Source organism: Pseudomonas sp. S07E 245 (assembly GCF_019599025.1).
GTDB classification, from domain to species: Bacteria; Pseudomonadota; Gammaproteobacteria; order Pseudomonadales; family Pseudomonadaceae; genus Aquipseudomonas; species Aquipseudomonas shirazensis.
Map to the genome: position 1 here is coordinate 3520343 of NZ_CP080625.1, position 202158 is coordinate 3722500.

The 202158-nt window shown below is 62.0% G+C and carries 200 protein-coding genes, 4 tRNA genes, 2 rRNA genes, 2 pseudogenes and 1 riboswitch (2 of these 209 only partly in view); of the genes and pseudogenes, 75 read left to right on the forward strand and 133 right to left on the reverse strand.

Annotation, left to right across the window (positions count from 1 at the left end; translation table 11 throughout):
• Nucleotides 1-287, reverse strand: partial view of an Lrp/AsnC family transcriptional regulator gene (locus K3F44_RS16150; protein ID WP_220632585.1) — the start only. 1081 nt of this gene lie to the left of the window's left edge; the window shows 287 of its 1368 coding nt (coding positions 1-287); its start codon is at nt 285-287; its stop codon lies beyond the left edge, outside the window.
• A 150-nt stretch (nt 288-437) separates the two neighbouring features.
• Between K3F44_RS16150 and K3F44_RS16155 the strand changes: the two genes are divergently transcribed.
• Entirely contained in the window at nt 438-1106 is a 669-nt protein-coding gene (locus K3F44_RS16155; protein ID WP_220632586.1) for a hypothetical protein, read from the forward strand.
• A 316-nt stretch (nt 1107-1422) separates the two neighbouring features.
• Here K3F44_RS16155 and K3F44_RS24850 read toward each other — a convergent pair whose 3' ends face one another.
• Nucleotides 1423-1623 carry a hypothetical protein gene (locus K3F44_RS24850; protein WP_259406999.1) on the reverse strand — a complete coding sequence of 67 codons (201 nt, stop codon included), beginning with the start codon at nt 1621-1623 and terminating at the stop codon, nt 1423-1425.
• 168 nt (nt 1624-1791) lie between these two features.
• On the opposite strand from K3F44_RS24850, the gene K3F44_RS16165 reads away from it, so the two are divergent.
• A complete protein-coding gene (locus tag K3F44_RS16165; RefSeq protein ID WP_220632587.1) occupies nt 1792-2598 on the forward strand; it encodes an HNH endonuclease in 807 nt (268 codons plus the stop codon).
• 246 nt (nt 2599-2844) lie between these two features.
• Here K3F44_RS16165 and K3F44_RS16170 read toward each other — a convergent pair whose 3' ends face one another.
• Nucleotides 2845-3075, reverse strand: coding sequence for a hypothetical protein (locus K3F44_RS16170; protein WP_220632588.1), 231 nt, complete (start codon nt 3073-3075; stop codon nt 2845-2847).
• Nucleotides 3076-3235: 160 nt separating this feature from the next.
• Here K3F44_RS16170 and K3F44_RS16175 point away from each other — a divergent pair, with 160 nt between their 5' ends.
• Nucleotides 3236-4867: a methyl-accepting chemotaxis protein gene (locus K3F44_RS16175; RefSeq protein WP_220632589.1), complete on the forward strand. Its 1632-nt coding sequence runs from the start codon at nt 3236-3238 to the stop codon at nt 4865-4867.
• A 249-nt stretch (nt 4868-5116) separates the two neighbouring features.
• On the opposite strand, the gene K3F44_RS16180 is transcribed toward K3F44_RS16175, so the two are convergent.
• The gene (locus K3F44_RS16180) at nt 5117-6058 is read right to left on the reverse strand and encodes a helix-turn-helix domain-containing protein (protein WP_150572278.1); all 942 of its coding nucleotides are present in this window, start codon (nt 6056-6058) and stop codon (nt 5117-5119) included.
• A 699-nt stretch (nt 6059-6757) separates the two neighbouring features.
• On the opposite strand from K3F44_RS16180, the gene K3F44_RS16185 reads away from it, so the two are divergent.
• The 10 genes and pseudogenes from K3F44_RS16185 to K3F44_RS16225 all read left to right on the forward strand — a co-directional run bounded on the left by K3F44_RS16185 (nt 6758) and on the right by K3F44_RS16225 (nt 16647).
• Nucleotides 6758-7816: a phenylacetaldoxime dehydratase family protein gene (locus K3F44_RS16185; protein WP_181088914.1), complete on the forward strand. Its 1059-nt coding sequence runs from the start codon at nt 6758-6760 to the stop codon at nt 7814-7816.
• A gap of 92 nt (nt 7817-7908) precedes the next feature.
• The gene (locus K3F44_RS16190) at nt 7909-8775 is read left to right on the forward strand and encodes a transporter (RefSeq protein WP_220632590.1); all 867 of its coding nucleotides are present in this window, start codon (nt 7909-7911) and stop codon (nt 8773-8775) included.
• Nucleotides 8776-8811: 36 nt separating this feature from the next.
• Entirely contained in the window at nt 8812-9336 is a 525-nt protein-coding gene (locus K3F44_RS16195; RefSeq protein ID WP_150571254.1) for a group 1 truncated hemoglobin, read from the forward strand.
• A 188-nt stretch (nt 9337-9524) separates the two neighbouring features.
• Nucleotides 9525-11039 (forward strand): amidase, encoded by a 1515-nt coding sequence (locus K3F44_RS16200; RefSeq protein ID WP_220632591.1) that lies wholly within the window; start codon nt 9525-9527, stop codon nt 11037-11039.
• A gap of 72 nt (nt 11040-11111) precedes the next feature.
• Complete coding sequence (gene nthA, locus K3F44_RS16205) at nt 11112-11693, forward strand: nitrile hydratase subunit alpha (protein WP_181088917.1); 582 nt, start codon at nt 11112-11114, stop codon at nt 11691-11693.
• Nucleotides 11694-11732: 39 nt separating this feature from the next.
• Complete coding sequence (gene nthB, locus K3F44_RS16210; protein ID WP_101322202.1) at nt 11733-12395, forward strand: nitrile hydratase subunit beta; 663 nt, start codon at nt 11733-11735, stop codon at nt 12393-12395.
• A complete protein-coding gene (locus K3F44_RS16215; RefSeq protein WP_220632592.1) occupies nt 12392-13648 on the forward strand; it encodes a GTP-binding protein in 1257 nt (418 codons plus the stop codon). The genes nthB and K3F44_RS16215 overlap by 4 nt, the downstream gene beginning before the upstream one ends.
• Before the next feature lie 349 nt (nt 13649-13997).
• Nucleotides 13998-14660 (forward strand): annotated as a pseudogene (locus tag K3F44_RS25140) (PAS domain-containing protein); the annotation flags it as partial.
• Nucleotides 14661-14690: 30 nt separating this feature from the next.
• Nucleotides 14691-14945: pseudogene (locus tag K3F44_RS25145) on the forward strand (methyl-accepting chemotaxis protein); the annotation flags it as partial.
• Between the two features lie 61 nt (nt 14946-15006).
• Complete coding sequence (locus K3F44_RS16225; protein ID WP_220632594.1) at nt 15007-16647, forward strand: AMP-binding protein; 1641 nt, start codon at nt 15007-15009, stop codon at nt 16645-16647.
• Nucleotides 16648-16790: 143 nt separating this feature from the next.
• Here K3F44_RS16225 and dctA read toward each other — a convergent pair whose 3' ends face one another.
• Together dctA and K3F44_RS16235 are read right to left on the reverse strand one after the other, a co-directional pair.
• Nucleotides 16791-18098 (reverse strand): C4-dicarboxylate transporter DctA, encoded by a 1308-nt coding sequence (dctA, locus tag K3F44_RS16230; protein ID WP_220632595.1) that lies wholly within the window; start codon nt 18096-18098, stop codon nt 16791-16793.
• A 103-nt stretch (nt 18099-18201) separates the two neighbouring features.
• Nucleotides 18202-19371 carry a mandelate racemase/muconate lactonizing enzyme family protein gene (locus K3F44_RS16235; RefSeq protein WP_181107836.1) on the reverse strand — a complete coding sequence of 390 codons (1170 nt, stop codon included), beginning with the start codon at nt 19369-19371 and terminating at the stop codon, nt 18202-18204.
• 100 nt (nt 19372-19471) lie between these two features.
• Between K3F44_RS16235 and K3F44_RS16240 the strand changes: the two genes are divergently transcribed.
• Both K3F44_RS16240 and cysC read left to right on the forward strand, forming a co-directional pair.
• Entirely contained in the window at nt 19472-20359 is an 888-nt protein-coding gene (locus K3F44_RS16240; RefSeq protein WP_220632596.1) for a LysR family transcriptional regulator, read from the forward strand.
• A 120-nt stretch (nt 20360-20479) separates the two neighbouring features.
• Nucleotides 20480-21043: an adenylyl-sulfate kinase gene (gene cysC / locus K3F44_RS16245; RefSeq protein ID WP_256585601.1), complete on the forward strand. Its 564-nt coding sequence runs from the start codon at nt 20480-20482 to the stop codon at nt 21041-21043.
• A gap of 42 nt (nt 21044-21085) precedes the next feature.
• On the opposite strand, the gene K3F44_RS16250 is transcribed toward cysC, so the two are convergent.
• From K3F44_RS16250 to K3F44_RS16305, 12 genes are all read right to left on the reverse strand, one after another.
• Complete coding sequence (locus tag K3F44_RS16250; RefSeq protein WP_220632597.1) at nt 21086-22582, reverse strand: TolC family protein; 1497 nt, start codon at nt 22580-22582, stop codon at nt 21086-21088.
• 52 nt (nt 22583-22634) lie between these two features.
• Nucleotides 22635-30539 (reverse strand): Ig-like domain-containing protein, encoded by a 7905-nt coding sequence (locus tag K3F44_RS16255; protein WP_220632598.1) that lies wholly within the window; start codon nt 30537-30539, stop codon nt 22635-22637.
• Nucleotides 30540-30665: 126 nt separating this feature from the next.
• Nucleotides 30666-31253: a phage tail protein gene (locus K3F44_RS16260; RefSeq protein WP_220632599.1), complete on the reverse strand. Its 588-nt coding sequence runs from the start codon at nt 31251-31253 to the stop codon at nt 30666-30668.
• A gap of 61 nt (nt 31254-31314) precedes the next feature.
• Nucleotides 31315-31803: a GNAT family N-acetyltransferase gene (locus K3F44_RS16265; protein WP_101322213.1), complete on the reverse strand. Its 489-nt coding sequence runs from the start codon at nt 31801-31803 to the stop codon at nt 31315-31317.
• A gap of 173 nt (nt 31804-31976) precedes the next feature.
• On the reverse strand, nt 31977-32960 hold the full coding sequence (locus K3F44_RS16270; RefSeq protein ID WP_220632600.1) for a sulfotransferase family protein: 984 nt from the start codon (nt 32958-32960) through the stop codon (nt 31977-31979).
• Nucleotides 32948-33748, reverse strand: a complete 801-nt coding sequence (locus tag K3F44_RS16275) for an aspartyl/asparaginyl beta-hydroxylase domain-containing protein (RefSeq protein ID WP_220632601.1) — start codon at nt 33746-33748, stop codon at nt 32948-32950. Before K3F44_RS16275 ends, K3F44_RS16270 begins: the two co-directional genes overlap by 13 nt.
• Nucleotides 33749-33775: 27 nt before the next feature.
• Complete coding sequence (locus K3F44_RS16280) at nt 33776-35872, reverse strand: biotin/lipoyl-binding protein (protein ID WP_220632602.1); 2097 nt, start codon at nt 35870-35872, stop codon at nt 33776-33778.
• On the reverse strand, nt 35869-37182 hold the full coding sequence (locus K3F44_RS16285) for an efflux RND transporter periplasmic adaptor subunit (RefSeq protein WP_220632603.1): 1314 nt from the start codon (nt 37180-37182) through the stop codon (nt 35869-35871). Before K3F44_RS16285 ends, K3F44_RS16280 begins: the two co-directional genes overlap by 4 nt.
• Nucleotides 37179-37961, reverse strand: coding sequence for an efflux RND transporter periplasmic adaptor subunit (locus tag K3F44_RS16290; protein ID WP_150571271.1), 783 nt, complete (start codon nt 37959-37961; stop codon nt 37179-37181). Before K3F44_RS16290 ends, K3F44_RS16285 begins: the two co-directional genes overlap by 4 nt.
• Before the next feature lie 353 nt (nt 37962-38314).
• Nucleotides 38315-39712: a GABA permease gene (gabP, locus tag K3F44_RS16295; protein ID WP_101322219.1), complete on the reverse strand. Its 1398-nt coding sequence runs from the start codon at nt 39710-39712 to the stop codon at nt 38315-38317.
• A gap of 519 nt (nt 39713-40231) precedes the next feature.
• The gene (gene gudD / locus K3F44_RS16300) at nt 40232-41599 is read right to left on the reverse strand and encodes a glucarate dehydratase (protein WP_220634200.1); all 1368 of its coding nucleotides are present in this window, start codon (nt 41597-41599) and stop codon (nt 40232-40234) included.
• A gap of 24 nt (nt 41600-41623) precedes the next feature.
• Nucleotides 41624-42973 carry an MFS transporter gene (locus K3F44_RS16305; protein WP_101322220.1) on the reverse strand — a complete coding sequence of 450 codons (1350 nt, stop codon included), beginning with the start codon at nt 42971-42973 and terminating at the stop codon, nt 41624-41626.
• A gap of 326 nt (nt 42974-43299) precedes the next feature.
• Here K3F44_RS16305 and K3F44_RS16310 point away from each other — a divergent pair, with 326 nt between their 5' ends.
• Nucleotides 43300-44013 carry a FadR/GntR family transcriptional regulator gene (locus K3F44_RS16310; RefSeq protein ID WP_101322221.1) on the forward strand — a complete coding sequence of 238 codons (714 nt, stop codon included), beginning with the start codon at nt 43300-43302 and terminating at the stop codon, nt 44011-44013.
• A 133-nt stretch (nt 44014-44146) separates the two neighbouring features.
• On the opposite strand, the gene K3F44_RS16315 is transcribed toward K3F44_RS16310, so the two are convergent.
• The 4 genes from K3F44_RS16315 to K3F44_RS16330 form a co-directional block, all read right to left on the reverse strand.
• The gene (locus K3F44_RS16315; protein ID WP_150571272.1) at nt 44147-45157 is read right to left on the reverse strand and encodes an NAD(P)-dependent alcohol dehydrogenase; all 1011 of its coding nucleotides are present in this window, start codon (nt 45155-45157) and stop codon (nt 44147-44149) included.
• Between the two features lie 40 nt (nt 45158-45197).
• Nucleotides 45198-45788: an HAD family hydrolase gene (locus K3F44_RS16320; protein ID WP_101322223.1), complete on the reverse strand. Its 591-nt coding sequence runs from the start codon at nt 45786-45788 to the stop codon at nt 45198-45200.
• Nucleotides 45785-46654, reverse strand: coding sequence for an acyl-CoA thioesterase II (gene tesB, locus K3F44_RS16325; RefSeq protein WP_101322224.1), 870 nt, complete (start codon nt 46652-46654; stop codon nt 45785-45787). Before tesB ends, K3F44_RS16320 begins: the two co-directional genes overlap by 4 nt.
• Before the next feature lie 96 nt (nt 46655-46750).
• The gene (locus K3F44_RS16330; RefSeq protein ID WP_101322225.1) at nt 46751-47320 is read right to left on the reverse strand and encodes a GNAT family N-acetyltransferase; all 570 of its coding nucleotides are present in this window, start codon (nt 47318-47320) and stop codon (nt 46751-46753) included.
• Nucleotides 47321-47446: 126 nt separating this feature from the next.
• Here K3F44_RS16330 and K3F44_RS16335 point away from each other — a divergent pair, with 126 nt between their 5' ends.
• Together K3F44_RS16335 and K3F44_RS16340 are read left to right on the forward strand one after the other, a co-directional pair.
• Nucleotides 47447-48361 carry a histone deacetylase gene (locus K3F44_RS16335; protein WP_150571274.1) on the forward strand — a complete coding sequence of 305 codons (915 nt, stop codon included), beginning with the start codon at nt 47447-47449 and terminating at the stop codon, nt 48359-48361.
• A gap of 152 nt (nt 48362-48513) precedes the next feature.
• Entirely contained in the window at nt 48514-49752 is a 1239-nt protein-coding gene (locus K3F44_RS16340) for a TIGR03862 family flavoprotein (RefSeq protein ID WP_220632604.1), read from the forward strand.
• 46 nt (nt 49753-49798) lie between these two features.
• Here K3F44_RS16340 and K3F44_RS16345 read toward each other — a convergent pair whose 3' ends face one another.
• The 3 genes from K3F44_RS16345 to K3F44_RS16355 all read right to left on the reverse strand — a co-directional run bounded on the left by K3F44_RS16345 (nt 49799) and on the right by K3F44_RS16355 (nt 52624).
• A complete protein-coding gene (locus tag K3F44_RS16345; protein ID WP_103435085.1) occupies nt 49799-51130 on the reverse strand; it encodes a DEAD/DEAH box helicase in 1332 nt (443 codons plus the stop codon).
• 210 nt (nt 51131-51340) lie between these two features.
• Nucleotides 51341-51820, reverse strand: a complete 480-nt coding sequence (locus K3F44_RS16350) for an NYN domain-containing protein (RefSeq protein ID WP_101322228.1) — start codon at nt 51818-51820, stop codon at nt 51341-51343.
• Nucleotides 51821-51874: 54 nt separating this feature from the next.
• Nucleotides 51875-52624 (reverse strand): DUF2076 domain-containing protein, encoded by a 750-nt coding sequence (locus K3F44_RS16355; protein ID WP_220632605.1) that lies wholly within the window; start codon nt 52622-52624, stop codon nt 51875-51877.
• 153 nt (nt 52625-52777) lie between these two features.
• On the opposite strand from K3F44_RS16355, the gene K3F44_RS16360 reads away from it, so the two are divergent.
• The 3 genes from K3F44_RS16360 to K3F44_RS16370 all read left to right on the forward strand — a co-directional run bounded on the left by K3F44_RS16360 (nt 52778) and on the right by K3F44_RS16370 (nt 55218).
• Nucleotides 52778-53434 (forward strand): YciC family protein, encoded by a 657-nt coding sequence (locus K3F44_RS16360; RefSeq protein ID WP_101322230.1) that lies wholly within the window; start codon nt 52778-52780, stop codon nt 53432-53434.
• A 65-nt stretch (nt 53435-53499) separates the two neighbouring features.
• The gene (locus K3F44_RS16365; RefSeq protein WP_220632606.1) at nt 53500-54597 is read left to right on the forward strand and encodes an endonuclease/exonuclease/phosphatase family protein; all 1098 of its coding nucleotides are present in this window, start codon (nt 53500-53502) and stop codon (nt 54595-54597) included.
• A 108-nt stretch (nt 54598-54705) separates the two neighbouring features.
• Nucleotides 54706-55218, forward strand: a complete 513-nt coding sequence (locus K3F44_RS16370) for a hypothetical protein (RefSeq protein ID WP_188036716.1) — start codon at nt 54706-54708, stop codon at nt 55216-55218.
• A 10-nt stretch (nt 55219-55228) separates the two neighbouring features.
• Here K3F44_RS16370 and hrpB read toward each other — a convergent pair whose 3' ends face one another.
• Nucleotides 55229-57757: an ATP-dependent helicase HrpB gene (gene hrpB, locus K3F44_RS16375; protein WP_220632607.1), complete on the reverse strand. Its 2529-nt coding sequence runs from the start codon at nt 57755-57757 to the stop codon at nt 55229-55231.
• Between the two features lie 116 nt (nt 57758-57873).
• Between hrpB and K3F44_RS16380 the strand changes: the two genes are divergently transcribed.
• Nucleotides 57874-58293: a polyribonucleotide nucleotidyltransferase gene (locus K3F44_RS16380; protein ID WP_101322234.1), complete on the forward strand. Its 420-nt coding sequence runs from the start codon at nt 57874-57876 to the stop codon at nt 58291-58293.
• Between the two features lie 22 nt (nt 58294-58315).
• Entirely contained in the window at nt 58316-59185 is an 870-nt protein-coding gene (locus tag K3F44_RS16385) for a cation diffusion facilitator family transporter (RefSeq protein WP_101322235.1), read from the forward strand.
• Between the two features lie 180 nt (nt 59186-59365).
• On the opposite strand, the gene K3F44_RS16390 is transcribed toward K3F44_RS16385, so the two are convergent.
• Entirely contained in the window at nt 59366-60190 is an 825-nt protein-coding gene (locus K3F44_RS16390) for a DUF6515 family protein (protein ID WP_181107859.1), read from the reverse strand.
• Between the two features lie 390 nt (nt 60191-60580).
• Here K3F44_RS16390 and K3F44_RS16395 point away from each other — a divergent pair, with 390 nt between their 5' ends.
• Both K3F44_RS16395 and K3F44_RS16400 read left to right on the forward strand, forming a co-directional pair.
• Nucleotides 60581-61057: an Lrp/AsnC family transcriptional regulator gene (locus tag K3F44_RS16395; RefSeq protein ID WP_101322237.1), complete on the forward strand. Its 477-nt coding sequence runs from the start codon at nt 60581-60583 to the stop codon at nt 61055-61057.
• A gap of 55 nt (nt 61058-61112) precedes the next feature.
• The gene (locus K3F44_RS16400; protein ID WP_101322238.1) at nt 61113-61316 is read left to right on the forward strand and encodes a DUF2788 domain-containing protein; all 204 of its coding nucleotides are present in this window, start codon (nt 61113-61115) and stop codon (nt 61314-61316) included.
• 18 nt (nt 61317-61334) lie between these two features.
• Here the strand turns inward: K3F44_RS16400 and K3F44_RS16405 are convergent, their stop codons facing one another.
• The 4 genes from K3F44_RS16405 to K3F44_RS16420 all read right to left on the reverse strand — a co-directional run bounded on the left by K3F44_RS16405 (nt 61335) and on the right by K3F44_RS16420 (nt 67266).
• Nucleotides 61335-61967: a pseudouridine synthase gene (locus K3F44_RS16405; RefSeq protein ID WP_220632608.1), complete on the reverse strand. Its 633-nt coding sequence runs from the start codon at nt 61965-61967 to the stop codon at nt 61335-61337.
• 6 nt (nt 61968-61973) lie between these two features.
• Nucleotides 61974-63461: an AMP nucleosidase gene (amn, locus tag K3F44_RS16410; protein ID WP_188036719.1), complete on the reverse strand. Its 1488-nt coding sequence runs from the start codon at nt 63459-63461 to the stop codon at nt 61974-61976.
• A gap of 58 nt (nt 63462-63519) precedes the next feature.
• Entirely contained in the window at nt 63520-65172 is a 1653-nt protein-coding gene (locus tag K3F44_RS16415; RefSeq protein ID WP_150570964.1) for an acyl-CoA dehydrogenase family protein, read from the reverse strand.
• 114 nt (nt 65173-65286) lie between these two features.
• Nucleotides 65287-67266: a hybrid sensor histidine kinase/response regulator gene (locus K3F44_RS16420; protein WP_220632609.1), complete on the reverse strand. Its 1980-nt coding sequence runs from the start codon at nt 67264-67266 to the stop codon at nt 65287-65289.
• 264 nt (nt 67267-67530) lie between these two features.
• On the opposite strand from K3F44_RS16420, the gene K3F44_RS16425 reads away from it, so the two are divergent.
• From K3F44_RS16425 to K3F44_RS16440, 4 genes are all read left to right on the forward strand, one after another.
• Nucleotides 67531-68328 carry a hydroxymethylpyrimidine/phosphomethylpyrimidine kinase gene (locus K3F44_RS16425; RefSeq protein WP_150570966.1) on the forward strand — a complete coding sequence of 266 codons (798 nt, stop codon included), beginning with the start codon at nt 67531-67533 and terminating at the stop codon, nt 68326-68328.
• Nucleotides 68329-68349: 21 nt separating this feature from the next.
• Nucleotides 68350-68973 carry a thiamine phosphate synthase gene (gene thiE, locus K3F44_RS16430; protein ID WP_150570967.1) on the forward strand — a complete coding sequence of 208 codons (624 nt, stop codon included), beginning with the start codon at nt 68350-68352 and terminating at the stop codon, nt 68971-68973.
• Nucleotides 68974-68988: 15 nt separating this feature from the next.
• Nucleotides 68989-70272, forward strand: coding sequence for a glutamate-1-semialdehyde 2,1-aminomutase (hemL, locus tag K3F44_RS16435; protein WP_101322245.1), 1284 nt, complete (start codon nt 68989-68991; stop codon nt 70270-70272).
• A 162-nt stretch (nt 70273-70434) separates the two neighbouring features.
• Nucleotides 70435-70992 carry a tetratricopeptide repeat protein gene (locus K3F44_RS16440; RefSeq protein ID WP_101322246.1) on the forward strand — a complete coding sequence of 186 codons (558 nt, stop codon included), beginning with the start codon at nt 70435-70437 and terminating at the stop codon, nt 70990-70992.
• A gap of 3 nt (nt 70993-70995) precedes the next feature.
• Here K3F44_RS16440 and K3F44_RS16445 read toward each other — a convergent pair whose 3' ends face one another.
• Nucleotides 70996-71322, reverse strand: a complete 327-nt coding sequence (locus K3F44_RS16445) for a DUF1820 family protein (protein WP_101322247.1) — start codon at nt 71320-71322, stop codon at nt 70996-70998.
• 208 nt (nt 71323-71530) lie between these two features.
• On the opposite strand from K3F44_RS16445, the gene K3F44_RS16450 reads away from it, so the two are divergent.
• From K3F44_RS16450 to lnt, 4 genes are read left to right on the forward strand one after another with little or no spacing between them, the layout of a single operon-like run.
• Nucleotides 71531-72523, forward strand: coding sequence for a PhoH family protein (locus tag K3F44_RS16450; protein WP_101322248.1), 993 nt, complete (start codon nt 71531-71533; stop codon nt 72521-72523).
• Nucleotides 72516-73004, forward strand: a complete 489-nt coding sequence (gene ybeY, locus K3F44_RS16455) for an rRNA maturation RNase YbeY (protein WP_101322249.1) — start codon at nt 72516-72518, stop codon at nt 73002-73004. The genes K3F44_RS16450 and ybeY overlap by 8 nt, the downstream gene beginning before the upstream one ends.
• A gap of 5 nt (nt 73005-73009) precedes the next feature.
• Entirely contained in the window at nt 73010-73849 is an 840-nt protein-coding gene (locus tag K3F44_RS16460) for an HlyC/CorC family transporter (RefSeq protein WP_101322250.1), read from the forward strand.
• A gap of 8 nt (nt 73850-73857) precedes the next feature.
• Entirely contained in the window at nt 73858-75375 is a 1518-nt protein-coding gene (gene lnt / locus K3F44_RS16465) for an apolipoprotein N-acyltransferase (RefSeq protein ID WP_220632610.1), read from the forward strand.
• Between the two features lie 182 nt (nt 75376-75557).
• Here lnt and K3F44_RS16470 read toward each other — a convergent pair whose 3' ends face one another.
• A complete protein-coding gene (locus K3F44_RS16470; protein WP_101322252.1) occupies nt 75558-76319 on the reverse strand; it encodes a YdcF family protein in 762 nt (253 codons plus the stop codon).
• A 133-nt stretch (nt 76320-76452) separates the two neighbouring features.
• Complete coding sequence (locus K3F44_RS16475; protein WP_101322253.1) at nt 76453-76767, reverse strand: hypothetical protein; 315 nt, start codon at nt 76765-76767, stop codon at nt 76453-76455.
• A 239-nt stretch (nt 76768-77006) separates the two neighbouring features.
• Between K3F44_RS16475 and leuS the strand changes: the two genes are divergently transcribed.
• The 5 genes from leuS (at nt 77007) to K3F44_RS16500 (ending at nt 83100) form a co-directional block, all read left to right on the forward strand.
• Nucleotides 77007-79613, forward strand: a complete 2607-nt coding sequence (gene leuS / locus K3F44_RS16480) for a leucine--tRNA ligase (RefSeq protein ID WP_150570970.1) — start codon at nt 77007-77009, stop codon at nt 79611-79613.
• A 61-nt stretch (nt 79614-79674) separates the two neighbouring features.
• The gene (lptE, locus tag K3F44_RS16485; protein ID WP_101322255.1) at nt 79675-80280 is read left to right on the forward strand and encodes an LPS assembly lipoprotein LptE; all 606 of its coding nucleotides are present in this window, start codon (nt 79675-79677) and stop codon (nt 80278-80280) included.
• Nucleotides 80281-80319: 39 nt separating this feature from the next.
• The gene (gene holA / locus K3F44_RS16490; protein ID WP_220632611.1) at nt 80320-81357 is read left to right on the forward strand and encodes a DNA polymerase III subunit delta; all 1038 of its coding nucleotides are present in this window, start codon (nt 80320-80322) and stop codon (nt 81355-81357) included.
• 203 nt (nt 81358-81560) lie between these two features.
• The gene (gene arfA, locus K3F44_RS16495) at nt 81561-81725 is read left to right on the forward strand and encodes an alternative ribosome rescue factor ArfA (protein WP_103435107.1); all 165 of its coding nucleotides are present in this window, start codon (nt 81561-81563) and stop codon (nt 81723-81725) included.
• Between the two features lie 61 nt (nt 81726-81786).
• Entirely contained in the window at nt 81787-83100 is a 1314-nt protein-coding gene (locus K3F44_RS16500; RefSeq protein WP_101322258.1) for a lytic murein transglycosylase, read from the forward strand.
• Nucleotides 83101-83136: 36 nt separating this feature from the next.
• On the opposite strand, the gene K3F44_RS16505 is transcribed toward K3F44_RS16500, so the two are convergent.
• From K3F44_RS16505 to K3F44_RS16565, 13 genes are all read right to left on the reverse strand, one after another.
• Complete coding sequence (locus K3F44_RS16505; RefSeq protein ID WP_220632612.1) at nt 83137-84075, reverse strand: LD-carboxypeptidase; 939 nt, start codon at nt 84073-84075, stop codon at nt 83137-83139.
• Nucleotides 84076-84219: 144 nt separating this feature from the next.
• Complete coding sequence (gene lipA, locus K3F44_RS16510) at nt 84220-85236, reverse strand: lipoyl synthase (protein WP_101322260.1); 1017 nt, start codon at nt 85234-85236, stop codon at nt 84220-84222.
• Nucleotides 85237-85238: 2 nt separating this feature from the next.
• The gene (gene lipB / locus K3F44_RS16515; RefSeq protein ID WP_103435110.1) at nt 85239-85886 is read right to left on the reverse strand and encodes a lipoyl(octanoyl) transferase LipB; all 648 of its coding nucleotides are present in this window, start codon (nt 85884-85886) and stop codon (nt 85239-85241) included.
• Nucleotides 85886-86161 carry a DUF493 domain-containing protein gene (locus tag K3F44_RS16520; protein WP_101322262.1) on the reverse strand — a complete coding sequence of 92 codons (276 nt, stop codon included), beginning with the start codon at nt 86159-86161 and terminating at the stop codon, nt 85886-85888. The genes lipB and K3F44_RS16520 overlap by 1 nt, the downstream gene beginning before the upstream one ends.
• Nucleotides 86162-86235: 74 nt before the next feature.
• Nucleotides 86236-87396: a D-alanyl-D-alanine carboxypeptidase family protein gene (locus tag K3F44_RS16525; RefSeq protein WP_101322263.1), complete on the reverse strand. Its 1161-nt coding sequence runs from the start codon at nt 87394-87396 to the stop codon at nt 86236-86238.
• Nucleotides 87397-87613: 217 nt separating this feature from the next.
• Nucleotides 87614-88621: a septal ring lytic transglycosylase RlpA family protein gene (locus K3F44_RS16530; RefSeq protein WP_150573289.1), complete on the reverse strand. Its 1008-nt coding sequence runs from the start codon at nt 88619-88621 to the stop codon at nt 87614-87616.
• Nucleotides 88621-89631: a lytic murein transglycosylase B gene (gene mltB / locus K3F44_RS16535; protein WP_101323117.1), complete on the reverse strand. Its 1011-nt coding sequence runs from the start codon at nt 89629-89631 to the stop codon at nt 88621-88623. Before mltB ends, K3F44_RS16530 begins: the two co-directional genes overlap by 1 nt.
• A 17-nt stretch (nt 89632-89648) precedes the next feature.
• The gene (gene rodA, locus K3F44_RS16540; protein ID WP_178080848.1) at nt 89649-90752 is read right to left on the reverse strand and encodes a rod shape-determining protein RodA; all 1104 of its coding nucleotides are present in this window, start codon (nt 90750-90752) and stop codon (nt 89649-89651) included.
• Between the two features lie 38 nt (nt 90753-90790).
• A complete protein-coding gene (gene mrdA, locus K3F44_RS16545; protein WP_101322266.1) occupies nt 90791-92680 on the reverse strand; it encodes a penicillin-binding protein 2 in 1890 nt (629 codons plus the stop codon).
• 17 nt (nt 92681-92697) lie between these two features.
• The gene (gene rlmH / locus K3F44_RS16550; protein WP_101322267.1) at nt 92698-93165 is read right to left on the reverse strand and encodes a 23S rRNA (pseudouridine(1915)-N(3))-methyltransferase RlmH; all 468 of its coding nucleotides are present in this window, start codon (nt 93163-93165) and stop codon (nt 92698-92700) included.
• Nucleotides 93166-93174: 9 nt separating this feature from the next.
• Nucleotides 93175-93597, reverse strand: coding sequence for a ribosome silencing factor (gene rsfS / locus K3F44_RS16555; RefSeq protein ID WP_101322268.1), 423 nt, complete (start codon nt 93595-93597; stop codon nt 93175-93177).
• 46 nt (nt 93598-93643) lie between these two features.
• The gene (gene nadD, locus K3F44_RS16560) at nt 93644-94336 is read right to left on the reverse strand and encodes a nicotinate-nucleotide adenylyltransferase (RefSeq protein ID WP_101322269.1); all 693 of its coding nucleotides are present in this window, start codon (nt 94334-94336) and stop codon (nt 93644-93646) included.
• Nucleotides 94305-95576, reverse strand: a complete 1272-nt coding sequence (locus K3F44_RS16565) for a glutamate-5-semialdehyde dehydrogenase (RefSeq protein ID WP_220632613.1) — start codon at nt 95574-95576, stop codon at nt 94305-94307. Before K3F44_RS16565 ends, nadD begins: the two co-directional genes overlap by 32 nt.
• Nucleotides 95577-95850: 274 nt before the next feature.
• Between K3F44_RS16565 and K3F44_RS16570 the strand changes: the two genes are divergently transcribed.
• Nucleotides 95851-96543, forward strand: coding sequence for a DNA-3-methyladenine glycosylase (locus tag K3F44_RS16570; RefSeq protein WP_101322271.1), 693 nt, complete (start codon nt 95851-95853; stop codon nt 96541-96543).
• Nucleotides 96544-96545: 2 nt separating this feature from the next.
• Nucleotides 96546-97862 (forward strand): bifunctional DedA family/phosphatase PAP2 family protein, encoded by a 1317-nt coding sequence (locus tag K3F44_RS16575; RefSeq protein ID WP_150570977.1) that lies wholly within the window; start codon nt 96546-96548, stop codon nt 97860-97862.
• A gap of 32 nt (nt 97863-97894) precedes the next feature.
• On the opposite strand, the gene K3F44_RS16580 is transcribed toward K3F44_RS16575, so the two are convergent.
• From K3F44_RS16580 to K3F44_RS16590, 3 genes are read right to left on the reverse strand one after another with little or no spacing between them, the layout of a single operon-like run.
• Entirely contained in the window at nt 97895-98482 is a 588-nt protein-coding gene (locus K3F44_RS16580; RefSeq protein WP_101322273.1) for an LON peptidase substrate-binding domain-containing protein, read from the reverse strand.
• Between the two features lie 9 nt (nt 98483-98491).
• Nucleotides 98492-99208 carry an LrgB family protein gene (locus K3F44_RS16585; protein ID WP_101322274.1) on the reverse strand — a complete coding sequence of 239 codons (717 nt, stop codon included), beginning with the start codon at nt 99206-99208 and terminating at the stop codon, nt 98492-98494.
• Nucleotides 99205-99567 carry a CidA/LrgA family protein gene (locus tag K3F44_RS16590; protein ID WP_101322275.1) on the reverse strand — a complete coding sequence of 121 codons (363 nt, stop codon included), beginning with the start codon at nt 99565-99567 and terminating at the stop codon, nt 99205-99207. The genes K3F44_RS16585 and K3F44_RS16590 overlap by 4 nt, the downstream gene beginning before the upstream one ends.
• 146 nt (nt 99568-99713) lie before the next feature.
• Here K3F44_RS16590 and K3F44_RS16595 point away from each other — a divergent pair, with 146 nt between their 5' ends.
• The 3 genes from K3F44_RS16595 to K3F44_RS16605 all read left to right on the forward strand — a co-directional run bounded on the left by K3F44_RS16595 (nt 99714) and on the right by K3F44_RS16605 (nt 102677).
• Nucleotides 99714-100169, forward strand: coding sequence for a MaoC family dehydratase (locus K3F44_RS16595; protein ID WP_150570978.1), 456 nt, complete (start codon nt 99714-99716; stop codon nt 100167-100169).
• A 103-nt stretch (nt 100170-100272) separates the two neighbouring features.
• A complete protein-coding gene (locus K3F44_RS16600; RefSeq protein ID WP_150570979.1) occupies nt 100273-102006 on the forward strand; it encodes a C13 family peptidase in 1734 nt (577 codons plus the stop codon).
• Nucleotides 102007-102032: 26 nt separating this feature from the next.
• Complete coding sequence (locus tag K3F44_RS16605) at nt 102033-102677, forward strand: oxidoreductase (protein ID WP_220632614.1); 645 nt, start codon at nt 102033-102035, stop codon at nt 102675-102677.
• 28 nt (nt 102678-102705) lie between these two features.
• Here the strand turns inward: K3F44_RS16605 and K3F44_RS16610 are convergent, their stop codons facing one another.
• The 4 genes from K3F44_RS16610 to K3F44_RS16625 form a co-directional block, all read right to left on the reverse strand.
• Nucleotides 102706-102993: a YceK/YidQ family lipoprotein gene (locus tag K3F44_RS16610; protein ID WP_220632615.1), complete on the reverse strand. Its 288-nt coding sequence runs from the start codon at nt 102991-102993 to the stop codon at nt 102706-102708.
• Nucleotides 102990-103619, reverse strand: coding sequence for a flavin prenyltransferase UbiX (gene ubiX / locus K3F44_RS16615; RefSeq protein WP_101322280.1), 630 nt, complete (start codon nt 103617-103619; stop codon nt 102990-102992). Before ubiX ends, K3F44_RS16610 begins: the two co-directional genes overlap by 4 nt.
• A complete protein-coding gene (gene mpl / locus K3F44_RS16620; RefSeq protein WP_150570980.1) occupies nt 103616-104965 on the reverse strand; it encodes a UDP-N-acetylmuramate:L-alanyl-gamma-D-glutamyl-meso-diaminopimelate ligase in 1350 nt (449 codons plus the stop codon). The genes ubiX and mpl overlap by 4 nt, the downstream gene beginning before the upstream one ends.
• A 68-nt stretch (nt 104966-105033) precedes the next feature.
• Nucleotides 105034-106938 carry a sigma-54-dependent Fis family transcriptional regulator gene (locus K3F44_RS16625; RefSeq protein ID WP_150570981.1) on the reverse strand — a complete coding sequence of 635 codons (1905 nt, stop codon included), beginning with the start codon at nt 106936-106938 and terminating at the stop codon, nt 105034-105036.
• Nucleotides 106939-107206: 268 nt separating this feature from the next.
• Here K3F44_RS16625 and K3F44_RS16630 point away from each other — a divergent pair, with 268 nt between their 5' ends.
• The 10 genes from K3F44_RS16630 to K3F44_RS16675 all read left to right on the forward strand — a co-directional run bounded on the left by K3F44_RS16630 (nt 107207) and on the right by K3F44_RS16675 (nt 117614).
• Complete coding sequence (locus tag K3F44_RS16630; protein WP_101322283.1) at nt 107207-108727, forward strand: aldehyde dehydrogenase family protein; 1521 nt, start codon at nt 107207-107209, stop codon at nt 108725-108727.
• A 210-nt stretch (nt 108728-108937) separates the two neighbouring features.
• Nucleotides 108938-110386, forward strand: coding sequence for an ethanolamine permease (eat, locus tag K3F44_RS16635; RefSeq protein ID WP_101322284.1), 1449 nt, complete (start codon nt 108938-108940; stop codon nt 110384-110386).
• Between the two features lie 49 nt (nt 110387-110435).
• Nucleotides 110436-111830, forward strand: coding sequence for an ethanolamine ammonia-lyase subunit EutB (locus K3F44_RS16640; protein ID WP_220632616.1), 1395 nt, complete (start codon nt 110436-110438; stop codon nt 111828-111830).
• Nucleotides 111831-111838: 8 nt separating this feature from the next.
• Nucleotides 111839-112657: an ethanolamine ammonia-lyase subunit EutC gene (eutC, locus tag K3F44_RS16645; protein WP_150570983.1), complete on the forward strand. Its 819-nt coding sequence runs from the start codon at nt 111839-111841 to the stop codon at nt 112655-112657.
• Between the two features lie 108 nt (nt 112658-112765).
• Nucleotides 112766-113230, forward strand: a complete 465-nt coding sequence (locus K3F44_RS16650) for an N-acetyltransferase (RefSeq protein WP_101322286.1) — start codon at nt 112766-112768, stop codon at nt 113228-113230.
• 221 nt (nt 113231-113451) lie between these two features.
• Complete coding sequence (locus K3F44_RS16655) at nt 113452-114099, forward strand: DedA family protein (protein WP_101322287.1); 648 nt, start codon at nt 113452-113454, stop codon at nt 114097-114099.
• 7 nt (nt 114100-114106) lie between these two features.
• Nucleotides 114107-114922 (forward strand): zinc-dependent peptidase, encoded by an 816-nt coding sequence (locus tag K3F44_RS16660; RefSeq protein ID WP_220632617.1) that lies wholly within the window; start codon nt 114107-114109, stop codon nt 114920-114922.
• A 93-nt stretch (nt 114923-115015) separates the two neighbouring features.
• Complete coding sequence (ppa, locus tag K3F44_RS16665; RefSeq protein WP_101322289.1) at nt 115016-115543, forward strand: inorganic diphosphatase; 528 nt, start codon at nt 115016-115018, stop codon at nt 115541-115543.
• Between the two features lie 204 nt (nt 115544-115747).
• Complete coding sequence (locus tag K3F44_RS16670; protein ID WP_188036735.1) at nt 115748-116449, forward strand: XRE family transcriptional regulator; 702 nt, start codon at nt 115748-115750, stop codon at nt 116447-116449.
• 268 nt (nt 116450-116717) lie between these two features.
• Nucleotides 116718-117614 carry an alpha/beta hydrolase gene (locus K3F44_RS16675; protein WP_220632618.1) on the forward strand — a complete coding sequence of 299 codons (897 nt, stop codon included), beginning with the start codon at nt 116718-116720 and terminating at the stop codon, nt 117612-117614.
• A gap of 20 nt (nt 117615-117634) precedes the next feature.
• Here the strand turns inward: K3F44_RS16675 and K3F44_RS16680 are convergent, their stop codons facing one another.
• Nucleotides 117635-118624: a zeta toxin family protein gene (locus K3F44_RS16680; protein ID WP_220632619.1), complete on the reverse strand. Its 990-nt coding sequence runs from the start codon at nt 118622-118624 to the stop codon at nt 117635-117637.
• Between the two features lie 155 nt (nt 118625-118779).
• Nucleotides 118780-118921: riboswitch (FMN riboswitch) on the forward strand.
• Nucleotides 118922-119000: 79 nt separating this feature from the next.
• Between K3F44_RS16680 and ribB the strand changes: the two genes are divergently transcribed.
• Nucleotides 119001-119651: a 3,4-dihydroxy-2-butanone-4-phosphate synthase gene (ribB, locus tag K3F44_RS16685; protein WP_220632620.1), complete on the forward strand. Its 651-nt coding sequence runs from the start codon at nt 119001-119003 to the stop codon at nt 119649-119651.
• Nucleotides 119652-119709: 58 nt separating this feature from the next.
• Here the strand turns inward: ribB and K3F44_RS16690 are convergent, their stop codons facing one another.
• From K3F44_RS16690 to K3F44_RS16700, 3 genes are read right to left on the reverse strand one after another with little or no spacing between them, the layout of a single operon-like run.
• The gene (locus tag K3F44_RS16690) at nt 119710-120903 is read right to left on the reverse strand and encodes an SGNH/GDSL hydrolase family protein (RefSeq protein ID WP_220632621.1); all 1194 of its coding nucleotides are present in this window, start codon (nt 120901-120903) and stop codon (nt 119710-119712) included.
• Nucleotide 120904: 1 nt separating this feature from the next.
• Nucleotides 120905-122005: an SGNH family hydrolase gene (locus tag K3F44_RS16695; RefSeq protein ID WP_220632622.1), complete on the reverse strand. Its 1101-nt coding sequence runs from the start codon at nt 122003-122005 to the stop codon at nt 120905-120907.
• A complete protein-coding gene (locus K3F44_RS16700; protein ID WP_220632623.1) occupies nt 121992-123395 on the reverse strand; it encodes an MBOAT family protein in 1404 nt (467 codons plus the stop codon). The genes K3F44_RS16695 and K3F44_RS16700 overlap by 14 nt, the downstream gene beginning before the upstream one ends.
• A gap of 255 nt (nt 123396-123650) precedes the next feature.
• Between K3F44_RS16700 and K3F44_RS16705 the strand changes: the two genes are divergently transcribed.
• The 4 genes from K3F44_RS16705 (at nt 123651) to K3F44_RS16720 (ending at nt 128717) form a co-directional block, all read left to right on the forward strand.
• Nucleotides 123651-123893 (forward strand): exodeoxyribonuclease VII small subunit, encoded by a 243-nt coding sequence (locus K3F44_RS16705; protein WP_101322296.1) that lies wholly within the window; start codon nt 123651-123653, stop codon nt 123891-123893.
• Nucleotides 123890-124777, forward strand: a complete 888-nt coding sequence (ispA, locus tag K3F44_RS16710; protein ID WP_220632624.1) for a (2E,6E)-farnesyl diphosphate synthase — start codon at nt 123890-123892, stop codon at nt 124775-124777. The genes K3F44_RS16705 and ispA overlap by 4 nt, the downstream gene beginning before the upstream one ends.
• Nucleotides 124778-124898: 121 nt before the next feature.
• Nucleotides 124899-126794 (forward strand): 1-deoxy-D-xylulose-5-phosphate synthase, encoded by a 1896-nt coding sequence (dxs, locus tag K3F44_RS16715; RefSeq protein ID WP_220632625.1) that lies wholly within the window; start codon nt 124899-124901, stop codon nt 126792-126794.
• Nucleotides 126795-126839: 45 nt separating this feature from the next.
• Nucleotides 126840-128717 carry a TonB-dependent receptor domain-containing protein gene (locus K3F44_RS16720; RefSeq protein ID WP_220632626.1) on the forward strand — a complete coding sequence of 626 codons (1878 nt, stop codon included), beginning with the start codon at nt 126840-126842 and terminating at the stop codon, nt 128715-128717.
• Here K3F44_RS16720 and K3F44_RS16725 read toward each other — a convergent pair.
• The 12 genes from K3F44_RS16725 to nrdR form a co-directional block, all read right to left on the reverse strand.
• Entirely contained in the window at nt 128689-129504 is an 816-nt protein-coding gene (locus tag K3F44_RS16725; protein ID WP_220632627.1) for a cobalamin-binding protein, read from the reverse strand. The genes K3F44_RS16720 and K3F44_RS16725 overlap by 29 nt on opposite strands.
• Nucleotides 129504-129923 (reverse strand): MFS transporter, encoded by a 420-nt coding sequence (locus K3F44_RS16730; protein WP_101322301.1) that lies wholly within the window; start codon nt 129921-129923, stop codon nt 129504-129506. The genes K3F44_RS16725 and K3F44_RS16730 overlap by 1 nt, the downstream gene beginning before the upstream one ends.
• Nucleotides 129920-130537 carry a GTP cyclohydrolase II gene (ribA, locus tag K3F44_RS16735; protein ID WP_101322302.1) on the reverse strand — a complete coding sequence of 206 codons (618 nt, stop codon included), beginning with the start codon at nt 130535-130537 and terminating at the stop codon, nt 129920-129922. Before ribA ends, K3F44_RS16730 begins: the two co-directional genes overlap by 4 nt.
• A 124-nt stretch (nt 130538-130661) precedes the next feature.
• The gene (locus tag K3F44_RS16740; protein WP_188036747.1) at nt 130662-131411 is read right to left on the reverse strand and encodes an ABC transporter substrate-binding protein; all 750 of its coding nucleotides are present in this window, start codon (nt 131409-131411) and stop codon (nt 130662-130664) included.
• Between the two features lie 14 nt (nt 131412-131425).
• Nucleotides 131426-131929, reverse strand: coding sequence for a phosphatidylglycerophosphatase A (locus K3F44_RS16745; protein WP_101322304.1), 504 nt, complete (start codon nt 131927-131929; stop codon nt 131426-131428).
• On the reverse strand, nt 131926-132891 hold the full coding sequence (thiL, locus tag K3F44_RS16750) for a thiamine-phosphate kinase (protein ID WP_220632628.1): 966 nt from the start codon (nt 132889-132891) through the stop codon (nt 131926-131928). The genes K3F44_RS16745 and thiL overlap by 4 nt, the downstream gene beginning before the upstream one ends.
• A gap of 18 nt (nt 132892-132909) precedes the next feature.
• Nucleotides 132910-133410: a transcription antitermination factor NusB gene (gene nusB, locus K3F44_RS16755; protein ID WP_101322306.1), complete on the reverse strand. Its 501-nt coding sequence runs from the start codon at nt 133408-133410 to the stop codon at nt 132910-132912.
• Nucleotides 133407-133883, reverse strand: coding sequence for a 6,7-dimethyl-8-ribityllumazine synthase (ribE, locus tag K3F44_RS16760; RefSeq protein WP_003255395.1), 477 nt, complete (start codon nt 133881-133883; stop codon nt 133407-133409). Before ribE ends, nusB begins: the two co-directional genes overlap by 4 nt.
• 90 nt (nt 133884-133973) lie before the next feature.
• The gene (ribBA, locus tag K3F44_RS16765; RefSeq protein WP_101322307.1) at nt 133974-135065 is read right to left on the reverse strand and encodes a bifunctional 3,4-dihydroxy-2-butanone-4-phosphate synthase/GTP cyclohydrolase II; all 1092 of its coding nucleotides are present in this window, start codon (nt 135063-135065) and stop codon (nt 133974-133976) included.
• A gap of 18 nt (nt 135066-135083) precedes the next feature.
• On the reverse strand, nt 135084-135749 hold the full coding sequence (locus tag K3F44_RS16770; protein ID WP_101322308.1) for a riboflavin synthase: 666 nt from the start codon (nt 135747-135749) through the stop codon (nt 135084-135086).
• Between the two features lie 43 nt (nt 135750-135792).
• The gene (ribD, locus tag K3F44_RS16775) at nt 135793-136923 is read right to left on the reverse strand and encodes a bifunctional diaminohydroxyphosphoribosylaminopyrimidine deaminase/5-amino-6-(5-phosphoribosylamino)uracil reductase RibD (RefSeq protein ID WP_220632629.1); all 1131 of its coding nucleotides are present in this window, start codon (nt 136921-136923) and stop codon (nt 135793-135795) included.
• A gap of 2 nt (nt 136924-136925) precedes the next feature.
• Nucleotides 136926-137390, reverse strand: a complete 465-nt coding sequence (nrdR, locus tag K3F44_RS16780) for a transcriptional regulator NrdR (RefSeq protein WP_101323120.1) — start codon at nt 137388-137390, stop codon at nt 136926-136928.
• Nucleotides 137391-137495: 105 nt separating this feature from the next.
• On the opposite strand from nrdR, the gene K3F44_RS16785 reads away from it, so the two are divergent.
• Genes K3F44_RS16785 through trxA form a run of 3 tightly spaced genes read left to right on the forward strand, consistent with a single transcriptional unit; the run spans nt 137496 to nt 139527 of the window.
• Complete coding sequence (locus tag K3F44_RS16785) at nt 137496-137948, forward strand: YbaY family lipoprotein (protein ID WP_103435141.1); 453 nt, start codon at nt 137496-137498, stop codon at nt 137946-137948.
• Nucleotides 137949-138608, forward strand: a complete 660-nt coding sequence (locus tag K3F44_RS16790; protein ID WP_101322311.1) for a methyltransferase — start codon at nt 137949-137951, stop codon at nt 138606-138608. It abuts the gene before it with no gap.
• 31 nt (nt 138609-138639) lie between these two features.
• Entirely contained in the window at nt 138640-139527 is an 888-nt protein-coding gene (trxA, locus tag K3F44_RS16795) for a thioredoxin (RefSeq protein WP_101322312.1), read from the forward strand.
• A gap of 171 nt (nt 139528-139698) precedes the next feature.
• Here the strand turns inward: trxA and K3F44_RS16800 are convergent, their stop codons facing one another.
• Nucleotides 139699-140037: a hypothetical protein gene (locus K3F44_RS16800; RefSeq protein ID WP_101323121.1), complete on the reverse strand. Its 339-nt coding sequence runs from the start codon at nt 140035-140037 to the stop codon at nt 139699-139701.
• A 132-nt stretch (nt 140038-140169) separates the two neighbouring features.
• Between K3F44_RS16800 and K3F44_RS16805 the strand changes: the two genes are divergently transcribed.
• From K3F44_RS16805 to K3F44_RS16825, 5 genes are all read left to right on the forward strand, one after another.
• Entirely contained in the window at nt 140170-140733 is a 564-nt protein-coding gene (locus K3F44_RS16805; protein WP_220632630.1) for a DUF2796 domain-containing protein, read from the forward strand.
• Nucleotides 140734-141444 carry an ATP-binding cassette domain-containing protein gene (locus K3F44_RS16810; protein ID WP_101322314.1) on the forward strand — a complete coding sequence of 237 codons (711 nt, stop codon included), beginning with the start codon at nt 140734-140736 and terminating at the stop codon, nt 141442-141444.
• Nucleotides 141444-142709 carry an ABC transporter permease gene (locus tag K3F44_RS16815; RefSeq protein ID WP_220632631.1) on the forward strand — a complete coding sequence of 422 codons (1266 nt, stop codon included), beginning with the start codon at nt 141444-141446 and terminating at the stop codon, nt 142707-142709. Before K3F44_RS16810 ends, K3F44_RS16815 begins: the two co-directional genes overlap by 1 nt.
• Before the next feature lie 51 nt (nt 142710-142760).
• A complete protein-coding gene (locus K3F44_RS16820; protein ID WP_409077650.1) occupies nt 142761-143261 on the forward strand; it encodes a DUF3299 domain-containing protein in 501 nt (166 codons plus the stop codon).
• A gap of 106 nt (nt 143262-143367) precedes the next feature.
• Nucleotides 143368-144051, forward strand: a complete 684-nt coding sequence (locus K3F44_RS16825) for an OmpW family outer membrane protein (RefSeq protein WP_101322316.1) — start codon at nt 143368-143370, stop codon at nt 144049-144051.
• A gap of 49 nt (nt 144052-144100) precedes the next feature.
• Here the strand turns inward: K3F44_RS16825 and K3F44_RS16830 are convergent, their stop codons facing one another.
• Entirely contained in the window at nt 144101-145294 is a 1194-nt protein-coding gene (locus K3F44_RS16830; protein ID WP_220632633.1) for an MFS transporter, read from the reverse strand.
• Nucleotides 145295-145394: 100 nt separating this feature from the next.
• On the opposite strand from K3F44_RS16830, the gene K3F44_RS16835 reads away from it, so the two are divergent.
• The gene (locus K3F44_RS16835; protein WP_220632634.1) at nt 145395-145856 is read left to right on the forward strand and encodes a helix-turn-helix domain-containing protein; all 462 of its coding nucleotides are present in this window, start codon (nt 145395-145397) and stop codon (nt 145854-145856) included.
• Between the two features lie 134 nt (nt 145857-145990).
• Here K3F44_RS16835 and K3F44_RS16840 read toward each other — a convergent pair whose 3' ends face one another.
• The 4 genes from K3F44_RS16840 to K3F44_RS16855 form a co-directional block, all read right to left on the reverse strand.
• The gene (locus K3F44_RS16840; RefSeq protein ID WP_150571006.1) at nt 145991-146251 is read right to left on the reverse strand and encodes a DUF3077 domain-containing protein; all 261 of its coding nucleotides are present in this window, start codon (nt 146249-146251) and stop codon (nt 145991-145993) included.
• Nucleotides 146248-146487: a hypothetical protein gene (locus K3F44_RS16845; protein WP_150571007.1), complete on the reverse strand. Its 240-nt coding sequence runs from the start codon at nt 146485-146487 to the stop codon at nt 146248-146250. Before K3F44_RS16845 ends, K3F44_RS16840 begins: the two co-directional genes overlap by 4 nt.
• A 364-nt stretch (nt 146488-146851) precedes the next feature.
• The gene (locus K3F44_RS16850; RefSeq protein WP_150573709.1) at nt 146852-147784 is read right to left on the reverse strand and encodes an NAD-dependent epimerase/dehydratase family protein; all 933 of its coding nucleotides are present in this window, start codon (nt 147782-147784) and stop codon (nt 146852-146854) included.
• A complete protein-coding gene (locus K3F44_RS16855; protein ID WP_101322320.1) occupies nt 147777-148661 on the reverse strand; it encodes a sugar nucleotide-binding protein in 885 nt (294 codons plus the stop codon). The genes K3F44_RS16850 and K3F44_RS16855 overlap by 8 nt, the downstream gene beginning before the upstream one ends.
• A 174-nt stretch (nt 148662-148835) precedes the next feature.
• On the opposite strand from K3F44_RS16855, the gene K3F44_RS16860 reads away from it, so the two are divergent.
• Nucleotides 148836-149675, forward strand: coding sequence for an alpha/beta hydrolase (locus K3F44_RS16860; RefSeq protein ID WP_101322321.1), 840 nt, complete (start codon nt 148836-148838; stop codon nt 149673-149675).
• A gap of 6 nt (nt 149676-149681) precedes the next feature.
• Here K3F44_RS16860 and K3F44_RS16865 read toward each other — a convergent pair whose 3' ends face one another.
• The gene (locus K3F44_RS16865; RefSeq protein WP_101322322.1) at nt 149682-150494 is read right to left on the reverse strand and encodes a helix-turn-helix transcriptional regulator; all 813 of its coding nucleotides are present in this window, start codon (nt 150492-150494) and stop codon (nt 149682-149684) included.
• 177 nt (nt 150495-150671) lie between these two features.
• Between K3F44_RS16865 and K3F44_RS16870 the strand changes: the two genes are divergently transcribed.
• Together K3F44_RS16870 and K3F44_RS16875 are read left to right on the forward strand one after the other, a co-directional pair.
• A complete protein-coding gene (locus tag K3F44_RS16870; RefSeq protein WP_101322323.1) occupies nt 150672-152114 on the forward strand; it encodes a sodium:alanine symporter family protein in 1443 nt (480 codons plus the stop codon).
• Between the two features lie 71 nt (nt 152115-152185).
• On the forward strand, nt 152186-153175 hold the full coding sequence (locus K3F44_RS16875) for an asparaginase (RefSeq protein ID WP_150571011.1): 990 nt from the start codon (nt 152186-152188) through the stop codon (nt 153173-153175).
• Nucleotides 153176-153232: 57 nt separating this feature from the next.
• Here K3F44_RS16875 and K3F44_RS16880 read toward each other — a convergent pair whose 3' ends face one another.
• The gene (locus tag K3F44_RS16880) at nt 153233-154153 is read right to left on the reverse strand and encodes a LysR substrate-binding domain-containing protein (RefSeq protein WP_101322325.1); all 921 of its coding nucleotides are present in this window, start codon (nt 154151-154153) and stop codon (nt 153233-153235) included.
• Between the two features lie 120 nt (nt 154154-154273).
• Between K3F44_RS16880 and K3F44_RS16885 the strand changes: the two genes are divergently transcribed.
• From K3F44_RS16885 to K3F44_RS16900, 4 genes are read left to right on the forward strand one after another with little or no spacing between them, the layout of a single operon-like run.
• Nucleotides 154274-155167 (forward strand): sugar phosphate isomerase/epimerase, encoded by an 894-nt coding sequence (locus K3F44_RS16885; RefSeq protein WP_101322326.1) that lies wholly within the window; start codon nt 154274-154276, stop codon nt 155165-155167.
• Entirely contained in the window at nt 155164-155943 is a 780-nt protein-coding gene (locus K3F44_RS16890; protein ID WP_101322327.1) for an SDR family NAD(P)-dependent oxidoreductase, read from the forward strand. Before K3F44_RS16885 ends, K3F44_RS16890 begins: the two co-directional genes overlap by 4 nt.
• Before the next feature lie 45 nt (nt 155944-155988).
• On the forward strand, nt 155989-157299 hold the full coding sequence (locus K3F44_RS16895; protein ID WP_224785599.1) for an MFS transporter: 1311 nt from the start codon (nt 155989-155991) through the stop codon (nt 157297-157299).
• A gap of 30 nt (nt 157300-157329) precedes the next feature.
• Nucleotides 157330-157614 (forward strand): YciI family protein, encoded by a 285-nt coding sequence (locus K3F44_RS16900; RefSeq protein WP_220632635.1) that lies wholly within the window; start codon nt 157330-157332, stop codon nt 157612-157614.
• Nucleotides 157615-157738: 124 nt separating this feature from the next.
• Here K3F44_RS16900 and K3F44_RS16905 read toward each other — a convergent pair whose 3' ends face one another.
• From K3F44_RS16905 to K3F44_RS16915, 3 genes are all read right to left on the reverse strand, one after another.
• The gene (locus tag K3F44_RS16905; RefSeq protein ID WP_220632636.1) at nt 157739-158188 is read right to left on the reverse strand and encodes a hypothetical protein; all 450 of its coding nucleotides are present in this window, start codon (nt 158186-158188) and stop codon (nt 157739-157741) included.
• 209 nt (nt 158189-158397) lie between these two features.
• Nucleotides 158398-158964 carry a single-stranded DNA-binding protein gene (locus tag K3F44_RS16910; RefSeq protein ID WP_101322330.1) on the reverse strand — a complete coding sequence of 189 codons (567 nt, stop codon included), beginning with the start codon at nt 158962-158964 and terminating at the stop codon, nt 158398-158400.
• Between the two features lie 9 nt (nt 158965-158973).
• Nucleotides 158974-160368, reverse strand: coding sequence for an MFS transporter (locus K3F44_RS16915; RefSeq protein WP_220632637.1), 1395 nt, complete (start codon nt 160366-160368; stop codon nt 158974-158976).
• A gap of 129 nt (nt 160369-160497) precedes the next feature.
• On the opposite strand from K3F44_RS16915, the gene uvrA reads away from it, so the two are divergent.
• Nucleotides 160498-163332, forward strand: a complete 2835-nt coding sequence (gene uvrA, locus K3F44_RS16920; protein ID WP_178080799.1) for an excinuclease ABC subunit UvrA — start codon at nt 160498-160500, stop codon at nt 163330-163332.
• A gap of 74 nt (nt 163333-163406) precedes the next feature.
• On the opposite strand, the gene bfr is transcribed toward uvrA, so the two are convergent.
• The 52 genes from bfr to K3F44_RS17180 form a co-directional block, all read right to left on the reverse strand.
• The gene (bfr, locus tag K3F44_RS16925; protein WP_101322333.1) at nt 163407-163871 is read right to left on the reverse strand and encodes a bacterioferritin; all 465 of its coding nucleotides are present in this window, start codon (nt 163869-163871) and stop codon (nt 163407-163409) included.
• 161 nt (nt 163872-164032) lie between these two features.
• Entirely contained in the window at nt 164033-165472 is a 1440-nt protein-coding gene (locus K3F44_RS16930; protein WP_220632638.1) for a catalase, read from the reverse strand.
• Nucleotides 165473-165642: 170 nt separating this feature from the next.
• Complete coding sequence (gene rplQ / locus K3F44_RS16935) at nt 165643-166029, reverse strand: 50S ribosomal protein L17 (RefSeq protein WP_003255451.1); 387 nt, start codon at nt 166027-166029, stop codon at nt 165643-165645.
• A 42-nt stretch (nt 166030-166071) separates the two neighbouring features.
• The gene (locus tag K3F44_RS16940) at nt 166072-167073 is read right to left on the reverse strand and encodes a DNA-directed RNA polymerase subunit alpha (protein WP_003255452.1); all 1002 of its coding nucleotides are present in this window, start codon (nt 167071-167073) and stop codon (nt 166072-166074) included.
• 22 nt (nt 167074-167095) lie between these two features.
• Nucleotides 167096-167716, reverse strand: coding sequence for a 30S ribosomal protein S4 (rpsD, locus tag K3F44_RS16945; RefSeq protein ID WP_101322335.1), 621 nt, complete (start codon nt 167714-167716; stop codon nt 167096-167098).
• Nucleotides 167717-167731: 15 nt separating this feature from the next.
• On the reverse strand, nt 167732-168121 hold the full coding sequence (rpsK, locus tag K3F44_RS16950) for a 30S ribosomal protein S11 (protein WP_012270237.1): 390 nt from the start codon (nt 168119-168121) through the stop codon (nt 167732-167734).
• Between the two features lie 30 nt (nt 168122-168151).
• On the reverse strand, nt 168152-168508 hold the full coding sequence (gene rpsM / locus K3F44_RS16955) for a 30S ribosomal protein S13 (protein WP_101322336.1): 357 nt from the start codon (nt 168506-168508) through the stop codon (nt 168152-168154).
• 131 nt (nt 168509-168639) lie between these two features.
• Nucleotides 168640-168756: a 50S ribosomal protein L36 gene (rpmJ, locus tag K3F44_RS16960; RefSeq protein ID WP_011531897.1), complete on the reverse strand. Its 117-nt coding sequence runs from the start codon at nt 168754-168756 to the stop codon at nt 168640-168642.
• Between the two features lie 28 nt (nt 168757-168784).
• The gene (gene secY / locus K3F44_RS16965; RefSeq protein ID WP_101322337.1) at nt 168785-170116 is read right to left on the reverse strand and encodes a preprotein translocase subunit SecY; all 1332 of its coding nucleotides are present in this window, start codon (nt 170114-170116) and stop codon (nt 168785-168787) included.
• Nucleotides 170117-170551: a 50S ribosomal protein L15 gene (gene rplO / locus K3F44_RS16970; protein ID WP_010220318.1), complete on the reverse strand. Its 435-nt coding sequence runs from the start codon at nt 170549-170551 to the stop codon at nt 170117-170119.
• A gap of 3 nt (nt 170552-170554) precedes the next feature.
• On the reverse strand, nt 170555-170734 hold the full coding sequence (gene rpmD / locus K3F44_RS16975; protein WP_101322338.1) for a 50S ribosomal protein L30: 180 nt from the start codon (nt 170732-170734) through the stop codon (nt 170555-170557).
• Nucleotides 170734-171234 carry a 30S ribosomal protein S5 gene (gene rpsE, locus K3F44_RS16980; protein ID WP_003255465.1) on the reverse strand — a complete coding sequence of 167 codons (501 nt, stop codon included), beginning with the start codon at nt 171232-171234 and terminating at the stop codon, nt 170734-170736. The genes rpmD and rpsE overlap by 1 nt, the downstream gene beginning before the upstream one ends.
• A gap of 3 nt (nt 171235-171237) precedes the next feature.
• On the reverse strand, nt 171238-171588 hold the full coding sequence (gene rplR, locus K3F44_RS16985) for a 50S ribosomal protein L18 (RefSeq protein WP_029614571.1): 351 nt from the start codon (nt 171586-171588) through the stop codon (nt 171238-171240).
• A 10-nt stretch (nt 171589-171598) separates the two neighbouring features.
• A complete protein-coding gene (rplF, locus tag K3F44_RS16990; RefSeq protein ID WP_003255469.1) occupies nt 171599-172132 on the reverse strand; it encodes a 50S ribosomal protein L6 in 534 nt (177 codons plus the stop codon).
• A gap of 11 nt (nt 172133-172143) precedes the next feature.
• On the reverse strand, nt 172144-172536 hold the full coding sequence (gene rpsH, locus K3F44_RS16995) for a 30S ribosomal protein S8 (RefSeq protein ID WP_101322339.1): 393 nt from the start codon (nt 172534-172536) through the stop codon (nt 172144-172146).
• A gap of 203 nt (nt 172537-172739) precedes the next feature.
• Nucleotides 172740-173045 (reverse strand): 30S ribosomal protein S14, encoded by a 306-nt coding sequence (rpsN, locus tag K3F44_RS17000; RefSeq protein ID WP_101322340.1) that lies wholly within the window; start codon nt 173043-173045, stop codon nt 172740-172742.
• A 13-nt stretch (nt 173046-173058) separates the two neighbouring features.
• Nucleotides 173059-173598, reverse strand: coding sequence for a 50S ribosomal protein L5 (gene rplE, locus K3F44_RS17005; RefSeq protein ID WP_101322341.1), 540 nt, complete (start codon nt 173596-173598; stop codon nt 173059-173061).
• 20 nt (nt 173599-173618) lie between these two features.
• Complete coding sequence (gene rplX, locus K3F44_RS17010; protein ID WP_003255476.1) at nt 173619-173933, reverse strand: 50S ribosomal protein L24; 315 nt, start codon at nt 173931-173933, stop codon at nt 173619-173621.
• A gap of 11 nt (nt 173934-173944) precedes the next feature.
• Complete coding sequence (gene rplN, locus K3F44_RS17015) at nt 173945-174313, reverse strand: 50S ribosomal protein L14 (RefSeq protein WP_011063774.1); 369 nt, start codon at nt 174311-174313, stop codon at nt 173945-173947.
• A gap of 23 nt (nt 174314-174336) precedes the next feature.
• Nucleotides 174337-174603: a 30S ribosomal protein S17 gene (gene rpsQ / locus K3F44_RS17020; RefSeq protein ID WP_101322342.1), complete on the reverse strand. Its 267-nt coding sequence runs from the start codon at nt 174601-174603 to the stop codon at nt 174337-174339.
• Between the two features lie 2 nt (nt 174604-174605).
• Nucleotides 174606-174797 carry a 50S ribosomal protein L29 gene (gene rpmC, locus K3F44_RS17025; protein WP_002555481.1) on the reverse strand — a complete coding sequence of 64 codons (192 nt, stop codon included), beginning with the start codon at nt 174795-174797 and terminating at the stop codon, nt 174606-174608.
• Complete coding sequence (rplP, locus tag K3F44_RS17030; protein ID WP_009397508.1) at nt 174797-175210, reverse strand: 50S ribosomal protein L16; 414 nt, start codon at nt 175208-175210, stop codon at nt 174797-174799. Before rplP ends, rpmC begins: the two co-directional genes overlap by 1 nt.
• 12 nt (nt 175211-175222) lie before the next feature.
• Complete coding sequence (gene rpsC, locus K3F44_RS17035; protein WP_003255481.1) at nt 175223-175909, reverse strand: 30S ribosomal protein S3; 687 nt, start codon at nt 175907-175909, stop codon at nt 175223-175225.
• Between the two features lie 13 nt (nt 175910-175922).
• A complete protein-coding gene (gene rplV, locus K3F44_RS17040) occupies nt 175923-176255 on the reverse strand; it encodes a 50S ribosomal protein L22 (RefSeq protein ID WP_003103908.1) in 333 nt (110 codons plus the stop codon).
• Between the two features lie 11 nt (nt 176256-176266).
• Nucleotides 176267-176542: a 30S ribosomal protein S19 gene (rpsS, locus tag K3F44_RS17045; RefSeq protein WP_002555486.1), complete on the reverse strand. Its 276-nt coding sequence runs from the start codon at nt 176540-176542 to the stop codon at nt 176267-176269.
• Between the two features lie 16 nt (nt 176543-176558).
• Nucleotides 176559-177383 (reverse strand): 50S ribosomal protein L2, encoded by an 825-nt coding sequence (gene rplB / locus K3F44_RS17050; RefSeq protein WP_101322343.1) that lies wholly within the window; start codon nt 177381-177383, stop codon nt 176559-176561.
• A gap of 14 nt (nt 177384-177397) precedes the next feature.
• Complete coding sequence (rplW, locus tag K3F44_RS17055; protein ID WP_010220306.1) at nt 177398-177697, reverse strand: 50S ribosomal protein L23; 300 nt, start codon at nt 177695-177697, stop codon at nt 177398-177400.
• A complete protein-coding gene (gene rplD, locus K3F44_RS17060) occupies nt 177694-178296 on the reverse strand; it encodes a 50S ribosomal protein L4 (protein ID WP_101322344.1) in 603 nt (200 codons plus the stop codon). Before rplD ends, rplW begins: the two co-directional genes overlap by 4 nt.
• Nucleotides 178297-178308: 12 nt before the next feature.
• Complete coding sequence (gene rplC, locus K3F44_RS17065; RefSeq protein ID WP_101322345.1) at nt 178309-178944, reverse strand: 50S ribosomal protein L3; 636 nt, start codon at nt 178942-178944, stop codon at nt 178309-178311.
• Nucleotides 178945-179025: 81 nt separating this feature from the next.
• Nucleotides 179026-179337 (reverse strand): 30S ribosomal protein S10, encoded by a 312-nt coding sequence (gene rpsJ, locus K3F44_RS17070; RefSeq protein WP_003186070.1) that lies wholly within the window; start codon nt 179335-179337, stop codon nt 179026-179028.
• A 142-nt stretch (nt 179338-179479) separates the two neighbouring features.
• The gene (gene tuf / locus K3F44_RS17075; RefSeq protein WP_101322346.1) at nt 179480-180673 is read right to left on the reverse strand and encodes an elongation factor Tu; all 1194 of its coding nucleotides are present in this window, start codon (nt 180671-180673) and stop codon (nt 179480-179482) included.
• Nucleotides 180674-180704: 31 nt separating this feature from the next.
• Nucleotides 180705-182852 (reverse strand): elongation factor G, encoded by a 2148-nt coding sequence (gene fusA, locus K3F44_RS17080; protein ID WP_101322347.1) that lies wholly within the window; start codon nt 182850-182852, stop codon nt 180705-180707.
• A gap of 30 nt (nt 182853-182882) precedes the next feature.
• The gene (gene rpsG / locus K3F44_RS17085) at nt 182883-183353 is read right to left on the reverse strand and encodes a 30S ribosomal protein S7 (RefSeq protein WP_008089143.1); all 471 of its coding nucleotides are present in this window, start codon (nt 183351-183353) and stop codon (nt 182883-182885) included.
• Between the two features lie 106 nt (nt 183354-183459).
• A complete protein-coding gene (rpsL, locus tag K3F44_RS17090) occupies nt 183460-183831 on the reverse strand; it encodes a 30S ribosomal protein S12 (RefSeq protein WP_003257088.1) in 372 nt (123 codons plus the stop codon).
• Between the two features lie 211 nt (nt 183832-184042).
• A complete protein-coding gene (gene rpoC / locus K3F44_RS17095) occupies nt 184043-188242 on the reverse strand; it encodes a DNA-directed RNA polymerase subunit beta' (RefSeq protein ID WP_220632639.1) in 4200 nt (1399 codons plus the stop codon).
• 64 nt (nt 188243-188306) lie between these two features.
• On the reverse strand, nt 188307-192380 hold the full coding sequence (rpoB, locus tag K3F44_RS17100; protein WP_220632640.1) for a DNA-directed RNA polymerase subunit beta: 4074 nt from the start codon (nt 192378-192380) through the stop codon (nt 188307-188309).
• 217 nt (nt 192381-192597) lie between these two features.
• Entirely contained in the window at nt 192598-192963 is a 366-nt protein-coding gene (gene rplL, locus K3F44_RS17105) for a 50S ribosomal protein L7/L12 (RefSeq protein ID WP_033703494.1), read from the reverse strand.
• 78 nt (nt 192964-193041) lie between these two features.
• Complete coding sequence (gene rplJ, locus K3F44_RS17110; protein WP_101322350.1) at nt 193042-193542, reverse strand: 50S ribosomal protein L10; 501 nt, start codon at nt 193540-193542, stop codon at nt 193042-193044.
• 198 nt (nt 193543-193740) lie between these two features.
• Nucleotides 193741-194436, reverse strand: coding sequence for a 50S ribosomal protein L1 (rplA, locus tag K3F44_RS17115; protein WP_101322351.1), 696 nt, complete (start codon nt 194434-194436; stop codon nt 193741-193743).
• Nucleotides 194436-194867 (reverse strand): 50S ribosomal protein L11, encoded by a 432-nt coding sequence (rplK, locus tag K3F44_RS17120; protein WP_103435168.1) that lies wholly within the window; start codon nt 194865-194867, stop codon nt 194436-194438. The genes rplA and rplK overlap by 1 nt, the downstream gene beginning before the upstream one ends.
• Nucleotides 194868-194986: 119 nt before the next feature.
• Complete coding sequence (nusG, locus tag K3F44_RS17125) at nt 194987-195520, reverse strand: transcription termination/antitermination protein NusG (protein ID WP_101322353.1); 534 nt, start codon at nt 195518-195520, stop codon at nt 194987-194989.
• A gap of 9 nt (nt 195521-195529) precedes the next feature.
• Nucleotides 195530-195898: a preprotein translocase subunit SecE gene (gene secE, locus K3F44_RS17130; RefSeq protein ID WP_101322354.1), complete on the reverse strand. Its 369-nt coding sequence runs from the start codon at nt 195896-195898 to the stop codon at nt 195530-195532.
• Between the two features lie 44 nt (nt 195899-195942).
• Nucleotides 195943-196018, reverse strand: a tRNA-Trp gene (locus K3F44_RS17135).
• A gap of 55 nt (nt 196019-196073) precedes the next feature.
• Nucleotides 196074-197267 carry an elongation factor Tu gene (gene tuf / locus K3F44_RS17140; protein WP_101322346.1) on the reverse strand — a complete coding sequence of 398 codons (1194 nt, stop codon included), beginning with the start codon at nt 197265-197267 and terminating at the stop codon, nt 196074-196076.
• A 79-nt stretch (nt 197268-197346) separates the two neighbouring features.
• Nucleotides 197347-197422, reverse strand: a tRNA-Thr gene (locus tag K3F44_RS17145).
• Between the two features lie 26 nt (nt 197423-197448).
• Nucleotides 197449-197522: transfer RNA gene (locus K3F44_RS17150), tRNA-Gly, on the reverse strand.
• A gap of 23 nt (nt 197523-197545) precedes the next feature.
• A tRNA-Tyr gene (locus K3F44_RS17155) sits at nt 197546-197630 on the reverse strand.
• Nucleotides 197631-197774: 144 nt separating this feature from the next.
• Nucleotides 197775-198200 carry a hypothetical protein gene (locus K3F44_RS17160; protein ID WP_101322355.1) on the reverse strand — a complete coding sequence of 142 codons (426 nt, stop codon included), beginning with the start codon at nt 198198-198200 and terminating at the stop codon, nt 197775-197777.
• Nucleotides 198201-198207: 7 nt separating this feature from the next.
• A complete protein-coding gene (locus tag K3F44_RS17165; RefSeq protein WP_220632641.1) occupies nt 198208-198957 on the reverse strand; it encodes a pantothenate kinase in 750 nt (249 codons plus the stop codon).
• Nucleotides 198947-199906, reverse strand: a complete 960-nt coding sequence (birA, locus tag K3F44_RS17170; protein WP_220632642.1) for a bifunctional biotin--[acetyl-CoA-carboxylase] ligase/biotin operon repressor BirA — start codon at nt 199904-199906, stop codon at nt 198947-198949. Before birA ends, K3F44_RS17165 begins: the two co-directional genes overlap by 11 nt.
• A 224-nt stretch (nt 199907-200130) precedes the next feature.
• Nucleotides 200131-200246, reverse strand: a 5S ribosomal RNA gene (gene rrf, locus K3F44_RS17175).
• A gap of 126 nt (nt 200247-200372) precedes the next feature.
• Nucleotides 200373-202158 (reverse strand): 23S ribosomal RNA (locus K3F44_RS17180) (it continues 1107 nt past the right edge of the window).

Here is a 202158-nt window from a genome sequence, read left to right on the forward strand (position 1 = left end):
CCCAGCGCGGCCGCTAGATCGGCTTGAACTTGATAGCTGTAATTGGGCCTTCCCGAAGACCCAGGCGTCGACATCGCCTGTTTAACAAGCCACCCGGAATCGACGAGTTGCGCCAAGGCCGATGCGGCAACACGAACAGGAAGACCTAATAAACCCGCCCGCGCCTCAACGGTGCGCGACTCCTCATCGGCCAGCCCGAAATGCTGCACAAACGCCACCAGGACAAACTTTACCTCCGGCTCGACGTGCTTGAGCGGCATAGCTAAAACGCCAAGGTAGTGACTCAACGTGCTTTCTCACTCATCATTTTAATACCGGTAATATACCCTATATATACTGAAGCATATAAATCATATATGTAACGCATAACGCAACGCATAACGCATTACAAAAATCACCCGATTAGGGTATAAATAGTCATTGATTGGAGCATCTAAATGGCTACGAAAATACCTGGCCTAGACTGGCTGAACCGTCGAGATGAAGCTCAGCTAGCCTGGGCCAATGCATACCTACGTCGCCGGGGCACCAGAAGCCTCTTCGGTCTTTTAAAAGTGACCCACAGTGATTTATTGGCGGTAGGGAGAGTGCTTGAAAGCTCAGCTCATGGCCTTATCACGCTCAACGCCATGAAAAATGCCTGGCGCCAGAAGCAGTACCGCAGCCCTCAAAACGGTAAGCAAGCCCGGACTTTTTCGCTCCCGAGCGCCTCGATAAAAGCCCTTTCACGCCTAGCGAAAAGTAATGAGCAGAGTGATACGGCCCAACTCATAAATCTGATTGAGCATGCCAATGAGAGCCACCGCGCCGCACAGAACGATGTCCGACAGCAGGCGGCCAAGGAAAAAACAGCACTTCGAGATGAGAGACAGAAGTCAGCCCGCTATAAAATTCAGTTAGACGTAACAACGGAGCACTTGGAGCGCTGCTTGAACGCGTTAGCCAAATGGGAGCTTTCCATAGCGGAAGCTCAGCCGCCGTTCAACGGGGATGAAGCAGAAGCAGAGAAGTTGGCCAAGAATAAGTTGGACATGGTAAGACGGGACATTCAGAGAGCAACCCTGAAACAGGACGTTGCGACTCCCAGAGCTGGGATGACACCATAATCCTTCCCAATACGCTTATGCTAAGGCCAGAACTGTCACGGAGTCAGATTTCCTTACGAAAGATAAATTATGATCTGGTATTCCAAAAAGTATTCCAAATTAAAATAAAAACCGTTAATTTCGTTATAAATCAGTATCTTATGGCATCTGTTCAGATTACCCCGGCTTGAGTTGAGAGCGTGAGCTCTTGAGAAACAGGGGGACAGTCGGTTCAAGTACGAGTAGCAATCTGCGGCCAACAAATCAATAGCCCAGCTTCTCCACATTCTCAGCCACCTGCCCGCCATCAAACTCCGAAAACCGCTGCTTTAACCGCTCAATGGTCCAACGCCACCTCGGCGTAGCCGGCCTGCACACCGTCGGTGCTTTCTTGCCTACCGATCAGCATCCATTCATCAGAGAGGATGCTCGGCGAGTTGATGATCATCTTCTCCAGCAACACCTCGCTGGGCAATTGGCCCGGGCGCAGCTTGTTGAGCATCAGGTCGACACCCCAGACCTCTGTTTTGGTCGACACGCGTGGAGTGCTCCGAGACATGCTTCGCGCCACACAGTAGCCGGGCTGACAGGTAGCCAACGATTTCGGCAGGCGACGCTGCGGTGGGGACTACGAGTACACCTGAAAAACCTGTAGGAAGATTCCTCTTTTTGATAGGCTTTTTGCCATCACCCTAGAGGAAATGGAATGCCGGTCGTCATCGTCGAGAACGACACATCGCAGTGGGAAGACCAGACGGGCGCCGTCTACCACTTCCCTAAGCGTTACCAGAACTGGCTGGCCCAGGGCACGAACGTGATCTATTACAAAGGGCGCATTCAAGATAAGGCCTTTGCTTCCGCTCGTCTCAGCAACGCTCCGCATTACTTCGCCAAGGCCCGTATCGGCAAGGTGTACCCTGATAAAGGCAGCACAAAAGGAGACCTGTTTGCGTTGATCGAGGGTTTCACTCCATTCGAACAACCCGTCGCGGCAAAGGTGGACGGTGAATACCTTGAAACCATCCCCACTAATCGCCTCAAAAACTACTGGCGAGACGGCGTTCGGCCAATCTCCGCCGCTGACTACGATGCCATTCTGCATCACGCCAAATTTGGGGCAGTCGCGAATGAGCAGCCCTCAGAAGCCAACACAGAAAGTGATCCCCTGATCTTCGAATCAGCCAACGAGGGCAGCCAGCAGAGCTACTTCGGCACTCGATATGAACGCCGAAAAGATTTGAGGACGAAGGCGATCGCCATCCATGGCCTTGAATGCAAAGCCTGCGGATTTAATTTCGAGGATGCCTATGGTGAGCACGCCAAGGGTTTCATTCATATTCACCATGTCGTACCGATTTCGGACTTTGGTGGCGAAAAAGCTGTGAACCCAGAAACTGATCTTGTGCCCCTTTGCGCCAACTGCCACGCAGTGGTCCATCGCAAGCGAGAGATGACTTTGAGCATCGAAGACCTCAAAGCCATGTTGCGCGGCCGTTGGGTAAATACGATATAGACGCGGCCGCACCGACCGCAGTTTCCGGCTCTGGCGCCGTTGCGCCGCAACAACGTGTGCGGCGCCACACCCCAAACGCCTGCCGAAACGCATTACTAAAATGCGGAAAATCTGAGAACCCGTACTCCAACGCCGCCTGCGAACCGCTCCTCACCTACCCCCTCTCAATCACCGCCCGGCTAGCAATCAACCGCTCCCGCCAGATCTCCTCTACCGGCGAGTTCTGATACCGCGCAAACGCTCGAATCACCGGTAGATGCGTTCATGCTGCAGCAGCACCACTGAACTGGCCGCCTTGCCCCTATGGCCAATCAGCTGTCGCAGCAACATAACCACGGTGCGGGCGTCGTCCAGCACCAGCGCGGGGAGTCGTCGATGTGAATCAGCAGGTGGGCCGAGCGCCCCCCAGAGGTACAGCGGCACCGACAGCGAGGTGGCGCCCAGAGAGCAACTTCCGTTGACCTGCAGCGCACCCAAACCAAGTCCAGAGCAACAAAAAACCTGTACAAAGAACTTTCTCTGTACAACACACTCATACGGATTGATATCAAAACGTCACTATGCGAACGCTTCCCGCATTCCCATGCGTGGCAGCCCGCGTAGCACCCCCGCCAGGCCTTGAAAGGTAACACCCGCAATGTTCGACAATTTCAGCATTTCAAAAAAGCTGTACACCAGTTTCGGTCTGGTCCTGATCATCATTGCAGTCCTGGTGCTTTCTGCCTTACGCGGCTTCGACCAGGTCAGCAGCAGCGTCAAACGCAACATCCACAGCTACGACGTGCTCAACCGTTCACACACCATCCTGAACAGTCTCGTCGACATCGAAACCGCCATGCGCGGCTTTGCTCTGACTGGGCAAGACAGCTTTCTTGAGCCGATGCTGAAAGGTGAAGCGACCTTCGCCAACTCGGTTGCGCAGGTCAAAAAAGCGACTCAGGACAACCCAGAGCAACAAGCACGGCTGGATCGCCTGCAGGTGGTTTACCAGCAGTGGCTGCAGCAGGACATGCAGGCCGCCATCACCTTACGTCGAGAAATCAACGCTGAACGCGCAGCGCTGACCACCCTCATCAGCCAAATCAGTTCAGGGCAAGCCAAAGCCAAGATGGATGCAATGCGCGCAGTCATCACCGAGTTTCAAGATGCAGAAAAAGCGCTGCAAGAAGAACGCAGCACCCTCATGGACGACTCCAAATCCACGGCTTTTACCATTCTGGTAGTGGGAGGGGTGGCCGCAGCGATCCTGGCAATACTGATCGCAACGCTGCTCACCAAGACCATTACCGGACGCTTGAGCCAAGCGGTCACCCTCGCTCGCAACATTGCTGATGGGCGCTTGGACAACAAGATAGAAGTTGCAGGCAACGACGAAGTGAGTACGCTTCAACAAGCCTTCCAGGCCATGCAAGACCGCCTACGCGCCATGATTCGCGAGATTGGCATAAGCGCGGAACAACTGGTGGGTGCAGCCGACAATATCTCGACCGCATCGCTGCAGCTGTCGACCTCAGTTCAAGAGCAATCACACTCGGCGTCGTCAATGGCTGCCACCGTTGAGGAACTGACGGTGAGCATAAACCACGTTTCCGACAACGCTGTCGAAGCGCATGCTCAGTCCAGCGAGTCAGGCCGCCAGTCCAGTGAAGGCGGCAGCGTCATTCAAGAGACCCTGGAGCGCATGAACCTGATCGCACAAACCGTAGAGGCCTCAGCATCGCAAATCAGCGACCTCGACAATCATGCTGAGCAAATCAGCAGCATCGTCAGTGTGATTAAAAGCATTGCGGACCAGACCAACCTGCTTGCACTAAATGCCGCGATTGAAGCCGCTCGAGCGGGCGAGCAGGGTCGCGGGTTTGCTGTCGTCGCCGACGAAGTCCGCTTGTTGGCACAGCGCACCGGCAACTCGACCCAAGAGATCACCGAGATGGTGAAAAGGATTCAACTGGGTACTCGTGATGCTGTGCAACAGATGGAGGTCGGTGTTACCCAGGTGAAAGGCGGCGTCGATATGGCGCAACGAGCGGGTGATGCGATCGTCGGCATTCGTCAGTCTTCGGGTGACGTGGTTCGTATGGTTGACCAGATCTCTCTGGCCCTGCGTGAACAGACTGCAGCCAGCCAGGACGTGGCTCGCAATGTTGAACGGATTGCGCAGATGTCACAGCAGAATAGCCAGGCGGTGGAGCAGACCACCGAAACTGCTGGCACGTTGCAGCAGTTGGCGCAGGGCCTGCACAGGCAGGTGAGTGTGTTTAGGCTTTGAGTAATTAAGAGTATGTGCGTCTGAGGAGATAGCTTCGAACCTAGCTGGGCATGGCATGGCTACATTATTCCCGCCCTGCCCTGTTGGTGCTGTGCATCGCGATGTAGCTGGGGGAAAATCCCCCGGCTCATGTGACGATCGCAAACGGGAGATTACTTTGAGCATCGATGAGCTCAAGGCAATGCTGCGCGGCCATTGGGTAAATACGATATAGACGCTGCTACTTAGCGCCGACCGCAATCTTCCGGCTCAGGCGCCATTGCGCCGCAACAACGTATGCGGCGCCACCCCAAACGCCTTCCGAAACGCATGACTAAAATGCGAAAAATCCGAAAACCCAAACTCCAACGCCGCCTGCGAAACACTCCTAACCTGCCCACACTCAATAGCCGCCCGGCTAGCATTCAGCCTTTCCTTCCAAATCTCGGCCACCGGCGACTTCTGATGACGAGCAAACGCCCGAGTCACTGTCCGCGTGGACACATGATGCGCCACCGCAATCGTCTCGATCGACAACTCCGGCTCAGTCAAATGCCGTTGTATGTAGTTCATGATCCGCCCATACAAATCCAACTCTTGATGGGTGGTCTTCAGGTCCTGCAGCTCTAGGCTGAGCACCAGCAAATCAATGATGGTGTTGGAGTAGCGCCGGGAGATGCCTTCATCCTGCAGCAGCGCGACTGAGCTGGCCGCCTGGCCGATCATCTGCCGCAGGGGGATCACGCCGGGGCGGGTTTCGTCGAGCACCAGTGCGGTGAAGTCGCCGATGCGCGGCAGGCGTTGGGCGAGCAGTGGCCGGGGGATGCGGATCAGGTGGTTTTCGGTACCACCGAGGCTGAAGCGGAACGGTTGGGTTGCGTCGTAAAGAAACAAATTACCGGCGCTGAGGCTGGCTTTGCGGGTGTGTTGTTCGATTTCGCCGTAGCCGCCGTGGGTGAATCCGAGCCAGATGTCTTCGGCGGGGTCGCTGCGCAAATGCTGCTCGGAGCGCACCCAGTGGTGCAGCGGCGACGACAGGGTGGTGATGTCCAGGGGGCCAATTCCGTTGACCTGCAGTGCACCTTCAAAATCGCTCTGTGACGAGGGTTTGCTGTCTGCCGACAGGCAATGGTGGCAGACCACTTCTCGCCAGTAATCAAAGCGGCGTGCGGGTGAAACGGCAAGGGTTGTGTAGTGGTTGGTCTCAGCCATGATGGCGCTCACCTTGATGCAACAACGGGAGAAAACGGGGCACTGTTACCGCCGGTGGTACAGGCAATAAACACGCCAGCGGCTTGTGGTGGCGCGAGAGTGTCTACTGCGGGATTGCGCAAACGTGTGGCTGTTAACAGCGTCAACTTCTCTCCCCATTTCAGGGCAAAAGTCCTGTTTTACGTAGTGCGCCGCACCCTCTTGGTTCGTGCTCAAGCGGGTGTTTTGGTGCTGTCTTTTCCAACCAAACGGTTGTCCTTGCGAACAAAGCGGGGCTGGTGAGTCCTGCCTAACTTTGACCTTACGGCAAATCAGCAAACCGTGCCGATGAGGTGAGCCCATGCAATTCAAACAACAACAGCAAGTGGCAGATGAGTTGAGGTGGCTGCATATGCGTGACCTGGCGCCTGAGGAGTTTTTGTCGTGGGTGCTTGAGTGGGGGGGATGTGCGGTGCGGGCTCGGTTGGGGAGGGGCTTGCTTAATGCCATCGCTTTGAAAGCGAAAAATTGGGTCTGGTTTGCGTGGGTTGGGGGCTGCTTTGCAGCCCTTTCGCGACACAAGGCCGCTCCTACACGGACCGTGTCCAACAGGGCTACCGCGTCCAACGGGGCTGCTGTTCGGAGGAGTGCGGAGCGTTTGAAAGCAATGACCCTGAATACTGAGCGTGTGCCTGAAATTAAAATAATGAGGAGCCTGTGATGGAGTCTGCAATCGACAAACACCTCAAGTGCCCGCGCACGTTGTCGCGCCGGGTGCCTGATGATTACCAGCCGCCCTTCCCGATGTGGGTGGGCCGCGCTGATGAGCAATTGACTCAGGTGGTGATGGCTTACCTGGGCGTGCAATACAAGGGTGACGGCCAGCGTGAGCAGGCCTTGCAGGCGATGCGTGACATCGTTGCCAGCTTCAGCCTGGCCGACGGCCCGCTGACCCACGACCTGACTCACCACACCGACAGCAGCGGCTACGACAACCTGATGATCGTCGGCTACTGGAAGGACGCCGGCGCTTACTGCCGCTGGGTGCGTTCGGCCGAGGTGGAGGGCTGGTGGAGTTCGCCGCAGCGCTTGAACGACGGCCTGGGTTATTACCGTGAGATCTCTGCGCCGCGGGCAGAGCAGTTCGAGACGTTGTATGCGTTTCAGAGCGACTTGCCGGGCGTTGGCGCGGTGATGGACAACACCAGTGGCGAGATCGAAGAGCACGGTTACTGGGGCTCGATGCGCGACCGTTTCCCGGTGTCGCAAACCGATTGGATGAACCCTAACGGCGAGCTGCGGGTGGTGTCTGGCGACCCGGCCAAGGGCGGTCGGGTGGTGGTGGTCGGCCATGACAATATCGCTTTGATTCGCTCGGGCCAGGACTGGGCCGCGGCGGAGGCGGCGGAGCGTTCGTTGTACCTGGATGAGATCTTGCCGACCTTGCAGGACGGCATGGACTTCTTGCGCGATAACGGCCAGCCGTTGGGCTGTTACAGCAATCGCTTCGTGCGCAATATCGATGCGGACGGCAACTTCCTCGACATGAGTTACAACATCGGCCACTGGCGCTCGGTAGAAAAACTCGAACGCTGGGCGGAATCACACCCGACTCATCTGCGCATCTTCGTGACCTTCTTCCGAGTGGCGGCGGGGCTGCAGAAGTTGCGCCTGTACCACGAGGTGTCGGTATCGGATGCGAGCAGCCAGGTGTTCGAATACATCAACTGCCACCCGCACACGGGCATGTTGCGTGACGCGCAAGTAAACACCAACTAACAACGAACTCCACGTTTAGCCCTGCACCTGCCGTTGTTACGGCAGCGGGGCTCTTTTTGCCCGAATTTGGGCTCACAATAAGGACTTGGTCCATGAAACAGCTCCGTTACCTGATGCTCGCGGCGGCCGCGCCGTGCCTGTCTGTGCAGGCAGTTGAAGTTGCGCCGGGGGATTATGAAGTGCTGCCGGTGGGTGCAACCATTGGTGTGGTCTATTACCAGCACTCCACCACCGACAGCCTTTACGCCCAGGGGCACAAGGCCAGCTCGGACTTCAACTTGACCTCCAACGTCGGCATCTTGCGTTTGCTGCATGTATATAAATTGACCGACCGGCTGACCATCGAACCGCAGTTTCTGTTGCCGTTCGGCCATGTCTCCAGCGGCGGTGACGCTTCGGCCCTGGGCAGCGCCAGCGGTATCGGTGACCTGACCCTGACCGCGCCGCTCAAGTACCGCCTCAACGAAGCCAACGACACGGTCGGCGCTACGGTTTATCTGGTCGCACCGACGGGCAACTACGACCGCAAAGACGGGCTCAACCTGGGCGAAAACCGCTGGAAGGTCGACTTGCAGGCGGCGTACATCAAGCACTTCGGCGAGAAGTGGGCAGTTGACCTGGTCGGTGATGCGATCTGGTACGGCGACAACGACGACTTCGGCGCCAACTCGGCCCGACGTGAACAGGATACGTCCTACGCAGCGCAGTTGATGGGGCGCTACATCATCGACCCGGGCACGTCACTGGCCCTTGGCTTTGGCCACACCTGGGGTGGCGAAAACAAAGTCGACGGCAGCAACCAGGACGACCGCGGCGAGACCACCAACTTCCGCGTCACCGCGACCAAGTTCTTTACCGCTCAGGACCAACTGCAGATGCAACTGGGGCGTGACCTCGCGGTAGAAAACGGCCCGAAAGAAAACTTTCGCCTGAACCTCAGGTACGCCCGGGTCTTTTAACCGTCTGCCGATCCTCAGCTGAAATGGAGCATCCACATGACTGACCAAAACGCTTCCACCGAGCAACAACCTTCGCTGTACACCCGCCTGGGCGGCTACGACGTGATCTACCAGTTCGCCGGCGCGGTATTGCGCAAGACCATGGGCCACCCGGCCATTGGGCATATCTGGGCGCATATGTCCGAGTCGACCTTTCAGAAAGAGCACATCAACTTTGTCGACTTCCTCTCCCAGCACTGGGGTGGCAGCGCCAAGTACCGCGGCCGCGACATGGTCACCGCACACCGCGGCATGGGCCTGACCGAGGTGCACTGGCAAGCCACGCTGGATTGCCTGGAGGAGTGCTACAACGACTACGACCTGGCGCCGGAGCTGCGCAAGGAGGTCAACGATTTTCTGGTCAAGTTCAAACCTGCGGTGATCGGCAGCCCGTCCTACCGCGACGTGGTCCTGGCCAACCCTGAGATGGACCCAGCCAAGGGCATGAAGAGCGTCGGCGTGGTCTGGCCCGCACGTGGCGAAGCGGCGGCACAGGCCGCAGTACCCAAGCTCGAGTCGTAACACCGCTCGGCCACATAGATGAGGCTCAGCGCCTGGCGCAGGCAGTCCTTCTCAACCAAGCGACTGTCCTGCTCAACCAAGTGCCGGCCACGCGCTGGCGCTAGCTTAGTAGCAGGCCCAGCCGCGGCGGGCCTCTCGCACAGCCATTTGCCAGGCCCTGAGGCCTGGCATCGGAAACAGGACACACCATGGCCATCACCCGCCCGACGCTCGAACAACTGCAGGCCCTCGCCGCGCGCCTGCATCTGCAGCTGACACCCGAGCAAGCCAGCGAATACCTGGCGCTCATGCAGCCCAGCCTGGACGCCTACGACCTGGTCGACGAGCTGCCCGACTTCACCCCGCTGGTGCGCTACGAGCGCACCGCCGGTTATCGCCCGTCCAGCCGGGAAAACCCGCTGAACGCCTGGTACTACCGCACCGAGGTGATGGGCGCAAGCTCCGGCAAGCTGCTCGGTAAAACCGTTGCCCTGAAAGACAACATCTCCCTGGCCGGCGTGCCGATGATGAACGGCGCCGCGCCGCTGGCCGGCCATGTACCGGCGTTCGATGCCACCGTGGTCACCCGTTTGCTCGACGCCGGGGTGACCATCCTCGGCAAGGCCACCTGCGAGCACTACTGCCTGTCCGGCGCCAGCCACACTTCGGACCCGGCGCCGGTGCACAACCCTCTGCGCCCGGGCTTCAGTAGCGGTGGCTCGTCGTCGGGCAGTGCGGCGCTGGTGGCGGCCGGCGAAGTCGACCTGGCGGTGGGCGGCGATCAAGGCGGTTCGGCGCGTATTCCTGCGGCGTGGTGCGGCATTTATGGCCTGAAGCCGACTTTCGGCCTAGTGCCGTACACCGGGGTGATGGCGGTCGAGGCGACATTCGACCATGTCGGCCCGATGACCAGCAATGTGCGTGACAACGCGCTGATGCTGGAAGTGATGGCCGGGGCCGATGGGCTCGATCCCCGCCAGGGCACGCCTGAAGTCGACGCTTACAGCCACTACCTTGATCGTGGCGTGCGCGGCCTGCGCATCGGCATCCTCAAACAAGGCTTCGAGCTGGCCAACCTCGACCCGCGGGTTGCCAAATCGGTGCGCAGCGCCATCACTCAGTTCGAAGCGTTGGGCGCGGTCGTCGAGGAAGTCTCGGTGCCCGAGCACACCCTGGCCGGCACATTGTGGGGCCCGATCGGCTGCGAAGGCCTGACCATGCAGATGATGCACGGCAATGGTGCTGGCTTTAACTGGAAGGGGCTGTACGACGTCGGCCTGCTCGACAAACAGGTCGGCTGGCGCACCCAGGCCAACGCCCTCTCGCCGTCGCTCAAGCTGTGCATGCTGGTCGGCCAGTTTGGCCTCGACCACTACCACGGCCGCTACTACGCCAAGGCGCAGAACATCGCCCGCTTCGCCCGTGCCGGTTACGACAAGGCGCTGGAGCAATACGACCTGCTGGTGATGCCGACCGTGCCGATCATCGCCCAGCCGCTGCCAGCGGCGGATTGCTCGATCACCGAGAACGTCTCGCGGGCATTGGAAATGCTAGGTAATACCGCCGCCCAGGACATCACCGGCCACCCGGCCATGTCCATCCCCTGCGGTTTGGTCGACGGCTTGCCCGTTGGGCTGATGCTGGTTGGCAAGCATTACGCCGAGGGCACTATTTACCAGGCGGCGGCGGCATTCGAAGGCGCGGTGGACTGGCGCACGCTGTAGCGCAAGCGACCAGCGCCACAGCCCCGAACAACAATTAGATCAACAACCGTGTTGAACGAGAGGAGTAATCCCATGACGGCAACCTCAACCCCGGGTGAGCGGGCACGGGCACTGTACGCAGTGCTGAAGAACAAAGACCTGATCCCCGAAGGCTACATCGAGCAGCTCACCCAGCTGATGGAACACGGCTGGAGCCCGGACAACGGCGCGCGCATCGTAGCCAAGGCCTGGGTCGATCCGGCCTTCCGCGAGCTGCTGCTCAAGGACGGCACTGCCGCCTGCGCGCAGTTCGGTTTCACCGGGCCGCAGGGCGAATACATCGTTGCCCTGGAAGACACCCCGCAGCTTAAAAACGTGATCGTCTGCAGCCTGTGCTCCTGCACCAACTGGCCGGTGCTGGGCCTGCCGCCCGAGTGGTACAAGGGCTTCGAGTTCCGTGCGCGGCTGGTACGCGAGGGGCGCACGGTATTGCGCGAGCTGGGCACCGAGTTGCCGGAAGACGTGGTGATCAAGGTCTGGGACACCAGCGCCGAAAGCCGTTACCTGGTGCTGCCACAGCGGCCAGCGGGCTCCGAGCACATGAGCGAAGAGCAGCTGCGCCAACTGGTGACCAAGGACGTGCTGATTGGCGTCGCCCTGCCGCGTGTCGGCTGAGCAACGCGCCCAACCCCCTACCCTTGCGGAGTGTTCAAAATGGATGGCTTTCACGATCTCGGCGGTTTCCAGGGCTTTGGCAAAGTGCCCCACCGCATCAACAGTCTCAGCTACAAGCAGGTGTTCAAGCAGGACTGGGAGCACCTGGCCTACAGCCTGATGTTCATTGGCGCCGACCACATGGGCAAGTTCAGCGTCGACGAAATCCGTCATGCCGTGGAGCGCATCGATGTGCGCCAGCATGTCGGCACCGAGTACTACGAGCGCTATGTCATCGCCACCGCCACCCTGCTGGTCGAGACCGGCGTCATCACTCAGGCCGAACTGGATGAGGCCCTCGGCTCGCACTTCAAGCTGGCCAACCCGGCCCATGCCCAAGGCCGCGAAGCGATCACCGGGCGCCCGCCGTTCGAAGTCGGCGACCGAGTCATCGTGCGTGATGAATACGTCGCCGGGCATGTGCGCATGCCGGCCTATGTACGTGGCAAGCAAGGCGTGGTGCTGCACCGCACCACTGCGCAGTGGCCGTTCCCGGATGCGATTGGCCACGGCGACCGCAGCGCGGCGCATCAACCGACCTACCATGTCGAGTTCCGGGTAAAGGACCTGTGGGGCGACGCCGCCGACGATGGCCTGGTGGTGGTCGACCTGTTCGAAAGCTACCTGGACAAAGTCGACAGCCCGCGAGCGGTGCACGCATGACTGCCGGCGCCCAGGCAGGCCGACTGCCGGTGACGGTCCTTTCCGGCTTCCTCGGCGCAGGCAAGACCACCCTGCTCAACCATATCCTGCGCAATCGCCAGGGTTTGAAAGTGGCGGTGATCGTCAACGACATGAGCGAGGTCAACATCGACGCCGCCGAGGTGCAGCGTGATGTAACGCTGCACCGTGGCCAGGACGAGTTGATCGAGATGAGCAACGGCTGCATCTGCTGCACCCTGCGCGCCGACCTGCTCGAGCAGATCAGCGCGCTGGCGCGCCAGCAGCGGTTTGATTATCTGCTGATCGAGTCGACCGGCATTTCCGAGCCGATGCCGGTGGCCGAGACCTTTGCCTTTCTCGACACCGAGGGTTTCAGCCTCAGTGAACTGGCGCGGCTGGATACCTTGGTAACCGTGGTCGATGCCAGCCAGTTTCAGGCCCTGCTCGACTCACCGGCAACCGTCGAGCGGGCCGACGCCACTGCGCCGCGGCGCCCGCTGGCTGACCTGCTGATCGAGCAGGTCGAGTACGCCAACGTGATTCTGGTGAACAAGTGCGACCTGATCGACGACACGCAATACCAGACGCTGCGGGCGGTGCTGGCCGGGCTCAATCCCGGCGCGCAGATCCTGCCGATGGTCGCTGGCAATGTTGAACTGTCCACCATCCTCGGCACCCAGCTGTTCGACCTGCCCAGCCTGGCCGCCGCGCCCGGCTGGATGAAGCAGATGGACGCCGACGACACCCCGGCCGCCGAGTCGGACACCTACGGCGTGACCTCGTGGGTCTATCGCGAGCGTGCCCCGTTTCACCCGCAACGCTTGCTCGAATTTCTCTCCCGCCCGTGGGGCAATGGTCGCCTGCTGCGCAGCAAAGGCTATTTCTGGCTGGCCAGCCGCCACCGCGAAATCGGCCTGCTGGTGCACAGCGGCAAGCAGTTCCAGTGGGACTACGTCGGCCACTGGTGGAACTTCATCGACCCCTCGCAGTGGCCGCAGGACAAGTACCGCCTGCAAGGGATCATGGCCAAGTGGGACAGCATCGTCGGCGATTGCCGGCAGGAGCTGGTGTTCATTGGCCAGGACCTGGACACCGCAACGTTGCAACGCGAGCTCGACCACTGCCTGTTGAGCGCAGACGAAATCGCTACCGGCCCGTCGGCCTGGCCAGCACTGCCCTGGGCGAACGCCTTCGACAGCCTCGCCTTGTCGACCAGCCAGACGCCGCCATTACCGGCTGCTGCCGCTATCTAGTTGGAGATGTAGCATGCTGTTTTTCAATCGCACCAGCCGCTGGGTACTGGCCCCACTCGCCGACCGCCTCGACCAGCCCGATCAGCCGAGTATGCCGCTGTCGTCGCGCAACCCGCTGCTGCGGCGCATCCTTACCGGCGTCGAGCAGTTGCTGCAGGAGCGGCGCACGCTCAAGGAGCAGGCGCGCGAACTTGCCGCGCAGGTGAGCCAACTGCAACAGCGCCTGGCTGAGCGCGACGAACAGGCGCAGCAGTTGCAAGCGCGCTGGACGCTGGTCACCGAAGGCGCCGATGAGTTGTTCTGGCAACTGCATATGCCTGCCTCAGGCACGCCTGCGCCAGACTGCGCGATGGAGTGGACGGGCTCGGCCGCGATCCATGCACCGCATCTGCCTGAGCTGGGCCAGTGGCACGAACAGCTGCATCCGGCTGATCGCCACGCCCATCAGCAAGCCCTCGCCCGGCACCTCGCCGACCGCAGCGGGCGCACACCGTTTGCGCTGGACCTGCGCATGAAATTCACCGCCGGTGGCGACTATCGTTGGTGCCGGCTCAGCGGCAGTTCGCTGCGTGACGCCAACGGCGTTGCCACCGCCACGGCGGGCACCCTGCGGGATATCCACGAGCAACAGTTGCACATCCAAGAGCTTGAGCTGGCCGCCGAGCGTTTCGACATTTCCCGCGAAATGCTCCACGACGGCCTGTGGGATATCGAAGTGGTCGCCGGCGACCCGGCCAACCCGAGCAACACCATCTGGTGGTCGTCGCAGATGCGCAGGCTGCTTGGCTGCAGCACCGTCGAAGAATTCCCCAACACCCTGGAAAGCTGGACCTCCCGCCTGCACCCCGACGACAGCGCCCGCGCCATCGCGGCGTTTGTCGCCCATGTCGACGATCGCAGCGGCAACACCCCGTTCGATGTCGAGTATCGCCTGCGCCACCAAAGCGGCGCCTACCGCTGGTTCCGCGGCCGCGGGCAAACCCGGCGTGCTGCGGATGGCGCGCCGTTGCGGGTAGTTGGGGCTATAACTGATATCCATGCCCGCCATGAAGAAAGCACCATCCGCGAGGCGCAGGCGCAACAACACCAGGTGATGCAGGAGACCCTCGGCAAACTGACCCACATCGTCGCCACCATCCAGGGCATCGCCAGCCAGACCAACCTGCTGGCCTTGAACGCCGCCATCGAAGCGGCCCGCGCAGGCGAAGCCGGGCGTGGTTTTGCGGTGGTGGCCGACGAGGTGCGCAAGCTGGCCACGCGCACCAGTCAGGCAACGCAACAAGCAGCGCAGATGATCGACAGCTAACCCAGCGCCAGCGCGGCGTTAAAGATTCCAAACAATAACAATCAGGTACTTTATGCGCGATTACGACTCAGCAGTGACCTCCTTCAATTACCATCAGCTGGCCGCGCAAGACCTGCACGGCGAGCTGGCCGCGATGAACGCCTGCATCGAATGCTGCGACCGCCACGCCTCAAGTGACGCCGTGGCGTTGTACTGCGAAACCCGCGAAGGCCGTGCGACCCAGCACACCTTCAGCGAGCTGCAGATTCAGGCCTCGCAATTCGGTAACTTCCTGCGCAGCCAGGGCGTCAAGCCGGGCGACCGCGTCGCCGGGCTGATGCCGCGCACCGCTGAGCTGTTGATTGCCATCCTCGGCACCTGGCGCATCGGCGCGGTCTATCAGCCGTTGTTCACCGCGTTCGGCCCCAAGGCGATCGAACAACGCCTGAGCTGCTCGAAGGCGCGCTGGCTGCTCACCGACCCGCACAACCGCGCCAAGCTCGACGAGATCGCCGACTGCCCGAACATCATCGTCGTTGGCGCCGACCGGCTGGACCTCGACGACTTCGATTTCTGGGACGTGCTGTCCCAGCATTCGGCTGACTGCCCGCCGGCGCTGCTCGACGGCAATGCACCGTTTCTGCTGATGTGCACCTCCGGCACCACCGGCCCGGCCAAACCGCTGGAAGTGCCCCTGCGCGCCATCCTCGCGTTCAAGAGCTATATGCGCGACGCGATCGAGCTGCGCGACGACGACCGCTTCTGGAACCTCGCCGACCCCGGCTGGGCCTATGGCCTGTACTACGCCGTCACCGGCCCGCTCGCCTGCGGCCAGGCCACGCTGTTCTACGACGGCCCGTTCTCGGTCGAAAGCACCAGCCGCCTGATCAACAAATACGCGATCAGCAACCTCGCCGGCTCACCCACCGCGTACCGCTTGCTGATCGCCGCGGGTGCTGAATTCTCCGATGCCATACGCGGCAAACTGCGCGCCGTCAGCAGTGCCGGCGAGCCGCTCAATCCGCAGGTGATCCGCTGGTTTGCCGAAGAGCTTGGCGTGGTGATTCACGACCACTACGGCCAAACCGAAGTCGGCATGGTGCTGTGCAACCACCACGGCCTCAGCCACCCGATCCGCGAGGGCTCAGCGGGTTACGCCGTGCCGGGTTGTCGCATCGTGGTGCTGGATGAACAGCGCCGCGAGCTGCCACCCGGTCAGCCGGGCGTGCTCGCAGTCGACCGCAAGCGCTCGCCGCTGTGCTGGTTCGACGGCTATTACGGCATGCCGACCAAGGCCTTTGTCGACCACTATTACCTGAGCGGCGATATCGTCGAGTTGAATGACGACGGCAGCATCAGCTTTGTCGGCCGCAACGACGACGTGATCACCACCTCCGGTTATCGCGTCGGCCCGTTCGATGTCGAGAGCGCGCTGATCGAGCATCCAGCCGTGGTCGAAGCCGCCGTGATCGGCAAACCCGACCCGCAGCGCACCGAGTTGATCAAGGCGTTTGTGGTGTTGCACAGCGGCCATGCTCCTAGCCCTGAGCTTGCCGAAGTGCTGCGCCTGCACGTACGCAACCGCCTGGCCGCACATGCCTACCCGCGTGAGATCGACTTTGTCGAGCAACTGCCGAAGACCCCGAGCGGCAAGTTGCAGCGGTTCATTCTGCGTAATCAGGAGATTGCCAAGCAGCAGACAGTCGAGAGCTGAACGCCAGGTATAAAGCGGTCGGCGTAGGAGCGGCCTTGTGTCGCGAAAGGCCAGCGCAGCTGGCCCGGCGATGTTAGGTTTGGGGCCGCTACGCGCCCCTTTCGCGACACAAGGCCGCTCCTACACACACACACGCGTGCGGCTTACTTCTGCGCCAGCAGGGCTTTCCTCGCCGCCTTCTCTTCCTTCATCGCAGCAATCTCGCGCTCACACGCTGCCACATCAAACGAGTTGTCCCACTTGGCAATCGCAATCGTACCAATCCCATTACCAATCAAGTTGGTCACCGCCCGCGCCTCGTTCAGGAAGCGGTCAATCCCAAGCAGCAACACCAGCCCCACCAACGGTATCGAATGAATCGTGGTCAACGTCGCCGCCAGCGTCACAAAGCCTGCCCCCGCCACCCCGGCCGAGCCTTTCGAGGTCAGCAGAAACACCCCAAGCAAGATCATCTGATCCATGAACGTCAGCGGCGTATTGGTCGCCTGGGCGATGAAGATCGCCGCCATGGTCAGATAGATGCAAGTGCCGTCAGCATTGAAGGTATACCCGGTCGGCAACACCATCCCCACCACCGACTTCTTGCAGCCAAGCTTCTCCAGCTTGACCATCATCCGCGGCAGCACGGCTTCGGTTGAGCAGGTGCCGAGGGTGATCAGGATCTCATCCTTGAAGTAACGCAAGAACATCATCAGCGGCATGCCCGACCACCGGGCCACAGCGCCGAGCACCACCACGATGAAGATCAGCGTGGTGATGTACAGCGCGACCAGCAACTGCCCAAGCGAGAGCAAGGTGCCAATGCCGTACTTGCCGATGGTGAACGCCATGCCGGCACCGGCGCCGAGCGGGGCCAGGCGCATGACCATGGCGACGATCTTGAACAGGCCCTGCAGGAACAGGTCGATGGTGTTGATCAGCGGCTTGCTGGTTTCGCCCATCTGCACCAGCGCCACACCCATCAATACCGAGAGCAGAATGACCTGCAGCATCACCCCATTGGAGAACGCGCCAACAAAAGTACCGGGGATGATATTGAGGAAGAAATCAACGGTACCACCCTGTTCGCTGGCAGCCTGGCTGTACTTACTGATGGCACTGCCATCGAGGCCGGCGGCATTGATGTTCATGCCTTCGCCGGGCTTGACCAGGTTGACCACGATCAGGCCAACGACCAGGGCGATGGTCGAGAGGATCTCAAAGTAGATCAGCGCCTTGACGCCGATGCGGCCGACTTCCTTGATGCTGCCCATCTTGGCGATGCCGACTACCACCGTGCCGAAGATGATCGGCGCCAGCAGCATCTTGATCAGTTTGATGAAGCCGTCGGCAAACGGCTGCAGCTTGGCGCCGATGTCGGGCACGAAGTAACCGATGGCGGCGCCGATGACGATGCCGATCAGCACTTGCACGTAGAGCTGGCTGTACCAGCGGGACTTGGACGTTTCCACGAATGCACCTCATTTTATTGTTGTGATGGGCGTGTGGCGTGGCGTCGGCGGGCGACGCCGGCGGCTGCGGTCTCTGTCGCGAGACCGCAGCGCGGGGGGTGGCTCAGCCCTCGCCCAGTTCGCGCATGACGGCGTACAGCGCGGACTTGGCTTCAAAGCCAACGCCGGGGATGTCCGGCAGGCCGACGTAGCCGTTTTCAACCTGGATGCCATCGGCAAAGCCGCCGAATGGCTGGAACACGTCGGGGTAGGATTCGTTGCCGCCCAGGTGCAGGCCGGCGGCGATGTTCAGCGACATCTGGTGGCCGCCGTGGGGGACCACGCGGCGCGATGACCAGCCCAGGTCTTCCATCACTTTGAGGGTGCGCATGTACTCGACCAGGCCATACGACAGCGCACAGTCGAACTGCAGGTAGTCGCGGTCGGGGCGCATGCCGCCGTGGCGCAGCAGGTTGCGTGCGTCCTGGTGCGAGAACAGGTTTTCGCCAGTGGCCATCGGCAGTTCGTAGTGGTTGGCGAGTTCGGCTTGCAGGGCGTAGTCGAGCGGGTCACCGACTTCCTCGTACCAGAACAGGTTGTACTTCTTGATCGCCTCGGCATAGGCGATACCGGTCTGCAGGTCGAAGCGGCCGTTGGCGTCGACCGCCAGGCGCTGGCCATCGCCGACCACTTCGAGCACGGCTTCGATACGGCGGATGTCTTCGTCCAGCGGCACGGCGCCGATCTTCATCTTGACCACGTCGTAGCCGCGGTCGAGGTAGCTCTGCATTTCGGCTTTGAGCTTGGTCTGGTCTTTACCGGGGTAGTAGTAGCCGCCGGCGGCGTAGACCCACACCTTGTCGTCGGCGACGCCGTTGCGGTAGCGGTCAGCCAGCAGGCGGTACAGCGGTTTGCCTTCGATCTTGGCGACGGCATCCCACACGGCCATGTCGATGGTGCCTACAGCCACCGAGCGCTCGCCGTGGCCGCCGGGCTTCTCGTTGGTCATCAGGGTTTTCCAGATGGCGAACGGGTCGAGGTTGTTGTTCTCGTGGTCGATCAAGGTCTCCGGGTCGGCTTCGCTGATGCGCGCGAGGAAGCGATCGCGCATCAGCGCGCCCTGGCCGTAGCGGCCGTTGGAGTTGAAGCCGTAGCCGATCACTGGTTTGCCATCGCGAATCACATCGGTGACCACGGCGACCACCGAGCAGGTCATTTTCGAGAAGTCGATGTAGGCGTTGGCGATGGGCGAGGCAATCGAAACGGTTTTTTCACGAATGTCGACGATGCGCATGGCGGGGTTCCTGTTGTTGTTTGTGGCCCCACGTTAGGCGTTGCGAGGGTACCCGCCCAATGCTATTAATGCCGGACCCTATGCACAGGAGGCATGGCCCTTGGAACTGGTTTGGCTGGAGGATCTTTCCGCGTTGGCGGAGTACGGCAGCTTCGTCCGCGCCGCCGAAGCACGCCACGTTACCCAGCCGGCGTTCAGCCGTCGGGTGCGGGCGCTGGAGAACTGGATGGGCGTGCAACTGTTCATCCGCACCCCTCAGGGCGCGACCCTGACCGACGCCGGCCGGCAGATCCTGCCCAGCGCCCAGGACGCCGCCCGGCGCCTGTACCGCATGCGCACCGAGGCCCAGGAAGTGGCCGGCATGGCCGCCAAGTCGCTGCACTTTGCCGCCACCCATTCGCTGTCGTTCACGTTCTTTCCGAGGTGGCTGCGCAGTGCTGAAAACGGCGCGCCGATCGAAGCGGTGCAGCTGCATTCTGACAGCATGGCGGTGTGCGAGCAGATGCTGATCCATGGCCAGGTGCAGTTCATGCTCTGCCACCGCCATCCCGATGTACCGCCGCTGCTGGCACCGGACCAGTTCGTCAGCAAGAAGGTCGGCGAGGATGTGCTGGTGCCGCTGGCGAGTGCCTCGGCCAACTTTGGCACCTCACCTGAGGCGCTGCCTTATCTGGCTTACACCCATGAGTCGGGCCTGGGGCGTATCGTTGCCCATCGCTTGCGCGGCAAGGAGGAATACCTGCACCTGAAGCCGCTGTTCAGCAGCCACCTGGCGGCGGTGCTGATGTCGATGGCGCTGGAGAGCAAAGGCGTGGCCTGGCTGCCGCGCAGTTTGACCGAACAGGAAGTGACCGATGGCCGCCTGGTGCGGGCGCTGGATGAGAGCTGGGATATTCCGCTGGAGATTCACCTGACCCGGCCAACCGGGCCGATCAGTCAGTCGGCGCAGGAGTTCTGGGGGAAGCTGGCAGATCAGGCTAGGGCTTGAATGGCCTGCAGATCCCGCAGTGCATGCGGGTGCTGCCTCAGCCAGCAATTGCTCTGCCACCGCCAACTGAGCAATAGTTCAGTAAACTCAGCATGCTCACCGGGAATGGAATCCAGCCAAGTGCAAACTGTCGCCACCCCCCCTGCTGCTACCCCCCGCCGCCACCCCGGCGCGGTGATCTGGCTAACCGGCCTCTCCGGCGCCGGCAAGTCATCCCTGGCCACCGCCCTCGCCGAACAACTGACCGCTCGCGGCTACGGTTGTTACGTTCTCGACGGCGACGCCCTGCGCACTGGCCTTAATGCCGACCTGGGCTTCTCCCCCGCCGATCGCAGCGAAAACGTGCGCCGTGCCGGTGAGGTGGCGGCGTTGTTCGCGGATGCGGGGCTGATCTGCATCGCAGCGTTCATCTCACCCTACCGAGCAGATCGGGCGGCGGCGCGGCGGGCGTGCAAGGCGGGCTTTCATGAGGTGTATCTGAGCGCGGATCTGCAAGCGTGCGAGGGGCGTGACCCGAAGGGTTTGTATCGGCGGGCGCGGGCGGGCGAGCTGCCGGCGTTTACCGGGATCGATGCGCCGTATGAAGCGCCCGAGCAGCCGCAGTTGCAGTTGCAGACGGGCGCACAAACGCTTGGCCATTCGGCCGACCGCTTGCTGGCTTACGTGCTTGAAGCTTTGGTTTGAGGCTGGCTGCAACCCTGCGCGGGCAGGGTTGCAGGCCGGGCCTTACAGGCCGGGGGTGATGTCGCCTTGCTGCCAGCGGCTTTCATTGCTGCTGAGGGCCTGGGCGATGTCGGTCAGCGAGTCCGAGCGCAGTTTGGTTGGCAATGGGTCGAGGCCGGCGCTGGCGAAGACCTGGCCGTAGCTGTTGCGCAGCTCGGCGTAGGCGAGGTCGCGGCGCAGGTCGGCTTGCAGGGCATTCAGCTCGCCCTGGATCAGCTCCAGTTCACCGATGCCTTGGGCCTGATGGCGGTTGCGCAGTTGCTCGACGATCTGCCCATCCAGCGAGACCAGTTGTTGGCTGGTGGCGAACTGGCGGCGAGCTTCGTTGTAGTTGGCGTTGGCCACGTACAGCTGTGCGAGCACGGCCATCGACATGGCCTGACGGCGGGCTTCGACCACTTGTTCGCCGGCCTTGGCGACGTTGATCGCGGCGGGCGCGGAGATCACGTTGAACAGGTTCCAGGTGATCTTGACGCCGTAGTCGGCCCAGCTCTGATTGCTCAGGAAGCTGTTGCTGTCGTAGTGGCCGCCGGCCGAGAACTCGAGGCCGGGGAGCATGCGCAGCATCGACTTGCGCACTTCGGCGGCGCTGATGCGCGCCTGGTAGTCCTGCTCGCGCAATTCAGGGCGCGAGGCCAGGGCTTGCTGTTCGAGGGTGGCGAGGTCGACCTTGAGCTCGGGCACGCTGTAGTCGTTGCTGGCGGCCAGGGTCAGTTTGCTGCCGGGCGCCAGGTTGATCAGAGCACCGAGCTCGGTCTTGGCCAGCGACAGCGCGCGGCGCTGTTCTTCGAGCTGGCGGGTGGCTTCGATCAAGGCGCGCTGATAGTTGAGCGTGGCGATCTGATCGCCCAGCCGCTGTTCGCCCAATTGCTGGCTGTTAGCCTTGGCCTGGTCGACGCGCGCCATCAGCGCGTCGATCTGGGCCAGCAGGCGTTCGGCGGCAACGGCACGCCAGTACGCCGAGCGCACATCCTGAATGATGGTCTGGACCACCTTGCGCCGGCGCTCCTGCACGATCAGACGCTGGTCGCCCTGCTGCTTGGCGTTGAAGTAGCTGACGCCAAAGTCGAGCACGTTCCAGACCATGGTCAGGTCCGCCACATCGCGGTCGCGGTCCTGTGAGGTGGACGGTTCCAGAGACTGGGTATTGGTGAGAATACTCTGGCTGCTGGAGGCGCTGACATTGCTGCGCCCGGCGTAGCCTGCCGACATGGCCATGCGTGGCAGCATGTCGAAGGTGGCGAGGTCGACCTGGCGCTGGGCCAGGGCTTCTTCCATGATTTTCAACCGTGCTTCAAGGTTGTACTTGACCGCGCGCGCCATGGCTTCGTGCAAGGTCAGTGGGCCTTGCAGGGCCTCCTGATTCTTGAACATGCTGGCCAGGTCGGACTTGGCCCGCTGCTCGCTGACGCCCGGCTCGATCGGCTGGGTCTTGACTGCGCAGCCGGTCACCGCCAACGCTAGAACACTTACCGCAAAAAACCTCGATGCTTTGCTCATCCCTGTCCGCCCCCTGGTACGGCACATATGAATCCTATGACTGCTTGCCCGCTCACACCTGAGGTACGCGTGCGTTGATCTGCCCCAGCGCCTGCGCCAGTTCCCTGGTCGGGCGTTGTTGATTGTCGGTGATGCCTTGTAACTGTTGGCCCAGGCTTGGCGCCGAGGTCATGCCCCTGCCCGCCCCGCCTTCGCCGCCCTGGCGCCACGGCTTGCCGCCGCTGAGTTCGTACTGGCCGCCGTCGTCGGGCATGGTCTTGCTGAAGATGCTGGCCAGGCTGCTGCTGCCGAACGCGTTGCCGTCGCTGCCGGCCAGGCCGAATACACCGCCAGTGGCCGGCGTGCCGCTGCTGCTGCTGGCGAATACCTGCGCCAGGTAGCTGGGCGCCAGTCCGCCATTGTGGATAAAGATACTGCCCAGCGTGGCTACGCCGTTGCCCAGGGTCGGCACCTCGAACAGCGGTGCTGGCAGCAGCGGCGAGCGTGCGTCCATCGACGTCGCCAGCGGCACCTGCGGCACCTGCAATGGCTGCGCAGGTGCCAGCGGGCTGACCCCGGCGTTGGCGCGGAACTCGGGGTCGCCGTCGTTGGCGACCATGCTCTGGCCCTGGCTGCTGAAGCCGCCGCTGATCGGGTTGCCGGCGTTATCGGTAATCGTGCCGGCCGTGCCGTTGAGCGCCAGCGCCAGGCTGCCGGAGCCGCCCGTGCCGATAACAGTGACCTGCCAGGTACGCGCATCGATCTGCACCAGCGACTGCAGGCTGCCGCTGGCGTTGCCGGTGGTGAGCAGGCTGAAGTCGGACAGTTGCACGCCGTTGACGGCTTCGCTGAAGGTCACGGTAAAGCTCATGCTGCCCGGCGCCGAAGGCGCGGCGACGATCGACTCGACCTGCGGCGCATCGGTATCGACGGTCACGCCGCTGCTGTCGGCGACATTGTTCAGGGCCAGTTGCATGGCGTTGCCGGCGGCATCGCGCAGGCTGCCGCCGTTGCTCGACAAGCCGACCACCTGAATGCCGTTGGCGTCGTTGTCGCCGGCTTGCACGGTGTACTGGAACACCAGCGTCGAGCTACCCGAGCCGGCGACATAGTTGGCGAATACGGTGCGCCCGCCGATATCCAGCGCCAGCTGCGGCGTGCCGTTGACCAGCACGGTTTCGCTGGTGTTGACCACGAACGACAGGTTGTCGCCGGCGCTGTAGGTAACCCCGACCGGGACCGTCACGCCAGTGGTGACTGGCGCCACACGGTCGACGTTGTAACCCCCGCCGGTGATGCCGCCGCTGAGGGCGTTGCCGGCCTGATCGGCAATGCCGCTGGCAGCGCCGTTGAGGTTCAAGCTCAGGTTGCCGCTGCCGCTGATGCCACTGACGGTGACCACATAGGTGTTCGCATCCAGGCGTTGCAGACTGCTCAACGTGCCGCTGGCGTTGCCGGTCGCGAGCAGGGCGAAGTCGGCCAGGTCGACGCCGTTGACCGCCTCGCTGAAGGTCACGGTGAAGCGCACGCTGTCGGGGGTGTTCGGTGAACTGTCGACGCTGCTGACGGCTACGGTCGGCGCGCGACTGTCGACCGCAAAGGCATTCGAGACGCTGCTGCCAACGCCGCTGTTGCCAGCCTGATCGGTCACGCCGGCGTTGTTCAGGCTGACCAGGTTGCTGGCGGCCTCGACGCCTGCGGTGGGGGTCAAGGTTGCGGTCCAGGTAATCCCGCCGTCGCTGCTGGACAAGTTGGTAAGTGCGCCATTGGTGACGCTGAAGTCAGCCAGCGTCAACCCGGTTACGGGCTCGTTGAAGGTGATCGTGACCAGGCTGCTCTCACCACCGGTCAGCGTGCTGTCGGCGACCACGATGGTTGCGTTGGGGCGCACGGTGTCGATGCTGAACGGCGCCGAAGCGCTGCTGCCGGTCCCGCTGTTGCCTGCCAGGTCGGTGTAGCGGCTGTTGTCCAGGCTGATCAGGTTGCCGGCTTGCTCGACATTGCTGGCGGGAGTGAACGTCGCCGTCCAGGTCACGCCGCCATCGCTGCTGGAAAGGTTGCTCAACAGGCCATTGCTAACGCTGAAGTCATCCAGCGCCAAACCGGTCACCGCTTCGCTGAAGGTGATGGTCACCTGCGAGGTCTGCCCCGCCGCCAGTGCCGAGTCGCTGACGACGATGATCGAGGTCGGGCGCTGGGTGTCGACGGCAAAGGTGTTCGAGAAGGTAATGCCACTGCCGCTGTTACCGGCCTGGTCGGTGACCCCAGCGTTGTTCAGAACAACGACGTTGCTGGTGTTGGCGATGTTGCTGGTCGGGGTCAGGGTGGCAGTCCAGGTAACCCCGCCATCGCTGCTGCTCAAATTGCTCAGCAGGCCAACGGTGACGTTGAGGTCGGCGGTGGTAAAGCCGCTCACCGCTTCGCTGAAGGTGATGGTGACTGTCGACGTTTCGCCGATGCTCAAGGCGTTGTCCGCGACTACGATAGTGGCGGTCGGGCGCTGGGTGTCGATGGCGAAATTGTTCGAGTCGGTGCTGCCGATGCCGGTATTACCGGACGCCCCCATCACACCGGTGTTGTCGAGGGTAATCAGGTTGGTACTGTCATCGACGTTGCTCGATGGCGTGAACGTGGCTGTCCAGGTAATACCTCCATCACTGCTGCTGACAGTGCTGAGCGTACCGTTGGCAATGCTCAAGTCGGCATTGGTGAAGCCGCTCACCGCCTCGCTGAAGGTGATTGTGACCAGGCTGGTTTCGCCGACTGCCAAGGCCGTGTCGGCAACCACGATGGTGGCCGTCGGCAGCACGGTGTTGACGGTGTAGTTAGGCGAATTGGTCGTGCCAGTACCGCTGTTGCCGGCCAGATCGGTGATGCCGCTGTTGTTCAGGGTGATCAGGTTGGTGCCGTCCTGCACCTGCAGAGTCGGCGTGAACAACGCCGTCCAGGTGATGCCGCCGTCGATGCTGGTTACATCGCTGAGGGTGCCGTTGGCCACGCTCAGGTCATCGTTGCTGAAGCCGTTCACCGCTTCGCTGAAGGTGAAGGTCACCAACGTGCTTTCGCCAGCGCTCAGCGCCGTGTCGGCCATGCTGATCACCGCAGTCGGGCGCTGGGTATCGACGGCGAAGGCGTTCGAGTCGGTCGTGCCGCTGCCGTTGTTGCCGGCCAGGTCGGCGACGCCAGTGTTGTCCAGAACAATCACATTGCTGGTGTTGGATATGTTGCTGTCGGGGGTCAGGGTGCCAGTCCAGGTCACCCCGCCATCGCTGCTGATGAAATTGCTCAGCTGGCCAACGCTGACACTCAGATCGGCCCGGGTAAAGCCGGTCACCGCCTCGCTGAAGCTGACGGTGACGGTCGACGTTTCGCCGACGCTCAGGGCGCTGTCAGCGACCACGATAGTCGCAGTCGGGCGCTGGGTGTCGATGACGAAATTGTTCGAGTCGGTACTGCCAATGCCGGTGTTACCGGACGCCCCCGTCACACCGCTGTTGTCCAGCGTGATCAGGTTGCTGCTGTCCTCGACATTGCTTGTCGGGGTCAGTATCGCGGTCCAGGTGATGCCGCCATCACTGCTGCCGAGCCCGCTCAGGCTGCCGTTGGCAACGCTCAGGTCGGTGAGGGTAAAACCCGCCACCGCCTCGCTGAAGGTGATTGTGACCAGGCTGGTTTCGCCGACTGCCAAGGCCGTGTCGGCAACCACGATGGTTGCGGTCGGCAGCACGGTGTTGACGGTGTAGTTAGGCGAATTGGTCGTGCCAGTACCGCTGTTGCCGGCCAGATCGGTGATGCCGCTGTTGTTCAGGGTGATCAGGTTGGTGCCGTCCTGTACCTGCAGCGTCGGCGTGAACAACGCCGTCCAGGTGATGCCGCCGTCGCTGCTGACTACATTGCCGAGGGTGCCGTTGGCCACGCTCACGTCAAAGTTGTCGAAGCCGTTCACAGCCTCGCTGAAGGTGAAGGTCACCAGCGTGCTTTCGCCAGCGCTGAGCGCGGTGTCGGCCATGCTGATCACGGCAGTCGGGCGCTGGGTGTCGACGGCGAAGGCGTTCGACTCGGTAGTGCCGCTGCCGCTGTTGCCGGCCAGGTCGGCGACGCCAGTGTTGTCCAGAACAATCACATTGCTGGTGTTGGAGATGTTGCTGTCGGGGGTCAGGGTGCCAGTCCAGGTCACCCCGCCATCGCTGCTGATGAAATTGCTCAGCTGGCCAACGCTGACACTCAGATCGGCTCGGGTAAAGCCGGTCACCGCCTCGCTGAAGGTGACGGTGACGGTCGACGTTTCGCCGACGCTCAGGGCGCTGTCAGCGACCACGACAGTCGCGGTCGGGCGTTGGGTATCGATGGCGAAGCTGTTCGAGTCGGTGATGCCGATACCGGTGTTGCCCGCCTGGTCGCTGACTCCGCTGTTGTCCAGGCTGATCAGGTTACCGGTGCTGGTGATATCTGCGTCGGGGGTGAAGGTCGCCGTCCAGGTAACGCCGCCGTCGCTGCTGCTGACGCTGCTGAGCGAACCGTTGGCGACGCTCAGGTCAACGTTGCTGAAACCAGTGACGGCTTCGCTGAAGGTAATGGTGACCAAGCTGGTTTCACCGGCCCGCAGCGCTGTATCGGCAACCACAATGGTCGCGGTGGGGCGTGAGGTGTCGACGCTGTAGGTCGGCGACGGTGCCGAGCCGGTGCCGGCGTTGCCGCTCAGATCAGCAACCCCCGCCAAGTTGACGCTGACCACATTGGCGACGCTGGTCGAGGCTGCGGTCGGGGTCAACAGCGCGGTCCAGGTGATGCCGCCGTCGCTGCTGCTCAGACCACTCAAGTCGCCGTTGGTGGCGCTCAGGTCGGCCAGGTTGAAGCCGCTCACGGCCTCGCTGAAGGTGATGGTCACCACGGCGGTCTGGCCCGCGAGCAAGCTGCTGCTGGAGAGGCTCACCACTGCCGTCGGACGCTCGGTATCGATGGCGTAATTATTCGACTCGGTAGTACCGACGCCGGCATTGCCGGCGGCGTCGGTGACCCCTGCGTTATTCAGGGAAATCAGGTTGCTGCTGTCGGTGGTGGCGCTGCTGGGCGTGAGCGTGGCGGTCCAGGTGATGCCACCGTCGCCGCTGCTGAGGTTGCTCAATACGCCGTTGGCCACCGTGAAGTCGCCAACGGTCAGGCCGCTGACCGCCTCACTGAAGGTGATGCTGACCAGGGTGGTTTCACCGGCCAGCAAGGTGCTGTCGCTGACAACGATGGTTGCGGTTGGCGGCACGGTCTCGCGCACGGCAACCACGACGTTGGCGACGCTTGAGGTCGCGCCGTCACCATCGCTGACGGTCACGCTGAGCGTGCGGCTCGCCTGGCCAATCGCGTTGCTGGCATTGCTGTTGTCGTAGGTCAGGTTGCGCACCAGCGCTTCGACCGCAGCGGCGTTGGCATTGGCGTTGAGGCTGACGACCAGGTTGGCGCCATTGGCGCCGCCGCTGAGCGTGCCGATCACGGTGCCGCCGTAGCTGACGTTGGTGCCGCTGACGCCGATTTGCCCGACGCCGTTGCCTTGGTTGCGAATCGCCAGGCGATCTTCGCCCGGCGCGGCATTGCCCGAGACCGACACGGTCAACGCGCCACCTGCAAAATCAGTCGAGTCGCTGTCGCTCACCGTAGCGTTACCGCCGGCGTCAATCAGCACCGCGCCGCCACCTTGAGTGAAGGCGGCACTGTCGCCGTTGAGGTTGCCGATCACCGGCGCCGCATTCAGCGGCTGCACCACCACCAGCGCGGTGCGCGCGGTGCTGCCCATGTCATCGTTGACCCGCACTGTCACGCTGCGAGTGCCTGCGGTATAGGCCGGCGTGCTGTTGCTGTACTGCACTGCGGCCAGCACGGCGCGGTACTGGGCCAGCGTGGCGACACCGCTGAGGGCCAGTGTCGAGGTGCCCGAGCCGGTCACGCTGATGCCGTAGCTGGCAGCGGTAGCGAGCTGGCCGGCGCTGAGCAGCAACACTTCGTTGTTGCCATCGAGGCTGCCGCTCAAGCTAAGGCTGGCCCCGCTGACCTGGGTGTCGCCGTCGCTCTGGGTGATGACGATGTTCGGCAGCAGCGTCACCGCGCTGCCGTTGAAATCGACGCTGCTGTCGTTACCGCCTGTAGTGCTGTCGAGGTCGACCAGCGGTGCGCTGTCGTACAGCACCTCGTAGGCACCGATATCCACCGCGCCGCCGCGCGGGCGCTCGAAGCCACGCAGGTCGGTGGTGGGGGCGCCCGTACTGGTGCCCTGGTTGATCGCATTGCTGGCGCTGGCCGCCAGACGCAGGTCGCCATTAGCGGCGTCGACAAAGTTGACGGTGGTGCCAATCAGGTTGGTGGTGTTGGTGTAGGCGGTGCCAGCTTGCAGATTGGCATCGACGCTGTTGACCGTATTGCCGCTGATGATGGTGTTCTGCACGGCGATCAGGCCCGTCGCAGTTCCCGTCCAGCCGAGGCCGGCGCTGCTGATGCCGCCCGCGCCGGTATAGGTAAAGACGTTGTTGGCAATGGTGCTGTTGACGATCTGCACCGTGGCCGAGTTCAGGATCAGGATCCCCCCTGAAGCTACTGTGCCGCCGCCGGCATGGGTACCACTGTTGTTGTAGATCGCAACGTTCTCGAGCACATAACTACCGGTGCCGGCCAGCCGCACCAACGAGCTCATGGCGGTTGCCCCAACGATCGTGCTGCTGTTGTCGTGCAAGGTGCTGTTGCGCAGCGTGATGGCGGTGCCCACCGCCGTGGTGGAGTTGATCACGGTGCCCGAATTGTTCTGGAAGTTCGAGTCTTCAACCGTCAGCGCGCCGCCGTTGGCACGCAGGACGCCGCCGTTGATGTTTCCGGAAAACCCGCGAAAATCCAGATTGCGCACCGTCAGTGCGCCGGAATTAATGGCGAGGCCGGAGGACTCCAACGCGTCACGCGAGCCATTGTTGTTGACGTCACCACTGAGGATGATGTCGCCGACGCCGTCGCCGTCGACATCACCGTTGATGGTGATCGTGCTGGTCACGGCCAAGGCGGTCGCAGATGACCAGCGAATGGTCTGGCCCTTGAGGTCCTGGTGGAAGACGATGATGTCACTGCCGCTGCCGGCCGCTGAGCCATCCACCGAGACATCGCCGTTGGCGGCCTGGATGGCCTCGGCGAGCGAGACCTTGCCGTTGACCACGGTCGACGAAGCATCGGTGTCGGTGACGGTGATGGTTGCCAGCGAGGTGGTGAACGCCGACATGTCGCCGCGCTGCACACCGACTCCGCTGGCGACTGCGCCAGCGACGGTTTCCAGCTGCCAATCCTCACCGGCACGGTTGCCGGTGGCGTCATTCGAGGCGCCGACATCGGCGCCGGTCAGGCGCGACACTTCGTTGACGAACTGCTGGCCCTCGGCGCCTGCGCCGGTATTGCAGGCGAAGAAGCGCACATCACCGCCTTCGGCCAGGCTGGCACCGATGCGCGCCAGGTCGGCCGCATGGGCGTCTAGCTGATTGGTCCATATCGCATCGCCGGCTAGGTAGATATAGCCCGCGTCGCCATGGCTGATGATATCGATCGAGGCAATGTCCTTGCGCCCGTCGAGGTAGTCGGCGATCTGCTTGAGGCCGTCCTTGCTGTTGTCCAGCACCACCACTTCGACGCCTTCGGGCAGGCCGGCGATCAGCTTCTGGTAATCGCTGACCGCCGAGTCGATGAACACCACTTCATGGCCGCCGGCGACATCCGCCGATGCGGTGGCCGGCGCTGCTGTGGCAGGTGCGGGGTCATGCTCGCTGGCGGCATCCTGGCTGCTGGCCGGGTCGTGCCCGGCGGCAGCGGCTGCGGCTTCGACGGCCAGCGCCGCTTGGTCGGCAACCACCGGCACCGAGGCGTCGAACATCATGCGCGGTTCGAGGGCCTGAATCAGGCTCGGCGAACTCACGGAAACGGTAGGTGGGGTGGTGCGCGTGCCGCGTTTCCAGAATGCCATGATGTCCTCGCTCAGCCTTGTGCTGGTGTTTCCAGCCGGCCTCCTGACGAAAACCGGCAATGTCCTTGGGAATTGCCGGCGCCTGCCGCAGCGCGGTAGCTGCGGCAGGCGCCGTACCTGTCAGGCTTAGTTGCGCGACGGGTAAATACCTTCAACCGCAATGATCATGTTCACGCCCAGAGAGGGATTGCGCACGCTGACCGGTAGCGAACTGCCGCCAGCCGTGGCCGATCCGGTCAATGGCGCCTGGAACGCTGTGAGCGCGGTATCGGCGGCGCTTTCGCTGTAGATACTCACATTCACACCACTACCGTCGGCATCCACCGACTTCGCCAGCACACGGTTGCTCGCAGGCAAGTTGCTGTCGGCGTCACCGCTGAATGCCGGCACAGCAACTGTGGCTTTCACCGCAGCCAGGTTGACCGGCACCTGCGGGAGATTGTTCGCGGTCAGAGTGACCGCTTCGCTGCCCGATGATTCGCCCAGATCGATTTGAGACAAGGCGGGGCCTTGGCCGGTGCCGATCGCCGCGCGACCGCGCAAGTCAGGCAGGGCAAAGTTTGTCGTGCCGTTGCCACCGTAATAGGTGCCTAACAATGAGAACAGCGCCTGATTCTGCACGATGGGCAGCAACTGCCCCTGGCAGAGTGCCCAGCCGCGCGGCGCGTACGTGCCGGCGAACATTCTGATTTCACCAAGAAACGGATCACTCATCTACTGCGCTCCTTTGACTGCACTGAAAACCCGAGCCAGATGGCCCGCAAACAATGATTACTTACGCTGCGCTGAGCAAAGGTTGGCGCTGCATGTGCAGATACAAGCCGTCATCCGCGCTCGCTTGAAAACCGTGACGCAGGTACAGCCGCTGTGCCGGATTGCCGGCCAGCACTTGCAGGCTGACGAGCAAGCCGCTGGCATCGGCGCGGGCCAGCCATTGGCCGAGCAGCCGGGTACCGATGCCCTGCCCTTGCCAGGCCGGCAGCAAACTGATGTCGATGATGTGCAGCTGGGCTGCGCTCCAGTGCAGATAAGCGCGGCCGACAGGTTCACCAGCCGCCTCGATGATCATCTGCTGGGCGTCGCCATAGTGGCTTTGGTAGTGCTGCTGCTGAGCCGCGAATTGCTGGGCAACAAAAGCCTCGACCGCAGCCGCTGGCCAGCCCAGCTGGGCCATTTCAGCCGAGCGGGTGTGCGCGTACAGAGCACTCAGGAACGCCAGGTCGGCGTCCACACGCGGACGAAGAGAAACCTCGGGCGATGACATGGCGGGATTGCTTCCGTGCAATGTTTCCCCAAGCCGGGGCGCGCTTCCATGATGGACTGTCAGACAATATGGGCGGCAGCGTAGCCGAACTGCCAGCCCGCCTGCTAGCGCAGAAGAAGCCAAATGCCACTATTTTATCAAACGCCTGTATGAGGCCTTTTTGACACCTTGTTTCAGCTGCGCTGCAAGCGAATGGATTCCAAGGAAATATACGCATCAGCCGCCCAGCGAGTGACCGCCTGACGTACCTCGGGGCTGGCGTCATCCCGCTTGCGCTGGCTGTCCGCCACGAAGGCCATGTACGGCTGCTTGGCATCGAATGCGGCAGTCTGCTGCAACTGCGCGTGGTCCTCGGCAGTGACCGCGAACAGCGGCGCGAGTCGCCCCCAACAGGCGTGCGGCAGCTCGTTGTAGTTGACCGCGACCGCACCGTGGCGCTGGCACAGCTCAAGGCCCGCGCGCAGCACTGCGGCGATCATCCGGCAGGTGTACTGCAGCGGGTCCATGCCTGCTGCGTCCGGCAGCAGTTGATCCAGCGCGGTCACGCCAAGCAGGCCTGGCACCCGCTGCATGCCGGCCTGACGCATCTGCGAAACGACGATTTCCAAGGGGTCGCGGTAGAGAAAAATCCGTGGTGTGTCTGGGTACAACGTGCACAGTTGCGCGCCCTCGAACACGTTCCAGGCATCCAGCTTGATCAGCAACTGCTGCTCGTCACCGCGGCGGCGCTGGCCATAGGCAGACAACAACGCCGACAGCGCGCGCGGCTGCCAGGCGCTGGCGTCGGCATCCACAAGATGCGCGCGCAGCAGGTTGTCCAGCGGTGGCGGCTCTGACAGCACGATGTTGCGCTCAAGCCCCGCCAGCAGTTGTGCGATCAGCGTCGAGCCACACCGCGAGGCATGAAACACCAGCGCGCTGGGACTGATGCCCGGGCTGCGCTGCTGCCAGTCGAGCAACGCCTGGAGGCCGGTTTCGCGGCGAAACGCCTGGTTGAACGGCAGGCGCAGCGCGGCATCGACGTCGTCACGCAAAAACGGTCTGGTCAGGCGCTGCTGGCCAAACCAGCACCAGTCAACCCGCCACTCGCCGGCGCGCTGCCAACTGCGGATCGGCAGCCAGCCGGTAAAATCCAGTTCGGGGTTCACACTCGCCATTGGTCGTTCCATGCTTGTTTGCCTTGGCGCATCGCGCTGCGCACGTCTGCCTCGGCGAAATACAGGCCCGCTGCGGCGCCCAGCTGCCGGGTGTGCTCGATGAATGCCTGCGGCTCGGTCAGCGCCTGCAGGCTCGCGGCCAGCTCAGGCCGCGCCGTCAGCAGCAGCCTGAACTGGGCAAAGGCTTGCCCGGCGCGACTCGCCTGCAACTGCGGAGTTTGCTCAAGGCCTTGCTCGATCAGGCTGAGCAAGGCTGGCGTTGGCTCGCAGTCGAGGACCAGATTGATCCGCTCGGCCTCGCTGCAGTTGTCGACCCGATGCGGCCGCGACAGGTCAAGGAACCAGCATTCACCGGGCTGCATCGGCACCTGCTGGTCATCGAGCAAAAACTCCACCCCGGCCGGGCTGAGTAACGGTACATGCAGGCGCAGGCAGCCGTCGGGGCGGCCAAGGTCAGGGTCGCGGTGCTCATGGATCCGCGCGCCCGGCCCCAGGCGCAGCAACCGCGCCGCGCGCAAATCACTGCCCAGGCTTTCGCGCAGGCTATGCCAGGCGGGCTCGTGCTGCCAGGTCTGCTGCTGCACCGGCGCACCGGCACCGGGCGCCAGCGGCAGGTGCGCATCGGCGGCGGCGATCAGGTCGATGCCACTCCAGTCACCCTGGTGATAAGCGCTGTTGAAGTGGCCTCGCCAGAGGCCACTGTCGACTTGCGCCAGGGCCTGCAACAGCGCCGCCAGATCTACCGCCAGCGGCAACCGCGAACACAGGGGCAGCGGGACTTCAGGCATGGTCACTCCTTACCGTTGAGCACAACTCTAGAAACCGCTTTCGCGCACACCCAGCGCTGCCAGGCGTCGCCACAGACCACCGAGCAACGACTCGCCAGCACCCTCCAGCACCACCGCGCCGCGCCGTGGCTGGTCGACTTCCGCTATGTCACTCAGCGGGCTCAGGCGCACGCCATATTGGGCCTGGACCGGCTCGGCGCGGTGCTGAGTGTCGCGGCGTACAGCAATCGGGCCGTGATGATCGGAGGTGAGCGCTTCAAGCTCGACATACCTAACGCCGGTGGCGTCGATTGTGTCCAGACGCACCTCGATAGCCGCCCGCGCCGGATCATCGGCAATGAAGCGCCCGGTACTGCCAGGCGCGACCCGCCACAGCGAGGCTTCGGCCAGATAACCCCGCAAGCGCACGCCAGGCTCGACGATTCGACCGAGGGTCTGGCTCGGGCTGAGCCACAGCCCGGGCGTCAACTCAGGCGGCAGGTCGCGCATTACCCCCGCTTGCGGCGCGCGGATCTGCAGGCGCTCGCGCTGGGCCGCCAGGCCGCGGTACTCGGCGACCGCCTCGGCCAGTTGCTGCTCGAGAATGCCCGCATCACCTGCGGTTTCGCTGCGGCTGGCCTGACGCCGTGACAGCAACTGCAGAATCTCGATTTCCCGGCGTACGATCACCTGCCGTGAATCCAGATCGGGCGACTCCAGTTCCAGCAGCAACTGGCCTTGGCTGACTACCTGGCCATCCTGCACATGCAGTGCGGTCAGGCGGGCGGCGACCGGCGCGTGCAATGCCGAAGTTCGTGAGGCTTCCAGCACTGCCGGCACTTCGACTGCGGTGCGCCACGGCAGCAACAACACCGCCAGCACGGCCAGCAAACCGGCGCCTAACCAGAACAACTTGTGCGGGGTCGCCTGAGCGCGCCGCTGCCACCAGTGGCGCAGCTCTTTGTACACCGGCAGGCCGATGAACCAGACCAGCTCCACCGCCATCAGAAATATCCCCAGCACCTTGAAGAACAGGTGATAGACCGCCAGGGCGATACCAAAAAACAGCACTGCGCGCCAGACCCACGAGCAGTAGCCCCACACCAGCAAACGTCGGCGCATCAACGTCGGCCACGGCTCCGGCGCAGGGTCGCCGTAGCCGAACAGCGTCTCGCGCAGTTGCCAGCGGCACAACGCAAACGAGCGGTTCTGCAGGTTCTCCACGCCCCACAGGTCGCTGACCAGAAAATATCCATCAAAGCGCATGAATGGGTTCAGGTTGATCAGCAAAGTCGTCACCCAGGTTGCAGTGGCCAGCATAAATGCCGCCGTGCGCGCCGGTCCGTCCGGCAGCAACGACCAGGCCAGCAGGGCCAACACTGCCAGCACCAGTTCGGCAAACACGCCACCGGCATCGATCAGCAAGCGCGAGCGACGGTCACTGACCCGCCAGGCATCGCTGACATCGGTGTAGAACATCGGCAGCAACACCATGAACGCCAGCCCCATGCTCTGCACTCGACAGCCCGCGCGCTTGGCCATGAACGCATGGCCAAATTCATGCAGCAGCTTGGCGAACGTCAACGCCACGCCAAATGCCAACACCCCGCCGAAGCTGAACAGGTGCGGAAAGGTCGCGATAAATCGCGACCAGTCACGCATCACCAGAAACAGGCCGAGGATGAACAGCAGCGGCAGGCAATAGCGCAGGATCCAGCCACCATTACGCTCAAGCACTGGCCAGGCACGATTGAGGAAAGCATCCGGACGCCACAGCGGGATGCGGAAAAACAGGTACTGGTGCAGCACCCGGGTACCCAGGCTCTGCCGGCTACCGGCGGCCTTGAGGCCATAGCTGGCGCGCTGGCGCGGGTCGAGTGCGGCGATCAGGTCGTGCTGGCCAAGAAATGTCAGCAGCTCTTCCAACAAGCCTTCCTGCAGGGGGATCCCTGGCTCGGCATTGGCCGCTGCCAACACCCGCTGCGGATCACCCAGCGCCCAGTGCCGCAGCAACCGCACCGCCGGGCTGCCCAACTTGAAATAACGCCCGCGCAGCGGGTCGGCCAGGGTCCATTGCGGCGCGCCATCGAACGCCGGGGCGGCCGCTGACAGCTGCAGGTCTGCACGCAGCGCCGGCAGCATCAAACACCCAGCCCTTGGCGCAGCGCGGCCAGCGGTTTACGCAGCAGGTAATACACCAGCGGCGCCCGCGCGCCATAAAGCTTGGCCGTGCCGCGCAGGCCAATGCGCGGCGGGCTGTCGGCAAAACTTGCATCCAGCCGATAGGCCAGTTGCCCGGCGGCGGTCAACTGCGCTTCATAGGCCGCACGTTCCAGGCTGGCGACGTGACGCTGCAACGGGTCACTGTCGAGAAACAGCGCCACTTCAGCGCCGGGCTGCAACGCGATGGCATCGCCCACCGGCAGCTCCATACGAAGCTGCGCCTGATTGGGGTCGGCAATCTGCATCAGCCGTTCACCGGTCTGCACCGGCTTGCCAGTCCAGCGCTCGGCATCGGCAAATACCGCGATGCCGGCGCGTTCGGCGCGAATCTCGCTGCGCGCCAGCAGTTGCCGGGCATAGTCGAGCTCGGCGCGTTTCTGCTCTACCCGCGCGGCGAGCAGATCGAGGCGGGCATTGGACTGCGCATCGGAGAATGCACGCTGGGTGCTGGCCTTGAGTTCAGCCTCGGCCACGTCCAGCGAGCGCTCGGCGACATCGGCCTGGGCCTTGAGGGTGGTAGAGTCGAGCCGCGCCAACAGCTCGCCCGCCTCCACCCGCTGGTTGGGTTTGACCAGGATCTCGGCCACCACCCCATCCAGCGGCGCGGCCACCACACGGCCGCCCAACGGCACCACTTCAGCGGGGGCCAGCACGGCCTGGCGCACCGGTACCAGTAGCACCAGCAAAGCTGCGCCAAGCACCATGGCAATGCGCCGCCGTGGCCAGCGCAGCCGCCACGGCTTGCCCGGGCGCAACGCCAACCAGGCATGCGCGTATGTCTCGGCCAGTTGCCCGAGCAAGGTCAGCTCGGCCTCGCTGAACGGCTGCTCGCGGGCCAGCCAGAGGCCACCGAAGGTTTTCCCCTGGCGATCGTTCAGCGGTAACCAGCAGGCGTGGGCGGCTGACAGCGCCTGCCACTCACCGACCGTCTGCTCGTCCAGCTCAGCCGGATCAACCGGCCCGGCCTCGGCGCCACGGCTGTGCAAGCTGGCGGCGGCGCGCTCGACGAACGCCACGAACGGCGCGTTGGCCTCGACCACGCTGATGCCGGTCAGCGCCTGCACCTTGCCCGCGATCAACAGCGCGGCATGGCGAAAACCAAATAAGGCCTGGCCATCGTTGACCATGGTGAAGCCCAGCTGCTCGGCCGTGGCCGCCTGCCGGGCCTGGCGCTGCAAGCCGAGAAATACAGCGAACGCGCGCTCGACAGCGCCGCCCGCCGCCGCGGTCATTGCAGCTCCGCGAAGTGCGCCGAACCGCTCATGCCCGCCAGCAACCCGGGGGCCTGTTGCGGCAACGTGCCGATCAGCAGCAAGGTCTGGCTGCCTTCATCGATGCGCGCGCCAACCCGCTTGACCTGAGCCTGCAGCGGCTGGCCGGTTTCATCGGGGACGAACTCAAAGGCTTGCCCAGGCTTGAGCCGGCCGAGCCAGCGCGACGGCACCAGCAACTGAATTTCCAGCGAGCGGTTGTCGACCACTTCCAGTAGCGGCGTGCCGCTGGCGACGCTTTCGTGCGGCTGGGCGCGGCGCTGCACCACGCGGCCATCGAACGGTGCGGTGATCACGCAGCGTTTGACCTGCACCTGGTAGACCTGCGCCTCGGCCTGCGCCTGCGCTTGCTTGGCTTCGGCCAACGACACGGCAAACTGGCCGACCGACTTCAGCGCGGCCAGTTGCTTGTTGTGATTGAGTTCTTCGCGGGCGGCGCGCACGGCGGCCTGAGCGGCATTGAGCTGGGCTTGATAGGCGCTGCAATCGAAGCGCGCCAGCACACTGCCCTTCTGGAACGCTTCACCGTCGCCGTAAGGCATCTCGACGATGCGCCCGGCCAGTTCGCTCGACAGCACCGCCTGGTCGCGCGCCCTGAGCACGCCGCGGGCGCTGGCCGGTGCCGCTTGCGCAGTGGCCTGGGGCGCGTCCAGCAGCGGATCTTTTGCAGGTTCGCTGGCCAGCGCCGGCACCAGATACAACATACCCATAACCACGGCCAATCCAGCAGCACGACGCATGTTGCGCACTCCATTGCGAACTCAGTGCGCGGAGTGTACGAAAAAAGTGATGGCACGGATACATCACGGCCATCGACTCTTTACGCCTGTTATCAGGGCAACTGCGATGAAGATGATCACCAGCCAGGTCAGGTCCGGGGGCAATCGCCGCATGAGTTCTGGGGGCAAGCTGAGGGCACTGACAAAGCCGCTCCAGACCGCGCACAGCAATGCCATGCACGGATCCCTGTAGGAGCGGCCTCGTGTCGCGAAAGGGTCGCGTAGCGGCCCCAAATTTTCCGCTTCGCCGCCAACATCGCCGGGCCAGCTGCGCTGGCCTTTCCGACCGGTCCGGCGCTCCGGCAAGGCCGCTCCTACAGGGGCAGCGCCTTGGCTGCGGCGGTGCGGGCGTGGCCGCGGGTAGTGATGATGCCAAGGAACGAGATGGCAATTGCCAGGCCCAGGGTTGCCGACACTTCAGCGCGGTGCTCGGGGGTGTACATCATCACGCTCAAGGCCGCGGCGATGAAGATGATCACCAGCCAGGTCAGGTACGGGAACAGCCACATGCGGAACTTGAGCTCGGTGTTCTCCCGCTCCAGGCGGCGGCGCATGCGCAGCTGCGAGATGGCGATGACCATGTACACCAACAGCGCAATCGCCCCGGAGCTGGCCAGCAGAAACTCGAACACACCGGCCGGAGCGAAATAGTTGAGGATCGCAATCGCCGCGCCGATCAAGGTGCTGCCGAACACAGCGGCACGCGGCACGCCGACCTTCGAGGTGTTTTTCAGCAGAGCCGGGGCGTCACCGCGTTTGGCCAGCGAATACATCATCCGTGAGGCGATGTAGATCGACGAGTTCATGCAGCTGGCCACGGCGACCAGCACCACGAAGTCGACCATGAACGCAGCGTTGGGGATGTTCATTATTTCCAGGGCGCGCTGGTACGAGCCTACCACCGCCAGTTGCGGGTCATTCCACGGCACGATCGAGATGATCACGAAGATCGACAGGATATAGAAGGTGCTGATCCGCCAGATCACCGAGCGGGTGGCCTTGGCGATGTTGCGCGACGGGTCGCTGGACTCGGAGGCGGCGATGGTCACCGCCTCGGTGCCGATAAAGCTGAACATCACGGTGATGAACGCGCCGATCACGGCCGACCAGCCTTTTGGTGCGAAGCCGCCGTACTCGTCTACCAACGTGCTGAGGCCGCTGACTTCGCGGTTGGGCAACCAGCCCAGCAACGCAGCAAAGCCCAGCCCGATAAAGCCGAGAATGGCCACGACCTTGAGGATGGCAAACCAGAACTCGAACTCGCCGTACTTGGCCACGCTGAACAGGTTGGTGCCGGCCAGCAGAATGATCGAGGCCAGGGCAAAGATCCAACTGTCCACCTGCGGGAACCAGGCGTTGAGCACATGCCCGGCGGCAAGGGCTTCGATGGGGATTACCAGGACCCAGAACCACCAGTACAGCCAGCCGATGGTGTAGCCGGCCCAGCGACCGATGGCCTGGTCGGCGTAGGTTGAAAACGAACCGGTGTCGGGGTGCGCGACGGCCATTTCGCCGAGCATGCGCATCACCAGCACCACCAAGGTACCGGCAACGAAATAAGAAATGATGGTGGCTGGGCCGGCTGCCGCAATGGCATGCCCGGAGCCGACGAAGAGCCCCGCTCCGATAATGCCGGCGATGGACAGCATCGTGACGTGACGGGGTTTGAACCCTTGCGCGAGGTTACTTCCAGCAGATCCCACGGTGTTCATTGATCTTGTTCTCTTTTTGCTGACACAAGGAAGGACGGGCAGGCGTAGGCGAAAATAATCTCCTTCGAATACAAGGGGGTAGGCACATTTCTTGTGCTCTTGGCGGGACGTTTTACACGCTTTACAGAGCAGCGCGCCAGCTCGAATGCACATCCATTTAACCGGGCCAGAGCGGCTGGAAATTATGCGAGACCGCCTTGCAGGTGCGCGATCACGACAGCGGATATCGAATCGCGGCAAATGTCGTGAATGGCATATCTGATTGCGCCATGGCGCGCTGGAGGGGTAGCAACGGACAGGGTTTTCTGTCGGGTACAGCCGTGGATTGCCGATGCGCGGTCTGTGTAGGAGCGGCCTTGCCGGGGCGCCGGACCGGTCGGAAAGGCCTGCGTAGCGGGCCCAGATCTGAGCTTCGCCGCCGATATCGCCAGGCCCGCTTTGCGGGCCTTTCCGACCGGTCCGGCGCCCCGGCAGGGCCGCTCCTACAAAGACCGCGTCGCTCGAATGCTACACGGTCTTCTAGCGCACCAGGCAAGGCCGCTTGTTATCGAATTTCCACCCCGGGATCAGGTACTGCATCGCCACCCCATCATCCCGCGCACCCAAACCCATGTTGCGATAGCACTCATGCGCCTCGGCCAACTGATCTTCATCCAGCTCCACCCCCAACCCCGGTCGCGCCGGCACGCGCACATGGCCATCGATAATCCGCAGCGGCTCACGGGTCAAACGCTGGCCGTCCTGCCAGATCCAATGCGTGTCGATCGCCGTGATCTCGCCCGGCGCCGCGGCCGCCACCTGGGTGAACATCGCCAGGGAAATATCAAAGTGGTTGTTCGAATGCGAACCCCAGGTCAAGCCCCAGTCATGGCACATCTGCGCGACGCGCACCGAGCCTTGCATGGTCCAGAAGTGCGGATCGGCCAGCGGGATATCCACCGACTGCAGCTGGATCGCATGGCCCATCTGCCGCCAGTCGGTGGCGATCATGTTGGTCGCGGTCGGCAGCCCGGTGGCACGGCGGAACTCGGCCATCACCTCACGCCCGGAGTAACCGTTTTCGGCTCCGCAAGGGTCTTCGGCGTAGGCCAGCACATGGTGCTGGTCACGGCACAGTGCAATCGCTTGCTTGAGTGACCAGGCGCCGTTGGGGTCGAGGGTGATGCGCGCTTGCGGGAAGCGTTCGGCCAGGGCGGTAACCGCTTCGATCTCGTCCTCACCCCGCAGCACGCCGCCCTTGAGCTTGAAGTCGCTGAAGCCGTAACGGGCCTTGGCGGCCTCGGCCAGGCGTACGATAGCTTCTGGGGTCATGGCTTTTTCGTGGCGCACGCGCAGCCAATCGTCATCGGCATCGTGTTCGTTACGGTAGGCCAGATCGGTCTGCTGGCGGTCGCCGATGTAGAACAGGTAGCCGAGCATCTTCACCGCATCGCGCTGCTGGCCTTCACCGAGCAAGGCGGCGATGGGCACGCCGAGGTGCTGGCCGAGCAGGTCGAGCAGCGCTGACTCGATGGCCGTCACCGCGTGTACGGTAATGCGCAGGTCGAAGGTTTGCAGGCCGCGGCCGCCGACGTCGCGCCCGGCAAAGGTCTGGCGCATGGCGTTGAGCACGCGCTGGTAATGGCCGATGGGCTGGCCGACTACCAGGCTGCGGGCGTCTTCGAGGGTCTGGCGGATGGTCTCGCCACCAGGTACTTCGCCCACGCCGGTGTTGCCGGCGCTGTCGCGCAGCACGACGATATTGCGCGTGAAGTACGGGCCATGGGCGCCGCTGAGGTTGAGCAGCATGCTGTCGTGGCCGGCTACCGGCACCACGCGCAAATCGGTGACCACGGGGGTGCCATTGTGAGCCTGGGTGGCGTTCAAGGTGTCTGCTGGGTTATGCATAGTCATTATTGTTGTCCTGCCGGGTCAGTGGGTCTGGCTCAGGGCCGACTGCGGTTTGAGGTCATTGGGCGTGTTGGCCTTGGGGCCGGTGCGCACGAAGAACACTACGATCGCCGCCAGTACCGAGGTCACCGCCAGGCCATACAGGCCGCCCTGGATCGAGCCGGTGTGCTGCTCGAGCAAGCCGAAGGTGGTTGGCGCGACAAAGCCGCCGAGGTTGCCGACCGAGTTGATCAAGGCGATCACCGCCGCGGCGATGCGCGCATCCAGGTAGCCCTGCGGGATCGGCCAGAACAGCGCCGAAGCCGACTTGAAGCCGATGGCGGCAAAGCACACCGCGACAAAGGCGAACACCGGGCCACCGGTGGTGGACATGAACATGCCGATGGCGGCGATGATCAGCGCCGCGGCGACCCACGCTTGCTGGAACTTCCAGCGGGCAGAACCGGCGGCGAAGGCATACATGGCGATGATCGAGATCAGCCACGGGATCGAGTTGAAGAAGCCGACCTGGATGTCGGACAGATCACCCATGCGCTTGATGATGCTCGGCAGCCAGAAGGTCGCGGCGTAAATGGTCAGCTGGATACAGAAGTAGATGCCGCAGAACAGCAGAATCTGCCGGTCCTTGAGCAGGCGCCAGGCCGAGGTCTTGACCACCCCGCTCGCCTCGCGCTCACGCTGCTCGCGGTCGATGGTCTCGACCAGCGCGTCCTGCTCGGCACGGCTCAGCCACTTGGCGTCGTGGGGTTTGGAGTCGAGCCAGAACCACACCACAAAGGTCAGGCACACCGAGGCCATGCCTTCGATAAACAGCATCCATTGCCAGCCATGCATGCCGAAGCCCTGAATCTGCATGAGCATGCCGGCCAACGGCCCGGAGATCAGCGAGGCGACCGCCGAACCACTGAGGAAGATCGCAATCGCCTTGCCACGCTCAGCCGCAGGCAACCAGCGGGTGAAGTAATAGATCACCCCCGGAAAGAACCCCGCCTCGGCCACGCCAAGCAAAAAGCGCAGCACATAGAACTGGGTTTCGGTCTGGACGAAGGCCATGGCGGTTGCCACCAGGCCCCAGGTGAACATGATCCGGGTCAGCCACACACGGGCGCCGACGCGCTGCAGAAGCATGTTCGACGGCACCTCGAACAAGGCGTAGCCGATAAAGAACAGCCCGGCGCCAAAGCCGTAGGCGGCGGCGCTGATGCCGAGGTCGCTCTCCAGGTGCGGGCGGACGAAGCCGATATTGACGCGGTCCAGGTAATTGACGATGAACATGATGACGAACAGCGGCAGGACGTGGCGTTTGACCTTGGCCACGGCGCTGGTCAACACGTCGTCACGCCGTGCGGACGGAGCGAGGGTGTCGTTCACTGCAGAATCTCCCACTAATTGTTTTTGTGCGGGTCGATGGCGGTCACAGCGGCGGGCAGCGCGCTTGGTTGTCTGACATGCCAGTGGAGGCCAGAATAGGCCTCACGCAGTTGTACGACAAGATGCTGAACGGTCAGAAAAAAGCGAAATACAAGCTTATAAAGTGAATAAAATCGGCAAAAATAATGAATAGGGTTTAAACAACGACAGCACCTGTCTGATTTGTGCCGATGAAAATAATTTGAAATTTCAACTTGTCAGACAAGCTCTGATGCTAATCTCGCCGCGAGCCCCTGGCACTTGTCTGAACCGTTGCGGAGCCGCCCATGACCGCCCCCGAAGCCATCGATCCCCCGCGTAAACGTGGCCACAGCCGCGCCCATGATCTGGTCTCGAGCCTGACCCAGCAGATTCTGCTCGGCACCTTCAAGCCCGGCGACAAGCTGCCCTCGGAAAACACCTTGGTACGCGAGCACGCCGTCAGCCGCACTGTGGTGCGCGAGGCGTTATCCAAGTTGCAGGCTTCCGGCCTGGTCGAGCCGCGCCATGGCATTGGCACTTTCGTTATCGAACGCCAGGCACAAAGCGGCCTGCGCGTCGGCGCCGAAAGCGCAGCCAGCGTGCGTGATCTGCTGGAATTACGGATTGGTCTGGAAGGCCAGGCTGCGGCGTTGGCCGCGCTGCGCCGAACTGACAGTCAGTTGCAGCGTATGCGCCAGGCACTGGATGACCATCAGGACCTCGCCGCCGCCGGCGACAGTTGCATCGAACCCGACCGGCGCTTTCACCTGCTGATCGCCGAGGCCACCGGCAACCTGTATTTCAGCGAGACCATGGCGCAACTGGGCAGCGGCTTGATCCCGCGCAACCGCATGGCGGCCGATGAGCGCTCAGGTGCCAAGCTGGCCCGGCATGCCTACCTGGCCAACCTGGAACATGAGGCGATCCTCAATGCCATCCGCCGGCAGGACCCGGATGCGGCGCGGGCAGCGATCTGCCTGCACCTGTCCAACAGCCGCGACCGCTTGCTGCCCGAGTGAAGAGTCGGGGACGCCGGGGGCGCTTCGCGACACAAGGCCGCTCCTACAGGTGACCGCGTAAGTCGTTGGTACGCGGTAGTCTGTAGGAGCGGCCTTGTGTCGCGAAAGGGCTGCAAAGCAGCCCCCAACGTCCTCAAAACGTCAGACAGATCTTGCCGAAGTGGCGATTGCTTTCCTGATGCTGGAACGCCTCGACGATCTGTTCCAGCTCGAAGTGCTTATCGACCACCGGCCGCAAGCCATTGGCGTCGATAGCGCGAACCATCGCCTGCTGCTGCGCGCGGCTGCCGACCAGCACGCCTTGCAGACGAATCTGCCGCACCAGCGCCTGCACCAATGGCAACTCCCCGGCGACGCCGGTAAGAATCCCGATCAGCGAGATATGCCCGCCAATCCGCGCCGCGATCATTGACTGCTCAAGGGTGGCCGGGCCGCCGACTTCAATCACATGATCGACGCCGCGATTGTCAGTCAGCTTGCGCACCTGCTCGCCCCAGGCCGGGGTGCTGCGGTAGTTGATCACATGATCGGCGCCCAGCGCCTTGAGCCGCTCCAGCTTGGCATCGCTGGACGATGTAGCGATCACCGTAGCGCCGGCCAGCTTGGCGAACTGCAGGGCAAAAATGGATACGCCACCGGTGCCCTGCACCAGCACGCTGTCACCCGGTTTGAGCTGATCATCGGCCATCAATGCACGCCAGGCAGTCAGCCCTGCCGTGGTCAGGGTAGCGGCCTCGGCATGGCTATAGCCACTGGGCGCACGGGTGAACGAGGTCGCGCGCGCAGTAACCTGCTGGCGCGCATAGCCATCGATACCATCGCCAGGCACGCTGGCAAAACCCTCGACCAGCGGCTGGCCGTCGAGCCAGTCGGGGAAGAACGTGCTGACCACCGCATCGCCGACCTTGAACTCGGTGACGCCCGCGCCCACCGCCGTCACTTGCCCAGCGCCATCGGCCATCGGAATGCGCCGCTCGCTCGGCCCCCACATGCCGCTGACCACGGCAAAGTCATGGTAGTTGAGCGAGCTGGCGTGCAGGCGCACGCTGATCTCGCCGGCCTGCGGCGCGGCAGCCTCGCAGGTGCCGATCTGGACGTTGGCGTAACCGCCGCCAGGCTGAACATAGATGGCTTTGCTGGTCATGGCAGCTGTTCCTCAGTGAGTGGTTGGGGGGCTGTGCAGCTTAGCCGAGCATCGCCTGCAGCTGGCGGCAGTCGGCGGCGTGCCAGTCGGTCAGCTCTGGCCAGGGGTTGTCCGGCAGGTTGACCAGTACCGTGCGTGCGCCCGCGGTGCGGCCGCATTCCAGGTCGATGCGGTAGTCGCCGACCATCACCAGCTCGCTGGGGTCGACGTCCCAGGCCTGGGCGATTTTCAGCAGGCCGTCGGGGCTTGGCTTGGGCGCGGCTTCATCGCGGCCGAGCACCAGCTCCTTGGCAAAGCAATCGGCCAGGCCGATGGCCTCGAGGGTGACGTGGGCCAGCTCGCGGGCATTACGGGTGAGGATCGCCAACTGGCAACCACGCCCGGCCAGCTCGCGCACCAGCTCGACCGCGCCCGTTGCGGCAGTCGACGCCACGGCCAGGTCACGCTCGTGTTCGAGCAACCAGGCGTGCTTGGCTTCGGCCTCGGCAGCAGGCAAGGCGGCCAGATGGGTAAGAATATCGTCCTCGGGCGGAATGCCCAGCGCTACCCGGATGGCGGCAAAATCATGCACCGCCACGGTCAGCGTGCCGTCCATGTCGAACACCCAGTTGCGTACTGTCGAGAGGCTCATGACCAGTCCTTGCGATGGCGAATCAGGCCTTCCTGAGCCGACGAGGCAACCAGTTGCCCGGCGCGGTTGTAGATGCTGCCGCGGCAGAAGCCACGGGCGTTGCCGGCCCACGGGCTGTCGGTGGCATACAGCAGCCAGTCATCGGCGCGCAGGTCACGGTGGAACCACAGCGAGTGGTCGAGGCTGGCAATCTGCATGTCCTTCTGCCACACCGACTTGGCATGGGGCAGCAGCGCGGTGGTCAGCAGGCCAAAGTCGGAGGCGTAGGCGAGCAGGTATTTGTGCAGCGCGGGCACGTCGGGCAGGCTGCCGCTGGTACGGAACCAGGCGTATTTGACCGGGTCGCCGGGCTTGGGGTTGAACGGGTCGCGCTCGGTTACCGGGCGCACTTCGATCGGCCGATCACACAGCACCTTGTCGCGGATGCGCTCGGGCAGTTGCTCGGCCATGGCGCTGGCCAGTTCGACTTCGCTGGGGAGGTTTTCCGGGCCGACCACATCGGGCATCTGCGCCTGGTGCTCGAAGCTTTCTTCGTCGTACTGGAACGAGGCGCTGCAGGTAAAGATGGTGTGGCCTTTCTGGATCGCAGTCACCCGACGGGTGCTGAAGCTGCCACCGTCACGCACGCGATCAACCGAATACACCACCGGCAGGCTGGCATCGCCCGGGCGCAAGAAATAGCCATGCAGCGAATGCACATGGCGGGCGTCTTCGACTGTCTGGCTGGCAGCCGACAGCGCCTGGCCGAGCACCTGGCCGCCGTACAACTGGCGAAAGCCCAGGTCCTGGCTGCGGCCACGGAACAGGTTTTCCTCGATCGCTTCAAGGCTCAACAGGTCGACCAGGTCGTCCAACACGTGGCTCATGGGGGTGTTCTCCTAGCTAGGCAGCACGGCGCTACAGCATTTTTGAAAGACAAGATGATACAGAATTTGTCATCAGCGCTACGCATGCAGCGCCATTCAGCCGTGCAGGGTGTCCTGCCAGTGGGCGCGATCGATGCGGTACAGCACATGCCGGCGCAGCGGGTCATCGGCGGCAAGCTTGGGGTGGTCGAAGCTGCCGTCGAGGTCCTGCTGCATGCCAATGGCCTGCATGACCTTCTGCGACGCCAGGTTGCTCTCGCTGGTGAACGACACCACCTGCTCCAGACGCAGCTGGGCGAAGGCGCAGCGCAGGCAGGTCCAGGCCGCTTCGCTGGCAAAACCCAGGCCCCAGTGCCGGCGGGCCAGGCGCCAGCCGATTTCCACCGCCGGGGCGAACGGCGCGTCGAAGTTGACGTTGAGCAGGCCGGTCATGCCGATGAACGCGCCGGTGTCCTTGCGCTCCAGCGCCCACAGGCCGTAGCCGTATTCATTGAAGTGACCGCGCACCCGGCCGATCAGCGCAGCGGCCTCGACCCGGCTCAACGGCGCCGGGAAGTAACGCATTACCTGGGGGTCAGCAGACATCGCGGCAAACTCGGCGAGGTCTTCGTCGTGCCACTGGCGCAAGATCAGGCGGGCGCTCTCAAGTTTGGGGATCAGCGTCATCAGCCAGCTCCGAAAAGGTCGTATCGCATCTTACAGGGTAGGCCCAGCAACGCGGCGGCGCCCGGCAATAGCCCAACGGCCACCGGAGCTGGCACTATCCACACACATCTCTAGTGCGATCCCATCATGCCGTTGCCGCTGATCTACCACGACGACTACAGCCCGGAGTTTCCCGCCGAGCACCGCTTCCCGATGGACAAGTTTCGCCTGCTGCGCGACCACCTGATCGACAGCGGCCTGACCCGCGACGAGGATTTGCTGCGCCCCGATATCTGCCCCAACGACATCCTCGCGCTGGCCCACGACCGCAGCTATATCGAGCGCTACATGAGCGGCGAGCTGTCCCGCGAGGACCAGCGCCGGCTTGGCCTACCCTGGAGCGAAGCGCTCGCCCGGCGCACCGTGCGGGCGGTCGGTGGCTCGCTGTTGAGCGCCGAGATGGCCCTGCGCGACGGCGTCGCCTGCCACCTCGCCGGCGGTACTCATCATGCCCACTACGACCACCCGGCAGGCTTTTGCATCTTCAATGACCTGGCGGTGATCAGCCGTTATCTGCTGGAGGCCGGGCGCGTGCACCGGGTGCTGATCTTCGACTGCGACGTGCATCAAGGCGACGGCACCGCACGCATGCTGCAAGACACGCCGGAGGCGATCACCGTGTCGCTGCACTGCGAGCAGAACTTCCCCGCGCGCAAGGCGCAGAGCGATTGGGACATCCCGCTGCCGCGGGGCATGGGCGACGCCGAGTACTTACAGGTGGTGGATGACGCGCTCAACTATTTGCTGCCGCTGTATCAGCCCGATCTGGTGCTGTACGACGCCGGAGTCGATGTGCACAAGGATGACGCGCTGGGTTACCTGCAACTGACCGACGAAGGCCTGGCGGCGCGCGATGAAAAGGTCCTGCGGCATTGCCTGGGGCGGGATATCCCGGTGGTCGGGGTGATTGGTGGCGGCTACAGCAAGGACCGCCTGGCCTTGGCCAAGCGCCATGGCATCCTTCATCACACTGCAGCGCGTGTCATCAGTTGTTCACAATGACTGTGGAACCGCCTGTGGATAACCTGCTGGCAACCCGCTGCAGGCCTCTAGCTGTATGGCCTGCAAAGCACTGATCATTTTTTGACCAGTGCTTGCGAAAGCGTGCTTGGGGTAGAATGCCGGCTCTTTTCCACAGCCCGTTGCCACCGACCATGTCTGATCTTGACCCTGCTCGCCCTCCTCTGGTTGCCGTTATCGGTGCCGGCCCTGCCGGGCTGATGGCCGCCGAAGCCCTGGCGGCGTCGGGCGCAGCGGTGCAGGTGTTCGACGCCATGCCGTCGGTGGGGCGCAAGTTTCTCCTGGCGGGCGTTGGCGGGATGAACATCACCCATTCCGAGCCCTACCCCGCGTTTGTCGGCCGCTACGCCGAGCGCAGCCGCGAGATCGACGCGCTGTTACGCGACTTTGATGCCGACGCGCTGCGCCAGTGGATACATGATCTCGGCATCGAGACCTTTGTCGGCACCTCCGGGCGGGTGTTCCCCACCGATATGAAAGCCGCGCCGTTGCTGCGCGCCTGGCTCAAACGCCTGCGCGACAGCGGCGTAGTTATCCACACCCGCCATCGTTGGTTGGGCTGGAATGCCGAGGGCGCGCTGCGGATAGCTTATCCACAGGGCGAACTGAGCGTACAGGCTGATGCCGTGGTGCTGGCGCTGGGTGGCGGCAGTTGGGCACGGCTCGGCTCTGACGGCGCCTGGCTGCCATTGCTGGCAAAGCGGGCTGTGGATATCTTGCCATTGCAGCCGAGCAACTGTGGTTTTGAAGTAGCAGGCTGGAGCGAACTGCTGGTGAGCAAGTTTGCCGGGGCACCGCTGAAGAACATCGCTCTGGCCATGCCCGGCAGCCCGCCGCGCAAGGGCGAATTCATCCTCACCGCCCAAGGCGTCGAAGGCAGCCTGGTGTATGCCTGGTCGGCGCCGGTACGGGAGGCGATCAACCGCCAGGGCCGCGCTACCCTGCTGCTCGATCTGCTTCCAGACAAGCCTGTGGACAAAATCGCCCAGGCCCTGGCCAAGCCACGTGGCTCGCGCTCGATGGCCAAGCATCTGCACAGTCAGTTGGCCATCGATGGCGTGAAGGCGGGGTTGTTGCGTGAGCTGACCGATCAGGCCACGTTTGCTGACCCGCAGGCACTGGCGGCGGCGATCAAGGCGCTGCCGATCGAGCTGGTACGCACGCGGCCGCTGGACGAGGCCATCAGCAGTGCCGGTGGGGTGCGTTTTACTGGGCTGGATGAGGGCTTGATGCTGCGTCAGCTACCGGGGGTGTTCTGCGCTGGCGAGATGCTCGACTGGGAGGCACCGACCGGCGGCTATCTGCTCACGGCGTGCTTTGCCAGTGGCTTGCGTGCGGGCAAGGCTGCGGCCGAGTGGCTCAACGCCCGCTGATGGCGAGTCGAGCCGAACGCAGGGTCTGCGCTCGGCTCTGATCAGCCTACGGCTTGCGCTTGCGCGGGCCACCGTTGAAGCTCGGCACCTTGCGCACGGCTTTCACCGCTGGCTTGGCGTCGGCCGAATCAGTGCTGTCCATCCATTTGCCCAGACCACGCTTGGCGCTGTTTTCCTTGGGCTTCTTGGGCTTTTTCGGTTTCTTGATCACTTGCCCGCTGGCGTCGGTCAGCGGCACCCGGTGCTCGGGGATAAAGTCCGGTTCTTCGTGGCGCGGCAGGGTCTGGCGGATCAGCGTTTCAATCGCCGAGAGCATCTGCACTTCATCGGCGCATACCAGCGAAATCGCCTCGCCTTTGTTGCCGGCCCGGCCGGTACGGCCAATCCGGTGCACGTAGTCTTCGGCGACGATTGGCATGTCGAGGTTGACCACCAGCGGCAGGTCGTCGATGTCCAGGCCACGGGCGGCCACGTCGGTAGCAACCAGCACCTGAATCTCGCGGGCCTTGAAGGTATCCAGCGCGCGCTGGCGAGTCGCTTGCGGGCGATCGCCGTGGATGCCGTCGGCCACTACGCCTTCGGCGAGCAGGCGCTCGACCAGTTGATCGACGCCGTTACGGGTCTTGGCAAACACCAACACCTGCTTCCAGCGCTGCTTGCGCAGCAGGTAGCAGAACAGGTCGGCCTTGCGCTTCTTGTCGACCGGCACCAGCCACTGTTTGACGGTATTGGCAGCGGCGTTGCGCGGGCTGACTTCGATGCTCAGTGGGTCGTTCAGGGCGAGGCCTGCGAGCATGCGGATCTGCTCGGAGAAGGTCGCCGAAAACAGCAGGGTCTGGCGCTTGCGCGGCAGTGCGGCGTACACCGATTGCAGTTCTTCGGCAAAGCCCAGATCGAGCATGCGGTCGGCTTCGTCGAGCACCAGCATCTGCACCTGGCCGAACTTGACCGCTTTTTGCCGGAACAGGTCGAGCAGCCGGCCTGGGGTCGCCACCAGCAGATCGACACCACGGCGCAGGCGCATCATCTGCGGGTTGATGCTGACCCCGCCGTACACGGCGTAGGTCGAGACCGGCAGGTTTTCGGCGTATTGCTGGACGTTGGCATGGACCTGCTCGGCCAGCTCGCGGGTCGGCACCAGGATCAGTGCGCGGATCGAATTGCTGGCGACCTTCTCACCTTCCAGCGCCAGCCGCTGCAACACCGGCAGGGCAAAGCCTGCGGTCTTGCCGGTGCCGGTCTGGGCGGCGGCCATCAGGTCGCGGCCAGCCAGCACGGCGGGGATGGCCTGGGCCTGCACGGGCGTCGGGGTGGAGTAGTCGCGCTGCTGCAAGGTGCGCAGCAGCGGTTCGATCAGGCCGAGTTGGGCGAAATTCATTTCAATACCGTCAGGGGGGTTCAGCGAAGGCGGCAGTTTAACCTGCGAACACCGCTGCCTGACAGATCGAACACGATCCCCGTAGGAGCGGCCTTGTGTCGCGAAAGGGCTGCGCAGCGGCCCCGACTATTTGTGATGCGGCATAAATCCTGGGGCCGCTACGCGACCCCTTCGCGACACAAGGCCGCTCCCACAGGGGACCGCGTACGATCAGTGGCGCAACAACAGATGCCCCTCGATCGGCACATAGCGGCTGGCCGCACGTATCAACGACAACGCCGTCAACCCCGGCGTGCCATACACCACTGCTTCTACCCCGTGACGCTGAATCGCCCGCTCCAGCAGCAGATCAAAGTCACCATCGCCAGACGCCAGCACGACCTGGTCGACCCGGCTGGCCGCTTCGATCACATCCAGGGTAATGCCGACATCCCAATCGCCCTTGGCCGAGCCATCGCTGCGCTGGATATAAGGCTTGAGGCGCACCTCGAAACCGAGGTTGCGCAGAATCTGCTGAAACTGCTGTTGCTTGCTGTCGCCGCGATCAATCGCATAGGCCACCGCTTCGACAATGGTGCCTTCGCGGCTCACTTCGGCCCACAGCGCTGCATAGTTGAAGTGGCAGCCGTGGGCCTGGCGGACGGTGTAGTAGAGGTTCTGCACGTCGGCGAACAGCGCGATTTTTTTCATCCAGGCCTCGGCTGAGCGGGCAGGCGCCCGCAAAGCTGAGCAGTATGCCAGCTGTCAGACGAAGCTGTCGTCGTCGCTGAAGAAGCCGCCATCGTCATTGCCATAATCAGTGTCGGCGTAGCCGCCCTGGTCAGCGCCGTAGCCACCGTTGTCGGCCACCTGCTGCTGCGCGCCCTGGTCCTGCCAGCCGCCGCTGTCACTGGCCGGCGCCGGTTCTTCCTTGATCACCTCGACCACTTCGTCTGGCTGCGAGTTGTGGTGGAACATGCTGCTGATGCCCTGCGCCAGCAGCACGCCACCGGCAACTCCGGCTGCCGTCTGCATGGCCCCACCGAGAAAACTCGATGCACCCGAGCGGGCCGGCGCGGCATTGAACGCCGATTGCTGCTGCGGTTGCTGGGCTGGTGCTGGCGCGTTGTACGCAGCAGGCGCAGGGTCACGCCAGCCACCGCCAGACGTTGCTGGAGCTGGGCGCTGCGGCTGCGGATCAGGGCTGCGGCTACCAGCACCAAAGATGCTCGACAGGAAGCCACCGCTGTTGGTGTTGCTGCTGCGGGTCGCATCGACCTGGGCGCGGGCCTGCTTCAGCTCGGCCTCCAGCTGCTTGTTCTTTTCATCCAGCTGCTTGAGCGCAGCCTCCTGCACCAGGATCGCCTGGGCCATGTAGTACGGCGCCGCCGGTTGCGTGCGCAGGTGCGCTTCAATGCAGGCCTGGGCCTGGGCATCGCGCGGCTGGTTGGGGTCTTCGGCTTGCTTGATACGGCCAAACAGGCCATCGATCAGCGATTGTTCTTCGGTATTCATGCTTACCTCACGCGCTGGGCGGGACATCGGATGCGTCAAAGATGGGGGGTGGCGGCGCGGGATTCAATCGGCGCACGGGTGAAACTTTTTTCAGCAAGGGCCGGAGTGGGCTAAAGTTACGCCCCTGCTATTACTGCCATGCGATGTTGACTGATGAATCCGCTGAGCGTTCTGCGCGACTCCCTGTACTTTTTCCGCCGCCACCTGGCGAGCATCGTCCAGCTCTGCCTGCCGTTGATCGTGCTCGAGGCACTGGCCACCCAACTGCTCTATCGCCAGCTCGGCGACAGCGCCTCGCCGGTCTACGGCATGCTTGTCAGCCTGCTGCTGTACCCGCTGTACAGTGCGGCGCTGATCCTCTACCTGGACACCCGCAGCCAAGACCAGCACATCGCCAAGCGCGATCTGTTTGCCCGCGCCGTGCAGCTGTGGCCGCCGCTGGCCTTGCTGATCATGATCAGCACCTTGTTGATCATGGCCGGCCTGGCACTGTTCGTGTTTCCCGGCATCTGGATCATGATCAACCTGGTGTTTGCCGAGTACCTGCTGGTGCTGCGCGGCATGCCGTTGATGCAGGCCATGCGCGAAAGCGCGCGGATGACCACCGGCCATTTCATGCGCATTCTGGTCTGCGTGTTCGTTTCGCTGGCACCGGCATGGCTGCTCGACGGCCTGTTGCTGATGGCCTTCCCCGACCCCGCCGGTGGCGTGCAATTGGCCATGGACAGCCTCAGTGGGCTGCTGCAGTTGTTCAGCAGCGTGGTGCTGTTCCGCATCTTCATGCTGCTTGAGGCCAATGCTGGCGCCTGAGCCACGCTGACACGGCGCCACCACCTTGGGTATGCTGGCGCCATTCGCACCGACAAGCCGAGCCGATGATCCGACTACTGCGCAACGTCCTGTTGTTGATTTTCCTGGCGCTGGCCTTGCTTTGGTTGCTGGCCAACCATCTGGGCTGGCAACCTGCCCCGCGTGAAGCGCTGCCAGTCGCCTGTCAGAGCCCGGCGCCAGTCCTGCAAGCTGGCCAGCCGCTGAAGGTGATGAGCTGGAACGTGCAGCACCTGGCCGGCAAACGCTATGTGTTCTGGAACGACCAGGGCCAGGGCAGCGATACCCGCGCCACCGCTGAAGACCTGGCGTTCACCCTCGATGAGGTAGCGCGGGTAATCCGTGCCGAGCAGCCTGATGTGGTGCTGCTGCAGGAGCTGGACAAGGACGCCAAGGCCAGCGATTACCAGGACCAGCTCGGCCTGCTCCACGAGCGTCTGGCCGACCTCTACCCGTGCAGCGTGCAGAGCTATCAGTGGCAGGCTGGCTTTGTCCCCGACCGGCATATCTTCGGCAGCGTGGGCCGCACCCTGGCTACCCTCAGTCGCTACTCGATCGCCAAGGCCGAGCGCCTGCAAATGCCCAATGACGTGAGCGGCCCGCTGAGCCGGCTGCTCGAGCAGCAACCGGCGTTGCAGGTCAGCTATCTGCCGTTGAGCGACGGCAGCCGGCTGGCGGTGCTCAACACCCAGCTGTCGCCCTACCGCGCCGGCAGCGACCTGCAAAGGCGGCAGATGAACCACGTCAGCAAGGTCGTCGACCGCCTCGAAAGACAGGGTACGCCGTGGCTGCTCGGCGGCGACTTCAAGCAGTTGCCGCTAGGCCAGTATCGCCGCCTGCCGCCTGCCCAGCGTGGCAGCTACGCCCCGGACAGCGACCTGCACCTGCTCTGGGACAAGTACCCGATGATCCCCAGCAATCCTGAAGCCAGCGGCGCCGAGCGGGCATTGTGGCTGACCCACTTCCCCAACGACCCGGCCCTCAGCGGGCCCGATCGCAGTGTCGACTTCATCTTCCATAGCCCGCGCCTGCTGCGCTTGCAGGCCTATGTGCTGGGCAACGGCACCGAGCAGATTTCCGATCACCTGCCCGTACGCGCCGACCTCGCCATGCCTGGGCCGCAGCGCCCGCCTCGGGGTGAATGAGCACAGCCAGGAAAGGCTTCAGGCTCCGTTGAGCTGAGCTCGCAACCTAAGGTGTAACGCCGCCCGGGACCGTGCGGCTCATTCCCTAGGCACTGCGAGGCACACTCCATGAACCCAAGCATCATCGATACATACGCCAATTCATTTCGCGCCAGGCTGTATCTGCATGAAGAGGGTCGAAATACGCCACTGCGGCTGAGCCAGCCGAACGATAAGTTCTCTTGGGGCGTGAGCCCAGAAAACGACTGGCTGCAAACGGGGGGCAATGAACCTTCATTGATCATCTCCTTCGACTACCACTCGATGGAAGACAACCGCTTGCACTATCACTTGCACATCCCTGGCCGGAGCAAGCAAGGCTCCGCCCCGCAGGTACCGCGCAGACTGGGAGTCAGCACGAACGGCTATCTGGGCTTCTACTGGATCGCAGAGGTGACCGATTACTGGAAAATTGAACCCCTGCAAGAGACCGAAGAAGGCCTGCTGTGTCATCTGCGCGACCACCTCGGACACAGAGTCGGTACCTTGGAAGACACTCCCCATCACCAACCTGGCCGGTTCAACTACCTGAATATCAGCGAAAGTGAGATCGCCACCTTCCTCCTGCAAAAAACCAGCTAGCCCTCACTGCTCAGGTCCCTCGCGGTTTGACCCGCGCGGTGGCCTGCGCGATCAGCGGATCATCAGGCCAGTAGTGCTTGGGATAACGGCCTTTAAGGTCTTTCTTCACCTCGGCATAAGTCATGCGCCAAAAGTTGGCCAGATCCTGGGTCACCTGCACTGGCCGGCGTGCCGGCGACAGCAGGTGCAGCTTGACCTGCTGGCGGCCCTGGGCGATGCGTGGGGTGTCGGCCAGACCGAACAGCTCTTGCAGGCGCACCGCCAGAATCGGCGGCGTCTCGCTGTAGTCCAGGCGGATGCTCGAGCCGGAGGGCACATCCAGATGCTGCGGCGCCCACTCTTCCAGCCGCTGCGGCAGCGGCCAGGGCAGCAGATTGCGCAGGATCGACGACAGATCCAGCTGGGCGAAATGGCTGAGCCGCGAGACTTTGCCCAGATACGGCTGTAACCAATCTTCGAGGCTGTCGAGCAGGGCCTGGTCAGACAGATCGGGCCAGTCGCTGGCGCCGTTCTGCGCCATATCAAGCTGGCGCAGCAGAGCCACCCGCGCTTGCCACTGGCGCAGCTCCGGGGTCCACGGCAACAAGGCCAGACTCTTGCGTCGGACCAGCCCGAGCAGCGCCTGCGCGCGGGCTTCATCGTTGAGCCCCGGCAGGGCTTCACGGCTCAGCACCAGCTCACCGACCTTGCGCTGGCGCTCGGCGCGCAGGACCTGCTCGCGCTCATCCCAGTCGAGCAGGTCGAGGGTTTGCACCTGTTCGGCGAGCACGCCGTCGAACAACTCAGGGTCGAACTCGGCAGCCAGATAGATCCGTTCTTCACGCTGGCCCTGGCGGCTGCCGAGGTCGGCAATCACCAGCCACGGGCACTTCATCAGCCCATCGACCTCGGCAAACAACGCTGCGCGACCATTGGCCAGACGGTACTCGGCACTGCCTTCACGGCGCTGTTGGGCAACCCGGTCTGGATACGCCAGCGCCAGCAGTGCACCGAGCCAGCGTGGATGCTTCGGGTCGACGACCGGCGTCTGCGCGCTGCCACGCAGCAGACCGCGGTATTGGCGCGCCAACTGGCGGGCACGCTGCACGCCGCCTTGCGCACCGCGCACTGCTTTGCTCTGGCCGCTGAGCAGTGCCAGCCGGCTGTGCAGATCAGCGCCGCCACCGCGCTGGATGTCACGCTCGCCCAGCAGCGCGGCGACGTCACAGGCCATTTCGCTCAGGCCCAGCTGCTGACCGCGCAGCAACAGATGGGCGATCCGTGGATGCGCGGGCAGTTCGGCCATGGCCTGGCCATGACTACTCAGGTTGCTGCGGCTGGCCGGTTTGAAGGCGCCAAGCCGGGCCAGCAGGTCTTGCGACTGGGCGTAGGCAGCGGCAGGCGGCTGGTCGAGCCAGCTCAACTGGTCCGGGCCCACGCCCCAGCGCGCCAGTTGCAGCGCCAGCCCGGCCAGGTCGGCCTGGAGAATTTCTGCGGTGCCGTGGGCGGCCAATTGTTCATGCTGCGCTTCGGACCACAGCCGGTAGCACACGCCCGGCTCCAGCCGCCCTGCCCGCCCGGCGCGCTGGGTGGCGCTGGCGCGGGAGATGCGTTGAGTGTCGAGGCGGGTCATGCCGCTGCCCGGGTCAAACCGCGGCACCCGCGCCAGGCCGGCGTCGATCACCACCCGCACGCCATCGATGGTCAGGCTGGTTTCGGCAATGTTGGTCGCCAGCACCACCTTGCGCTGGCCGCTGGCAGGCGGCTCGATGGCAGCACGCTGGGCGTTCAGGTCAAGCTCGCCGTGCAGCGGGCAGAGGATGATGTCGGAGCGCTCGCCGACGGCTTCCTGCAGGCTTTGCTGGACTCGGCGGATCTCGGCCTGGCCGGGCAGAAACACCAGCAGGCTGCCGCTTTGATCGGCCAGCGCCTGCAGCACGCAGTCGACCACCCGCGGCTCGACGAACTCACCCGGCTGCATCGGCCGGCCCCACTGGATCGTTACCGGGTGCATGCGGCCCTGGCTGCTGACCACCGGAGCGTCGTCGAGCAGGCGCGCCAAGCGCTCGCCTTCGAGGGTTGCCGACATCAAGAGGATTTTCAGCGCTGGCTCGTCGCGCAGCAGCGCCCGCCCGTTGAGGGTCAGCGCCAGCGCCAGATCGGCGTCCAGTGAGCGTTCGTGAAACTCGTCGAAAATCAGCAGGCCTACACCTTCCAGCGCCGGGTCCGACTGCAGCCGGCGGGTCAGGATGCCTTCGGTGACCACTTCGATGCGGGTGTTCGGCCCGACCTTGCTGTCCAGCCGAATCCGATAGCCGACCGTTTCCCCGACCTGCTCGCCCAGCTCGCTGGCGAGCCGCTCGGCTGCGGCCCGAGCGGCCAGGCGGCGTGGCTCGAGCATGATGATGCGCTGGCCGGCCAGCCACGGCTCGTCGAGCAGGGCCAGCGGCACGCGGGTGGTCTTGCCGGCGCCAGGCGGCGCTTCCAGCACGGCTTCGTGGCGCGCGCTGAGCGCCTGGCGCAGGGCGGGCAGTACGGCATCGATTGGTAATGAAATCATGGTGGTCCTCGAACGAGGCGCCGAGTATAACGGCGAACCGGGCGAGGCCCGATAGGTCATACTATCGGCAGCAGGCCGCTGGCCTGTTTCGTTGCGATTTTCCATCGGAGATTTACATGCGCATTCATTCCCGCGTCATCGGTGGCGCCCTGGTTGCCACCCTGCTGACTCAGCTGACGGCCTGCGGCACGTTGTTCTATCCAGATCGCCGTGGCCAGATCGAAGGCAAGGTCGACCCGGTGATCGTCGCCCTCGATGCCATCGGCATTCTGTTCTACGTAATCCCGGGCTTGATCGCCTTTGGTGTCGACTTTGCCACTGGCGCGATCTACTACCCCGGCGGCACCACCGCCCAGGTCGACCCGGCCAAGCTCAAGCCGGCGGTGAATGCCGATGGCAGCATCGACAACAGCAAGCTGCAGGCTATTCTCGAAAGCGAACTGGGCCAGCGCCTGCCGCTCAACGACCCGCGCCTGATCCAGCACCGCGGCAGCGTCGAGCAGTTGGCCAGCTACGGCCTGATCCCGGCCGCCTGACACTTCGCAGGATGCTCAACGCATGACGCCCACTGCCGAACAGCAACGCTTGCTCCGCCTGGCCACTCGCGCTTCGCTGGCGGTGGCCTGCATTCTGGTGGTGAGCAAGGCGATTGCCTGGTGGCTGAGCGACTCGGTCAGCCTGCTGGCCGGGCTGACCGACTCGGCGCTGGATGCGGTGGCCTCGCTGCTCAACTTGCTGGCAGTGCACTACGCCCTGCGCCCGGCCGACGACGATCACCGCTTTGGCCATGGCAAGGCGGAAGCGCTGGCCGGCATGGCCCAGGCGTTGTTCATCGGCGCCAGCGCGGTGCTGATCGGGGTGCAGGCGGTGAGTCGTCTGCAGTCACCGCAGCCGCTGGGTGATACGGCGGCCGGTATCGGTGTGATGGTGTTATCGCTGGTGCTGACCGTGGCCCTGCTGGCACTGCAGCGCAAAGTGATCAAGGCCACCGGCTCGACCGCAGTGCGTGCCGATTCCCTGCATTACCGCTCCGACCTGTTGCTCAACGGCAGCATCCTGCTGGCGTTGCTGCTGGCCGGTTATGGCTGGCCGCAGCTGGACGCGCTGTTCGGCCTGGGCATTGCCTTGTATATCCTCTGGAGTGCAGTGCAGATTGCTCGGGAAAGTACGGCGATCCTGATGGACAAGGAGCTGCCCGGCGATGTCGCCGAGCAGATGCTGGCGCTGGTCACGGCCATCCCCGGGGTGCTCGGCGCGCATGATCTGCGTACGCGCGTGTCCGGCAGCTACTGGTTTGTGCAACTGCACCTTGAGCTGCCCGGCACGCTGTCACTGCATGATGCCCACGAGCTGTGCGTGCAAGCCTCGGCAGTGATCCGCGAGCGCTATCCGCAGGCGGATGTGATGGTGCATGCCGACCCGCTGTGATGTCAGTCAGGACGCCGGGGGGCGCTCTGCGCCCCTTTCGCGACACAAGGCCGCTCCTACAGGGACCGCGTAACGCCTGGTTTGCGCGGTCAACTGTAGGAGCGGCCTTGTGTCGCGAAAGGGCTGCAAAGCAGCCCCCGACATACTCGAACCAGACAAAAAAATCAGAAACGAGCGCTATCAGTTGATGCTGTACCCACGCCCACTAAGGCACGCCCCGAGCGAGCGCCGATACAGGTCGGCGACATTTGCCGCCGGCGCATAGCTGGCCTGGGCCGGATCGAAGCCGGACTGCTCGACAGCCCAGCGATGGCACTGATAGCGGTCCTGATCCTGCTGCTGTTGGTTTTGCCCGTAGCTTGGGTAAGCAACCACGTCATAACCACTGTTGGCCTGCAACGGTGGCACAGGCTGGCTGACCGGTGGATTCACTACCACGTACTCGCGACTGTCGGCCAGGTATTGGTAGTAGGTGTCAGCGACCAGAAAGAACAGCGCACCGCCGCGCCAGACTTCTCGCGCATACGGCGGCAGGTAACCGACGCGCACGCCGTAAGGTGGGCGCACCACTACGTAGCGAGGTCCCTGCGGCTGATACCAGTAGCCACCGGAGTAGAAATAATCGCGGCCGCGATAGGGCACCTTCCAGTGCTGTTCGGGGAAGCGGTCGATCGCCTGCCCGGGGTGGTACTGCGGGCCTGGCCCCCAACCATTGCCGTGACCATCGGGGCGACCTGACCAGTTGTCACCGGGGCGCTGACCGGGGCCGCCCGCCTGCCAATGGCGATTGTCGGGGCCACGGCGCGGGATGTCCTGGTAATAACCCTGACGGGGTTGCTCGGTCTGGCGTACTTCATCCCGAGAATTCAATGACGAGCCGGAACTACCGCCGCCATTCGGGTCTTGTGGCCCACGGCCATCGCCAGGCCCTTGCGCCTGCACTGCGGCGCTGATAGCCATTGCCAGCACACCTACCCCTGCCAACTGCCAGCCGCGCGACCTCATGGTATTCCTCTCGACAAGTAAAACCGCAACTGCCGCCAGTTTACCGCGCAGCATGCGTGGGCAGATGAAAATCCAGCCATAAAAAAGGGAGGCCAAGTGGCCTCCCTTTGCAATTGTCGTCCGTGCTCGGCACTTGTGGCGCCGGCTCACCTCACCCCGTCTGGTAGACAGTGCGTAGCCCGGGGGCCGGCTGATCGTGTTGATCGCGGGCCGCGAGCGGCCTTCTGGGCCGGTCGCCGTGGACTGATGTCCGGGCAGTGATTCTGTTGATAAAGATACCGGCCAGAGCCCGGCACAGGATTGCGAAGATTGCTCAGATAAATAGCACTTGCGCAATTTTTAACCCTGGATTGATAATTCGCCGCAATCCGAACAGAAAAGGCCCCTTTCATGAGCAAGCTCGACCGCTACGACCTGAGCATCCTTGCCGAATTGCAGCGCGATGCGCGCATCTCCAACCAGGAACTGGCCGAGCGCATCGGCCTGTCGCCCTCGCCGTGCTCGCGTCGGGTCAAGCAACTGGAAGACGACGGCTACATCTCGCGCCAGGTTGCACTGCTGGACCGCAAGAAGCTCGGCTTGAGCCTGACCGCCTATGTTTTGATCGGCATGGACCGGCATACCCCTGAGCGTTTCGAGACGTTTGAAGCCGCCGTGCGCAGCCTGCCGCAGGTGCTCGAGTGCAGTCTGGTGACCGGCATGGATGCCGACTATCAACTCAAAGTGGTGGTGCCGGACATGGACCATTACCAGAAACTGCTACTGGGCAGTCTGACCCGCATCGAAGGCGTTACCAGCGTGCGTTCCAGCTTCGTGCTCAACCAGGTTCTGGCCAGCACCGAGCTGCCATTGACCCACCTGCGTTAACAGCTGAGGGGCCCGGGCGTATACTCCGCCGCTTGAGCCTGCCTGGAGCGCACAGATGGATCCTGAAAAATTCGAAGAATGGATGATGATCATCCTGGTGACCATTCTCATCGGTTTCATGGGATTCATCGTCTGGGACCTGGCGAAAAAATCCAAGGCAGGTCGCTTCGGCACGCTGATCCTGTTCTTCGTGCTCGGCCTGGGCGTGCTCGCGTTCATCATCAAGAGCGTGGTGGTGGGAATGATCGAGGGCGTCTGACGCACACGCCCTGCTCATCTACAGCTTGGGCGGTGCGTCGCGCCAGCAGCCCTGATCCAACCCGTCCAACGTCCAGTCGCCGATCTTCACCCGCACCAGACGCAAAGTCGGCAAGCCGACCGCAGCGGTCATGCGCCGCACCTGACGGTTGCGCCCTTCACGAATCACCAGCTCCAGCCAGGCCGTCGGCACGCTCTTGCGAAAGCGCACCGGCGGCTCGCGTGGCCACAACTGCGGCTCGGCCAACAGCCGCGCCTCGGCTGGCAAGGTCATGCCGTCATTGAGCTCGACGCCCTGGCGCAAGCGCTGCAACTGCTCCTCGCTGGGCTCACCTTCAACCTGGACCCAATAGGTCTTGGCCAGCTTGTGCTTGGGGTCGGCAATCCGCGCTTGCAGGCGACCGTCGTTGGTCAGCAACAGCAAGCCTTCGCTGTCGCGGTCCAGGCGCCCGGCGGGATAGATCCCGGGGATATCGATGAAATCCTTGAGGGTGGCGCGGCCGTCGCCGTCACTGAACTGGGTCAGTACGTCGAACGGCTTGTTGAACAGCACCAGGCGCGGCTCGGCCGGTGGCGCCTTGGCCGGCCGGCGGGGGCCGGCAGGCCGCGGCGCTGGGGTGCCGCGCGGCTTGGAACGGGGTGGCAGGGGCATGGATCCTCAGCGGAACGGCGGCTCATCGAAGCTGCGCAGTTTACGCGAGTGCAACGAATTGAGCTCGGTACGCAGCAGATCCAGCGCGGCGATGCCGATTTTCAAGTGCTGGCTGACCGCGCGGTTGTAGAACGCATTGGCCGAACCTGGCAGCTTGATCTCGCTGTGCAGGGGTTTGTCCGACACGCAGAGCAAGGTCCCGTAAGGCACCCGCAGGCGATAACCCTGGGCGGCGATGGTGCCGCTTTCCATGTCGACCGCCACCGCTCGCGAAAGGTTGATCAGCGGCCGTTCCTGGGCCCAGCGCAGCTCCCAGTTGCGGTCGTCGTAGGTCAGCACGGTGCCGGTGCGCAGGCGTTTTTTCAGCTCGTCGCCGCGCTCGCCGGTGACTTGCGCCGCTGCTTCCTGCAACGCCATCTGCACCTCGGCCAGGGCCGGGATAGGAATGTTCGGCGGCACCACTCGATCAAGAATGCCGTCGCGGCGCATGTAGGCGTGGGCCAGCACGTAATCGCCGATGGTCTGCGACTGACGCAGGCCGCCACAGTGGCCGATCATCAGCCAGCAATGCGGGCGCAGCACGGCCAGGTGGTCGGTGATGTTCTTGGCGTTGGACGGGCCGACGCCGATGTTGACCAGGGTCACACCGTCGCCATCGGCGGCGATCAGGTGATAGGCCGGCATCTGGAAGCGGTGCCAGACCACGCTGGCCACCAGCGCCTGGGTCTCGCCTTCGTTCAGGCCTTTATCGATGACCACGTTGCCGGGCAAGACCATGCGCACAAAGCGCGGGTCGTCACGCAGCTGCTCAAGGCCATGGGCAATGAACTGGTCAACGTAGCGGTGGTAGTTGGTCAGCAGGATCCATGGCTGCACATGGCGCCAGTCGCTACCGGTGTAGTGCACCAGGCGGCGCAGCGAGAAGTCCACGCGGGCGGCGTCGAACAGCGCCAACGGCAGATTGTCGGCATTGCTCCAGTCCCACAGGCCGTCGGCGATATCGTCGGTGGCAGCCGACAGGTCGGTGCTGGGGAACACCCGCGCCAGGGCGGCGGCGGTGATGCCGGTGCCGGCCAGTTCATCGCCCTGCTCGACCACGTACGGGTAGGGGATGTTCTGCTCGCTGACGCCTACTTCCACGGTCACCGTGTAGTCGTGCATCAGGGGCCGCAACTGGTCGAGCAGGTAACTGCGGAAGGCTTCAGGCTGGGTCACGGTGACGCTGTAGGTGCCAGCGACTTGGACCTTGCCATAGGCACGGGTGGTGGCCGCGACTTCGCCGTTGCTGTAGTAGGTCAGGCGCAAGGCTGGGTAGCGGTACAGGGCGCGCTCTTCGGCGTCCGGTTCGGTGCGGTCCTTGAGGTAACGCTTGAGGGCCTGACTGAGGGCACCGGTGGCCTGTTCATGCAGGGCCGCCAGACGGTCGACGGCCTGTTCGGGGGTATCAACGACTACAAACGCTTGGCTCACGCTGGGCTTCCTGTTTTCTGTCATGCGTGCAGCCATCTTGCCTTGCTTCGGTAGCAAATACACCCCTGCGGATGCATTAGCCTCAGCACGGCCACGGCGGCGTCGCCCGCGCGACCAGCGCCTGCACGTCGACACCGCGCGGCAAGGCGCCGTAGACCCTGCCCGAGCCGCCCAGGCGGCTGGCGATGAAGCCATCGCTGACCTGCGCATTGCCCGCTTCGAGGAGTAGTTTGGCCTGCACCGCCAGGGCAATGTCTTCGCTCAGCTGGCGGGCGCGGTACTGGATGTCACTGGTGTCGGCCAAGGCGCTCTTGAGCCTGGCAATATGCGCCGCCAGCCGCGGTTCGCCGTGGCCATCGCCCAGCTCGGCGAACAACGCGTCCTGAATACCGGGCTCCTTGCTCAGTGCACGCAGCACATCCAGACACTGCACATTGCCCGAGCCCTCCCAGGTCGAGTTGACCGGCGCCTCGCGGTACAACCGCGGCAGGATACTGTCTTCGACGTAGCCCGCGCCGCCCATGCATTCCGCCGCTTCGTTGATCATCGCCGGGGCGCGCTTGCAGATCCAGTATTTGCCTACCGCAGTCATCAGCCGGGCGAAATGCGCCTGCTGCGGATCTTCGAGCTGGTCCAATGCCTGCCCCATGCGCAGGCTCAGCGCCAGCGCGGCCTCGCTTTCCAGGGCGAGGTCGGCGAGGACGTTCTGCATCAAGGGTTGCTCGGCCAGTAGGCGCCCACTGACCTGGCGATGGGCGCAGTGGTGCGCGGCCTGGGTCAGCGCCTGGCGCATCAGCGCGCTGGAGCCGACCATGCAGTCGAAGCGAGTCATCGCCACCATTTCGATGATGGTCGGCACGCCGCGGCCCTCTTCGCCGATCATCCACGCCAGGGCGCCGCGCAATTCGATTTCGCTGGAAGCATTGGAGCAGTTGCCCAGTTTGTTTTTCAGGCGCTGGATATAGAACTGGTTGCGGCTGTCATCGGGGCGATGGCGTGGCAGCAAAAAGCAGCTCAAGCCTTTGTCGGTCTGCGCCAGGGTCAGAAACGCATCGCACATCGGCGCCGAGCAGAACCACTTGTGCCCGACCAGTTCGTACGCCTGGCCGGGGCCACCGGCGCCGACCGGATAGGCCCGCGTGGTGTTGGCGCGCACGTCGGTGCCGCCTTGCTTTTCGGTCATGGCCATGCCGAGGGTGACACCGGCCTTGTGCCGGTCGCCGACATTGCGCGGGTCGTAGTCGCGGGCCAGCAGCTTGGGCAGCCAGTACTCGGCAAGCTCCGGCTGCACGCGCAGCGCAGGCACCGCGGCAAAGGTCATGGTCAGTGGGCAGCCGGTGCCGGCTTCAGCTTGCGAGTGCAGATAGGTCAGCCCGGCGCGGGCAACATGCGCACCAGGCTGCGGCGCAGCCCAGGGCAAGGATGGCAAGCCATGCTCGACAGCAGTGCGCATCAACTGGTGATAGGCCGGATGAAATTCGACCAGGTCGATGCGATGGCCATAGCGGTCGTGGCTGTGGAACTCGGGCTTGTGCGCGTTGGCCAGAAACCCCGCCGCCATCAGCGGCCCACCGGCCAGCGCGCCATAGCTGTCCAGCTGCGCCTGCGCCCAGCCGGCGCCAAAGCGCTGTGACCATTGCTGCAACGGCAGATCGAGCCGGTACAGGTTGGCGCCATCCAATGAAGGCGGCTGGTTGCTGACCTGGTGAGTCTCGGCGTACTGGTGCAGGTTCATGGGCGCGCTCCTGGTGCCGTGCTGGCCTTGGACTGCCAGTGAAGCACCGTTGCGCGGTCAGTCAAAGTGACGAATCGGCCTATCGCGGCGGCGCTTTACGACAACGCCGTGCACTCAGAACCTGGCAACGCGGCCCGGCGGCGCCTGTACCTGGGCCGCGCTCAGGTTCAGGGTCAGCTCGAAACGGCTGCCCAGTCCGCGGGTCGACTCATGCGACAGGCTCGCTTCAAGCAAATCGCCCAACTGCCGGCAGATCGACAGGCCGATGCCCAGCCCGCCATAGCGCCGGGTCATCGAGCCATCGACCTGGAAGAAGCGCTGATAAAGCGTGGCCTGATCAAGGTCATCAAAACCAATGCCGCTGTCACTGACGATAAACGACAGCGCCAGGTTGTGCGGGCCAACCCGGCGGCCACGGACCTTGATCATCACCCCACCCTGCTCGGTGAACTTCAAGCCGTTGTCGACCAGGCAACGCAGGCAGCGCATCAGCTTTGGCGCATCGCCGACCAGCTCGTCGGGCAGGTCGGCCGGGATATCCAAACTCAGGTACAGGCCTTTGCTCAAGGCCCGCCCGGCAAAGCTGGCGCGCAGTTCCTGCAACTCGCGGCGCAGGTTGAACGGCAAGAGATGCGCACGCAGCCGGCCCGCCTGCAGTTCGCTCAGGATGAGGATGTCGTCGACCATCACCATCATGTCTTGGGCGGAGCGTGTGGCGGTGTGTTGGTACTGGCTGAGTTCGCTGTCCATCGGCAGGGTCTGCATCAACTGCAGCGAGCCGATCACGCCATTCATCGGGGTGCGCAGCTCGTGGGTCACGGTCGACAGGAACTCGTCCTTCAAACGGTTGCTGCGGGCCAGTTGCTGGTTGAGCTGCTCCAGGGTCTGGCCGGTGTCGCGCAGGGTCTGCGCCTGCTGCTCGCGCAAGCTGTTGATGCGATCGGCCAGAGCCAGCGACAGCAAGGCGACTTCCAGCGCGGAGCCGAGCTGGCTGGCGTACATGGTAATGAACACGTTGGGCAGATAGCCCAGCACCATCAAGGTATTGACCAGCCCGCCGAGCAAAAACGCCGACCAGGCGATGATGAACCAGCGCGCCACCCGCAGCCCGCGCCACCAGGCGTACAGCCCGGCGCTGAAGATACTCACGGTGAACAGCAGCGCCAGCACCGTGGCCATGCGCAGAGCCACGCCGTAGCGCAGGGTCACCGCCAGCACCATGACCAGCGCGCCGCCGAGCATCAGCACTTGCAGCAGCCGGTCGAAGCCGCGGCTGAGCAGGCCCATCTGCAGGAAGTGGCGGGCAAACTGGCAGCCGAACAAGCCGGCGGCACCGATGAACAGCGGTGTCGCCGCGTTTGCCCACCACGGGCTGTCCGGCCAGAAATACGCCACTCCGGCGCCGTTGACCGACACCTGGTACAAGCCGAACGAGGCTATATAGAGGATGTAATAGAGGTAGCTGACGTCGCGCACACTGATGTAGATGAACAGGTTGTACACCAGCATCACCAGCAACACGCCATAGATCATCCCCAGCACATACAGGCGGGTAGGCTGATCTTCCATGTAGGCATTCACCGACCATAGCGTCAGCGGCGCTTGAACCGAGCCTTCGCTCTGCAGGCGCAGATACACCGTGGTCGGCTGGCCGGGCTGAAGTGGTAGTTCGAACAGGTAGTTGTTCTGCTGGATTTGCCGGCTGGCATACGGCAGGGCATCACCGGTGCGCTGCGCCAGCTTGAAATGGCCGCGGGCGTCGGCCAGGTACAGCTCGAGGTGATCGAGCGGCGGGTAAGCGAGCTCCAGCAGCCATTGCCGGGCGGCCTGGCTGGCCGGCGCGACGTAGCGCAGATCAAGGCGCAGCCAGAACACCGAGTTGGAATAACCGGCGTTGAGCACGTCTTCTTTATGGGTGACAAAACGCTCGGCAAATTCCGCCGAGCTGACCTCGGCAATGGTCGCACTGGCCGTGCGGTCCTCATACACCTGCATGATTTTGCCTAGCGGCAGATGCCGGGTCGCGTCGTCAAAATCCACAGCTGCGGCGAGCGCGGGCAAGCAGCCCAGCAAGATGATCAGCAAATAGCGCATTACAGCCCCAGCATGGCCCTTTCGGTTGCGTCGCGTTGGCCCCCTTTCCCTTTGAGGCGACGTAATCCGGTAGAGCCCGTTATCGAATTATTTGTGCACTCTAGCATAGCCATCAGTGATGGCGATCAAGTCCGCATTATTTTGACTGAACAGCTCTAGCACGCCATTTACAGGCGAAATAACCGTCCCATCCCGAGCAACGCCCTGCACTATCGACACGCGGGGCGCTTCGCCGAAATAGGTTTGGTGGTAAGCTCGCCGACCATGAATATCTACAGCTCCCGCCCCGTTGTCCTCTGTCTCTCCGGCCACGACCCCAGTGGCGGCGCCGGCCTGCAGGCAGATATCGAAGCCCTGATCGCCCAAGGCTGTCACGCCGCGCCCGCCGTGACCGCTCTGACCGTGCAGGATACCGTCAACGTCTCCGACTTCCGCGTGCTCGACCGCGAGTGGGTGCTGGCCCAGGCCAACGCCGTACTCAACGACTCGCAGGTGGCGGCGGTGAAGCTGGGCATGCTCGGCTCGATCGAAATGGTCGACACCGTGGCCGAGCTGCTGGCAGCGCACCCGCACCTGCCGCTGGTCTGTGACCCGGTACTGCGCGCTGGCGGCGGTGGTCGGCTGGGCAAGGATGAGGTCGGCTATGCAGTGCGCGAACGGCTGTTGCCGCTGGCGACCATCGCCACGCCCAACCTGCCCGAGGCACGCATTCTCGCCGAGCTGCCCGAAGGCAGTGCCGACGAGTGCGCAGCCAAGCTGCTGCCGTTCTGCAAAAACCTGTTGATTACCGGCGGCCACGGTGACGAAGACGCCATTCATAACCGCCTGTACAGCCGCGATGGCAGCAGCCAGACCTGGCTCTGCCAGCGCTTGCCGGGCAGCTATCACGGTTCCGGTTGCACCTTGGCCAGCGCCCTGGCCGGTCGCCTGGCCCTTGGCGAAGAACTGCAAAGCGCCGTACGCAGCGCCCTCGACTACACCTGGCGGACTCTGCGCGACGCCGAACAACTGGGCCGTGGCCAATTCGTGCCGCGCCGCCTGCCGCTGGATTTCTGTTCCTGAGCTACGCACACGAGGCCTGACATGAAGCTACGCGGTCTGTACGCGATCACCGACAGCCAGCTGCTCGCTGGCCGCTTTGAATCCCATGTAGAAGCGGCGCTGGCAGGCGGTGTGCGCCTGCTGCAGTACCGCGACAAGAGCGACGATGCGGCCAAGCGCCTGCGCGAAGCCGAAGCCTTGAAGGTGCTCTGCGAGCGTTACGGCACCCAACTGATCATCAACGACGACGCCGAGCTGGCCGCGCGCCTGGGCGTCGGCGTGCACCTGGGCCAGACCGACGGCCCGCTGATGCCTGCCAGAGCCTTGCTCGGGCGCAATGCAATCATCGGCTCGACCTGTCACGCTCAACTCGAGCTGGCCGAGCAGGCCGCCCGTGAAGGCGCCAACTATGTCGCTTTCGGGCGCTTTTTCAACTCCGTGACCAAACCCGGCGCGCCGGCTGCCAGCCTGGAGTTGCTGGCCCAGGCCCGCGCCACGGTGAAACTGCCGATCGCCGTGATCGGCGGCGTCACCCTCGACAACGCCCCGGCATTGATCGACCACGGCGCCGACCTGCTGGCCGTCATTCATGGCCTGTTTGCGGCTGACGACGCCCACGAAGTCACCCGCCGGGCCCGCGCGTTCAACGCGCTGTTCGCTTCCTGAATTCGAGAGAAAACCATGTCCCGTTCCGAACTCCTTTTTGCCCAGGCCCAGAAGCACATCCCCGGTGGCGTCAACTCGCCGGTGCGTGCCTTCAAGAGCGTCGGTGGCACGCCGCTGTTCTTCAAGCACGCCCAGGGCGCCTACGTCATCGATGAAGACGACAAGCGCTACGTCGACTATGTCGGCTCGTGGGGGCCGATGATTCTCGGCCACAGCCACCCGGACGTGCTCGACTCGGTGCGCAAGCAGCTCGAACACGGCTTGTCGTACGGCGCGCCGACCGCGATGGAAACCGAGATGGCCGACCTGGTCTGCTCGCTGGTGCCGTCGATGGAGATGGTGCGTATGGTCAGCTCCGGCACCGAAGCGACCATGAGCGCCATTCGCCTGGCTCGTGGCTACACCGGCCGCGACGCTATCATCAAGTTCGAAGGCTGCTACCACGGCCACTCCGACAGCCTGCTGGTCAAGGCCGGCTCCGGCCTGCTGACCCAGGGCGTGCCGAGTTCGGCCGGGGTCCCGGCAGACTTTGCCAAGCACACCCTGACCCTGCCGTTCAACGACCTCGCCGAAGTCGAAAAGACCCTCGCCGAAGTCGGCCAGAGTGTCGCCTGTATCATCGTCGAGCCGGTTGCCGGCAACATGAACTGCGTACCGCCGGCGCCGGGCTTTCTTGAAGGCCTGCGCGAGCAGTGCGACAAGCATGGCGTGGTGTTGATCTTCGACGAAGTGATGACTGGCTTCCGGGTATCGCTGGGCGGCGCCCAGGGTCATTACGGCATCACCCCGGACCTGTCTACCTTCGGCAAGATCGTCGGTGGCGGCATGCCGGTCGGCTGCTTCGGTGGCAAGCGCGCGATCATGGAATGCATCGCCCCGCTCGGCCCGGTCTACCAGGCCGGTACCCTGTCGGGTAACCCACTGGCCATGGCCGCCGGCCTGACTACCCTCAAGCTGATCAGCCGTCCGGGCTTCCACGATGAGCTGAGCCGCTTCACCAGCAACCTGCTCGACGGCCTGCAACAGCGCGCCGATGCTGCGGGCGTGCCGTTTGTCACCACTCAAGCGGGTGGTATGTTTGGCCTGTACTTCACCGGCGCGGACGATATCGTCACCTTCGACGACGTCATGGCCAGCGACACCGAGCGCTTCAAGCGCTTCTTCCACCTGATGTTGGAAGGCGGTGTGTACCTGGCGCCAAGCGCTTATGAGGCTGGTTTCACCTCGATCGTGCATGGCGATACCGAGCTGAAAATCACTTTGGATGCGGCCGAGCGGGCGTTTGCCAAGCTGAAGTAAATCAGCGCGGCTGAGGGCCTTTTCGCGGCGGTCCGCCGCGAAAAGCCCCCCGCAGACCCACCTTCAACAGAAAATCGAGTAAAACTTTGTAAGGTTGGCGCTGCTTATCCCATAATGTGCCACCAGAGACATCGGACAGCTTGCAGAGGTAAGTCGATCCCCATGAACCGCACCGGCCGCGCCCTGACCCTGGGCTGCCTGTTGCTCCTTCAGCCCCTGCTGGCCTTGGCAGAGGGCGGTAACTCGTTGCTGATTCCAGCGACGGGCCGCTGCACTCTCAACGTTCAGCCAGAGGACCTGCAGAACGCCCTCAAGGCGTGCGAGCACACTGCCGAGTCTGGGGATGCCCAGGCGCAGTACGAGCTGGGCGAGTTCTACTACAGCGGTAACGGCGAGCAAGCCGCACGCGACCTCAACAAAGCCCTCAACTGGTTCCAGCAAGCCTCGTTGCAAGGCCATGCTCAGGCCCAGTATCGGCTTGGCTCGATGTTCTTCCATGGTGAAGGGGTCAAGGCCAACAATGTCCAGGCGTACATTCTGCTGAAGATGGCCGCGGTCAACGGTGCCGAGGATGCCCTCGACCTGGCTGACGAAGTCACCGAGCAGATGCCCCGCGACGAACTCGAGCACGCCACCCAGGTGCTCGGCCAGATCTTCCGCAAATACCTGCTCGAACTGCAGAACGCCGAGGGCCGCAGCCCTTTCGCCCCGCTGCCGTAAGGATTATTTGGTAGGTATTGGCATCGGGAACGGCATCACGTTGCCGGTGATCTTGGCTTCGCTGATCTTCGCCGTACCCAACCGCTCGACTTCATCGATGCGCACGATCGAGTGCATCGGCACGAAGCTGCGGATCACTCCCTCAAACTGGGCCTTGAGCTTTTCTTCGCTCGGATCGACCACCACTTGGGTGCGCTCGCCGAAGACGAACTCTTCGATTTCGAGAAAACCCCAGAGGTCGCTCTGGAAGATCTGCTTGGCATACATTTCAAAGACCTGCCCCTGATTGAGGAAGATCACTTTGTAGATCGCGGGTTCGCTTTTGCTCATGATCGGCGTATAGGCACACTGGTCTGAAAATGGCCCGCATCATAGCAGAGCCCGGCCCACTGCGAGGCCTCACATGGCGCCGACGGCGGGTCAATTGGTCGGCAAAAGCGCCCGCACCGACCCTTGATCGTTTCAGTGCTTTCGCCACTGTCAGACAAGGGTTATTCTTGAGTTCACCTCTATAGCCGGCGAGCGGCCTAAAACGACCTTGAACGCACCCATAGAACCCCATCGTTTCATCCTCGAACCCTTCGAGGCCCATCGTTTCGCCAACCTGTGTGGCCAGTTCGACGAGCACCTGCGGCTCATCGAGCAGCGTCTGTCCATCCAGATCCGCAACCGCGGCAACCAGTTCGAACTGGTCGGCGAACCCAAGACCACCTCCGCTGCCGAACAGCTGCTGCGCCGTCTCTATCGTGAGACCAAGGCCACCGAGCTGTCGCCGGAAACGGTCCACCTGTATCTGCAGGAGTCGGCGGTCGAACACATCGCCAACCCGGCGGTCAACGAGGTCAGCGTTTCGCTGCGCACGCGCAAGGGCAAGATCACCCCGCGCGGTGCCAACCAGCAACGCTACGTCAAAGAGATCCTCGCCAACGACATCAACTTCGGTGTTGGCCCGGCCGGTACCGGCAAGACCTACCTGGCCGTAGCCTGCGCAGTCGATGCGCTGGAGCGCGAACAGGTGCGGCGCATCCTGCTGGTGCGTCCGGCGGTCGAAGCGGGCGAAAAGCTCGGTTTCCTGCCCGGCGACCTGTCGCAGAAGATCGACCCGTACCTGCGTCCGCTGTACGACGCTCTCTACGAAATGCTCGGTTTCGAGCATGTGGCCAAGCTGATCGAGCGTCAGGTCATCGAGATCGCGCCGCTGGCGTACATGCGCGGTCGCACCTTGAACAACAGCTTCATCATCCTCGACGAAAGCCAGAACACCACGCTCGAGCAGATGAAGATGTTCCTCACCCGGATCGGCTTCGGCTCGACCGCGGTGATCACCGGTGACATCACCCAGGTCGACCTGCCACGCGGCACCAAGTCGGGCCTGACCCATGTCATCGATGTGCTCAAGGACGTGCAGGGCATCAGCTTTACCCACTTCCAGTCCAAGGACGTCGTGCGTCATCCATTGGTGCAGCGCATCGTCGAGGCCTACGACCGTTTCGAGAGCCGCCAGGCCGAGGCACCCGCACGCGATGCTTGAACTCGACCTGCAACGGGCTACCGATGCGGCCAGCCCTGATGACGCCGACTTCCGCCGCTGGTGTGAGCTGGCCTTGCGCCAGCGCACTGCCGATTCGGAAATGACCATTCGCCTGGTCGATGAAAGCGAAGGCCGTGAGCTCAATCACACCTACCGTCATAAAGATTACGCAACCAATGTGTTGTCATTTCCTGCCGACGTCCCCGACGAACTGCTCGATATTCCGCTGCTGGGCGATCTGGTGATCTGCGTGGCCGTGGTCGAGCGCGAAGCGGCCGAACAGGGCAAGGCACTTGAAGCACACTGGGCACACCTGGTTATCCATGGTTGCCTGCATCTGCTTGGCTACGATCACATCGATGATGACGAAGCCGAAGAGATGGAAGCACTGGAACGAACATTGCTGGCAGAACTGGGTCACCCTGACCCGTATGCCGACGACCACCTCCCTACTACCGACATCAGCAAGGAACACGAGTAACCGCCATGAGCGAAGACCGATCGAGCAACGGGCAAAAGTCCTGGCTGGGCAAACTGACCCAGGCTTTTGCCCATGAGCCGAAAAACCGCCAGGAGCTCCTCGAGCTGCTGCGCGAAGCCCATCAGAACAAGCTGCTCGACAGCGAAGCGCTGACCATCGTCGAAGGTGCAATTCAGGTCGCCGACCTGCAGGTACGCGACATCATGGTGCCGCGCTCGCAGATGATCAGCATCAAGGCCAGCCAGACCCCGCGCGAGTTTCTGCCGTCGGTGATCGATGCCGCGCACTCGCGTTATCCGGTGGTCGGCGAAAGCCATGACGATGTGCTCGGGATCCTCCTGGCCAAGGATCTGCTGCCGCTGATCCTTCAGGAGAACGGCGACAGCTTCAACATCAAGGACCTGCTGCGCCCGGCCACTTTCGTGCCGGAGTCCAAGCGCCTGAATGTGCTGCTGCGCGAGTTTCGCGCCAACCACAACCACATGGCCGTGGTGATCGACGAATACGGCGGCGTCGCCGGCCTGGTCACCATCGAAGACGTGCTTGAGCAGATCGTCGGCGACATCGAAGACGAACACGATGTCGAAGAAGACAGCTACATCAAGCCGCTGCCAAGTGGCGACTTCCTGGTCAAGGCGCTGACGCCGATCGAGAACTTCAACGAGTTCTTCGACAGCGAGTTCTCCGATGACGAGTTCGACACCGTCGGCGGCCTGGTGATGAGTGCCTTCGGTCACCTGCCCAAGCGCAACGAAACCACCGAAATCGGCGCGTATCGCTTCCGCGTGCTCAACGCCGACAGCCGCCGCGTGCACTTGCTGCGCCTGACCCCGATTAGCCGTTAAGGAACACCATGCGTTGGATCACCCGCCCCGGCTGGCCCGGTAACCTGCTGGCCATGGCGGCCGGCGCGTCTACCCTGCTGGCCCTGTCGCCGTTCGACCTGTGGCCGCTGGCCCTGCTTGCCGTCGGCCTGTTCTACGCTGGCCTGCGCGAGCTGAGCCCACGCCAGGCCATGGGTCGCGGCTGGTGCTTCGGCTTCGGTCTGTACGGCGCCGGCACCAGCTGGATCTACATCAGCATGACCACCTACGGCGGCGCCTCGCCGTTGTTGGCGGTACTGCTGCTGGTGGCATTCTTTGCCGCCATTGCCTGGTTCTTTGCCCTGCCCGCCTGGCTCTGGGCGCGCTGGCTGCGCCGGAACGAAGCGCCGCTAGCCGACGCCTTGTGCTTTGCCGCGCTGTGGCTGCTGCAAGAGGCCTTCCGCGGCTGGTTCCTGACCGGCTTCCCGTGGCTGTACTCCGGTTACAGCCAGCTGCATGGCCCGCTAGCCGGCCTCGCGCCGCTCGGCGGGGTGTGGCTGATCTCGTTCGCCCTGGCCCTCAGCGCTGCATTGCTGTGCAACCTGCACCGACTGCGCGCACGCCCGGCATTCATGGCAGTTGGCGCACTGTTGCTGGTGGCGCCATGGGGACTCGGCATGGCCCTCAAGGACCACGCCTGGACGCGCCCTGCCGGCGAGCCGCTGAGCGTCGCCGCCGTGCAAGGCAATGTCGAGCAGGACCTGAAGTGGGACCCGGCGCACATCGACGCGCAACTGGCGCTGTACCGCGACATGAGCTTTACCTCCAAGCGAGTGGATCTGCTGGTCTGGCCCGAGACGGCCGTGCCGGTCCTCAAGGATCAGGCCCAGGGCTACATCGACGTGATGGGACGCTTTGCCGCCGAGCGCAACTCGGCCTTGATTACCGGGGTACCGGTGCGCGAAGTGGTGCATCAGCAACGGCGCTACTTCAACGGCATCACCGTGACCGGTGAAGGCGATGGCACCTACCTCAAGCAGAAGCTGGTGCCGTTTGGCGAGTACGTGCCGCTGCAGGACATGCTGCGCGGGGCGATCGAGTTCTTCAACCTGCCGATGTCGGACTTCGCCCGCGGCCCGGATGACCAGCCGCTGCTGCAGGCCAAGGGTTATCAGATCGCCCCGTACATCTGCTACGAAGTGGTCTACCCCGAGTTTGCCGCCAGCCTGGCGGCGCGCAGCGATCTGCTCCTGACCATCAGCAACGACACCTGGTTCGGCACCTCGATCGGCCCGCTGCAGCACCTGCAGATGGCGCAGATGCGTGCGCTTGAAGCGGGGCGCTGGATGATCCGTGCGACCAACAATGGCGTTACCGCGCTGATCGACCCGTTTGGCCGCATCACCACGCAGATCCCGCAGTTCCAGCAGGCGATCCTGTATGGCGAAGTGGTGCCGATGCAGCAACTGACGCCCTACCTGCAATGGCGCTCGTGGCCGCTGGCGATTGTTTGTCTGTTGCTGATGGGCTGGGCGTTGGCCGCCAGGCGCATAGCCAAAACCGTGTGAGCAAACCGCGCAACACCTGCCGGCGCGGTCCCCTGTAGGAGCGGCCTTGTGTCGCGAAAGGGCTGCGTAGCGGCCCCAGGTTTCAGCTTCGCCGCCGAGATCCCCGGGCCCGCTTTGCGGGCCTTTCGCGACACAAGGCCGCTCCTACAAGGGGCGGTGTAATGAGCGCAAGGCGCATTGCCTCAGTAGAACAGCCGATAACCGATCATACCCGCCACCTCATTGAGCAATTGCCCGCTCTGCCAGACTGCTCTGCTTTCAGGCAGCAGCCCGGCAAACGGCCGCGCATGATCCTGTCCAAGGAAGCCCACCGGCGCCGGCACTACCTCGAAGCCCGCCTGCTCGAAGCTCCAGCGCGAGCGCTGCATGTGCCAGGCCTGGGTCACTACCACCACCCGGCGAATGCCCAACGGCTGCAACAGTTGCGCGCTCATCTGGGCGTTTTCCCAGGTGGTACGGCTGGCCTGCTCCTGCCACTTCACCGTAACGCCAAAGTCATCGCGCAGCCGATCGGCCATCAACTGCGCCTCGCTGGGCGGGGTACCGTAGTGCAAGCCACCGCTGGTCAATACCGGCAAACCAGAGGCCTTGGCCAATTGCGCGGCATAGCGCATGCGCTCCAGCGCGTGCCCGGTAGGTTGATCCTGGCCACCCCAGGCAGGGTCGCCACGCTCGCGGCCGGCGCCGAGCACCACGATCGCATCTGCCCGCTGGGCCAACCCCGACCACTGCGCCAGGCTCAGCGGCGTTTCGGTTTCCAGCTGGCGCGCGACCTGCTCCACCACCAGCGGCAGACTCATCAGCCATAAACCGCCCAGCCCCAACGTAAAGCAGGCAAACGCCAGCCGCGGCCGGCGCTTGCGCAACCACCACGCGGCCAGCAGCAAGATGAACAGCAAGCCAGGCGGCATCAGCCACTGCTTGATAAAGAATCGAATAGGCATTGCCTGCACCTCCTGTGAAGGCGTGCAGACTAAGAGGATCGACACCGAGCGACAAGTAGCGCCCGGCGCCGATCATGCTATGTAGATGATTGAACCGGCGCGCGGCGTTTTGCGCGCCAGCAGGCCAGCACGGCTACCGATGCGGCAGCGTCCTGGATCTGACCGGGGCGACGGAGCGCTTCCTGTCCTTGAGCCAGATGATCTTGGCTGAGCTCGGCTCCGCTGGTTTGACCGCAGCGGCGCTGGCAATGCGGCTCTCTGGAAAGATCTCCAGATAGGCCTTGATCACTTCGAACTCTGCGGGGCTCAGGCCACGCAACTCAAGTTCCGCTGGCATCTCGTCGCGCAATCGCACCGCCGTGCGGGCAGCTTCCAAGGCCAGCCCAAGGCGGTCGATCAAGCGTTCATACAGCTCCGGTTTGCTTGCGGGTAACTGCGACTCTCCCATCCGTTCACCTCATTGAAGATAACGATATCTCCCCCCACACCTGAGCTTAGCGGCGTTGTGCAAAGCAGCAGAGCGCTGCGACCAACGGCCCCCGGCGCCGCTGCGGGCCAATTGGGTTTCCCACGATACACAGCGCTCATGTATGCTACGGCGTTCACTCTCACCGACACCGGAGTGCCGGATGCAGCGAGGTTCCGCTGCCGGGAACAAGGTCTTCTCTCTCTCAGCCAAAAGTAGCCATGCACGAACAATACACGCCCCGTGACATAGAAGCCGCCGCCCAGAAATCCTGGGACGAGCAACAATCGTTCGCTGTTACCGAACAGCCAGGCAAAGACACTTTCTATTGCCTATCGATGTTCCCGTACCCGAGCGGCAAGCTACACATGGGCCACGTGCGCAACTACACCATTGGTGACGTGATCGCGCGCTACCAGCGCATGCTCGGCAAGAACGTGCTGCAGCCGATGGGCTGGGACGCCTTCGGCATGCCGGCGGAAAACGCCGCGATGAAGAACAACGTCGCCCCGGCCAAGTGGACCTTTGAGAACATCGACTACATGAAGACCCAGCTCAAGAGCCTGGGTCTGGCCATCGACTGGTCGCGTGAAGTCACCACCTGCAAGCCGGACTACTACCGCTGGGAACAGTGGCTGTTCACTCGTCTGTTCGAAAAAGGCGTCATCTACCGCAAGAACGGTACGGTCAACTGGGACCCTGTCGATCAGACGGTACTGGCCAACGAACAGGTTATCGACGGCCGTGGCTGGCGTTCGGGCGCGCTGATCGAAAAGCGCGAAATCCCGATGTACTACTTCCGCATCACCGCATACGCAGACGAGCTGCTGGAAAGCCTCGACGAGTTGCCGGGCTGGCCTGAACAGGTCAAGACCATGCAGCGCAACTGGATCGGCAAGTCGCGCGGGATGGAAGTGCAGTTCCCCTATGACCAGGCAAGCATTGGTCATGCCGGCGCACTTAAAGTCTTCACCACCCGCCCCGACACGCTGATGGGCGCGACCTACGTCGCCGTCGCCGCCGAGCACCCGCTGGCTACCCAGGCTGCCCAAGGCAACCCGGCGCTGCAGGCGTTCATCGACGAATGCAAAGGCGGCAGCGTTGCCGAGGCCGACATGGCCACCCAGGAAAAGAAAGGCCTCGCCACGTCGCTGTTCGTCGAGCACCCACTGACCGGTGAGAAACTGCCGGTCTGGGTCGCCAACTATGTGCTGATGCACTACGGCGACGGCGCTGTCATGGCGGTGCCGGCCCACGACGAGCGTGACTTCGAGTTCGCCCAGAAGTACTCGCTGCCGATCAAGGCCGTGGTGCGCACCAGCGCTGGCGACGAAGTCGGCAGCACCTGGGAAGCCGCCTACGGCGAGCACGGCACCCTGATCAACTCCGGCGCCTTTGACGGCCTCGACTTCGCTGGCGCGTTCGACGCCATCGAAGCCGCGCTGATCAGCAAGGAGCTGGGTAAATCGCGCACGCAGTTCCGTCTGCGCGACTGGGGCATCAGCCGCCAGCGCTACTGGGGCTGCCCGATCCCGATCATCCACTGCCCATCGTGCGGCGACGTGCCGGTGCCGGAAGACCAACTGCCAGTCACCCTGCCAGAGAACGTCGTACCCGATGGCGCCGGCTCGCCACTGGCACGCCTGCCTGAGTTCTATGAATGCAGCTGCCCCAAGTGCGGCGCTGCGGCCAAGCGCGAAACCGACACCATGGACACCTTTGTCGAGTCGTCCTGGTACTTCGCCCGTTACGCCTCGCCGAACTACGAAGGTGGCATGGTCGACCCGAAAGCGGCCAACCACTGGCTGCCGGTCGATCAGTACATCGGTGGTATCGAGCACGCCATCCTGCACCTGCTGTATGCGCGCTTCTTCCACAAGCTGATGCGCGATGAAGGCCTGGTCACATCGAACGAGCCGTTCAAGAACCTGCTGACCCAGGGCATGGTCGTTGCCGAAACCTACTACCGTGTAGCCAGCAATGGCGGCAAGGACTGGTTCAACCCGGCTGATGTCGAGCTGGAGCGCGACAGCAAGGCCAAGGTCATCAGTGCTCGCCTCAAGACCGACGGCCTGCCGGTGGAAATCGGCGGCACCGAGAAGATGTCCAAGTCGAAGAACAACGGCGTCGACCCACAGTCGATGATCGACGTCTACGGCGCCGACACCTGCCGCCTGTTCATGATGTTCGCCTCGCCGCCGGACATGAGCCTGGAATGGTCCGATTCCGGCGTTGAAGGCGCAAGCCGCTTCCTGCGTCGCGTCTGGCGCCTGGCCCAGGCCCATGTGAGCCTCGGCTTGCCGGGCAAGCTGGACACTGCGGCACTGGATGACGGGCAAAAGGCGATCCGCCGCGCGATTCACGTGGCGATCAAGCAAGCCAGCAGCGATGTTGGCCTGCACCATAAATTCAACACTGCCATCGCCCAGGTGATGACCGTGATGAACGTGCTGGAAAAAGCCCCGACCGCTACCGCCCAGGACCGTGCCCTGCTGCAGGAAGGCCTGGAAGCAGTCACCCTGCTGCTGGCACCGATCACCCCGCACATCAGTCATTCGCTGTGGCAGCACCTGGGCCACAGCGAGGCGGTGATCGACGCCACCTGGCCGAGCGTGGATGAAAGCGCCCTGGTGCAAGACAGCGTGACACTGGTGGTACAGGTCAACGGCAAGCTGCGTGGTCAGGTCGAAATGCCCGCCACTGCCAGCCGCGAAGAAGTCGAAGCTGCGGCGCGCGCCAACGAAAACGTGGTGCGCTTCACCGACGGCCTGACCATTCGCAAGGTCATCGTGGTTCCAGGCAAACTGGTCAACATCGTCGCCAACTGATGGCAACGCTCGCCCGCAGGCACTGCGGGCGAGCGGAATCGGCCCACAAGGGAGCTTCAACATGATCAAACGCAATCTGCTGGTAATGGGCCTGGCCGTCATGCTCAGCGCCTGCGGTTTCCAGCTGCGCGGCACCGGCACTACCGAGCTGACCATCAAGGAACTTGATGTCAGCGCGCGTGACGCCTACGGCCAGACCGTTACCCAACTGCGCCAGGTACTTGAGCGCAGCGGCGTCAGCCTGCGCAGCGGTGCGCCGTATCGCCTGTCGCTCGACAACGAGCAGCAGACCCAGCGCGCAGTCACCTACAGCAGCGGCAGTCGCTCGGCCGAGTACGAACTCACCACCGTGCTCAACTACAGCATCAACGGCCTGAACAACGTGCCGCTGCTAAGCGACAAGCTCGAAGTGCGCAAGATCTACGTGCGTGACGGCGACAACATCACCGGTTCCGACCAGGAAGGCACCCAGACCCGCGACGAGATGCGCCGTGATCTGGTCCAGGCCATGGTCGTACGCCTGCAGATGCTGACCCCAGCTCACCTCGACGAACTGCAGCAGCAAGCGGATCAACGTGCCAAGGCTGAAGCCGAAGCCGCCGCAGCCGCGCAGCGCTATCGTGACGAAACCCCGCAGCAGTCGCCACTGGAAATCCCGGGCACCTAAGCCCGTGCGGGGCACCGCCAGGTGCCCCGACCTCTGCTCATGAAGCTCGCCCCCGCCCAACTCAACAAGCATCTGCAAGGTACTCTTGCGCCTGTCTATATCGTCAGCGGCGATGACCCGCTGCTGTGCCAGGAGGCCGCCGACGCGATTCGCGCCGCCGCCCGCCAGCAGGGTTTTGACGAGCGCCAGGTGTTCAGTGCCGATGCCAACTTCGACTGGGGTACGCTGCTGCAAGCCGGTGCCAGCCTGTCGCTGTTCGCCCAGCGGCGCCTGCTCGAGCTGCGCCTGCCCTCGGGCAAGCCTGGTGACAAGGGCGCGGCGGCGCTGATCGAGTACTGCTCGCGGCCCGCTGAAGACACTTTGCTGTTGATCAGCCTGCCCAAGCTCGACGGCAGTGCGCAGAAAACCAAATGGGGCAAGGCGCTGGTCGAGGGCAGTCAGTGCCAGTTCATCCAGATCTGGCCGATCGATGCGCAGCAGTTGCCGCAGTGGATCAATCAGCGTTTGGCCCAGGCCGGGCTGTCGGCCCAGCGGGATGCGGTCGACCTGATTGCGGCGCGGGTCGAGGGCAACCTGCTCGCAGCCGCCCAAGAGATCGAAAAGCTCAAGCTGCTCGCCGAAGGCAACCAGATCACCGTCGAAACCGTGCAGAGCGCGGTGGCCGACAGTGCTCGCTTCGATGTGTTTGGCCTGGTCGATGCCATTCTCAAAGGCGATGCGACCCATGCCCTGCGCATGCTTGAAGGCCTGCGCGGCGAGGGCGTCGAGCCCCCGGTGATTCTCTGGGCGCTGGCCCGCGAGCTGCGCCTGCTGGCGGGTATCGCCTTGCAGTTCAGCCAGGGCATCCCGCTCGACAAAGCCTTCAGCCAGGCGCGTCCGCCGGTATGGGACAAGCGCCGGCCACTGGTCAGCAAGGCCCTGCAACGGCTGTCGGCGAAGCGCTGGGCGCAGTTGCTGCAGGATGCTCAGCGTATCGATGCGCAGATCAAGGGCCAGGCGCCTGGTTCGCCTTGGACGGGGTTGACGCGGTTGGCGCTGTTGATGGCTGGGCAGCGATTGGTATTGCCTTCGGAATAGCCGGGGCCGCTTTGCGCCCCTTCGCGGGTGAACCCGCTCCCACAGGGTTTTGCAGCGCCGCCGTACCTGTGGGAGCGGGTTCACCCGCGAAGGGCCGAAGAGCGGCCCCAACAATCTCGACCATATACACAATCAATTGGCCCCACCCCGCGCCAAGCCCTAAAGTCCGCCCCGCACACCCACCCAAGCCGGGGAACCCCGCCATGAGCAAAAAGCCGCAAAAGCACCGCCCCAACAAAGCCAAGTCGATCATTGCCCAGCCGCTGTTTCGCAGCCGCCAGGAGCAACCAGACAAGGGCAAAGGCAGCTACCGCCGCGAAGCCTTCCAATCGAGAGATTGGGAGGCTTCTTACTTTTTGGCCGCATGAAAGCATCCAGCGCGCAGGCATGATATGGTCGCTACCTGACCTGTAATTCCTGGATCTGTGCATGTCCCTCAGTCTGTTCCCACGCTGGCAACCACGCCAGCTGATCGCGGCCTCCAGCCTTATCCTGCTGGTCGCCTGTGCGGAAAAACCTACCGCCGCCGACGCCGTACCACTGGCCCCTGCCCAGCCCGCACCGGTGGTTACCCTGCCCACCAGCAACGCCGACATCAACGCTGAAATCCAGCCAGTGCAGAGCTTTGCCCAGTGGCAGGCCGGTTTCCGTCAACAAGCGTTGCAGGCCGGCATTGATGCCGGGCTGTTCGACCGCGTGTTTGCCGGTGTCACGCCGGACATGGACGTGATCAAGGCCGATCGCAGCCAGCCCGAGTTCAGCCGCCCGGTGTGGGAATACCTCGACGGCGCGCTGTCGCCGCTGCGGGTGCGCAACGGCAAGAAGCTGCTGGAACAGAACGCCGAGCTGCTCACGCGCCTGGAACAACGCTATGGCGTGGACCGCCAAGTGCTGGTGTCGGTATGGGGCATGGAGAGCAACTTCGGCCAGTTCCAGGGCAGCAAATCGGTAATCCGCTCGCTGGCGACCTTGGCCTATGAGGGCCGCCGCCCACAGTTTGCCCAGGACCAGCTGATCGCGGCGTTGCAGATCCTGCAGAACGGCGACATTCAGCCTGAGGCCATGCGTGGCTCGTGGGCCGGGGCGATGGGCCAGACCCAGTTCATCCCGACCACCTACAACACCCATGCCGTCGACTTCGACGGCGACGGCCGCCGCGACATCTGGAACAGCACAGCCGATGCCCTCGCATCGACCGCGCATTACCTGCAGAGCTCGGGCTGGAAGCGTGGCCAACCGTGGGGCTTCGAAGTTCAGGTGCCGGCCGATTTCGACTTCTGGATCGCCGATGGCGCCCAGCGCAAGACCGTCAGTGAATGGCTGCAACTGGGCGTCAAGCTGCCCAATGGCACCCAGCTGCCAGCGGGCAGCAATCAACTCTCGGCGGCGCTGCTGCTGCCGGCCGGCGCACGTGGCCCGGCGTTCCTGGTGCTGGACAACTTCCGCGCCATTCTCAAGTACAACAACTCGTCGTCCTACGCGCTGGCGGTAAGCCTGCTGGGCGATCGTTTCTCCGGTTGGGGCTTCATTGCCGGCAGCTGGCCCAAGGATGACTTGCCATTGAGCCGCAGCGAGCGCATCGAGCTGCAGAACCTGCTCAATGCGCGCGGCTATGACGCGGGCAATGCCGACGGCATCATCGGCGCCAATACCCGCAAGGCCATCCGTACCGCTCAGCAGGCGCAGAACATGCCCGCTGACGGCTACCCGACGCACAAGCTGCTCGAGAGTTTGCGTCAGTAGTGAGATTGCCAGGGGCGCGAAGCGCCCCCGGCAATCTCAAGCCCTGAACAAATCCTGCTGCAGCACCAGTGTCTGCATGTCGCTGTCGAGCCGCACCTGAGCGCCAAGCGGCAGGCACAGGTTCGGATCGCAATGGCCACTGCGCCAACCGGCCAGTATCGGCACCCCCAGCGGCGCAAAAATGTCCTGCAACAGCGGCGTCATGGCGGCTACGGTAATCCCGGCGAAATCCCCCACCAACACCCCACGCACGCCCTGCAGCTTGCCTGCCAGGCGCAATTGCGTGAGCAGTCGGTCAACCCGGTACAACGGCTCGTTGACGTCTTCGATAAACAGGATGGCGCCGTCGGTGTCGATCTCCCCAAGCGTACTCAGCGTCGCGCCGAGCATCGACAGATTGCCGCCCAGCAGGCGCCCGCTGGCAACGCCTGGCAGCACTGAGGTCAAGGGATAAGCATGGGCATGGACGAGTGCATCGCCCTGCCCCACTTCACCGCGCAATTGCCGCAGCAGCGAGCTGACTGTCGGTTCAAGCTTGCCGCCCAGCAGGTCGGCGTTGAGCATGCCACCGTGAAAACTGACCAACCCGCAGTAGCGGTTGATCGCGGTGTGTAGCGCGGTGATGTCGCTGTAGCCAATCAAGGGTTTGGGGTTGCGGGCAATCAGCTCGAAATCGATCTGGTCGAGCAGGCGCATGCTGCCGTAGCCGCCGCGCATGCACAGAATGGCGTCCACCTGCGGATCGGCGAATGCAGCATGCAGGTCATCCAGCCTTTGCTGGTCAGTGCCGGCCAGATAACCCTGGCTGCTGCTCACGCTGGGATATGGCCGGCACCGATAGCCACGCTCGTTGAACCACTGCTGGGCCTTGTCGGCATCCAGCCGCGCCGGCCCTGCCGGGGCAATCACCGCAAAACAGGCATTCGCTGCCAGCTTTCGCGGCAATAGTGAACCTAGGTGTTCAGCACAGTCCATCCAGCAACTCCTTGAAAGCATTTGCAGATCAATGGGCAGCAACAATGGGCCAGCCCGAGATCGTTGCCCACAGGGTACAGATCCCCCAACAAAAATGCCGATGGCACCTCCTGGCGCGCATCGGCATTGGCCCAGCGGATCAGCTTACAGCTTGATCTTGGCTTCGTGCGCCTGCTGGTCAGCGTGGTACGAGGAACGCACCAGCGGCCCGGAGGCGACGTTCTTGAAGCCCATCTTGTGGCCTTCTTCAGCGAACCAGGCAAAGGTGTCCGGGTGCACGAAACGCTGCACCGGCAAGTGGCTGCGCGATGGCTGCAGGTACTGGCCGAGGGTCAGCATGTCGATGTCATGCTCGCGCATGCGCTGCATCACTTCGATCACTTCTTCGTCGGTTTCGCCCAGGCCGAGCATCAGGCCAGACTTGGTGGGTACGTGCGGCACCAGTTGCTTGAACTTCTGCAGCAGGTCCAGCGACCAGTCGTAGTCCGAACCCGGACGCGCGGCCTTGTACAGGCGCGGTACCGTTTCCAGGTTGTGGTTGAACACATCTGGCGGCTCTTGAGCGGTGATCGCCAGGGCCACGTCCATGCGCCCGCGGTAGTCCGGCACCAGGGTCTCGAGCTGCACGCCCGGGGACAGCTTGCGGATCTCGCGAATGCAGTCGGCGAAGTGCTGGGCACCGCCGTCACGCAGGTCGTCGCGGTCTACCGAGGTGATCACCACGTACTTCAGACGCAGGTCGGCGATGGCTACGGCAAGGTTCATCGGCTCGTCGGCATCCAGTGCTTTCGGCCGGCCATGGCCGACGTCGCAGAACGGGCAGCGACGGGTGCAGATGTCACCCATGATCATGAAGGTGGCGGTACCACCCGAGAAGCACTCACCCAGATTCGGGCACGAGGCTTCTTCGCAGACGCTGTGCAGCTTGTGCTTGCGCAGCAGTTGCTTGATACGGTCGACTTCCGGCGAAACCGGGATGCGTACGCGGATCCAGTCAGGCTTCTTCGGCAGCTCGTCGGTAGGGATGATCTTTACCGGGATGCGCGCGACCTTGTCGGCGCCACGCAGCTTGACTCCGGCTTCGACCTTCTTCGGCGCCGGGCGCGGGGTCACGTCATGGGTGGTGATCAGGTTCGGCACGGCTTCTTGCACAGTTGTCATATTCAGTCGATTCCGCCCGTAAGGGTCGTCTGCTCAGCATAGTCGAGGTGCTTGACCAGCTGTCCACGCAGCCTTGTCCTGACCTCGGTGAGTTCGATCGGACCTGCCAGATCACGCAGCTGGGTCATCGCCAGCCCCGCATAGCCGCAGGGATTGATTCGGCGGAATGGCGCAAGGTCCATGTCCACGTTCAGAGCAAGGCCGTGAAAGGTACGGCCGTTGCGGATTCGCAAGCCGAGCGAGGCGATCTTGGCCCCGTCAACATAGACTCCGGGCGCATCGGCCTTGGCCGCCGCCACAACGTCATAACTGGCCAGCAGATCGATCAGGCTGTTTTCGATCCGGGTAACCAGTTCACGCACGCCAAAACCAAGCCGGCGCACATCAAGCAACAGGTAAGCCACCAACTGCCCGGGGCCATGGTAGGTCACCTGGCCACCGCGGTCGCTCTGCACCACCGGGATATCACCCGGCACCAGCAGGTGCTCGGCCTTGCCGGCCTGGCCCTGGGTGAACACCGGCGGGTGCTCGACCAGCCAGACTTCGTCCAGGCTGTCGGCACCACGCTGCTCGGTAAAACGCCGCATGGCCTCCAGCACCGGTTCATAGGGCTGCAGGCCAAGCTCGCGGATACCGAGGCTGGCCGGCATCAGAGCACCATTTTCACAATGCCGGTAGCACGCAGGGCGCTGTTGATGTCGTGCAACTGGTCTTCGCTGGTCGCCACGATGTGCAATTGCACGGTGGTGTACTTGCCTTCCTTGCTCTGGCGCTCGGCCAGGGTCGACATGTCGACCTCAGCGTGTTTCTTCAAAATCTCGATGACCGTGTTCTTGAAATTGACCACGGTATCGCCGATCACCTTGATTGGGTAATCAGCGCAGGGGAATTCGATCTTGTGCGACTTGACGTCAGCTTCGCTCATGCGGAAACGGCCTCGTAAGCCGTGGCAACAACAACGCTCCCGCCGGATTGGCGGGAGCGTGGCAGGTCACGTTATCAGTTGAACAACCCGTAGAAGAATAGACGAATGCTATCCCACATACGGCGCAAGATACCACCTTCCTCAACGCCGTCGAGGGCGATCAGGTCGGCGCTGTGAACCACTTTCTCGTCAAGTTTGACTTCGACTTTACCGATCACGTCACCTTTGGCGATGGGCGCGGTCAGCTGTGGGTTCATGGTCATCGAGGCGGCCAGGCGCTTCAGTTGGCCTTTAGGCATGGTCATGGTCAGGTCGTTGGCCAGACCAGCCTTGACCTGGTTGGTCGCGCCTTTCCATACCGGCGCCTGAGTCAGCTCGGTGCCCTTCTGGTAGAAGGTCTGGGTCTCGAAGAAGCGGAAGCCATAGGTCAGCAGCTTTTGCGTTTCGGCGGCACGCGATTGCTCGCTGTTGGTACCGAACACCACGGCGATCAGGCGCTGGCCATCACGTACGGCGGAGGCGACCATGCAGTAGCCGGCTTCGTCGGTGTGGCCGGTTTTCAGGCCATCGACGGTCTTGTCACGCCACAGCAGCAGGTTGCGGTTGGGCTGCTTGATGTTGTTCCAGAAGAACTCTTTCTGCGAGTAGATCGCGTAGTGAGCCGGGTCTTCGTTGATGATCGCGCGAGCCAGCAGGGCCATGTCGTGGGCCGACGAGTAATGCTCGGGGTGCGGCAGACCGGTCGGGTTCATGAAGTGGCTGTTGCTCATGCCCAGATCGGCAGCAGTCTTGTTCATCATGTCGGCGAAGGCATCTTCGCTGCCGGCGATGTGTTCGGACAGAGCGACCGAGGCATCGTTGCCCGACTGGATGATGATGCCGTGCAGCAGGTCGCTAACGGTAACCTGGCTGCCTACCTTGATGAACATCCGCGAACCGCCGGTACGCCAGGCGTTTTCACTGACGGTAACCGGGTCGTTCTCGCCGATCTGGCCACGACGAATGTCGAGGGTGGCGATGTAGGCGGTCATCAGCTTGGTCAGGCTGGCTGGCGGCAGGCGCTCGTCACCGTTGTTTTCGACCAGCACGTTGCCGCTGGACGCGTCCATGAGTACGTAGGACTTGGCTGCCAGCTGTGGTGGGGCTGGCATCATCTGCTCTGCTGCAAAGGCAGCAGGGGTGATCATCAGCAGGACAGGCAGGCAAAGTCGTTTGGCAAGGTTGGTGATGTTCATCCGTCTCTCGAAAATCGCTAATGGTCTGATGTTCCGTGGGCTCGAAGCCCAACGCCCAGTCAGTCTAGTTATGTGAGCTGCGTGGCAGCCCAGGAGCCTGGCGCGGGGCCTGGCGGGGCAAAAACGGCCATTGTACATGGCCGCGCCGGGCAATTCATGACAAAACGGACAGCCCGGCGCCCACTTCAGGCCGCAGCGGGCGCCGTGAGTTCCGCGTTCAGTCGGTGACCAGCTTGGCCTGGCCGAGATTGGCCAGGCGCACGCTGTCTTGAGTCTGCTGCACTTCACCCTGGCTGCTCATCGGCCCCAGGCGCACGCGGTGCAGGGTCTGCTGGTTACGCACGATCGAGCTGATGAACACCGGTGCGCTGACCATGGTGCTCAGTTTCGAGCGCAGCAGCTCGGCGGCATCCGGGTTGGCGAAGGCGCCGACCTGGAGGAACATGCCGCCGGTGTTGCTCGGCACGCTGTTGCTGGCGATCTGCACCGGCACCACGGCAGCGGCATGCTGCTGCGCTGGCGGTGTCCACTGCTCGACCTTGCCGGTGCTGGCGGGCAGCGGCTGCGTCTGCGCGACCTGCGGCTCTTTCAGCACCAACGGCGCCTGCTGGCCGCGCTGGGCCCACCACTGCTGCGGGTCGATGCCTTCAACGCGCACCCGCGCGGTGCCGGTTTCGGCGTAACCGAGCTTCTTGGCGGCGGCGTACGACAGGTCGATGATCCGGTCAGAATAGAACGGGCCGCGGTCGTTGACCCGCAGGATCACGCTGCGCTGGTTGTCGAGGTTGGTCACCTTGACGTAGGCCGGCAACGGCAGGGTCTTGTGCGCCGCGCTCATGCCGTACAGGTCATAGACCTCGCCGTTGGCGGTGTTCTGACCGTGGAACTTGGTGCCGTACCACGATGCAGTACCCTCGGCGCGGTAGTTGCGCGATTCCTGGATCGGGTAATAAGTCTTGCCCAGCACCGTGTACGGGTTGGCCTTGTAGTTGCCGGTGTGCACGGTCGGGGTGGCGTCGGGGATCTTGTTGACGTCGACATCCCACCATGGCGCGCCGTCTTTATGCGCGCGGTTGATATCCAGGCCCGGCTGCGAGCGGATGACGTTGCCACCCGCACCGCTGCTCTTGGGTGCAGGCCGGCTCGATGAGCAACTGACCAGGACCGCACTGATGGCGATGCAGGTCAGCAGTTTGAAGGAATGAGTAGTAAACAATCCGCGCATTACTTGACGCCCCGTGCAATGACCAGCTGTTGCGAAAGCTGATGCACGGCCATGGCGTACATCACACTGCGGTTGTAACGCGTGATCGCATAAAAGTTCTTCTGGCCCATCCAGTATTCAGGGCCGTTGTCGCCTTCCAGTTTGAAGGCGGTGACCGGCAGATCATCGCGCAGCGCATCATTGCTCGACCAGCCCAATGCGCGCAATTCGGCGACGGTCTTGACCGGCTCGATGCCGCTGGTCAGGCCTTCGTCGGCACGCTCGCCGCGCACCTGGGCGCGGCTGACCACGCCTTCCCCGGCAACCCAGCCGTGGCGCTTGAAGTAGCTGGCGACACTGCCGATGGCGTCATCCGGGTTGTTCCAGATATTGATATGGCCGTCACCGTCGAAGTCCACTGCGTAGGCGCGAAAGCTGCTCGGCATAAATTGCGGCAGGCCCATGGCGCCGGCGTACGAGCCTTTCAGGGTCAGCGGGTCGAGCTGCTCTTCACGGGCCAGCAGCAGGTACTCGCGCAGCTCCTTGCGGAAGAATTCAGCCCGCGGCGGGTAGTCGAAACCCAGCGTCGACAGGGCATCGATCACCCGGTAGTTGCCGGTGTTGCGACCAAAGAAGGTTTCCACGCCAATGATCGCCACGATCACCTGGGCCGGCACGCCGTATTCCTGCTCGGCACGCGCCAGGGTTGCCTCGTGCTGGCGCCAGAAGTCGACACCACGAGCGATGCGCGCATCGGTGAGGAACATCGGCCGGTATTCTTTCCACGGCTTGACCCGCTCCGCCGGACGCGAAATCGCGTCAAGAATCGACTGCTTGCGCTGCACCTCGCGGAACACGCCCATCAGCTGTTCGCCGGCAAAGCCGTGGTCGCGGGTCATTTCGCCGACAAACTCGGCCACCTGCGGCGAGCCGTCGTAGTCGCCGGCACTGGCCTGCTGGACTGCGCCGAGCAGGCCCATTGCGCCGATCCACGGCGCCCAACGGGCCGCCCAGCTACGCACTGCTTGCATGAAATTGTTCACCTTATTCAAACTTGCGCGATCCATTTGCGGTGGGTGTGGATCGACATCAGAACGCCAAACGCTGACAGCAGCGTCACCAACGAAGTTCCGCCATAGCTAATGAAGGGCAGCGGCACCCCCACCACCGGGAGCAAGCCACTGACCATACCAATATTGACGAACACATAAACAAAGAAGGTCATCGTCAGGCTGCCCGCGAGCAGCTTGCCGAACAGGGTCTGCGCCTGTGCGGTGATGACCAGGCCGCGGCCGATCAGCAGCAGATAAACGATCAGCAGCATGCAGATGCCGACCAGGCCGAATTCCTCGCCGAGCACGGCGATGATGAAGTCGGTGTGGCTCTCCGGCAAAAAGTCCAGGTGCGACTGCGTACCGAGCAACCAGCCCTTGCCGAATACCCCGCCGGAGCCGATCGCGGCCTTGGACTGGATGATGTTCCAGCCGGTGCCGAGCGGGTCGCTCTCAGGATCGAGGAAGGTCAGCACGCGCTGCTTCTGGTAGTCGTGCATGACAAAGAACCACATCGCCACCGCCACCGGCACTGCCGCGGCGATCACACTGATGATCCAGCGCCAGCGCAGGCCACCCATGAACAGCACGAACGCGCCGGAAGCCAGAATCAGCAGCGCAGTACCCAGGTCCGGCTGGCGCACGATAAGAATGAACGGCACGCCGATCAGCACCAGGCTGATCGCCACATGCTTGAGATCAGGCGGCAAGGTGCGCTTGGACAGGTACCAGGCCAGGGTTGCCGGCATGATGATCTTCATGAATTCCGAAGGCTGGAAGCGGATCACTCCGGGAATGTTGATCCAGCGCGTGGCGCCCATGGCGTTGTGACCCATGACGTCGACCACCACCAGCAGCAACACCCCGGTCAGGTACGCCAGCGGCACCCAGCGGGCCATGAAGCGTGGCTCGAGCTGGGCAATGATGAACATCGAGACCAGGCCGATGCCGAACGAGGTCGCCTGCTTGCTCAGCAGGTCCCAGTTCTTGCCGCTGGCCGAATACAGCACGAACAGGCTGCCGGCGGCGAGGGTCAGCAGAATGATCAGCAGCGGGCCGTCGATGTGGATGCGCTGAAGAAAGCTCGCGCGCCGACGCATGACGTCTTCGCTGGAGAGCATGCGATCAAAATTGTTAATCACTGGGCCTTTTCCTGAGCGACGGTGGCGGGAGCAAACTCGGTTTTCAACTGGCCGTTGGCGTCGAGCAGCCAGGCGTCCATGATCTGGCGCATCACCGGCGCCGCCACGCGGCCACCAGCCTCGCCGTTCTCGATCATCACCGAGACGACGATCTTCGGATCGTCAGCCGGGGCGAAACCGACGAACAGGGCGTGGTCACGGTGACGCTCCTGGACTTTGTTGCGGTCATACTTCTCGCCCTGCTTGATCGCCACCACCTGAGCAGTACCGCTCTTGCCGGCGATGCGGTACTGCGCGCCGGTGGCAGCCGCGCGGGCGGTGCCGCGGGCGTTGTGCATCACCTGCTCCATGCCGTGGGTGACCTTGGCCCAATCGGACGGGTCACGCAGGACGATGTCCTCGATCGGGTTTTCGTCGACCGGCGGCTGGCCCTCGATGGTCTTGGCCAGGTGCGGGCGGAACCACTTGCCCTTGCTGGCGATCAGCGCGGTAGCCTGGGCCATCTGCAACGGCGTGGTCTGCATGTAGCCCTGGCCGATGCCGAGGATCAGCGTTTCGCCCGGGAACCACGCCTGGCGGCGGGTGGCGCGCTTCCACTCACGGGTCGGCATCAACCCGGAGGATTCCTCGAACATGTCCAGCGACACGCGCTGGCCGAGGCCGAACTTGTTCATGTAGGTCGACAGGCGATCGATGCCCATCTTGTGCGCAAGATCGTAGAAGTAGGTGTCATTGGAACGCATGATCGCCAGGTCAAGATCAACCCAGCCGTCACCGGTGCGGTTCCAGTTACGGTATTTGTGGTCGTAGTTGGGCAACTGGTAATAGCCCGGGTCGAACACCCGGCTGCCGGCTGTCACGACACCGCTGTCGAGGCCGGCGATGGCCACTGCGGGCTTGATCGTCGAACCGGGTGGATACAGCCCGCGCAGGACCCGGTTGAACAGCGGCCGGTCGATCGAATCGCGCAGGTCAGCATAGGCCTGAAAGCCAATGCCGGTGACGAACAGGTTGGGGTCGAAGCTTGGCTGGCTGACCATCGCCAGTACTTCACCCGAGCGTGGATCAAGCGCCACGATAGCGCCACGCCGACCACCCAGAGCCAGCTCGGCGGCTTCCTGCAGTTTGATGTCCAGGCCCAGCACGATGTCCTTGCCGGGGATCGGGTCGGTGCGTTTGAGCACGCGCAGCACGCGGCCGCGGGCGTTGGTCTCGACCTCCTCGTAACCGACCTGACCGTGCAGGGCATCTTCATAGAAGCGCTCGACGCCGGTCTTGCCGATATGGTGGGTGCCGCTGTAGTTGACCGGATCAAGGGTCTTCAGCTCTTTCTCGTTGATCCGCCCGACATAACCGACCGAGTGGGCAAAGTGCGCACCTTGCGGGTAATGCCTGACCAACTGCGCAGCCACTTCCACGCCCGGCAACCGGAACTGGTTGACGGCGATCCGGGCGATCTGGTCTTCGCTGAGCTCGAACAGGATCGGCACGGGCTCGAACGGCCGCCGACCCTGCTTCATGCGCTTCTCGAAGAGGGCACGGTCGTCCGCTGTGAGCCCCAGCACCTCAACGATGGCGTCCAGCACCTCTGGCCATTTGCCGGCACGTTCGCGGGTCATGGTCAGGCTGAAGCTGGGCCGGTTGTCGGCGATGATCACCCCGTTGCGGTCGAAGATCAGCCCGCGGGTCGGCGGGATCGGCTGCACATGCACCCGGTTGTTCTCCGACAGCGTCGAGTGATAGTCGTACTGGATGATCTGCAGGTAGTACAGCCGAGCAATCAGCACACACACCAACAACATGATCGCCACAGCGCCGACCACGACGCGGTTGCGCACCAGACGGGCGTCTTTCTCGTGGTCTTTGAGGCGGATCGGCTGCGACATCGGGCGGGCTTACAGGCTCATTTGTGGTAGGGATGCCCGGACAACACGGTCCAGGCGCGGTAGATCTGTTCGCCGATCAGTATCCTTACCAACGGGTGCGGCAAGGTCAGCGGCGACAGCGACCAGCGCTGTTCGCTGCGCGCACACACCTCAGGCGCCAGGCCTTCCGGCCCACCCACCATCAAATTCACCGTCCGCGCATCCAGGCGCCAGCGATCCAGCTCGACCGCCAACTGCTCGGTGCTCCACGGCTTGCCGTGGACTTCGAGGGTGACGATGCGTTCGCCGGGCTGGACCTTGGCCAGCATGGCCTCCCCCTCCTGACGAATCAGGCGAGCCACGTCGGCGTTCTTGCCCCGGGTGTTCAGCGGGATTTCCACCAGCTCGAGCGGCAACTCAGCAGGGAGGCGCTTGGCATATTCATGCCAGCCTTCCTCGACCCACTTGGGCATGCGCGAGCCGACCGCGATCAATCGCAGACGCACGGCGCTTCCTTATTGCTTGTTGAGCTTGTCGAAGTACTCGTTGGCGCCGTTCTCGGAGCTGTGGTGCTTGCCATCGGCAGCACGGCTCTGCTCGGCACCCATCCACAGGCGCTCGAGGTCGTAGAACTGACGCGCAGCGGCGGTCATCATGTGCACGATGACGTCGTTCAGGTCGAGCAGCACCCAATCGCTTTCGCCTTTGCCTTCTTCGCCCAGCGGCATGACGCCCTTGGCTTTGACCAGCTCGCGAACCTTGTCCAGCATCGCGTTGATCTGGCGATTGGAGGTACCGGTAGCGATGATCATGTAGTCGGTCAGGCTGTGCTTGTCACGCACGTCGATCACCTGGATATCCAGGGCCTTGACCTCTCCCAGCGCTTCCTTGGCCACTTCGACCAGTTCTTCGGCAGTGATGTCGTTTTGCTTCTTCATAGTTACTCGTTCAACTCGTTTTGAATGAGGCGCCCCAACGGCGCCCTCAGTTGGACCCACGATATAGATCGTGCGCCTCTATGTAGGCCAGTACTGCATCCGGCACCAGAAACCGTACCGACTTGCCGCTGGCCAGCAGCTGTCGGATTTGCGTGGCCGACACCGCAAGCGGGGTCTGCCAGACGAACGAAATGTGACCCGCCGGGCCGGACATGGCAGTGGGATCGCTTTGCGAGCGCGCAGCCAGCAGGTTGCGCAGCTCGTCTGGTGGTTCGACATCCGCATCCGGGCGTTGCAGCACCAGGATGTGGCAATGTTGGAGCAATTCTTCCCAGCGGTGCCAGCCCGGCAGGCCGCAGAACGCGTCCCAGCCCAGGACCAGAAACAACTGGTCATCGCCGCCCAGCTCGGCCCGGATCGATTCCAGGCTGTCGATGGTATACGACGGTTTGTCACGGCCCAGCTCGCGCGCATCAACGCTCAGGCAGTCAACCCCGCTGACCGCGCTCTGCACCATCGCCAGGCGCGCCTGAGCGTCTACCTGTGGCGTGTCGCGGTGCGGCGGGCGGGCGTTGGGCAGCAGGCGCAGCTCGTCCAGGCCCATCAGCTCGGTCACTTCCAGCGCACTGCGCAGGTGGCCGATATGAACCGGGTCGAAGGTACCGCCGAAAATGCCGACGCGCCGCACTGCAGGGGCCTGATTCAACTCAGCTCGGCTCCTGGCCGCGCAGCTGGCCATCGCCAATCACTACGTATTTTTCGCAGGTCAGGCCTTCGAGGCCGACCGGACCGCGCGCATGCAGCTTGTCGGTGGAAATACCGATCTCGGCACCCAGGCCATACTCGAAGCCGTCGGCAAAGCAGGTCGGGGTGTTGAGCATGACCGACGCCGAGTCGACCTCGGCGATGAAGCGCCGGGCCTGACCCTGGTGTTCGGTAATGATCGAGTCGGTGTGGTGCGAGCCGTAGTGATTGATGTGCTCGATGGCCTGCTCGAGGCCGTCGACCACGCGAATCGACAGGATCGCGTCGAGGTATTCGGTGTGCCAGTCGTCTTCGCTGGCAGGTGCTGCCTGGATGATCGCCCGGGTGCGCTCGCAGCCGCGCAGCTCGACGCCGTATTCCTGGAAGCGCCGGGCCATTTCCGGCAGAAAGTCTGCAGCAATGGCCTGGTCGACCAGCAAGGTCTCCATGGCGCCGCAGATACCGTAGCGGTAAGTCTTGGCGTTGAAAGCAACACGCCAGCCCTTGTTGAGGTCGGCGTGCGCGTCGATGTACACATGGCAGATGCCATCGAGGTGCTTGATCACCGGCACGCGGGCATCGCGGCTGATCCGCTCGATCAGGCCACGGCCGCCACGCGGGACGATCACGTCGACGAACTCGGGCATGCTGATCAGTGCACCGACCGCTTCACGGTCGGTAGTTTCCACAACCTGCACCACTGCCGCTGGCAAACCTGCGGCAGCCAGGCCGCGCTGGATGCAGGTGGCAATTGCGCGATTGGAATGAATCGCCTCGGAGCCGCCACGCAGAATGGTCGCGTTACCCGACTTCAGGCACAGGCTGGCAGCATCGATGGTCACGTTCGGCCGCGACTCGTAGATGATCCCGATCACGCCCAGCGGCACGCGCATCTTGCCGACTTGAATGCCCGACGGGCGGTAGCTCATGTCACGCACGGCGCCGACTGGATCGGGCAGGCTGGCCACCTGGCGCAGGCCGGTGATCATGCCGTCGATACGCGCAGGAGTCAGCGCCAAACGATCGAGCAGCGCCGCTTCCAGACCATTGCTGCGGCCATTGGCGAGGTCCTGCTCATTGGCGGCAGTGAGCTCGGCGCGGGCGGCGTCCAGCGCATCGGCAGCAGCCTGCAAGGCACGGTTCTTCTGTGCGGTGCTGGCGCGGGCGATCACGCGCGAGGCCTGGCGGGCAGCGCGACCCAGGCGGGTCATGTAGTCAAGAACGGACTCAGTCATGGGCTCGGTGTCTTGGCGAAAGGGGAAATCGGCTGATTATAACTGGCGGGCACCAGTACGCCCAGCGGCGGGAGGCGGATGGTAGAAGATGACGCGGTTAATGGACAGGAAAGATGTAACCTGGCTTGACCAAAATGCTACGTGCGAGGTCTGGAGGCCCCGTGGTTGCTGGGCGCGAGTGGTTTACGCCGGCAGGCAGCCATCTACAGCAGCGTTCAGCCTCGATTAAGCGATTAATTGCTATGATCGCGCCATTCAATCACGAACAGCCAGCATGCCAGACCCAGCACCCTGCCCGGCCCGCGCCCTGCCAGACAGCTTTTTCGACCGCGATGCCCAGACCCTGGCCAAGGCGCTGCTGGGCAAAGTCATTCGCCACCGTCAGGGCGACCTGTGGCTGGCTGCGCGGATCATCGAAACCGAAGCCTATTACCTGACCGACAAGGGCAGCCACGCCTCGCTGGGCTATACCGAAAAGCGCAAGGCGCTGTTTCTCGACGGCGGGCACATCTATATGTACTACGCCCGCGGCGGCGATTCGCTGAACTTCAGTGCCCACGGCCCGGGCAATGCGGTGCTGATCAAGTCAGCCTACCCGTTCACCGACGCGCTCTCGGACGCCAACAGCCTGGCCCGGATGCAACTGAATAACCCCGATGCCAGCGGCCAGTTGCGCCCACCCGAGCGCCTTTGCGCCGGGCAGACCCTGCTCTGCCGCGCGCTGGGCCTGAAGGTGCCGCACTGGGACGGCCAGCGTTTCGATCCGCAGGCGCTGTATGTCGAGGATTGTGCGCTGGCAGTGCCGCAGATCATCCAGTGCGCTCGCCTGGGCATTCCCCATGGCCGCGACGAGCACCTGCCGTACCGCTTCGTCGATGCTCAATTCGCCCGTTTCTGCACACGGAACCCGCTGCGTCGGGGCCAAGTCGAAGGCCGGGACTACTCAACTCTCGTACAAGGAAGCTGACCATGGGCCAATGGCTCGACAGCCTGACCGGCTGGCTCAGCGCCAATCCACAATGGCTTGGCGTGGCAATCTTCGTGGTGGCCTGTGTCGAATGCCTGGCGATTGCCGGGATCATCGTGCCGGGCACGGTATTGCTGTTTGCCGTTGCGGTGCTGGCCGGCAGTGGCGCATTCACCCTGGGCGAAACACTGCTGCTGGGCTTTGCCGGCGGCTTGCTCGGGGATGCGATGTCCTATGCCATCGGCAAGTATTTCCACCAGAACATCCGGCGCTTGCCGCTGATCCGCCATCACCCGGAGTGGATCGGCCGCGCCGAGACCTACTTCCAGCGCTATGGCATCGCCAGCCTGCTGGTGGGGCGCTTTATCGGGCCGTTGCGGCCGATGCTGCCGATGGTCGCCGGCATGTTCGACATGCCGTTGCCGCGCTTCATTGCGGTGAGCCTGGTGGCCGGCGCCGGCTGGTCGGTGGCTTATCTGCTGCCTGGCTGGGCGACCGGCGCGGCGATGCGCCTGCCGCTGCCGGAAGGCTTCTGGCTGGATGCAGGGATCATCGCCGGCACCTTGGCCGTGTTGATCGGCCTGAGCCTGAGCAGCAGCATTCGCGACCAGCGCCACGGGACCCGGCTGATCGCCGGGATGAGTTTTCTGGCGTTGGCCGGGGTGTTTCTCGGCTGGCCGTTCCTGCATGAGTTCGATCAGGGCGTGATGACTCTGGTGCAGGAGCACCGCAGCCAGGCGTTCGACGGCATCGTGGTGATCGTCACCCGCCTGGGCGACTTCCGCACTCAACTGTTCCTCGGCGGCTTGCTGACCGGCCTGCTGTTGCTGGCCCGGCAATGGCGCCATGCGGTCTTCGCCGGCAGCGCCCTGATGGGCACCGCGATTGCCAATGGTACGCTGAAATGGCTGTTTGCCCGAGCCCGACCAGAAGTGCTCAGCGACCCGCTAACCACTTACAGCATGCCCAGCGGGCACAGTTCGGCCTCGTTTGCGTTCTTCCTGGTGATGGCGGTACTGGCCGGCCGCGGGCAACCGCCGCGGATGCGCCTGACCTGGATCATGCTCGGCTGCATCCCGGCGCTGTCCATCGCCCTGTCGCGGGTCTACCTGGGCGCGCACTGGCCTACCGATATCCTTGCCGGGGCCCTGCTGGCCTGCTGTATCTGCGCCCTCAGCCTGACCCTGGTGCAGTGGCGCCAGCCTTTGACGGCGCTACCGCTGCGGGTGTGGTGGCTGATCCTCCCGGCGTGCGTGGCATTGCTGGCGTTTTTTGCCCTGTACGCCCTGCCCCACGCACTACTGCGCTATCAGTACTGAGTGTGAAGGAGCGCCTGGCCAGGCGCTCCTGATCAGGCAAACAGCTCGCCTTGCATGCGCTCGAGCAGCGATTGAATCGCGGCCAGGCGCTGCTGCGGCGAGTCCATCGCCAGCAGCTCGAGCTTGTCTTCTTCGATAAACGGCAGCAGGTAGGCCAACTGGTTGGCCAACGCCTGGCGCCCCTCGGCGCGCGGCATATCCAGCGCCGCGACCATTGGATGCTCACCCAGGGCCAGCAGCAGCGCCACCAGGTCATCATCTTCCTCGCTCAAGGCGCTGTCGGCGCTGTCGGCCAGCCAGTTCACCTCGGCCAGCAGCAGTTGGTCTTTCTGCACGTTGGTCTGGCCGACCTCGAAGCGGCGCACGCCCTCGACGCGAATGCCCAGCAGGCCGTTGTCCTGCTGTTCGAAGTCGCGGATCAGCGCTTCGCAGCCAATCGGCGCAACGCCCATTGGCGCCTTGCCGACCTGCTCGCCCTCGAGGATGCACACCACGCCAAAGCCAGCGCCCTGCTTCATGCAGCGGCCGATCATGTCCAGGTAACGCGCCTCGAAGATCTGCAGATCGAGCATGCACCCGGGAAACAGCACGGTGTTGAGCGGAAACAGCGGTAGCGTCATGTTCAATCCTCAAGCCACCAGGCTAACCGCCAACGGCAGGAATACCGCCGTGGCCACCCCCATCAAACTCATCGCCAGCGCCGCAAAGGCGCCGCATTCGTCACTTTCCTGCAGGGCCACCGAGGTGCCTACCGCATGTGCGGTAATCCCCAGCGACATTCCCCGCGCCTCGGCGCTGTGCACACCACAACGGCTGAGCAGCGCCGGGCCGAAAATCGCCCCGATCACCCCGGTGATCAACACGAACACCGCCGCCAGCGCGGCCACGCCGCCGATCTGCTCGGCCACCAGCATGGCAATCGGCGAGGTCACCGACTTGGGCGCCATGGTCATCAGGATCATGTGCTCGGCACCGAACCACCAACCCAGCAGCACACAGGCACCAGTGGCGAACACCCCTCCGATTACCAGCGTAGTAAAGGTGGGCCAGAACAACTGGCGAATCCGCCGCAGGTTCAGATACAGCGGCACCGCCAGCGCGACCGTGGCCGGGCCAAGCAGGATATTCATGATCTCGGTGCTCTTGCGGTACTCGCTGTAATCGATGCCGCACAGCAGCAGGATAGTAATCACCACCACCATCGAGACCAGCACCGGCTGCAAAAAGATCCAACGGGTCTTCTCGAAGGCCGCCAGCACCAACTGGTAAGCACCCAGGGTGATGCCGATGCCAAACAGCGGATGGTGCACTACGGCATCCAGTGCGCCTTGCCAATCGAGGATCATGGGTGCTCCTCCGGCTTGCTCTGGCGCTGGATCAGCTTCTGCATCAAGACGCCGACGAATACCAGGGTCAGCAGGCAAGACAGCACCAACGCGCCGACGATGGCCCAGAAGTCAGCAGCAATGTCTTTGGCATAGACCATCACCCCAACGGCAGGCGGCACCAGCAGCAACGGCAGGTAACGCAACAGGCTGGAGGCCGCTTCGTTCAACGGTTTGCCGACTTCGCCGCGGGCGATGAGAAATACCAGCAGCAGCAACAGGCCGATGATCGGCCCAGGCAGAATCGGCACCAGCAGGTGATTGAGTGCCGTACCCAGCAACTGAAACAACACCAGCCAGGTCAATCCACGCAACAGCATAAGCTTCTCCTTGGGGCATGGCGGCCATTATAAACACGCGTGGCCGGGCGCGTGGCCAGCACATGGTTGCTTGACCGCGCGCTGCCAACATGATGATCTTGCACGCGCGTACCACTTGAGCAGACACGACAACCTGGAGAGTCACGATGCCCTATGTACCTGTTGCAGCGCTTTCGCAGTATGTTGGTAAGGAACTGGGACGTTCCGCCTGGCTGACCATCGATCAGCAACGCATCAACCTGTTCGCCGAAGCCACTGGCGATTTCCAGTTCATCCACGTCGACCCGGAACAAGCCAGCAAGACTCCGTTCGGCTGCACCATCGCCCATGGCTTTCTGACCCTGTCGCTGATCCCCAAGCTGATGGAAGACATCCTCGTGCTGCCCGAGGGCATGAAGATGATCGTCAACTATGGCCTGGACAGCGTGCGCTTCATCCAGCCAGTCAAGGTCGACAGCAATGTCCGTCTCAAGGTCGAGCTGAAGGAAGCGACCGAGAAAAAGCCTGGCCAGTGGCTGCTGAAGATCCTCGCTACCCTGGAAATCGAAGGCGAAGACAAGCCGGCTTATATCGCCGAGCCGTTGACCCTGTGTTTCGTCTGAGCCACTGACGGGGCTGCCACGCGGCCCTGCGATTGCCGGCTGGGCACTGTCTCAGCCCACGCATTGTGCGGCATACTCGGCACATCTATCGCCGAGATCCGCCATGCGTGTACTGCTGCCCCTCGCCCTCACCGTTCTGCTTGCTGCCTGTGGCGATGGCGAACCACTGTCGCCGCCAGACGCCCGCCTGCCTGACGGTGGCCGCTACCGTGGCCAGGTGGTCAATGGCCTGCTGCAGGGCGAGGGCCGCATCGACTACCCCAATGGCAGTTGGTACGCCGGCACCTTCGCCAACGGCCAGTGGCATGGCCAGGGCGAATGGCATGGCAGCAACGGCGAGGTCTACCGCGGCCAGTTCGCCAGCGGCCTGTTCGAGGGCCTGGGCGAGCTGACCACGCCCGGCAGCCACTACTCAGGCACATTCAAGCATGGCCGGCGCGACGGTGAAGGCACCCTCAAGCAGAACGATCAGGTCTACCGTGGCCAGTTCAAGGACGACCAGTACCATGGCGCCGGCGAGCTCAAGTTGACCGACGGCAGCCAGTACCAGGGCCTGTTCGCCAAGGGCCAGCCGAACGGCGCCGGGGTGCGCAGCGATGCCAGCGGCAATCAGTTCAGTGGCTACTTCGTCGATGGCCAGCTGCAAGGCAGCGGCACTTACGACAGCGCCGATGGCGAGCAGTACATCGGCGAGTTCAAGGACAACCGCCTGCAAGGCCGCGGCCGCTTCGAAAACGCCGACGGCGACGTCTGGATCGGTGAGTTCAGCGATGGCTCGCTGGACGGCCAGGGCGAGCTGCTGGGCAGCGATGGCAGCCGCTACAAGGGCGGCTTTCGCAACTGGCGGTTCTCGGGCGAAGGCCGCCTGCACCTGGCGGACGGCAGCCAGTACATCGGCGGTTTTGCCGACGACGCCTACCAGGGCCATGGCCGCCTGATCCACGCCGACGGCCGCATCGAGGGCGGCTACTGGGTCAAGGGCGTGCGTGTGCGCGACGAACAGAGCAAGCTGCTGCCCGACCCGCTCGACCTGGCCCTGCTCAATCAGGGCAAGCTGCTCAAGGATGCGCTGGCCCAGGTGCCGCCATCCAAGGCGCCGATCCAGCTGTACAGCCTGGTGCTGGCCGGCGATGGCCAGCAAAGTGTGTTCATGCGTGAAGCCGACTATGTCAGCAACATGCTCAAGGTACGCTTTGGTGCCAGCGGCCAGATCACCCTGGTCAACCACCGCGATCACCTGGCCGATCGGCCAATGGCCACCCGCCAGAACCTCACCCGCGCCGCCACAACCCTGGCCGAGCGCAGCGGCCCGGAAGACCTGATCTTCATCTACCTCACCAGCCACGGCAGCGCCGATCACCAGCTGGTGCTCGACCAGCCGCGCCTGCAACTGGCCGATCTCTCCGCCGATGAGCTGGCCAGCGCCCTCGCGCCGCTCAAAGACCGCGACAAGGTGGTGGTGATCTCGGCCTGCTACTCCGGCGGTTATATCCCGCCACTGAAAGATGAGCGGACCCTGATCATGACCGCCGCGCGACCGGACCGGGTGTCATTTGGCTGTTCGGAAGAGGCCGACTTCACCTATTTCGGCGACGCCCTGTTCGCTGAAGCCCTGAACCAGACCGACGATTTGAAACAGGCGTTTGAACTGGCGCGCGCCAGCGTTGCCGAACGGGAACGTAGGGAAGGTTTCGAGGCCTCTGAACCGCAGCTGTGGGCGCCGCCCGCAGTACTAGCACACTGGCAACGGCTGCGCCAGCAGCAGGCCGAAGAAGCCTTGCGCAATGAAGCTCAGACAGCCGTACCGCCGCAGGCAAAACCACCTGCTAGGCGCTAAGCTGTGTGTAACAAGGGAGAGACATCATGTACTTGACGCCTCAGCATGTCCTGATCGCCGGCGCAACTGGCCTGACAGGTGAACACCTGCTTGACCGGCTGCTCAATGAACCCACCATCAGCCGCGTGCTGGCGCCAACGCGCCGGCCGCTGGCAGAGCATCCACACCTGGAAAACCCGGTCGGCGACCCTGCGGTGTTTCTGCCGCAACTGGGCGGCCGAGTCGATATCGCCTTCTGCTGCCTGGGCACTACCATCAAGCAGGCGGGCTCGGAGTCGGCGTTTCGCGCTGTCGATCTGGACATGGTGGTGGCCTTCAGCAAACGTGCGCGGGAAATGGGTGCACGCCATCTGCTGGTGGTAAGCGCCATTGGCGCAGACCCCAATTCATCGGTGTTCTACAACCGGGTCAAAGGCGAAATGGAAGAGGCGCTGAAAGCGCAGGACTGGCCGCAGCTGACCATCGTGCGGCCATCGCTGTTGCTCGGTGAGCGGATTGAACCGCGCCTCGCCGAGCGCCTGGCCGCGCCGATTGCCCGGCTGCTGCCTGGCAAGTACGGTGGCATCGAGGCGTGTACCCTGGCCCGGGCATTGTGGCGCCTGGCGCTGGAAGAAGAAGACGGTATCCGCGTGATCGAGTCGGACGAACTGCGCAAACTGGGTAAAAACTAAGCAATTGCCGGGGGCTGCCCCGGCAATCTCACAGCCCACCTGATGCGTTGAAGCCCACGCCAAGTGCAGTCAGCAACGACAGCGGCAGCAACAGGGTATCGAGCAGCGCGCTGCCGGGCAGGTCCAGCGCCGGATAAGCCGGGGCTTGCGCTCCAAAGCGATCCGCAGGGCAGCAGCCACCCTTCATCACATACCAATCCAGACGGGTGCCGGCGTATACCACCGGCGCCCCAGGCTTGTTCGCATCCAGCGTACGCACGGTGGCGCAGCCGCCCAGCGAAGTCGCGATCAGCAAGACCAGCAACGTCCGCCTCAATCATCGACCCCATAGTGATGCTCCCCCCAGCGCGGCAGCATGTCCTGAGGGATGTTCAGCAGGTTGAGAATCCGCGCTACGACAAAGTCGACCAGGTCATCGATGGTCTGCGGCTGATGGTAGAACCCAGGCGCGGCAGGCAGAATCACCGCGCCCATCTGCGACAGCTTGAGCATGTTCTCCAGGTGAATGGTCGAGAACGGCGCCTCACGCGGCACCAGGATGAGCTGGCGGCGCTCCTTCAAAGTGACGTCGGCGGCACGCTCGATAAGGTTGTTGCAGGCACCTGTGGCAATCGCCGACAAGCTCCCGGTCGAGCACGGCACCACGACCATGGCCGCAGGCGCGCCGGAGCCGGACGCAACCGGCGACATCCAGTCTTCCTTGCCGTACACGCGAATCTGCCCGGCGGCAGCGCCGGTGTATTCGGTGAGGAAGGTCTGCATCGCCTGCGCCTTGGGCGGCAGCTGCACATCGGTCTCGGTGGCCATTACCAGCTGGGCGGCCTTCGAGATCAGAAAATGCACCTCGCGGTCTTCCCGTACCAGGCAATCGAGCAGGCGCAGGCCGTATTGCGCGCCGGAGGCGCCGGTCATGGCCAGGGTAATGCGCTGCGGGCCGTTCACTTCAAGGCCTCGGCCAGCTTGCCGTGCAGGCCGCCAAAGCCGCCGTTGCTCATGATCACCACATGGGTCCCGGGGCGCGCCTGGCCCTTGACCCGCTCGATGATCGCCTCAAGGCTGTCGGCGACAATCGCCGGCACTTTGCACTGCGCAGCAGTCGCGGCGAGATCCCAACCGAGGTTGGCCGGGGCATACCAGATCACCTGGTCGGCATCCTTGACGCTCTCGGGCAGGCCGTCGCGGTGCGCACCGAGCTTCATCGAATTGGAACGGGGTTCGATCACGGCGATCACCGGCGCCTCACCGACCTGCTTGCGCAGGCCATCGAGGGTGGTGGCAATCGCGGTCGGGTGGTGAGCGAAGTCATCATAGATGGTCACGCCCTGTACTTCAGCAACCTTCTCCATGCGCCGCTTGACGCTCTTGAAGGCATTCAGTCCGTCGATGGCCATCGCCGGGACGACGCCGACATGACGCGCCGCAGCCAGCGTCGCGAGGGCATTGGCAACGTTGTGCTGGCCAGTCATCGGCCAATTGACGGTGCCCTGCACCACGCCTTCGAACAGCACTTCAAACTGCGAGCCGTCGGCGCTGAGCAGGCGCGCCTGCCACTGCCCGCCAGCACCGGTGGTCTGCACCGGCGTCCAGCAGCCCATGCCGATCACCCGCTCCAGGGCTTGCTCGGTGGTCGGATGAATGACCAGCCCTTCACTCGGGATGGTCCGCACCAGGTGATGGAACTGACGCTCGATGGCGGCCAGGTCGGGGAAGATATCGGCGTGGTCGAACTCAAGGTTGTTGAGGATCGCGGTACGCGGGTGGTAATGGACGAACTTCGAGCGCTTGTCGAAGAAGGCGCTGTCGTATTCGTCGGCTTCGATCACGAAGAACGGCGTATCGCCGAGACGCGCCGACACCGAGAAGTTCTGCGGCACGCCACCAATGAGGAAGCCCGGGCTCATGCCCGCATGCTCCAGCACCCAGGCGAGCATGCTGCTGGTGGTGGTCTTGCCATGGGTGCCGGCGACAGCCAGGACCCAGCGGCCTTGCAGCACATGGTCGGCCAGCCACTGCGGGCCGGAAACATACGGCAGGCCTTTGTTCAGCACATATTCGACTGCCGGGTTGCCACGCGACATGGCGTTGCCGATCACCACCAGATCAGGGGCTGGCTCCAGCTGCGCCGGGTCATAGCCCTGGATCAGCTCGATGCCCTGGGCTTCGAGCTGGGTGCTCATCGGCGGATAGACATTGGCATCGGAGCCGGTGACCCGATGGCCGAGCTCTTTCGCCAGCACGGCCAGGGAGCCCATGAAAGTACCGCAAATACCGAGAATATGAATGTGCATGATCGACCTCGCAAAACGTCGAGGCAGGGTAGCCCAGGGCGCGCCAATTCGCACCCGCTGATTCAGCTTCAACTGACTCGGGTGATGCCGTGTCTGCGCAGTTTGCGATACAGGGTGTTGCGGCTGATGCCCAGGTGGCTGGCGACATGGGTCAGGTGCCAGCGCAGTTGTTCAAGGGTGGCCAACAGCGCTTCGCGCTCGGCATCGGCCAACGGCGCGGCCACGCTGGCATTAGCCGTTGCCGGAGCGGTGCGGGTGATGATCGCCGGCAGGTCAGCCAGACCGATGCGCCGATCGTCACACAGCGCCACCAGCGTACGCAGCACGTTGCGCAGCTGGCGCACGTTACCGGGCCAGGCGAAGGCCAGCAGCGCCTCGCGCGCCGCCGGCGCCAGCTCGAGCGGCTGGCCATCGGCCTCCTGCGCCAGGATGAAGTCGAGCAACTGGCCCTTGTCGCTACGCTCGCGTACTGCCGGCAAGGGCACTTCGAGGCCGTTGAGGCGGTAGTAGAGGTCTTCGCGGAAACTGCCCTGCTCGACCCGCTCGAGCAGATCGCGGTGGGTGGCGCTGATGATGCGCACATCCACGGCCTGCGCCTCGCCGCCGATGGGCACTACCTGGCGTTCTTCCAGCACGCGCAGCAGGCGCGTCTGCAAGGCCAGCGGCATGTCGCCGATCTCGTCCAGCAGCAAGGTGCCGCCATCCGCCTGGAGCAGCTTGCCGCGCATGCCTTCCTTGCGCGCGCCGGTAAAGCTGCCGCCGCGATAACCGAACAGTTCGCTCTCGATCAGGCTCTCCGGGATCGACGCGCAGTTGATCGCCACAAACGGCTTGTGCCGGCGCTGGCTGGCCTGGTGCACCGCCTGGGCAAAGGCCTCCTTGCCGCAGCCGGTTTCACCACGCAGCAGCAACGGCACATCGCGCTCGAACACGCGCAGGGCGCGGCCAAAGTCGGTTTGCAGGGCCGGGTCGAGCAGGCAGATCTGCGCTGCTGGCGCCACCACCGGCAAGGGCTGCGCGGCGGGCACGGCCCAGGCCGCTACCGGTGCCTGCCCGCGCAGGCTGGCATAGACCTGACGGCCATCGCGGGTGTGCAGGGGCCAGGCGGTACTGCCCTGCGGCGTCGCGCGGCCGAGCAACTCGTCGAGGTTGCAGGCAAAGAACATATCGATCGGTTTGCCCAGCACGCCACTGCGAATGCTGCCCAGCAGGTTCAGCGCGCTCTGGTTGGCCGCGCTGATCCGGCCATCGCCATCAAAGGCAAGCAAGCCTTCACTGAACAGCCCGACCGACTCTGCCTGCAGGTGAAAACGCAGCAGCCATTGGTGCTGGTAGTGGCGCAGGAAGTAGCAACTCTCGATCATCTTCGCCGACAGGTTGACCAGCGCCATGGTGTGGAACTGGCTCTGACGCGACACGTCGGCCCGCGCCGAGGACACGTCGAGCACCGCCAGCAGTTCGCCGTGCGGGTCGAATACCGGGCTCGCCGAGCAGGTCAGGCCGGTGTGGCGGCCACGAAAGTGTTCATTCTGATGAATGGTCAGCGCCTGGCGCTCGACCAGGCAGGTGCCGATGCCGTTGGTGCCCTCGCTGGCTTCGCTCCAGTCCGCCCCCAGCCACAGCCCGGCGCGCTCGAAGATACGCCGCTCGGTGGGCGCCGTGACGCAGTTGAGGATCACCCCGTGGGCATCGGTGAGCAGCACCGCATGGCCGGCGCCAGAGAGCTGCTGGTGCAGACTGTTCATCTCGCCGTCGGCAATGTGCAGCACCTGGCGCAGGCGCTCGCGGGTCTCCAACAGGCGCCCGTGCTCAAGCACCACCGGCGCCTGGCTGCGCGCAGGATCAAGGTGGTAGTCCTCCAGGCAACGCAGCCACGAACGGGCAATGGAAGGGTCGCTGGCCGGGCCGTTGCCTTCACCGCGGGCGGTGGTCAGGACCTGCTGGGCATGCTGGCTGAACGTGGTGTTCTGCATTTGTTGTTGGACTCCGCAGATACAGTCTGTGGCCAGCATCCTCCACCCGGGAAGCCTTTGCAATGGTGCGCTGGCGTGGCCGACACAGGCTGTACCGCCGACGGTACAAAGTGTCACCCAGAGCGTGCCAGCCCTGGCACAGCGGCTGGCCGTCACGCCCGCAGCACTGGGCCAAGCCCTTGATCTACAAGGCTTGGCAGGCGCTGGCCCGACCTTTGCTCTACGCTTGATAACTCCCTAACAAACATAACTAACCAGGAGAGACACCATGCGTTACGCACATCCCGGTACCGACGGCGCCAAGGTCAACTTCAAGCGTCAGTACGGCAACTTCATCGGTGGCGAGTTCGTAGCTCCGGTCAAAGGTCAATATTTCGAAAACACTTCGCCGGTTAACGGCAAGCTGATCGCTGAATTCCCGCGCTCGACTGCCGAAGACATCGACAAGGCGCTGGACGCCGCCCACGCTGCTGCCGATGCCTGGGGCCGCACTTCGGTACAGGATCGCTCCAACGTACTGCTGAAGATTGCCGACCGTATCGAGCAGAACCTCGAGCTGCTGGCCATCACCGAAACCTGGGACAACGGCAAGCCGATCCGCGAAACCCTCAACGCCGACATCCCGCTGGCGGTCGACCACTTCCGCTACTTCGCAGGCTGCATTCGTGCCCAGGAAGGCGGCGCTGCCGAAATCAATGAAAACACCGTGGCCTATCACATCCACGAACCGCTGGGCGTGGTCGGCCAGATCATCCCGTGGAACTTCCCGATCCTGATGGCCGCGTGGAAGCTCGCCCCGGCCCTGGCTGCCGGCAACTGCGTGGTGCTCAAGCCCGCCGAGCAAACCCCGCTGGGCATCACCGTGCTGGTCGAACTGATCGGCGACCTGCTGCCACCTGGCGTGCTCAACGTGGTGCAGGGCTATGGCCGTGAGGCTGGCGAAGCGCTGGCGACCAGCAAGCGCATTGCCAAGATCGCCTTCACCGGCTCGACCCCAGTCGGTTCGCACATCATGAAATGCGCTGCCGAGAACATCATCCCGTCCACCGTCGAACTGGGCGGCAAGTCGCCGAACATCTACTTCGAAGACGTCATGCAGGCCGAGCCGAGCTTTATCGACAAGGCCGCCGAGGGCATGGTGCTGGCATTCTTCAACCAGGGCGAAGTGTGCACCTGCCCATCGCGGGCGCTGGTCCAGGAGTCGATCTATCCGCAGTTCATGGAAGCGGTGCTGAACAAGGTCAAGCAGATCAAGCGTGGCGACCCGCTGGACACCGAGACCATGATCGGCGCTCAGGCCTCGCAGCAGCAGTTCGAGAAGATTCTCTCCTACCTGGACATCGCCCAGGCCGAAGGCGCCGAGCTGCTCAGCGGCGGCAAGGTGGAAAAACTCGAAGGCGCCCTGGCCACCGGCTATTACATCCAGCCGACCCTGCTCAAGGGCAACAACAAGATGCGCGTGTTCCAGGAAGAAATCTTCGGCCCGGTGGTCAGTGTCACCACCTTCAAGGACGAAGCTGAAGCACTGGCGATTGCCAACGACACCGAGTTCGGCCTCGGCGCCGGGGTCTGGACCCGCGACATCAACCGCGCCTACCGCATGGGCCGTGGCATCAAAGCCGGCCGGGTGTGGACCAACTGCTATCACCTGTACCCGGCGCACGCCGCGTTTGGTGGCTACAAAAAGTCCGGGGTTGGCCGCGAAACGCACAAGATGATGCTCGATCATTATCAGCAGACCAAGAACCTGCTGGTGAGCTACGACATCAATCCGCTGGGCTTCTTCTAAATACGCCCGGGGGCTGCTTTGCAGCCCTTTCGCGACACAAGGCCGCTCCTACAGGCGAGTGTGGGAGCGGGCTTGCCCGCGGAGGGCCGCAAAATGGCGATGACACACCACACCCCCAGAGCAGCAACCGCTCTGGCGCGCTTCATGCAAGACAAATCACCAAGTGGCCGCACTCCCTTCGGCCCCCAAAAAAAATAACTGGTGAATCCAATGCCAAGCGATCATCCCGCCGGTACGCCGGCTACTTCTTCCGTCGATTTCGAAAAGGTCGGCTCCGACTATTTCCAGCAACGCGAACTGAAAAAAGGCGCCGCCGGCTGGGTCCTGCTGGTCGGTCTCGGGGTCGCCTATGTGATCTCCGGTGACTACGCCGGCTGGAACTTCGGCCTGGCCCAAGGCGGCTGGGGCGGCATGTTCCTCGCCACCTTGCTGATGGCGACGATGTACCTGTGCATGTGCTTCTCGCTGGCCGAACTGTCGTCGATGATCCCTACCGCCGGCGGTGGCTACGGCTTTGCCCGCAGTGCGTTCGGCCCGTGGGGCGGTTTTCTCACCGGCACCGCGATCCTGATCGAGTACGCCATTGCCCCCGCGGCGATTGCGGTGTTTATCGGCGCCTACTGCGAGTCGCTGTTCGGCATTGGCGGCTGGATGATCTACCTGGCCTTCTACATCATCTTCATCGGCATCCACATCTTTGGGGTCGGCGAGGCATTGAAGCTGATGTTCATCATCACCGCGGTGGCAGCGATTGCCCTGGTGGTGTTCCTGCTCGGCATGGTGCCCCATTTTGATGCGGCCAACCTGTTTGACATCGCTCCAACCAACGCCGCCGGCGCCAGCAGTTTCCTGCCGTTTGGCTACCTCGGTGTGTGGGCGGCAATCCCCTATGCGATCTGGTTCTTCCTCGCGGTCGAAGGCGTGCCGCTGGCTGCCGAAGAAACCAAGAACCCGAAACGTGACCTGCCGCGTGGCCTGATCGGCGCGATGCTGGTGCTGCTGGCGTTTGCCCTGCTGATTCTGGTGATCGGCCCCGGCGGAGCCGGCTCGGAAGCGCTGAAAGCCTCCGGCAACCCGCTGGTTGAAGCCCTGTCGAAAGCCTACGGCGGTTCGACCTGGATGGGCGGCTTCGTCAACCTGGTCGGCCTGGCCGGTTTGATCGCCAGCTTCTTCTCTATCATCTATGCCTACTCCCGGCAGATCTTCGCCCTGTCGCGCGCCGGCTACCTGCCGCGCAAGTTGTCGCAGACCAACAAGAGCAAGGCGCCGGTGCTGGCCCTGATCATCCCGGGCATCATCGGTTTCGCGCTGTCGCTGACCGGTCAAGGTGATCTGCTGATTCTGGTCGCGGTTTTCGGCGCGACGCTGTCGTATGTATTGATGATGGCGGCGCACATCACTCTGCGTATCCGCCGGCCGAAAATGGACCGCCCGTACCGCACCCCAGGCGGCATCTTCACCTCGGGCGTGGCGCTGGTGCTGGCCTGCGTGGCGGTGATTGCCGGGTTCCTGGTCGATCCGCGAGTGGTAATTGGCGCTGCGGTGATCTATGCAGTATTGATTGCCTACTTTGCGTTCTACAGCCGTCACCACCTGGTAGCGGGCACACCGGAAGAAGAGTTCGCTGCGATCCAGAAGGCCGAAGAGGCCTTGCACTGATTGCCGCTATGCGCCGCAGGCCCTGCCTGCGGCGCTCTGGAGAGTCTGTATGGCAAGTTTCGTACACACGGTAGGCAATCTGGTCTACCGCTTCGACAGTCTCAAGGAAGTCATGGCCAAGGCCAGCCCGGCCCGCTCCGGTGACTTCCTCGCCGGAGTCGCCGCTGAAAATGACGGCGAACGCGTCGCCGCGCAGATGGCCCTGGCCAATATCCCCCTCACGCACTTTTTAAGCGAAGCGCTGATCCCCTACGAAGAGGACGAAGTTACCCGACTGATCATCGACAGCCACGACGCTGAGGCCTTCGCCCCGGTCAGCCACCTGACCGTCGGCGGCCTGCGCGACTGGCTGCTCGGCGAGCAGGCCGATGAAGACAGCCTGCGCGCCCTCGCCCCTGGCCTGACCCCGGAAATGGCCGCGGCGGTGTCGAAGATCATGCGGGTACAGGACTTGATCCTGGTCGCGCAGAAGATCCGCGTAGTCACTCAGTTTCGCGGCACCATGGGTTTGCGCGGACGCCTGTCGACCCGCCTGCAGCCCAACCATCCGACCGATGAGCCAGCCGGGATCGCCGCGAGCATTCTCGACGGCCTGCTGTACGGCAACGGCGATGCGATGATCGGCATCAACCCGGCCACCGACAGCATTTCGTCGATCTGCGCCATGCTGGAAATGCTCGATGCGATCATCCAGCGCTACCAGATCCCGACCCAGGCCTGCGTGCTGACCCACGTCACCACCTCGATCGAGGCGATCAACCGCGGCGTGCCGCTGGACCTGGTGTTCCAGTCGATCGCCGGCAGCGAAGCGGCCAACGCCAGCTTTGGCATCAACCTCAATGTCTTGCAGGAAGGCTATGACGCGGGCCTGTCGCTCAAGCGTGGCACCGTCGGGCAGAACCTGATGTATTTCGAGACCGGCCAGGGCAGCGCGCTGTCGGCCAACGCCCACCATGGCGTCGACCAGCAAACCTGCGAAACCCGCGCCTACGCCGTGGCGCGCCACTTCAAGCCGTTTCTGGTCAATACCGTGGTCGGTTTCATCGGCCCGGAGTACTTGTACAACGGCAAGCAGATCATCCGTGCCGGCCTCGAAGACCACTTCTGCGGCAAGCTGCTCGGTGTGCCGATGGGTTGCGACATCTGCTACACCAACCACGCCGAAGCCGATCAGGACGACATGGACACCCTGTTGACCCTGCTGGGGGTCGCCGGGATCAACTTCATCATGGGCATCCCCGGTTCCGACGACATCATGCTCAACTACCAGACCACCTCGTTCCACGACGCCCTCTACGCGCGCCAGACCCTTGGCCTCAAGCCCGGGCCGGAATTCGAAGCCTGGCTGAAGCGCACCGGCATCTTCACCCAGGCCGATGGCCGCATTCGCTTTGGCGACAACCTGCCGCCCGCTTTCCGCCAGGCCTTGGCGCAGCTCGCATAGGGATGACCATGGATCAGCACACACCAACCACCGACAACCCCTGGCTGGCCCTGCGCAGCCTGACTCCGGCGCGCATCGCCCTGGGCCGCAGCGGCATCAGTCTGCCGACCAGCGCCCAGCTGGATTTCCAGTTCGCCCACGCCCAGGCCCGCGATGCCGTGCACCTGCCGTTCGACCACGCCGGGCTGCGCAGTCAGCTCAGCGACCGCGGCCGCGAAAGCCTGCTGCTGCACAGCGCCGCCAGTGATCGCGACCAGTACCTGCAGCGCCCTGACCTGGGTCGACGGTTGAATGAAGCCTCGGTCGAACAACTGCGCGAGCACGTAAAGGCCAACCCCGGAGGGGTCGATCTGGCTATCGTCGTGGCCGATGGCCTTTCTGCGCTGGCGGTGCATCGGCATACCCTGCCGTTTCTCAGCCGCTTCGAAGAGCAGGCCGCAGCCGATGGCTGGAGCAGCGCACCGGTGGTGCTGGTCGAACAAGGCCGCGTCGCGGTCGCCGACGAGGTCGGCCAGCTGCTCGGTGCACGCATGACGGTCATGCTGATCGGCGAACGACCGGGGCTGAGCTCGCCCGACAGCCTGGGCCTGTACTTCACCTTCGCGCCCAAGGTCGGCCTGACCGATGCCTATCGCAACTGCATCTCCAACGTGCGTTTAGAGGGGTTGAGCTACGGCATGGCCGCGCATCGCCTGTTGTATCTGATGCGCGAAGCGTGTCGGCGCCAGCTGTCGGGCGTGAACCTCAAAGACGAAGCCGAGGTACTGAGCCTCGACTCGTCAGACCCCAGCGCAAAACGCGGTAACTTTTTGCTCGGCGAACAGTAGTTATCACTGCTGGCGGCTGGATTGCGCTTCGCGCCTGCTTTGGGGCAGCATGGGCGCGAACGTTGTCGGCAACCTGTCGTTTGCCTAAATGGACTCTGAGGGCCGTACATGCGCATCATCAAGGCAACCCTGGCACATCTCGACCTGCTCAACCCATTGTTCGTCAAATACCGCGAGTACTACGGGCAACTGCCCTACCCGGACAGCTCACGCAGCTTTCTCGAAAAGCGCCTGCGGCTGGAGGAGTCGGTGATCTATCTGGCCTTCGCCGATGACGATGTCGACGACAGCAAGCTGCTGGGCTTCTGCCAGCTGTATCCAAGCTTCTCGTCGCTGTCGCTCAAGCGTGTGTGGATCCTCAATGACATCTATGTCGCCGAAGATGCCCGGCGAATGCTGGTAGCCGACCACCTGATGCGTGAAGCAAAGAAGATGGCCAAGGAAACCAACGCCGTGCGCATGCGCGTATCGACCAGCACCGACAATCAGGTCGCCATGAAAACCTACGAGTCTATGGGCTTTCGCGAGGACACCGAGTTCAAGAACTACACCCTGCCGATCAACTCGGATTGATCGCGCTGTGGCAGCGGCGTGCAGCCGCTGCTGCAGACACCAGCGCCACGGCCTTTGCCGCCGGCCGGTAATCCGCCGCTACAATCTCCCCGGGCACGATCCCAGCTTGTCCGTATAATCCCTTTTTTACATGTGTGAAAGTTTACCTACGCTCACGCATGCGTAGCCGATTTCCGTCTTTGCGCGCCCGTTGTCGCGGGTCAAGAACACAGGTGCTGTACATGGATTTCAACCCGCTTGACCTCATCCTGCATCTCGATGCCTACCTTGATCTGCTGGTGAACAACTACGGCCCGTGGATCTACGCCATTCTCTTCGCGGTGATCTTCTGCGAAACCGGGCTGGTGGTGATGCCATTCCTGCCGGGCGACTCGCTGCTGTTCATTGCCGGTGCAGTGGCCGCCGGTGGTGGCATGGACCCGGTGCTGCTGGCCGGCCTGTTGATGGCCGCAGCGATCCTCGGCGACAGCACCAACTACGTGATAGGCCGCACGGCCGGTGAACGCTTGTTCAACAAGCCCAACTCGAAGATCTTCCGCCGCGACTACCTGCAGCGGACCCATGATTTCTACGACAAGCATGGCGGCAAGACCGTGACCCTGGCGCGCTTCCTGCCGATCCTGCGCACCTTTGCGCCGTTTGTCGCCGGCATCGCCCATATGCACTACCCGCGTTTCCTGACTTTCAGCGTGGCCGGTTCGCTGCTCTGGGTCGGCGGCTTGGTCACCCTGGGCTACTTCTTCGGCAACGTGCCGTTCATCAAGCAGCACCTGTCGCTGATGGTGGTGGTGATCATCGTCCTGTCGCTGGTGCCGATGCTGCTCGGCCTGCTGCGTGGCCGCTTCGGTCGCGCGGCCAAGGCGCACTGATCGGCACATGTGGTCGTTACGCGCCTGGCGGCGCCGGCGCACCCTGGCGCGCTACCCAATCGATGCGCAGTTGTGGCAGGCCGTGCGCCAGCGCCTGCCGGTGCTCGATGGCATAACCGCCGAGGATGACCACTGGCTGCGTGAGGCCTGCGTGCTGTTTCTGCATGCCAAACACCTGACCTGCCTGCCCGGGGTCGAACTGGATGACGAGCAGCGCCTGCTGCTCGCCGCCCAGGCGCAACTGCCGTTGCTGCACTTGGGGGATCTTGACTGGTATCAGGGTTTTCACGAGATCATCCTCTACCCCGACGACTTCAAAAGCCCCCAGCGCCACCGCGATGCCAGCGGCGTCGAGCACGTCTATGACAGCGAGCACAGCGGCGAAGCCTGGCAACAGGGGCCGGTCATTCTGGCAATGGACGGGGTACTCGCCGGTGGCGGCTGGGAGGCCTACAACCTGGTGATCCACGAGCTGGCACACAAGCTCGACATGCTCAATGGCGATGCCAACGGCCTGCCGCCACTGCACCACGGCATGCACGTCGGCGACTGGTCGGCTGCGATGCAGAGCGCCTACGACGACCTCAACCGCCAGCTTGATGCCAACCCGGATGCCGAGACCGCAATTGACCCGTATGCCGCGGAGAATCCTGCAGAGTTTTTCGCCGTCACCAGCGAATACTTCTTTAGTGGGCCTGACCTGCTACAACAGGCATATCCGCAGGTCTATCAGCAATTGGTCCAGTTCTACCGGCAGGACCCGCTGGCCCGCCTGACCCGGCTGCAGGCCGAAGATCCGCAGTATTGCGCCAGTCAGCCCTGAGCTGGCCACACATCAGGCAGGGCGTGGCGTGCACTGGCGGAATATGCCTATAATCGCCGCCAATTTTCTGAACAGACACGGGGGCCCTGCCCAATGAGCTACAGCAAGATTCCGGCTGGCAAAGACCTGCCGAACGACATCTACGTCGCCATCGAAATCCCGGCTAACCACGCCCCGATCAAATACGAGATCGACAAGGACAGCGACACCCTGTTCGTCGACCGTTTCATGGCCACCCCGATGTTCTACCCGGCCAACTACGGCTTCATCCCCAACACCCTGGCCGACGACGGTGATCCGCTCGACGTGCTGGTCGTGACTCCGTACCCGGTAGCGCCAGGCTCGGTCATCCGCGCCCGTCCGGTCGGCGTGCTGAACATGACCGACGATGGCGGCGGCGACGCCAAGGTCATCGCTGTCCCGCACGACAAGCTGTCGCAGCTGTACGTCGACGTCAAAGAGTACACCGACCTGCCAGCGCTGCTGATCCAGCAGATCGAGCACTTCTTCGCGAACTACAAAGATCTCGAGAAGGGCAAATGGGTCAAGATCGAAGGCTGGGCCGGCGCCGATGCCGCTCGTGAAGCGATCACCAAATCGGTTGCTGCCTACAAGGGCTGAGCCGAACAAGTCTGAGCGGTGATGCCGTTCAGACCATGTGTCTAGGGGCGCTTTGCGCCCCTTTTCATGCCTGCTCTTCCCTGCTGCAGACTCCCTCGCACAAAATCCGTCCTAGGATCCTTCCTACAAACCCTCTGTTTTCCCACAACAAAATCAAACCCTCAGTTCATTTTCCTGCCGCTCTGCCCCCGTTAAACTTCGCCCATGACGACATCCGGCGACCGCCTCAAGGCACTCCTGCAAGAATGCGACCTGACCCCTTCCGATTTCGCCGCCCAGCGTTGCGTTACCCCCCAGCACGTCAACAATTGGTTCAAACGCGGTGTGCCTCTGGCACGCATGGATGAAATGGCCGATCTGTTCTGCGTGCACCGGCGCTGGCTGATGAACGGCGTAGGGCCCAAATACCACAGCGCCATCCTGCGCCAGAGCGGCGTCTGCGCCGAGGCAGTGCACCAACCCACCTCGCTGCTCGACCTGGACGGCCGGCTGCTGCGGATCTCCCTGTACCGGCTGCACGGCAACCAGCTGTCACCTGACATGCAGGGCCACCTGACACTGCCGGCACAGTCCCTGGAAACCCTCGGCGTGTTCCCTCAGCGAGCGATCTGCATGCTCATGCCCGCCGGCAACATGGCGCCGATGATCCCGCAGGACGCGATCATTGCCATCGACCGCGGCAGCACCCACGTAGTCGATGGCCAAACCTATGCCCTGCTGCACAACGGCCAGCTCAAGGTGCACTGTCTCAGCCTCGAGCACGACGACACCCTATGCCTGCACAGCCATGACCAGCGTAACTACGCGGTCGAGCGCTACACCTTCGCGCAACGTCAGGAGCAAGGGCTGGAAATCATCGGCTGGGTATTCCACTGGTCATATTTCAACCAGCGGGCCAGCTCCTGAAATACCCCGTGCAATTTTTTGCTGGGCATCGGCTGCCAGCCCTAGTATGCTTCGGCCCACATTACGCCCCACACCGGCCCAGGCCGCGTTGCAGAGGGCTCGGCGACGCCTGACACAGCCGTCTGCCTTCTTTTCATGGCCCTTGAGGTCATACCGTTTAAGGCGGTTGCGGCTTACCAAAAATGAGCCAAGATCGTCCCCGAGAAGCCGGCCACAAGCCGGCTTTTTAATGCCCGCAATTCACCCGCCCTCCCGCAGGTAGCCCATGATGAAAATCGTCCCGCTGCTGATTACCCTCCTGTTCGGCCCCGTCGTCATTGGCCAGACGCTTGCAGCGCCACCTGCCCGCGAGCAGACGGTCGATTCGAGCCGGCTGCAAAGCGACAGTCAGGTCTATCGCTTCAGCACCTTCAGGCTGGACTCCGACGATGGCAAGCGCCACTACCAATTGTGGGTCGGCCAACCCAACAGCCCGGCCCCGGCTGCCGGCTACCCGGTGCTTTGGATGCTCGACGGCAATGCAGCGATGGCTGTGCTGCAACCGGGGCTGTTGGAGAAACTCGCCAACGGACAAGCCCCACTGCTGGTAGCCGTGGGTTATCAGGGTGAGCAACGCATTGACCGAAACGCGCGCAGCTTCGATTACACGCCTACGGTTACTGGCTTGACCGAACAGCTCGACCCGCTAACGGGCCTGCCCAGCGGTGGTGTCGACGCGTTTCTGGACCTGCTCAGCCAGCACATGCGCCCGCTGGTCGCCAGTGTCGCGCCAATCGACACCAACCGGCAGACGCTGTGGGGCCACTCCTACGGCGGCCTTGCGGTCCTGCATGCGCTGTTCACCCGCCCAGGCGAGTTCAGCCACTACGCAGCCGCCAGCCCCTCGCTGTGGTGGCATGACGGTGCGATTGGGCGTGAAGCGCATGGCCTGCAGCAGCGTCTTGGTCAGGCTCGACCGTCCCTGCTGCTGATGCGTGGCACAGCCGAACCAGCCAGTCCGCGTGGACAGCAGCAGGCAGATGCCGAGCGGCCGATGCGTGAGCTGGCGACCGAGCTTGGCCAGGTAAACGGCCTGGACGTCTCTTACCAACGCTTCGATGACCTGAGCCACGGAGCAATGCTGCCTGCATCGCTGGCGCATCTGCTGGAAACGCTTTCAAAGTAATCAGCAGGCGGTGTGCTGCGTTATGGATGGACGTACTTGAGCACATACATGGACAAGGCGCGGAACACCTCAGCCGGAATCGCGGGCATCAGCGGGTGGGCTTTGGCCAATGTAGCGCAACACTTCTGAACCATTTTCTGGCGCACCTCTTCGATTATCAGCCCAGCGTGAACGACTTGCGCATACTGCAGATAAGCGCATGGGGAGTTGGCCTGAGCATTGCGCAGGATGCCAAACTTAACGCCCAGCTGTGGCACCTGAGCGAACGGCTGGCCCTTGAAGTCCGCCTGCGGCGTGAGCTCTGCATAGCTGTCGCAGGTACTGTGGCAGAGCACTTGGCGCTCCATGTTGGTCGGCAGGTCGCGCTGGTAGAGCGTGATTTCCGAGCCGGGCACTTGAGTGCAGGCATTCTCGAAGGCATCCAGAATCGCCTTGGCGTTGAACTGCGCCTCCTCGATCTGGGTCAATGACACCACTCGTTCAAGCTCGCTGGTTTCGATGCTTTTGACCACTCGATCAAGCGTTGCCCAATGGCTGAGTTCCTTTTGGCAGGCGATCATATGGACCTCGAAACGGTAGCCCGCTGCCGTTGCCGCCGGTGGAAATCTGGCAAATTCGATGTTATCCAGCGCCGACTCCATGATGATGTTGTACTTGTTGGCAAAGGCGTAAGCGAACACTTTTGCGCCCAGTGCCCAGATGAACTTTTCAGTGTGCTCGTACACATGGAGCACACCCTGCGCCTGCATCTGCGCGTAACTGGGGTGCAACTCACGAAACGCCGGCAGGTATAGGCGTACGTAGTTCTCATAGGACCCACTGGGTAGCAGGTTTTTTTCCAGCAGGAAGGTTTTGCCCGAGCCCTGCGCACCGGCGACGATCAGTATTTTCGGGCTCGGCAACTGGTGGTCGTCAGGGTCGAAATCACGTTGTACATCGAACAGCGTCACGCTGAGTTGATCGAACGCTTTCTGCACATCGTCATCGCTGAATGGGTATTGACTGGTCATGCGCGTGTGCTCCTTGAGGATCAGCCCGATGTCGGGGGGTCGATAGGCTGCAGCACGCTCGCCAGGCTGAGGCGGTAAATAATTGCCACCGCCGACTACGGCGAAAGTCGCAGAGCCGGCGCTTGCCAGCCCGGTGCCTCGGTGCTGTATGCTGAGCCGGTCTTCAGGGCGGGGTGCAAGTCCCCACCGGCGGTAAATCGAAAGATGAGCCCGCGAGCGCCCCGACCCGGTCGGGGGACAGCAGATCTGGTGAGATTCCAGGGCCGACGGTCATAGTCCGGATGAAAGAAGGCGTTTGGCAGGGGCCATCAGGTGCCCCTGTGCGCGCGTTTTGTTCGCCCCGAGACGTTCATCGATTTTTCACGAGGAGCGTTTCATGTCACCCAAGCACCAACAGCAATTCCCCAATGTTGCCGCCGCACTGGCTGCATTCCAGGCAGGCCGTCCGGTCCTGTTGCTCGACGACAATGACCGCGAGGACGAAGCGGACATCATTGCCGCCGCCGAAAACATCTCGCTGCCAACCATGGCCATGATGATCCGCGATTGCAGCGGTATCGTTTGCCTGTGCCTGGACGAAGCCACGGTCGACGCGCTCGAGCTGGCGCCGATGGTGAAGAACAACCAGGCCCGCCATGGCACCGGTTTCACCGTCACCATCGAGGCGGCCGAGGGCATCACCACTGGCGTTTCTGCGCATGATCGGATCACCACCATTCAGGCGGCTTTGAGCTCGAGCGCCGAACAGCGCCATATCGTCAGCCCGGGCCATGTGTTCCCGCTGCGTGCGCGCAATGGCGGCGTGCTGACCCGCCGTGGTCACACCGAAGGCACGGTCGACCTGGCGCGCCTTGCCGGGCTGCGGCCGGCCGGCGTGCTGTGCGAACTGATGAACCCGGATGGCAGCATGGCCCGCGGCGAGCAGGTGGCCTTGTATGCGCGTGAAAACAGCATGCCGATGCTGACCATCGAGGAGTTGGCCCAGTACCGCGTGGCGCTGACCCAGCTGGAAGCCGTCGCCGTCTGATCGCAACCTGACGCGGGGCGAGCCGGTATCTGCGGCCTGCCCCGTGCCAGCCTGAGCGCTAGCGCAAGCCTAGCGGACCTTTCAGGAACTGGTACAACCCCGCCGCACTCTTGCGATAGCCATCTGCGGTCAGGTGCACCAGATCACCCCGCGCCAGCCCCTGTGCCTGCCAGGTTGCAATCGAGCACGGCCCACCCATGTAACCCTGCCAATCCCAGAACAACGCTTTGTGCTTCTGCGCCAGCTGACGCTGGATGCGCACAACTGCGGCCAATGGCTGCGGCTGCCGTGCTGCACAGCTGCGCGCCTTGCGCTGCTTGATCGAGTCCGGCGGGCCGACCAGCAGGATCGCGCTGCGCGGCATGTCCTGCCGCAAGCGCGTCAGGGTGGTGTCCAGTTGCGTCTGGTACAGCGCCAGATCGAGGGTGTCGTCAAACGCCTCGTTGGTGCCGTAGGCGAGGATCACCAGGTCGGGGCGCAGCGCCTTGAGGCTGTCTTGCCAACCTGGCTGCCACTTGTCGACCACCTCCAGGCGGGCGCCGTTGATACCCAACGCCGACAAGGTCACCCCGCTGTTCTTCTGCCCTTGGATGTACCAGCCACCGAGCAGTACGCCCTGGCTGGGCTGCAAGCTCATCTGCACGGGCAAGCCGAGGTTGGGGAAGGCCGGGCTCAGTTGCCACTTGCCGGCGGTGGCCGGGAGCATGCGCCGCTGCGTGCCATTGGCCACCAGCGTGCTGTTGCTGGCTGCCTGGTACAACGCAGAGATGCGATAGCGCTGGTGGTCATCATCACGCGCTTTGAGGGTGACCAACGGCTGCGCCGCTTGCGGGATGGACAAGTAACCACCCAACGGAAACTGGCTGCTCTGCTGGTTGCGCGCCGACACCAGCGTCCACTGCCGCGGCTCGCTGTTGATGATCACCCGGTCATGGCGGATGCCGGGCACGGCGGTGGCCGGCACCAGGCCAATGCCACCGTCACCGTAACGCGCCTGCAGCAACCGGCGCAGCTCGCCGCTGAACAAGTCTGCAGCGGTATGCGAGTCGCCCAGCTGGACAATCGCCACCGGCGCTCGGCCGGCGTTGCGCAGCTTGCCCGCGAGCAGGCTGACGTTGCCGTCCCGGGTCGGGCTGGGGTTTTTTGCCTGTTTGACCGGCTGCGGCTGTGGCGGCGCGGTTACGCCAGCGCTGCAGCCTTGCATGCTGCTGATCAACAGGGCCAGGCCCAGCAAGTGACGCCATGGGCGCATATCAGTGTCCTGTAACGGTCAGGCCAGCAAAACTGATCAGCGACAGTACCTGTGCAGCGATCATTTTCTGGCCGGTAATGGTGAAGTGCACACCGTCGTCGTAGCGCACCTTGACCCGCTTGCCTTCCGGCGTTTGCACGGTGAAGGAGAACTGTTCGTCGGGGTAACCCAGAAACGGGTTGGCGGACACGAAGTGCTGGCCGAACAGCGCCGTCTGTTGTTGGTACAAGCCACTCAGGTAAGCCATTGCAGCAGACAGCCGCGGCTGGTTCATGTTCGGTGGCCCGACCCAGATTACCTGCACATTTCGCGCGCGGGCCTGTTCGAGGATAGCGTCGATCCGGGCACGGTAGGCCAGCTCCCATTCCGCTGACTTGAAGCGCAGGAACGGCTTGCCCTTGCCTTGCGGCATGTCCCATGGATCGTTGGGGCCGAGGAACACCACCATCAGGCGGATGTTCGGCTCCCGCGCCAGCGTGTCGGCGACGGTTTGCGGCCAGTTGAAAAAGCCCGGATAAGCCAGGCCGGTACTCTGCCGGCTGAGGTTGACGGTGTTGATCTGGTAACGCTTGCGCAGGCTGTTGGCCAGGTGAGGGGCGACCCCTTGCATCAACGAGTCACCGACCAGAAACACTTGGTCACCGGCGGCCAGGACCACGCTGCTAGCGGTTTGCGCCAATGGCACTGGCGCCTGCTGGATAACCGGCAGCGGCGTACTTGCGCCAGGCTCGGCCACCCTGTGCACGGGCTCGGGCCTGGCCGCAGGCAGCGGTTGTTCAAGATCAACGGTCACCACCGGCATGCTCGGCGCCAGCACGGTTGTGGCTGGCGCCGCGACCCCCTGCTTGTCGCCCTCCAGGCTGGCGATGAAACTGTCGTGCGCCGCGCCCAACGCTGTGGTCAGGCTGGCCCCGAAGCGCCAGGCCGGCGCTTGCCCAACCAGCGGCAGCTCGCAGCTCTGGTGATATTTTTGTTGGCAGTAGAGCTTGATCGAGTCCTGGTTGAGCCAGAACAAGATGCCCATCACCACCACGATCGCGTAAAGCGCCTTGGCCGCGTCCAGCTGCACGCGCAGCAATTGCCCTGAATTAGAAGCTGGCATAGATGAACCCCGGTACGCCCGACTGCGAGGCGAAGATGATCAACGACACGAACAGCGCCAACGGCACCGGGTACAACTGCCACGGCAGGCGTTGGCTGGCCGCCAGGCTGCGCTCGAGCAGCTTGAGCAACTGCGGATAAATGGCCAGATACAGCACGCAGGCAAGGATCAGCACGCCGCTGGACGAGTTCAGCCCGGCCAGGCTGACATGGGCGATATCCGCCAGCATCTCCAGGGCGCCGTCGAGGGTCGGGCTGCGGAAGAAGATCCAGGCAAAGGCCACGTAGTGGAAGGTCAGCAAGCGCGCCAGCAAGCCCGCCCCGGGCACCTTGGCGAAGCCAGGCGCCGATTGTGCGAACAGCTTGTAGATCGCCAGGCCAATGCCGTGCAGCGCGCCCCAGATGAGGAAGTTGGCGCTGGCGCCGTGCCACAAGCCGGACACCAGCATGGCCAGCAACATGTTCAGGTTGCCGCGCCAGGCGCCCTGGCGGTTGCCGCCCAGCGGGATATAGACATAGTCACGTATGAACCGCGACAGGCTGATATGCCAACGTCCCCAGAATTCCTTGAGATTGTGCGCAGCGTAGGGTGCGGCGAAGTTGTCCGGCAGGCGGAAGCCCAGCAGCAGGGCAATGCCGGTGACCAGATTGGTGTAGCCGCTGAAGTTGAAGTAGATCAGCAGGCTGTAGCCATACACGCTCAGCAACACCTGCTCGGGGCTGGCACTGCCCGGAGTGTCGAACACCGGATCGACCCACTCGCTGCCAAGCCAGGCGCTGAGGAAGAACAGCTTGACCACCGCCATGGCGATCAGCCCCAGCGCCCGTTGCGGCTCCAGCACCTGACGCATCGCTTCGGGGCGAATCTGCGGCAGCATGTGCAGGGCCCGATTGACCGGGCCGGCCACCAGGCTTGGGAAAAACGCCAGATACAGGGCAAGGTCCAACGGCGCCGCCGTGCTCAGCTCGCGACGGTTGATCGAGACCAGGTAACTGACCGAGTGAAAGGCATAGAACGACAGCCCGATCGGCACCAGCAGTTCGACGATGGGCAACGACACATCAAGGCCCAGCGCAGCCAGGGCGTTTTGTGCGCCGCTGACGAAGAACTCCTGATACTTGAATAGATAGAAGCAGCCCAACACCAACGTCAGCAGCAAACCGCTGATGAACCAGCGCCCGGGATAGCGCGCCGCGAGCAGCCCGAGGGCGTACACCAGCACGCTGTAACCGAGCAGGATATACAGCGACTGCAGGCTGAAGCTGGCCACCAGGCCATAGCTCGCCGCCAACAGCAGTGCGTTCTGCAGACGCAGGCTCCAACACAGGCTCCAGTAGAGTAGGAAGAACAACGCAAAGCAGAGGCCAAATTCGATCGAAAGGAAGCTCACAACGTAGTCCGTTACGTGACGTGGAGAGAGGGGCGGTAAAGCACCGGAATAGAGCGCGCGGGATTATGTCAGAGGGACCAGAGGGCGACAATTGGACAAGTCTGTAAAACGCAAGATGAGCACACCAAGGTAAATGCTACAAAATGCGACAGCATTTATTGCATGCCAGTAGGTCCGCTCACGCCCGTCGAATTTGCTCCGCATGCCTGCCTCTGCTAGTGTCGCGCCGTTAAGATCGCCACCGAGACCGTCGCCATGGCCCGCAAAAAAACCTCCATCGATTTCGAGCAATCCCTCGCCGACCTGCAAACCCTGGTCGAGCGTCTGGAGAACGGTGAACTGTCGCTGGAAGAGTCGCTGGCCGCCTTCGAGCAAGGCATCGCCCTGACCCGTGACTGCCAGGGCGCGCTCGCCCAGGCCGAACAAAAGGTGCAGATTCTGCTCGAGCGCGACGGCGAACTTGCCGCGCAGCCGTTCGACGCCGAGCCTGAAGCATGATCAAAGCCTATCAGGCCAGCTGCCAGGCCCGCGTCGACGCCGCCCTCGAACCGCTGCTGCAAGCGCCTGCCGAACAATTGCAGCGCCTGTATGCGGCCATGCGCTACAGCGTGATGAACGGTGGCAAGCGCGTGCGGCCATTGCTCGCCTATGCCGCCTGCGAAGCCTTCGGCACGCCGGCCGAGCAAGCCAACGGCGCAGCCTGTGCGGTCGAGCTGATCCACGCTTATTCGCTGGTTCATGATGACCTGCCGGCGATGGACGATGACGACCTGCGCCGCGGTCAGCCGACCACCCACAAGGCGTTTGACGAAGCCTGTGCGATTCTTGCCGGCGACGGTTTGCAGAGCCTGGCCTTCACCGCCCTGCTCGACCCGGGCCTGAGCCCGCAAGCCGACTCGATCCGCCTGGCCATGGTGCAAACCCTGTCCAACGCTGCCGGCCCTGCCGGCATGGTCGGCGGCCAGGCCATCGACCTCGGCTCGGTCGGGGTCAAGCTGGATCAGCAGGCGCTGGAATACATGCACCGGCACAAAACCGGTGCCTTGATCGAAGCCAGCGTGCGCCTTGGCGCCCTGGCCAGCGCCCGCGCCGATCAAGCACAGCTGGATGCATTGCAGGTGTATGCACGCGCGGTTGGCCTGGCCTTCCAGGTGCAGGACGACATTCTCGATGTCGAGAGCGATACCGCGACCCTGGGCAAACGCCAGGGTGCTGACATAGCCCGTGACAAACCAACATACCCGGCCCTGCTGGGGCTGGACGCAGCCAAAGCCTATGCCGGCGAACTGCGTGACCAGGCCCTGGCGGCGCTGAGCGGCTTTGGCGAGCACGCCGAACCCCTGCGTGCGCTGGCCCGCTATATCGTCGAGCGCCGCCACTGACAGTACTGGCAGTACCCGCTCGCGTTGCATTGGCAGCGCGGCGGCTGAACCTGTGTGAATGGGCAGTTTGCCGAACAATGGGGTAAACTGCCGGGTCTTCAAACCTATAACGACTCGCCTGATGCCCACGACGTTTCAAGAGATCCCCCGCGAACGCCCGGCCACTCCGCTGCTGGACCGCGCCGACACGCCCGCCGGCCTGCGCCGGCTGGCCGAAGCCGACCTGGAGAACCTGGCCGACGAGTTGCGCCAGGAGTTGCTCTATACCGTAGGCCAGACCGGCGGGCACTTTGGTGCCGGCCTCGGTGTGATCGAGCTGACCGTAGCCCTGCACTACGTGTTCGATACCCCCGATGATCGTCTGGTCTGGGACGTCGGCCATCAGGCCTATCCACACAAGATCCTCACCGGCCGTCGCCAGCGCATGCTCAGCCTGCGCCAGAAGGACGGCATCGCCGCCTTCCCGCGCCGCTCCGAGAGCGAGTACGACACCTTTGGCGTGGGCCATTCCAGCACCTCGATCAGCGCTGCGCTGGGCATGGCCATCGCCGCCCGCCTGCAAAACAGCGCGCGCAAGTCGATTGCGGTGATCGGTGACGGCGCACTGACCGCCGGCATGGCCTTCGAGGCGTTGAACCACGCCCAGGAAGTCAACGCCGACATGCTGGTGATCCTCAACGACAACGACATGTCGATCTCGCGCAACGTCGGTGGCTTGTCCAACTACCTGGCCAAGATCCTCTCCAGCCGCACCTATGCGAGCATGCGCGAAGGCAGCAAGAAGGTCCTCTCGCGCCTGCCCGGCGCCTGGGAAATCGCCCGCCGTACCGAAGAGTACGCCAAGGGCATGCTGGTCCCTGGCACCCTGTTCGAAGAGCTCGGCTGGAACTACATCGGCCCGATCGATGGCCACGACCTGCCGACCCTGATCGCCACCTTGCGCAACATGCGTGACCTCAAGGGCCCGCAGTTCCTGCACGTGGTGACCAAGAAGGGCAAGGGTTTCGCTCCGGCCGAGGTCGACCCGATCGTCTATCACGCCATCACCAAGCTCGAACCCGCCGACAAGCCAGTAGTGCCGCAGCAAGCCAGCGGGCCGAAGTACTCGGCAGTGTTCGGCCAGTGGTTGTGCGACATGGCGGCTGCCGACCCGCGCCTGGTGGGTATCACCCCGGCGATGAAAGAAGGCTCCGACCTGGTTGCGTTCAGCGAGCGTTACCCCGAGCGCTATTTCGACGTAGCTATCGCCGAACAGCACGCGGTGACGCTGGCTGCCGGTATGGCCTGTGAAGGCGCCAAGCCGGTGGTGGCGATCTACTCGACGTTCCTCCAGCGTGGCTACGATCAGCTGATTCACGACGTGGCCGTGCAAAACCTCGATGTGCTGTTCGCCATCGACCGCGCCGGCCTGGTCGGCGAAGACGGCCCGACACACGCTGGCGCTTACGATCTGTCGTACCTGCGCTGCATCCCCGGCATGCTGGTGATGACCCCGAGCGACGAGAACGAGCTGCGCAAGATGCTCAGCACCGGCCACCGTTACAACGGCCCGGCTGCCGTGCGTTACCCTCGCGGGACCGGCCCGAACACGCCGATCAGTGCCGACCTCGAGCCCATCGAGATCGGTAAAGGCGTGGTTCGCCGCCAAGGCAAAACCGTGGCCTTGCTGGTGTTCGGCGTGCAACTGAGCGAAGCCCTGCAAGTGGCTGAAAAGCTCGATGCGACCGTGGTCGACATGCGTTTCGTCAAACCACTGGACGAGGCCCTGGTGCTGGAACTGGCGGCCAACCACGAGCTGATGGTGACCATCGAAGAAAACGCCATCATGGGCGGCGCTGGCGCTGCGGTTGGCGAATTCCTCAGCCGCGAAGCGGTGCTCAAGCAATTGCTGCACCTGGGCCTGCCAGATACCTACGTCGAGCACGCCAAACCTGCGCAGATGCTGGCTGAATGTGGGCTGGACGCGGCTGGCATCGAAGCTTCGGTGCGGGCCCGGATGGTCAAGCTCGGCTTGTGATTGTTGGGGCCGCTTTGCGGCCCCAAAGCGCCGTACGGAACTGTCATGAAACTCGCAACCCTGGCCACCCTCCTCTCCCTCCCCAGCACCCTGCTCGCCGCCGAACCCAGCCGCGATGACGCCCTGAAGCTGCCAGACGTACTGATCAGCGCCAGCCGCCAGGTCGAATCGCGCACCAGCACCGCTGCCGCCAATACCGTGTTCACTCGCAGCGACATCGACCGCCTGCAACCCTCCAGCGTGACTGACCTGCTGACCCGCGTGCCCGGGGTGCAGGTTGCCCCCACCGGCGGACGCGGCAGCCTGCCCGGGATATTCATCCGCGGCACCAAGGCCGCCCAGAGCCTGGTACTGGTCGATGGCGTGCGTATCGCCAATGCCACCTCCGGCGACAGCGGCCTACAGTTTCTCGACATCGATCAGATCGAGCGCATCGAAGTGCTGCGCGGCTCGCGTTCGGCGGTGTACGGCAGCGATGCCATCGGCGGAGTCATTCAGATCTTCACCCGGCGCAGCGGCGGCCCCGGCCTGCAGCCACGTCTGCGCGTTGCGGCCGGCAGCAACCAGACCTGGCAGCGCAGTCTGGGCTTGTCTGGGGGCAGCGACGCGACCCGTTTCAACCTCGGTGCCAGCCTCGACGAAACCGCCGGCATCGACTCGACCGGGCCGTCGCTGGCCAGAGATGGCGACCATGATGCCTACCGTAACCGTTCGCTCAACCTGAGCCTCAGCCACACGTTCAACGAGCGCTTCGAGGCGGGCCTGAACCTGCTCGACAGCCAAGGCCGCAGTGAATACGACAACCCGTTCGGCCGTTATGACTTCGCCAGCCGCCAGACCTTCGGCCAGCAGCCCTACACCGACTTCAACGTCAGCAGCCTGGGCAGCTATTTCGATGCACAACTGAGCGATTTTTGGCATTCGCGCCTTGAGCTGGCACACAGCGAGAACCGCGACGACAAACGCGACAAGTTCAGTGACGAGCGCTTTGTGTTCAACACCTACCGCGACCAACTGACCTGGCAGAACGACCTGACCCTGAGCGAGCAGCACGCGCTGCTGCTGGGTGGTGACTGGTATCAGGACCGCGTGCACGCCAACACCGAGCTGGATCAGGACAGCCGCTGGAACCGTGCCGCATTTGTGCAGCATCGCTATCAGGGTGAGCACTTCTCCAGCGAGCTTGGCGTGCGCCGTGATCAGAACCAGCAGTTCGGCGGCCAAACAACCTGGAGCGCCAGCCTGACGTTACCGGTCAATCAGGCCAACGATGTGCTGCTGTCCTACAGCGAAGGCTTCCGTGCGCCGACCTTCAATGACCTGTATTACCCGTCGTACAGCAATCCCGACCTCAAGCCTGAGCATTCCAAGACCGTCGAGCTGCAGTGGCGCAGCCAGCTCGGCAGCGACAGCCAGTTGGAGGCGTCGCTGTACCGCACCGAATTGAGCGATGCGATCATCTTTGGCCAGGGCTCGATCCCGCGCAACGTTGCCAGCGCTCGGATCAACGGTGCCGACCTCGCCCTCAAACAGACGTGGGGTGCCTGGCACAGCCAACTCGGCCTGGCCATGATCGACCCGCGTGACCGCGACAGTGGCCACACCCTCGCCCGCCGCGCGCGCCGCACGCTGAGCCTGGACCTGGACCGCCAGTACGAGCGCTTCGGCGTGGGCGCCAGCTGGCAAGCCGTCAGCAGCAGCTTTGATGACGAAGCCAACCGCAACAGATTGGCCGGCTATGGCTTGCTCGGCCTGCGCAGTAGCTGGGCCGCGAGTGATGAACTAAAGCTGGAGCTGAAGCTGGATAACCTGCTCGACAAAGGCTACAGCCGCGCGCTCTACAGCTACGACAACAGCGCCTACGCCTACCGCGAAGAAGGCCGCCGCTGGCTGTTCAGCGTGACCTGGACGCCGGCATTGTAGCGTCGAGCAAGGCGCACAGCTTGGCGGTAGCTTCGATCATCTGCCCGCTTGGGCGCTCCAAACCGTTGTCCGGCAGTACCAGCAGGTGACCGCCAGCCGTGGCCTTGAGCTGCGGCCAGGCCCGCCAGCTCGCCAGTTGGGCCTGGTCGCCCGCGACAATCACATCAGGGTTGCGCGCCAGCACCGACTCCACACTAACCAACGGCGCCGGCTGCGGCAGGTCGGCGAACACGTTGCGCGCGCCACATACACTAAGAGCATCGCTGATGATCTGCTTGCCGCCCAAGGTATACAGCGGCTTGTCCCAGACCTGATAGAACACCGTCAGCGGCTGCTCGCGATGGTAGCGTTGCCGCAGCTCTTGCAGGCGCTGGCGCAAACCCGCCGCGTAGCGCTGGCCCTGTTCGGCCCGGCCGATACGGCTGGCGATAGCTTCGATGTGGCTGAGCAATTGTTCGAGCGTGGCCACTTCGCCATCGTAGCTGGCGATGCCCAGCCGGCGCAGTTGCTCGCGCTGGGCGGGGGCCACGGCGCCGGGCCACAACAACAGCAAGTCAGGCCGCAGGCTGAGCAGGCGCTCCACGTCCAGTTGGCCCTGGCGACCCACCGACGGCAGCTGACGCAGCGCCGCTGGCCGCTCGCCGCCGTCGAGCACGCCCACCAGCAGGTCATCGGCGTGCAGTTCGAGCATGATTTCGCTCATCGACGGCGCCAGGCTGACCACCCGCAGTGGCTCGGCGGCAACGGTGCTGCCGAGCATCAGCAGCAGGCAGCAGAGCAGCCGCATCAACCCAGCTGACGCGGGATGCGATAGAGGTACAGGATCACCACGGTGGACAACGCCAGCAGCACCTGGGGCACTGCCTCCAGCCCGACCAGCACCGACAGTGCGGCGACCCAGGCGGGGATGCAGGCGTACAGCATGGCCAGGCGGCGTACCCGCGCCAGCTCGATCCAGGCCGCGGGCTCTTCGACGCTGCCGAGCACCTTGCTGGTGTGGATCAACGCGCGCTTGTACGCGGCAAACCGAGCGAGGCTGAGAAACATGGTCGCGGCACCGGCAATGAACAGCGGCATCGCCAGCACCGGAATCAGGCCGTCACCGCCGCCAAACGCCCAGGCCATGATCGGCAGCGGCAGCAAGCCCAGTGCCAGGTACTGCCACCAGGTCAGGGCCAGCCGTCGCTTGACCTCGCTGCGGGTCACGCCTGCGGCACCTCACCCTGGTGCTCGGTGCCCATCATGTGGCCGAGCTTGCCGGCCTTGGTCGCCAGGTAATGGCTGTTGTGCGGGTTGTGACCGGTGTGCAGCGGCACACGCTCGGCAACGTTGATGGCCATGGCAGTCAGCGCCTTGACCTTGCGCGGGTTGTTGGTCATCAGGCGCAGCGACTTGACGCCCAGGTGCTCGAGCATCGGCAGACAGATGCCATAGTCGCGCTGGTCGGCGGCAAAGCCCAAACGCTCGTTGGCCTCAACCGTGTCGGCGCCGCCATCCTGCAGCTCGTAGGCGCGGATCTTGTTCAACAGGCCGATACCGCGGCCTTCCTGACGCAGGTACAACAGCACGCCGCGGCCTTCGCGGGCAATCGCCTGCAGCGCAGCTTCAAGCTGCGAACCGCAGTCGCAACGCTGGCTGAACAGCGCATCCCCAGTCAGGCACTCGGAGTGCAGACGCCCGAGCACCGGCTCACCATCAGCGATATCACCCAGGCTGAGCACGACGTGCTCGCGGCCCGTGGCTTCGTCAAGAAAGCCATGCATGGTGAAGGTCGCAAAAGGAGTCGGAAGTTTCGAGGCGGCAACAAAGACGACGGGCACGTTGTGCTCCTGATTAGTAACTTGGAATTTCACGTGGGCCGATTGTATCAGCAGGCTGACAAGCGTGCGCACGGTGAATACCGTCGGTTAAGATCGAAAGGTTCGATGCTTAGCGAGGATGTGCTCAGCGAGGCTGGCTGTCGGCAGTGAACGGATAGGGCTGCTTCCACTTCTTGAAGACCGCTTCCAGCTCGCCGCTGCGCACCAGTTGCTGCATACGTTGGTCAAACAGCTCACTCAGCGCCTTGCCTTGCTCATTGTGAGCAAAGGCAAGATAGAGCGGCAATTCTGCTACATGAGTGCGGCGAAAGCTGTCCGGCTTGGGCGCCTGGGCCTGGACGTACTCGACTTCTGTGAGTGAATCGACATAGAAGTCGACCCGGTTATGCTCGAGCATCGGCAGAATCCCTTCGCGACGCTGGATTTCCCTGAACTCATGAACATTCGGCAAGTAACTGCCGTAGTCGTAGCCGCGCACCCAGGCCAGGCGATAGTCGCCGATATTGGCGGGGGTCGGCACGGGCTTGCTGGTCAGGCCCAGCGCATAGATATGATCGACATCGAAGTGCCAGCGCGGGTAGAGGTTGTCGTCGCTCTCCTGCTTGTAGGAGCCGACCCAGGCATCCGCCTCGCCACGTTTGACCAAGCCAATGGCACGGCTGTAAGGCGCGCTCTGGATGGACACCTTGACCCCGGCGGGCTCGAACACCTGGCGCAACACATCCCACGCCAGGCCAGTGCCGTCGGCGTTGGTGTAGTCGAGCCAGTCTTCACTGACCAGATGGATCTGGCCCAACTGAGGCTTGTCGCTGGCGTTGGCAACAGCGCCGCCAAGCAGCATCAGCAACAGCAGCACCGTCGTCCTTAACCCCATCTGCCACTCCCGTATCAGGCTACCGCCCAAACTAGAACCTGCATGCCCAGCCAGGCGAACACACCGGCGAGGATATCGTCGAGCATGATGCCGAATCCACCATGCACATGTTTGTCGATCCAGCGAATCGGCCACGGCTTGAGGATGTCGAAGAAGCGGAACATGAGGAACCCGGCCAGCAACCACTGCCAACCCTCCGGCACCAGCCAGAGGGTGATCCACATGCCGACCATTTCGTCCCAGACAATGCCTTCATGGTCGTGAACGCGCAAGTCGGTGGCGACCTTGCCGCACAGCCAGAAGCCGAACAGCATGGTCATACCCAGCAGCAGCCAGTAGCCCCAGTCGGGCAACATCTGCCACAGCGGAATGAACGGCAGCGCCACCAGCGAGCCCCAGGTGCCGGGGGCCTTGGGCAAAGTGCCGGAACCGAAGCCAAAGGCGATGAAGTGCCACGGGTTGCGCCAGACCGAAGGCGGAACGAACTCCGCAGGCACCTGATTGGGGTGGTCGGTCACGGTGTCTCCCTAAAATGTTGATAGCCGCGTTGTCGCGGGGTGATGTCCTGGCCGTGTTCGTCGCGCAAAATCACGCCTTCGCCAGCCACTGCCCGGCCGATGACATGCACCGCCAGGCCAGCGTCGCGCAGCGCGGGCAGTTGCTGCGGGGGCAAGGTGAACACCAGGACATAATCGTCGCCACCGGTCAGCGCCGCCTGGCGGGCTGCCGCTGGCCCTGAAAAAGCCACTAGAGCAGATGACACTGGCACCTCGGCCAGGTTCACCTCGAGCGCCAGCCGGGATGCCTTGGCGATATGACCGCAGTCGGCCAACAAGCCATCGGAGATATCCAGCGCCGCGGTGGCCTTGCCGCGCAGGGCCTGGCCCAAGGCAAACTGCGGCGAAGGTGACCAGTACTGGGCCAGCAGCGGCGCACTGATCTCGACCGCCGCTTCGCGCTCGCCCAGCACCAACGGCAAGGCGCCGGCGGCATTGCCCAGCTCGCCGCCCACACAGAGCAAGTCACCCACCTGCGCGCCCGAGCGCAGCAGGGCCTGCCCGGCCGGAACCCGGCCAAACACAGTCATGGTGATACTCAGTGGGCCGCGGGTGGTGTCGCCGCCAATCAGGCTCAGGCGGCAATGTCGCGCCATGCGATCGAGGCCTTCGGCATACGCCTTGAGCCACTGTTCGCTGACCTCGGGCAAGGTCAGCGCCAGGGTAAAGCCGACGGGCGTGGCACCCATGGCTGCCAGGTCACTGGCCGCTACGGCCAGCGAGCGCTGGCCCAGTAGCGAGGGGTCGCAGGCGTGCGGAAAATGCACGCCGGCGACCAAGGTATCGGTAGACACTGCCAACTGCGCGGCAGCCGGCAGGTCAAGCAGGGCACAGTCGTCGCCGATCCCCAACGCAACACCTTCGCCGCCCTGCGCACAGGGCGCGGCGGCGAAGTAATGACGGATCAGCTCGAACTCACCCATGGCTGGTCAGCGCCGCAATCAGCGCTTGAACGCCTTGACTTCCGCTTCACGGACCTGCGGCGCCAGCTTGTCGAGTACACCGTTGACGAACTTGTGGCCGTCGGTGGCGCCGAAGATCTTGGCCAGTTCGACGCCTTCGTTGATCACGACCCGGTAAGGTACGTCAACGCGCATCAGGAACTCCCAGGTGGACAGGCGCAGAACCGCCAGTTCAACCGGGTCGAGCTCTTCCAGCGGGGTGTCCAGGCAAGGCTTGAGCGCGGCATCGATGTCGTCTTTCTTCGCCGGAACCCCGTGCAGGATCTCGCGGAAATAAGCGCCGTCGATGTCGGAGAAATCGTTGTCGACGCGGAACTGCGCCTCGATTTCATTCAGCGATTGCTTGGCCATGTGCCACTGATACAGCGCCTGGGTCGCGAGCTTGCGTGCTTCGCGACGCTTGGCGCTTTTCGATGGTTTGCCAGCATCCGCAGGTTTTGGATCGCGCGGGTTGAAACGATCGCTTTCGTCGCTAATCACTTGGCCTCCAACTGCGCCAGCAGGCTGACCATTTCCAGTGCGGACAGGGCAGCTTCAGCGCCTTTGTTGCCGGCTTTGGTGCCGGAACGTTCGATGGCCTGCTCGATCGAGTCGACGGTCAGTACGCCGAACGCGACTGGCACACCGAACTCCATCGACACCTGGGCCAGGCCCTTGGTGCATTCGCCCGCAACGTATTCGAAGTGCGGAGTACCACCACGGATCACGGCGCCCAGGGCGATGATCGCGTCGTAAGCGCCCTGCTGGGCGACTTTCTGTGCAACCAGCGGGATTTCGAAGGCGCCAGGAGCACGGATGATGGTGATGTCGCTTTCGCTGACGCCATGGCGTACCAGCGCATCAACGGCACCGCTCACCAGGCTTTCGACGACGAAGCTGTTGAAGCGGCCAACCACCAAAGCATAGCGACCTTTGGGGGCGATGAAGGTACCTTCGATGGTCTTCAGGGTCATTGCGGTGTTCTCATTTTAAAGAGCGAGGCCGCCCTAGGCGGCCTGCAGGAGGGTTTGGACACGAGCGTCAGGGCGATTGGCGCGCCTGTGTCACTCAGAGGGCACGTATTCTACAACTTCCAGATCGAATCCGGATATCGCATTGAACTTCATCGGCGAGCTCATCAGGCGCATCTTGCGCACACCGAGGTCACGCAGGATCTGCGAACCGGCGCCAACCGTGCTGTAGGTGCTCGGCGTCTTGACCTGGGTTTCGCCGGCGCTTTCGCGGATATGCGCCAGCACCACGTCGCCATCGAGCGGGTGACCGAGCAGCAGCACTACGCCGCTGCCGGCCTCTGCCACGGCGCTCATGGCGGCGCGCAGGCTCCAGCGGCCGGGCTGCTTGACCATCAAGAGGTCGCGCAGCGGGTCCATGTTGTGCACCCGCACCAGGGTCGGTTCTTCGGCGCAGATCTTGCCCAGGGTCAGTGCCATGTGCACATCGCCTTCGACCGAATCACGGTAGGTGACGAGGTTGAACTGGCCCAGTTCGCTGTCCAGTGGCTGCTCGGTGACCCGCTGAACGGTACGTTCGTGGATCATGCGGTAGTGGATCAGGTCGGCGATGGTGCCGATCTTCAGGCCGTGCTCGGCGGCGAACACTTCCAGCTCGGCGCGACGCGACATGGTGCCGTCGTCGTTCATCACTTCGCAGATCACCCCGCTCGGCTCGAACCCGGCCATGCGCGCCAGGTCACAGGCCGCTTCGGTGTGGCCAGCGCGGGCCAGGGTGCCGCCAGGCTGGGCCATCAGCGGGAAGATGTGGCCAGGGCTGACGATATCGTCTGCCTTGGCATCCTTGGCTGCAGCGGCCTGCACGGTGCGCGCACGGTCGGCTGCGGAGATCCCGGTGGTGACGCCTTCGGCGGCTTCGATCGAGACGGTGAACTTGGTGCCGAAGCCCGAGCCATTGCGTGGCGCCATCAGCGGCAGCTTGAGGGTCTCGCAGCGCTCGCGGCTCATCGGCATGCAGATCAGGCCACGGGCGTGCTTGGCCATGAAGTTGATGTGCTCGGGCTGGCAGCACTCGGCGGCCATGATGATGTCGCCTTCATTCTCGCGGTCTTCGTCATCCATGAGGATGACCATCTTGCCTTGGCGGATGTCTTCGACCAGCTCTTCAATACTGTTGAGCGCCACGCGGCACCCCCTTCTCGATCAGGATTTCAGGTAGCCGTTGGCGGCCAGGAAGCTTTCGGTGATGCTACTGCCCTTGCTCGGTGCGGCAGCCTTGTCACCCAGCAGCAGACGCTCCAGGTAACGGGCCAGCAGGTCGACCTCAAGGTTCACCCGACGCCCGCTGCGGTAGTCGGCCATGATGGTTTCGGACAGGGTATGCGGCACGATGGTCAGCTCGAATTCGGCGCCATCGACCTCATTGACCGTCAGGCTGGTGCCGTCGACGGTGATCGAGCCCTTGTGGGCAATGTACTTGGCCAGCTCCTTGGGTGCGCGCACGCGGAACTGGATCGCGCGGGCGTTATCGCTGCGCGAGATGATTTCGCCGACGCCGTCGACGTGGCCGCTGACCAGGTGGCCGCCCAGGCGGGTGGTCGGGGTCAGGGCTTTTTCCAGGTTGACCGGGCTGCCGCTTTTCAAATCATTGAACGCGGTGCAGTCGAGGGTTTCGCGGCTGACGTCAGCCCAGAAGCCGTCGCCAGGCAGTTCCACCGCAGTCAGGCAGACGCCATTGACGGCAATGCTGTCGCCCAGTTTGACGTCACCCAGGTCGAGCTTGCCGGTCTGGACGTAGACACGCACGTCACCGCCCTTGGGGGTCAGGCTGCGGATGGTGCCGATCGATTCGATGATGCCGGTGAACATTGGGTTCTCCTCGGAAACTGGGCGGCGTTGGGCCAGCCGGGCATTATACGCCGGTGGCCGGTTGGGGGATGGCTGTGACTCGCCAGTCATCGCCCACCGCGCGCATTTCGGTGATTTTCAGTCGCGGCGCTTCGCTCATCTTCGCCAACGGCCAGTCCAGCAATGGCCGGGCCCGGGAGCCAAGGAAGGTGCCGGCAACAAACAATTGGTATTCGTCGATCAAACCGAGCTGGGCAAACGCGCCAACCAAACCGGCGCCCGCCTCCAGCAGAATCTCGTTGGCCCCACGCGCCGCCAGGGCGCTGAGCAGGGCTGGCAGATCCACCCGGCCATCGGCGCCGGGCAACTGCAGCAGCTCATGGCCGGCCTCGGCATAGCGTGGGTCAGCGGCGGCGCCGGTGACCACCAGTACCGGCCCGGCCTGGAACAAAGGCGCAGTCAGCGGCAGGCGCAGGCGGCTGTCGATCAGCACCCGCAGCGGTGGCCGTGACAAGGCCAGGGCGGTGGTATCAGGGTCCAGGCCCAGCTCGCCGCCGCGCACGGTCATCCGCGCATTGTCGGCCAGCACACTGCTGGCGCTGGTCAGCACCACGCTGGAGCGCGCACGCAGGCGTTGCACCGCTGCGCGGGCGGCAGGGCCGGTAATCCACTGGCTTTCACCACTGGCCATGGCGGTGCGTCCGTCCAGGCTCATCGCCAGCTTGGCGCGGACGAACGGCAGGCCGTGCTCCATGCGTTTCAGGAAGCCGGGATTGAGCGCACGCGCTTCTTGCTCGAGCACGCCACTGACAACCTCGATACCCGCCTCGGCCAGGCGCCGCAGACCTCGCCCGGCAACTTGCGGGTTAGGGTCCTGCATGGCGGCGACCACCCGGGCCACACCGGCCTTGACCAGCGCTTCGGCACACGGCGGGGTGCGCCCGTGGTGGCTGCACGGTTCAAGGGTGACATAGGCGCAGGCGCCCTGGGCGCGCTCGCCGGCCTGGCGCAGGGCATGCACTTCGGCGTGCGGCTCGCCGGCGCGCACATGCCAGCCCTCGCCGACCACCTCGCCATCACGCACGATGACGCAGCCAACGCGCGGGTTGGGATGGGTGCTGTACTGGCCTTTGCGGGCCAGTTGCACGGCCAGGGCCATGTAGTGGGCGTCGAGAATCGCGGTCGGGCTGGGCATGTTTACTCTTTGCCCGGCTGGCGCGCCAGGCGGTCGATTTCTTCGCGGAATTCGTCAAGGTCCTGGAAACGCCGGTAGACCGAGGCAAACCGGATGTAGGCGACTTCGTCGAGTTGACGCAGCGCCTCCATGACCAGCTCTCCGACCACCAGCGACTTGACCTCGCGCTCGCCGGTGGCGCGCAGCTTGTGCTTGATCTGCGCCAGCGCTGCTTCCAGGCGCTCGACGCTGACCGGGCGCTTTTCCAGCGCGCGCTGCATGCCGGCTCGCAGCTTGTCTTCGTCGAATGGCTGGCGGGTGCCGTCTTGCTTGATCAGCCGCGGCAGTACCAGTTCGGCGGTTTCGAAGGTGGTGAAGCGCTCGCCGCAGGCGACGCATTCGCGCCGGCGACGCACTTGTTCGCCCTCGGCGACCAGGCGCGAGTCGATGACCTTGGTGTCGTTGGCACCGCAAAAGGGACAGTGCATGGTGGCAGGCAACAAAAAAAGGGAGGGCCATGGTAGCGCATCCGACTGGCAAGACAAGCCAAAGGGGTTACCATCCACTCAAATCTGCCCCTGAAGGACTTCTCCATGCACTTTCGAGCGCTCGTCGTGCTCTGCCTCGCTGGCCTGATGACGGCCTGCAGCAGCGATAAACCTAAAAACGAACCGGTGCCCGCAACGCCGGCGCCGAAAACGGTGAAAAAGGCCCCGGCGCTCGGCCCACTGCCGGCTTATCAACGGGAAATCAGCGGCAGCCTGCAAGACGTGCCAGCGGGTGCCGAGGTCGAGCTGGCATTGCTGGTGATCGACGAACGTGATCGCCCGCAGCGGCTGCTGGCCAGCAGCACCCTGACCGGTACCGGTCAGGACCTACCCTACCAACTGCGCTTCAACCCGGAAGCGTTCCCGGCCGGTGCCCGCGTCGAGTTGCGCGGTCGCGCCAGCCGCTCGGGTCAGTTGATCATGCACCTGCCGCCACAGCGCATCGTCCAGGCTACGAGCCAGGCCACCGGCCCGCTGCGCTTCGAGAAAGCCCCGTAAATGGCGCCAGTGCAGTTGCAGCATGCGCTCAGCGGTCTGATCGGCGAAGCGCAGCTGGTTGCCACTGCGCTGCCGGAGTGCGCGCTGAAACTGTGGCTGCTCGACGCCGACAACATGCACCGCGCATTCACCCGCGAAGAGACCCAGCGCATCCTCGATGAGCCGCCGTACTGGAGCTTCTGCTGGGCCAGCGGCCTGGCCATGGCCCGCTACCTGGCGGCCAATCCACAGTGGGTCGAGGGCATGCGCGTGCTCGACTTTGGCGCCGGTTCGGGCATTGCCGGGATCGCCGCAGCGCGGGCGGGTGCTGTCGAGGTGGTTGCCTGCGACCTTGATCCGCTGGCCTTGGCTGCGTGCCAAGCCAATGCTGCGCTGAACCAGGTCGAGCTCGGTTACAGCAGTGATTTTTTTGCCGAGGCCGACCGCTTCGATCTGATTCTGGTGGCTGATGTGTTGTACGACCCGGCCAACCTGCCGTTGCTCGATGGGTTTCTCAGCCGTGGCCGCCAGGTGCTGGTGGCCGACTCGCGGGTGCGCAATTTCAGCCACCCGCTGTACCGTCAGTTGGACGTGCTCGAAGGCTTGACCCTGCCCGACCTGGCCGAACCGCACGAATTCCGCCGGGTCAGCCTGTACCACGCCAGCCGCGAGCCTTTATAGTGGTGTCATTCAGAGATTTGCGAGAGTTGCGATGAGCCAAGCCCCCGATACCAACGCCCTGCCGTACATTTTCGATGCTACCGACGCCAACTTTCAGCAGTTGGTCATCGAGAACTCCTTCCACAAACCGGTGCTGGTGGATTTCTGGGCCGAGTGGTGTGCGCCATGCAAGGCGCTGATGCCGTTGCTGGCCAAGATAGCCGAGGGTTATCAGGGCGAGCTGTTGCTGGCCAAGATCAACTGCGACGTCGAGCAGCAGGTGGTTGCCCAGTTCGGTATCCGCAGCCTGCCAACCGTGGTGCTGTTCAAGGACGGTCAGCCGGTCGACGGCTTTGCCGGTGCGCAGCCCGAATCGGCGATTCGCGCCCTGCTCGAGCCGCACGTGCAGATGCCTGCCGCGCCGACTGCCTCGCCACTGGAAGAAGCCAAGGCGCTGTTTGCCGAAAGCCGCTTTGCCGAGGCCGAAGCGACCCTCAAGCTGTTGCTGGGCGAAGACAACAGCAATGCCGAGGCGTTGATCCTGTACGGCCGTTGCCTGGCCGAGCGTGGCGACCTGAGTGAAGCTGAGGCCGTGCTGGGTGCGGTCAAGAGCGACGAGCACAAGGCAGCGTTGGCCGGCGCCAAGGCGCAGCTGACCTTCTTGCGCCAGGCCGCCAGCCTGCCGGAAGCCGCCGAGTTGAAGAGCCGTCTGGCGCAGAACCCTGAGGACGACGAAGCCGCTTATCAGCTGTGCATTCAGCAGTTGGCGCGCCAGCAGTACGAAGCGGCGCTGGATGGGTTGCTCAAGCTGTTCCAGCGTAATCGCGGTTATGAAAGCGGATTGCCGCACAAGGCGCTGTTGCAGGTGTTCGAGCTGCTCGGCAATGAGCACCCGCTGGTTACCGCGTATCGGCGCAAGTTGTTTGCCTTGATGTATTGAGGCGCATATCGGCCCGACGGTCTGCGGGGCCGCACAGATCCTGGGGCCGCTGCGCGGCCCTTTCGCGACACAAGGCCGCTCCTACAGGCCGGCGGTGAGCCATGAGCAACTCGGTCGCCTGTAGGAGCGGCCTTGTGTCGCGAAAGGCCAGCGTAGCTGGCCCACTATGCTTCAACCGATCCAGTGATAAACAGGCGCATCCCCCGCGCTTTCCACCCTCACCTCAGCACTGTGACGCAAACGCACCAGCAGCCGCTTGCCCGCCGCCGTGCTGCCGGTCAACTGCTCCAGTTGCTCAAGTAATTCTGGCCCAGTCATCTGTCCGGCCACGCGCAAGGCTTCGCGCGCAGCTTGCCACTGGTCATCGTTCTGCCGCACCGCGGGTGCCGGCGTTGCCTTTTCCACCGGCGCAGCCAACTCCACCTGACGCCCAAGCTGCGCCCATTCCGCCGGCTCCAGCTCGATGGTCAGGTCCACCGGCCACTCGCCGATCGTTCCTCGTATTCTCACCTTGGCTTCCTCGCTCACAATTGCCTGGCGCCCATGCTCCCACGACATGAAACCTTCGCCAAGCAGCTGGCACTCGCTAGAAAAATTGTTATAACATTACTAAATCATTCGCCCTGCTCTCTGGAGTTGTCCATGCGCCGTCTGTTGCTTGCACTGCCCTTCGCCCTGCTGCCCCTGGCCGTGGCGCATGCCCACGATGAGCATGATCACGATCACGACCACACCGCGCTGGGCGCCCATGAACACGGCGTGGCCAAACTCGACGTAGTACTGGATGGCAACACCCTCGAGCTTGGCCTGGACAGCCCGGCGATGAACCTGGTGGGCTTTGAACACGCCGCCAGCAGCGATGCCGACAAGGCCAAGGTAGCCAGCGTACGCCAGCAACTGGAGCAGCCGCTGCAGCTGTTGGGTCTGGCCAAGGACGCTGGCTGTAGCATCGACGCGCAGGAGCTGCAAAGCCCGCTGTTCGACGCACCAGCAGCCGCTGCCGGCAAAACCGAGAAACACGCCCACAGCGATATCGAAGCGCACTATCAGTTTACCTGCAGCAACCCCGGCAAACTCGCCAGCATCGACCTCGCGCCGCTGTTCAAGGCTTACCCGGCGATGCAGAAGATCAACGTGCAGTTGATTGGCCCTAATGGCCAAAAAGGCCTTGAAGCAACGCCGACCACTGCGACGGTCGCGTTCTGAATGAGCCAGGCGTTGATCGAACTGCGTGATCTGCTGTTCGCCTGGCCCGGCCAGGCGCCGCTGCTGGATATCCCGCAGTTTCGCCTGGAAGCGGGCGAAGCGCTGTTTCTCAAGGGCCCCAGCGGCAGCGGCAAGACCACCCTGCTCGGCCTGCTTGGCGGTGTGAACCTGCCGGCGCAAGGCAGCGTGCGCCTGCTCGGTCAGACCTTGGCCGAGCTGGGCCAGGGCGCGCGCGATCGCTTCCGCGTCGATCACACCGGCTACATTTTTCAGCAGTTCAACCTGCTGCCGTTTCTGTCGGTGCGGGAAAACGTCGAACTGCCTTGTCGGTTTTCTGCCAGCCGCGCCGAGCGTGCCCGCCAGCGCCATGGCAGCGTCGATCAGGCCGCCACGCAACTGCTCGCGCACCTGGGCCTGACTGACCCGGCAATGCTCGCGCGGCGCGCCGATAGCCTGTCGATCGGCCAGCAGCAACGAGTAGCCGCGGCCCGGGCGCTGATCGGCCAGCCGGAGTTGGTGATCGCCGACGAGCCAACCTCGGCGCTCGATGCCGACACCCGCGAAGCCTTTATCCGGCTGCTGTTCGACGAATGCCGCGCTGCCGGCTCCAGCCTATTGTTCGTCAGCCACGACCAGAGCCTGGCGCCGCTGTTCGATCGACACCTGTCACTGGCCGAACTCAATCGCGCCGCCGCGCCCCGGGAGGCCTGATGTACCTGCTCCGCCTTGCTCTGGCCAGCCTCGCCAACCGGCGCTTCACGGCCTTTCTTACCGCCTTCGCGATTGCCCTGTCGGTCTGCCTGCTATTGGCCGTGGAACGGGTCCGCACCGAAGCCCGCGCCAGCTTTGCCAGCACCATCAGTGGCACCGACCTGATCGTCGGCGCCCGCTCGGGCTCGGTCAACCTGCTGCTGTACTCGGTGTTTCGCATCGGCAACGCCACCAACAACATCCGCTGGGACAGCTATCAACACTACGCCAGCGACCCGCGGGTGAAGTGGGCGATCCCGATTTCGCTGGGCGACTCGCATCGCGGCTATCGGGTGATGGGCACCAGTACCGATTACTTCAGCCACTACCAGTACGGCCGGCGCCAGCACCTGGAACTCAGCCAGGGCCGGCCGTTTGCCGATAACCCGTTCGACGTGGTGCTGGGCGCCGAAGTCGCCGAGGCACTGCACTACAAACTCGGCGACAAGCTGGTGCTGGCCCATGGCGTAGCGGCGATCAGCCTGGTCAAACACGATGACAAACCGTTCACTGTGGTCGGCGTGCTCAAACGCACCGGCACCCCGGTTGACCGCACCCTGCACATCAGCCTGGCCGGCATGGAGGCCATTCACGTCGACTGGCACAACGGCGTACCGGCTCGCGGCGCCGGCCGCATCAGCGCCGAGCAAGCGCGCGGCATGGACCTGCAACCGACTGCGATCACCGCCTTCATGCTTGGCCTAAACAACAAGATCGCCACTTTCAGCGTGCAGCGCGAGATCAATCAGTACGCCAACGAGCCGTTGCTGGCGATTCTCCCGGGCGTGGCCCTGCAGGAGTTGTGGAGCCTGATGGGGACCGCCGAGCAAGCCCTGTTCGTGGTGTCGTTGTTTGTCGTGCTGACCGGCTTGATCGGCATGCTCACGGCGATTTTGACCAGCCTCAACGAGCGCCGCCGGGAGATGGCCATTCTGCGCTCGGTGGGTGCTCGGCCCTGGCATATCGCCGGCCTGCTGGTCCTCGAGGCGCTGGCGTTGGCGGTAGCCGGTATCGTCGCCGGGCTTGGCCTGCTGTATGCCGGCATCGCTCTGGCTCAGGGCTACGTGCAGGCCAACTATGGTTTGTACCTGCCACTGGCCTGGCCGAGTAGCCATGAATGGACGCTGCTGGCTATCATCCTCGGCGCAGCGTTGCTGATGGGCAGCGTGCCGGCCTGGCGTGCCTATCGGCAGTCATTGGCTGATGGTCTGTCGATTCATTTGTGAGTGATTACCATGCGTCTGCCCCGCCTTAGCGCTCAGCTCCCGCGCTGCCTCATGCTACTGGTGCTGCTCTTCAGCTCGCCGGTGTGGGCGGCTGAGCCGCGCGAGCTGGATTGGCCGGCATTGATCCCCGAAGGCGCGCCAGTGCAAGCCCCGCAGCTGGCGCCGCTGCACGACCTGTCGCAGATCGGCAACGCGCTGGCGGCCGAGTCCGCGCCGCCAGCACCACAGCAATCGGCCAATGCTCCGGTGGTGCAGGCGCTGGACAATCAGCAGGTCAAGCTGCCGGGCTATATCGTGCCGCTGGAAGTCAGTGAAGAAGGCCGTACCACCGAGTTCTTGCTGGTGCCGTATTACGGCGCCTGCATTCACGTGCCGCCACCGCCGTCGAATCAGATCGTGCATATTTTCAGCGAGATGGGCGTACGCGTCGAAGACCTGTACCAACCGTACTGGATCGAAGGGCGTATGCAGGTCAAAGCCAGCAGCAGCGAGCTGGCTGACGCCGGATACCAGATGGAAGCCGAAAAAATCTACGCCTACGAACTGAAATAAGCCCGCAGGACGGCTATGCCGCGCTTCGTTGAGCTGGGTCAAACATTTGGTTTAAGCGCCTCCGTACCATTAGGCCATTGATTACCAATGTCCTTTCGGAGCTTCCATGAACAAGTCCTTGCTCGGCGCCTCGCTCGTCGCCCTGGCCCTCGTTGCGCCTGCTGCCCACGCTCACCAGCCGGGTGATTTCATTGTCCGCGCCGGCGCCATCACCACCGCGCCCAACGAAAGCAGCGGCGACTTGCGCTTCGACGGCAACAAGGTAGCCGGCACCAAGGCAACCCTGACCAGCGACACGCAGCTGGGCCTGACCTTCGCTTACATGCTCAGCGATCACATCGGCGTCGAGCTGCTGGCGGCCACGCCGTTCCAGCACACCGTTGGCGTCAAGGGCCTGGGCGGCGGCCTGGATGGCAAGCTGGCCGACATCAAGCAACTGCCACCGACCCTGTCGCTGCAGTACTTCCCGATGGACCCAGCCTCCAAGTTCCAGCCGTACGTAGGCGTGGGCATCAACTACACCCTGTTCTTCGATGAAGACCTGAGCAGCGCGCGCAAGCAGCAAGGCTTCAGCAACTTGAAAATGCAGGACTCGATCGGCATCGCCGGCCAGGTTGGCATGGACTACATGATCACCGACAACGTGCTGGTCAACGCCTCGGTCTGGTACGTCGACATCGACACCAAAGCCACCGTCGACGGCCCTGCCGCACTGGGCTACAGCAAGACCAAGGTCGACGTTGAAGTCGATCCATGGGTGTACATGGTCGGTATTGGCTACAAGTTCTGATCGTTGCTGCATGACAAAGCCGTTGCCATCAGGCAGCGGCTTTTTGCTGTCAGCGCTGGCCATTGCCTGTTTGCCAGCGCAGATACAGCCAATAAATCAAGGCCAGTGCGCTGAACCCCGCGCCCACTGCGCACACGGCCATCCAGCCCCAGCGCGCATAGACCCAGCTCGCCGCTACCGCCCCCACCCCGCTGCCCAGCGAATAACAGCACATGTAGGCCCCGATCAGGCGGCTGGCCATCTCACTGCGCCCTTTCAGCAGCAATGTCTGGTTGGTGACGTGCACCGCCTGAACGGCAAAATCGAGCATTACTACGCCCAGCACCAGCGCCAGCAATGAGTATTCAAGAAAGGCCGTGGCTACCCACGACAGCAGCAACAGCAGCAAGGCCACGCCTGTGGTTCGCTGCGCGTGGCCCTGGTCAGCCAGACGCCCGGCACGTGACGCTGCCATCGCACCGGCGATTCCGGCTAGGCCAAACAGGCCGATCTGGGTATGGCTCAGCGCCAGCGCTGGTGCGCTCAGCGGCAGTACCATTGCACTCCACAGCACGCTGAAAGCGGCGAAGGTCAGCAAGGCCAACAGCCCACGCTGGCGCAACAGCCGATCGTGTCGATACAGACCGACAACCGACGCCAGCAATTGCCAATAGCTGGCGCTGCGGGCGCCTGGCTGCGCGCTCGGCAACTTGCGCCAGAGCAGCAAAGCCATCAACAGCGCCAACCCGGCAGCAACAAAATAGACGCTGCGCCAGCCGGCAACGTCGGCGAACCCACCAGCCACCAGTCGCGCCAGCAAGATGCCCAGCACCACGCCGCTGGTGACCTGGCCGACCACGCGCCCCTGCTCCTGCGCTGTCGCCAAGGTCGCGGCATGCGCCACCACCACCTGCACCACGACCGCCAGCAGCCCGACCAGACTCATCGCCAGCAGCAATACGGCCCAGTCCTGCGCCAGCCCGACCGCCAGCAGCGCCGCGGCCGAGAGCAGCAGTTGACAGACGATCAAACGCTTGCGCTCGAACAGATCGCCCAATGGCACGACCAGCAACAGGCCAACCGCATAGCCGGCCTGAGTCACGCCGACGACCAGCCCGACCTTGCCCGTTGCCACCCCCAGGCTGGTCGCCATCGACTCGAGCAACGGTTGAGCGAAATACACCGAGGCCACAGCCAGTGCACAGGTCACGGCAAGCAACAGAGTGAGTGAGCGAGTAAGTGGCGCAGGGCTGAACGCGGTCATGGCAGGCACTCGACAACTGGTTTCATATTGAAACCACTTACTGGCTTTCTAGCAAATGTGGTTTTAATCTGCAACCAGATAAACAAGCGAGGTTTTCGCCATGCTGGACCCGATCAACGACCAATGCCCCGTGGCACGCGCGCTGCTGGTGCTCGGTGATCGCTGGGCGCTGATGATTCTGCGTGATGCGTTCGATGGCCTGCGCCGCTTCAGTGAGCTGCAGAAGAGCCTCGGCCTGGCGAAGAACATCCTCTCCTCGCGCCTCAAGCTGCTGGTAGAAACCGGCCTGCTGACCCTGCAACCCGCCTCGGATGGCAGCGCGTACAAGGAGTACGTGCTGACCGACAAGGGCCGCGCGGTGTTTCCCATCGTGATTGGCCTGCGCCAGTGGGGCGAGCAATTTCTATTCGAAACCGGCGAAACCCGCTCGCACTTGCTCGACAGTGCCCACGGCCAACCTTTGCAGACACTGCAGGTGCAAGCCGGGGATGGCCGCGTGGTGGGGCCGGACGATTGCCTGCGGCGGGTGGTGCGGCATGGGGTGAAGCCAGGTCGCGGCTAATTACGTAGCCAGGGAGCCGGGAATTATCCGCGAGCAGTCGGGTCGTTAGCGCGGTGTCGAGTGCGCTGGGGCCGCTGCGGGCGCCAGCGATCTCAAGCCAGAGATAAACACAGAGACCTTGAAGCGGATGGGTTTCAGTGCGAAACCAGTGCTCTGCTGACACCCAGCTCCATATCATCGATCAGGGCCTTGGCGAGCTCACTCAATATTCGTACAGCGCTCCCTGCTTGCCGATCATTCTCCATCTCCGCCTCTGTAGCGAGATGGCGGATACAGCCCAGGAGTACGGATAGCTCCGAGAACGCCTGATCAAGTGGCACATCACGCTGTACGCAGAAAAGGTTCTGGCAAGGTGTCTGGCCTTGAGTTTTGCGGTGCTTGATATCGGTTTTCATGACACCGCCTCCTTGTCCCTGGCATGCGCAACCAATGCAAGTATCAACTGGTTGAGCACCTCTATGACCTCCAGCAAGTACTTGTGGATGCCAATAGGCTCACCGAAAAGATTGGCTTTGATTGTTCCGTTCAAGCAGTCGAGCAGCTTGTCGACCTGGGCGAGCGCATCTTCCACGCTGAGTTCGGCGTTAATCAGGAAATAGGGTACTGGCGGATCCGGGACGAGCTTTTTCATGGTCAGGTCTCTTGTGTGTTCACAGAAAACCACCACCGTCGCTCTTCTCACGGATTGAGGGTGGCAGCCGTGCACAGGGTGAGAAACCGAGACACAAGAGAAACCCGGCCAGACCGAAGTCTGCCCGCGCACGGCTGCCATAAACTGGCCGTAATTTGTGTTGTCGGGTTCTCACACCCGGTCACCACTTCTGGCGACCCTGTGACATTAGGACTGAGGTGATTCCCCGACAACTGAGCTGCTTCCGAAAGACGCGTAGGATAATTCCTAGACGGGCTTTTGCAGAAGCATTTGGATTTGATTTCAGAAAGGTCTGACGCGCAGATGGGTTTCCCGCAGGCCTGAGCGACCTGCAGAACGGTGTTTAGCCCCTGCCCAACAGCTTGGCCAAACCTTCGACCATCGGCGTTGGTTGAGGGAAGTCGAAGCGTGCCAGCAAGCGCGCGTTGTCGGCGCGGGAGTGGCGGATGTCGCCCGAGCGGGCTTCGCCGTAGCTGATTTCCGGCAGGCTGCCAATGACGTCGCGCAGCGCGGCCAGTAGCTGATTCAGCGAGGTGGCCTGGTTCAGGCCGATGTTCACTGCGCCCTCTTCCACCTGCGGTTGCTCGAGGGCCTGGACCATGACCTGGACCAGATCACCAACATAGAGGAAGTCGCGAGTCTGCTCGCCGTCGCCAAATACCTTGATCGGCAAGCCTTGGGTAGCGCGCTCGCTGAAGATGCTGATCACCCCGGAATACGGCGAGGACGGATCCTGGCGCGGGCCGAAGATGTTGAAGAAGCGGAAGATCACCGGCTCCAGGCCATGCTGGCGGCGGTAGAAATCCAGATACTGCTCGCTGGCAAGTTTGTCCACTGCGTAAGGCGTCAGCGGCGCCTTGGGGGTATCTTCGGCAATCGACTGGCCTTCGCCATTGTTGCCGTACACCGCGGCGCTGGACGCAAACAGCACCCGACGCACGCCATTCAGGCGCATGGCTTCGCAGACATTCAGCGTGCCGATGAAATTGCTCTGGTGGGTTTTCACCGGGTCATCCACCGAGGCCTGCACCGAGGCCACGGCAGCCAGATGCACAACGGCGCGGCAGCCAGCGGCAGCACGGGCGACCAGAGCGGCGTCGGCGACATCGCCTTCGATCAGCTCCAGGCCGGGATGCTGCAACTGCAGGTTGGCGCGCTTGCCGGTGGACAGGTCGTCAAGGATACGCACCGCATAGCCTTTGCCCAGCAAGGCGTCGGACAGGTGCGAGCCGATGAAGCCCGCGCCGCCGGTGATCAGAATAGGGGCGTCAGCCATGTCGGTAGAATCGGTCCAGTAAAGGCGCCAGGCCCGAGCGCCAGGCGCGCGGCTTGATGCCGAAGGTATGAAGGATCTTTTTGCAGGCCAACACCGCGTTCTGCGGCTCTTCGCTGGCGTCCGGCCGCGCGGCGTGAGCCTGGGCGGTGGGTGCCTGCACTGCGAGCTGGCGCCATTGCTGTGCTTCGGCAAGGATCGCCTGGCCCAGCGCCAGCGGCGTGGTCGCCTCGTTGCCGGCGTAGTGATAGGTGCCCCACAGCGGCGCGGCGCAGTCGAGTTGCTTGAGCACCGAGAGGATGACCCGGGCCGCATCGTCCACTGGTGTCGGATTGCCGCGGCGATCGTCCGCCAGGAGCAATTCCTGCGGCTGCTCGGCGCGGGTCAGGAAGCGCCCGAGGGTGCCATCGATGCTCTCGTCCAGCACCCAGCCAAAGCGCAGCAGCACATGCTGCGGGCAAGTTGCGCGCACGCTCTGCTCGACCCGCCACAGCGCCTGGCCGCGGCTGCCCAGGGGCACCGGCTCGTCCTTTTCGCTGTAGGCAGTGGCCCGCGAGCCATCGAACACGCGATAGCTGGAAGGTTGCACAAGGATCATTTCGTGGTGCTGGCACAGCTCGGCCAGGCGCTCGACTGCGCGCTCTTGCTGGGCGAGGCGCTGTTCGCTGACCGCCTCGGCCTGGAACCAGTCGAAGTAATAGGCGAGGTTGATCACCACGTTGGGGCGGTGTTCGTCCAGCAGCAGGGTCAGGCTGGCCGGATCCCAGCCGTTGTCCGGCGGACGCGGCGCCAGGAATCCGATGTCTTCCTCGGCCCCGAGACGAATCAGCGCTTGCCCGAGGGCATTGCCACCACCCAACAGCATCAGGCGCATACGCATAGGGTAAAAAAGTCCGCTCAGATCGTTGGAAGAAAAAGCATTTTGCGGTTTCCGACAGGGGAAGTCCAACGCCTGCTGGATTGCGGCGTTGCTCGGCACTGCGGTAGCGCACTGTGCGGGGCTGTTATCGACCTATACTGAGCGCGCCATCCCCTGCTCAGCGCGAAGGTCCAAATGCCCACCGAATCCATCGCTGCACACCGTTCGACCTGGCAGTATGACGAGGCAGCGCCCGGCGCAGAGCGGTTCATCGAACAGTCATTCGACGGCTATCGGCAGCAGGCACGACTGCTGGTGCCCGATGTTGCACACGCCCCGCCCGCCTTTATCGTCGGTGGCGCACGCTCGGACTTCACCCGCCTCAACCCGTTGCTGTATCGCCTGCAGGCGCAGGGCATCGGCTCGCTCAGCGGTAACCTGTCCGGCCACAGCCTGGCCAGCCAACCGGGCGCCGCCGCGCCGTCGCTGCACACCAATCTGCACGAGGCACTGAGCTTTCATCAGCATATCGCCGAGCAGTGCCATACCCTGATCGGCCATAGCCTTGGTGCAGCCATTGCGCTGAAGATGGCCGCGCAGTTGCCAAGCATCTCCAAACTGGTGCTGATCTGCCCGGCGGTTTACCCGGACGCGGCGCACCAGGCGCCATTCGGCCCGGCGTTCACCGCAGCGATTCGCCAGCCGTTCGCCTTTCTGCAATGTGACAGCTATGAATTCTTGCGCACCTTTACCGGCCAGGTATTGCTGGTGATCGGTGAGTACGACGGGCTTAATTCGCGTGCTTATGGCCAAGGCGCGGGGACCTCGGCGGGGACGCGCTGGGTGTCTGGCGTGCAGCGCTACAGCCCGATCCCGGAAGAAGTCACCCATACCCTGCTGCGCTCAGTGCCGGCGCCACATGTCGAGTGCCTGCTGCTGACCGACTGCGACCACGGCATCGCCGCTCACCTGCGGGACAATCCGCAGGTCGCCGACCAGGTGGCAGAGGTGACCGCAGCGTTCATTCGCGGTTGAGGCGGCCTACTCGATCTCGAACAGGCCGTTGCTCAGCGGGCCGACGCTGAGGCGCTCGCGCACGTCATCGTCGATGCGCGGATCATCCGGGCGGTACAGCTTGACCTGCCGGTAGGCATTGATGCGGTTGATCTCCTCGCCGAGAAACTCCCAGACCACGCGGGTACAGGCCGGGTTGCGCCGGTCGCCGCTGGAGACTCCGGTCTTGAGCCCGTTCAAGCGGGTAATGCGGCTCTTGAAGCTGGGGATGAGGATGGTCTGGCTCATCTCGTTGAGGGTCAGTGATTCGTAGTCGATCAGGAACATGCGGTCCTGCAGCTGGAAGGCCGCACCAAGGTAGCGGCAGCGCACTTCGGCATGCAGGTCGGTGGCGCTGCTGCGCTCCTGGCGTTCCTGGCGCTCGAACAGAAAGCTGCCGCGCTCCTCCCGCAAATGCACCAGCGACACCAGAATGGTACCCGGCACCGACATGCAGTTGGAGTATTCGAAGTAGTAGCCGCAATAGCGCGAGAGATTGCCGGCATGCGCATGCAAAGGCTTGAACAGCTCACTGATGGGGTCGTTCAACGGCCCGTTCTGCTCCGAAGGAATGCGCGCACCTATCAGCCGGGCAAACTGCTCGGGCGGCAAATTCAGCTCGTAATCCTCGACCCCGAAAAAATCGCCGATGCGCTTGAGGTTGTAGGCCGTCGGACGGCTCTGCCCGCTCAAATACTTGTTGAACTGGGCGCGGTTGATCGACAGCTGCCGGCAAACCTCGGAGATAGAGCGGTAGTGGCTACAGGCCAATTTCAGGTTGCTAGCGAAATGATCGCTCATGTACGAGGTCCAGCTGATGCGAGTGATGCAAGCATAGCATCAAGTCGCGCCAACTGAGAGCAACCCGCGAAATTGTAACGACTCTTGTCATGGCCAACCATGCGCCCAACGAAAAGCGGCGCGTCGTTGCCGCCGCTGGTCATTCCACGCGAAGAATAAGAATCGAGGTCATTTGCCATGCTCGAAGTACTCAACGATTTCCTTTCGGGGAAGCTGCTCATCGTCCTTATCGTCGGACTTGGTAGCTACTTCACCCTCCGCTCGCGGTTCGTCCAGTTCCGTCACTTCGGCCACATGTTCGGTGTGTTCAAAGAATCCCTGCGTGGCCAGGCTGGCCAGCTGAGCTCGTTCCAGGCACTGATGCTGAGCCTGGCCGGCCGCGTTGGCGCCGGTAACATCGCCGGTGTCGGCATCGCTGTGACCCTCGGCGGCCCAGGCGCTGTGTTCTGGATGTGGGTGACCGCGCTGGTTGGCATGTCCAGCAGCTTCTTCGAATGTACCCTGGCCCAGGTGTACAAGCGCGCCGATGGCGATGGCCTGTACCGTGGCGGCCCGGCGTACTACATCTTGCATGGCTTGAAATTCAAGCGCATGGCGGTGGTGTTCTCGCTGCTGTTGCTGGTGACCTACGGCTTCGCCTTCAACGGCCTGCAGTCGTACACCGTGACCCACTCGCTGCAAAATGCCTTCGGCTTCCCGCCGCAGCAGACCGGTATTGCCCTGGCAGTGCTGCTGGCGATCGTCTTCCTTGGTGGTATCAAGCGTATTGCTTCGGTGTCCGACCTGCTGGTACCGGTCAAGACTCTGGCCTACATCGGCGTCACCCTGTATGTGATCGGCAGCCAGATCGAGCACGTGCCAGCGATGCTGGAAACCATCTTCAAAAGCGCCTTCGGCCTTGACCCTGCGTTCGGCGGCCTGCTCGGCAGCGCGATCGTGATGGGCGTGAAACGTGGCGTGTTCGCCAACGAAGCGGGCCTGGGCAGTGCGCCCAACGTTGCTGCCGTGGCCGCGGTCAAGCACCCTGGCGCACAGGGCGTGGTGCAGGCGTTCAGCGTGTTCCTCGACACCTTCGTGATCTGCACCTGCACCGCACTGCTGATCCTGCTGTCGGGCTTCTACACCCCAGGCTTCGAAGGTGACGGCATCGTCCTGACCCAGAACTCGCTGGCCGCTGTAGTCGGTGACTGGGGTCGTCTGTTCGTCAGCGTCGCGCTGTCGCTGTTCGTCTTCACCTGCATCCTCTACAACTACTACCTGGGCGAAACCAGCCTGCAGTTCCTGACCCGCAAGCGTTCGGTGCTGATGGGCTACCGCGGCCTGGTCCTGGCGCTTATCGTATGGGGTTCGGCGCAAGACCTGTCGACCGTGTTCGCCTTCGCCGACATCACCATGACCTGCCTGGCCTTCGTCAACCTGATCGCCCTGACCCTGCTGTTCAACATCGGCCTGCGGGTCATGCGCGACTACGATGTGCAGCGCAAGGCTGGCATCAAGCAGCCAGTGTTCGATTCGAGCAAGTTCCCTGACCTGGACCTGGACCGCAACGCCTGGCCAGTTCCGGCAGCCGCTGAAACAACCGCTGACAACACCGTCGGTCAGGTTCAGACCCAGCGCTGATATCCTCCCCAGCCAGCCGCCCCGTTCGCGGGCGGCTGCTTCTCTCTCCGCTCATCGTTACGGAATGCGCCATGCGTGCAGTCAAGAATCTTCTCGTCCTCTATACCGGTGGCACCATCGGCATGCTCGAAACACCCCAGGGCCTGGCCCCGGCGGGCGGCTTCGACGTGCGCATGCGCGAGCATCTGGCGCAACTTGACGATGCTCCGCAGATACAGTGGACACTGCGTGAAATGAACCCACTGCTGGACAGCGCCAACATGCAGCAAGCCAACTGGCTGGCCATGCGTGACGCGATTGTCGAAGCGGTGGAACGTGACGGCCACGACGGCGTGCTGGTGCTGCACGGTACCGATACGCTGGCCTACACCGGTGCAGCCTTGTCGTTCGTGCTGCTCGGTTTGCCGGTGCCGGTACTGCTGACCGGTTCGATGTTGCCCGCCGGCGCGCCAGACAGCGACGCCTGGGACAACCTGATCGGCGCCCTGCGCCTGCTCGAAAGCGGCATCGAGGACGGCGTGCAGCTGTACTTCCACGAGCAGTTGCTGCACGGCTGCCGCGCCTCCAAGCTGCGCAGCGAGGCATTCGACGCCTTCGCCGCCCTGCCCCGTCATCGCGACAGCGAGCGCGCGCCAGCCATCCCGGCTGTGCTTGACTACCGTCAGCTGCGCCAGCCGGTAAAGCTGGCGGTATTGCCGGTGTTCCCCGGCCTGCAGGCAGAACACCTGCGCGGCCTGCTCGACAGCGGCGTGCAAGGGTTGGTGCTGGAGTGCTACGGCAGCGGCACCGGGCCGTCCGACGACCAGGCCCTGCTGGATGTGCTGCATGACGCCCACCAAGGCGGCGTGGTGATCGTTGCGATCAGCCAGTGCCCGGTCGGCTCGGTGGTATTTGACACCTATGCCGCCGGTAGCCGGCTGCGTGACACTGGCCTGATCAGCGGCGGCGGCATGACCCGCGAAGCGGCGCTGGGCAAGTTGTTTGGCTTGCTTGGGGCGGGGCTGGATGCGCAGGCGACGGAGCATTGGTTTGCGCTGGATCTGTGTGGGGAGCGGGCTTGAAGGCCTGATTGCCTAAAGAAAGCATCGGCAGCTTCAGATTCGCCGCCGATGCCCGCTCTAGCGCTGAGCAGAGCGGGCGGTACACCACTGCCGAAGCATCCCGGCAAACATCTGCGCTACGTCAGACAGCGGCCGATCAGTCGCTGAAGTAAGGCCAATCGGTGCGCGCAGCAGGGAACTGCTGAAAGGCAATTGCTGCACCAGCCCCAAGCGCAGATCCAGGTCGATCACCCCGCGTTGCACAAACCACACGGCGTCATAATCGTGGACGTATACCCGAGAAAATGTCTCGCTCAGCGATTCCTGAATCTGAAAGCGTTGAACGCCACCACTGCTGAGCAGGAAGTTGTCGATGCTGGTTCGTACCAAGGTACCTTGCGGGGATGCCAGCAGTACGTGCGCGCGCAAATCATCCAACTGCAGTTGCTCGCGCTGGGCCAGTGGGTGTCCCGTGCGCACCACCAGCAGCAAATCCTCTTCATATAACGCCTCGAACATCACTCCGAGCATGTCTCGACCAATCAGCCGTCCGACGATCAGATCGAGTTCGCGGGTGCGCAGCTTGCCCACCAGGTAGTCATACATACCGGATTCCACGCGAACCTGTACATGCGGGTAGCGCTCGCGCATCTGCGCCACCACGGGTGCGAGCATGTAGCCCGCAGCTGTCGGCAACGCTCCAACCTTGAGGATCTGCGGTGCCGGCGCAGCCGTCTGGCCTTCGTCCATGGCCAACCGAAAGCTGGCCATGGTCTGCGCTGCGTGTTTGTTGAAGGCCTCACCGGCCTGGGTCAACTGCACACCCTTGCGCCCGCGCAGCAGCAACTGCACATCCAGCTCTTGCTCTAGCTCCTTGAGGCTTTTCGATACGGCTGAAACAGTGATGTGCAGCAGCTTGGCGGCAGTGACCAGGCTGCCAGCGCTGACCACGGCAAGAAACACCCGAAAGTGGCGCAGGTTGATGGCATTAAGGTGCATGACTGGCTCCTTGTTCAACCCACAAGTTAACCAAGCGCTGATTTTATATCAATTTATTCAACAAAAAGTTTGCTCTAGCATCGACCCTATCCACACGGAATCGATAACCAGGGCAATCATATGATCTCAACCTCCCCGCCACGGCTCGGCGCGTCCAGCGCATCTTTGCCAAGCCTGGCTCCCGAAGCCTTGGTTGAGCAACTGGCCGAGCACGGCTATCAAGGCGTTGAGTGGCGCGTTGCCGATACCTCTGGCCTGGACTTTGCTCGCGCCTGGGATGCCCGCAGCAACAATCGCTGCACCATCGCCCCGACAGTACACGCGGTCGAGGACATCTACCGGCGCTGCCAGGCCGCCGGCCTGGAAATCTTCTGCCTGAGCCCTTACCTGGCGGTTGGCGACACTGACCAGGCGCAGCACATGATCGACCTCGCCGCTCGGGCAGGTCAGGCTCGCTTGCGCTTATGGGCACCTGGCTACGTGGATGAGCGCTATCCAGCGGCCTATGCGCGCATGCGCCGCTTCCTTGACCAGATCCTGCCACTGGCCGAACAGGCCGGCGTGCGTCTGGCGCTGGAGGTGCATCAACGCACCATCTGTTCCAGCCCTTCGCTGGCCATGCGCGTGGCCGAACATTACCCCGCCGAGCGGTTAGGCATCATCTATGACCTCGGCAACCTGGCCATCGAAGGCCGCGAGGATGTGCAGATGTCGCTCGACCTGATGGGTGCGCATCTGGCCCATGTGCAGGTCAAGAACGTCGCGTACCAACCACTCGGCCCCGGCCAGGGCTGGCAGTGGCAATGGTGCCCTCCCGATGAAGGCGTACTGCCGCTGCCGGCAATGCTCGCCACCCTGCGTGCCAACGGCTTTGCCGACTGGATTTCGGTAGAAGATTTCGATGCCCGCCACAGTGACCTGCACAAGCTGCGGCGTAACCGCGACCTGATCGGCCGCTACCTGAACCTGACACCTTTCGTCCCTGCTGCCAGCCAAGAGGTACCTTGCCAATGAACACTTCCACCGACCCGCGTCGGGTTGCCTTGGTCACCGGCGCCGCTGGCGAACTGGGCCGGGCCATCTGCGCTCGCTTGAGCCAGGACGGCCTGGACCTGGTCGCGGCGGACCTCGACCTTGAGGCAGCGCAGAACCTGGTCGCGCAACTGCCGTTGTCCCCGGGTCAGAGAGCGTTGGCAGTGCACGCCGATCTCGGCGATCCGGCCTCCATCGCTACCTTGGTGGAGCATGTTGGGGCTGCCTTTGGCCGCATCGATGTCGTGGTGAACAACGCAGCGGTCAATCACCGCGGCTCGATCTACGATTTCGACGTCGCCAAGTGGGATCACATGATGGCTGTCAACCTACGCGGTCCGGCCCTGCTGTGTCAGCAGGTTGCACCCTACTGGCAGCGGCAGAACAGCGGCCGAGTGATCAATATGGTCTCGCGCTGCTGGGTGGCCGGCGGCCCACCGGCCTATGTCGCCTGTAAGGCGGGCCTGGTCGGGTTGACCCGCTCGATGGCTCGCGAGCTGGCGCCACACAACGTCACCGTCAACGCCATCGCGCCTGGACTATTGCCCTCGGCTTTCACGCTCGATGGCCGTGATGCCGATAGCTTCGAGCAGATGGCCCAGGGTTCGATCAACAGCACACCCTTGAAGCGCCTGACCACGCCCGAGGACATTGCGGGCACCACTTCATTCCTGGCCTCGAGAGATGCTGCTTTTATCACTGCCGAGGTGATTCACGTCTGTGGAGGCAGCCAATTGGCGCCGTTCGGCAGCCGCTGACCTGTTGCAAGCCCCGTTCACCACAATTACAAGAAAGGCTAACCCATGCAAACTCACGCGACCGACAATCGGCGCATGGCCCGCAGAGCTGCATTCGGCAGTTTTCTGGGCAGTGTCGTCGAGTATTACGACTTTTTTATCTACGGCTCTGCTGCCGCGCTGGTCTTCAGCACGCTGTTCTTTCCCTCGTCTGACCCGATGGCGGGGACGTTGGCAGCCCTGGCCACGTTCGGCGTCGGTTACCTGGCCCGGCCCGTAGGCGCGCTGGTCTGCGGCCACCTTGGCGACCGCTTCGGGCGTAAACAGGTACTGATGATGACCCTGATGCTGATGGGCATCGCCACGTTCACCATCGGCCTGCTGCCCACCTACGCCAGCATCGGCGCATGGGCGCCAGCGTTGCTGGTGCTGTGCCGCCTGCTGCAGGGCTTTTCTGCTGGCGGCGAGCAGGTCGGCGCCAGCCTGCTGACCATGGAGCACGCTCCGGGCAAGAGCAAATCGTTCTACACCAGCTGGCTGATCAATGGCGCATCGATGGGCTCGATCCTCGCCACGTCAGTATTCATCCCACTAACGATGCTGAGTGAGGAACAGTTGCTCAGCTGGGGCTGGCGGATCCCGTTCCTGCTCAGTGCAGTAATGGTCATCATCACCTGGATAATCCGCCGCGGCGTCGAAGAAAGCCCGGAATTCAAAGCCAGTAAAGCCAAGCCAGAACACTTGCCTGTCGCTGATCTGTTCCGCCATGAAGGGCGCGCCTTCATCATTGTGTTCTGCTGCGCCCTGATCTGCTCGGTGTCGTCGCTGGTGATGATCTTTGGCTTATCCTGGGCGACCAACAATCAGGGGGTCGAGCGCGCGTCGATGCTCACGGCCATTGCCGCGAGTCAGGCCGTCGCCCTCCTCTGCCAACCGCTGTTCGGCCTGCTGGCTGACCGCATCGGCCGCAAGCGTATCTTCACCCTGGGCGCGTTCGCCTGCAGCGCTGGAGTGTTCTTGTTCCTGTGGTCGATCACCACCGGGAACATCGGCCTGATCATGTTTAGCACCGTGCTGCTCAAATCTGTGCTCTACAGTGCGCCGAATGCACTATGGCCATCCTTCTATGCCGAGATGTTCAGCATCCGTGTGCGCTATACCGGGGTTGGCCTGGCGACCCAACTGAGCTTCATCATCGCCGGCTTCTCACCAAGCATTTGCTATGCGCTGATGGCTGATAACCACGACTGGTTGCCGGTAGCCTGCTTCATTGGTGGCCTTGCATTGATTGCGGCAATTGCTGCGCTGGTATCGCGGCCAGCGGGCGAAGCCGCTCCTGCGACGCATCAGCCGATGCAGCAACACGCGCGGCACTGAGCCGAAAACCCAACCTTCAGGAACTGAACCATGCAATTTGCGCTTATCGCCTACGATTACGACGATGCCCTTGAACGCCGCCTGCAGTGCCGTGAAGAGCATGTGGCGCGCTTGCACGCGCTGGCCGCCAGTGGCAATTTCCTTGGCGGCGGAGCACTGCTCAACACCGAGGGCAAGATGATCGGCTCCAACGTGCATATCGCTTTTGAGTCCCGCGCCGCACTCGATATCTGGCTGCAGAGTGAACCCTACCTTGAGCAGAAGGTGTGGGAAAAGGTCGAAGTGCTGGAAATCAAGCGACTGCAGATTGGTTGAAGCTGATCGGCAGCGTGTTTGAAGTCCAAATTACATGAGCCCAAAAGGCCCTCGGCGCGTTGCAGCGCTGGGGGCCTTCGCTACTCCAGGCAAGCGCGGAACTCCAAGACGCTCAGCAAGCGAATCATTGATTCAATGTAATCTCAAATTTATCTTCACCCAGGTGAGTGATCTTGACGGTATTAGACACATCCTGACCGTCTTCAGACTTTAACTGATAGTTGACCTGCAAATAGGACTCGCAGGTCATGATTTCCTTAGAACCCAACTTGCTGCCCACAGCCATGCACACACTACCAATCGTTGCGATAGGCCCCGGATAGATCTGTATATACTCGAATAACGTCGGCCCAGCCATGCTGTCATACGTTATGGTTTCCGGGCCGAAGATCATGGTGATGACACCGATGGCTGTCACGAGAAAGCCCACGCCTACCAACAGCCAGTAGGCATACACTGCGCCGCCCTCCTCAGCGTTGACGTATGCCTGATAGGCATCGACAAAGCCGGCAACGCAATACTCGCTTTGCGAGTCTTTGATTGTAATTCGACTTGAAGAAATGATGTCCTGCATGGGCCCGCTCCTTGAAAAAGCGGATTGTACTTAATAAATTCGGGCATTGATTACCAAGCAAGCAACCTCAGAAACTTCCTACACTAAAAGTTATCTTTGAAGCACACCTGCAACTTTCACTAACAAACCATCGAAACATTGACATCGAGTCAATAAAAAAGCCCGCAGCATAAGATGCTGCGGGCTTTTTATTACGACAAGACTATTGATTAAAACGGAATATCGTCATCAAAGCTGTCGAAGTCAGCCGCCGGCTGTGGCGCTGGCTGTTGCGGCGCCGGGCGCTGCTGAGCCTGCTGCGGGCGTGGTGCCTGCTGACGCGGTGCCTGCTGCTGTGGCTGCTGGTTGTACTGCTGTGGCTGACCACCGCCCTGGTTGTAGTTGTTACCACCACCCTGGTTGTACTGATCACCGCCGCCTTGTTGGTTCTGCGGACGGCCGCCGAGCAGCTGCATGGTGCCTTGCATGTCGACGATGATTTCAGTGGTGTAGCGCTTGATGCCGTCTTTTTCCCACTCGCGGGTCTGCAGCTTGCCCTCGATGTAGACCTGGGAACCCTTGCGCAGGTACTCACCGGCGATTTCGGCAACTTTGCCGAACATCGACACACGGTGCCACTCGGTACGCTCGACCTTCTGACCGGACTGCTTGTCGGTCCACTGCTCGCTGGTGGCCAGGCTCAGGTTGGTCACGGCGTTACCGTTGGGCAGGTAGCGGACTTCGGGATCCTGACCACAGGTACCGACCAGAATGACTTTGTTAACCCCACGGGCCATAACGTTCTCCTAGGCTTCGCACGCCGATGAGGCTGGATTTACCAGACGCTCGAGGGTCGCACGGTCCAAAATTTTCGTATCCAGTTTGATATAGATGGCGGCTTCTTCTGCCACCACCACGGCGTCGGTCACACCCGGCACGGCCATCAGGCGTTCGGTCAACCCGGCTTCCCGGACCGCCTCAGGCGTCAGTGGCATGCGCAGGCTGGTCACATAGGGCGGCTCGTTCATGTTCAAGGCGACGACCAACCACACAGCACACAGCAGCGCACAACCGACGAACACCATGCCCAGACCACCATGCTGGAATAACCAGCCACCGATGATTCCTCCCAGCGCGGCACCGAGGAACTGGCTGGTGGAATAAACCCCCATGGCCGTTCCCTTGCCGCCGGCGGGCGACACCTTGCTGACCAGCGAAGGCAAGGATGCCTCCAGCAGGTTGAAGGCAGTAAAGAATATCACGGTGCCGATCACCAGTCCGTGCAAGTTGTCAGCCCACTGCCAGAAGAACACCTCGACCAGCAGCAGAACGCTCACCGCACCGAGCAACACACGCTTCATCTTGCGCTTTTTTTCGCCGTAGATAATGAACGGCACCATTGCAAAAAATGAGACGAACAACGCGGTCAGGTATACCCACCAGTGTTCTTCCTTGGGCAGGCCGCCGCGCTCGACAAAGGCCAAGGGCAGCGCAACGAAGCTGGCCATGAGGATCGCATGCAGGACGAAAATACCCACGTCCAGGCGCAGAAGGTCCGGATGGCGCAGGGTTGGGCCGATGGCCTTGCGCGCCACCCCCGACTCGCGGTGCCGCAGGGTGCTGTGCGCACGCGGCACGAGGAAGGCCACCAGCAGGATGCCGACCAGGGCAAGTCCTGCAGTCGCGAGGAACAATCCCGACAAACCAAAGGCGCGCGTCAACAATGGCCCCACAACCATTGCCACGGCAAACGACAAACCGATGCTCATGCCGATCATGGCCATGGCCTTGGTCCGGTGCTGTTCTCGAGTCAGGTCGGAGAGCAGCGCCATGACCGCTGCCGAGATCGCCCCGGCGCCCTGCAGAATGCGCCCGGCGATCACGCCCCAGATCGAGTCGGCCTGGGCTGCCAGCACACTGCCCAGGGCGAAGATGATCAGCCCAAGGTAGATCACCGGGCGCCGGCCGATGCGGTCGGAGATCATCCCGAACGGGATCTGCAGCACCGCCTGGGTCAGGCCGTAGGCACCGATGGCCAGGCCGATCAGCGCAGGCGTGGCGCCGGCCAGGTCCATGCCGTAGGTGGCAAGTACCGGCAGCACCATGAACATGCCCAGCATACGAAAGGCAAAGACCAGGGCCAGGCCACCGGCGGCGCGAGTCTCGCTACCACTCATGCGCTCGTTGTGGGTGTCGTGCATGGATAAACCTCGTGTGAACCGGCGGCGATTCTATCAGTCCCACGCCTTGACGGCATATACGCGACGCTTTGCCGCGTAATGGCAGCGCGCCGTATACTTCTATGTTTATGCCCGCCAAGCGAGGCCGCAGTGGACAAGATTCTGATTCGTGGGGCACGTACCCACAACCTGAAGAACATCGACCTGACCCTGCCCCGGGACAAGTTGATCGTGATCACCGGTTTGTCCGGTTCCGGCAAGTCATCGCTGGCTTTCGACACCCTCTACGCCGAGGGTCAACGCCGTTATGTCGAGTCGTTGTCGGCTTACGCCCGGCAATTCCTGTCGATGATGGAAAAGCCCGACGTCGACACCATCGAGGGCCTTTCCCCGGCAATCTCGATCGAACAGAAATCAACCTCGCACAACCCGCGTTCGACGGTCGGCACCATTACCGAAATCTACGACTACCTGCGTCTGCTGTATGCACGGGTAGGTACCCCGCGCTGCCCGGACCATGACATCCCGCTGGAAGCGCAAACGGTCAGCCAGATGGTCGACCTGGTGCTCGAGCAACCTGAGGGCAGCAAGTTGATGCTGCTGGCGCCGGTCATCCGCGAGCGCAAGGGCGAGCACCTGGCGGTGTTCGACGAGCTGCGCGCGCAGGGCTTTGTGCGCGTGCGGGTCAACGGCAAGCTGTACGAGATGGACGAGCTGCCGACCCTCGAAAAACAGAAAAAACACAGCATCGATGTCGTGGTCGACCGTTTCAAGGTCCGCAGCGACCTGCAGCAGCGCCTGGCCGAGTCGTTCGAGACCGCGCTGAAGCTGGCTGACGGCATTGCCTTGGTAGCGCCGATGGACGACGAGCCCGGCGAGGAAATCATCTTCTCTGCGCGCTTTGCCTGCCCGGTCTGCGGCCATGCCATCAGCGAGCTGGAACCCAAGTTGTTCTCCTTCAACAACCCGGCTGGCGCGTGCCCGACCTGCGATGGCCTGGGCGTGAAGCAGTACTTCGACACCAAGCGCCTGGTCAATACCGAGCTGACCCTGGCCGAGGGCGCGATCCGTGGCTGGGACCGGCGCAACGTGTACTACTTCCAGATGCTTGGCTCGCTTGCCGCGCATTTTGGCTTCAGCCTGGAACAACCGTTCGCTGAACTGGCAGCAGAGGATCAAAAGATCATTCTGCAGGGCAGCGGCAAGCAGAACGTCGACTTCAAATACCTGAATGACCGTGGCGATATCGTCAAGCGCTCGCACCCGTTTGAAGGCATCGTGCCGAATCTGGAGCGACGTTACCGCGAGACCGAGTCGGCCACGGTGCGTGAAGAGCTGGCGAAGTTCCTCGGTACGCAGCCATGCCCGGACTGTCGCGGCACGCGCCTGCGCCGTGAGTCGCGGCATGTATGGGTTGGCGAGAAAACCCTGCCAGCGGTGACCAACCTGCCGATTGGCGATGCCAGCACCTACTTCAGCGAGCTGACCCTGACCGGTCGCCGCGGCGAGATCGCTTCGAAGATCCTCAAGGAGATTTGCGAGCGTCTGCAGTTTCTGGTCAACGTCGGCCTCGATTACCTGACCCTGGATCGCAGTGCCGACACCCTCTCCGGCGGCGAAGCGCAGCGTATTCGCCTGGCCAGCCAGATCGGCGCGGGCCTGGTCGGCGTCATGTATATCCTCGACGAGCCTTCGATTGGCTTGCATCAGCGCGATAACGACCGCTTGCTCGGCACGCTCAATCACTTGCGCGACCTGGGCAACACGGTGATTGTGGTGGAGCACGACGAGGACGCCATTCGCCTGGCTGACTACGTTGTCGACATCGGCCCGGGCGCTGGTGTACATGGTGGCCAGATCGTTGCCGAGGGCACGCCACAGGAGGTCATGGACCACCCTGATTCGCTGACCGGTGCCTACCTGTCCGGGCGCAAGAAGATCGCTGTGCCGGCCAAGCGCACCCCCCGTGACAAGAAGCTGTCGCTCAAGCTCAAAGGCGCGCGTGGCAACAACCTGCAGAACGTCGATCTGGAAATCCCGATAGGCTTGCTGACTTGCGTGACCGGTGTCTCCGGGTCGGGCAAGTCGACGCTGATCAACAACACGCTGTTCCCGCTGGCGGCGACTGCGCTGAACGGCGCTACCAGCCATGAGGCCGCCGCACACAGCAGCATGGACGGCCTGCAGCATCTGGACAAAGTGGTCGACATCGACCAGAGCCCGATTGGCCGCACCCCACGCTCCAACCCGGCGACCTATACCGGCATCTTCACGCCGGTGCGCGAGCTGTTTGCAGGGGTGCCCGAGTCGCGTGCGCGCGGTTATGGTCCGGGACGGTTCTCGTTCAACGTCAAGGGCGGCCGCTGCGAAGCGTGTCAGGGCGATGGCCTGATCAAGGTCGAGATGCACTTCCTGCCGGACATCTACGTGCCCTGCGACGTGTGCAAGAGCAAGCGCTACAACCGCGAGACGCTGGAGATCAAGTACAAAGGAAAGAACATCCACGAGGTGCTGGAAATGACCATCGAGGATGCCCGCGCATTCTTCGATGCAGTGCCGGCGCTGGCGCGCAAGCTGCAGACGCTGGTGGATGTCGGCCTGTCGTACATCAAGCTTGGTCAGTCGGCCACGACCCTCTCCGGGGGCGAGGCGCAGCGGGTCAAGCTATCCCGTGAGCTGTCCAAGCGCGATACCGGCAAGACGCTGTACATCCTCGATGAACCGACAACCGGCCTGCACTTCGCCGATATCCAGCAGTTGCTCGATGTACTGCACCGCTTGCGCGATCACGGCAACACCGTAGTGGTGATCGAACACAATCTGGACGTGATCAAGACCGCCGACTGGCTGGTCGACCTCGGCCCGGAGGGCGGCTCCAAGGGCGGCCAGATCATCGCGGTGGGTACGCCTGAAGAGGTGACCAAGATGAAGCAGTCGTATACCGGCCACTACCTCAAGCCGTTGCTGGAGCGTGACCGGGCGTAAGCCTACAAAAAAGCCCCCGGTAGCGAGCTACCGGGGGCTTTTTTACAACCATGCAGCCCGTTACGGCAAGCTGATTACATCTGCGATTGCAGGTAGTTCTGCAGGCCGATGACCTTGATCAGACCCTGCTGCTTTTCCAGCCAATAAGTGTGATCTTCTTCGGTATCTGCCAACTGCTGACGCAGGATGTCGCGGCTGATGTAATCCTTGTGCGTTTCGCACAATTCAATGCCTTTGCACAACGCTGCGCGCACCTTGTACTCGAGGCGCAAGTCGGCTGCGAGCATTTCCGGCACAGTGGTGCCCACGTCCAGATCATCCGGACGCATGCGCGGGGTGCCTTCCAGCATGAGAATGCGACGCATCAGGGCGTCGGCGTGTTGCGCCTCTTCTTCCATTTCATGGTTGATGCGCTCGTAGAGCTTGGACAAACCCCAGTCTTCGTACATGCGCGAATGAATGAAATACTGATCACGTGCTGCCAGCTCGCCGGTGAGCAACGTGTTGAGGTAATCGATTACGTCCGGGTGACCTTGCATCGCCCTGGTTCTCCATGTGAAAGCGCTATGTGCATAGTGTGAACCAGGACTGCTGCAAGGTCACTGAAAAACGCGCAATAACATGCAAAAAAACGCCTAAACAGTAGTGATATTCATTGAAAAACCGCCCAAATGAGGGCGGTTCTACTTATCATTCCGACTCAGGCGAGATTCAGCCCCAACGCCTTGGCAATTCCTTCGCCGTAGGCTGGATCTGCCTTGGAGAAGTGCTGCAACTGGCGCATCACCACAACTGCGCTGACACCTGCCATGGTGCCGGCAATATTGTTGATCAGCAGTGCTTGTTGCTCAGGGCTCATCAAGCGGAACAAGGCGCCGGCGTGGCTGTAGTAATCGCCGTCCTCACGGTGGTCGTGACGATCGGCTGCGCCGGTCAGGGCAAGCGCCGGCTCCGCGTGCTGTGGCGACTGCTTTGGCGCGTCGCTGTAGCTGTTTGGCTCGTAGTTGGGCGCACTGCCATAGCTACCGGACGCCATCGCGCCATCGCGCTGGTAGCTGTTCACCGGGCTGCGAGCGGCGTTGACCGGCAGATGCTGGTGATTGGTGCCTACGCGGTAGCGGTGCGCATCGGCATAGGCAAACACACGCCCTTGCAGCATCCGGTCTGGCGACAGGCCGACACCTGGAACCATGTTGCTCGGGCCGAAGGTGGCTTGCTCGACTTCGGCAAAGTAGTTGAGCGGGTTGCGGTTGAGTTCAAGCACGCCAACCTCGACCAACGGGAATTCCTTCTGCGACCAGGTCTTGGTCACATCGAAAGGATTCTCCGCTCGATTGGCTGCCTGCTCCTCGCTCATGACCTGAATGCACACAGTCCAGCGCGGATAGTCACCGCGTTCAATCGCCTCGAACAGGTCACGCTGGGCGTAATCAGGGTCAGTACCCGCCAGGCGAGCTGCTTCGGCCGGTGCCAGGTTCTTGATGCCCTGCTGAGTCTTGTAGTGCCATTTGACCCAAGTGCGCTCACCGCTCGCGCTGATCAGGCTGTAGGTATGGCTGCCGAAGCCGTGCATGTGACGGTAGCCGTCCGGGATACCCCGATCAGAGAACAGGATCGTGACCTGGTGCAGCGCCTCAGGCGAATGCGACCAGAAGTCCCACATCATCTGGGCGTTCTTCAGGTTGCTCTGCGGATGGCGCTTCTGCGTGTGGATGAAGTCAGGAAACTTCAGGGGGTCGCGGATGAAGAACACCGGGGTGTTGTTGCCCACGATGTCCCAATTGCCTTCCTCGGTGTAGAACTTGAGCGCGAAGCCACGCGGGTCACGTTCGGTGTCAGCCGAGCCGCGCTCGCCACCTACAGTGGAGAAGCGCAAAAAGGTCTCGGTTTGCTTGCCAACCTTGTCGAACAGTTTGGCGCAGGTGTAGCGGGTGATATCGCGGGTTACGGTGAAGGTACCGTAGGCGCCCGAGCCCTTGGCGTGTACACGGCGCTCAGGGATGTTCTCGCGGTTGAAGTGGGCGAGTTTTTCCAGCAGGTGGAAGTCGTCGAGCAGCAGCGGGCCGCGAGGACCGGCCGAACGGGAATTCTGGTTGTCAGCTACAGGTGCACCGCTGGCGGTGGTAAGAATCTTGCTCATGGGCTCTCCTTGACGGTCTTGATCTGCCGTTTGTCGGCTTGCGGACAGTATCGGGGAGCGGCATGCCAAGAGCTAATTCATTGATCGAGTTGAGGCGATAGGAATTAACAATAATTACAGAAACAAAAAACCGGGCACTAGGCCCGGTTTTTTGTAGCAGACAGAACGTCTTACTCGGCAGCTTCTACAGCACCACCGACTGGACGATCAACCAGCTCGACGTACGCCATAGGCGCGTTGTCGCCAGCGCGGAAACCGCACTTCAGGATACGCAGGTAGCCGCCCTGACGGGTGGCGTAGCGCTTGCCCAGATCGTTGAAGAGCTTGCCAACAGCGGATTTCGAACGGGTACGGTCGAAAGCCAGACGACGGTTGGCTACGCTATCTTCCTTGGCCAGGGTGATCAGCGGCTCGGCAACGCGGCGCAGTTCCTTGGCTTTTGGCAGAGTAGTTTTGATCAGCTCGTGCTCGATCAACGACACTGCCATGTTCTGGAACATAGCCTTGCGGTGAGAGCTGGTACGGCTCAGGTGACGTCCACTTTTACGATGACGCATGATTCATTCCTTACCAAACACTACGTTCGGTGATTACGACGATCAGGCAGTCGCCTTGTCGTCCTTCTTAAGACTTGCAGGCGGCCAGTTGTCGAGGCGCATGCCGAGGGACAGACCACGGGAGGCCAAAACGTCCTTGATTTCAGTCAGGGACTTCTTGCCCAGGTTAGGAGTTTTCAACAGCTCTACTTCGGTGCGCTGAATCAGGTCGCCGATGTAGTAGATGTTCTCCGCCTTGAGGCAGTTGGCAGACCGTACGGTCAGTTCCAGGTCGTCAACCGGACGCAGCAGGATCGGATCGATCTCGTCTTCCTGCTCGACCACTACCGGCTCACTGTCACCTTTGAGATCCACGAACGCGGCCAGCTGCTGTTGCAGGATGGTCGCGGCACGACGGATTGCCTCTTCTGGGTCCAGAGTACCGTTGGTTTCCAGATCAATGACCAGCTTGTCCAGGTTGGTACGCTGCTCAACACGGGCGTTTTCGACCACATAGGCGATACGACGCACCGGGCTGAACGAAGCGTCCAGCTGAAGACGGCCAATGCTGCGGCTTTCATCTTCGTCAGTCTGACGAGAGTCGGCCGGCTCGTAACCGCGACCACGAGCTACAGTGAGCTTCATGTTCAGGGCGCCGTTGGACGCCAGGTTCGCGATTACGTGATCGGGGTTGACGATCTCGACATCGTGATCCAGCTGAATATCGGCAGCGGTAACCACCCCCGAACCCTTTTTCGACAAGGTCAGCGTAACTTCGTCACGACCGTGCAGTTTGATAGCCAGGCCTTTCAGGTTCAACAGGATTTCAATTACGTCTTCCTGTACACCTTCGATCGCGGAGTACTCATGGAGTACGCCATCGATCTCGGCCTCGACTACTGCACAGCCAGGCATGGAGGACAACAGGATGCGGCGCAGCGCGTTGCCCAGGGTATGGCCGAAACCACGCTCGAGAGGCTCGAGCGTAATCTTGGCGCGGGTCGGACTGACTACCTGCACATCAATGTGGCGGGGAGTCAGGAACTCATTTACCGAAATCTGCATGGATGCACCTATTTTCTAGCCCTTACTTGGAGTAGAGCTCGACAATCAGGTTTTCGTTGATGTCGGCAGACAGGTCGCTGCGAGCAGGAACGTTCTTGAAAACGCCCGACTTTTTAGCAGCATCCACGTCTACCCACTCAACGCGGCCGCGCTGAGAGCACAGTTCAAGGGCTTGAACAATGCGCAGCTGGTTCAGCGATTTCTCACGAACCGAGACCACGTCACCCGGACGAACTTGGTAAGATGGAATGTTTACAGTCTTACCGTTGACGCTGATCGCTTTGTGCGAAACCAGCTGACGCGACTCGGAACGAGTCGAGCCGAAGCCCATACGGTAAACGACGTTATCCAGACGGCACTCGAGCAGTTGCAGCAGGTTCTCACCAGTTGCGCCTTTTTTCGAGGCTGCAGCTTGGTAGTAACCGCGGAACTGACGCTCCAGAACACCGTAGATACGACGGACTTTTTGTTTCTCGCGCAGCTGGGTACCGTAGTCGGACTGACGGCCACGGCGCTGGCCGTGGATACCTGGGGCTGCTTCGATGTTGCACTTCGATTCCAGAGCGCGAACGCCGCTCTTCAGGAAAAGGTCAGTGCCTTCACGGCGAGACAGTTTGCATTTTGGACCAATGTAACGTGCCATTTATCTGTCTCCTGATTACACGCGACGCTTCTTCGGCGGACGGCACCCGTTATGCGGGATTGGCGTCACGTCGGTGATGCTGGCGATCTTGTAGCCGCAGCTGTTCAAAGCACGAACGGCGGACTCACGACCTGGACCTGGACCCTTGACGTTTACGTCGAGGTTTTTCAGACCGTATTCCAGCGCAGCTTGACCAGCTCGTTCAGCAGCAATCTGAGCTGCAAACGGGGTGGATTTGCGCGAACCACGGAAACCCGAACCACCGGACGTTGCCCAGGACAAAGCATTGCCCTGACGGTCGGTGATGGTCACGATGGTGTTGTTGAAAGACGCGTGGATGTGGGCGATGCCATCAACCACTGTCTTTTTGATTTTTTTACGAGGACGAGCAGCAGGTTTTGCCATGTCTATTTTCCTGTCGATTCGCTGGTGCGATTACTTGCGGATCGGCTTACGCGGGCCCTTACGGGTGCGTGCATTGGTCTTGGTGCGCTGACCGCGAACCGGCAGACCTTTACGATGGCGCAGACCGCGGTAGCAGCCCAGGTCCATCAAGCGTTTGATCTTCATGTTGATGTCACGGCGCAGATCACCTTCAGTGGTGAACTTGGCGACTTCGCTACGCAGCGTTTCAATCTGCTCGTCGCTCAGATCCTTGATCTTTGCGGCTGGGTTAACCCCAGTGTCTGCACAAATCTTCTGTGCAGTTGTGCGACCGACACCATAGATGTAGGTCAGCGAGATAACAGTGTGCTTGTTATCTGGAATGTTGACGCCTGCAATACGGGCCATTCAGTGGGACTCCAATTGACAGCTACCTACGCCCCGGAAGCCAAGAAATAGGGCGCGAGATAATATCGCTGTAGAAACAATTAATCAACCCAGCAGCGCACTAGCTGCTGGGCTTGTAGCGCGGATCACACTCAGCCTTGGCGCTGCTTGTGACGCGGTTCCGCGCTGCAAATTACTCGCACGATACCTTCGCGGCGAATAATCTTGCAGTTACGGCACAGCTTTTTCACCGATGCACGAACTTTCATGACCAACTCCTCGAACCTTAGGGGCCTGTCAGCGCAGCAAGCTGCTGCCGCCATAGCCTTTCAGGTTGGCTTTCTTCATCAGGGATTCGTACTGGTGCGAAACGAGGTGGGATTGTACTTGGGACATGAAGTCCATCACAACCACTACCACGATCAACAACGACGTCCCGCCGAGATAGAACGGCACGTTTGCAGCCACCACAAGGAACTGGGGCAGAAGGCATACGGCCATCATGTAAAGAGCACCGAACATGGTCAGACGAGTCAGAACGCCATCAATGTAGCGCGCCGACTGCTCACCAGGACGGATACCCGGAATAAAGGCACCGGACTTCTTCAGGTTTTCCGCTACGTCTTTCGGGTTGAACATCAACGCTGTGTAGAAGAAGCAGAAGAAAATGATCCCTGCACTAAACAGCAAAATGTTCAACGGCTGACCAGGAGCGATCGACTGCGAGATGTCTTGCAGCCAGCCCATACCTTCGGACTGACCGAACCAGGCACCCAGCGAAGCCGGGAACAGCAGAATGCTGCTGGCGAAAATAGCCGGGATTACCCCTGCCATGTTCACCTTGAGCGGCAAGTGGCTGGTCTGCGCAGCAAACACCTTGCGGCCTTGCTGACGCTTGGCGTAGTGAACGGCGATTCGACGCTGACCACGCTCAATGAACACCACAAAACCGATAATCGCTACTGCCAGCAAACCGATAGCGACCAGGGCGAAAATGTTGATATCGCCTGTGCGCGCAGACTCGAAAGACTGCCCGATTGCTCTCGGAAGACCGGCAACGATACCCGCGAAAATCAACATCGAGATACCGTTGCCCACACCGCGCTCGGTAATCTGCTCACCCAGCCACATCATGAACATTGCGCCTGCCACGAAGGTGGAGACGGCAACCACATGGAAGCCAAGGCTTGCAGAGAACGCCACGCCCTGGTTGGCCAAGCCAATGGACATGCCAATCGCTTGAACCAATGCCAGGATTACAGTGAGGTAGCGGGTGTACTGGCTGATCTTGCGACGGCCAGCTTCACCTTCCTTCTTCAACTGCTCCAGCTGTGGGCTGACAGCGGTCATGAGCTGCATGATGATCGATGCCGAGATGTACGGCATGATCCCCAGTGCAAAGATGCTCATGCGCTCCAGCGCACCACCGGAAAACATGTTGAACAAGCTAAGAATGGTCCCCTCATTCTGTCGAAACAGATCCGCCAGACGGTCCGGGTTGATGCCAGGCACCGGGATATGCGCACCTATCCGATAGACGATGATCGCCATGAACAGAAAGCGCAGACGAGCCCAGAGTTCCGACATCCCGCCCTTACCGAGCGAAGAGAGAGCACCTTGCTTAGCCATTTATTCCTCGAATTTGCCGCCAGCTGCTTCGATAGCCGCACGCGCACCTTTGGTGGCTGCGATGCCCTTGATGGTAACTGCGCGAGTGACTTCGCCAGACAGCATGATTTTCACACGCTGTACGTTCTGGTTGATCACGTTGGCATCCTTCAAGGATTGCACGGTGACAACATCGCCTTCCACTTTGGCCAGCTCGGACAGACGCACTTCTGCGCGGTCCATGGCTTTCAGCGAAACGAAGCCGAATTTCGGCAGACGACGGTGCAGCGGCTGTTGACCGCCTTCGAAGCCCGGAGCGATGGTGCCACCGGAACGGGAGGTCTGACCTTTGTGGCCGCGGCCACCAGTCTTACCCAAACCGCTACCGATACCACGACCCGGACGATGCTTCTCGCGACGGGAACCCGGCGCTGGACTCAGATCATTGAGTTTCATCGATTAACCCTCGACGCGCAGCATGTAGTAAGCCTTGTTGATCATCCCGCGATTCTCGGGAGTATCAAGTACTTCTACGGTGTGACCAATGCGACGCAGACCCAGGCCTTTAACACACAGTTTGTGGTTAGGCAGACGGCCGGCGGTGCTTTTGATCAGCGTGACTTTAACGGTGGCAGCCATTAGAAGATCTCCTCAACGCTCTTGCCGCGCTTGGCAGCAATGGATTCAGGAGATTGCATGGCCTTCAGACCCTTGAAGGTGGCGTAAACCACGTTCACTGGGTTGGTCGAACCGTAGCACTTGGCCAGAACGTTCTGGACACCAGCAACTTCCAGGACAGCACGCATAGCGCCGCCAGCGATGATACCGGTACCTTCGGAGGCAGGCTGCATGTAAACCTTCGAGGCGCCGTGGGCGGCCTTGGTGGCGTACTGCAGGGTGGTGCCTTTCAGGTCAACCTGAATCATGTTGCGACGGGCAGCTTCCATGGCTTTCTGGATCGCGGCTGGTACTTCGCGCGATTTGCCACGGCCGAAGCCTACACGGCCCTTACCATCACCAACCACGGTCAACGCGGTGAAGGTGAAGATACGGCCGCCTTTGACGGTCTTGGCTACGCGGTTAACTTGAACCAGCTTCTCGATGTAGCCTTCGTCGCGCTTTTGATCGTTATTTGCCATAACTTAGAACTCCAGCCCGCCTTCACGAGCAGCATCAGCCAGCGCTTTGACGCGGCCATGGTACTTGAAGCCGGAACGGTCAAAGGCAACTTGAGATACACCGGCGGCTTTCGCGCGCTCAGCTACCAGCTTGCCAACCTTAGTGGCCGCGTCGATGTTGCCGGTGGCGCCATCACGCAGGTCTTTGTCCAAGGTAGAGGCGCTTGCCAGAACCTTGCTGCCGTCGGCCGAGATGACTTGGGCATAAATGTGCTGCGAGGAGCGGAACACGCACAAACGCACGGCTTCGAGCTCGTGCATTTTCAGGCGTGCTTTGCGAGCGCGACGCAGTCGAGTAACTTTTTTGTCGGTCATTTGCTAGGCCCTACTTCTTCTTGGCTTCTTTACGACGGACGACTTCGTCCGCGTAACGCACACCTTTGCCTTTGTACGGCTCTGGTGGACGGAAGTCGCGGATTTCAGCGGCCACCTGACCTACCAGCTGCTTGTCGATGCCCTTGATCAGGATATCGGTCTGGCTAGGCGTTTCAGCGGTGATGCCGGCTGGAAGCTCGTAGTCTACTGGGTGAGAGAAGCCCAGAGCCAGGTTCAGGACGGTGCCCTTGGCCTGAGCCTTGTAACCAACACCGACCAGCTGGAGCTTGCGCTCGAAGCCTTGGCTTACGCCTTGGACCATGTTGTTCACCAGAGCGCGGGTAGTACCGGCCATGGCGCGAGCTTGCTGGTCACCATTGCGAGCGACAAAACGCAGCTCACCAGACTCTTCGGTAACTTCAACAGACGAATGAACGTTCAGTTCGAGAGTGCCCTTGGCACCCTTCACCGAAAGCTGTTGGCCGGCGAATTTGACTTCGACACCGGACGGCAGCTTTACGGGGTTCTTAGCGACGCGAGACATGCTTATCCCCCTTAGAACACTGTGCACAGAACTTCGCCACCAACACCGGCGGCACGTGCAGCACGATCCGTCATCACACCTTTGTTGGTGGAGACGATAGACACGCCCAGACCGCCACGAACTTTCGGCAGATCTGTAACGGCCTTGTACTGACGCAGGCCTGGTCGGCTGGCGCGCTTCAGCTCTTCGATGACCGGACGGCCTTCGAAGTACTTCAGCTCGATCGACAGGGAGGGTTTGACTTCGCTGCTTACCTGGTAACCAGCGATGTAACCTTCGTCCTTCAGAACTTGGGCAACCGCAACCTTCAGAGTCGAAGAAGGCATGCTTACGACGGACTTTTCAGCCATCTGGGCATTACGGATGCGAGTTAGCATGTCCGCTAACGGGTCCTGCATACTCATGGGCTAGATGCTCCTGATACAAGAATTATTAGCCTCTCGGCTATCACAACCACCCAAGCACCCAGGACAAAAGACCCGGGCTCGGGTGAGCCGATCATTCTAGACACAACCTAGAAACGAAACAAGCCCCATATAGGGGCTTGTTTAGAAGCGAGGTCACCGGCGGTCGGAAGATTGCTCCCCTCCCGCCAGAACCCTGGTGCTTACCAGCTGGCTTTAACCAGACCTGGTACGTCACCACGCATTGCAGCTTGACGCAGCATGTTACGGCCCAGACCGAACTTACGGTATACACCGTGAGGACGGCCGGTCAGGCGGCAACGGTTGCGCAGACGAGCGGCGCTGGCGTCACGCGGCTGCTTTTGCAGTGCGACGACGGCGGCGTAACGCTCTTCTGGCGATGCGTTCAGGTTGACGATGGTCGCTTTCAGCTCGGCACGCTTTTTGGCGTACTTGGCTACCGTGAGCTGACGCTTCAGCTCGCGGTTTTTCATGCTCTTCTTGGCCATTTTCCTACTCCAATCAGTTGCGGAACGGGAATTTGAATGCACGCAGCAGAGCGCGGCCTTCGTCATCCGAACGAGCAGTGGTGGTCAGGGTAATGTCCAGACCGCGCAGAGCATCGATCTTGTCGTAGTCGATTTCCGGGAAGATGATCTGCTCTTTCACGCCCATGCTGTAGTTGCCACGACCATCGAAGGACTTGGCATTCAGGCCGCGGAAGTCGCGAACCCGAGGCAGGGAGATCGCCAGCAGGCGGTCCAGGAACTCGTACATACGGTCACGGCGCAGAGTAACTTTAACGCCGATCGGCCAACCTTCACGAACCTTGAAACCCGCAATCGACTTGCGAGCGAAAGTCACGACCGGCTTTTGACCAGTGATCTTTTCCAGGTCGGCTACAGCGTTTTCGATGACTTTTTTGTCACCGACAGCTTCGCCCAGACCCATGTTCAGGGTGATCTTGGTTACGCGTGGAACTTCCATCACGTTCGCGAGCTTAAGTTCTTCCTTAAGCTTGGGAGCGATTTCGTTCCGGTAAATCTCTTTGAGTCGTGCCATTGTCTTCTACCTAGCAGTGTTCAAGCATCAACCGCTTTCTGGGTCGACTTGAAGACACGAATTTTCTTGCCGTCTTCAACCTTGAAGCCAACGCGGTCAGCCTTGTTGGTTTCACCATTGAAAATGGCAACGTTGGAAGCGTGCAGAGGCGCTTCTTTTTCGACGATACCGCCCTGTACGCCCGCCATCGGGTTAGGCTTGGTATGGCGCTTGACCAGGTTTACACCACCGATGACCAGACGGTCGTCAGCGAGAACCTTCAGCACCTTACCGCGCTTACCTTTGTCTTTGCCGGCGATCACGATGATCTCGTCGTCACGACGAATCTTTTGCATGTCGGATCTCCTTAGAGCACTTCAGGGGCGAGCGAGACGATCTTCATGAACTTCTCGTTGCGAAGTTCACGGGTCACTGGCCCGAAGATGCGAGTGCCGATCGGCTCTTGCTTGTTGTTCAGCAGAACAGCAGCGTTACCGTCGAAACGAATGATGGAACCGTCAGCGCGACGTACACCATGACGGGTACGTACGACTACGGCGGTCATCACCTGGCCTTTTTTGACCTTACCGCGCGGAATTGCTTCCTTGACGGTTACTTTGATGATGTCACCGATGCCGGCGTAACGACGGTGAGAACCGCCGAGAACCTTGATGCACATGACGCGACGAGCGCCGCTGTTATCGGCCACATCGAGCATGGATTGAGTCTGAATCATAAAATTTCTCCGACCCCTAGCCCTTAGACTTCAACAGCGCGTTCGAGGACTTCAACCAGTGCCCAAGATTTGGTCTTGGCCAGCGGACGAGTTTCGCTAATGGAAACTTTGTCGCCGATTTTGCACTGATTGGTTTCGTCGTGCGCGTGCAGCTTAGTCGAACGCTTAACGTATTTACCGTAGATCGGGTGCTTTACGCGACGCTCGATCAGAACGGTGATGGTCTTGTCCATTTTGTCGCTGACGACACGGCCAGTCAGCGTACGGACGGTTTTTTCAGCTTCAGCCATGATCACTTACCTGCCTGCTGGTTGAGCACAGTTTTCACGCGAGCGATGTCACGCTTAACTTGCGAGAGCAGGTGCGACTGCCCCAACTGGCCAGTTGCTTTCTGCATACGCAGATTGAACTGGTCGCGCAGCAGGCCGAGCAGTTGCTCGTTCAGCTGCTGTGCCGATTTTTCACGAAGTTCATTCGCTTTCATCACATCACCGTCCGCTTAACAAAGGAGGTGGCGAGTGGCAGCTTTGCAGCAGCCAAGGCGAATGCTTCGCGCGCCAGCTCTTCAGAAACACCCTCGATCTCATACAGGACTTTGCCTGGCTGGATCTGGGCAACCCAGTATTCCACGGAACCCTTACCTTTACCCATCCGCACTTCAAGAGGCTTCTTGGTAACCGGCTTGTCCGGGAACACACGGATCCAGATCTTGCCGCCACGCTTAACGTGACGAGTCAGAGCACGACGTGCAGACTCGATCTGGCGAGCGGTGAGGCGACCGCGGGCGACAGCTTTCAAGGCGAATTCGCCGAAGCTGACCTTGCTACCGCGCAGTGCCAGACCACGGTTGTGGCCGGTCATCTGCTTGCGGAATTTTGTACGCTTAGGTTGCAACATTTGGCGTACCCCTTACTTAGCAGCTTTTTTACGAGGCGCTGGTGCTTGTGGTTTCAGCTCTTCTTGGCGACCACCAATTACTTCGCCTTTGAAGATCCAAACCTTCACACCGATCACACCATAAGTGGTGTGAGCTTCGTAGGTGTTGTAGTCGATATCAGCACGCAGGGTGTGCAACGGCACACGACCTTCGCGATACCACTCGGTACGAGCAATCTCGGCACCGCCGAGACGACCGCTCACCTGGATCTTGATGCCCTTGGCACCAATACGCATGGCGTTCTGCACGGCGCGCTTCATAGCACGACGGAACATTACGCGGCGCTCCAGCTGCTGAGCTACGCTTTGCGCAACCAGCATGGCGTCGAGTTCCGGCTTGCGGATCTCTTCGATGTTGATGTGCACAGGCACACCCATCTGCTTGGTCAGGTCCTGACGCAGCTTCTCAACATCTTCACCTTTCTTCCCGATAACGATACCTGGACGAGCGGTGTGGATGGTGATGCGTGCAGTTTGGGCCGGACGATGGATATCGATACGGCTTACGGACGCGCTTTTTAGTTTGTCTTGGAGGTACTCACGAGTTTTCAGATCCTTCAACAGGTAATCTGCGTAAGTCGCGCCATCTGCATACCAGACGGACGTGTGCTCCTTGACGATTCCCAGGCGAATGCCAGTGGGATGTACTTTCTGACCCATCTGATCGACTCCGTTACTTGTCCGCAACCTTGACAGTGATATGGCAAGACCGCTTGACGATGCGATCAGCGCGGCCTTTGGCACGCGGCATGATGCGCTTCAGCGAACGCCCTTCGTTGACGAAAACGGTGGAGACCTTCAGGTCATCAACGTCTGCGCCTTCGTTGTGTTCGGCGTTGGCAACGGCCGACTCGAGGACTTTCTTCATGATTTCAGCGGCTTTTTTGCTGCTGAAGGCCAACAGGTTGAGCGCTTCGCCCACCTTCTTCCCGCGGATCTGGTCGGCGACCAAGCGGGCTTTCTGGGCGGAGATTCGAGCGCCCGACAACTTAGCGGCTACTTCCATTTCCTAACCCCTTAACGCTTGGCTTTCTTGTCAGCCACGTGCCCGCGATAAGTGCGGGTACCGGCGAACTCGCCCAGTTTGTGGCCGACCATGTCTTCGTTCACGAGAACTGGGACATGTTGACGACCGTTATGTACCGCGATGGTCAGACCGACCATTTGTGGCAGGATCATCGAACGACGCGACCAGGTTTTCACCGGTTTGCGATCATTCTTTTCCGCCGCCACTTCGATCTTCTTCAGTAGGTGAAGATCGATAAAAGGACCTTTTTTCAGAGAACGTGGCACTGTCGTATCCCTCTATTTACTTGCGACGACGGACGATCATTTTGTCGGTACGCTTATTACCACGAGTCTTCGCACCCTTGGTTGGGAAGCCCCATGGCGATACCGGATGACGACCACCGGAGGTACGACCTTCACCACCACCATGTGGGTGGTCAACCGGGTTCATGGCAACACCACGAACGGTTGGGCGAACGCCACGCCAGCGTTTGGCACCAGCTTTACCCAGCGAACGCAGGCTGTGCTCGGAGTTCGAGACTTCGCCCAGGGTCGCACGGCACTCAGCCAGGACTTTACGCATTTCACCAGAGCGCAGACGCAGGGTCACGTAGACACCTTCGCGGGCGATCAGCTGAGCCGAAGCACCAGCGGAACGAGCGATCTGTGCACCTTTACCCGGCTTCAGTTCGATGCCGTGAATGGTGCTACCTACTGGGATGTTGCGCAGCTGCAGGGAGTTACCGGCCTTGATTGGGGCCAGCGAACCTGCGATCAGCTGATCGCCAGCGCTCACGCCTTTAGGGGCGATGATGTAGCGACGCTCACCGTCTGCGTAGCACAGCAGGGCGATGTGAGCAGTACGGTTTGGATCGTATTCGATACGCTCGACAGTGGCTGGAATGCCATCTTTGTCGTTGCGACGGAAGTCGACCAGACGGTAATGCTGCTTATGACCACCACCCACGTGACGTGTAGTGATACGGCCATTGTTGTTACGACCACCAGACTTCGATTTCTTCTCGAGCAGCGGTGCGTGAGGAGCGCCTTTGTGCAGCTCCTTGTTGACCACCTTGACCACGAAACGGCGGCCAGGGGAAGTCGGTTTGCATTTAACGATTGCCATGATGCACCCCTTCCTTACTCAGCACTGCTGCTGAAATCGAGATCTTGGCCTGGCTGAAGGGAGACGATCGCCTTCTTCCAGTCATTACGCTTGCCCAGACCACGTGCGGTACGCTTGGTTTTACCCAATACGTTAACAGTCGACACGTTTTCGACTTTTACGCCGAACAGGCCTTCGACAGCTTTCTTGATTTCCAGCTTGGTTGCATCGGTAGCAACCTTGAATACGAACTGGCCTTTCTTCTCAGCCAGAACGGTAGCCTTCTCGGAAACGTGCGGGCCAAGGAGGACTTTAAATACGCGTTCCTGGTTCATCCCAGCAGCTCCTCGAATTTCTTCACGGCCGACACAGTGATCAACACTTTGTCATAGGCGATCAGACTGACCGGATCGGAACCTTGTACGTCACGAACGTCGACGTGCGGCAGGTTACGAGCAGCCAGGTACAGGTTCTGATCAACAGCGTCCGATACGATCAGGACGTCAGTCAGGCCCATGCCATTCAGCTTGTTCAGCAGATCTTTGGTCTTTGGCGCTTCAACAGCGAAGTCCTGGACAACGACCAGACGGTCGGTGCGCACCAGCTCAGCGAGGATGGAACGCATTGCTGCGCGATACATCTTCTTGTTGAGCTTCTGCGAGTGGTCCTGAGGACGAGCTGCGAAGGTGGTGCCACCGCCGCGCCAGATCGGGCTACGGATGGTACCAGCACGAGCACGACCAGTGCCCTTCTGACGCCATGGGCGCTTACCGCCACCGGATACGTCGGAACGGGTCTTCTGCTGCTTGGTGCCCTGACGGCCGCCGGCCATGTAGGCCACGACTGCTTGGTGAACCAGCGTCTCGTTGAATTCGCCACCGAAGGTCAGTTCGGAAACTTCGATCGCCTGAGCGTCATTTACGTTAAGTTGCATGTCAGTTTCCCCTTAACCGCGAGCCTTGACAGCTGGACGTACAACCACGTCGCCGCCAGTAGCGCCAGGAACGGCACCCTTGATCAGCAGCAGGTTGCGTTCAGCGTCTACGCGAACTACTTCCAGGGACTGCACAGTAACGCGCTCGGCGCCCATGTGACCGGACATTTTCTTGCCCTTGAACACACGACCAGGAGTCTGGCACTGGCCGATGGAACCCGGAACACGGTGCGATACGGAGTTACCGTGGGTATTATCTTGGCCACGGAAATTCCAGCGCTTGATGGTACCGGCGAAGCCTTTACCTTTCGACTGACCGGTGACGTCTACCAGCTGGCCTGCAGTAAAGAGTTCAGCTTTGATCAGATCGCCAGCCTGGAAATCGCCTTCTTCAAGACGGAACTCCCAAACACCGCGACCAGCGGCAACGTTCGCCTTAGCGAAGTGACCTGCTTGAGCAGCAGTCACACGCGAAGCACGACGCTCGCCTACAGTGATTTGCACTGCACGGTAGCCATCAGTTTCTTCGGTTTTGAACTGGGTGACGCGATTCGGCTCGATCTCAACGACCGTGACCGGAATGGAGACACCTTCTTCGGTGAAAATACGGGTCATACCGCATTTACGACCGACTACACCAATAGTCATGTTGTAAACCTCATGAGTGTACGGGGCTTTCACCCGCTATGGCCGCCCATTTCAGAGCGTTACACGGTTAAGACCGAAGTCTTAGCCGAGGCTGATCTGTACTTCCACACCTGCCGCAAGGTCCAGCTTCATCAGCGCATCAACGGTTTTATCCGTTGGCTGGACGATGTCCAGAACGCGCTTATGAGTGCGGATCTCGTACTGGTCACGCGCGTCTTTGTTGACGTGCGGGGAGACCAGAACGGTGAAACGCTCTTTGCGAGTAGGCAGTGGAATTGGACCACGCACTTGTGCACCAGTACGTTTCGCGGTTTCCACGATTTCCTGGGTGGATTGGTCGATCAGGCGATGGTCGAAAGCCTTCAACCTGATACGGATTTGCTGATTTTGCATTGGATTTCAGACTCCAGGCTGTTCCCAACGGACGCACTACGCCCGCTAAAAGGAGGCGTGATTCTATAGACGGTCCGATTTTGTGTCAACCCAATAAAAAAGGCCCCCGCTGAGCGGAGGCCTTTTTTAACCGATCGAGTGATTACTCGATGATTTTGGCTACGACGCCGGCGCCGACGGTACGACCGCCTTCACGGATAGCGAAGCGCAGACCGTCTTCCATTGCGATGGTCTTGATCAGAGTGACTTCCATCTGGATGTTGTCACCTGGCATTACCATCTCAACGCCTTCCGGCAGCTGGCAGTTACCGGTCACGTCAGTAGTACGGAAGTAGAACTGAGGACGGTAGCCTTTGAAGAACGGAGTGTGACGACCGCCTTCTTCTTTCGACAGAACGTAAACTTCTGCGGTGAACTTGGTGTGCGGCTTGACCGAACCTGGCTTGACCAGAACCTGGCCACGCTCAACGTCGTCACGCTTGGTACCACGCAGCAGAACGCCACAGTTCTCGCCAGCACGACCTTCGTCGAGCAGTTTGCGGAACATTTCAACACCGGTGCAGGTGGTGGTGGTGGTGTCACGCAGACCAACGATTTCCAGGGCGTCTTGAACGCGGACGATGCCACGCTCGATACGACCGGTAACAACGGTACCACGACCCGAGATCGAGAATACGTCTTCGATTGGCATCAGGAACGGCTTGTCGATAGCGCGCTCTGGCTCTGGGATGTAGCTGTCCAGAGTTTCTACCAGTTTCTTGACGGCAGTGGTGCCCATCTCGTTGTCGTCTTTGCCTTCCAGAGCCATACGAGCCGAACCGATGATGATCGGAGTGTCGTCGCCTGGGAAGTCATAGGTGGACAGCAGGTCGCGAACTTCCATCTCGACCAGTTCCAGCAGCTCAGCGTCGTCTACCAGGTCAGCCTTGTTCAGGAAGACCACGATGTACGGAACGCCAACCTGACGGGACAGCAGGATGTGCTCACGGGTTTGTGGCATCGGACCATCGGCGGCCGAGCAAACCAGGATAGCGCCGTCCATCTGCGCAGCACCGGTGATCATGTTCTTCACATAGTCAGCGTGACCTGGGCAGTCGACGTGAGCGTAGTGACGGATCTTCGAGTTGTACTCGACGTGCGCGGTGTTGATGGTGATACCACGCGCTTTCTCTTCTGGAGCCGAGTCGATCTTGTCGAAGTCAACAACAGCCGAACCGAAAACTTCGGAGCAGACGCGAGTCAGAGCAGCAGTCAGAGTGGTTTTACCGTGGTCGACGTGACCGATGGTGCCAACGTTGACGTGCGGAAGGGAACGATCAAATTTTTCTTTAGCCACGACAGTGAACTCCTAGCCTAAAGGGGCTGAATCAGCCTTGTTTTTTAACGAGAGCTTCGACGATGTTCGACGGAGCTTCGGCGTATTTGGAGAATTCCATGGAGTAGCTCGCGCGACCCTGAGACATGGAACGAACGTCGGTCGCATAACCGAACATTTCCCCGAGCGGCACTTCAGCACGGACAACCTTGCCGGAGACCGAATCATCCATACCCTGGATCAGACCACGACGACGGTTCAGGTCACCCATCACGTCACCCATGTAGTCTTCTGGGGTTACAACTTCGACCTTCATGATCGGCTCAAGAACCACGCCACCGCCCTTCTGGGCCAGTTGCTTGGTTGCCATCGAAGCAGCGACCTTGAACGCCATTTCGTTGGAGTCGACGTCATGGTACGAACCGTCGAATACCGTGGCCTTGAGGCCGATCAGAGGATAACCGGCAACGACGCCGTTTTTCATCTGCTCTTCGATACCCTTCTGGATCGGGGCGATGAATTCCTTAGGAATCACACCACCAACGACTTCGTTGGTGAACACCAGACCTTCGGTGATGTTGCCTTTGTCGTCCACGTCCGGCTCCGAGAAACGGATCCAGCAGTGACCGAACTGACCACGACCACCCGACTGACGAACGAATTTACCTTCGATCTCAACGTTGGACTTGGTGATCTTCTCGCGGTACGAAACCTGCGGCTTGCCGATGTTGGCTTCGACGTTGAACTCGCGCTTCATGCGGTCAACGAGGATGTCCAGGTGCAGCTCACCCATACCCGAGATGATGGTCTGACCGGTTTCTTCATCGGTCTTGACGCGGAACGACGGGTCTTCCTGAGCCAGTTTGCCCAGTGCAATACCCATCTTCTCCTGGTCCTGCTTGGTTTTCGGCTCAACAGCAACCGAAATTACAGGCTCCGGGAAGTCCATACGCTCGAGGATGATCGGCTTGTCGGCGTTGCACAGGGTGTCACCAGTGGTGACGTCCTTCATGCCGATCAGAGCAGCGATGTCGCCTGCGCGTACTTCTTTGATCTCTTCACGCTGGTTGGCGTGCATCTGCACCATACGACCAACGCGCTCTTTCTTGCCCTTGACCGAGTTGATCACGGAGTCGCCCGAGCTCAGGAAGCCCGAGTACACGCGCACGAAAGTCAGAGTACCAACGAACGGGTCGGTGGCAATCTTGAACGCCAGAGCCGAGAACGGCTCGTCGTCGGAAGCATGACGCTCGTCGTAGTCGGCGTCGACCAGCTCTTCTTTCGACTTCTCGATCAGATCAGGGTGAATACCTTTGATCGCCGGGATTTCGGTAGGAGCAGGCAGGAACTCGATTACGGCGTCCAGAACCAGGGGAACGCCCTTGTTCTTGAACGAGGAACCGCAGACAGCCGGAACGATTTCGCCAGCCAGGGTGCGCGCGCGCAGACCGGCCTTGATTTCTTCGACGGTCAGCTCTTCGCCTTCCAGGTACTTGTTCATCAGCTCTTCGCTGGACTCGGCAGCAGCCTCGACCATTTCGGAGCGATACTTCTCAGCCAACTCGAGCATGTCCGCAGGAATTTCTTCCTCGCGCGGCGAAGTGCCCTTGTCGTCATCGTTCCAGTAGACAGCTTTCATCTTGATCAGGTCGACCTGACCCTGGAAGTTGTCTTCCGAACCGATTGCCAGCTGGATCGGAACCGGGGTGTGACCCAGGCGGTTCTTGATCTGGCCGATAACGCGCAGGAAGTCAGCGCCTGCACGGTCCATCTTGTTCACGTAGACAACACGTGGAACGCCGTACTTGTTAGCTTGACGCCATACGGTTTCGGACTGTGGCTCAACGCCGGAGGTACCGCAGAACACAACGACCGCGCCGTCGAGTACACGCAGCGAACGCTCAACTTCAATGGTGAAGTCAACGTGGCCAGGGGTATCGATGACGTTTACGCGGTAGTTGTCGTACTGACCGGTAGAACCCTTCCAGAAGGTGGTAACGGCAGCGGAGGTAATGGTAATACCCCGCTCCTGCTCCTGCACCATCCAGTCGGTGGTCGCGGCGCCGTCATGCACCTCGCCCATCTTGTGGCTCAGGCCTGTGTAGAACAGGATCCGCTCGGTAGTGGTAGTTTTGCCCGCATCGACGTGCGCGCAAATACCAATGTTACGGTAGCGGTTAATTGCTGTAGTACGAGCCATAAAGCCCTCGCAAAATGATTGATGCTTGAATTAGAAGCGGTAGTGCGAGAATGCTTTGTTGGCTTCAGCCATACGGTGCACGTCTTCACGCTTCTTGACTGCAGCACCTTTGCCTTCAGCAGCATCCAGCAGCTCGCCAGCCAAGCGCAGAGCCATGGACTTCTCGCCGCGCTTGCGGGCGTAGTCTACGAGCCAGCGCATTGCCAGAGCGTTACGACGGGATGGACGAACTTCGACCGGAACCTGGTAAGTGGCACCGCCGACACGGCGGGACTTTACTTCGACCAGCGGAGCGATGGCGTCGAGAGCTTTCTCGAAGATTTCCAGGGGATCGCTGTTCTTGCGTTCTTTGACCTTGTCCAGCGCACCGTAAACGATACGCTCGGCAACGGCCTTCTTGCCGCTTTCCATCACGTGGTTCATGAACTTCGCGAGGATTTGCGATCCGTATTTTGGATCGTCCAGAATCTCACGTTTTGCTGCTACACGACGTCTTGGCATGATAAGCCCTCAAACGGTCTTCAGGTTAGCCCGGGACCTGGGTCTACGACCCCCGCCCGACCTTACTCTTATCGACTGAAAAAATTGATTATGTGCAAACGGCCGATTACTTCGGACGCTTGGTACCGTACTTCGAACGACCTTGGTTACGACCTTTGACGCCGGAGGTATCCAGGGAGCCGCGAACGGTGTGGTAACGAACACCTGGCAAGTCTTTTACACGGCCGCCACGGATCAGGACGACGCTGTGCTCTTGCAGGTTGTGGCCTTCACCGCCGATGTACGAGGAAACCTCGAAACCGTTGGTCAGACGCACACGGCATACTTTACGCAGTGCCGAGTTAGGTTTTTTCGGCGTGGTGGTGTACACACGGGTGCACACGCCACGACGTTGCGGGCAGTTCTGCAGCGCAGGTACGTCGGATTTCTCGACGGTACGCTTACGCGGCTGACGTACCAGCTGGTTGATAGTTGCCATCTACTAGCTCCACTGATTGTCTTGCGACGCTATTGTCTTGCAAGAAAGCCTAAAATTGACGAGACGGAGCCTCACCAAATTTAAGGGTACAAAAGTCTAAAGAGGTTCTTGCACCCAGTCAAGACAAGGCCCCGGCCCTCCCCGCCCGGTGATCGGTAACATTGCATGTCACCAAGCACCGCGGAGAGGGGCCGGGGCCCCGCCCTGTTACTTAATTACCGCTGGAATTCAACGCTTCGGTCAGTGCGGCTTCCACCTCACTGGCACTTACGCGCAGCGGTTTGTCGGCATCACGGCGACGCTTGCGCTCGCTGTGGTAAGCCAGACCGGTACCGGCCGGGATCAGACGGCCGACGACCACGTTCTCTTTCAGGCCGCGCAGGTAATCGCGCTTGCCGGTTACCGCCGCTTCGGTCAGTACACGGGTGGTTTCCTGGAAGGAAGCCGCCGAGATGAACGATTCGGTGGACAGCGAGGCCTTGGTGATACCCAGCAGCACACGGGTGAACTTGGAGATGAACTTGTCATCGGCTGCGAGACGCTCGTTCTCGACCAGCACGTGAGTCAGTTCCATCTGGTCGCCCTTGATGAAGCTGGAGTCGCCCGACTCGGCAATCTCGACCTTACGCAGCATCTGACGCAGGATGGTCTCGATGTGCTTGTCGTTGATCTTAACGCCTTGCAGACGGTAAACGTCCTGGATCTCGTTGACGATGTACTTCGCCAGCGCGCTGACACCCAGCAGACGCAGGATATCATGCGGATCGCTTGGACCGTCGGAGATAACTTCGCCGCGGTTGACCTGTTCACCTTCGAAGACGTTCAGGTGGCGCCACTTCGGAATCAGCTCTTCGTACGGATCGCTACCGTCGGTCGGAGTGATGACCAGACGACGCTTGCCTTTGGTCTCTTTACCGAACGCGATGGTACCGCTGACTTCCGCCAGGATCGACGCTTCTTTCGGACGACGTGCTTCGAACAAGTCGGCAACACGTGGCAGACCACCGGTGATGTCACGGGTCTTCGACGTTTCTTGCGGGATCCGCGCGATAACGTCACCAACACCGATCTGGGCACCGTCAGCTACACCTACCAAGGCGTTGGCCGGCAGGAAGTACTGAGCAGGTACGTCGGTACCTGGCAGCATCAAATCCTTGCCATTGGCGTCGACCATCTTGATGGCCGGACGGATTTCCTTGCCAGCGGCAGGGCGATCCTTGGCGTCCAGGACTTCAATGTTGGTCAAACCAGTCAACTCGTCAGTCTGACGCTTGATGGTGATGTTTTCTTCCATGCCCACGAAGGTCACGGTACCTTTCAGCTCGGTAACGATCGGGTGGGTGTGCGGGTCCCACTTGGCGACGATTGCGCCTGCGTCGACCTTGTCACCTTCCTTGACCGAAATCACGGCGCCGTAAGGCAGCTTGTAGCGCTCACGCTCACGACCGAATTCGTCGGCAATGGCCAGCTCGCCGGAACGCGATACAGCAACCAGGTTGCCGTCAGCACGCTCTACCTGCTTGAGGTTATGCAGACGAACCATACCGCCGTTCTTCACCTGGACGCTGTCGGCAGCCGAGGTCCGGCTGGCAGCACCACCGATGTGGAACGTACGCATGGTCAGCTGGGTACCCGGCTCACCGATGGACTGGGCAGCGATTACGCCGACCGCTTCACCGATGTTCACCTGGTGACCGCGAGCCAGGTCACGACCGTAGCACTTGGCGCAGATACCGAAGCGAGTTTCACAGCTGATCGGCGAACGAACGATAACTTCGTCGATGCTGTTGAGCTCGATGAACTCGACCCACTTCTCGTCGACCAGGGTAGCGGCCGGAACGATGACATCGTCGGTGCCAGGTTTGAACACGTCACGGGCGATTACTCGACCCAGTACGCGCTCACCCAATGGCTCGACCACGTCACCGCCTTCGATGTGCGGAGTCATCAGCAGGCCTTGATCGGTGCCGCAATCGATCTCGGTAACCACCAGATCTTGTGCCACGTCGACCAGACGACGAGTCAGGTAACCCGAGTTCGCAGTCTTCAAGGCGGTATCCGCCAGACCCTTACGAGCACCGTGCGTCGAGATGAAGTACTGCAGAACGCTCAGACCTTCACGGAAGTTCGCGGTGATCGGCGTCTCGATGATCGAGCCGTCTGGCTTGGCCATCAGACCACGCATACCGGCCAACTGACGAATCTGAGCTGCCGAACCCCGAGCACCGGAGTCAGCCATCATGTACATCGAGTTGAAGGACTCTTGGTCGACTTCGTCGCCATTGCGGTCGATGACTTTCTCTTTCGAGAGGTTGGCCATCATCGCCTTGGAGACTTCGTCGTTCGCCTTGGACCACAAGTCGATGACCTTGTTGTACTTCTCGCCCTGGGTTACCAGGCCGGAGGCGTACTGGCTCTCGATTTCCTTCACTTCTTCGGTGGCAGCACCGATGATGCGGGCTTTTTCGTCCGGGATAACGAAGTCGTTAACACCGATCGAAACGCCGGAAATGGTCGAGTAGGCAAAGCCGGTGTACATCAGCTGGTCAGCGAAGATAACGGTCTCTTTCAGACCAACCACGCGGTAGCACTGGTTGATCAGCTTGGAGATCGCCTTTTTCTTCATTGGCTGGTTGACCACGTCGTACGACAGACCTGGTGGTACAACCTGGAACAGCAGTGCACGGCCGACAGTGGTGTCGACGATACGGGTGTTCTTGACACTGCCGCCATCACGGTCGTTCACGGTTTCGTTGATACGAACCTTGATCTTGGCGTGCAGGGCAGCTTCGCCGGCGCGGAATACCCGGTCGACTTCCTGCAGGTCAGCGAAGATGCGACCTTCGCCCTTGGCGTTGATGGCTTCACGGGTCATGTAGTACAGACCCAGTACGACGTCCTGCGACGGAACGATGATTGGCTCACCGTTGGCTGGCGACAGAATGTTGTTGGTGGACATCATCAGCGCGCGCGCTTCGAGCTGGGCTTCCAGCGTCAGCGGCACGTGCACGGCCATCTGGTCACCGTCGAAGTCGGCGTTGTACGCAGCACAGACCAGCGGGTGCAGCTGGATAGCCTTACCTTCGATCAGTACCGGTTCAAAAGCCTGAATGCCAAGACGGTGAAGGGTCGGTGCACGGTTGAGCAGTACGGGGTGTTCGCGGATCACCTCGGCGAGCACGTCCCAGACCTCTGGCAGCTCGCGCTCGACCATCTTCTTGGCAGCCTTGATGGTGGTCGCCAGACCACGCATTTCCAGCTTGCCGAAAATGAACGGCTTGAACAGCTCGAGAGCCATCTTCTTCGGCAGACCGCACTGGTGCAGGCGCAGGGTCGGGCCTACGGTAATTACCGAACGGCCGGAGTAGTCCACGCGCTTGCCGAGCAAGTTCTGACGGAAGCGACCTTGCTTACCTTTGATCATGTCAGCCAGCGACTTCAGCGGACGCTTGTTCGAGCCAGTGATGGCGCGACCGCGACGGCCGTTGTCGAGCAGGGCGTCGACCGCTTCCTGCAGCATGCGCTTTTCGTTGCGCACGATGATGTCCGGAGCCGACAGGTCAAGCAGACGCTTGAGACGGTTGTTCCGGTTGATCACGCGGCGGTACAGGTCGTTCAGGTCGGAGGTCGCGAAGCGGCCACCATCCAGTGGTACCAGCGGACGCAGGTCCGGCGGCAGTACTGGCAGAACGGTCAGGACCATCCACTCAGGCAGGTTGCCCGAGCCCTGGAAAGCTTCCATCAGCTTCAGGCGCTTGGACAGCTTCTTGATCTTGGTTTCCGAGTTGGTTTGCGGAATTTCTTCGCGCAGGCGGCCAATCTCGTGCTCCAGGTCGATAGCGTGCAGCAGCTCGCGAACAGCCTCGGCCCCCATGCGGGCGTCGAAGTCATCACCGAACTCTTCCAGCGCTTCGAAGTACTGCTCGTCGTTGAGCAGCTGACCCTTCTCCAGGGTGGTCATGCCCGGGTCGATAACGACGTAGCTCTCGAAGTAGAGAACGCGCTCGATATCACGCAGGGTCATGTCCATCAGCAGGCCGATACGGGACGGCAGCGACTTCAGGAACCAGATGTGGGCGACTGGCGAGGCCAGTTCGATGTGCGCCATGCGCTCACGACGAACCTTGGCCAGGGCGACTTCAACGCCGCACTTCTCGCAGATCACACCACGGTGTTTCAGGCGCTTGTACTTACCGCACAGGCACTCGTAGTCCTTGACTGGGCCAAAGATCTTGGCGCAGAACAGGCCGTCACGCTCAGGTTTGAACGTACGGTAGTTGATGGTTTCCGGTTTTTTAACTTCACCGAACGACCACGAACGGATCATCTCAGGCGACGCGAGGCCGATGCGAATGGCATCGAACTCTTCGACTTGACCCTGGTTTTTCAGCAAATTCAGTAGGTCTTTCAAGGCCTTTCCTCCTGGCGGAGCAAGGAGCGGGCTGTTACAGCCCCGCTCCCATTCGCGTCACGTGTTATTCGGTTTCCAGATCGATATCGATACCGAGCGAACGGATCTCTTTGATCAACACGTTGAAGGACTCGGGCATGCCCGGCTCCATACGGTGATCGCCATCCACGATGTTTTTGTACATCTTGGTACGGCCGTTCACGTCGTCCGACTTCACTGTGAGCATTTCTTGCAGAGTGTACGCCGCGCCGTATGCTTCCAGCGCCCAGACTTCCATCTCCCCGAAACGCTGACCACCGAACTGCGCCTTACCACCCAGCGGCTGCTGGGTAACCAGGCTGTACGAACCAGTGGAACGCGCGTGCATCTTGTCGTCCACCAAGTGGTTCAGCTTGAGCATGTACATGTAACCAACGGTCACCGGACGCTCGAACTTGTTGCCGGTACGGCCGTCGAACAGCACCATCTGGCCGCTTTCTGGCATGTCAGCCAGTTTCAGCATGGCCTTGATTTCGCTTTCCTTGGCACCATCGAAGACTGGAGTAGCCATAGGCACGCCTTTCTTCAGGTTGTGCGCCAGAGCAAGGATCTCAGCGTCGGTGAAGTCTTCCAGGCTTTCCTGACGACCGCCGATCTCGTTGTAGATCTCGGTGAGGAAGCTGCGCAGCTCAGTGGCTTTGCGCTGCTCTTCGATCATCCGGTCGATCTTCTCGCCCAGACCTTTGGCCGCGAGGCCGAGGTGGGTTTCGAGGATCTGCCCGACGTTCATACGCGATGGTACGCCCAGCGGGTTCAGTACGACGTCTACCGGAGTACCGTTGGCGTCGTGCGGCATGTCTTCGACCGGCATGATCACCGAGACCACACCTTTGTTACCGTGACGGCCGGCCATCTTGTCGCCCGGCTGAATGCGGCGGCGGATAGCCAGGTAGACCTTGACGATCTTCAGTACGCCCGGTGCCAGGTCATCGCCCTGCTGCAGCTTGCGCTTCTTGTCTTCGAACTTGTCGTCGAGCAGACGGCGACGATCGACGATGTAGGCCTGGGCCTTCTCGAGCTGATCGTTGAGCGCGTCTTCGGCCATGCGCAGTTTGAACCACTGGCCGTGCTCCAGACCGTCGAGGACTTCGTCGCTGATCACGGTGCCTTTTTTCAGGCCCGCGCCACCGTCGACAACCTGGCCGTTCAGCGCCGAGCGCAGACGCTCGAAGGTTGCGCCTTCAACGATGCGGAACTCTTCGTTCAGATCCTTGCGGATCTCGTCCAGCTGGGTCTTCTCGATGGACAGGGCGCGGCTGTCGCGCTCAACGCCGTCACGAGTGAAGACCTGCACGTCGATGACAGTACCTTTGGTGCCGGTTGGCACGCGCAGGGAGGTGTCTTTAACGTCGCTGGCTTTTTCACCGAAGATTGCACGCAGCAGTTTTTCTTCCGGAGTCAGTTGGGTCTCGCCTTTCGGAGTGACCTTGCCGACCAGGATGTCGCCAGCGCCGACTTCAGCACCCACGTAAACGATACCGGCTTCGTCCAGTTTGTTCAGTGCAGCTTCACCCACGTTCGGGATGTCTGCAGTGATTTCCTCAGGCCCAAGCTTGGTGTCACGCGCCACACAGGTCAGTTCCTGAATGTGGATAGTGGTGAAGCGATCTTCCTGAACCACGCGCTCCGACAGACAGATGGAGTCTTCGAAGTTGAAGCCGTTCCACGCCATGAACGCGATGCGCATGTTCTGACCCAGAGCCAGCTCACCCATATCGGTGGACGGACCGTCAGCCATGATGTCATGACGCTTGACCACATCACCCTTGCTGACCAGCGGACGCTGGTTGATGCAGGTGTTCTGGTTCGAGCGGGTGTACTTGGTCAGGTTGTAGATGTCGACACCGGCTTCACCGGTTTCAACTTCGTCATCTGCAACGCGAACCACGATACGGCTGGCATCGACCGAGTCGATAACGCCGCCACGGCGAGCCACGACGCAGACGCCGGAGTCACGGGCAACGTTGCGCTCCATGCCGGTACCTACCAGCGGCTTGTCGGCGCGCAGGGTTGGTACAGCCTGACGCTGCATGTTCGAACCCATCAACGCACGGTTGGCGTCGTCGTGCTCGAGGAACGGAATCAGCGACGCTGCAACCGAAACTACCTGCTTAGGCGAAACGTCCATCAGGGTGACGTCTTCCGGCGCCTTGACGGTGAATTCGTTCAGGTGACGCACTGCTACCAGTTCGTCGATCAGACGCTTGTCTTCGCTCATGGTGGCCGAAGCCTGGGCGATGACGTGGTCAGCTTCTTCGATCGCCGACAGGAACACGATGTCGTCGGAAACCACACCCTCTTTCACCACGCGGTACGGGCTCTCGAGGAAGCCGTACTGGTTGGTGCGGGCATACGCCGCCAGGGAGTTGATCAGACCGATGTTCGGACCTTCAGGGGTCTCGATCGGGCACACACGGCCGTAGTGGGTCGGGTGTACGTCACGGACTTCAAAGCCAGCGCGCTCACGGGTCAGACCGCCAGGGCCGAGTGCAGAGACACGACGCTTGTGGGTAATTTCCGAGAGCGGGTTGTTCTGGTCCATGAACTGCGAGAGCTGGCTGGAACCGAAGAACTCTTTCACCGCCGCCGCAACCGGCTTGGCGTTGATCAGGTCTTGCGGCATCAGGCCTTCGCTTTCTGCCATCGACAGACGCTCTTTGACCGCACGCTCAACGCGCACCAGGCCAACCCGGAACTGGTTCTCGGCCATCTCGCCAACACAACGCACACGGCGGTTGCCGAGGTGGTCGATGTCGTCGACGATGCCTTTACCGTTACGGATGTCGACCAGAGTCTTCAGCACGTCAACGATGTCTTCCTTGCTCAACACGCCCGAACCTTCGATCTCGGAGCGACCGATACGACGGTTGAACTTCATACGGCCAACAGCGGACAGATCGTACCGCTCGGCGCTGAAGAACAGGTTGTTGAACAGGGTCTCGGCGGCATCCTTGGTTGGCGGCTCGCCTGGACGCATCATCCGGTAGATCTCGACCAGCGCTTCCAGTTGGTTGCTGGTGGTGTCGATCTTCAGGGTGTCCGAAATGAACGGACCGCAGTCGATGTCGTTGGTGTACAGCGTCTCGAGGCGAACAACCTGAGCCTTGGCGATCTTGATCAGCAGCTCGGTGGTCAGCTCGGTGTTGCACTCAGCCAGGATCTCGCCGGTAGCCGGATGCACGATTGCCTTGGCAGTGGTGCGACCCAGTACGTACTCCATCGGCACGTCCAGCTGCTTGACGCCAGCCTTCTCGAGCTGATTGATGTGGCGTGCAGTGATACGACGGCCTTGCTCGACGATGACTTTGCCATTTTCGTCATGGATGTCCATGACCGCAACTTCACCGCGCAGGCGCTGAGGTACCAGCTCCAGGCTCAGGCTTTCACCGGTAACGTGGAACACGTTGGTGGTGTAGAAGGCGTTCAGTACCTCTTCGGTGCTGTAGCCCAGCGCGCGCAGCAGTACCGAGGCCGGCAGTTTGCGGCGACGGTCGATACGCACGAATACGCAGTCTTTCGGGTCGAACTCGAAGTCCAACCAGGAGCCGCGGTAAGGAATGATACGAGCCGAGTACAGCAGTTTGCCCGAGCTGTGCGTCTTGCCACGGTCGTGGTCGAAGAACACACCCGGCGAACGGTGCAGCTGGGAAACGATCACACGCTCGGTACCGTTGATAACGAAGGTACCGTTCTCAGTCATCAGGGGAATTTCACCCATGTAGACTTCTTGCTCTTTGATGTCCTTGATCGCTTTGTTCGACGACTCTTTGTCGAAGATGATCAGACGGACCTTGACCCGCAGCGGTACGGCGAACGTCACGCCGCGCAGGACGCATTCCTTGACGTCGAAAGCCGGTTCGCCCAGACGATAGCCAACGTACTCCAGGGCAGCGTTGCCGGAGTAGCTGATGATCGGGAAGACCGACTTGAAGGCAGCATGCAGACCGACGTCGCGGAACTGATCCTTGGATGCTCCCGCTTGCAGGAATTCGCGATACGAATCCAGCTGGATGGCCAGGAGGTAAGGCACATCCATCACGTCCGGCAACTTGCTAAAGTCCTTGCGGATACGTTTTTTCTCAGTGTATGAGTAAGCCATCAGCGTTCCCCAGCTTGGTCACCTGCTTGTTTGGCGTCTCCCGGCGGGAGCAACCAGAAAATCGTGCAAACCCCATGGTTTGCTCCACCCTCTAGGTGGCTACAGCACGTTATCGGGGCCGACCTAGTCGGCCGCCAATAACGGAAAAAGGCCGGTGGCAAAAGCCACCAGCCGTCAGCCTTAGCTCAACGCTCCGGCTGGAGTCGCAAAGTCGAAATTACTTCAGTTCGACTTTAGCGCCTGCTTCTTCCAGCTTCTTCTTAGCGTCTTCAGCGGCTTCTTTCGAAACGCCTTCAGCTACAACCTGAGGAGCGCCATCGACTTTCTCTTTGGCTTCTTTCAGGCCGAGACCGGTCAGTTCACGAACTGCCTTGATCACGTTTACTTTCTTCTCGCCAGCTTCCAGCAGAACGACGTTGAATTCGGTCTGCTCTTCAACAACGGCGGCAGCAGCAGCTGGGCCAGCAGCGGCAACAGCGGCGGTCACGCCGAAGGTTTCTTCCATTGCTTTGATCAGTTCAACAACTTCCAGAACGGTTTTCTGGCCGATTGCTTCGATGATTTGTTCGTTAGTCAGGGACATTGACTTAAATCCTGTATTGGGGTGAAGGCCTACGCAGCCATCAAATTAAACGTATGATTTTGAAAGCGCTTCGTTGCCTTAGGCAGCGGTAGCTTCTTTCTGGTCGCGAATGGCTGCCAGGGTACGAGCCAGCTTGCTGGTAGCGCCTTGGATAACGCTCATCAGCCTTGCGATGGCTTCGTCGCGGGTCGGCAGGGTAGCCAACACGTCGATTTCGTTCGCTGCAATGAACTTGCCGTCAAACGCAGCTGCCTTGATCTCGAACTTGTCCTGACCCTTGGCGAACTCTTTGAACAGACGAGCAGCAGCGCCCGGGTGTTCGTTGGAGAAAGCGATCAGGGTCGGGCCAGTGAAGGCGTCGTTGAGGACACTGAAGTCAGTGCCAGCAACAGCGCGCTTGAGCAGGGTGTTACGTACAACACGTACGTATACGCCAGCTTCACGAGCCTCTTTACGGAGTCCGGTCATTGCGCCTACAGTCACACCACGGGCATCAGCCACGACAGCGGACAGAGCGACTTTGGCAGCCTCGTTGACTTCAGCGACGATGGCCTTCTTGTCTTCGAGTTTAATTGCCACGGGTAAAACTCCTGCTTGTTACCGTTTCATCTGGCCGAAGCCGGATGTCGTTTTGGTGTCTGATTCGGTAAGGAACCGGGAGCACCATCTGCGTAGGCTGGGTGTTTAAGGCTTGCGCCGCCTACGGTCTTGGATAGCCCCCGCCAGGCAGGGACCCCAATTTTTGCAGCTGGCGTGCCTGAGCACGCCGGCTTTGTCTTACGCGTCCAGCGAGCTCTGGTCGATGACCAGACCTGGGCCCATAGTGGTGCTCAGGGTAACGCGCTTGACGTAGATACCTTTCGAGGAAGCCGGCTTGATACGCTTCAGATCAGCGATCAGGGCTTCAACGTTTTCCTTCAGCTTGCCGGCTTCGAAGCCAACCTTGCCAACGGAGGTGTGGATGATACCGTTTTTGTCGGTGCGGTAGCGAACCTGACCAGCTTTGGCGTTTTTAACCGCGGTAGCTACGTCTGGAGTCACGGTACCAACCTTCGGGTTAGGCATCAGGCCACGAGGACCGAGAACCTGGCCGAGTTGACCAACAACGCGCATGGCATCCGGGGATGCGATGACTACGTCGTAGTTCAGGTCGCCGGCTTTCATTTCGGCAGCCAGATCGTCCATGCCTACACGGTCAGCGCCGGCAGCCAGAGCGGCTTCAGCAGCAGGACCCTGGGTGAACACGGCAACGCGTACGGTCTTGCCAGTGCCGTGTGGCAGCACAGTAGCGCTACGAACGACCTGGTCGGATTTACGCGGGTCAACACCGAGGTTGACGGCAACGTCGAAGGATTCGCTGAACTTCACGGTGGAGAGTTCGGCCAGCAGCACTGCTGCGTCTTCGAAGTTGTAGACTTTGCCAGCTTCGATTTTCGAAGCAATAGCCTTTTGGCGCTTGGTCAGCTTAGCCATTACACACCCTCCACGTTGAGGCCCATGCTGCGAGCAGAACCGGCGATGGTACGCACGGCTGCATCCAGGTCAGCGGCAGTCAGATCAGCCTCTTTGGTCTTGGCGATCTCTTCCAGCTGAGCACGGGTCACAGTACCCACCTTGACGGTGTTAGGACGCGCGGAGCCGCTGGTCAGGCCAGCTGCTTTTTTCAGCAGAACCGAAGCAGGGGTGCTTTTGGTTTCGAAGGTGAAGCTACGGTCACTGTAAACAGTGATGATCACAGGAGTCGGCAGGCCGGCTTCTTGACCCTGAGTACGGGCGTTGAAGGCCTTGCAGAATTCCATGATGTTCACACCGTGTTGACCCAGTGCTGGACCAACGGGTGGGCTAGGGTTGGCCTGGCCGGCCTTTACTTGCAGCTTGATGTAAGCCTGAATCTTCTTAGCCATGAGCTACTCCAATATCGGGTACGAACGCCTGAAGGCTCCCCGGATTACGTGCGTTTTATCCCAGTGACGACAAAACCCCGCAGCACATAGGGCTGCGGGGTATGGGATGCGTCGTTCGCCTAGACCTTCTCGACCTGGCCGAACTCGAGCTCCACCGGAGTGGAACGACCGAAAATGAGCACCGCCACCTGGAGCCGGCTCTTTTCGTAGTTAACTTCTTCAACGGTACCGTTGAAATCAGCAAAGGGACCGTCAACAACACGAACCACTTCACCTGGCTCAAAGAGCGTTTTTGGCTTCGGCTTGTCGCTGCCGTCGGCAACGCGACGCAGAATAGCCTCAGCTTCTTTATCGGTGATGGGTGCAGGCTTGTCTGCAGTACCACCAATGAAGCCCATTACACGAGGGGTATCCTTGACAAGGTGCCAAGTACCTTCGTTCATTTCCATCTGGACCAACACATAGCCAGGGAAGAACTTACGCTCGCTCTTGCGCTTCTGGCCATTGCGCATTTCGACGACTTCTTCGGTCGGAACCAGAATTTCGCCGAAACCGTCTTCCATGCCAGCCAGCTTGACACGCTCAGTCAAAGAGCGCATCACATGCTTCTCGTAACCCGAGTAAGCATGCACAACGTACCAACGCTTAGCCACGGGACACCCTTAGCCAACAATCAAGGAAACCGCCCAGCCGAGCAGGGAGTCGAGACCCCACAGCAGCAGCGCCATAACCAATACAACGACCACAACGATAAGCGTGGTTTGCATGGTTTCTTGGCGGGTCGGCCACACGACTTTACGGATCTCGGTACGAGCTTCCTTCGCCAACGCAAAGAACGACTTGCCCTTTGCAGTCTGCAAGGCAACGAAGCCAGCAGCAGCAGCCAGAGCTAGAAGTGCGAGTACGCGGTACAGAATCGGAGAGGCGGAGTAATATTGATTACCCACGACACCAACGACTACCAGTGCAACAACAGCGAGCCACTTGAAAAGATCAAAACGCGAATCTTGGGCTTCAGTTTTGGGAGTCATCGAGGAGGATCCTGTGAGAAGAAAGCCAATCACACCGAGGTGAATGGCAGGTCAGGAGGGAATCGAACCCCCAACCTACGGTTTTGGAGACCGTCGCTCTGCCAATTGAGCTACTGACCTTTAACACTGTACCAGGCCGGCCATTATGCCGACCTGATCTTATGAAATCAACTACTTATTCAATAATTTTTGCTACGACGCCGGCGCCGACGGTACGACCGCCTTCACGGATAGCGAAGCGCAGACCGTCTTCCATTGCGATGGTCTTGATCAGAGTGACTTCCATCTGGATGTTGTCACCTGGCATTACCATCTCAACGCCTTCCGGCAGCTGGCAGTTACCGGTCACGTCAGTAGTACGGAAGTAGAACTGAGGACGGTAGCCTTTGAAGAACGGAGTGTGACGACCGCCTTCTTCTTTCGACAGAACGTAAACTTCTGCGGTGAACTTGGTGTGCGGCTTGACCGAACCTGGCTTGACCAGAACCTGGCCACGCTCAACGTCGTCACGCTTGGTACCACGCAGCAGAACGCCACAGTTCTCGCCAGCACGACCTTCGTCGAGCAGTTTGCGGAACATTTCAACACCGGTGCAGGTGGTGGTGGTGGTGTCACGCAGACCAACGATTTCCAGGGCGTCTTGAACGCGGACGATGCCACGCTCGATACGACCGGTAACAACGGTACCACGACCCGAGATCGAGAATACGTCTTCGATTGGCATCAGGAACGGCTTGTCGATAGCGCGCTCTGGCTCTGGGATGTAGCTGTCCAGAGTTTCTACCAGTTTCTTGACGGCAGTGGTGCCCATCTCGTTGTCGTCTTTGCCTTCCAGAGCCATACGAGCCGAACCGATGATGATCGGAGTGTCGTCGCCTGGGAAGTCATAGGTGGACAGCAGGTCGCGAACTTCCATCTCGACCAGTTCCAGCAGCTCAGCGTCGTCTACCAGGTCAGCCTTGTTCAGGAAGACCACGATGTACGGAACGCCAACCTGACGGGACAGCAGGATGTGCTCACGGGTTTGTGGCATCGGACCATCGGCGGCCGAGCAAACCAGGATAGCGCCGTCCATCTGCGCAGCACCGGTGATCATGTTCTTCACATAGTCAGCGTGACCTGGGCAGTCGACGTGAGCGTAGTGACGGATCTTCGAGTTGTACTCGACGTGCGCGGTGTTGATGGTGATACCACGCGCTTTCTCTTCTGGAGCGCTGTCGATCTTGTCGAAGTCGACGACTGCCGAACCGAACACCTCGGAGCAGACGCGAGTCAGAGCTGCGGTCAGAGTGGTTTTACCATGGTCAACGTGGCCGATAGTGCCAACGTTTACGTGTGGTAGGGAACGATCAAACTTTTCCTTAGCCATCGAACAGTCCTCCGCAGAAGAAAATAGTCACTACTACCGATAAAACAAAGGCAGATATTTTCATATCTGCCTTGTTATATGGAGCTCTTGAGCGGACTTGAACCGCTGACCTCACCCTTACCAAGGGTGTGCTCTACCAACTGAGCTACAAGAGCGAAACAATGTGCAATAACAGCAAACTTGGAGCGGGTAGCGGGAATCGAACCCGCATCATCAGCTTGGAAGGCTGAGGTTCTACCACTAAACTATACCCGCGGAGCTTGCAGCTCTCGCTAAAATGGTGGAGGGGGAAGGATTCGAACCTTCGAAGTCGAAGACGGCAGATTTACAGTCTGCTCCCTTTGGCCGCTCGGGAACCCCTCCTGAGCGTGGGCGGCATTTTCAGCTTTTGCCGTCCTGCTGTCAAGCTTTTTTTCAATTAAATCTTGAAGTTAGCTGCTTTGACAACAGCTTCCGGTCCTACCACCTGAGTGGTGTTCCCTGCGAAGCGGGCGCCATTCTATCAAGCTATTCAGCAGTTGCAATACCCCCGCAGAAAATAATTTTGCGTTTTAAGTCTTTGAAATCCTTGGAAAGACTCTCGACCATTGATTGGTCCAGCAAACGCTCGCTTTCAACTGCAACCTTTAGCCACTGGCCGTCAGCTCCCGGCAGCTGGCCAGCCACGAGCTGCGTGTCAATGTCCAGGCTCAGCAGCCGCTGGCGCAGCGCATCGATCTGCTCCTTGCTGGGCAGGCCACCCACTACCAGGCATTCATCGCGGCGGCGCGCCGGCGCCGCAGCACCCGTCTCGCGCAGCAGGCGGATCTCCTGCTGATTACCTTTATAAAGAGAGAGCGGCGCGACCTCTTTGACTCTCAACGGCGCCTCCTGCTGATGCCACACGTAAAAAACGACGTTAAGCACCAACAGCAACAGAAACAACCAACGCATAGGCACCTCAATCCAGTGGACAAGCCATGGCCAAGCCGACAAATACCAGATCCGGCACGATTCGCGCCTGCGGAGCCGCATCGCGAACAAGCGGCGCATCACCACCCGTGAGGAATACGCTAAAGCTATCGCCCCACAACGCCCGCGCCTGCTCGATCTGGGTTCGAGCAAACCCTTGCAGCATGAGCACGCAACCGCGCTCGACCGCTTCGACTGTAGAACGGCCGGGGGCGAGCGTGCTCTGCGCCCGCTCCGCCGAGGCATCGTCATAACGAATGCGCCGGGTATGCGTGCGCAACTGGCTACGCATCAGCGGCATCCCTGGGCAGATGTAGCCACCAAGATGCTCGCCATCTGCAGCAACGAAGTCAGCCTTCGCTGCGGTCCCTAGATCGATCACCAGGCATGCGCCTTTGGCCAGGTGATAAGCACCCAACACGGCCAACCAGCGATCCATGCCCAGCCGCTGGTAATCTTCATAGCCATTGCGCACACCGGCCATGGCCTGTGCTGGCAAGGCTACCTGGGCATCTATGGCAAACTCGGCAAACAGAACGGCGCGCAGCGCCGCGGTTTCTTCTTCACTGCGCACGCTGACGATTCGGCAGCCTTGCAGGTGCAACGAAGGCAAACCCAGCACGGCGACAAGCAGGGCCTGATCCGAGTCGACAATCCCACCGCCAACAATAGTGGCGTCACTGGCATGAATGACGCGCCACTTGATAAAGCTGTTACCGCAATCGAGCTCAAGAATCATCACGCAACCTCAGGCTGAGCTCACCACCGCTGAAGCTCTTTTCCACACCGTCAACCTCAAGCCGCAAGCCACCCTGCCCATCTACCCCACGGACGATGCCATGGGTATGGCTGGCACCAGCGATCAGCGCGACTTTGCGCCCCTGCCAGACATGCTCCTGCTCCCATTCTTCCTGGAACGCGGCAAAGCCATAACGACGATGGCGAGCCAACTCATGCTGCAGCTGCACATTGAGGCGCGCGACCAGCAGATTGCGATCGATCGGCGCGCCGGCTTCACGCTTCATTGACGTCCATTGCTGATCGACCTGGTCGTTGGTCTGCATGTTGACGTTGATCCCGACACCTATCACCACATGGCAGACATCGGCCGGGTCGCCCACCAGCTCAAGCAGGATGCCAGCGATCTTTTGCTCGGCAACCAGCACGTCATTGGGCCATTTCAGGCCAGCCTGCTCTACACCAAACCCGTGTAACGCGCGCATGACGGCCAACCCTACGACCAGGCTCAGGCCTTCGAGCTGACGCATGCCGCCTTCGATCCGGAGCACCAGGCTGTAATACAGGTTTTCGGCAAATGGGCTGACCCACTGCCGGCCGCGTCTGCCCCGACCAGCACTTTGCCGCTCGGCCAGCACCACAAAAGGGGCGGCCTGGCCCTGCCCTACGGCTCTAAGGGCCTCGGCATTGGTCGAGTCGATAGCGTCATGGATGTACAGCGGCCACAGTTCACCTTCGGATTGCGTAGCGATGACGCCGGCATCAAGCAGCGCCAACGGCGCTGCCAGCTGGTAGCCGCGACCGCGTACCTTGTGGATAGACAGATTCAATTCGGATTCCAGATGCTGCAGCTGCTTCCAGACGGCGCTGCGGCTCACTCCGAGAGCTTCCCCGAGTGCCTGCCCGGAATGAAACCGGCCATCCTTGAGGAGATTCAACAACTTCAGCATGCCAGTCTCGACTTTGAATAAGGCTGGAATGATAGCCATGGCCTGCTGGCTTGCATAGGAAAAGGCGACCCAGGGCCTAGCTATAGAGCGAAATGTTCGCGGCGCCCTGGAAGTGCCAGGCAGTCAGATGGAGAGCTAGTGCCGCTTTGCGACCCTAGATTTCCGGATCGCGGAAAAGACAAAACCCCTACCTGCTCGCGCAGATAGGGGTTTTGCGAAATGAATCTTGACGATGACCTACTCTCACATGGGGAGACCCCACACTACCATCGGCGATGCATCGTTTCACTACTGAGTTCGGGATGGGATCAGGTGGTTCCAATGCTCTATTGTCGTCAAGAAATTCTGTAGCCAGAACGTCCAGATGAACGGCCCAGCAAATTCGGATATGTGATGTTTGTGTACGAATCTTCAGCGTTTCGTCTTCACCACCGCAACCTGCATGAGCAAATTGCTTGGGTGTTATATGGTCAAGCCTCACGGGCAATTAGTATTGGTTAGCTCAACGCCTCACAGCGCTTACACACCCAACCTATCAACGTCGTAGTCTTCGACGGCCCTTCAGGGGATTCTAGATCCCAGTGAGATCTCATCTTGAGGCAAGTTTCCCGCTTAGATGCTTTCAGCGGTTATCTCTTCCGAACATAGCTACCCGGCAATGCCACTGGCGTGACAACCGGAACACCAGAGGTTCGTCCACTCCGGTCCTCTCGTACTAGGAGCAGCCCCTCTCAAATCTCAAACGTCCACGGCAGATAGGGACCGAACTGTCTCACGACGTTCTAAACCCAGCTCGCGTACCACTTTAAATGGCGAACAGCCATACCCTTGGGACCGGCTTCAGCCCCAGGATGTGATGAGCCGACATCGAGGTGCCAAACACCGCCGTCGATATGAACTCTTGGGCGGTATCAGCCTGTTATCCCCGGAGTACCTTTTATCCGTTGAGCGATGGCCCTTCCATACAGAACCACCGGATCACTAAGACCTACTTTCGTACCTGCTCGACGTGTGGGTCTCGCAGTCAAGCGCGCTTTTGCCTTTATACTCTACGACCGATTTCCGACCGGTCTGAGCGCACCTTCGTACTCCTCCGTTACTCTTTGGGAGGAGACCGCCCCAGTCAAACTACCCACCATACACTGTCCTCGATCCGGATAACGGACCTGAGTTAGAACCTCAAAGTTGCCAGGGTGGTATTTCAAGGATGGCTCCATGAGAACTGGCGTCCCCACTTCAAAGCCTCCCACCTATCCTACACAAGCAAATTCAAAGTCCAGTGCAAAGCTATAGTAAAGGTTCACGGGGTCTTTCCGTCTAGCCGCGGATACACTGCATCTTCACAGCGATTTCAATTTCACTGAGTCTCGGGTGGAGACAGCGCCGCCATCGTTACGCCATTCGTGCAGGTCGGAACTTACCCGACAAGGAATTTCGCTACCTTAGGACCGTTATAGTTACGGCCGCCGTTTACCGGGGCTTCGATCAAGAGCTTCGCTTGCGCTAACCCCATCAATTAACCTTCCGGCACCGGGCAGGCGTCACACCCTATACGTCCACTTTCGTGTTTGCAGAGTGCTGTGTTTTTAATAAACAGTCGCAGCGGCCTGGTATCTTCGACCGGCAAAAGCTTACGGGGTAAACCCTTCACCTTCGCCGGCGCACCTTCTCCCGAAGTTACGGTGCCATTTTGCCTAGTTCCTTCACCCGAGTTCTCTCAAGCGCCTTGGTATTCTCTACCTAACCACCTGTGTCGGTTTGGGGTACGGTTCCCGATTGTCTGAAGCTTAGGAGCTTTTCTTGGAAGCATGGCATCAACCACTTCGTCGCCTAAAGGCAACTCGTCATCAGCTCTCGGCCTTGAGATCCCGGATTTGCCTAAGATCCCAGCCTACCACCTTAAACTTGGACTACCAACGCCAAGCTGGCCTAGCCTTCTCCGTCCCTCCATCGCAACAATCGGAAGTACAGGAATATTAACCTGTTTTCCATCGACTACGCTTTTCAGCCTCGCCTTAGGGACCGACTAACCCTGCGTCGATTAACGTTGCGCAGGAAACCTTGGTCTTTCGGCGTGCAAGTTTTTCACTCGCATTGTCGTTACTCATGTCAGCATTCGCACTTCTGATACCTCCAGCAAGCTTCTCAACTCACCTTCACAGGCTTACAGAACGCTCCTCTACCGCATCACCAGAAGGTGATACCCGTAGCTTCGGTGCATGGTTTGAGCCCCGTTACATCTTCCGCGCAGG

Bases quoted from the DNA above. Each gene is read 5' to 3' on its own strand.
- K3F44_RS16155 (WP_220632586.1), top strand. From the start codon at position 438: ATGGCTACGAAAATACCTGGCCTAGACTGGCTGAACCGTCGAGATGAA.
- K3F44_RS16165 (WP_220632587.1), top strand. From the start codon at position 1,792: ATGCCGGTCGTCATCGTCGAGAACGACACATCGCAGTGGGAAGACCAG.
- K3F44_RS16175 (WP_220632589.1), top strand. From the start codon at position 3,236: ATGTTCGACAATTTCAGCATTTCAAAAAAGCTGTACACCAGTTTCGGT.
- K3F44_RS16180 (WP_150572278.1), bottom strand. From the start codon at position 6,058: ATGGCTGAGACCAACCACTACACAACCCTTGCCGTTTCACCCGCACGC.
- K3F44_RS16185 (WP_181088914.1), top strand. From the start codon at position 6,758: ATGGAGTCTGCAATCGACAAACACCTCAAGTGCCCGCGCACGTTGTCG.
- K3F44_RS16190 (WP_220632590.1), top strand. From the start codon at position 7,909: ATGAAACAGCTCCGTTACCTGATGCTCGCGGCGGCCGCGCCGTGCCTG.
- K3F44_RS16195 (WP_150571254.1), top strand. From the start codon at position 8,812: ATGACTGACCAAAACGCTTCCACCGAGCAACAACCTTCGCTGTACACC.
- K3F44_RS16200 (WP_220632591.1), top strand. From the start codon at position 9,525: ATGGCCATCACCCGCCCGACGCTCGAACAACTGCAGGCCCTCGCCGCG.
- nthA (WP_181088917.1), top strand. From the start codon at position 11,112: ATGACGGCAACCTCAACCCCGGGTGAGCGGGCACGGGCACTGTACGCA.
- nthB (WP_101322202.1), top strand. From the start codon at position 11,733: ATGGATGGCTTTCACGATCTCGGCGGTTTCCAGGGCTTTGGCAAAGTG.
- K3F44_RS16215 (WP_220632592.1), top strand. From the start codon at position 12,392: ATGACTGCCGGCGCCCAGGCAGGCCGACTGCCGGTGACGGTCCTTTCC.
- K3F44_RS16225 (WP_220632594.1), top strand. From the start codon at position 15,007: ATGCGCGATTACGACTCAGCAGTGACCTCCTTCAATTACCATCAGCTG.
- K3F44_RS16235 (WP_181107836.1), bottom strand. From the start codon at position 19,371: ATGCGCATCGTCGACATTCGTGAAAAAACCGTTTCGATTGCCTCGCCC.
- K3F44_RS16250 (WP_220632597.1), bottom strand. From the start codon at position 22,582: ATGAGCAAAGCATCGAGGTTTTTTGCGGTAAGTGTTCTAGCGTTGGCG.
- K3F44_RS16255 (WP_220632598.1), bottom strand. From the start codon at position 30,539: ATGGCATTCTGGAAACGCGGCACGCGCACCACCCCACCTACCGTTTCC.
- K3F44_RS16260 (WP_220632599.1), bottom strand. From the start codon at position 31,253: ATGAGTGATCCGTTTCTTGGTGAAATCAGAATGTTCGCCGGCACGTAC.
- K3F44_RS16265 (WP_101322213.1), bottom strand. From the start codon at position 31,803: ATGTCATCGCCCGAGGTTTCTCTTCGTCCGCGTGTGGACGCCGACCTG.
- K3F44_RS16270 (WP_220632600.1), bottom strand. From the start codon at position 32,960: ATGGCGAGTGTGAACCCCGAACTGGATTTTACCGGCTGGCTGCCGATC.
- K3F44_RS16275 (WP_220632601.1), bottom strand. From the start codon at position 33,748: ATGCCTGAAGTCCCGCTGCCCCTGTGTTCGCGGTTGCCGCTGGCGGTA.
- K3F44_RS16285 (WP_220632603.1), bottom strand. From the start codon at position 37,182: ATGACCGCGGCGGCGGGCGGCGCTGTCGAGCGCGCGTTCGCTGTATTT.
- K3F44_RS16290 (WP_150571271.1), bottom strand. From the start codon at position 37,961: ATGCGTCGTGCTGCTGGATTGGCCGTGGTTATGGGTATGTTGTATCTG.
- gabP (WP_101322219.1), bottom strand. From the start codon at position 39,712: ATGAACACCGTGGGATCTGCTGGAAGTAACCTCGCGCAAGGGTTCAAA.
- gudD (WP_220634200.1), bottom strand. From the start codon at position 41,599: ATGCATAACCCAGCAGACACCTTGAACGCCACCCAGGCTCACAATGGC.
- K3F44_RS16310 (WP_101322221.1), top strand. From the start codon at position 43,300: ATGACCGCCCCCGAAGCCATCGATCCCCCGCGTAAACGTGGCCACAGC.
- K3F44_RS16315 (WP_150571272.1), bottom strand. From the start codon at position 45,157: ATGACCAGCAAAGCCATCTATGTTCAGCCTGGCGGCGGTTACGCCAAC.
- K3F44_RS16320 (WP_101322223.1), bottom strand. From the start codon at position 45,788: ATGAGCCTCTCGACAGTACGCAACTGGGTGTTCGACATGGACGGCACG.
- tesB (WP_101322224.1), bottom strand. From the start codon at position 46,654: ATGAGCCACGTGTTGGACGACCTGGTCGACCTGTTGAGCCTTGAAGCG.
- K3F44_RS16330 (WP_101322225.1), bottom strand. From the start codon at position 47,320: ATGACGCTGATCCCCAAACTTGAGAGCGCCCGCCTGATCTTGCGCCAG.
- K3F44_RS16335 (WP_150571274.1), top strand. From the start codon at position 47,447: ATGCCGTTGCCGCTGATCTACCACGACGACTACAGCCCGGAGTTTCCC.
- K3F44_RS16340 (WP_220632604.1), top strand. From the start codon at position 48,514: ATGTCTGATCTTGACCCTGCTCGCCCTCCTCTGGTTGCCGTTATCGGT.
- K3F44_RS16345 (WP_103435085.1), bottom strand. From the start codon at position 51,130: ATGAATTTCGCCCAACTCGGCCTGATCGAACCGCTGCTGCGCACCTTG.
- K3F44_RS16350 (WP_101322228.1), bottom strand. From the start codon at position 51,820: ATGAAAAAAATCGCGCTGTTCGCCGACGTGCAGAACCTCTACTACACC.
- K3F44_RS16355 (WP_220632605.1), bottom strand. From the start codon at position 52,624: ATGAATACCGAAGAACAATCGCTGATCGATGGCCTGTTTGGCCGTATC.
- K3F44_RS16360 (WP_101322230.1), top strand. From the start codon at position 52,778: ATGAATCCGCTGAGCGTTCTGCGCGACTCCCTGTACTTTTTCCGCCGC.
- K3F44_RS16365 (WP_220632606.1), top strand. From the start codon at position 53,500: ATGATCCGACTACTGCGCAACGTCCTGTTGTTGATTTTCCTGGCGCTG.
- K3F44_RS16370 (WP_188036716.1), top strand. From the start codon at position 54,706: ATGAACCCAAGCATCATCGATACATACGCCAATTCATTTCGCGCCAGG.
- hrpB (WP_220632607.1), bottom strand. From the start codon at position 57,757: ATGATTTCATTACCAATCGATGCCGTACTGCCCGCCCTGCGCCAGGCG.
- K3F44_RS16380 (WP_101322234.1), top strand. From the start codon at position 57,874: ATGCGCATTCATTCCCGCGTCATCGGTGGCGCCCTGGTTGCCACCCTG.
- K3F44_RS16385 (WP_101322235.1), top strand. From the start codon at position 58,316: ATGACGCCCACTGCCGAACAGCAACGCTTGCTCCGCCTGGCCACTCGC.
- K3F44_RS16390 (WP_181107859.1), bottom strand. From the start codon at position 60,190: ATGAGGTCGCGCGGCTGGCAGTTGGCAGGGGTAGGTGTGCTGGCAATG.
- K3F44_RS16395 (WP_101322237.1), top strand. From the start codon at position 60,581: ATGAGCAAGCTCGACCGCTACGACCTGAGCATCCTTGCCGAATTGCAG.
- K3F44_RS16400 (WP_101322238.1), top strand. From the start codon at position 61,113: ATGGATCCTGAAAAATTCGAAGAATGGATGATGATCATCCTGGTGACC.
- K3F44_RS16405 (WP_220632608.1), bottom strand. From the start codon at position 61,967: ATGCCCCTGCCACCCCGTTCCAAGCCGCGCGGCACCCCAGCGCCGCGG.
- amn (WP_188036719.1), bottom strand. From the start codon at position 63,461: ATGACAGAAAACAGGAAGCCCAGCGTGAGCCAAGCGTTTGTAGTCGTT.
- K3F44_RS16415 (WP_150570964.1), bottom strand. From the start codon at position 65,172: ATGAACCTGCACCAGTACGCCGAGACTCACCAGGTCAGCAACCAGCCG.
- K3F44_RS16420 (WP_220632609.1), bottom strand. From the start codon at position 67,266: ATGCGCTATTTGCTGATCATCTTGCTGGGCTGCTTGCCCGCGCTCGCC.
- K3F44_RS16425 (WP_150570966.1), top strand. From the start codon at position 67,531: ATGAATATCTACAGCTCCCGCCCCGTTGTCCTCTGTCTCTCCGGCCAC.
- thiE (WP_150570967.1), top strand. From the start codon at position 68,350: ATGAAGCTACGCGGTCTGTACGCGATCACCGACAGCCAGCTGCTCGCT.
- hemL (WP_101322245.1), top strand. From the start codon at position 68,989: ATGTCCCGTTCCGAACTCCTTTTTGCCCAGGCCCAGAAGCACATCCCC.
- K3F44_RS16440 (WP_101322246.1), top strand. From the start codon at position 70,435: ATGAACCGCACCGGCCGCGCCCTGACCCTGGGCTGCCTGTTGCTCCTT.
- K3F44_RS16445 (WP_101322247.1), bottom strand. From the start codon at position 71,322: ATGAGCAAAAGCGAACCCGCGATCTACAAAGTGATCTTCCTCAATCAG.
- ybeY (WP_101322249.1), top strand. From the start codon at position 72,516: ATGCTTGAACTCGACCTGCAACGGGCTACCGATGCGGCCAGCCCTGAT.
- K3F44_RS16460 (WP_101322250.1), top strand. From the start codon at position 73,010: ATGAGCGAAGACCGATCGAGCAACGGGCAAAAGTCCTGGCTGGGCAAA.
- lnt (WP_220632610.1), top strand. From the start codon at position 73,858: ATGCGTTGGATCACCCGCCCCGGCTGGCCCGGTAACCTGCTGGCCATG.
- K3F44_RS16470 (WP_101322252.1), bottom strand. From the start codon at position 76,319: ATGCCTATTCGATTCTTTATCAAGCAGTGGCTGATGCCGCCTGGCTTG.
- K3F44_RS16475 (WP_101322253.1), bottom strand. From the start codon at position 76,767: ATGGGAGAGTCGCAGTTACCCGCAAGCAAACCGGAGCTGTATGAACGC.
- leuS (WP_150570970.1), top strand. From the start codon at position 77,007: ATGCACGAACAATACACGCCCCGTGACATAGAAGCCGCCGCCCAGAAA.
- lptE (WP_101322255.1), top strand. From the start codon at position 79,675: ATGATCAAACGCAATCTGCTGGTAATGGGCCTGGCCGTCATGCTCAGC.
- holA (WP_220632611.1), top strand. From the start codon at position 80,320: ATGAAGCTCGCCCCCGCCCAACTCAACAAGCATCTGCAAGGTACTCTT.
- arfA (WP_103435107.1), top strand. From the start codon at position 81,561: ATGAGCAAAAAGCCGCAAAAGCACCGCCCCAACAAAGCCAAGTCGATC.
- K3F44_RS16500 (WP_101322258.1), top strand. From the start codon at position 81,787: ATGTCCCTCAGTCTGTTCCCACGCTGGCAACCACGCCAGCTGATCGCG.
- K3F44_RS16505 (WP_220632612.1), bottom strand. From the start codon at position 84,075: ATGGACTGTGCTGAACACCTAGGTTCACTATTGCCGCGAAAGCTGGCA.
- lipA (WP_101322260.1), bottom strand. From the start codon at position 85,236: ATGACAACTGTGCAAGAAGCCGTGCCGAACCTGATCACCACCCATGAC.
- lipB (WP_103435110.1), bottom strand. From the start codon at position 85,886: ATGCCGGCCAGCCTCGGTATCCGCGAGCTTGGCCTGCAGCCCTATGAA.
- K3F44_RS16520 (WP_101322262.1), bottom strand. From the start codon at position 86,161: ATGAGCGAAGCTGACGTCAAGTCGCACAAGATCGAATTCCCCTGCGCT.
- K3F44_RS16525 (WP_101322263.1), bottom strand. From the start codon at position 87,396: ATGAACATCACCAACCTTGCCAAACGACTTTGCCTGCCTGTCCTGCTG.
- K3F44_RS16530 (WP_150573289.1), bottom strand. From the start codon at position 88,621: ATGCGCGGATTGTTTACTACTCATTCCTTCAAACTGCTGACCTGCATC.
- mltB (WP_101323117.1), bottom strand. From the start codon at position 89,631: ATGCAAGCAGTGCGTAGCTGGGCGGCCCGTTGGGCGCCGTGGATCGGC.
- rodA (WP_178080848.1), bottom strand. From the start codon at position 90,752: ATGCGTCGGCGCGCGAGCTTTCTTCAGCGCATCCACATCGACGGCCCG.
- mrdA (WP_101322266.1), bottom strand. From the start codon at position 92,680: ATGTCGCAGCCGATCCGCCTCAAAGACCACGAGAAAGACGCCCGTCTG.
- rsfS (WP_101322268.1), bottom strand. From the start codon at position 93,597: ATGAAGAAGCAAAACGACATCACTGCCGAAGAACTGGTCGAAGTGGCC.
- nadD (WP_101322269.1), bottom strand. From the start codon at position 94,336: ATGGCCAGCTGCGCGGCCAGGAGCCGAGCTGAGTTGAATCAGGCCCCT.
- K3F44_RS16565 (WP_220632613.1), bottom strand. From the start codon at position 95,576: ATGACTGAGTCCGTTCTTGACTACATGACCCGCCTGGGTCGCGCTGCC.
- K3F44_RS16570 (WP_101322271.1), top strand. From the start codon at position 95,851: ATGCCAGACCCAGCACCCTGCCCGGCCCGCGCCCTGCCAGACAGCTTT.
- K3F44_RS16575 (WP_150570977.1), top strand. From the start codon at position 96,546: ATGGGCCAATGGCTCGACAGCCTGACCGGCTGGCTCAGCGCCAATCCA.
- K3F44_RS16580 (WP_101322273.1), bottom strand. From the start codon at position 98,482: ATGACGCTACCGCTGTTTCCGCTCAACACCGTGCTGTTTCCCGGGTGC.
- K3F44_RS16585 (WP_101322274.1), bottom strand. From the start codon at position 99,208: ATGATCCTCGATTGGCAAGGCGCACTGGATGCCGTAGTGCACCATCCG.
- K3F44_RS16590 (WP_101322275.1), bottom strand. From the start codon at position 99,567: ATGCTGTTGCGTGGATTGACCTGGCTGGTGTTGTTTCAGTTGCTGGGT.
- K3F44_RS16595 (WP_150570978.1), top strand. From the start codon at position 99,714: ATGCCCTATGTACCTGTTGCAGCGCTTTCGCAGTATGTTGGTAAGGAA.
- K3F44_RS16600 (WP_150570979.1), top strand. From the start codon at position 100,273: ATGCGTGTACTGCTGCCCCTCGCCCTCACCGTTCTGCTTGCTGCCTGT.
- K3F44_RS16605 (WP_220632614.1), top strand. From the start codon at position 102,033: ATGTACTTGACGCCTCAGCATGTCCTGATCGCCGGCGCAACTGGCCTG.
- mpl (WP_150570980.1), bottom strand. From the start codon at position 104,965: ATGCACATTCATATTCTCGGTATTTGCGGTACTTTCATGGGCTCCCTG.
- K3F44_RS16625 (WP_150570981.1), bottom strand. From the start codon at position 106,938: ATGCAGAACACCACGTTCAGCCAGCATGCCCAGCAGGTCCTGACCACC.
- K3F44_RS16630 (WP_101322283.1), top strand. From the start codon at position 107,207: ATGCGTTACGCACATCCCGGTACCGACGGCGCCAAGGTCAACTTCAAG.
- eat (WP_101322284.1), top strand. From the start codon at position 108,938: ATGCCAAGCGATCATCCCGCCGGTACGCCGGCTACTTCTTCCGTCGAT.
- K3F44_RS16640 (WP_220632616.1), top strand. From the start codon at position 110,436: ATGGCAAGTTTCGTACACACGGTAGGCAATCTGGTCTACCGCTTCGAC.
- eutC (WP_150570983.1), top strand. From the start codon at position 111,839: ATGGATCAGCACACACCAACCACCGACAACCCCTGGCTGGCCCTGCGC.
- K3F44_RS16650 (WP_101322286.1), top strand. From the start codon at position 112,766: ATGCGCATCATCAAGGCAACCCTGGCACATCTCGACCTGCTCAACCCA.
- K3F44_RS16655 (WP_101322287.1), top strand. From the start codon at position 113,452: ATGGATTTCAACCCGCTTGACCTCATCCTGCATCTCGATGCCTACCTT.
- K3F44_RS16660 (WP_220632617.1), top strand. From the start codon at position 114,107: ATGTGGTCGTTACGCGCCTGGCGGCGCCGGCGCACCCTGGCGCGCTAC.
- ppa (WP_101322289.1), top strand. From the start codon at position 115,016: ATGAGCTACAGCAAGATTCCGGCTGGCAAAGACCTGCCGAACGACATC.
- K3F44_RS16670 (WP_188036735.1), top strand. From the start codon at position 115,748: ATGACGACATCCGGCGACCGCCTCAAGGCACTCCTGCAAGAATGCGAC.
- K3F44_RS16675 (WP_220632618.1), top strand. From the start codon at position 116,718: ATGAAAATCGTCCCGCTGCTGATTACCCTCCTGTTCGGCCCCGTCGTC.
- K3F44_RS16680 (WP_220632619.1), bottom strand. From the start codon at position 118,624: ATGACCAGTCAATACCCATTCAGCGATGACGATGTGCAGAAAGCGTTC.
- ribB (WP_220632620.1), top strand. From the start codon at position 119,001: ATGTCACCCAAGCACCAACAGCAATTCCCCAATGTTGCCGCCGCACTG.
- K3F44_RS16690 (WP_220632621.1), bottom strand. From the start codon at position 120,903: ATGCGCCCATGGCGTCACTTGCTGGGCCTGGCCCTGTTGATCAGCAGC.
- K3F44_RS16695 (WP_220632622.1), bottom strand. From the start codon at position 122,005: ATGCCAGCTTCTAATTCAGGGCAATTGCTGCGCGTGCAGCTGGACGCG.
- K3F44_RS16705 (WP_101322296.1), top strand. From the start codon at position 123,651: ATGGCCCGCAAAAAAACCTCCATCGATTTCGAGCAATCCCTCGCCGAC.
- ispA (WP_220632624.1), top strand. From the start codon at position 123,890: ATGATCAAAGCCTATCAGGCCAGCTGCCAGGCCCGCGTCGACGCCGCC.
- dxs (WP_220632625.1), top strand. From the start codon at position 124,899: ATGCCCACGACGTTTCAAGAGATCCCCCGCGAACGCCCGGCCACTCCG.
- K3F44_RS16720 (WP_220632626.1), top strand. From the start codon at position 126,840: ATGAAACTCGCAACCCTGGCCACCCTCCTCTCCCTCCCCAGCACCCTG.
- K3F44_RS16725 (WP_220632627.1), bottom strand. From the start codon at position 129,504: ATGCGGCTGCTCTGCTGCCTGCTGCTGATGCTCGGCAGCACCGTTGCC.
- K3F44_RS16740 (WP_188036747.1), bottom strand. From the start codon at position 131,411: ATGGGGTTAAGGACGACGGTGCTGCTGTTGCTGATGCTGCTTGGCGGC.
- thiL (WP_220632628.1), bottom strand. From the start codon at position 132,891: ATGGGTGAGTTCGAGCTGATCCGTCATTACTTCGCCGCCGCGCCCTGT.
- ribE (WP_003255395.1), bottom strand. From the start codon at position 133,883: ATGACCCTGAAGACCATCGAAGGTACCTTCATCGCCCCCAAAGGTCGC.
- K3F44_RS16770 (WP_101322308.1), bottom strand. From the start codon at position 135,749: ATGTTCACCGGCATCATCGAATCGATCGGCACCATCCGCAGCCTGACC.
- ribD (WP_220632629.1), bottom strand. From the start codon at position 136,923: ATGCCCAGCCCGACCGCGATTCTCGACGCCCACTACATGGCCCTGGCC.
- nrdR (WP_101323120.1), bottom strand. From the start codon at position 137,390: ATGCACTGTCCCTTTTGCGGTGCCAACGACACCAAGGTCATCGACTCG.
- K3F44_RS16785 (WP_103435141.1), top strand. From the start codon at position 137,496: ATGCACTTTCGAGCGCTCGTCGTGCTCTGCCTCGCTGGCCTGATGACG.
- K3F44_RS16790 (WP_101322311.1), top strand. From the start codon at position 137,949: ATGGCGCCAGTGCAGTTGCAGCATGCGCTCAGCGGTCTGATCGGCGAA.
- trxA (WP_101322312.1), top strand. From the start codon at position 138,640: ATGAGCCAAGCCCCCGATACCAACGCCCTGCCGTACATTTTCGATGCT.
- K3F44_RS16805 (WP_220632630.1), top strand. From the start codon at position 140,170: ATGCGCCGTCTGTTGCTTGCACTGCCCTTCGCCCTGCTGCCCCTGGCC.
- K3F44_RS16810 (WP_101322314.1), top strand. From the start codon at position 140,734: ATGAGCCAGGCGTTGATCGAACTGCGTGATCTGCTGTTCGCCTGGCCC.
- K3F44_RS16815 (WP_220632631.1), top strand. From the start codon at position 141,444: ATGTACCTGCTCCGCCTTGCTCTGGCCAGCCTCGCCAACCGGCGCTTC.
- K3F44_RS16820 (WP_409077650.1), top strand. From the start codon at position 142,761: ATGCTACTGGTGCTGCTCTTCAGCTCGCCGGTGTGGGCGGCTGAGCCG.
- K3F44_RS16825 (WP_101322316.1), top strand. From the start codon at position 143,368: ATGAACAAGTCCTTGCTCGGCGCCTCGCTCGTCGCCCTGGCCCTCGTT.
- K3F44_RS16830 (WP_220632633.1), bottom strand. From the start codon at position 145,294: ATGACCGCGTTCAGCCCTGCGCCACTTACTCGCTCACTCACTCTGTTG.
- K3F44_RS16835 (WP_220632634.1), top strand. From the start codon at position 145,395: ATGCTGGACCCGATCAACGACCAATGCCCCGTGGCACGCGCGCTGCTG.
- K3F44_RS16840 (WP_150571006.1), bottom strand. From the start codon at position 146,251: ATGAAAACCGATATCAAGCACCGCAAAACTCAAGGCCAGACACCTTGC.
- K3F44_RS16845 (WP_150571007.1), bottom strand. From the start codon at position 146,487: ATGAAAAAGCTCGTCCCGGATCCGCCAGTACCCTATTTCCTGATTAAC.
- K3F44_RS16850 (WP_150573709.1), bottom strand. From the start codon at position 147,784: ATGGCTGACGCCCCTATTCTGATCACCGGCGGCGCGGGCTTCATCGGC.
- K3F44_RS16855 (WP_101322320.1), bottom strand. From the start codon at position 148,661: ATGCGTATGCGCCTGATGCTGTTGGGTGGTGGCAATGCCCTCGGGCAA.
- K3F44_RS16860 (WP_101322321.1), top strand. From the start codon at position 148,836: ATGCCCACCGAATCCATCGCTGCACACCGTTCGACCTGGCAGTATGAC.
- K3F44_RS16865 (WP_101322322.1), bottom strand. From the start codon at position 150,494: ATGAGCGATCATTTCGCTAGCAACCTGAAATTGGCCTGTAGCCACTAC.
- K3F44_RS16870 (WP_101322323.1), top strand. From the start codon at position 150,672: ATGCTCGAAGTACTCAACGATTTCCTTTCGGGGAAGCTGCTCATCGTC.
- K3F44_RS16875 (WP_150571011.1), top strand. From the start codon at position 152,186: ATGCGTGCAGTCAAGAATCTTCTCGTCCTCTATACCGGTGGCACCATC.
- K3F44_RS16880 (WP_101322325.1), bottom strand. From the start codon at position 154,153: ATGCACCTTAATGCCATCAACCTGCGCCACTTTCGGGTGTTTCTTGCC.
- K3F44_RS16885 (WP_101322326.1), top strand. From the start codon at position 154,274: ATGATCTCAACCTCCCCGCCACGGCTCGGCGCGTCCAGCGCATCTTTG.
- K3F44_RS16890 (WP_101322327.1), top strand. From the start codon at position 155,164: ATGAACACTTCCACCGACCCGCGTCGGGTTGCCTTGGTCACCGGCGCC.
- K3F44_RS16895 (WP_224785599.1), top strand. From the start codon at position 155,989: ATGCAAACTCACGCGACCGACAATCGGCGCATGGCCCGCAGAGCTGCA.
- K3F44_RS16900 (WP_220632635.1), top strand. From the start codon at position 157,330: ATGCAATTTGCGCTTATCGCCTACGATTACGACGATGCCCTTGAACGC.
- K3F44_RS16905 (WP_220632636.1), bottom strand. From the start codon at position 158,188: ATGCAGGACATCATTTCTTCAAGTCGAATTACAATCAAAGACTCGCAA.
- K3F44_RS16910 (WP_101322330.1), bottom strand. From the start codon at position 158,964: ATGGCCCGTGGGGTTAACAAAGTCATTCTGGTCGGTACCTGTGGTCAG.
- K3F44_RS16915 (WP_220632637.1), bottom strand. From the start codon at position 160,368: ATGCACGACACCCACAACGAGCGCATGAGTGGTAGCGAGACTCGCGCC.
- bfr (WP_101322333.1), bottom strand. From the start codon at position 163,871: ATGCAAGGTCACCCGGACGTAATCGATTACCTCAACACGTTGCTCACC.
- K3F44_RS16930 (WP_220632638.1), bottom strand. From the start codon at position 165,472: ATGAGCAAGATTCTTACCACCGCCAGCGGTGCACCTGTAGCTGACAAC.
- rplQ (WP_003255451.1), bottom strand. From the start codon at position 166,029: ATGCGTCATCGTAAAAGTGGACGTCACCTGAGCCGTACCAGCTCTCAC.
- K3F44_RS16940 (WP_003255452.1), bottom strand. From the start codon at position 167,073: ATGCAGATTTCGGTAAATGAGTTCCTGACTCCCCGCCACATTGATGTG.
- rpsD (WP_101322335.1), bottom strand. From the start codon at position 167,716: ATGGCACGTTACATTGGTCCAAAATGCAAACTGTCTCGCCGTGAAGGC.
- rpsK (WP_012270237.1), bottom strand. From the start codon at position 168,121: ATGGCAAAACCTGCTGCTCGTCCTCGTAAAAAAATCAAAAAGACAGTG.
- rpsM (WP_101322336.1), bottom strand. From the start codon at position 168,508: ATGGCCCGTATTGCAGGCGTCAACATTCCAGATAACAAGCACACTGTT.
- rpmJ (WP_011531897.1), bottom strand. From the start codon at position 168,756: ATGAAAGTTCGTGCATCGGTGAAAAAGCTGTGCCGTAACTGCAAGATT.
- secY (WP_101322337.1), bottom strand. From the start codon at position 170,116: ATGGCTAAGCAAGGTGCTCTCTCTTCGCTCGGTAAGGGCGGGATGTCG.
- rplO (WP_010220318.1), bottom strand. From the start codon at position 170,551: ATGAAACTCAATGATCTGAGTCCAGCGCCGGGTTCCCGTCGCGAGAAG.
- rpmD (WP_101322338.1), bottom strand. From the start codon at position 170,734: ATGGCTGCCACCGTTAAAGTCACGCTGATCAAAAGCACCGCCGGCCGT.
- rpsE (WP_003255465.1), bottom strand. From the start codon at position 171,234: ATGGCAAATAACGATCAAAAGCGCGACGAAGGCTACATCGAGAAGCTG.
- rplR (WP_029614571.1), bottom strand. From the start codon at position 171,588: ATGACCGACAAAAAAGTTACTCGACTGCGTCGCGCTCGCAAAGCACGC.
- rplF (WP_003255469.1), bottom strand. From the start codon at position 172,132: ATGTCTCGCGTCGCTAAGAACCCCGTAAAGCTGCCGTCCGGTGTCGAA.
- rpsH (WP_101322339.1), bottom strand. From the start codon at position 172,536: ATGAGTATGCAGGACCCGTTAGCGGACATGCTAACTCGCATCCGTAAT.
- rpsN (WP_101322340.1), bottom strand. From the start codon at position 173,045: ATGGCCAAGAAGAGCATGAAAAACCGCGAGCTGAAGCGTCAGCTCACG.
- rplE (WP_101322341.1), bottom strand. From the start codon at position 173,598: ATGGCACGACTCAAAGAGATTTACCGGAACGAAATCGCTCCCAAGCTT.
- rplX (WP_003255476.1), bottom strand. From the start codon at position 173,933: ATGCAAAAGATTCGTCGTGACGACGAGATCATCGTGATCGCCGGCAAA.
- rplN (WP_011063774.1), bottom strand. From the start codon at position 174,313: ATGATTCAGACTCAATCCATGCTCGATGTGGCCGATAACAGCGGCGCT.
- rpsQ (WP_101322342.1), bottom strand. From the start codon at position 174,603: ATGGCTGAAGCTGAAAAAACCGTCCGTACGCTGACTGGCCGTGTCGTC.
- rpmC (WP_002555481.1), bottom strand. From the start codon at position 174,797: ATGAAAGCGAATGAACTTCGTGAAAAATCGGCACAGCAGCTGAACGAG.
- rplP (WP_009397508.1), bottom strand. From the start codon at position 175,210: ATGTTGCAACCTAAGCGTACAAAATTCCGCAAGCAGATGACCGGCCAC.
- rpsC (WP_003255481.1), bottom strand. From the start codon at position 175,909: ATGGGTCAGAAAGTACATCCCACTGGCATTCGCCTGGGAATCGTCAAG.
- rplV (WP_003103908.1), bottom strand. From the start codon at position 176,255: ATGGAAGTAGCCGCTAAGTTGTCGGGCGCTCGAATCTCCGCCCAGAAA.
- rplB (WP_101322343.1), bottom strand. From the start codon at position 177,383: ATGGCAATCGTTAAATGCAAACCGACTTCCCCTGGCCGCCGTTTCGTG.
- rplW (WP_010220306.1), bottom strand. From the start codon at position 177,697: ATGAACCAGGAACGCGTATTTAAAGTCCTCCTTGGCCCGCACGTTTCC.
- rplD (WP_101322344.1), bottom strand. From the start codon at position 178,296: ATGCAACTTAACGTAAATGACGCTCAGGCGATCGAAGTTTCCGAACTG.
- rplC (WP_101322345.1), bottom strand. From the start codon at position 178,944: ATGACTATTGGTGTAGTCGGTCGTAAATGCGGTATGACCCGTATTTTC.
- rpsJ (WP_003186070.1), bottom strand. From the start codon at position 179,337: ATGCAAAATCAGCAAATCCGTATCAGGTTGAAGGCTTTCGACCATCGC.
- fusA (WP_101322347.1), bottom strand. From the start codon at position 182,852: ATGGCTCGTACTACAGCAATTAACCGCTACCGTAACATTGGTATTTGC.
- rpsG (WP_008089143.1), bottom strand. From the start codon at position 183,353: ATGCCAAGACGTCGTGTAGCAGCAAAACGTGAGATTCTGGACGATCCA.
- rpsL (WP_003257088.1), bottom strand. From the start codon at position 183,831: ATGGCAACTATCAACCAGCTGGTACGTCAGCCGCGTAAGCGTACCGTC.
- rpoB (WP_220632640.1), bottom strand. From the start codon at position 192,380: ATGGCTTACTCATACACTGAGAAAAAACGTATCCGCAAGGACTTTAGC.
- rplL (WP_033703494.1), bottom strand. From the start codon at position 192,963: ATGTCCCTGACTAACGAACAAATCATCGAAGCAATCGGCCAGAAAACC.
- rplA (WP_101322351.1), bottom strand. From the start codon at position 194,436: ATGGCTAAGCTGACCAAGCGCCAAAAGGCTATTGCTTCGAAAATCGAA.
- rplK (WP_103435168.1), bottom strand. From the start codon at position 194,867: ATGGCTAAGAAGATTCAGGCTTACATCAAGCTGCAAGTAAAGGCCGGC.
- secE (WP_101322354.1), bottom strand. From the start codon at position 195,898: ATGACTCCCAAAACTGAAGCCCAAGATTCGCGTTTTGATCTTTTCAAG.
- tuf (WP_101322346.1), bottom strand. From the start codon at position 197,267: ATGGCTAAGGAAAAGTTTGATCGTTCCCTACCACACGTAAACGTTGGC.
- K3F44_RS17160 (WP_101322355.1), bottom strand. From the start codon at position 198,200: ATGCGTTGGTTGTTTCTGTTGCTGTTGGTGCTTAACGTCGTTTTTTAC.
- K3F44_RS17165 (WP_220632641.1), bottom strand. From the start codon at position 198,957: ATGATTCTTGAGCTCGATTGCGGTAACAGCTTTATCAAGTGGCGCGTC.
- birA (WP_220632642.1), bottom strand. From the start codon at position 199,906: ATGCTGAAGTTGTTGAATCTCCTCAAGGATGGCCGGTTTCATTCCGGG.